The following is a 229,663-nucleotide window of genomic DNA, read 5'->3' on the forward strand; positions in this document are numbered from 1 at the left end:
TGGGTGACCCCAGCACCATTTCCTGGGGATCGATGCTGAAAATGGCGATGGACACGGGGGCTGCGACTGGCGGCTACTGGTGGTACGTCCTGCCCCCTGGCATCGCGATCGTCGTCGTCGTGCTTGCCTTTACACTGGTAGGCCGGGCGTTCGAAGCGGTCATCAACCCCACTTTGCGAGGTCGCTAAATGCCCAAGCTTGAATTCAAAGACGTCCGGATTTCCTATGAGACTCCTGCACAAAGCGGACGCGGCACGGTGTCCGCCGTCAACGGGGTGGACCTGATCATCGAGGCTGGATCATCGGTGGGGCTGGCCGGGGAATCGGGCTGCGGAAAGTCCACCCTGGCCATGTCCGTCCTGCGGCTGTTGCCCGCCAACGCGAGGATCTCAGGGAGCATCCTGCTGGGAGATGAGGACATCTCCACCTTGAGCTGGGGGAGGCTGCGCGCCGTGCGCTGGAGCGAAGCAGCCATTGTTTTCCAAGGGGCAATGCACTCCCTGAATCCCGTTCAACGGATTAGGGATCAGATCGGTGAGGCCCTGTCGATCCACGCCACGGGGGAGCAGGCGAAATACAAATCCGAGCAGGAACGCAGCAGGCGTGTCAGCGAACTCCTGGCACAGGTAGATATCCCGGTCAGCAAGGCGGGCAGCTATCCGCATGAGCTTTCAGGCGGCCAGAAGCAGCGGGTTATGATCGCCATGGCCCTGGCGTGTGAGCCGGAAGTCATTATTGCGGACGAACCCACCACGGCCCTGGATGTTATTGTCCAATCCCAGGTTCTTGAACTGCTGACGGAACTGGTCCGCAGCCGCGGTATCACGCTGGTGATGATCAGCCACGATCTTTCCGTCCTGGCAGCCACCTGCTCACGGATCGTGGTGATGCAGGGCGGAGAGATTGTCGAGGACGGTCCTTCGGCTCAGGTGATGCGCAGCCCGCAGCACCCTCACACTCAGGCACTGGCTGCAGCCTTCCCAATCATCGGGGATCCGGCCTCCCGGCTCAGCCTGCCCAAATACACCGCTCCCAATGCGCCGTCGGCCCCGGGCGCGGAGGCCAAGCCGCAGGACGGGGTACGTCCGGAACCACTCATCCGGGCGGAGGACATCACGGTTCGTTTCGGCGGAGGGAATGGGCGGGGGACGACGGCGGTCGACTCCGTGTCGCTGGCCTGTGGGCGGGGTGAAATTGTGGCACTTGTGGGTCAGTCCGGTTCAGGGAAAACAACCCTGGCACGGACGATCCTGGGACTGCAGGCACCTTCTTCGGGGCAGATTACCTTCGACGGCAAACCGCTGGGCCGCGGCCGGGCTGCCCTCAAGGAATACCGGCGCCAGGTGCAGTTTGTCCTGCAGGACCCATCCGCGGCGCTCAACCCCAAGCACTCGGTCTACGAGGCAGTCGCGGAGGGACCGCGTCTGCACAAGCTGCAGCAGGCCGAGCAGGACACTGTTATCCAGGCACTGGTCTCAGCGGAGCTGACCCCGCCGGAGCGGTTCCTTTCGGCAATTCCCCAGGAGCTGTCCGGTGGGCAGCGCCAGCGGGTGGTTATCGCCGGAGCGCTGGCCCTCGATCCCGCCTTTATTGTGGCGGACGAACCGGTGGCAAGCCTGGATGCATCAGTCCGCGCGGAAATCCTGGCCTTGCTGCTCAGACTTAAATGCGAACTCGGTCTTGGCGCTCTGGTCATCACGCACGACCTTGGACTGGCGTGGAACATAGCTGACCGTGTGGCTGTGATGTACAGGGGAAGGATAGTGGAAGAAGGCCGGACCGAGGACGTGCTGCTCAGGCCTCGGCATGAGTACACGAAGAAGCTCCTGGCAGTCGTCCCGGCGAACAACACGCTGGACGACGCCGGCGGCGATGACCGCAGCGAGGCGCGGCTGTGACGGGCCGATCCGTGCCGGCCCCGCTGCAGCCCGGCGACCGAGTAGGAATTGTGTGCCCGTCAGGGCCGGCCTCCGCGGAACGGCTCAGACAGGCGATGGAGCTGCTGCAAAGCTGGGATCTGGTGCCTGTACCCGGTCCCAACGCCCGGGCCGTTCATCCACGGGCCGGCTACCTGGCCGGTACCGACGCCGAACGCGCCGCCGACCTGCAGGACGCCTGGTGCGATGACACGCTCAAGGCGGTCTTCTGTGCCCGGGGCGGGTACGGCGCGGTGCGGATCCTGGATTTACTGGACACGGACAAGCTGCGGGCGGCTGCGCCCAAGGCGCTCTTCGGCTCCTCCGATGTCACAGCCCTGCACGAGTTCTGGTCTGAGCAACTGGGATTGGCTACCTGGTTCAGCCCCATGATCGGAACCGATGCCGTCCTCGGGGATGACATCGCGGCCGAAGACCTGCACAGCGCGGTTTTCGGGACCCACCCGGGTGTGTACCAAGCCGGGACCGGCGCCCGAACCATGGTCGCTGGAAGGGCCACGGGAGAACTCACCGGCGGAAACCTCAGCCTTCTTGCCATGACCACCGGTACGCGTGGACGAACGCGGAAGCGGGCCGAGGGAAAAATCGTCCTCCTCGAAGACGTCACCGAGGAGCCATACCGGCTTGATGCCCTGCTCCACATCCTGCTCCGTTCCGGGTATTTCGAGGGTGCAGCCGGAATCGTACTGGGAACCTGGGTTGAATGCGGCGAACTTACGGCTGTCCTCGATCTCCTGGACGAAGTACTCTCGCCCCTCGGTATCCCTCTGGCCTCCGGATTTCCCCTTGGGCACGGTCCACAGGCCCGCAGCATCCCGCTGGGAGTGCGGGCTGAACTGCACGCGGGTCAGGAAGCTGTATTGACCCTGCAGGGATCCCGCGGATGAGCGTGGTCTCCGCTTACAGCGACGGTAAGCCGTTCATCTCCTGCTGCCTGCGGGATCCAGCCGGGAAAATTCTCCTGGGGCTCCGGGAAGATGAACCTGTCTATTCCGCCAGCACGATAAAGGTGGGTGTGCTCCTGGCGGCAATGGAACAAGTCGCCGCCGGACGGCTGGACCTTTCCCAACCGCTAACCGCCACCCGGACGTTTTCCAGTCGAATCAGGGGTGCCGGAACCTATGACTTCGATCCTGAAGAAGTCGACGAAGCGATGATCCCGGGCACCCTCATGTGCCTGGACGATGTGCTGCGCCGGATGATCGAGGTCTCCTCCAACGAAGCGACCAATATGGCAGCAGCCCTTGTCGGCCTGGACACAGTTGACGCCGCCATAAGCAGGTCCGGGGCCTCCAACTCCGGAATGGGCCGGTTATTCGGAGACTATGCTGCCTTGGCCGCCGGATTTACGAACGTAACCACCGCCTCGGACCTCACCCTGCTGATGCGCGCGGCGGCGACGCGGGAGGGCCCCACTGGGGAAGCCATGCGCGACTACCTGCGTGGGCAGCGGCACCTTGTCATCGCGGCCGAGCTACTGGCGGTCCAGGGGACTGGGGGCATGAAGCTGGACTGGGGGAGCAAGTCAGGCAGCGTGACGGGGATCGAGCACGACGTTGCCTTCTTCCGTCCCAACGGAGGCGGCCTCCAGGACGTTTACACCCTGGCCGTATGTACCAGGGGCTACGCACCGGAGCATGCGCAGGAGATTATTCGTGCCGTAACAGCCTCGGCCCTGCTTCCGGCAGGGCTCATTGCCAGCGTGCCAGCGTGGTCAGGAGACAAACCATGAACGGGCCCCGCATAGGATTCTGCCTCACCGACACAACTGGCAGGGTCCTGGCCTCCCGCGGTGATCATGCTTCGTTTTACGGGGCAAGCACGGTGAAGCTTGGTGTACTCCTCGCCTTGGCGGAACGGATTGACACCGGTTTGCTGGCCTGGGACCTGAATTTGCCAAGCCGTCACTGGTTCTCCAGCCGGATAGCGGGCGCCGGCGAGTTCGGCTTCGTCCCTGGTGAAGTCGACCACGGTATGCCATCAGTGGGCACACCCGTGACTCTCCGGGATCTTGCCGGGCGGATGATCGCCTTCTCCTCAAACGAGGCAACCAACATCCTGGCTGAGCTGATGGGCCTGGATGCGGTTAATGCCGCCTTCGCCCGGGTGGGAGCGGAAGACGCCGGCATGGACCGTTTGATCGGCGACTATCCCGCCCGGGAGGCCGGCTTCTCCCACGACGTCTCGCCGCGCGCGCTCGCCATCACCATGGCCGCCGTCGTTTCGGGGCGGGCCGCCAGCCCGGAGACGACGGCGGTGCTGCTCGGTATGCTGCGGGACCAGCAGTATCCGGTCATTGCGGATGTGCTCGGTCCTGGCCGGGACTGGGGCAGTAAATCAGGCTGGGTGGACGGGATCGAACACGATGTAGCCTTTGTGGGCCCTGCGGATTCCGGCGGGGAGACCTTGTGCCTGGCGGTGTGCACGGAGGGCTATGCCCCCGATCCTGCGAAGGAAGCCATCCGGGCGCTCGCCGCGGTGTTGTTGAACTGAACCAAACGGTTCCTTTCGGCCGGTATCCCGGGCTGGGCCCGGAAGTATGCACTAAGTACAAGCAGCACAGAGCCCGGTCCGAGTGGACCGGGCTCTGTGCTGTCAGGTCCAGCCAGCTAGATGCCGGCGCCGTCTGAATATCCCGGCTGGGACGAACCGGTTCCGGAACCTGATGACGTGCCTGTCCCCGTGCCGGAGCTGCCAGAAGAGCCAGCACCAGCGGAGGAGCCGACCGAGGCGGAGGACGTTTCGCCCTGAATGACGTTTCCGCTGTCCTTGTAGGAGGCGGAAACTTCAATCTTCCGGGGCTTGGCCCGCTCGCTGACGGGGATAAAGACGCTCAGCACACCGTTTTCGTACTTCGCGGAAATACCGTCGATATCAATGCCCTGGCCAAGGTTCAGCTGCCGCAGGAAACTTCCGGACTCACGCTCCCGGGTCAGCCAGGTGGCGCCTTCCGGGGCCTGGATGGTGCGCTCAGCGCGGATGGTCAGAAGCTGGCCGTCCACGTCCACATCAACGGATCCCGGATCGATTCCCGGCAGGTCCGCGTTCATGATGTAGTGGTCGCCCTCGCGGTACAGGTCGATCGGCATCAGCCGCAGCCTCTGCCGCGGATCCAGGAGAGCGCCTGCTACCCGGTCCAGTTCGCGGAAGGGATCGAATTTCATCGCCATTCTCATCAACTCCTTTTCACCGTCCCGCCGGGGCGGTGAGCTGTGTTCGTCACTGATAGAAATCAAACAACCAGAAATGAATAAACGAAGGGTCGACAACTTGAGCCGACTACGCTCAAGTGTGGAATTAGATTAGCACTCTCATATGGAGAGTGCCAATGATCACAAGGTAACTCCCGCCGGCTACTTCCAGTGTTGGCCACCCGCCGCGCTCCTGCCTAGACCGGACGCCGCTGGCTAGTCCAGCGGCCACAAATGCACCGGCTCGTTGCTGTGCATGTGGTGCCAGTACCGCCGGGTCATTTCGGACAAGGCCGCGGTCCGGCCGAAACCTGCAGCCTCGAGCTTCCCCAGCACCGCGATCTGCCAGGAAGCACCGTTCTGCTCGCTGCGCGCCCGTTCCCCAATAACGCCGAGGTAGCGTGCGATGCAGGCTTCGTCCACGCCAAGTTCCCGCAGCCCGTCCGCGGCCATGGGGACGAGGTGCCGCACCACGAGTTCCGCCACGGGAATGTCACCAATGCCCGGCCAATAGACCGAGGCGTCCAGCCCCAGGCGGGAGCACGCCAGGAAATTGTCCGTGGCTGTCTTGAACGCCATTCTGGTCCAGAGCGGACGGTCGGCTGTCCGCAGCGTATGGACAAGACCGTAGAAAAACGCCGCGTTGGCGGTAACATCCAGGACCGTGGGTCCGGCCGGCAGGGTGCGGTTTTCCAGCCGCAGGTTGGGTGTCTCGGTGCCGGGATCGTAGATCGGCCGGTTCCACCGGTAGACGGTGCCGTTGTGCAGGCGCAGTTCCGGCAGCAGCGGGGCGCCGGACTGGGTGGAACCCGAACCGGCAGCGGACACCTCGGGCAGCAGAGCCGGAAAATAACGGACGTTCTCCTCGAAGAGATCGAACATCGAGGTGATCCACCGTTCACCGAACCAGACCCTGGGCCTGACCCCTTGGTTCCGCATTTCCGGCGGACGGGTGTCGATGGCCTGTTTGAAGAGTTCGATGCGCGTTTCCTGCCACAGGATACGTTCCATAAACACGGGGGAGTTGGCGGCCAGGGCCACCTGTGGCCCGGCGATCAGCTGGGCTGCGTTCCACGCGGGGGCAAAATCGGAAGGGCTGACTTCCAGGTGCAGCTGCAGGGAGGTGCAGGCAGCCTCCGGAGCAATGTTCGCAGCATACCGGGACAGCGTTTCCACCCCGGTGAGCGACAGATACACGTCCTCGCCGCGCGCCTGGAGGACGGAAGTGTTCAGGGCCGCATACCGCGCCCCGGAACTGATCCAGGCATCTCCGTCGAGAACGGCCGGGGTGAGTGTTGGAAGAATTCCCACCATGAGGATGTTTGCTTCGGCCTTGGCTGCCAGCTCGTCTGCCCGGTTGAGCTGGCGCCGAAGGCTCGCTTCCAGTTCCTGCAGGCCCGCTGCCCGGATCGAGAGCGCCGGATGATTCATCTCGATGTTGAAGGCGCCCATCTCGGTCTGGAACGCAGGATCGGCAATTTGTTCCAGCACGGAAGCATTGCGCAGGGCTGGGGTGAAATCGTCATTGGTCAGGTTGAGTTCAAGCTCGACGCCGATGCTTGCGGAGTCGGCGAATTCAGCGGTGCCCAGGAAACCGGCAAATCTGTCCAGGTTTTCCAGCAGGCGGGCACGGTAACGGGTCCGCTGCTCGCGGCTGAAGGACTTGGAGGAGACTTCTGCGCCCATGGATGAAGGTAACCACGGCTGCGGGATGTTGTATAGCGTGCCGGCGGGCTTGGCTGGAAAGCTCCCGGGGGCCTGTTGTGCCGGGCCCGCCTGTGCCTAGTCTCGTTGAAGGGGAACCAGAAACGGGCGCACCGCAGGCCCACCGAAAGCCCATGTAAGGAGACAGAAATGCAGATCGGAAAGCAGCAGATTATCGATTTCCTGAAGAGCAAGGGCAGCAGCGACCAGGCGGACCAGGCGGAATCTGAATTGCCGGACCAGGTGGATACCGACAAGGACTCGGGTCTGCTCAGCAAGCTGGGTGTAAATCCGCAGGATCTGATCGGTAAGTTCTCCGGCGGCCTGGGTGGCCTGGGCGGGTAGCCCGGACGAGTCCCAGACCGACGCTTAGGAACCCCGAGCTTAGGCACCCGGCGCTTAGATACTGGGCGACTAGATACTGGGCTCAGGAACCGAAGCTTGGAAACCAAGGGCAGGGGCACCCGGTTCGGGGGCCCCTGCCGTTGGTTTGCAGCGGTTACTCTTCGACGATCTGGCCTTTGAGCAGCCGCAGCCGGCGGTCGGTTTTCCGGGCCAGGGCCTGGTCATGGGTGACCACCAGGATGGTGGTGTTCTCCCGCCGGCAGAGGTTCCGCAGGAGCTCGATGATCAGCTCACCGGTTTCCTCATCCAGGTTGCCGGTGGGCTCATCCGCCAGGATCAGCTGCGGCCGGTTCGCCAGGGCACGGGCTATGGAAACGCGCTGCTGCTGCCCGCCGGAAAGCCGGTTGGCCTTACGCCCGTGCAGCTCCTCCGTCAGCTCCACGCCGTTCAGCAGCTCACGGGCCCGGGCGATCCGGCCGGGTTTCGGGACACCGGCGAACTCCATGGGCAGCATAACGTTCTCCAAGGCCGTCAGGTTCGGAATCAGGTTGTACTGCTGGAACACAAAACCGATGTCATTGCGCCGGTAGTCCGTCAGTTTACCGTCCGGCAGGGCAGAGATGTTGACGCCGTTGACGATCACGTCTCCGCTGGTGGCTTTGTCCAGGGCGCCCAGGATGGAGAGCAGGGTGGATTTCCCGCTGCCGCTTTTGCCCAGGATCGCAGCAAAGGTGCCCTGCGGAAGGGTGAATGAGACGCCGTTAACCGGCTTGATCCTGCTGTCACCGGTCTTGAATTCCTTGACGACATTCTTTACTTCAAGCATGGTTATTCTCCTCGCAGGACTTCGATCGGCCGGATGCGTGCTGTCAGCAGAGCCGGAACCAGGGCACCCAGAACCGCGATGAACAGGATGCCCGCCGCACCCAGTCCGATGGTGGCCGGACCCACGGATGTGGTGACGGTTCCGATCAGGTCTGCGGTCTCGCCAAAGGGGCCTCCACGCATGGAGCCGCCGCCCGGCCCACCCGAGCCGGCGTCGGGTGGAGTGCCCATGGCCTGGCCGCCGGATTCCGGTGGAGCCTGCAGCTGTCCGCCGCCGGCCTGCCCGCCTCCGGGAACCGCAGCGGCGGCAGCGGTGGTGCCGGTATCGGTGCTGCTGTCCACCAGCGCCCCGGCGATTGGCCCGCTTGCTCCCATGGCGATAGCCGATCCAACCACGGCCCCGAGCACCACCAGGACAACGGCTTCGAGGACGAACTGCAGTCCGATGGTCTTGTTCGAAGCGCCGATGGCCTTCAGGACACCGATCTCCCGGCGGCGCTCACGGACCACCATGATCATGATCAGCAGGACGATCAGGGCGGCGGTCACCAGGGCGGCGACGAAGCCGATGAGTGAAATCGCCTGCACGCTGGCGAGGGAATCGACAGCTTCCGACAGGCCGGTGGAGCCGGCAGTGACATCCACCCGGTCTGAACCGAGTTCTTCGAGGAGAGCGGCCTGGACCGGCTCGACGTTCTCCATGCTGTCGACTGTCACCGAGATGGTGCTCAGTTCCCCGGCCTGGCCGCTCAGCTCCTGCGCTGCGGCGAGCGGAAGGTAGAGGGTGTTGTTGTCGAACTCCGTGCCGGCGTCGAACACTCCCGTGACGGTGAACGTGCGGCCCAGGGCTTCGAAGGTGGAACCCGTGGTCAGCCCGTTCTTCTCTGCCAGTGCGGTTCCCAGCAGGGCCTGCGTGGAGCTGGCCGAGTAGTCAGCGATGGCGGAGCCTTCGGTCAGGGTCAGCGCGTCGACGCCGGTGTCCATGGCGCTGCTGATCCCGGTGGCTGTGATGGGGAGGGAGAACGCGGGCATGGCCTGGCTGTCCGTGGAGCTGTCTCCGTTATTCCGCTGGCCCAGGGTGCCGGCTTCGACGGCGGATTCCAGGCTGGTGGAGCCCGCGGTGGACATCCCGCCTCCGGGTCCGCCCCTCTGGTTCTGGCTGGCTCCGGTATCCGCGGCGTCGGTTCCTTCCGTGGAATCGCTGGCCGTGGACAGGCGCAGGGCCAGGGTGCCTGACGCGGCAGAAACGTGATCTGCTCCCTGGATGGTGGCCAGGTCCTGGTCGGTGAGCGGTTCGCCTCCGCCTTCAAAACCCCGCGATCCCGCGGGGTTGACGGTGAGTTCCGTGCCGATTTGGCTCTTGAGGTCCGAGACCTTCGCGGCAACCGCTTGATGGGCGACCAGCATGGACAGGGCTAGGCCGATGGCCACCGCAAGAATGACGATGACGGCGCCGCTTCGCACTCGGTTGCGAAAGGCGTTGCCCATACTGCGGGCGAGAATGTTCATTTTTCCTCCGGGGACGCTGGTTCTGCCACAGCTTTCAACCTGCGGCTAGACCAGCATCCCGGGGGTTGCTGTGCCTGCCGCTGGGTTGGGCTGTGGCAGGACTATGCGGAACCTGGGAGTTTGCTCAGCGTGTGCAGTGAGTGCCGCGGAGCGTCGTCGTTGGGGTAGCGGACCCCAAGCTGCGCCCGGGCCTCGTCAAAGAGCTGCATGGTGCGAAGAGAATCCGACCACGGCATGGTGGGGCTTTCGAGCAGCCCTTCCTGGATGCAGCGGGTGACTTCGCGGATCTCGTATGTGTAGCCGTTACCTACCTGCTGGAAGCGCTCAACCCGTGCCTCGCCCAGGTGCTGCTGGATATGCAGTTCCACGGGATTGTGCAGGGGCGCCCCGGTGCGGACCCAGCCCTCACTACCGGAGATCGTGGCCGTGCGGGGACCGGAAGAGAGCAGGGAGGACGTCAGCTGGGCCAGCGCCCCGGAATCGTAGCCCAGTGTGAGGGCGTTCTGGGTGTCCACGCCGTCCTTGTTCAGCGACCCCGTGGCCTGCACACGCTGTGGGAAGCCGAGGGCCCCGACGGCGAGGGTCAGGGGATAGACCGCGAGGTCCAGGAGCGCGCCGCCGCCGGCCGCAGGATCCCAGAGCCGGTTTGCCGGGTTATAGGGTGCCGGAAACCCAAGATCGGCCTGCACCCAGTTGATGGTGCCCAGCTCGCCGCTGGCAAGGATTTCCCACAGCCGGTTGATGCAGGGGAGGAACCGGGTCCAGACGGCTTCCATCAGGAAAACCTCACGGCGGGCGGCAACCTCCATCAGGTCCGCCATTTCGGCGGCGTTGATGGTGATCGATTTTTCGCACAGCACGTGCTTGCCGGCTTCGAGCGCTTCGCGGGCCAGCTCATAGTGCTGGGCGTGGGGAGAGGCGATGTAGACAACGTCGACGTCCGGATCGTCAAAGAGCTGCCGGTGGCCTTTGCCCCGGGCCTCGTCGTCGCAATAGCTGGCAGCGAACCCGAACCGGTCCGCAAAGTCCACTGCCGTGGACTCGGAGCGGGAGCTCACGGCCTGCAGGACAGCGTCCTCAAGGCGGGCAATGTCTTCGGTGACCCGGCCCGCGATGTGTCCGGTGGCCACGACGCCCCACCTCAGGATGCGGCCGGTGGCCTGGACCGGGCTGGGCGCCCCTTGAAGGACACACGGCGGTGTGTGAATGTACTGCGGGGCGCTCATAGTCCTCGGCTCTCGGTAAGTGGCTTGGCCAGCTAGTGTCTCGGCAATAGAACTACCTTATGGTCCGGGGTGGCTGCTGCCCAGTCCCGGATGGCTACACTGCCGGGTCTGCCGCCGCCTGCGGAGCGTCCGGATCCAGCGGCTCCGGCCGGCGGCGGGCCAGCAGGGGCAGGAGCGCCGCCAGGCACATCACCGATGCAGCGATGGTTAGCGCCCGGTAGTCGACGACGGAGATCAGCACCGCAGCCAGCGCGGAGGAGGCTACCTGGGGAAGATTGATCATCACATGCGTGGCGGCGGCGGTGCGGCCCTGGAGCGAGGAAGGGGTTTCCGACTGGCGCAGCGTGTTGAAGGAGACCACGGCCAGGGAGACGCCGGTACCGGCAAGGGCAACCGCCAGGAAAAACAGCGGAACCGAGGCAGTGGCCAGCAGCGGAATGCCAACCGCGAAAACCGCGATGCCGATCCGCAGGCATCCGGAAAGGCCGGTCCGGCGGATAACTGCCGCTGCGGACAGCCCGCCAATGATCGCAAACACCCCCTGGACGCTGGCGAGCACGCTGATGAATTCCGGCGGCAGCCCGGCACCCTGGTCCACGGCAGCGAATTCAGTGACGTTCAGCGCTCCAGCGCCGCAGACCAGGATCACGATCGCCAGCGTGGCGGTGCGCAGCACCCGGTGGCGGGCCAGGAACACCGCACCGGCCATCGACTCCGTCCAGAACCCGGGCCGGCTTTCCGGGGCAGCCTGGACAGCTGGGGCCGGAAGCCCCGCGAGGACAAGCGCGGACACCGCGAAACAGCAGACGGTCAGCACAACGATCGGCGCCATGCCCCACAGTGCAAACAGCCCGGCACCCAGCAGCGGGGACACGATCCGCAGGCCCTGGTCGATGCTGGTCAGCAGCCCGTTGCCGGGAGCCAGCAGGCGTGGTTCCAGCAAGTCCTTGAGCAGTCCCGACTGCGCGGCGGCGGTGAGGTAGGAGCCGGTGCCGTACAGGAACATCACCGGATAGATCAGCCAGGCCAAGGTGGCATCGCTGATCAGCAGCAGGGGCAGGACGACGGCGGCAGAGCCGGCGTTGGCTGCGACGAGCAGCCCGCGCCGGGGGAGATGGTCGGCGAGCCAGCCGGTCACCGGAGCAAGGAGGGCGGGCAGGCCCAGGCAGGCAAACACCAGTCCGGCCGCGGCATCACTGCCGGTCAGGTGTTTCATCCACACAGCGGCCGTGAGGTAGAGGGCTGAGTCGGCGAAATTGGAGAAGACCCACGCTGCGGACAGGCGCCGGAACGCCGGCACGGCCAGGGCCTGGCGGTTGGTGCCGGCCCCGGCTGTGTCCGCCAGGCCCGTCATGGCGCGTCCGGGGAGGGGACGGGCTCGAAGTTGGTCACGCTGAAGTAGTGGACTTCGCGGCTTCCGGGCGGCCGCAGCGCCGGGTTGGTGCGGCGGGGTGCCAGCTGGTCCAGGAGTTCCATGATGTCTTCGCGGAGAGCTTTCAGCTCAGCCGGCGTTGCGTAGAACGTGCTCTTGAGGATCGACGCCGCGTCGACGTCTTCGGAGGCCAAGTCGCCGGAGGTCCGGACCCAGTCCATGATCCGCTCCGACTCCCGGGTGACCAGGAGGCCGGACAGTGCGGCCAGGGCGTGCTGTGAGCCGGGGACCGCGGGGTCAACCGAATGGGTGCGGCTCTGCTGCGGAGACCGCCAGGGTTTTTCCCGTCCCGGCTGCTGGACCTGCTCGATGTAGCCGTGTTTCGCGAGGATCCGGAGATGGTAGGAGCAGCTGGCCACGGACGCGCCGGTCGCAGCAGCACACTGGGTGGCTGTGCCTTCCGGGACCTTATCCAGATAGTCCAGCAGGGCCAGGCGGAGCGGATGGGCCAGGGCCCGGATGCGGACCGGATCGGAGATCTCAGCGGAGCGTCCGGAGCCGGACGGTCGGGGTTCGGGCGAATCTGTCTGCGGGGCCATGCGCCCATCCTGCTTGCTAAAGACTTCTTTAGCAAGGTTTCTTTAGAATTAATTTCCCGGACCGGAGAAACCCGGAAAAGCACCAGCCGGACAAGGAAAAGCCCGGGCCGCCTTCAATGAGGCGGCCCGGGCAGTGTTCCTAATGACCCTTACTTGACCAGAGCGGCCAGCGTGGGATCGTTGGCGTACGCCTCGGCGGCGTTTTCCTTGGTAACGATCACCGGTTCCAGCAGGTAGGCCGGAACAATCTTGACGCCGTTTTCGTAGGACTCGTCGTCGTTGATTTCCAGTTCCTCGCCGGCCCCGAGGCCCTTGACCATTTCAATGGTGTGGTCCACCAGGGCGCGGGTGTCCTTGTTGATGGTGGAGTACTGGACGCCGTCCATGATGGACTTCACCGACTCAACCTCGGAGTCCTGCCCGGTGACAACCGGAACCGGCTTACCGGCTGCGGAGACAGAGGTCAGGATGGCACGGGCCAGCGTGTCATTGGGGGAGAGGACACCGTCCAGCTCCTCGGCGGAGTAGGAACCGGAGAGCAGGGTGTCCATGCGCTTCTGTGCGTTCTCGGCCTTCCAGCCCTGCGTGACAGCCTGGTTGAACTCGGCCTGGCCGGAGACAACGTTCAGGTTGCCGGCTTCAATTTCGGGCTGCAGCACGTCCATGGCGCCGTCGAAGAAGACCTGGGCGTTGGCATCGTCGGGGGATCCGGCGAACAGTTCAATGTTGTACGGGCCTTCGGGCTTGTTGGCCTTCATACCGTCCAGCAGCGCCTGGCCCTGCAGCTGGCCGACCTTGAAGTTGTCGTAGGCCACGTAGTAGTCGACGTTCTCGGTGTTGGTCAGCAGCCGGTCGTAGGCAATGACGGTGATACCGGCATCCTTGGCTTCCTGCAGCTGCGAGCCAAGCTGGGCGCCGTCGATTGCGCCGACCACCAGTACCTTGACGCCGTTGGTGATCATGGAGCTGATCTGGTTCTGCTGCTCGGACACGCCGCCGTTGGCGAACTGGACCTGCGGCTCGTAACCGGCTTCCGTGAGGCCGTCGTTGAACAGGCCTTCAGCAAGGACCCAGTTCTCCGAGGTCTTCTGGGGCAGGGCAACGCCAATGGCGGATCCCTCTTCGAAGCCGGCGGCGTCAGTGGTCCCGGACTCGTCGGCACGGCCGCAGGCTGACAGCGACAGTGCTGCCACCGTGGCGACAACTGCAAATGACTTTGCGATTTTACGCATCGTGTTCTCTTTCTGGGTGGGTGGAGCGGGCGGTTTGGTGGTGCGGTTCAGGGGGACTTAGGCGTCCGTTCCGATGGTGGACTTGGTGCCGGTGGGCATTTCGGGCTTCGGATTCACCGGAGCCGGTACGGAAAGCTGGTCCGGTTTCCTGCCGAAGCTGCGCATCATCAGGCCGGTGATTGAGGGCTTGCCCTGGGATTTGTTCCACACATCGAGGGCGACTGCGACCAGCAGGACCAGGCCCTTGATGATGGAGGTGAGGTCGGCGCCGATGCCCAGCAGCTGCAGCCCGTTGTTGAGGACCGCCATAACCAGGCCTCCGACGACGGAACCAACCACGGTGCCGACGCCGCCGGACACTGCGGCGCCCCCGATGAACACGGCGGCAATGGCGTCGAGTTCCCAGCCGGTTCCGTCAAACGGACCGGACGCCGTGGAGCGGGCCACGAAGATCATGCCTGCCAGCGAAGCGAGGATGGACATGTTCATCATGACCAGGAAGTTGACCTTCTTGCTTTGCACGCCGGAGAGCTCGGCGGCATGCAGGTTGCCGCCCACCGCATAGACGTGGCGTCCGATCACTGTCTTCGTGGAGATGAAGACGTAGAAGATGACCAGGGCACACAGGATGATTCCGGAGATGGGGAAGGACGTCCCGGGCCGGCCGGTGGAGAAAAGGTACGTCGCGTAGAGGATGGCGGCGACCAGAAGGCCGGTCTTGACCACCGAGACCCAGACGGGCGGGTTGGCCGATCCGATCTTGGCGGTCTTGGCGCGGCGCCGGATTTCACCGACTACGACGACGGCGGCCAGGAGCAGGCCGAGCAGGAGGGTCAGGTTGTTGAAGCCCGTGTTCGGACCGACCTCCGGAAGGTAGCCTGCGCCAATGAACTGGAAGTCCGAGGAGACCGGAACGGTGTTCGACTTCCCGACCCACTGGTTCGCGCCGCGGAAGATGAGCATGCCGGCCAGCGTGACGATGAAGGCTGGAATGCCGACATAGGCCACCCACATTCCCTGCCAGGCGCCGATGGCGGCACCGATGAGCAGGCCAAGGAGGATGCCGCCGTACCAGGGCAGCCCCCAGTCCCGCATGGCCATGGCCACGATGATGCCGGTGAAGGCGGCGACCGAGCCGACGGAAAGGTCGATGTGCCCGGCGATGATCACGAAGACCATACCAACGGCGAGGATCAGGATGTAGGAGTTGCCGTTGAACAGGTTGATCATGTTCGTGGGCGTCAGGGTCTTGCCGCCGGTCAGCCACTGGAACAGGGCAATGAGTACGACGAGGGCGAAGATCATGCCGAACTGGCGGCCGTTGCCGCTCAGGAGCGCTTTGACTGCTTTCATGAGAGGGGTCCTTGAGTGGCGTAGTCTGTGGTCTTTTTCCCGGCGGAGGTCATCAGCCGCATCAGCGTTTCCTGGCTGGCATTGGCCTTGGAGACTTCCCCGGTGATGGCACCTTCGAAAATGGTGTAGATGCGGTCGGAGAGGCCCAGCAGCTCGGGCAGCTCCGAGGAAATCACGATCACGCCCTTGCCCTGGTTGGCCAGCTCCTGGATGATCCCGTAGATCTCGTACTTGGCACCGACATCGATGCCGCGGGTAGGTTCGTCGAGGATCAGCAGATCAGGATCGGTGAACATCCACTTCGCCAGGACCACTTTCTGCTGGTTGCCGCCGGAGAGCTTGGCGACACCTTCGTCCACGCTGGGCGCCTTCGTCCGCAGGCTCTTGCGGTATTCCTCGGCGTACCGGTACTCCAGGTCCCTGTCCACCACCACGCCTTTGGTGATTTTCTGCAGGTCAGCGGACACGGTGGTCGCCTTGATGTCATCCAGCAGGTTCAGGCCCAGGCTCTTGCGGTCCTCGGTGACGTAGGCCAGGCCGTGGCGGATGGCCTGGTTCACCGACCTGAGCGTCAGTGCCTCGCCATCCTTGATGATTTCCCCGCTGATGAAGTTGCCGTAGGAACGGCCGAAGACCGAACGCGCCAGTTCGGTTCGTCCGGCACCCATCAGGCCGGCGAAGCCGACTATCTCCCCGCGGCGCACCTGGAAATTGGAACCCTTGCAGACCAGGCGGTCAGCGACACTCGGGTGGCCCACCGTCCAGCCCCGGACCTCGAAGAAGACTTCACCGATCTTGGGGGTGTGGTCCGGGAACCGGGATTCCAGTGAACGTCCGACCATGCCCTTGATGATCCGGTCCTCGTTGGCACCGTCCCTGGCGACGTCGATCGTCTCGATCGACCGGCCGTCGCGGATGATGGTGATGGAGTCGGCGATCTGCTCAATTTCGTTCAGCTTGTGGGAAATCATGATGCAGGAAATCCCTTTGGAACGCAGCCCGGCCATCAGGTCGAGCAGGTGCTGCGAGTCCGACTCGTTCAAGGCCGCGGTAGGTTCATCCAGGATGAGCAGCTTGACCCGCTTGCTCAGCGCCTTGGCGATCTCCACGAGCTGCTGCTTGCCGACGCCGATGTCCTTGATCGGGGTGGTTGGATCCTCGTTGAGGCCAACCCGTGCCATGAGCTCGGTGGCCTCGAGATTTGCCCGGTCCCAGTCGATAATGCCAAAGCGTTTGGGCTCGTTTCCGAGGAAGATGTTCTCCGCAATGGAAAGTTCAGGGATGAGTGCGAGTTCCTGATGGATGATCACGATTCCGGCTGCCTCGGAACTCCGGATGTCCTTGAACTGGACTTCCCGGCCCTGGAAGAAGATGGCGCCGCTGTAGGTTCCGTAGGGATATACCCCGGAAAGGACCTTCATCAGGGTTGATTTGCCCGCACCGTTTTCGCCGCAGATAGCGTGGATTTCGCCGGCCTGGACGGTGATGGAAACCTCTGAGAGGGCTTTGACTCCGGGAAATTCCTTGGTGATGGACTGCATTTCCAGGATGGTGTGCCTAGCCGGCATTGGTGTATTCCCTGCCATAGGGGCTTCGGGCGCCCCGCGCCCCAGTTGCCCGAGCTGCAATCGCTGCTCGCATTAATGCCTCCCATTGTGACTTCATTGTCTAAACGCGGACCCTGCGAAGGGCCGCTAAGGAAGTAAACTCTCTCGGCCCACTTGTCGTCAAGTCTTGAACGCAAGAGACCCGAAATTACCCAAAAAACATGCTTTCAAATGTAATTCAGTGTCAGAGTACGGCACGGGCCTGGGCCAGTACCAGCGAAGCTGCACCCAGTGCCTCCGCCCGGTCTCCAAGCGAGGACATGCTGAGCGTGGTGGTCTCGCCGATCAGCGGCACGGCATGCCGGAGCAGGCCGCGCCGGACGGGGTTCAGCAGCACATCACCCAGGCCGGTCAGCGAACCGCCCACCACGATCACTTCGGGATTCAGTGCGTTGGCGATCCCTGCCACGGCCCGGCCGACAGCCATGCCGGCGTCATCGACCACCCGCAGGGTGGCCGGATCTCCGGCCGCACCACGGCGGACGATGTCTGCCGTGGTGACCGGACCGGACGAAGCTCGGCTGAGCAGGTCCATCATGGTGGAGGTGGAGGCAACCGTTTCCAGACAGCCCCGGTTGCCGCAGCGGCAGATAAGCCCCTGATCCGAGATCGTGGCGTGGCCGATTTCGCCGGTGACGCCCACGTTCCCGTAAAACAGGGAACCGTTGATGATCAGGCCGGCACCAACACCGGTGGCCACCTTGACGAAGATCAGGTTTTCGCAGCCTCCGTGCGGCCCCCAGGTCACCTGGGCCAGGGCGCCGAGGTTGGCGTCATTGTCGATGAACACCGGAAGCTGCAGCCTGGCGCCCAGGTCCTCGCGCATGTTGATGCCCACCCATTCCGGCAGGATCGCGCCCCGGACCACGGTTCCGGTCCGCCGGTCAATCGGACCGGGAATGCCGATGCCTGCGCCCAGAACCCGGTGCCGTTCCACGTCCGCCTCCGTCAGGACCCGGTCCAGGAGCGCCGACGCCGCATCCATGCCCTCGCCCGCGGAGTGGCCCAGGGGCAGGGCGATGGCAGCCTCGTGGAGGATCTGGTAACCAAGGGTCGCCAGGACAACCCGGATGTGCCGGCGGCCGATGTCGATCCCCGCCGCGACGGCCCCGGTGTCAATGAGGCGCACGGACAGGGCCCGGCGGCCCGAGCTGGTGGTTGGTTCGGTTCTGACCAGCCGGTTTCCACTCATCTGGCGCACGATGTTGGAGACGGTTGCGCTGGAGAGGCCGGTGCTGCGGGACAGCTCTGCCTGCGTCTGCGGGCCGCCGGCCAGCAGCGCCTCAACGATCCGCTGCTGGTTGCGGGCACGGAGGGCTGTCTGGGAACCGGGATTGCGGCGCCGGCCAGCGGCGAGGGCCCTCATCGTTGGGGGTGAGTCAGCGGACATGTTGTTCACAGTGCTACACGGGACCTTTGTCGTCAAGAATTGAACGCAAGCTGAAACAGGTTCATCAACCTGCAGCCGGTACGGCTCAGCCTGCCGCCACGGCTTCCCGGTGCGCGGCGGCCGTTTCCAGATAGTGTGCGGCGTTGCTCTGGACCGAGGCGAACTCCTCGTCGGTGAGCGGGCGCCGGACCTTGGCGGGTACTCCGGCGACGAGGGAACGTGGGGGAACCAGGGTTCCCTCAAGGACCACGGCTCCGGCAGCCACCAGCGAACCGGCGCCGATCACGGCCCCGTTCATGATCGTTGCACTCATGCCAATCAGGCAGTCATCCTCCACCGTGCAGCCGTGGACGACGGCGTTGTGTCCCACGCTGACCCGGTCGCCCACAGTGGTGGGAAAACCCGGATCCGCGTGCAGCACAACGTTGTCCTGCAGGTTCGTTCCCGCTCCGACCCGGATCGAGTTGGAATCGCCGCGGACACAGGCGCCGTAGAAGGCGCTGGCGCCTTCGCCGAGTTCGACGTCGCCAATCAGCGACGCCGTCGGAGCCAGGAACACGGTGGGAGCGATGGTGGGTGTTTTTCCGCGGAAGGTAACGATGTGAGCCATGCGACAACTGTAACGGCCGGGAAGCGGGCAGGCTGAGCCCTAGTTGAAGACGATGGTGCGCCTGCCATCGAGCAGGACGCGGTGCTCCGCGTGCCACTGCACGGCCTTGACCAGGGTCCGGCCCTCAACGCCCGCGCCCAGCGCCGCCAGGCGGGCGGCCGTGCGGGAGTGGTCCACGCGGATGACTTCCTGCTCGATGATTGGACCCTCGTCCAGATCGGCGGTGACGTAATGCGCCGTGGCGCCAATCAGCTTCACCCCGCGGGTGTGCGCCTGGTGGTACGGCCGCGCGCCCTTGAAGGAGGGCAGGAACGAATGGTGGATATTGATGGCCCGCCCGGAAAGGTCGCTGCAGAGTTCATTGCTCAGGATCTGCATGTAACGGGCCAGGACAACCAGTTCGATGTCCAGTTCTTCCATCAGTGCCCTCAGCTGGGCTTCGGCAGCCGGTTTGGTATCCGCGGTGACCGGGATGTGGTGGAAGGGCACACCGTAAAACTCCGCCAGGCCGGCCAAATCCTTGTGGTTCGAGACGATCGCCGGAATCTCGATGGGCAGGTTGCCGGCACGCTGCTGGAACAGCAGGTCATTGAGGCAGTGTCCATCCTTGGAAGCCATGATCAGGGTCCGGACCGGAGCGCCCGAGGGGTGCAGCTCCCATTCCATGCCGAAGGCTTCCGCTACGGGTTCCAGGGGAGCGCGCGTCGCTTCGTAGGAGCCGGGCGCGGTGAAATCGACCCGCATAAAGAAGGAACCGGTGTCCGGGCTGCCGTATTGCTGTGATTCGGTGATGTTCCCGGCCGCGGCGGCCAGGGCCCCGGAAACGGCATGGACGATTCCCGGGCGGTCCGGGCAGGACAGCGTCAGCGTGTAGGAAGCAGGTCGGGAATCGGCGGCTGAATCGGTTGCCGGCAGTCCGGCGGAAGCATTTACGGTCACCCTGACAAGGTTACCGCCCGGGAGGGGCTGGCCTACGCTGGGTGAATGGACGTTACTTTCGCCCCGTTGTCGGACAAGGACGATGAAGAGCTGGTGCGGTTCCTGACCACCAACCGCTTCCCGTTCCACCTCATCACCGAGCCATCCGAAGAGCTGGTCCGCAGGCTCCTGCTTGAAGGCCGGTTCGAGTCCGACGGCGTGCGCACCTACTGGGTTTTCGGTGAAAACCAGCGGCTGGGCCTGGTAATCCTGGAAGACCTCGGCACCGAATGCGCTGTTTTCGACCTGCGGCTTGTCGAGGAGCACCGCGGCGAGGGCAAGGGAGTGCCTGTGCTGCAGGCGCTCACCGGCAAGGTTTTCACGGATTACCCCCACCTGCGCCGCCTTGCGGGGAAGACCCGGGAAGACAACATTGCCATGCGCAAGACGCTGCTGCGCTCCGGATTCGTCAAGGAATCCCACCTCCGCGAGGACTGGCCGCTGGATGACGGGCGGCGGATTGCTTCCGTAACCTACGGGCGCCTGCGCACGGACTGGGAATCAGGCACCGTCACGGATTTCCGCTGGGAAGACCTTTCCTCCCCGGCTCCGGCGCGCGGGCCGGAACCGGGCCCATCTGCGCGGTAACATGGTTATGCCGCGACTGGCGTCGGGTGGGTAACCACCAGGAAGCGGCACAAGCAGGGCCAAACCACGGATCGCACGCCTGGGCCGGGGTCACGTAGTCATCTGTCTGTCATGCCCGGAAATCGGGGGTGCCCGGCAGGTAGCCTGACCTATAGCCATCTTTCCCAGGAGATCCACGTGAAACTATCCACCCAGCCCGTCACCAACGCACCCCTCTCGGAAGTCGATCCCGAGATTGCAGCCGTCCTTGAAGGCGAACTCGCCCGCCAGCGGAACACGCTGGAAATGATCGCCTCCGAAAACTTTGCACCGCGTGCCGTCCTCGAGGCCCAGGGCTCCGTCCTGACCAACAAGTACGCCGAGGGCTACCCCGGCCGCCGCTATTACGGCGGCTGCGAGCAGGTCGACGTCGCCGAGAACCTGGCTATCGAACGGGTCAAGGCCCTGTTTGGTGCTGAATTCGCCAACGTCCAGCCGCACTCCGGCGCCCAGGCCAACGCCGCTGCCCTGGCCGCAATGATCAAGCCCGGGGACAAGATCATGGGCCTGAACCTCGCCCACGGCGGGCACCTGACCCACGGGATGAAGCTGAACTTCTCCGGCAAGCTGTACGAAGTCGCTGCCTACGGCGTGGACGAGAAGACCTACCGCGTCGACATGGACAAGGTCCGCGAACAGGCCCTGGCTGAACGTCCGCAGGTCATCATTGCCGGCTGGTCGGCGTACCCGCGCCAGCTGGACTTCGCTGCCTTCCGCTCCATCGCCGATGAAGTCGGTGCCTACCTGTGGACCGACATGGCCCACTTCGCCGGCCTTGTGGCAGCCGGTCTGCACCCGAGCCCGGTTCCCTACTCCGACGTCGTCACCTCCACCGTGCACAAGACCCTGGCCGGCCCCCGGTCCGGTGTCATCCTGGCCAAGGAAGAACTCGGCAAGAAGATCAACTCCAGCGTTTTCCCCGGCCAGCAGGGCGGACCCCTGATGCACGTCATCGCGGCCAAGGCCGTCGCCTTCAAGGTGGCCGGTTCCGAGGAGTTCCGCGAACGGCAGGAACGTGTGCTGGAAGGCGCCCGGATCATCGCCGACCGGCTGACCGCACCGGACGTGGCTGAACACGGCGTCTCCGTGCTCACCGGCGGCACCGACGTGCACCTGATCCTGGTGGACCTGCGTAATTCCAAGCTGGACGGCAAGCAGGCAGAAGACCTGCTGCACTCGGTCGGCATCACCGTGAACCGTAACTCCATCCCGTTCGATCCCCGCCCGCCGATGGTCACCTCCGGCCTGCGCATCGGCACCCCTGCACTGGCCACCCGCGGTTTCGGCGCGCAGGAGTTCACCGAGGTCGCCGAGATCATCGCCGCAGCCCTGAAGCCGTCTCCCGACGCTGAGGACCTGCGCCGCCGTGTCTCGGTCCTTGCCGAGAACTTCCCGCTCTACTCCGGCCAGGAAGAGTGGTGAACGTGGAACAGGGCACGAACATGAAAGGCAGCGTTGAGGTGGAAACCAAGATGCCGGAAGGCGCACAGATCCTCGACGGGCTCAAAGCGGCCCGGGAGATCAAGGACGAACTGGCCGCACGTATCCGGGTCCTGAGCGACGAACACGGAATGACGCCCGGCCTCGGAACCGTCCTGGTGGGCGGTGACCCGGCCAGTCACTCTTACGTGGGCGGCAAGCACAAGGACTGCGCACAGGTGGGGATCAACTCGATCCGCCGGGACCTGCCGGAGGACATCAGCCAGGAGGACCTGGAAAAGGTCATTGACGAGCTGAACGAGGACCCGGCCACCACCGGCTACATTGTGCAGCTGCCCCTGCCCAAGCACCTCGACACCAACCGGATCCTCGAGCGCATCGCGCCCGAAAAGGATGCCGACGGCCTGCATCCGGTGAACCTCGGGCGCCTCGTCCTCAACGTCTCCGACGCGATGACCTCGCCCCTGCCCTGCACCCCGCACGGGATTGTGCAGCTGCTGGTCCGCAACGGCATTGCCCTCACCGGCAAGAACGTGCTGGTTGTGGGCCGCGGCGTCACCGTTGGCCGCCCGCTGGGACTGCTCCTCACCCGCCGCCAGATTAACGCCACGGTCACCCTGGCACACACGGGCACCGTGAACCTTCCCGAACTCCTGCACGACGCCGACGTGGTTGTTGCTGCCGCGGGTTTCCCCGGCATGATCAAGGCCGCTGAGCTGAAGCCCGGCGCGATTGTCCTGGACGTCGGCGTCACCCGTGTCACCGACCCCGAGACCGGGAAGACCACCCTGATGGGTGACGTGGAAAAGGACGCGGCTGCCGTCGCCTCCTGGATTTCGCCGAACCCCGGCGGAGTCGGCCCGATGACCCGGGCCATGCTCCTGTCCAACGTGGTCGAAGCCGCTGAACGCCAGGCCGGCATCCTGGCCGGCTGAGCCGGTCCAGCCCGAGCCGCACCATCCAGGCTGCAGGCCCGTCCGCTCTCCGGCGGGCGGGCCTGCAGCCATTGTCAGGGCTGCCTGCACCAGTCCTTGAGCTGCCTGCACCAGTCCTTGAGCTGACTGCACTATGATTGCCGGGTGCCGCAGATCACAGCCTTCTCTCCGCCTGCCCAACGGGCCTTCCAAGGACCCGTCATCACCGCCGCGAACCTGAGGAAATCCTACGGAGATTTCACTGCGGTGAACGGCATCAGCTTTGATGTGCCGGCGGGGGAGTCCTTCGGGCTGCTCGGCCCCAACGGCGCCGGTAAATCCACCACCATGAAGATGATCGGCGGCGTCTCCAAACGCACCTCGGGCGAGCTGCGCATTATGGGTCTGGACCCGGACCGCAACGGTCCGGAAGTGCGGGCGCACCTCGGCGTCGTGCCCCAGCAGGACAATCTGGACGAAGAACTGAGGGTGCGGGACAACCTGCTTGCCTACGGACGCTACTTTGGCCTGCCCAAAAGCTACCTGCAGCCCAAGGCGGACGAACTGCTGGAATTCGCCCAGCTGACCGATAAGGCCAAAGCCCGCGTTGATGACCTCTCCGGGGGAATGAAGCGCCGCCTCACCATCGCCCGGTCCCTGATCAATGATCCGAAGATCCTGCTGCTGGATGAGCCAACCACCGGGCTGGATCCGCAGGCCCGGCATATCCTGTGGGACCGGCTGTTCCGGCTCAAGGAAGCCGGTGTCACCCTGATCCTGACCACCCATTACATGGACGAGGCCGAGCAGCTGTGCGACCGCCTGATCGTCGTGGACAAGGGCGCGATCATGGCTGAGGGATCACCGGCGGCGCTGATCCGCGAATACTCCTCGCGGGAAGTGGTGGAACTGCGGTTTGGTTCGGAACGCAACACCACCGTCGCAGCGGAACTGGGCGGGATCGGAGAGCGGATCGAGACGCTGCCGGACCGTGTCCTGATCTACGCGGAGAACGGCGAGCATGCACTTGAAGCGGTCGCTTCCCGCGGCCTGCGCCCCATCACTTCACTGGTCCGGCGCTCCTCCCTCGAGGACGTGTTCCTGCGGCTGACCGGAAGAAGCCTCGTTGACTGAGCAGCAGACGCACGCGGTCCTGGGACTGCGCTCACCACTGACGCCGGAGGAAACGGCGCGCCGTGCCCGGAGGTTCGGCGCCTTCTATTACGCCGAGCACTGGCTGCGCCGGATGCGCGGTTATGGCTGGACCGTGCTGGTGACGGCGATCGGGACTCCGCTGGTCTATCTCTTTGGCATGGGCGTCGGCCTGGCCTCGCTGGTGGATACCGGGACCAACGCAGCGTTCGACGCCGGTGACGGCAGCTCGGTCTCCTACCTGCTGTTCGTCGGGCCGGCCCTGCTGGCGACTGCTGCGATCATGGTCTCCAGCGAAGAAAACACCTACACCGTGATGTCCGGGTTCAAATGGCGGCGGACCTACTACGGCCCCAACGCTTCGCCGTTGAGCAGCGCGCAGCTGGTGGACGGGCACGTCCTCGGACTGGGAACCCGGCTGCTCATTACCTGCGGGGCCTACTTCGGCTTCCTGCTGCTTTTCGGCGCGGTCGGAAACCCCGCGGTTGCCTGGCTGATGGTGCTGACGGCGATCCTGGGCGGGCTCGCCTTCGGGCTGCCACTGATGGCTTACAGTGCCTCAATTACCGAGGACAGGGGCCAGTTCGCGATGGTCCAGCGGTTCATTGTGATGCCGCTGTTCCTGTTCTCCGGCACATTCTTCCCCCTGGACACGCTGCCGCTGGTCATCCGGTGGATCGGCTGGATATCGCCGCTGTGGCATGCGTCCGAACTGGGCCGGATGGTCAGCTACGGGCTGGCGGAACCTGTGTTCCTGACCGTGGTTCACGTCGCCTACCTGCTCCTGCTGGCGGTGGGCGGCTGGCTGCTGACCCGGCGGAACTTCACCCGGAGGCTGGGAAAATGAGCGCAGCACACCGCACCGGCAGCACGGGGGAGACCCTGGCCGCAGGCCACACCACGCCGGGAGCAGCCTGGCCCGAGCCGCGGCAGCGTTTCCTCGGTTCGCTGTACGGCCGGAACATCCGTGCCGTCTTCGCCCGCGGACTCAAAGCCACCTGGGGAACCAACTGGTCCATCATGATCAGCGGGTTCGTTGAACCGGTGCTGTACCTGCTGGCCATGGGCATCGGCCTCGGTTCGCTCATCGGCACGGTCTCCGGGCCCGGCGGAGAGCAGATCAGCTACGCGGCCTACATTGCTCCGGCGCTGCTGGCGGTGTCCGCCATGAACGGTGCCATCTACGACTCCACTATGAACGTTTTCTTCAAGCTCAACTTCGCCCGGCTGTACGAGGGAATGCTCGCGACCTCCCTCGGGCCGCTGGACGTGGCCCTCGGCGAGATTCTGCTTGCCCTGCTGCGCGGCGGAATGTACGCAACCGGATTCACTGCCGTGATGGCCGCCATGGGGCTGGTCACGTCGCCGGCCGCGCTGCTGATGATTCCGGCAGCCGTAGTGATTGCCTTTGGCTTCGCCTCCATCGGTATGGCCATCACCAGCTACATGAAAACCTTCCAGCAGCTGGACTGGGTCAGCTTCGTGATGCTGCCCATGTTCCTGTTCTCTGCCACGTTCTACCCGCTGAGTGTCTACCCGCAGGGTATTCAGCTTGTTATCCAGGCGCTGCCGCTGTGGCACGGCGTGGAGATGCTGCGGCAGATCAACGCCGGGGCCTTCGGGCTGGATACCGCGGGGCATCTGCTCTACTTCGTGGTGATGATCGCCTTCGGCCTGGTGATCACGACGCGGCGGCTGGAAGCACTTTTCCAGAAGTAGCAGCGTTTCCGGAGGCAGGAGCGTTCCAGCAATGTTCCGGAGGCAGCGGCGTCCAGCCGCAGCGCCGGCTGCTCAGGAGGAGCGGGCCCGGGCTGCCAGCGCGGCCTGCAGCCTGGACTCGACGCCCAGTTTGGCCAGCACATGGGACACATGCGTCTTCACCGTGGTTTCGGAGATACCCAGCCGGCGGGCAATCCTGACGTTGCTCAGTCCTTCGCCCAGGCAGTCCAGAACTTCGCTTTCACGTCCGGTGAGTTCCACCACCGGAGGCAGCGGGACCGCGCCGGAGGTTTGGCGGCTGACCGCCGCGGCGACCAGCCGGCCGGCAACCTCGGGGGCAATAACGGTTCCGCCTTCGTGCACCCGGCGCAGCGCCGTCGTGATTTCTGCCGGTTCGGCGGTTTTCAGCAGGAACCCGGCTGCTCCGGCGGTCAGGACCCCGAAGAGGTAGGAATCGTGGTCGAAGGTGGTCAGGGCAACCACCTTCGCCAGGCCGTCGGCAATGATGGCTCCGGTTGCTTCCACACCGTCCATCACCGGCATCCGCAGGTCCATAAGCACGACGTCGGGCTGCAGCGCCCGGGCCATGGAGACAGCAGTGGCGCCGTCGCCGGCCTCGCCGACTACTTCGAATCCAGGTTCCACCTCGATGACCATCCGCATGCCCAGCCGGATCGCCGCATGGTCGTCGGCCAGCAGGACCCTGAGCGTTTCACTCATGCTTGGTTCCCCCCTGGGCCATGGAACCGGTGCCGGCCGGGAATCTGAGATGCGGGCCGTCTGCCGGGCGGTCAGGGGCGGCCGCAGCGGGCGCGAGGGGAGTCTCCGGCAGAACTGCCTCCACTGCCCAGCTGCTGCCCCGCGGGCCTGCGCAGGCGTATCCGCCCAGCTGTTCGGCCCTGGCCAGCATGCTGGGGATGCCGGTCCCGGTACCCATTGCACGGTCCGCCGCGGAGGCAGCAGCACCGGTGGCGCTCGAATCAGGGCTTGTGCCGCCGTCGTTTTCAACCTGCAGCCGGACCCCGGCGGGAACCTGGTCAAGGGACATCCGGACTGCCGCTCCCGGTGCATGGCGTCCCGCGTTGACCAGCGCTTCGGTGACTATCCGGTAGAGGGCAGCCTGCACCGGCCCGGGGAGCCCGGCACCGCCGCCGGGCAGCCCATTGGTCCACCTGATCGTCAGCCCGGCAGCCCGGTGCCCATCCACCACGGCATCCAGATCCCCGGCGTTCCCGGCGAGGGGACGGGGCTCGCCGGTACTGAGCATCCGGATCATCCCGTTGAGTTCCTCCAACCCCGCCACGCTCTCCCGCCGCACATGGGAGAGCACTTCACGTGACAGCCGGCCGTCAGGGCTGCTCAGCGCAGCGCCGGACTGAAGCGCGATGGCGGACAGTCGCGAGGACAGGACATCGTGAAGCTCACGGGCCATGTCCTGGCGTTCAGCCGCCAGCGCCAGCTCGTGCTCACGGGAGGCGAGGCTGGCCTGGTCGCGGGCGGCCTGCCGGATTGCCGCCGCCCGGGCAGACTCACTTTCCGCCAGCTGGCCCGCCTTCCGGAGGTTGCCTGCCCATTCGGCAGGCAGCAGCAGCACCATCCCGGAGGTCAGGAGGAAAACCACGCCCGCGGCAAGGCTCCCGGTCAGGAACCAGGCAGCGGCCCCGGACGCGGCGCAGACCGCCAGCGTGGAGATCTCCGTGGTCCTCGCGGCACGCGCTGAGCCGAAGAGAACCAGCGAGAAAACGGCTTCAAAAGCGAAAAAGTACCCGCCGGCGCTCCCGGCCAGCGCCAGGGCCAGGGCTGCGCCGGCACAGACAACCACCATCAGGACCGTCCGGCGTCGGCGCAGGACGACGGCAGCGGATCCGGCCACGGTGAGCAGCGGCCACCACGGAGCCAGCCAGGGCAGCAGCGGTTCACGGGTTGCGGTGATATCGACCGAATGCAGCAGCCAGGCCAGCGCGGCATAACCCAGTGCCAGCACCACGTCCTCGCGGCGGATCCGGCCGGAAGAAGAATCCATACCCTCCATCCTGATGGCCCGGACCCCGGCAGCCAAGCAGGCCGCACCGGCCTGAGACGAAAGGATGAGGTCCGCTCCTCCTGATGCCGGATGCCCGCTGAATCCGCTCCCGGAAGAGTGGGGATATGACCTTGGAAATCCTGGCCCAACTGGCCATTCTCGCCCTCATCGACAGCACCAGCATCGGCACGCTCGTGATCCCCGTGTGGCTGCTCCTGCGACGCGGTGCGCGCAGGACAGCCGGGAAGGTTGCGGTGTACCTGGGGGCAGTCGGGGTGTTCTACTTCCTGGTGGGACTTGTCCTGCTTTCAGGAGCCACCGGGCTCACCGGTGTGCTGGGCAGCGGCAGCATCGGGTCCGTACTGGAGCTGCCGGCGGTGCAGGCCGTGATGGTGGCCGCTGGGGCGGGCATGCTGATCTGGTCATTCAAGGACTCAACCGGCATTTCAAAGCCCGGTGCCCGAAACAGCTCAGCAGGCGAAGCCGGTGCTGCCGGTCCGGGGGCTGCGGTTTCGGGAGTCCACATACCGATCCAGGCACCCGGCCGGGAGCCGGCCCAATCGAGCTCCCAGGGGGACCGGCCGGGCTGCGCGGCCGGCTACGCCACCACAGGCAGTACCGCCACAGGCAGTACCAAAGCTGGCAGCGGAGCTCCGGCCGGAGCCCGCGGAGCCAAGGTGGCAGCCGCCGAGCGCTCCGAGGCAACTGAGCGGCGGTGGCAGCACCGGATTGCCAGGGCACTCGACACCCGCGGCGGCCTGCTGGGCCTGGCCCTGCTCGCCGGGCTCCTGGAGCTGCCAACCATGCTGCCCTACCTTGCCGCCGTCGGCCTGCTCACCGGTTCCGGTACACAGTGGCAGGCCTCTGCCGGGATTCTGGGCCTCTACTGCCTGGTGATGCTGCTGCCGGCCGGGCTCCTGGTTGCCGGCCGGCTGCTGCTGGGACGGCTGCTGGATTCTCCGCTGGAACGGCTGGGCGCCTGGCTGTCCAGGGTTTCCGGGGAGGCTGTGCTGTGGGTGGTGGGAATTGTCGGCTTCCTGCTCCTGCGGGCAGGGCTTGCCGGGCTCTTCCCCGGGGCGGCCTGGAACCCGTTCGGCTGAGCTCCGGGCAGGTCAGTCAGTCCGCGGCGGCCAGCGCCGAGCTGAAGATCCGGGTCATGGCGTCATTGAAAAGGACGAACTCCACAGTGTCTATCCCCGTGCCCGGATGGTTCCGGACGGTCCGCACGGCAATCTCCGCGACTGTTCCGGCGTCCCACCCGTACACTCCGGCGCTGATCGCCGGAAACGCGACCGATGCCGCCCCCAGTGAGACCGCCGCGTCCAGGCTGTTCCGGAACGCTGCTGCGAGCAGACGGGGATCTGTCTGGCCGGCGTGCCGGTTGGGGCCGACGGTGTGGATGACCCAGCGTGCCGGCAGGGCAAACCCCTCGGTGACCGCTGCCTGGCCGACTGCGAGTCCGTCCCGGTAATCTCCTGCCCGCAGGGCGCGGCACGCCTCGAGCAGTTCCGGCCCTGCGGCCCGGTGGATCGCGCCGTCAACGCCGCCGCCCCCAAGCAGGGAGGAGTTCGCGGCATTCACCACCGCGTCCACGGACCGCCGGGTGATGTCTCCGGTCACTGCCTGAATCTCCATCGCACCAGCCTCCCAGGAGGGTCACCCGCCCGGCAACCGGCAGGCCCGCGTAACCGCAGCCAAGAGCAATCCGCCGTTCCGGGTTTCGCCGTGGGGGTAAGCGGAATCGATCTGCATGAATTTTTGAGAGAATAAAGTTATGCAGTCCATCCCTCACGGCAAAACGCCGCCAGCATCCAGCCCCGGCAGGGGAATCAGCCGCAAGATGGCCACCATCGGCACCACTCTTATGGTGTTTGTGTTCATCGTGGCCGTGATCTTCGCCGCCAATGAGAACGACGTCGTTGGCTGGCTGGTGGTGATTATCTCCCTCGGGTGGCTGCTCCTGTTCGCCTTTGTGGTCTTCAGCATCCGCGGGGCTGCCCGGAAGGCCGGCGCGAAGCTGGCCGAGGCACAGGACTCGCTGAACCGTGCAGCGGGGGGAGCGCCGTCTGTCCAGGTCATGGATGAGGCAACCACGCTGCGCGACCAGAAGCTGGACCACAGCTTCAAGATCATCCAGGTGCAGTCCCGGGTGATCCGCGAGAACCTCGGCAGCGATGAGGGCCAGGTGGAACGGGCGATCGAGACGATCGAAATCACCGCGCACAATGCCCGCGGCATGATGAAGAAGGACGACGGCGGCCCGGTCGAGGGCACGCTCGTCGACTGATCCGCGCATCACACGCGCAGGCCGCATGCCGCTTTGCCGGCAGACCGGCCAAGATGAACCCGCAAGCTACTGAGGGGTATGGTTATTGGCGTGAGCATGGCATCTGCAGGGGAGCCCAGCCCCGCATCGGCACTGGGAACACTGAGAATCGCGACGGTCAACGTCAACGGAATCCGCGCCGCGTACAAGCGCGGCATGGCCGAGTGGCTGGCGGAGCGGAACATCGACATCCTCTGCCTGCAGGAGGTGCGCGCGCCGGACAAGATTGTCCGTGAGCTGCTCGGAGACGAATGGCACATCCTCCACGCCGAAGCCGAGGCCAAGGGCCGGGCCGGTGTGGCAATCGCCTCGCGCCAGGAACCTGTTGCCGTGCGCGAACACATCGGCGAAGAGTACTTCGCCCTCTCCGGCCGCTGGGTCGAAGCAGACTTCAAAGTGCCCGTGGACGGTGAGGAGAAACTCCTGACCGTTGTCAGCGCGTACGTGCACTCGGGTGAAGCCGGAACCCCCAAGCAGGAGGACAAGTACCGCTTCCTGGACGTGATGGCGGCGCGGCTGCCCGTGCTGGCAGCAACCAGCGACTACGCCCTGATCGTCGGCGACCTGAACGTGGGCCACACCACCCTGGACATCAAGAACTGGAAGGGCAACGTCAAACGGGCCGGCTTCCTGCCCGAGGAACGTGCCTACTTCGACCGTTTCCTTGGTGAGGAGATCGGCTACGTCGACGTCGCCCGGAAGCTTGCCGGTGAGGTTCCCGGTCCGTACACCTGGTGGTCCTGGCGGGGCCAGGCCTTCGACAACGACGCCGGCTGGCGCATCGATTACCACATGGCCACTCCCGGGCTCGCCGACCGCGCACTGAGCGCCGTCGTCGACCGCGCCGCCACCTACGATGCCCGTTTCTCTGACCACGCCCCCGTCGTGGTCGACTACCAGTTCTGAGGTCCAGAAGAGATGACTGAAACCACCTCCACACCTGCACCACGCCAGCGCATCCTCTCCGGGATGCAGCCTTCCGCGGACTCCCTGCACCTGGGCAACTACCTTGGTGCCCTTGTGAACTGGGTCCGGCTGCAGGAGCAGTACGACGCCTACTTCTTTATTCCGGACCTGCACGCCATCACGGTGCCGCAGGATCCCGAGGACCTGCGCAAGCGGACCCGGGTTACCGCCGCGCAGTACATCGCCGGGGGAGTGGACACCGAGCGCGCCACCCTTTTCATCCAGTCGCAGGTCCCGGAGCACGCTCAGCTGGCCTGGGTGCTTAACTGCCTGACGGGTTTCGGCGAAGCTTCCCGCATGACGCAGTTCAAGGACAAGCAGCAGCGCTTCGGTGCCGACGCCGCTTCCGTGGGCCTCTTCACCTATCCGATCCTGCAGGTTGCGGACATCCTGCTCTACCAGCCGCACGGTGTGCCCGTAGGAGAGGACCAGCGCCAGCACGTTGAACTGAGCCGGGACCTGGCCAAGCGGTTCAACAGCCGCTACGGCGAGACCTTCACGGTCCCGGAGGTCTTCATCCAGAAGGACTCGGCAAAGATCTACGATCTGCAGAACCCGGCAGCGAAGATGTCCAAGTCAGCAGCGTCGCCTGCGGGCCTGATCAATCTGCTGGACCCGGACAAGGTCATCGCCAAGCGGATCAAGTCCGCTGTCACCGATGACGGCACCGAGATCCGCTTCGACCGCGAGGCCAAGCCGGGAGTCTCCAACCTGCTCTCCATCTACTCGCTCATCACCGGACGCAGCGTTGACACGCTGGTGAAGGAGTATGAAGGAAAGATGTACGGACACCTCAAGGTTGACCTGGCAGACGCCGTCACCGAGCACATCCGCCCGATCCGCGAACGGGCCCTGGAACTGCTGGACGACCCGGCGGAACTCGACCGGCTCCTCGCCCACGGCGCCCTTAAAGCCCGGGAAACGGCGTCGGCTACACTGGCCGATGTGTACGAGAAGATGGGTTTCCTGCCACTGGGTTCCAGCACCCGCTAATCCTTATGGGCTACACGAACTCGACGGTGCAGATTCCAACCGGCGCAGCGCGCGGCGGCCGCACACGGATGCCCGAAACGGAGTGCCAGGTAGGGATTGTCATTCCTGTTCCGGAGCCCATCGCCTCCTATCTGAAGCGGGCGCGTGCATCCTTCGGCGACCCGATGGCATCGGTTATTCCAGCCCACATCACCCTGGTTACCACCACCCCGGCATCGGACTGGCCGTCCGCGCTCCGCCACGTCCGGCAGGTGACCGCAGCGCACCGCCCCTTCACGGTGACCCTGCGCGGCACCTCGTCCTTCCGGCCGGTGACGCCCGTCGTGTACGTCAACGTGGCGGAAGGGTTCGAAGAGTGCGCACGCCTGCACCGGGAGCTCCAGCGCGGGCCGCTGGAGCATAAGACTCCCTATCCCTACCATCCGCACGTCACGGTGGCACACGATGTCAGTGAAGCTGGCATGGACGAGGCCCTCACCTCGCTCAGCGGATATGAGGCAAGTTTCACCGTGGAACGGATCGGGGTCTTCGAGCACGACGAGAAGGGACTCTGGATCCTTCGCGAGGAATTGGCCCTCGGCGGTTAGGCGACTCCGCCTGCGCTACCCGCGTGCCCGCTGTCTTCCCGCGGCTGCGCTGCTCCTAAACGCGCTTCCCGCGGCTGCGCTGCTCCTAAACGCGCTTCCCGTGCCCGCCGCAGGTAGACGAGCGACCACGCGGCGATGATGTCAGCCGCACGGGTTGTCTGCTCCCGGTCCGGCATCAGGTGGCTGGCTCCCTCCAGGGAGACGAAGCTGCGCGGCGAACGGGCTGCCTGGAAGATCTCCGAGGCATTGTCCACGTCCACGGTGCCGTCCTGCGGTGAGTGCATCACCAGCAGCGGGACGCCGAGGCTTCCGATGCGCCCGGCCAGGTCGTGGCTGCGCAGGTCATCGACCAGTTCCTGCCGGATGGTCAGCGTCCGGCCACCGAGGGTAACCGCAGCGTGCCCCTGCCGGGCGATGGTCTCCAGCTCGTCTTCGAAGAGGTGCACCACGTGCGAGGGGCGGAACGGAGCCGCTATGGTCACCAGGGCAGCGAGCCCGGGAACCGCGTGTGCTGCGGCCAGGGCAGCTGCGCCGCCGAGGGAATGCCCTACCAGCAGAGTGGCGGGCCGGTCCCGTGAGCGCAGGTAGTCCACGGCGTTGAGGAGGTCCGCGACCTTGGTGCTGAAGGATCCGTCCGCCCAGGTGCCGGTTGACCTGCCCAGGCCGGCGGCGTCGTAACGAAGCACCCCAATGCCCTGGGCCGACAGGCCCTTGGAGATGCGGGAAGCAGCCGCGCTGTTCTTCCCCAGGGCGAATCCGTGGCAGAACACCGCCCAGCCGAGCGGGTCGCCGTCCGGGATGTCCAAGGTCCCGGCCAGTGTGGTCCCGTTGGCGCCGGGAAAGGAGACGGATTCGAACGCTGGCATAAATAAACCCTAGCCCGTCTGCCGGAGCGCGGGAAAAGCACCCGGATGGAACGAGCACCCGCCCGGCGGCCGGTGAAAGGCAAAAAGACAGCGGCCCCGGTGATGACCGAGGCCGCTGTCTTCCGGGCGGAAACCTGCCGCCCGCTGTGCTGCTTAGATGGAGCGGTTTAGGATGGCCTGCTTGACCTCTGAAATAGCCTTCGTGACCTGGATGCCGCGGGGGCATGCTTCCGAGCAGTTGAAGGTGGTGCGGCAGCGCCACACGCCTTCTTTGTCGTTCAGGATCTCCAGGCGCATATCTCCGGCGTCGTCGCGCGAGTCGAAGATGAAGCGGTGGGCATTCACGATTGCCGCCGGGCCGAAGTACTGTCCATCGGTCCAGAAGACCGGGCAGGACGAGGTGCAGGCGGCGCAGAGGATGCACTTGGTGGTGTCGTCGAAGCGCTCACGGTCCTCAGCGGACTGCAGGCGCTCCTTCGTGGGCTCGTGGCCCTTGGAGACGAGGAAGGGCATGATCTCGCGGTAGGACTGGAAGAACGGTTCCATGTCCACGATCAGGTCCTTCTCCACCGGAAGGCCCTTGATGGGCTCCACCAGGATGGGCTTGGACGTGTCCAGGTCCTTCAGCAGCGTTTTGCAGGCCAGGCGGTTGCGGCCGTTGATGCGCATGGCATCGGACCCGCAGACGCCGTGGGCGCAGGAGCGGCGGAAGGAAACGGAACCGTCGTGTTCCCATTTGACCTTGTGCAGTGCATCGAGCACGCGGTCGGTGCCGTACATGGTGAGGGTCCACTCGTCCCAGTGAGCCTCGTCAGAGATCTCCGGGTTGTAGCGGCGGACCTTCAGCGTGATGTCGAAGGAGGGGATTTCACCACCGGTGGCTTCGGTCAGATCGACCTTTGAGGCCGGCTCTGCAGTTTCCGTTGTCATTAGTACTTCCTCACCATCGGCTCGTAGCGCGTGAAAATAACCGGCTTGGTATCGAGCCGGATGCCGGCGGTGTGCTCGGCGTTGTCCGCTTCATCGACCTTGTAGGCCATGGAGTGCAGCATGAACTTCTCGTCATTGCGGTCCGGGAAGTCTTCACGGAAGTGGCCGCCGCGCGATTCCTCGCGGTGCAGTGCTGCAACCGTCATGACCTTGGCCAGTTCGAGCAGGAAGCCCAGCTCTACGGCCTCGAGCAGGTCAAGGTTGAAGCGCTTGCCCTTGTCCTGGACATTGATCTTCTTGTAGCGCTCTTCGAGATCCGCGATGTCGGAGAGCACCTGGTTGATGGTCTCCGCGGTGCGGAACACCTGCATGTTGGCGTCCATGGTGTTCTGAAGGTCACGGCGGATCTCAGAGACACGCTCGGTTCCCTCGGAGTTGCGGACCACGTCAAGCAGTGCGATGGTCTCGGCTTCCGGATCCTCCGGCAGGTCAACGAAATCGGCCTGCAGCGCGTACTCCGCGGCGTAGATACCGGCACGCTTGCCGAAGACGTTGATGTCCAGCAGCGAGTTGGTGCCCAGGCGGTTGGAGCCGTGCACGGACACGCAGGCAACCTCGCCGGCAGCGTAGAGGCCCGGAATCACGGTGTCGTTGTCCTGGAGGACCTCGGCCTTGATGTTGGTCGGGATTCCGCCCATCACGTAGTGCGCCGTCGGGAAGACAGGAACCGGCTCGGTGTACGGCTCCACACCCAGGTAGGTCCGGGCGAATTCGGTGATGTCCGGGAGCTTGGCATCGATGTGCGCCGGTTCCAGGTGGGTCAGATCCAGGAGGACGTAGTCCTTGTTCGGGCCGCAGCCGCGGCCTTCACGGACTTCGTTCGCCATCGAGCGGGCCACGATGTCACGCGGTGCCAGGTCCTTGATGGTCGGTGCGTAGCGTTCCATGAAGCGCTCACCCTCGGAGTTGCGCAGGATGGCGCCTTCGCCGCGGGCAGCCTCGGAGAGCAGGATGCCCAGACCGGCAAGGCCGGTCGGGTGGAACTGGATGAACTCCATGTCTTCCAGGGGGATGCCCTTGCGGAAGGCGATGCCCATGCCGTCACCGGTGAGGGTGTGGGCATTGGACGTCGTCTTGAAGACCTTGCCTGCGCCGCCGGAGGCGAAGACTACGGACTTGGCCTGGAAAACGTGCAGTTCGCCGGTGGCGAGGTCATAGGAGACGACGCCGGCCACGCGCTTCTGCCCGAAGCTGTCGGTGACAGTCAGGAGGTCCAGCACATAGTACTCGTTGTAGAACTCCACGTTGTGCTTGACGCAGTTTTGGTACAGCGTCTGCAGGATCATGTGGCCGGTGCGGTCTGCTGCGTAGCAGGCACGGCGGACCGGGGCCTTGCCGTGGTCACGGGTGTGTCCGCCGAAACGGCGCTGGTCAATGCGGCCTTCGGGCGTGCGGTTGAACGGCAGCCCCATCTTTTCCAGGTCCAGCACTGCGTCAATGGCTTCCTTGGCCATAACCTCAGCTGCGTCCTGGTCAACCAGGTAGTCGCCGCCCTTGACCGTGTCAAAGGTGTGCCATTCCCAGTTGTCTTCTTCTACGTTGGCCAGTGCTGCGCACATGCCGCCCTGTGCCGCACCCGTGTGGGAGCGGGTCGGGTACAGCTTGGTCAGTACCGCCGTCCGTGCGCGCTGTCCGGATTCAATGGCGGCACGCATACCGGCGCCGCCGGCGCCGACAATGACGACGTCGTACTTATGGACCTGCATACCAGATGCTCTTTCTGTTGAAACTGAACCTTACTCAGGTCTTACTCAGGGAGTGCTGCGGTACCGCTCCGGGCCTACGGGGCCGGGCAGAAGGACGGCAGCTGGTCCAGCGTGGCGTTGGCCGGGCACGGATCGAACGTGAAGATCACCAGGGTGCCGAGGACGATGATGACCACGGTGGCGGAGTAGAGAACCGTCTTGAGCCACATCCGCGTGGAGTTCTTCTCTGCGTAGTCATTGATGATCGTGCGGACACCGTTGGTGCCGTGGAGCATGGCAAGCCACAGCATGACCAGGTCCCAGATCTGCCACAGCGGAGAGGCCCACTTGCCGGCGACGAAGCCGAAGTCGATGGCCTTGATGCCGTCGCCGAGGACCAGGTTCACGATCAGGTGGGTGAAGATCAGCACGACGAGGAGTGCACCGGAAATGCGCATGAACAGCCATGCGAACATCTCGAAGTTGCCCTTCCCCGACTTGCTGCGGGTGTACCTGGGGGAGATGCGTCCGGCCCGGGGGGCTTCAATATTCGTGCTCATGATTTAGTGACCCCCGAGAATGATGGGAATGTGGCGAATGGAGAAGCCGATCATGGTCACGGCCCACAGGCCGACCACGCCCCACAGCAGCTGACGCTGGTACTTGGGGCCCTTCTTCCAGAAGTCGATAAGAATGACCCGGATGCCGTTAAAGGCGTGGAACACGATGGCGGCGACCAGGCCGAGCTCACCGATACCCATAATGGGGTTCTTGTACGCTCCGATGACCACGTTGTAGGCCTCGGGCGACACGCGCACCAACGAGGTATCCAAGACATGGACCAAAAGGAAGAAGAAGATCACCACGCCAGTAATCCGATGGGCAACCCAGGACCACTGGCCTTCGCGGCCGCGGTAGAGCGTGCCTGCTGGTAACTTCGACACTGAATTTTCCTCCCTGCAACGCAGCGGCGCTAGCGCGTCTTCCACGCAGTGATGACGCCGGTGCGAGAGCACTTATAGGCTCAAGCATAATCTAGGTCCCGGTAGGGCCGGGATCAATTTAGGTTCCCCTATCGTGTGACCTGGCTTACACTGCCTGTCATCTGTGCCAGGACAACCTGTACCCGCTTAGGCGGGGCTTCAGCAGGCCGGAGGGAACGTTCAGCTAACCTTGGCACTGATGAGTACTGAAATGAAAAATGTGAACGCGGGTTCCACTCCGGACGCCGGCGTCTTCAAACGCTTTTACGGCGTTATTCCGGCTGGCGGCGTTGGAACCAGGCTGTGGCCGCTGTCGCGGGCTGCGGCTCCGAAGTTCCTGCATGACCTGACTGGATCGGGCTCCACCCTGATCCGCGCCACCTATGACCGGCTGACGGAACTGAGTGAAGACAGGGTCATGGTTGTCACCGGCCAGCTCCACCGGGCCGCCGTGCTGGCCCAGCTGCCGGAGATCCAGCCGGAGAACCTGGTGCTGGAGAGCGAGCCGAAGGATTCCGCTGCCGCGATCGGGCTGGCAGCAGCCATCCTGTACCAGCGCGACCCGTCCATCATCATGGGGTCCTTCGCCGCGGACCAGGTCATCACCCCGGTCGAGGTCTTCCAGGAGACAGTCCGCGAGGCCATCCACACCGCCGCCCAGGGCTACATCGTGACCATCGGCATCCATCCCACGCACCCGTCCACGGGATTTGGCTACATCCGCGCGGGTGAAGCGCTGGACATTGCTGGCGCTCCCAGCGCCCACGCCGTCGTCGAGTTCGTGGAGAAGCCCTCCGAAGACACGGCCCGCTCCTACCTGCGCAGCGGCAACTACAGCTGGAACGCAGGAATGTTCGTTGCTCCGGTGGCACTGATGCTCAAGCACCTGCAGGCGAATGAACCCGAGCTCCACGCCGGGATCATGGAGATCGCCGCGGCCTGGGACACGCCGAGCCGCCGCGAAGTGGTCCTCCGGGTCTGGCCCACGCTGCCCAAGATCGCCATTGACTACGCGGTAGCCGAACCGGCCGCCGCCGCCGGTGACGTGGCAATGATTCCCGGGATTTTCAGCTGGGACGACGTTGGTGACTTCGCTGCGATCGGCCGGCTGAACCCGGCCGAGCAGAACTCGGAGCTGACCGTCATGGGTGAGGGTGCCCGCGTCTACTCCGAGGATGCCTCGGGAATCGTTGTCTCCGACACCAAGCGGGTGATCGCCCTCATCGGCATCGAGGACGTCGTTATTGTTGACACACCTGATGCCCTGCTGGTGACCACCAAGGATCATGCCCAGGCCGTGAAGAAGGCCGTGGAGCACCTCAAGGCCAGCGGCGACACGGACGTACTGTAGGCCGCAGGGGCTTCGGCCCGCGGTGTTATGAGCGTTCGTGAAGTCTTAAAGCCAACTGGTTCCCGCAAGCCAGCGCAGGTTGGCTAACCTTGAACATGTGCAGACAACCTCGCTGAGTAACTCGCCCGTACCATCAATCAGGGGCAGTGTTGCTCCGATCCTGGGTGAGTTGATCGATTTCCGGCGGGACCTCCACTCCCATCCGGAACTCTCGCACAAGGAATTCCGCACCACCGACCGGATTATCGAAGCCCTGGAGGCCGCCGGCCTGCAGCCGAAGCGGCTCTCCGGCACCGGCGCCTACGTTGACATCGGCGACGGCCCCATCCAGCTCGGCCTGCGCGCGGACATTGATGCGCTTCCCGTGCTCGAGGAGACGGGTCTGCCCTACGCGTCCGTCAACACCGGGATCACCCACGCATGCGGGCATGACATCCACACGACGGTAATGCTGGGCGCGGCCAAGGTGCTTGCCCGACTGGATGCGGAAGGCAGCCTCGGCGGCCGCATCCGCGTCATCTTCCAGCCGGCCGAAGAGGTGATGCCCGGCGGTGCCCTTTCCGTCATCGAACAGGGCATCCTCGAAGGTGTGCCCCGGATTCTGGCGCTGCACTGCGACCCGCGGGTCGACGTCGGGCAGGTGGGCACCCGCATCGGTGCCATCACCTCGGCGTCCGACACCATCCGGATTGAACTCTCCGGACGCGGCGGCCATACCTCCCGTCCGCACCTGACCGAAGACCTGGTGTTCGCCCTGGGGCAGATTGCGGTCAGCGTTCCCGCTGTCCTGTCCCGCCGGATCGATGTGCGCAGCGGCGTTTCCGTGGTCTGGGGCCAGATCCACGCCGGGTCAGCACCCAACGCGATTCCGGGGCACGGTTTTCTCGCCGGAACCATGCGCTGCCTCGACGCCGAGGCCTGGTACGCGGCGGGCAAGCTGCTTGACGACGTCGTCCGGGAAGTCGCGGCACCCTACGGGGTGGAGGTGGCGCTTGAGCACACCCGCGGCGTTCCGCCGGTGATCAACTCCGAGACTGAGACCGGGCTCATCGAAGCCTCCGCTCGGGCCGAACTGGGTGAAGACTCCGTAGTGCTCACGCCGCAGTCCATGGGCGGGGAGGACTTCGCCTGGATGACCCAGGCCGTTCCCGGTGCCATGATGCGGCTGGGAACCCGCACGCCCGGAGGCGAAACCTACGACCTGCACCGGGGGGACTACAACCCCGATGAGCTCTCCATCAGCTGCGGCGTTTCGGTGATGGCGGCGGCTGCGGTCCGGGCGGCACGCGGGCTGCGCCACTAGTCCAACCGGCTCCGCCGGGCCCCCAACCGGAGCGGCTGGCACCGCAGCATTGATAACAACATACAAACGATGTTCTTCAGCGCCCCCAGATCGTAGGTGGTTTGCGCCACATGCCACTATGGTTGGGTCTGCTGCGCTCCGCTGAGGTAAGGGGCGCGCACCACACGCGCCTGCGCGCGAGGCCGTTCAACCGGATGGCCGTGCTGCAGACTCCAACGGGTGGACCCCTTTTCTTTTCTGGAGGAACATTGAAGAATTTTCCGCGCAGCATAAAGCGCAATGCCGGTATTTCCGCCGCCATGCTGGGCGCTTCGGCGCTTCTGCTGGCCGGCTGCGGCGCCGCTCCCGAGGAAGACGCTGCCTCGGACACAGCCAGCAGCGGCAGCAGCGCCAGCAGCGATTTCCTGGCGTGCATGGTTTCGGACTCCGGCGGGTTCGATGACCGCTCGTTCAACCAGTCCAGCTTCGAGGGCCTGCAGGCCGCGGAGAAGGACCTCGGCATTCAGATCAAGACTGCCGAGTCCCAGTCCGAGACCGACTTCCTGCCGAACCTGGACTCCATGGTGGTCCAGAACGGCTGCGACATCACCGTCACCGTTGGCTTCCTCCTGGCAGACGCCACGAAGGAAGTTGCTACCGCGAACCCCGAGAGCAACTTTGCGATCGTCGATGACAACAGCATCGAACTGGATAACGTCAAGCCGATCATCTATGACACGGCGCAGGCTGCCTTCCTGGCAGGCTACGTAGCTGCCGGCACCTCCGAAACCGGCAAGGTGGCCACCTACGGCGGCATCAACATCCCCACCGTCACCATCTTCATGGATGGCTTCGCGGACGGTGTTGAGTACTACAACGAGCAGAACAGCGCCAACGTTGAACTGCTCGGCTGGAACAAGGCAGACCAGACCGGTTCCTTCATCGGCAACTTCACCGACACCGGTGCCGGTAAGACCACCACGCAGAACTTCCTCAATGAGGGTGCGGACATCATCATGCCCGTGGCCGGACCGGTCGGAACCGGCACTCTGGACGCGGTCGTTGAAGCGAACGCCAACGGCGGCAGCAACAAGGTGGTCTGGGTCGACTCCGACGGTTTCGAGACCGCGGGCACCGGCCAGGAATACATCCTCACCTCGGTTATGAAGCTGATGGGCGACGCGGTGGAAACCGTCATCTCCTCTGACGTCGACGGCAACTTCGACGCCACCCCGTACGTCGGAACCCTGGAGAACGGCGGCGTCGCACTGGCTCCGTTCCATGACCAGGAAAGCGCTGTACCTGCGGACGTGAAGACCGCAGTGGACGAAATCAAGGCCAAGATCATCTCCGGTGAAATCACCGTGGATTCCGCCGCCAGCCCCAAGTAATACGGGCATGCAGTGAACTCAACCGCCGTCCGCCCCGGCTGCACCGCAGCGGGGCGGGCGGCGGTTTGTTCTGGTCCCGGTAGTCTTCCTCCCGGGAACCCAAACACTCAGACTCAAACAGATTGGTTGGGGTTGTGAAACTCGAACTTAAGGGCATTACCAAGCGCTTCGGCACGCTGGTGGCCAACGACCACATAGACCTGGTGATCGAGCCCGGGCAGGTGCACAGCCTGCTGGGCGAGAACGGTGCCGGCAAATCGACGCTGATGAACGTCCTTTACGGCCTCTATGAACCCACCGAGGGTGAAATCCTGGTCAACGACAAGCCGGTGGTCTTCTCCGGCCCCGGTGATGCCATGGCCGCAGGAATCGGCATGGTCCACCAGCACTTTATGCTGGTGCCCGTCTTCACCGTTGCGGAAAACGTGGCGCTGGGACATGAGAGCACCAAATTCGCCGGCACCCTGAACCTGGAAACCACCAAGGCCCGGATCCGGCAGATCTCCGACCAGTACGGGTTCGACGTCGATCCCGAAGCAGTCGTTGAAGACCTGCCGGTGGGTGTGCAGCAGCGGGTGGAAATTATCAAGGCCCTGATCCGGGACGCGGAAGTCCTGATCCTGGACGAGCCCACCGCCGTCCTCACCCCGCGCGAGACGGATGAGCTGCTCGCCATCATGCGCCAGCTGACCGAGGACGGAAAGTCCGTTGTCTTCATCTCCCACAAGCTGCGCGAGGTGAAGGCCGTCTCTGACGTGATCACTGTGATCCGCCGCGGCCAGGTGGTAGGCGACGCTCCGCCCAGCGCCAGCACCTCGGAACTGGCTGCCATGATGGTGGGCCGCTCCGTCAGCCTGACCCTGGAAAAGGCCCCGGCCGAACCCGGTGCAGCCACCTTCCAGGTCCGGGACCTGGTGGTGCTTTCAGACTCCGGCCAGGCCATGGTGGACCACGTGAGCTTCGAGATCGCCAAGGGTGAGATCCTCGCCGTCGCCGGTGTCCAGGGCAACGGGCAGACCGAACTCACCGAAGCCGTGATGGGCCTGCAGGACCACGTAAGCGGCTCCATCCAGCTCGACGGCAAAGAACTCGTTGGCCGGCGCGCTGACCAGATCATCGACGCCGGTGTGGGCTTCGTGCCCGAGGACCGCAGCGTTGACGGGCTCGTCGGACCCTTCTCGGTGGCGGAAAACCTGATCCTGAACCGCTACAAGAAGGCACCGTTCGCGCGTGGGCTGTCCATGCGCCCCGCAGTTGTTGCCGCCAACGCCGCCGAGAAGATCAAGGAGTTCGACATCCGCACGCAGTCGGCGGAGTCGGCAGCGGGAACCCTTTCCGGCGGCAACCAGCAGAAAGTCGTGATGGCCCGCGAACTTTCGCGGCCGCTCTCACTGTTCATCGCGTCCCAGCCAACCCGCGGCGTCGACGTCGGCTCCATTGAGTTCCTGCACAAGCGGATCGTTGCGGAACGCGACGGCGGCACACCCGTCCTGATCGTGTCCACCGAACTGGATGAGGTCCTGGAGCTGGCTGACCGGATTGCCGTCCTCTACGGCGGCAGGCTCATGGGGATTGTCCCCGGCAACACCCCGCGCGGTGTCCTTGGCCTGATGATGGCCGGGATGGGCGCCGATGAAGCACTTTCGCACGACCGTGAGACTGAGGAAGGGACACAGTGAGCCCGGAGGAAAAAGGCAGCAAATCAGAGGATGCCCGCAGCAAGGATGTGGCGGCCGCTGAAGACACGCGGCTGCTGACCGCCGCGGAAACGGCCGGCGGGGCGCTTCCGCCGCCCGCCGTACCGGTCTCCGGTTCCGAGCTCCGCCCCGAGGGCGGCAACGAATCGGTCCTGCACCGCATAGTCACCGGCAATGCGCTGGTCTCCGTTCTGGCCGTCCTGATGGCACTGATCCTCGGCGGCCTGCTCATTGCCGTCACCGACGAAGCCGTGGCCAACTCCGCGGGCTACTTCTTCAGCCGCCCAACAGACCTGCTGGGGGCTGCCTGGTCGGCGGCTTCGGGAGCCTACATCGCCCTCTTCCAGGGATCGGTCTTCAACTTCGAGGCCGACAGCTTCTCCCGGATGATCTATCCGCTGACCCAGACCCTGACCGTCGCGACGCCGCTGATCTGCGCCGGCCTCGGAGTCGCCCTGGCCTTCCGGGCCGGGATGTTCAACATTGGTGCCCAGGGCCAGATCATCATCGGTGCCACCCTGGCGGCCTGGGTCGGTTTCAGCTGGCACCTGCCGGTGGGGCTGCACCTGCTGGTTGTGGTGATCGCAGGAGCCGTCGGCGGCGCCCTTTGGGGCGGGATCGCCGGGCTCCTGAAAGCCCGAACCGGTGCGCACGAGGTCATTGTGACCATCATGCTCAACTACATTGCTATCCAACTGGTGCTCTTCCTGCTCACCACACCGGGCTTCCAGCGCCCGGGCTCCACCAACCCCATCAGCCCCCAGCTGGACAGCACCGCGATGTTCCCGCCACTGCTCGGTGAGGGATTCCGTCTGCACTGGGGTTTCATCATGGCCATTGCCGCGACGGTGTTCATCTGGTGGCTGCTTAACCGCTCCACCGTCGGCTTCGAACTGCGCGCCGTAGGCGCCAACCCTGCTGCCGCACGCAACGCCGGCATCAGCACCACCAAGGGCTACGTGATCGTTATGCTGATCGCCGGCGCCCTTGCGGGTCTGGCCGGCGTCGCGCAGGTCTCCGGCACGGAGAAGGTACTCACCTCCGGTGTGGCCGCCAGCTTCGGTTTCGACGCCATTACCGTCGCCCTGCTCGGCCGCTCCTCACCGTGGGGGACCTTTGCCGCGGGCCTGCTGTTCGGAGCCTTCCGCGCCGGAGGCGTCACCATGCAGACCAGCACCGGAACCAGTATCGACATTGTCCTGGTGGTCCAGTCGCTGATCGTCCTGTTCATCGCCGCACCTCCGCTGGTCCGGTCCATCTTTAGGATTCCACCGCCAGGTGCCTTCAAAACATCGGGCAAGCGCACCACCACCAACGCAGCAGCCGGAGGAGCAGCATGAGCACCGCAACCACCCTTGCTTCCGCCGGGCAGCCTGCCGCCGTCCAGGCCATCCGCAGCTGGAAGACTCCGATCCTGTTGGGGTGCCTGGCGATCCTGGCCTTCCTCATTTTTGGGCTGGGCGCGCCGGCCAGTGAGGTGACGTTCAGGCTCACCGAGGACGACGCCGCCATCCAGCTGCCGAATATCGTGGCTTCGGCCATGGCGGTCGGCTGGATCTCCTCGGTGGTACTGCTGGCTTCCGCAGCGTATGCCGCCTTCCTGGTAAGCCGTTACCAGCCCGTGCCGGGCTGGTTGATCGCCGTATTCGCGGTGTTCTTCATCGCCGCCTTCCTGACCTGGTCCGTCGGCAGCGCCCGCAGTCCCAGCGTGGCGCTCTACGGCCTGCTCGCAGGATCCTTCACACTGGCGTTCCCGCTGATCTTCGGTTCCCTCTCCGGGGTGCTCTGCGAACGTTCCGGTGTTGTGAACATCGCCATTGAGGGCCAGCTGCTCTTTGGTGCCTTTGCCGCCGCCGTCGCGGGTTCCCTCTCCGGCAACGCTTTCGTGGGCCTTTTCGCCGCCGCCATCGCCGGTGTCCTGGTCTCCCTGGTGCTGGCAGTGTTCAGCATCAAGTACATCGTGAACCAGGTGATCGTCGGCGTCGTCCTGAACGTGCTGGTCTCCGGCCTGACCGGGTTCCTTTTCTCCACGGTGCTCAGCGCCGACCCGGAGACCTGGAACTCCCCGCCGCGGCTGGATAAGATCCCGATCCCGCTGCTGGAAGACATCCCGATCATCGGCCCGATCCTCTTTGACCAGTCCGTGATCGGCTACCTGATGTACGTGGCCGTGGCAGCGATCTACTTCGGCCTCTTCCACACCAAGTGGGGACTGCGCACCCGGGCCGTGGGCGAGCATCCCAAGGCCGCCGACACTCTGGGCGTGAACGTCAACCGCACCCGCTTCTACAACGTGCTGCTGGCCGGCTCGGTGGCCGGCGTGGGCGGAGCCTTCTTCACGCTGGTTTCGGTGTCCTCCTTCAACCGGGACATGACCTCGGGTCAGGGGTACATCGCCCTGGCAGCCCTTATCCTGGGCCGCTGGAACCCGATCGGAGCCCTCTTCGCCGCCCTGCTCTTCGGCTTCGCGTCGAACCTGCAGTCGGTGCTGAGCCTGCTCGGCACCCCCGTCCCGAACCAGTTCCTGGCCATGCTGCCCTACGTGGTGACCATCTTCGCCGTCGCCGGTGTGGTGGGTAAATCACGTGCCCCGGCTGCCAGCGGCATTCCATACATCAAGGGTTAGGCGGCAGGAAACCATGCAAGGGAATCACCAGAATCCAGCGGCCGCCAGCGGCGGGACGGAACCGGAGAATGCGGAACCGGAGATTGACTGGGAGGTGCTGCAGGACGCAGCCCGCGGCGCCATGGCCCACGCTTACGTCCCGTACTCCCGGTTCCCGGTGGGCGCCGCAGCGCTGACCGATGACGGACGGATCGTTTCGGGCTGCAATATCGAAAACGCGTCCTACGGCCTGACCCTGTGTGCCGAATGCTCCATGATCAGCCAGCTGCAGATGACTGGCGGCGGACGCCTGCTGGCCTTCACCTGCGTTGACGGAGAAGGGCAGACCCTGATGCCGTGCGGCCGCTGCCGCCAGCTGCTGTACGAATTCCGGGCACCGGGCATGAAGCTGCTGACCGTCAGTGGGATCAAGACGATGGACGAGGTGCTGCCGGACGCCTTCGGCCCCCAGCACCTGGAAGGGGACAACAAACAATGAGCTCCGAGCAGTTCGACACCGTTGACATCATCCGAACCAAGCGGGACCGCGGCACACTCACGCCCGAGCAGATTGACTGGACGATCGACGCCTACACCCGGGGAGCGATTGCCGACGAGCAGATGGCGGCCCTGAACATGGCGATCCTGCTTAACGGCATGAACCGGGAGGAAATCTCCCGGTGGACGGCGGCCATGATCGCCTCCGGGGAGCGGATGGACTTTTCCGCCCTCGGCAAGCCGACATCGGACAAGCACTCCACCGGGGGAGTGGGGGACAAAATCACCCTTCCGCTGGCACCCCTGGTTGCCGTTTTCGGAGTTGCCGTGCCGCAGCTTTCCGGCCGCGGCCTCGGCCACACCGGGGGCACCCTGGACAAGCTTGAAGCCATCCCCGGCTGGCGTGCAGACCTGAGCAACGCGGAGATGATGGCCCAGCTGGCGGACGTCGGCGCCGTCATCTGCGCGGCAGGTGCCGGGCTGGCGCCCGCTGATAAGAAGCTCTACGCGCTGCGGGACGTCACCGGAACGGTGGAAGCGATCCCGCTCATCGCCTCTTCCATCATGAGCAAGAAGATCGCCGAAGGCACAGGCTCGCTGGTCCTGGACGTCAAGGTCGGTTCGGGCGCCTTTATGAAGAACGTGGACGACGCCCGGGAACTGGCCCGCACCATGGTCACACTCGGTAAAGATGCCGGGGTCAATACTGTGGCGTTGCTCACCAACATGGCCACTCCGCTCGGTCTGACCGCCGGAAACGCCATCGAAGTGGAGGAATCCGTGGAGGTCCTCGCCGGGGGCGGACCGTCCGACGTGGTGGACCTGACCGTGGCTCTGGCCCGGGAAATGCTCACCGCAGCGGGACGCCCCGATGCCGACCCGGAAGCCGCGCTGAGGGACGGCCGCGCCATGGACGTGTGGCGGCGGATGATCTCCGCGCAGGGAGGCGACCCGGACGCGCAGCTGCCCGTGGCGCGGGAATCGGAGACGATCCTGGCGCCGGCTGACGGCGTGCTGACCGAACTCGATGCCCTGGCCGTTGGCGTTGCCGCCTGGCGGCTTGGCGCCGGAAGGGCGCGGAAGGAAGATGCCGTGCAGGCCGGAGCCGGTGTCCGGCTGCATGCCAAGCCCGGAGACACGGTCAAGGCCGGCAGCCCGCTGATGACGCTGCTGACCGACACCCCGGAGAAGTTCGAGCGTGCGCGGGAGGCCCTCGCGGACGCCGTCACTGTGTCCCCGGGCCCGGTGGCGGCCCCGCCGCTGATCATCGACCGCATCAGCTGACCGCCGTGGCGTGCGAAGGACCGCAGGTCACCGGCCTGCGGTCCTTCTGTGCGCCAGGACGGGGCGGGCTGAGCCATTCTGCTTCTGCTCCGCAGCACCGGGCCGGTCAGGGTTAACCCCTGGGAAGGTTCAGGGTGTTACGGGGGTGATGCCCGATACCGGGCACTCTTTCTAAGATGGCATCGTTGTAGGTACAGATACCGATTCGAGGAGTGCCGCCCATTGGACGTGCTAGACGCCGTAATGGACAACATCAACAGCTTCGTCCTGGCTTACTCAGGGGCTCCCTGGGTTTACCTGGTGCTCTTTGCCTGTTGCCTGCTGGACGGATTCTTTCCGCCGATTCCCAGTGAATCACTGGTGGTGGGACTCTCCGCCCTGATCTTCACGGCATCCGGCCCCAACTTCTGGCTGATTCTCCTGGCCGCGGCCGCTGGAGCTTTCATCGGCGACAACATCGCCTATGCCCTGGGCCGGACACTGCGGACCGACCGGTTCCGCTGGATGCGCGGCCCGCGCATGCAGCGCGGCTTCGTCTGGGCGCGCAAGGAACTGGACAAACGCGCAGTGTCACTGATCCTGATCGCCCGCTTTATTCCGGTTGGACGTGTGGTGGTGAACCTGACCGCCGGCGCAACGCGTTATCCGCGGCGGATGTTCGTTGCGCTCACCGGACTATCCGCGGTGCTGTGGGCAGCCTATTCGGTGGCTATCGGGGCACTCGCGGGAGCCTGGTTCCAGGAACACCACCTGCTCGCCGTCGTCGTCGCCGTTGCGGTGGCGCTGGTCCTCGGCCTGATCATCGACCGGATCATCAACAAACTCCGTGGCCCCACTCCGATGCATACCCCGGAGGCGCTGGTCCAGCCGGCCCAGCCGGCCGAGAAAAAATCCTAGCCAGGAAAATCCCAGCCAGCGAAGTCCGGGCAGCCACCGGCCGGCGGTGGTGCGGCTCACGTAGAGTTGGCGTGTGACTGAGCCCATTACGCATCCCGCTGCCCTTTCCGCCTTCGACATCCGCGTCCTGCCCAAGGTCTCCCTGCACGATCATCTTGACGGCGGGCTGCGCCCGGCCACGATCGTGGAGCTCGCCGAGGCTGCCGGCCACAATCTCCCATCCACGGATCCCGTGGCCCTGGGGGAGTGGTTCCGCGAATCAGCCAACTCCGGCTCCCTGGTGCGCTACCTGGAGACGTTCGACCACACCATTGCCGTGATGCAGACCCGTGAGGGTCTCACCCGCGTCGCCCGCGAGTTCGTTGAAGACCTGGTGGAGGACGGCGTCGTTTATGCCGAGATCCGCTGGGCGCCGGAGCAGCACCTGCGCGGGGGCCTGAGCCTGGATGACGCCGTGGAGGCAGTGCAGGCCGGCCTGGAAGCCGGAGTCGCTGAGGCCGGGGAGAACGGCCACCTGATCCAGGTTGGCCAGTTGATCACCGCCATGCGCCACGGAGACCGCGGCCTGGAAATCGCCGAGCTGGCCGTGCGCCACCGGGACCGGGGAGCGGTGGGCTTCGACATCGCCGGTGCCGAAGACGGCTTCCCGCCCTCGCGGTTCAAGGACGCTTTCACGTACCTGGCCGAGCAGATGTTCCCGGTAACCATCCACGCCGGTGAAGCCGCCGGGGTGGAGAGCATCGTTGACGCACTGGTCCACGGCCGGGCGCTGCGCCTGGGCCACGGCGTGCGCATCGCCGAGGACATTGAAGTGGACTTCGAAGACGAAGACGCGCCCGACGCCGGCGGGGACACCTCCGTCGGCATGGTCACCCTAGGCGAGGTCGCGGCCTGGGTGCGGGACCGCGGTATCCCGCTGGAACTCTGCCCCTCCTCGAACCTGCAGACCGGAGCGGTGGAATCCTTCGGCGAGGACATCGAATCCCACCCGATCGACCTGCTCTACCAGACCGGCTTCGTAGTCACCGTCAACACGGATAACCGCCTCATGAGCGGCGTCAGCCTCACCGATGAGTTCGACCTCCTGGTGCAGACCTTCGACTATGACCTGGACGATGTCCTGGAACTGACCATGAACGCGGCCAACGCCGCTTTCCTCCCGCTCGAAGAGCGGGCGGTCCTGGCCGAATACATCACCGAAGGTTTCAACCGCGTCCGTGGCTAGTCAGGAGCCATGCAGCGATGACCTGGGCCGGGCTTTCATCCGCCTGGCCCAGGTCATCGCGCTGCTGCGTGACCGCTGCGCCTGGACGGGCGCGCTGACCCATGAGTCCCTGCTGGAGTATCTGCTCGAGGAAGCCTATGAGGTCATCGAAGCGGTGGAGACAGGCCACACCGGTGCGCAGGACGCAGCAGAGCTCAGCGGCGAGCTGGGGGACGTGCTGTTCCAGGTCCTGCTGCACGCCAGGCTGCAGGAGGAGGCCGGGAACTTCTCCATCCTTGACGTGGTCGAAGGCCTGACCGCGAAAATGGTCCGCCGCAACCCGCACGTCTTTAATCCGGACGGAACACCCGCGGACTCCACCACCGGCGATCCCGCCGAAATCGAACGGGCCTGGGACGCCGCCAAGAAGCTGGAAAAACCCCGGCGCAGCAGTGCCTTCGAAGGCATCCCCGTGTCCCTTCCGGCTTTGGCCCTGGCCGCGAAAACCCAGAACCGCGCCCGGCGGGCCGGCATCGGTGTTCCCGCTGCGGAAGCCGGTTCCGGGGCCGCACCCGGCGCTGCCGTGCCCGGCTGGGACAACGAAAAGGAGCTCGGCGACCTGCTGTTTGAGACGGTGCGGCAGGCAACCGAACGCGGCATCGACCCGGAGGCGGCCCTGCGGGCTGCCGTCCGCCGTTTTACGGCCGCCGCGCCTCCCATTACCGATTGACCCGCCCGGTCCTTACTACCGGACGGGATTCCACTAGGCTTGGATCAGGCAGCGCGGCTCCCGTTTCAGGCCTGGCTGTAGTTTCCATTCCAAGTTCCAACGAACAGGAGCATTCCCATGGCCATCATTGATGCCATCCACGCCCGTGAAATCCTTGACTCGCGGGGCAACCCGACCGTCGAGGTCGAGGTCCTGCTCGACGACGACACCTTTGGCCGCGCCGCGGTTCCCTCCGGCGCTTCCACCGGCGCCTTCGAAGCCAACGAACGCCGCGACGGCGAAAAGGACCGCTACCAGGGCAAGGGTGTACTCCAGGCCGTTGAAGCCGTCATCGACCAGATCCAGCCCGCCCTGCTGGGCTTCGATGCCGCCGACCAGCGCGCCATTGACCAGGCCATGATTGACCTGGACGGCACGGAGAACAAGTCCGGCCTTGGCGCCAACGCCATCCTGGGTGTCTCCCTTGCCGTGGCCCGTGCCGCTGCCGAATCCGCCGCGCTGCCGCTGTACCGCTACCTCGGCGGCCCGAACGCACACATCCTGCCCGTGCCGCTGATGAACATCCTCAACGGCGGCTCCCACGCCGACTCCGACGTCGACATCCAGGAATTCATGATTGTTCCCCTGGGCGCCGAAACCTACTCGGAGGGCCTGCGCTGGGGCGTTGAGGTCTACCACAACCTCAAGTCCGTGCTGAAGGAAAAGGGCCTCTCCACCGGCCTCGGCGACGAAGGCGGCTTCGCTCCGAACCTGCCCTCCAACCGCGCAGCCCTGGACCTGATCCTCGAAGCCATCACCCGCGCCGGCTACACCCCGGGCACGGACATCGCGCTGGCACTCGACGTCGCCTCCTCCGAGTTCTTCAAGGACGGCGCGTACGTCTTCGAAGGCCAGAACCGCAGCGCTGCGGAAATGTCCGCGTACTACGAGGAACTCGTCCGCGACTACCCGCTGGTCTCCATTGAGGATCCGCTGGATGAGAACGACTGGGAAGGCTGGAAGGCCCTCACCGCGAGCCTCGGCAGCAAGGTGCAGCTGGTTGGCGACGACCTCTTTGTCACCAATCCGGCCCGCCTCGAGACCGGCATCAAGGAAAACGCCGCCAACTCGCTGCTGGTGAAGGTCAACCAGATCGGTACCCTGTCCGAGACCCTCGACGCGATCACCATGGCGCAGCGCGCCGGGTTCACCACGATCACCTCGCACCGCTCCGGCGAAACCGAAGACACCACGATCGCTGATATCTGCGTTGCCACCAACGCAGGCCAGATCAAGACCGGTGCCCCGGCCCGTTCAGAGCGCGTGGCCAAGTACAACCAGCTGCTGCGCATCGAGGAAGAGCTCGACGACGCCGCACGCTACGCAGGCCGCAGCGCCTTCCCGCGTTTCACGGCATAGTTCCACACCTTCCGGTGGGTACCCTCGAATATGGGGGTGCCCACCGGCGGCATTTCCACGGGGAAACAGCGCCGAAGAAACCGAGAGTCAGTCAGACGAGGAGCAGCATGTCCACCCGACGACCCAAGGTGCCGAAACCGGCGGCGGACGGGCTTCCGGCGGGAGCCCCGCGCCGCGCAGCGCCGAAGACCCCGGGTGCGGAGAAAAGCAGGACAGCCGCTGCGCCGGGCACTGGAACAGCTGCTGCCGCACCACAGGCAGGGACGGCCGCCTCAAAGGGCGGTGCTCCGGCAGCCAAGAGCGGTGCAGGCGCCGCTGAGGGCCGCGCCCGGAAACCCCGGCAGCCCAAACCCGCAAAGACAGCGAAGCCGGAGAGCGCATCGGCGGCGCGGGCCGCGGCACGGCAGGAGCTGGCAGGGGAGATCCGCCGGGATGTGCCGGCCGGAACCGCCGGGCCGGCAGGGCCGGCCCGGACAGAACCCGCACTGAGGCCGGTCCCGGCGAAGTCCTTCTCCGGGCGGCTGCTGGCCCTCGGAATCGTTATGGTCGTCATCACTGTCCTGCTGGCACCCTCCGTCCGCACCTACCTGCAGCAGCGGTCAGAAATCGCTGCCCTGCAGGCCGACATCGTGGAGGCCGAACAAACCGGGGCGCAGCTGCAGGAAACGCTGAACCGCTGGGAGGACCCGGCGTACATCAAGGCGCAGGCACGGGAACGGATTTTCCTGGTCATGCCCGGCGAAACCCGGTACCTGGTCAAGGGCGAAGACGGGGTCGAGGAAGTTGAGGAGCAGGCAGCTTCGGAAGCCCCGCAGGACCTCGAATGGGTGGATGCCCTCTGGGACTCAGTGGTCCGATCCGCGGCCGCTCCCTGACCCGGAAACGCCCCGCCGCCGGCCTGGGATGACCGGGAACGGACGCCTGGGCCCCCGGCGGCACAGTACGCTGGACTATTGAAACATCACCACTCCGGGTCCGCAGCGGACCCCCAGGAAGGACCTTCCGGCATGATCCAGGATCAGCTCACACCGACCCAGGAAGACCTGGAGACTCTGAGCCGGCAGCTCGGACGGCCGGTCCGCGACGTCGTCGAAATCGGCGCCCGCTGCGTCTGCGGCAACCCGCTGGTCGCCACCACCGCGCCCCGGCTGGGCAACGGCATACCGTTCCCCACCACGTACTACCTGACCCATCCGGTCATCACCTCAGCCGTTTCCCGCCTCGAGGCGGCAGGCGTTATGGCGGAAATGACGGCCCGGCTGGAACAGGACCCGGAACTTGCCCGCCGCTATGAACAGGCACACGAGGCCTATCTGCAGGTCCGCGACGAAATCGGCGAACGCACGGGGACCGGACCGGTCCCGGAAATCGCCGGGGTCTCAGCCGGCGGTATGCCGACGCGCGTCAAATGCCTCCATGTGCTGGTGGGCCATTCCCTCGCAGCCGGTCCCGGGGTGAACCCGCTGGGGGACGAAGCCATCGAGGGCATCGCCGAATGGTGGACCCGTGAGCGCTGCTATTGTGAGGGCGCGTGGGCCACGGACGGACCCGCCCCGGCCCGGGACCTGAGCCGCCACACCAAAACACAGGGTCTGTCGGCCCAGGAGCTGGACCGGAAACGGGCGGCCCGCCGGGCTGCGCTGGAGGCTGAACAAGGGGGCCAGGAACCAAGCATGGATAATCCGACGACGCGTGTGGCCGCAGTCGACTGCGGCACGAACTCAATCCGGCTCCTGATCGCGGACGTAGTGTCGCGCGGCGGCGTCACCGAACTGACCGACGTCGTGCGCCTGATGCGCGTGGTCCGGCTGGGGGAGGGCGTGGACGCCACCGGCAGGCTCTCACCTGCTGCCCTGGAGCGCACGTTCACCGCAACCGATGAGTACGCAGCGCTGATCCGTGAACACGGGGCCGAAAAGGTCCGCTTCGTTGCCACCTCGGCCACGCGCGACGCCGAGAACAGCGAAGAGTTCACGGCAGGCATCCGGCAGCGGCTGGGCGTGGAACCGGAAATCATTTCCGGCGACGAGGAAGCCGGGCTCTCCTTCGCCGGTGCCACCAGCGTGCTGGGCAGCAGCGACGGTATGCAGACCCTCGTCGTCGACCTTGGCGGCGGTTCCACCGAATTTGTCCTGGGGACTTCGGACGGCGTGCTGGCATCGCGGAGCACCGACATGGGCTGTGTGCGGTTCACCGAGCGGCACCTCGTTTCGGACCCGCCCACCGAGGCGGAAATCGCAGTCGCCCGGGGAGACATCCTGGACATGATCGCGCAGGTGCTGGAGACGGTTCCGCTCGCTTCCGCCGACCGCCTGGTCGGGGTGGCCGGAACCATCACCACCGTGACGGCCCATGCGCTGAAACTGCCGGAGTACTCCTCCGAGGCCATTCACGGAACTGAGCTGAGTGTGGCCGCGATTGACCATGCCGCCGAATCACTCCTGCGGATGTCCCGCAGCGAACGCGCGGGGCTGCCCTACATGCACCCCGGCCGCGTCGACGTCATCGGTACCGGATCCCTGATCTGGCAGACCATCGTGGACCGCATGGCGGAACTGACCGACGGACGCATCGATTCCGCGGTGACGTCCGAGCACGACATCCTCGACGGCATCGCCCTGAGCACGGTTCGGTGAGCGCGGAAACGAAGCGGCGCCGCCCCGGTGCCGCGGTGAAGCGCGCAGCGGGTGCGGGAGCCCTCTCCCTGACGGCCGTCCTGATGTTCCAGCTTGCCGTGCCGGCTGCAGCCCACGCGGACGAGTGGCGGGACAGGGAATACTGGCTGGCCGACTACGGGATCACGGAAGCCTGGAAGAAGACCCAGGGCGAAGGCGTCAAGGTTGCTGTCATCGACACCGGGATCGACTCCAGCCACCCGGACCTTACCGGCGCAGTCACCGGCGGAACCGATGTGTCCGGTGCCGGCGATCCGGCCGGTGCCAGGGGCCTGGGGGTCAACCCGGAACACGGGACCCTGGTTGCCACGCTGCTCGCCGGCCGCGGACACGCTGCCGAAGGCGGCGACAGCAAAGATGCAGACAAGGACAAGGCCAAATACGACGGCCCCGGTAACGGACCTGACGGCATCATTGGAGTCGCTCCGAAGGCGGAGCTGCTTTCGGTGTCCGCCTGGATCGGCGGTTCCAACCCCGGCGGAGTTCCGATTGACGCTCAGCTCCCCAACGCGGTCCGCTGGGCCGTGGACAACGGAGCCAAAGTCATCAACATGTCCCTGGGATCGTCCTCCACCGCCTGGCCTGAGAGCTGGGATGACGCGTTCCTCTATGCCGAGCAGCACGACGTCGTGATTGTGGCCGCCGCAGGCAACCGCGGGGTGGGGATGATCCAGGTCGGTGCGCCGGCCACGATTCCCGGGGTCCTGACGGTTGCCGGCCTGGACCGCCAGGGCAAAGCCAGCTGGGACTCCTCCTCCGAAGGAATCAGCATCGGCGTCGCGGCGCCGGCGGAGAACCTGGTGGGAGGCCTCCCGGGCGGCCCGTCCCGCTATGCCGAATGGTCCGGCACATCAGCAGCTGCCCCGCTGGTCTCCGGTGTGGCAGCCCTGATCCGCTCGGCGCATCCCGAGCTCAGCGCGGCCCAGGTGATTAACCGCATTATCACCACGGCTAAGGATGGTGGAGCACCGGGACGCGACACCCTCTACGGTTACGGAATCGTCGACGCCAACGCGGCGGTCAACGCCGATGTTCCGGCCGTTGCCGGCAACCCGCTGGGAACCATTGAGGAGTGGATCCGCATTCACCGGCGCGGGGAAGCGCCGGCTGCCCCGGAAAGTGACGATCCTCCCGCCGGCCCCGCGGTGCCGGACATCCCTGAGCCCCAGGTGCCTGTGGCTGCGGAACCCTATCTGGAAGAGGATCCGCTCCCGGCGGCCCTGGTCCTGGGCTTCGGCGGACTGGTGCTGCTCGTGGGAACGGCCGGGACCGTCGCCGTCCTGCGGATCCGGCGCTCCGGGCGGCCGGTTCCGGAGCCCGGCGCCGAGGGACCGCCGGCTGACGGAGAGCGTGAAAAGCAACCCGCGGGGCTGGTGTAGCAGACGCTTATACCCGGGCAGAAACAGAGTTCGGGACACTTCGTGAAGACTTTCACAAGTCGGGTAGGATATGTGCCATGGCATCGCACACACAATTTTCTGATCGTCCCCGCGTCCTGGTGGTTGGCGGTGGCTACGTCGGTTTGTACGTAGCCAAGAACCTTCAAAAGAAGGTCAAGGCCAATGGCGGGATCGTTACGGTAGTGGATCCGCTGCCGTACATGACCTACCAGCCCTTCCTGCCGGAAGTGGCCGCCGGCACCATCCAGGCCCGCAACGCCGTCGTATCCCACCGGATGCACCTGAAGGACTCCGAGCTGATCGCCGGCAAGGTAACCGCGATTAACCACGCGACCCACACCGCCACGGTGGAACCTGCAGACGGCAGTGAGCCGTTCGAGCTCAGCTACCGCGACGTGGTTCTCTCCGCCGGTTCCGTGACCCGTACCTTCCCGATCCCGGGCCTGGCCGAAGCCGGCATCGGGATGAAGACCATCGAAGAAGCCGTCGAGATGCGTAACAAGGTGCTCGAGCGCATCGAGACCGCATCCCTGATGACAGACCAGGCCGCACGCGCCCGTGCCCTGACCTTCGTTGTGGTGGGCGGCGGGTTCGCCGGCATCGAAACCATCACCGAAATCGAAGACATGGCCCGCGGCGCCGTGCGTGCGAACAACCGGCTCAAGCGTGAAGACCTCCGCTTCGTGATGATCGAAGCCATGGGCCGCGTGATGCCCGAGGTCAAGCCCGACCAGGCCGAGTGGGTTGTCTCCAGCATGCGTGAGCGCGGCATCGAGGTACTGCTGAACACGTCCCTGGCCAGTGCCGAAGGCGGCCTGCTGAAGCTGATCAACATGGCGGACAAGTCCCCGGCCGGCGAATTTGAAGCCGACACCCTGATCTGGACCGCCGGCGTGCAGGCCAACCCCATGGTCCGCGGCACCGATTTCCCGATTGACGACCGCGGCCGCGTGCGCGCCAACGCTGAACTGCGGATCACCGGCGACGACGGTCCCCTCGAAGGTGCCTGGGCCGCCGGCGACGTTTCCGCCGTTCCCGACCTGACCGGCGGCGGTGTCGGAGGCTTCTGCGTCCCGAACGCCCAGCATGCCGTCCGCCAGGCCAAGCGCCTCTCGAAGAACCTGCTGGCGTCCCGCTACGGCCAGGGTGCCGTCAAGGAATACCGCCACAAGAACCTCGGTGCCGTGGCCGGAATGGGCCAGTACAAGGGCGTTGCCAACATCATGGGCTTCGGTATGAAGGGCTTCCCGGCCTGGCTGGCACACCGTGGCTACCACGGTATGGCAATGCCGATGTTCGAGCGTAAGTTCCGGGTTGTTTCCGGCTGGGCCGCGAACTTCTGGTTCGGCCGCGACTTCACCCAGCTGCTGCACCTGAAGAACCCGCGCAAGGCGTTCGTCGAAGCAGCCACGCCTGCCAAGAAGCCTGCCGGCAAGTAACCTGCAGCTTTAACACAGACCTGCCATCCGACGGCGGCCAACGGAGTACTCCTCCGGCGGCCGCCGTTGGCGGTTAAGGCGTTTCCTGTGCTCCCCGCGGCTCAAGTAGGCTTGTCTTTGCCCCCAAACCACCGGCGCCCAGGCGCCGGGTCCCGGGGCATGCCCCAGTAGCCCAATGGCAGAGGCAACCGACTTAAAATCGGTGTGTTGTCGGTTCGAGTCCGACCTGGGGTACCTGAATTCCCTTATGAATCAAGGGAAGCAGTTCTTCTGAGCAGTGCGTCGAATCCCTAATTCTGGCCCGAAGGGACGCTTACGGGACGGAAACGTTCCTAAAGTCTTTTGCCGGAACCAAGGCATCATAGGGATCCTGCCAGCTGGAATCTTCCCGTGAGATTCTTCTCACTGCCCTCGCCGGCACCCATTCGTTGTGCGCCTGGTTATCGCTGTCCATCCAGTGGAGCAGCACGTAGCTGCGTGTCCACCCGGCCGCCTTGGCATCCACCACGTTGCCGTCCGGGAAGCGAACGCGTACGTAGGGCTCCCGCCCATACAGGGCATGCGTTACTGTCCCCGGTGGCCGTCCGACGTTGGAGACGGTGTTGCGCGGGGTGGTTGCGAGGTCGACCTTAATCATGCCGGATACCTTCTCACCTGCCACTGACTTAAACGCCGGAAGCGCCCCACCCATTCCTGGGCGGGGCGCTTCGTTTCTCAAGCTTCGTGCCGGCCCTTGGAATCGGGTGCCAGGACAGCGAGGTGTTTCCGGAGCCAGTCGTTGACACCCGGTACGGCGAGGACGCGGGTCACGAGTGCAAGCAGCGCGAGGGCGGCCACGAGGACACCGTTCACCCAGAGAGTTACCTCTGCGGGGATGACGTCCGTGTACTCGGTGAGCCAGTCCTGGACGGCCACGAGGATGCCGTTCACGAGTGGGAACAGTGCCACCGCGGCGGCGAAGATGGTGCGGAGCACCGCCCGGCCCGGGTTCGCTTCCTGCGTTGCGAGAGGCTGAGGGGTTTGGAGTCCGTTGCTGGTCATCTACTTCTCCTTGCTGTAGCGGGCTGCGGCCTGTGCGATGTCGTCTGCCTGCTGCCGGTTGATGGTCTTGCCGTCTGCCTGGGCTTTCACGCCTTCGATGGTTCGGGCTGTGGTGGCGGCGACGATGGACTCTGCCTGCACGGGGTTGATGAGGAGCCGGTTGTTCAGTTGCTCGACCACCAGGGCCGCTGCTCGTTTGGCGATGTCTTCGGCTTGCTGTGCTTCGATTTGTACTGCCATGTTTCCCTCCTCGGGAGTGATGGCACCGGCGGGTACTGTGCCCTTGCCGCCTGTGCCTAGGGCGATGACGGTGGATGTTGTGAAGTAGTCTCGGGGGTTGACGCGGCCGTAGAACGTGCCTGCTGGGTAGATGCCCTCGGCGTAGTCGATGAACGCTTCCCAGTGGGTGTGTGGTCCACTGCTGTTCCCGGTGGAGCCGACCGCCCCAATGATCTGGCCTGCCCGGACAAAGTCTCCGGGCTTCACGTCGATGCGTGACTGGTGGCTGAAGCTGGTTTGGATGGCTGATGCTCCGGGCGCGGAGGGCTGGAGGATGGTGCAGCCTCCGGAGCCGCCGTTGAAGGGGATCATTTCCCAGGTGTTGCCGGGTGGGAATGTTCCGAACGACGCCCAGACGACGAACCCGTCACAGGGTGCGACGATGGGGGTGCCGGCGGGTGCGGCGATGTCGATCCCTTTATGCCAGGGCGGACTCTCCCAGGTGTTCTCCACCCCGAAGTCTTGGCTGATGTATGCGCCGTCTGCGAGGGCAACAGGCCAGCGGTCGAAGATGGTCATAGTGCCTCCTGGGCATAAAGAAAGCCCCGGAGTGCGGGGCTTGAGCTAGTCGATATTGATGGACGGTTTCGGCGGCGGTCGGTCGTCGAGACGGAGGACGTGCCACCGTTGGATCAGGTCGTCCCAACCGTTCGATAGGACCCGGAGGGCTTCCCGTAGGCCGCTGATCGTTCGGTCCTGCTCGCGGACGTGGGTCTCTAGCCCCTCTACGCGTCCGGCTAGTGTCTGCCGCTCCCCGCGCTCCTTGTTGAGGTCCTCACGGAGCGAGATGTTGTCTTCACGGGCGGCGGTCGCGACAGCGAGGGCCATCTGCACGGACTGGTCAGCAGCCGCAATGTCCGCGTCTCGCTGGCGAATGGGGGCCTCTTTGCGGGATTGCCGGTACCCCCAGAATCCCGTCCCCCCGAGGGCGGCGAGGAGCGCCACGATGATCGGCACGACGAGTTCGGGGGTCAAAGGATTTCGCCCTTCACTTCGGCGATAGTGCGGCGGGTGTGCCGCTCAATCATCAGGACGGACACGAATCGGAGGAGCCCGCCCAGCCCAAGCATGAGGGGGACGATCCAAGAGAATATGGACTCCGGGTAATGCCAGGACACACTGATTGCGTAGGCGACGAATCCACCTCCGGAGAGCAGTAGCCCGAAGCGTTCGAGCGCCCACCCGGTGGAGACGTCGTCGCCGTGCCAGTTCAGGCCAACAACGGACAGCACGCCGCCGGCCGCAAGGAAAGACGACACCAGGATGACCACGAGTAGCGGCATCTGGTCCATGCTCTTGGACGGGGTGAAGGCTGATGTGAACAGGGAAACCGCTGCGAGGATGCCGAAAATCAGCGATACCACTGCAACCGTCGTATCCATCGGGTGAACCAGCATGCGATCCCACCAAGACGGCGGGTTCCTCACTGGTTGATAAACGTGAGTAGGCACGGGTGCCCTCCTTGTTTTGGGTACAAAAAAAGCACCCATGCGGGGGTGCTGATGGTGGTGCTGAGGTTTAGGCTGTGGCCCCGTAGAGTGCCCGATGCGTGAGGTAGTCGTGCACTGCCAGGGCCTGTGCCAGGATTTCCGGGTCGGTGATGGCGCCGTTGGAGTTCGCCTGTGTTCCGTCGCGGGGGTCCAGCGAGATGTTCACGTAGACCACGCGTGCGGGGGTATTGGCTTCAGCCATGCTGTTGCTCCCTATGAGTAGCGGGTGAGTCGGATGGTGGCCCGGTAGTAGGCGAGGCCGCCGGACGTTTGTATGAACCGGAATTTCAGCTTCGCGCCGGCCGCGAGGAGTTTCCCGCCCATGGCCCCGGTCCCTTGGTCTTCACCGACTTGGATGCCGGTTCGGCTGTACGCGACGTCGTTGCCGTCCGCGATGTCGATGAAGGATCGGCCTGTTGTCGGTTTGGCTGTGGTCAGTCCGGAGTTGGTATAGAGGACGATCTGGAAGTCCACCCCGTAGATGCCCCGTTCCAAGATGGTCAGCGCTCCGGTACTGGGCGTGGTTAGGGTTGCCGTCGAGGAGCCGGCCTGTCGGACCGGGGTGGAGATGTCCTGATCCGCTGCGGCGAAGTTCGCTTTGCTGCCAGTGCAGGTGTACTCCGTGATCGTTATTCCGCGGATAGGATCCCCGTTGGCCAGTACGCCGTTCCGGCCATCCAGCCTAAGCACACCGTCGCCGTCGTGCCGAACTTCGGCTAGAGCACCGATGCCATCTTGCAGCGATTGGGTGTACCAGCCATTTGGGTGGACGGAATGAATGGTTTGGCGGCTTGGCTGTGCTGTGGGTGTGGCACGGTTACTGGCCGCCAGCATGCTTGCGACGTCAGTTGAGACGCTCATGCCGGTATGTCCTGACAGATCCGTGGCGCGGGAGCTGCGGAGCACAAGGCCCTCACTATTGGCGGTATCGGCCATGAGTCCGGCGGACCACTTCGGCACGGTGCCCACACCGTCTTCTCGTTCGCCCTCAAACCACAGGCCTGGCCAGCGGTCGTTCGAGTTCGTGGCGAAGGGAGAAGCCCGCTGGGTTAATATGGCGCGGGTCCGATAGGAAACAGACTTACCACCCGGGTCTATGAGTGTGCCGCGCCCATGGCCTGTCACGCCGTCGTCGGTGAACTTGACGCCGACGTTAGCCGCGGAGTTGGTCTCGATGCTTGCACCCACGACCCGCAGGCCCTGGAAGAATCCATCCACGATCAGCGATGGGGTGACCTTCTCGGTGGCCGTGGCATTGCCGTGGACAGTGAAAGTGACCCCATTGGTTAGGCACGCGACGGCGAAAGCGATGCCGACGACGCCCGCCGGTATGGTGTACTCCTGCTCCAGCTTTCGCCGGCCGGTCCCGCTCCGCGTCGTCAGGCCGGTATAGGACACCGTGCCGTCCGCCTTGAGGAGGTAGGCGTTCCACCGGCAGTTAGCCACTGCGGTGGTGGTGACCTCCACCGAGAGGCTGTAGACCTGACCCGGCGTGACAGACAGCATCTCCGCTGGACGGGCCGCGGTGGGCGTGTTAGGCCAGAACTGAAAGGCATCGTTAGTAGATGCCATGACGTGCTGCATAGCCGCCGGCTCCGTGGCCGTACCGGGAACCAGAGCCCACGTGCCGGAGGACCGCGCCATGCGCCCGCTGTTCAGCTCAGCGTCCAGGAAACCCGGATCCGGTATGAGGTTTCCGCCCGCGCCGATGAACACCTGGTTGGCGTAGAGCTTCATAAACGCGCCGGTCTCGGCGGCGAACTTACGGGCCACCGCCTCCCCGAGCTGCGCGCTTCCCGCGATGAGCTGGTCTGTGGTCACCTTTAGGAAGCTCGCCACGTTCGCTGCAATGCGCTGCGCCGTGAGGGTATTTAGCGCGGAGTCACCGGTGACGAACAGATTCTTGATGTCCACCCGCTGGAACGCCGCCGTGTAGGAGGCGATGTGCTGCGCGTAGACATCTGGCAGCGGGGCCACTCCGGTGAGCATGTCCAGCTCGGTGCGGGCGCTGGCCAGCCGGGCGTTGGCCAGAGCCAGGCCGGAGTCCAGTGCGGGGAGAGTGGTGTTCTGCAGCGTGCCCACTGTACCGGCGAGAGTGTCCTGCGCCTGCTTGTTCCGGATGATGGCCGCGTTCATCTCGGCGTCAACAGCCTGGAATTCCTCCCGCAGCGCATCAACGTCCACGTCCGAGCCCACCCGGGGAAGGACCTCGACCGTGACCTCCCGCGACTGTACCGACCGCTTGCCGCTGAGGGCACGGGAGACGAGCACGACGTACCAGACGCCCGGCTCCAGCATGGCGGTGCGCGAGCCGCCCCGGGGGGACTCCAGCGTGTCCAGGAGGGTGGCGGTGGTCTCGGCCTGGAACCCGGACACCGGGCTGGCGTGCGCCTCGGTGCGCGCCCAGTCCAACGGGGCGGGGATGGTGATATCCGTCTCCCCGCTGACCTCGTCCGCGAAGTTCCCGTCCCACCCGAAGTTCAGCAGCCCCGGCCCGCCGGAGACCACCGCTTGGGAAGGGCGTGGCGGGTTGGGTCCGGAGACCACGACCGCGCCATGCGTTCCGTCGGGCTGCTTGCCGATCACGGAGACAAGCTGCCCGTTGCCGTTGTACTCCTCGATGGTGCCGTCCTCGAGGGAGGAGTAAGCCATCTGTGGTCCGGTAGCCAGCCCTTTCACATGGTTCTCCAGCTTGATGAGCCGGGCGGCGAAACGTTCCACAGGTGTTGCCAAAGCGGTTACCCCATCTTCTCTACTCTCGCCACAGTCAGAATGGCGTGGTTCTTTTCGGGTTCGGTGACGATGGACAGGATCCGAACCCATAGCTCTACGTCCTGGGTCCAGCCATGTTTGGATCGGATGAGGATTTCGTCCCCCGGTGCGTAACTGCCAAGGGGCGCGTGCGGGTGATCGAGCACGGTCAAAGAATCGATGTCCTCATGCCCGAGCCGGGCCGAAAGTTCCCGGGTTGCGGCAGCGTTGGCGGACTTCTTGTTCCGCAGGGTTTTGTCGGTCACGACGACGGTGCGCTGCAGCCTGCCCGTGGTCCTGGAAAACTCGCCGCGGATCATCTTGCGACCCTCGCCAGCGCCCAGCACCACGACTTCGGAGGCGTACTCGTCGCCGTCGTAGATGATTTCCGGGGTGTCGAAGATGTTCTCCCCAACCTGGAACCGCAGATCATCCCGCCGCCGGCCGATGGTTGGGTAGCCGAGCCTCAGCCGGTGGCTGATCGTTTCCCCTGACCATGCATGCGCTACCAGGTAATCGAACGGCGTCTCCGTGGCCAGATCATCGAACGCCTTACCGAGGTCGTGGTCCTTCCACCACTGCAGGGTGTACGGGCCGGTCTGGAAGTTCACTTCTTCACCGGTCTCGGTGGTGAACTTGACCTCTTCCTCCTTGGTCCCGATATTGACCGGGGAGGTGGTCGAATCCAGGACCATCCCGAGGTTGCCCCCAGCCTGACCCTGCTTGTGCGCCCAGATGTGCCGGGCCATGGCCAATGGATCGACCTGAACCCACGAGCCATCCGCCTTGTACGGCTGGCCCTGCAGGTAGCCGGTGAAGCCAACACAGTCCAGGGCGAGCTTCGGGCCATCCTCCGTAAGGTCTGCGAGGATCGCACCCGCCCGAATATGCCCGTCCTTCTCCGCATAGATCGCAGTTGACCACGGCATGAACAGCGGCTCGCCGGCAGGGGAACGCAGCCGAGCGATTTCCGGCTCAATACTGCCCGTAATCCCGCCCGGTCCGGACAGGTCCTCCCGGAGCTGGGAACCCTGCAGCGGCACGTCATTGGAGAGGAAGGTCTCGGTGCCGTCCCCGTTCAGGCGGGTGGCAAGGAACCTCCACCCGGCGGCCACTTACACCGCCTCCTGAGTGAACCAGACATCGAACTGCACATGGGTCTTGGTGTCCGCCCGCAGGAACCCCGGGTCGGTCCCCGCGTTCGCACGACGCGCCTTCAATTCCAGGTTCTGCGTGGTCCCCGGGTAGGCGGTCGGCAGCTTCTGGGACATCGTCACCCCGAGGTTCGCCCGGGCCGGGTTGGAACTGGAGGCCCCCGCATTGATGTCAATTGGCATCACCGGACCCGTCATGGATGTGCCCAGGGTGAGCTGAACCTCGGCGTAGACAATGCCAAGCCGCTGCTCCGCACCGTCCACACGCGCCAGTACCTTGACGTGGGTAGCCCACTCCGGGACAGCGATTGGCGCCGTGACATTCGGCCAGCGCACAAAGGCCGCGTTCGTCAGGTCCGCGACGGTGGCGCCCCCGGAGAGGACCACCAGATCGCGGAACGTCTGCGGGTTGGCCAACTGCCGGGGATCCGTCAACATGGCGTTGGTGATGGTGGCCGTGTTGGCGGGCTGGACCAGCTTGGACAGCAGGACAAACGGATACGCCAGGTTGGTGATGGAGGTTACCCACACCGGCCGGATGTAGGGACCCGCCGCCGGATTGGCCGGGGCTGCCCCGCCAAACTCAGGGTCATCCACCCGCAGAATCAGGTACTTCGTCGCACCGCCGCTGGACCCGGTAGCCGTGACCTCCACATCCGTGGCGGTGGCATTACGAGCCGTGTAGGACTGGTTCGGTGCGCCGGGATAACGGTTGAGGATGGCCGCCCCGCCCGGCGCGATGCGGACAAACGCCCCAGGGGTAGGCAGGGCAGTGACCTTGAGGTCCCCCGGGGAGATGACGCCGGTAGCGCCATTGGTGGCCGCGTAGGCGAGCATCCGGGCCACGGCGGGCGAGTGGTCCGCGCCTTCCGCGCCGATAAACCAGGGGACAGAATCGAGTGCCATGAGTGCTCCTTAGAAGCTGAAAAATGTGTTGCGCCAGCGGACGGTGCAGGACGAGAGGCCGGAGGGATCCGTCCCAGCGAAAACAATCTCCCGGCTTCCGGGCCGCAGCCGGGCCTCAGGGAGATAGGTGCGGCGGGTCAGAGATCCCGCCAGGCTGACGCCGTCGTTGCGGAGCACGGTCCCCGTCCGGGCGTTGATGGTCACTGACTGGTCATAAGCCAGAGAGGCATTGAGGCCGATCTGCCAACCAGTGGACGAGGCCACGGGGTTGAGGACTGGCCCTTTGAACACCACCTCCACAGGCGCCGGGGCGTCCCCACCGATGCTGATGAGACCCTGCCGAGAGCTACCGGGAGAGGCCCTGAGCGGGGCACGCAGCGGAGCTTTTAAGCCTCCGGAGTTCACCGGGACCAGCCCAACAGTGAGCTGCTGCGGCGTGTCGTCGTAGTACCACGTGTCCTTGGTCTGGAACTTGGCAGTAGCCACCACTCGGCCCAGGTCGAACACCTGGGAGAAGTCCGGGAACAGTTCCCGAGCCCGGCCGTAGACCAGCCGGGTCCGCCCTGCGATGGCGTACCGCAGGACGGACTCGGCGCCGGGGACGGCCGCAACCTTGTTCCACGCCCGGGTTAGCGCTGCTAGGCCCGCCAGCGCGGACTCCGCCCCGCCGTGACCGACCCGAAGGCCAAAGGACCACAGGGGCGGGACCCGGAAATCCCGCCCCTGATTAACGTCCTCACCGAAAGGATTGAGCACGTCCTGGGTGCGGTCTCCAGAGGAGGATAGGCCCACACCCTGGACGTACAGGGGGCGACGCCGGGACCCACTGAACAGGTACCCGTCCAGCTCAAAGTCCCCATCCTGGAGAACAGCCATCACATACCCCCTGCATACTTGCCGCCACGCTGTATCCGCGTGACAGCTGAATCAATGGAACTGACCACGCGGCCTGCCTCTTCTTTTGCAATGCCACGAACGGTGCCGAGCAGTTCCCCAGAATCCAGGTAAAGCTGTCCCACGAGGTGCATCTCCCGCTGCCCGGCAGCGGCTGATGCCACGGCCGGCGGCGCGGTGTAGGTGCGGCCAAACCGGTCAGCTGGAGCGAAGTTATCCGACCTCGGGAAGGTCCCGGCGTTGATGGCGGCCAGCTCCGTGTCATACTCCTTCGAGCTGAAAGGGTTGATTACCCACTCGGTTCCCTGCAGGCCGACAGGCTTGCCGTTCACCAAGCCAAGAAGGTTGTCCTTTTTCTTGGTGGGATGCGCAGGGCCAGGTAGCCTGCCACCGGACCAGTAACCCGTCATGATGTCGTCCACCCGCCCACCAAGCGCGCCACCGGGGAGCAGCACTCCGCCGCCGGGCTTTGCACCGCCGTGGGACTCTCCCAGGACGGTTTTCTTGAACAGGGTTTCCGTGGTCTCGATGTAGGTTCGGACCACCCGCCCGTCAAGCTTGTTCAGCTCCCCGGTGAGGGCCTGCGCCCGCCGGGTAGCCTCGTCACTCATCCACGACTCAATGGAGACATCGTCCGGCACCTGGAGGACCTCCCGGGCCATGCTGATGGCGTCAGCTTCTGTCATGCCGAAGCCCTGACCCGTGTGGACCAGCGAGTTGTAGGTGCTGCTGAGTTGTCCCTGGACCTCCTCTAGGGAGACGTTCATGTCATTGGCCATGACCTGCGCGACACTCAGGCCCTCGCGGGCCATGCCAATCAGCATCTCGTTGGCGCCCTTACCGGCGTCGGTGTTGATGTTGAGCTTTGTCCCGGTCTCGTCCAGCACGGCCCCGAGGGTGCTCTGCGAGTTGAGGATTTCCTGGATCTGTCCGTCCATGTCCCGCAGCGTGTCGGCCCACTGGAACGTGGCTTCCCGGGTGTCCATGACGGCCAGCCCGGCGGCGAACAGGGAGTCGAGGTACTTGTCCAGGCTGGCGATGGTGCCGTCTGCTGCCAAGCCGACTTCCTCCAGTGCCTCCGCGGCTTCCTCGGTCATAGGGACTGACTCGGAAGCCGCTTCCCCCACACCCTGCAGAGACCCGGACAGCTCATCTCCATCAGCGGCGGCCAACTTCTGCTCAGCTGACACCGCGGCCAGCGCATCCCCGTACTGAGGGAACGCGGCCGAAACCTCATCTAGCGGAACCTTGTTCTCCTTGGCCCACCGCGTGACGCTGGAGAATACCTTCTCGGCATCTGCCGCGTTGCCCGAGGAAACCAGAGTCGCGAGACCCTGATCCATCCGGTCAAAGGAACCCTTGAGGATCTGAGATGAGCCGTCGATGCCGGTTACCCCGTTGATGATCCCCTCGGAGAAGTCGTTGAACTTCTCGCCCGGGGACTTCTTGAACATGCGGTCCAAGGCGTCGTCCAGCCCGGACACATTGTTGATGAGGCTTCCACCGTCGCGGTCCTGGAAGATCCGATCCAGTGCATCGGCTGCCCCCGGGCCCTTGGCGGTTACGTCAGCGAAGGCATCGGCGATCCGCCCCATGCCGGTGTCGATGTCGTCCATGTAGTTGGCTTCGACAACCTTGGCTAGGGCCAGACCCACCGCGGCGATAGCGCCAGCTACGGCCGCAGCCTTGCCGACCTTGGTAAGCCCGGACGCGGCACCGGAGGAGTGCTCCTGCAGCTTCTTAAAGGACTCCACGGTGTCCATGACCTTCGGGAAGAGGAGGATGAAACCACCCAGAGCCAGGGCAGCGACACCAGCCACGCCGCCAAGCACGGTTACGACGCCCTGCACCGGAGCGGGCAACGCCCCGAAGCCGTTGGCGAGGGTCGCAGTCCCCTCGGCGACGGTTGAGATGATCGGCAGGAGGACGGCGCCCGCGTCGATGGCTGCATCCTTGATGCTGTTCCAGGCCATCTGCACCTGCGCCTCGGTGGTGGCGTACCGCTTCTCAGCTTCCTCCACGAGGGCGGTATTGGCTGCCCATGCCTGTGCACCCTGATCGAGGGAATCGGACAGGATCGTCCCGGCCCCTGCGAGCCGCAGAATGACCGAGGTCTCCTCCGTGCCCTTGATGCCCAGATCGGTCATGGTCGAGATGACGTTGCTACCGGATTCCTTGACCCGGTTCAGGCCCTGCACGACGGCGTCCACAGCGCGGACCGGGTCGTTGCCGAAGTCCTCCGCGAACTGGGCGGACGTGGTGCCGGCGATCTTGGCCAGATTGTCCAGGCCCTCGCCGCCGGTCATGACGTCGCCGTACATGCGCTGCATGACGCGGGACATCACGCCGCCGCCCAGCTGCGCCTCGATACCCACGGAGGCCATTGCATTTGCCATGGCCAGCAGGTCGGCCTCGGACGCGCCAACGAGCTTGGCTGCACCGGCGATGCGCTGGGCCATCATGACGATTTCTTTTTCCGTGCTGGCGCCGTTGTTGCCCAGGAGCACCAGTGCGGCACCGAACCGGGCGATCCCCTGAGATCCTTCGCGCTCCATGGTGCCCATGACGTTGCTGATCTGGGCGATCGCGGTCGCCGCTTCGTCGGCGGTGAGGTTGGTCGTTTCGGACAGATCGATCATGGTCCGCGTGAACCCGAGAACGTCCTCGCGTTTGACGCCCAGCTGGCCGGCCGCCTCGGCCACGCCGGCAATCTCGGCATGTGTTGCCGGGAGCTCGCGAGCCAGACCGCGTAGACCAGCCTCAAGCTCGGCCATCTGTTCCGGGGTGCCGTCAACGGTTTTGGTGACGCCCGCCCAAGCGGACTCCCAGTCCATGGCGGCCTTGCTGACGGCTCCGAGACCAGCGATAGTGACGGTGCCGAAGCCGACCATCGCCTGCCCGGCGGCGTCAACATCCTTGGCTTTGCGGGCCAGTGACTCCAGCCGGGTCTCTACGTTCTCTACCGCAGGGGCAGCCTCGCCTGCCGCCAGAGCGGTGAGGTAGACAGAATCAGAGAAGCTATCCAGTCCATGGGCCGCAGCCTGCGACGAGGAGAGCACCCGGCCCTGGGAATCGACCAGACGGCCGTCGGCTTGGTACTTTAGCCCGGCTTTGTCGGCGGCCATCTGCATGGCAGCGGCCTCGGCGGTGAGCTGGTTGGCCGTCCGCTTACTGGACTGCTCCTGCTTCTGGGAGGACTCCTCGTGCTTCCGCCCCGCCTCAGTGGCCTTGCTGCTCGCCCTGTCCTGCGCGTTGGCCAGCTGATCGGTGGACTGTTTCGCCTTGCCAAGATCGGTGACGTACTGACCGACCTGAGCCTGCAGTTTGACGACGACGGAACGCTCGGCCACTATGCCTCCAAGATGGAAAGTTCGGACGGCATGGCAGAATTGGCGCCATGACTAAACAGGGGGAAAAGGTCCAGCACCGGCGGGGACACAACGCGATCGTCACTGGGCTGGCCATGCTCGTCCTCGGCGGGGCCATGACGGCGGCGGGGACCATTGGCGGTGGATCAGGGCTGGCCGGTTTCAGCGCCCTCGTGGCGTTCGCCGGGTTCATCACGCTGATTGTTGGGATCGGGATCCGCCGTGAGAAGTGACGGCCGGTTCAGCACGACATTGAGCAGCTCACCGGGCTCCGGTTCGTAGGCCGAGTTACCCTGGCGTTCCTTCGACTCGCGGTCGATGACTGCTTGCCGCTGGCAGATGACCGTCTGCTCTGACAGCTCGAACCAGCCGTCGTTCTCCGGGTCTTGGCAGACCACCGAAGGCCAGCCACAGGAGCAAAGCCCACCCATGTAGAGGGTGTAGGCCAGCTCGAGGAGCCGGTCCTTGTGCTTGTCATTGAACCCGAGATAGGACGACGGCGGCCGGCCGGTGCGCGCACTGGTTTCGAGGGCTGCTACGACTCCGGGCCAGCGGCGGGTCCAGAGGGCTTGGGCAAAAAATCTGCGCTCACACGGGGTGCGGCGTTAGTTGCGGTCTCTTCCGCCCGGTACAGCTCAGCCATCTGCGCCTCACCGATCCGGGTGTAGAGGTCCTGCACCTGGCCAAGGGTCATGCGAACATCCGTACGCTCGGCCTGACCGGGCGCCTGCAACCCGATGATGGACGCCGTCACCAGGCGGAGGACGAACCCCTCGTCGCCTTCCTTGATGCCCTTCTGGGCGGCATCGTGCGCCTTTCGGACAGCCTTGCGCTCGGGCTTCGTCAGCGCCCGCAGGTAGACCGTGACACGGGATTCCGCGAACTCCTGCAGCAACGAGGTGTACTCCTCGGTGAGGCCCTCCGCGGCGGGCGCGTCTCCCAAGGACTCTTCGGCCTCGACGCCGGCTGCCGCCACGCGGTGCTCTTCCTCGATGCGTCGGCCAAGATAATTGATGCGTCCAACGAGGTCCCCGCGGGTGTAGACATCGGCGGATTCGACGGGCAGAGCGGCGTTGCCGAACCACGAGTTGAAATCGAAGTTCTTGGCTGCGTCAGAAATAGTCATGGGGTTTCAGGCTCCAAAGGTTGAGGGTGTTCAGGCTCTTGCTGGGTGGTGCGGTGCCCGCCCGGAGCCTGAATCACAGGCGGGCACCAGTAGGGGGTGGCAGCTACACGCCAGCCGCGGCAACCTTGCCGTTGAGCCATGCCGTCTGGACTTCCATCGGCACACGACGCTTGATGTAGCCGCCCATATCGGAGGGCTTCTGCGGGTTGTCGGTGGTTACCTCGTAGCCGTCCACCTCGTCGCCGGTGGCGAAGGGTTCCGTGGACTTCTTCGCGGACTGCCGCTCGTACAGGTAAAGGTTGGTGCCCTTTTCCTTGAGCAGCTCGAACACCGCATCCTCGACAGGGTCTGCCTGCTTGGTCGTGTCGTCGAAGTACCGGAACGGGGTCACCGAAGCGGTGTAGTTCGACGGACCGAGGGCGTTGGCGTTGCCCTCCTTGCACAGTTCTTTCTCCGCGATCTTGTCCGAGTCGGTGGGACCCAGGTTGTAGTCGCTGGAGAGGATCCGGCAGGAGATGTCCACGCCGGCGGTCAGCTCCGCGATGGTCGGCGCGTAAGGGTTCTTCGGGATGGTGGAGAGGGCGACGACTTTGATGCGGCCGTCTGCGAGAGACTTGGGCATTATGCCTCCTTGGTTTTCTCCGGCTTGGCCGGTTCCTTGATGGGTTTGGCCGGAGTGGCCGGCCCGCGGTCGGCGGGGGTCTGGGGTTCCGTGACGGGCACACCGGCGGCGGGCTGCATGGGCTCGGTGATCTGCTCGGTCCGGGCGCGGCTGGACGGCACCTCTTTGAGGTGCGGGTAGTGGTCTAGGTGAGCGCGGGGGACGGTGTGCGGCAGGATTTCGTTGGTGCGGGTGTCGCGCACGCGGATCCATTCGGCTGGCATGGGTGCCTCCTAGGTGGTTTCGAGCCGCCACGGGGCGGGCAGCATGAAGCGGGCCGGGGTTTCGGATGAGTCCCGGAGAGGGGTTTCCTGGCGGAACCCGTCAGGGTTTAGCAGGATGTGCGCGGTGCCGAGGGGCAGGTTTGTGAGGGTGCGGCGGACATCGTGGGCGACCCGGGCGCAGATGTCGGCGTCGGCAGCCACGGCCTTGGATTGGAAGTCCCAGCGCAGGCCCTGCAGGTCGACCAGGTTGGAGAGGTCCCGTTCCGGGATTTCGTCCCCGATCCCGCCGTGGAATACGACGTAGGGGAGGACGAACCCGGCAGCGTCCGTTGGGACTTTCGCGGGCACGTATCCGTCGTAGACCGTGACCCCGCGGAGCGTGCGGAGGGCTGCCAGGACGCCGGCGCGGTACAGGATTGGGTCAGCCATTCAGGCCCTCCTCCGCGATCTGGGCCAGGGCCTGGGCAAACGGTCCTTCGTTGCGGTCCGCGGCCGGACCCATGAACGGCTGGGCAGGGGCGCGGCTAGTGCCAAGTTCCAGGAAGACGCCGTAGTTAGCGGTGGGACCGATCTCCACGGAGAGGTCACCGGCGCGCCCGACGCTGCGAAGGTCGGAGTGCCCGATGGAAGCGCGGAGGTTTCCCGTGTCGACCGGGGCGAGCAGCTTGGCGTCCTTGACGACGTCCCGGGCCGTCTTGCGGACCACGGTCTGCGTGAGTAGACCGGTAGTTACCTGAGCGCGGGCGATGTCGGCGGCGAACCTGCGGACTTGCGAGTTCTCGAAGCCCACGGCGCGCCTCCTACGGGTTTTGCTGGGTGAGGTTGTCCACGCAGGTGAAGTCCCGGCCCCACGCGAGTTCGCCGAACTGTTCGCCGATGATCCGGAAGGACCGGCCCAGAACGTGGACGACGTCGCCCAGTTCGCCGGAACGGATGGGCGGCCCGCCGGCAGGTGCGCTGACGAGGTATTCGCGGGTTTGGGTGGGCTGGTCGGCCTGCTCACCGGTGGCTTCGCGTTTCAGCGCCTGCACACGGACCGTGGTAGACCAGATGGTTTCCGAGCCGTCCCAGCCATCGGGGAGCGGGTACGGGGCCGGGCCTCCGGAGACGCGTATGAACACGGCTTTCGCGGTCTGCGTGCCGTCCAGGGTGGGGCGGTGATGGTCAGCCCAGCCCGCGGGGATGACCGGGTAGCGGGGGAGCGGGCTCACAGCCGGTACTCCTCGCCCTCGAGGTGCCCGTACGGCTGGAAAGGGATGACGTCGAACCCGTCCACGGCCGCGGCGTCTTCGGCGGCGGCCCGGGCGCGCAGCTCGGTGGCCTGCTTCCGCAGTTCAATAGCAACGGCTGGCCCGTCGGTGGAGAGGTCCTGGGTGCGGATCTTCTTCGAGACCAGCACCTCGGACGTGGCGATCGCGTCCAGGGCATCGGCGGATGCCCGGAGGACGTTCTGGTCGTTCAGGTCGAGGTAGCCGCGCAGGTGCTCGTCGGTGAGCAGGAACGCGGCCTCATCGAGGTCAGCGATGCGGAGGCGGACCCGGCCCAGATCAGAGGTGAAGTCGATGGCCATGGGTGCCTCCGCTATCGCTATGAAAGTTTGGGGGTGGCCCCCGCGCTGGGATTGATTAGCCCTATTCGTCAGCGCGGGGACCGGTTGGAGCTAGGCTCCGTTGGACGCCCAGACGCCGGGAGTGAACCCGGGGTCGATGCCGTAGACGTCGCGGCCACGGAACCAGATGGTGTCGTCGTTGAAAGAGCCGTCCTCAACGGACACTGCGCCGCCGCCGACGCGCTGGCCCTGGTCGGACTTGACCCGGATGTCGACCGTTTCCTCACCCGAGAGCAGGGTGCGGATGATGGACGGGAGGTCCGAGGACTTGCCCTGCACGAGCGCCCAGGCGGTGGCCTGCGCGGTGCCGAGACGCTTGCCAGCAGTGCGGGATTCCAGCGGGGTGACCACGTTGGTGAACGGGTTCTGGATGCGGGTCTTGGTAACCTTCTGGCCACTGGTGACCTGCATTTCCAGTTCGGTGGCCTTGAGCACGCGATTCACTTCGCCGCGCAGCGCCGGCCCGTGCACCAGCACGAGGTCGGAAGTGTCCACCAGCTCATCCCGGTGGTTCTCGCGCTGGGCGAGTTCCTTGAGCGCGGCGTCCAGTGCCTCCGGGGAGAACGGCACGGAGGCCACGGAGCCGAAGAACTTCGTGCTCCAGCCGCCATTGCCGACCAGGAGGTCCGCGACGGCGTTGTTCTGGCCCTTGATGGACCCGTTGCCGAGCATCTTGGGGAAGTTCGCCAGCTCCGAGAAGCGCCGGCTGCGGCGCAGCTCCCACGTCAGCCCGTAGGACTTACCGTGCTTGGCCGCCTTGTGCTTCAACTCGGTCTCGTTGAGCGAGCCGCCCTTGTACTCTTCGCCCTGGGCTACGGGCTCGAAGGCGTCGCCGGACCAGAGGTCAACGAGCTTGTGCTCATCGAACGTGTCGACGGTGACGTCCACGAGCAGCGGCTCGAACTCCTTGACGGCGTCCTGCTGTGCCTTGATGGCCTGCTTGGCGAACGCGTCACCCAGCAGGACGGGGAAGTCGCTCGTGCTGAACGCTTCTAGGAGCTTGGCCTGGGTGAAGTGATCGGCGCCGGACTTGCCCTTGGCGAAGAGCTTGGCGGCTTCGTACACGCGCTCGTCCCGGGTGGGCGCGGCGCGGAAACCTTCTTTTGCGAGGATGTCCATGTGTTTGTCTCCTTACGCGCCGACGGCGGTCTGAGTGGTGTAGCCGATCGGGGCTACTTCGAGGGGGCCCGTCGCGGCGGCCTTGGTTCCCAGGGCGACGCCGAACAGGTAGTTGCCGGTGCCGGTCGCGCTGAGCGTGCCGTCGGACTTGATGAAGACCGGAAGGCCGACCGATGCGACGGCGCCGGCGACCTGCAGGTCATAGGAACCGTCCAGCCATACGGTGACCGGCTGGCCGGACTTCGCGTCGATCTGGGCGACGCCGCAGATGTTGTTGACGCGGACCGGGTCGCCGGACTTCACATCGCGGGGTGCCGGCACGCTGATGTGCTGGGCGTTGGTGTAGCGCTGGTTCTTCGCCATGGTTACTTGGCCTCTCCGTCGAGCGCGCCGAGGATGTCGGCGTCGGTGATGGTCTTGGACTCGGTGACGGCGGTCGTGTCTCCGACGCCGCGGACGGTGCCTTCGCCGTGGGCTGCACGCCATTCGGCTGCGGACTCGGTTGCTTCGGCCTTCAGGGCTTCGGCGTCCAGGGTGCCGTCTTCCTTGACCGTGTAGGACTCGGCCAGGCGGGTGATGGTGCGGGGCGCGTCGATGCCATCGAACGCTTCGGCGACGATCTTGGCGGCCTCGGCCTTCAGTGCGCTTTCGCGCAGCTTCCGGTTCTCGGCTTCCAGCGCGGCGGCCCGGCTGGCATCTGCACGGAGGGCCGAGAGCTCGGACTCCTCGATGTTGGTAGTAGCCACGGTGGGCTCCTTCCTGTTTTCGGTAACCCCAGCCGGGTTCGACGGGGAATCAGCGGGGGCCGACTCAGCGGCCGGGGCGACGGGCACGAACCGGGTTTCGATACGGACTTCGACGGGGTCGCCGGTGAGCGTGACGGTGTTCCCGGCGAGCGTGTAGCCCTGCTGGTAGATGTGCTCGGCGTCGTCCTCGCCGTAGGTCGCGTACCAGACGATGGAGTCGTCGAAGTCGCGGACCCAGGCGTACCGGCCGCTGCCGGCGTCCTTCACTGCGGCGTTGAGGTACTCGCGGGTGTCGTTCGCGGTAGCTTCAATGACTCGGCGGGCTGACTCCAGGACTTCGGCGATCTTCCCGCCGCGGCCGGCCTTGGTAACAAAGTCGACGGACTCGGCGTGCAGCAGACGGGTGATGGTCCGCTTCCCGTCCTTCTCGTCCATCTGGGCGGAGGCACGGATGCTGACCCCGATGTCTTCGGCCATCTCGGCAATGGCCTCCCGCCAGTGCGGGAACACCTTGGCCTCGGCGTAGAGCGCTTCCTCGGCGGCGTCGTAAACGGCGTCCGAGGTCAGGACCGCGGCGAGGTCCTTGATGGTCCGCTCCGGACGGTCGTAGGACTCCTGGGCGCCGGGGTGGTCGGCGTACATATGCGTGCCAGCAGAGAAGACCTTGTCCTTCGCGGCGGCCTTGATCGTCTCCGTCGGGTAGGTGCCGGAGGACCCCTCGCCGGCGTCGATGATCTTGATCCGGATCCGGCCAGGACCGGACTTCGTGGCGTTCAGGGCCACGGATTCGGTGATGAGCTTCGGCAAGGGGTGCCTCCTGTTGGGCGTCAAATGGCAAGCGATACGAGGTGGCTAGGCTGTGAGTGTGGGCATGGATGATGCGAACGTCGGCGGCCGGCCAGGGGAGTGCCCGGGTCACGCCTGGGTGCTGCACGGGCTGCAGTTCGACCTGAGCGGCGCCCGCATGTCCCGGCAGTGCCGGTGGTGCGGAGCTTTGAGCTATACGCCGTCCAAGCAGGACTAACCGGCCAGCGCTCGCAGGTCCCGGACCGGGGTTACGTGCATGGCATCGCGCCACCCGTCGGTGCTGACCTTCGTGGACAGGTCGTCCCAGCCGATGGTGCCGCTGTTGAGCAGTTCGAGCCGGTCTCGGCCCATGATCCGCGCCTGGGTGTCTGCGGTGAGGCCGTCGAACCATTCCCTTGAATCCGGCAGCAGGTCGTCGGGTTCGTCGAGATTGAAGCCGAGTTCCCGCCAGGACTTCGTTTTGGGGATCCGGTCACACCGTCCCTGATGGTGGTCGATCGGACCCTCTTCGTCCACGGGGTGGAGCTTGCCGTGCTGGGCGAGGCAGGACGGGCAGGTGCGGGCATCCAGGGATGCTCCCCATAGCCAGCCGGCCATCAGATCGGTGTTGGCTTCGTCGGCAGCTTTCGTTGCTGCGCGGTGCGCGTCCAGCATCTCCGTGCGGGCTATGGTCATGGCCCGGGTGAGCCCGCCGTTGAAGCCCTTCTCAGCCTGCCTGACCATGTTCCGGGCAACCTTGCGAGGGTTGTCCCCGATAGCGATGCCCCGGATGAGGTTCCGCTTCATCATGGCCACAGCATCATCGGAGAGGGGCAGCAGCCCGGTCGTGATGTTCTGGGCCGTGCGTGCAACGATGGCATCCATCGCCGAGTCGGAGACCCGCGTCCAGGTTGGCATGACGCTCACCCGATGATCCGTAGGCATCTGCGAGACCGCGACGTCGATCTGGGACTGGGCTGCAGCCAGCGCGGTACGCATGACCTCGGCTTTCGCGGTCACATCAGCCATTTGTGCGAGTTCGTCGAGTCGGTCAGCTGCGAGGCTGAGGGCCTTCCGGAGCCGGATGTTCTTCGCTGCCTGGGAGCCGGTGACGCGCCCGTTCTTCGCGGACGTCATCAGCTCGGTCAGCGCGGCGTCGAACTCCGCGGCCAGCTCATCCCAGGCCATGGCCCACGCACTGATTAGTGCAAGGTCAAGGTCAGCGAGGATCTGATCCAGGTCGGTGCGGCGCCCGGACAGGAGGGCGAGGGTCTGGCTCGTTATCGCCATCCGTGTCCTCCAGATCCTCGATGAGTTCAAACTCGGCCTCGACCAGTCGGCCGAGCTTCCCGAACTGGGTGACCCTCATGCGGCTTGCTCGTCCGCCCGCTGCCTGATCCGTTCCAGCGCGAACGCATTGACTTGGTCAGGGTGCAGCCCGGACAACTGGCAGTAGTAGTCAGCTATCCGGACAGCGCCGGGCCGGTGAGCGTTCTTCATTGCGTACGCAATGAAGAACAGCTCGCAGGCAACAGCAAGGGATGACTGCAGGGGCGGCAGATAATCGCCAATGTCAGCCCGCGCTTCCGGGAGTAAGGATGCCACAGCGTTCTGTACGCGTCTGAGGTCGCTCATCGGATGGCCTCCTTGTTCTCACCGCGCCGGAACGCCTTCACGGCTGTGTCGCCGGCGCTGGCGTCGGGGTCTACCCAGTTGCCGTCGTCGTCGGTCACGTCCGCGAGGATTTCGTCGACGTCTCGCACGCCGAGGGCACGGAGCATGAGCCGCAGGGTTACGAGCGGCGGCATCTTGCCGGTGCCGTCCGCTTCCACGATCGCTTTCATGATCGTTTCGACGGGCAGCTCGTTGATGTCCGGCCACGCAATGTCCAGGGTCCGGTCAGTGTTCCCGGCCAGCTGGACGGTGAGCGTGTTCTGCTCCCGGGTGACGGTGCCCTTGAGTGGGCCACGCGGTGCGATGACTGCTTGGTCGATGACGTATCCGAGGATTGCGCGGAACGCTTCGGTCCACAGTTCCTGCCGGCCCTTGAACTCCAGCCGGGTGGGCTGGTTCAGGGTCTCTGCAACGGCGCGGGCGCCGGTCTGGCCTGGGTCAGCCATGAGCGTTGTGACGGGGATGCCGAGGCCGGCGGCGACTTGTGTGGCGACGGGCCGCCCGGATTCGGAGTCGATGGTGGCCCCGGTCTTCGGGACAGCCTCGATCTTCTGATCCCCGGTCGTGGCCACACTGGAGCCAGCCGGCATCTGCTGCAGCGCGGCACGGGTCCGCTGGGACATGGGGGTCTTGGACTTCGACATCTGGAACGCGATCCGCGACAGGGCCTTGACGAGCAGGACCCAGTCCTCAAGGAACTCCTTGTACGCCCGTGCCCAGGGGAGGGATGCATAGGCGTCGCCGATGCCGAACTTCCAGCCGTCAAGGCCGTTGTCCTGCAGGTGGTAGACGGGGGAGTCCCACATGATCGGGTAGCTGTTCTGCCCGTCCGTCCATGACTTGGTGCGGGTATTGGGCCGCCACCGGATGTCCGGGTAGTAGGCCGTATGCGGGGAGCCGTTCTCTTCCCAGTCCCGCCGGTAGAACATGGTGGTCATCCGGTCCCCGGGTACGGTGACCTTGTCCGCGATCTCATCGAACGGGAGGGTGCGGGGGATGACCTTGCCGGTGAGCGGGTTCGTGAACAGGGCAATGAACACGTTGCCGTCGGTGCCGATCGCGGTTTCCAGCCGGAGTTTCGCCTGGTGCCCGGTCAGCGCGGCACGGGACGCGTCGTCGTCGAGGAAGTCCTGCACGACGACGTTCACGTCCTGCTGGCCCTCAGTGCCGTCGGAGCGGGCGGTGATGCCAACACCCTGCCCATGGACGTATGACGCCCGGATGGCGAGGCCCCGCTTGATGAGCGGGTTAGCGATCGCCATCATGCGGGAGAGTTCCGCGGCGCGCTTCAGGCCTTCACGGCTGAACTCGTTCGAATACTGGCCGAGCAGTTTCTCCCAGCCCATGTCCTCCATGGCCAGCTGCATCTGCACCATGGATTCCTGCAGCTTCTCCGCACGGTACTCCGCCGTAGCGAGTGCACCCTCGGTGACGGTGTTGGCGGATTCCTGGAGTCCGAAGAACTGGGCGAGCTTACCCATGCGGGCCTCCTAGGATCGGGTTAGACGGGGGAGATGCTCCACCCGTGCGTGTTTTGGAAGTCGTACTCATCCGGCTCGGTGACGTCGTCCCTGGGGCTGGGGATCGGCAGGAGCAGGAGCCGGTTCACGGCTTGGGACAGGGCGTCGATGGTGTCGTCGTGGGCGCTGTTGGGGAAGTTCTTCGCTTCCTCGATCAGCTCGTCCACGTTCGGCAGCAGCTCCGCCTCGGGCAGGACCACGTTCCAGGATTCGGCCAGCGGGGACACCGCCGATGCGCGGGCGTACTTCGACCCCTCCGGCTCGATGGGGATTAGCCCGATCACGGTCTTGCCGAGGGCGTTCATGACTGCCGGCCCGTTGGCCTTGTCTTCGACGAACTTGGCCACGGCTTGTGGCCACTTCGCGGACATGTCCTTGATGGCCTGACAGGTGGCGGTGAAGTTCAGGCGTGCCCGGACCTGGTCGAGCAGGTATGCGTGGACGCCGACCCGCAGCCACACCTGCCCGACCACGTAGTCCGAAGACTTGGTGTCCTTGAACGCGAGGTCCCAGGACTGCACCAGCTCGTGATCGTCACGGCCTATGCCGGGGACGGTGCGGGTGCCGTCCGGGTTCTCCTGCCAGAGCGGGGAGCTGTAGCGCGCCCACTCGGCAGGGAACACGCCACCCTCATCGGGGGATGGCCGGCCTTGGTAGAGACTGGCCCACGTACGGGCGCCGGAAGCGATCTTCCGTTTCACCCACTGGAGGCGGGTTCGCCGGCGGGCGGATTCCATGAACTCGCCCGGCTGCCGGCCAAGCGGGTCCGTTTCGCCTTTCTCGGGGCGGTGGTCCGCTTCGGCGGGAATGTTGATGACCTTCCAGTCCTTCCCGTCCTCGGCTGCGAGGAGGCAGCCTGCGAGGTCGTCCGCGTGCCAGCGGGTCAGGATCAGGATCACGGGTGCCCCGGGTGCGAGGCGGGTGAGCGCGGTGTCTGTCCACCAGTCCCAGGCGCGCTCGCGGTAGACGTCGGAGTCGGCCTGTTCGCGGTCCTTGATGGGGTCGTCGATGATGAGCAGGTCCACGGGCCGGCCGGTGAGGGCACCGCCGATACCAGCGGTGTAAACGCCGCCTTCGTGGCCTTCAAGCGACCATTCGTGCTGCGCGGCAAGATCGGGGCGGACACTGAGCCCGAGTTCTTTGCCGTGGGTGGTGATGTCGTCACGGATAGCGCGACCCCACCGGCGGGCAACATTCGACTCATACGACGCGATGGCGATACGCAGGTCATTGTTCTGGGTGAGGCACCAGAGCGGGAAGCGGCGGGACGCCCGCTGCGACTTCCCCTCCTGCGGCGGCATGCTGATGATCAGCCGGGAATCCGGGGTGTTGAACGCTTCAACCAGGGCCGCGTCGATCAGGTCCAGCGCCGGCGTCTGCACGGTCTTGTGATCCAGGGCGGCAGCCATGTCGCCGGGGGTGGCCCACTTCGGCGGCGCCGGCGGCTCGAACATGCGGGCCGCGGCTTCCCACATGGTCAAGCTCACTGGTTCCTCCTGGCTCGGATATACTTCCTGCAGCGATACCTTCGCGGCGCCTATGGCAATGCGTTAGTTGCGGACAACAGATGCCGGCTAGCAGGGCACTCATGTTCAAAGGCTGTTGAGCGGGTCACCGACGGGTGGCCCGCTTTCCTTTTGCCCTGAAGTCAGAGGTTCGCTTCGATGTAGGCGTGACCGTCGGGCGTTGTCGTGACGCCCTTCGCCGGATTAGCGCAGTCGCAGCCTTCGACCCAGACAGGTGCCGACTGGTCAGGCAGGGCAGAAAGCGCCTTGATCAGCTCTTCAACCGTCATGGAATCCTCGGAAGTTGTTGACGGCTACTGGCTCGCCCCGCTGGAGTGTGGGTGGGTCGGGGGTTTTCGCCGTCAAGTTTGTTGGGTGCTGGCGCGCAGGTCGCGTTCATGGCAAGGGGCAGAAAGACCCACGGTCGGGGACCCTCGAACGGCCTTCACCGGAAGCGGTGCGCTTCGTGGGTCGGCGTTGACGCGCCAGCGCCAAGAATGGGGGAGGCCCCGCGGTCATGGGGAATTGGCGGGGCCTCGTGCGTGTGGGGGCCGGTCTCAGGAGCCACCACTCGCACTATGCCTACAGGCTACGTTGCAGTTTTCAGACTGTCAAGCACTGCTTGCTGATACGCCAACTATTAGGCGGCGAGCTGCGAACGCTTGTAGCCAGCGGCCTTCGTTGCGGCCCATAGGTCCCGCACATCGGCGATGAGGTAGACGGACCTGCCGTCCCGTGTGCCCGTGGCTACGAGCTTGCCTCGGTTCGCCCAAGATCGGATGGTGGCTTGGGGGAGTGCCTCGCGGGTGACGGGGTCGGAGAGCATGCGGCTGATCTCTGCCGCGGTGCCGTGCTGCAGCTCGGCTGCGGCAAGTGCGCGTTCCCGCCAGTCACTCACGTCCCATTCCTGGCCGCAGGCTCGGCAGTGAGCGTATGGCCTGCCGGTGAGCGCGTACAACGGCTGTCCGCACTCGAAGCCTGCCTCATCCAGGGTGGGGCACATGCCGGCGAATACCCGCTGCCCGGCCCGGTCGGTGGCGCGGGCGCAAGCGTTCAGGGCGTCGCGGAGTTCGGTGAACAGGTCGCCCGCCCAGGCTTGCCGGCGGATGAGGTTCAGCTGGGAGACAAGCCACCCGGCGACGGCGGGTGCTTCACCGGCGGGAATGAGTGTGGGGAGGTGGCTGGCCCAGCCGGCGAGGATCACGGACAGGGTTTGCGCCTGGTCTAGGGCGTCGAGGTTGGCGGGCTCCGCAGGCGATGTACTGCCGCCGAGTCCGCCAACACTGCCAGCTCCGACGTCGAGCTTGCACGCACTGGTGCGGATGCTCGACCATGTGCCGGGCACTTCCCGGAGTGCTGCCTCGAGCTGCTCGGTGTGCCGGTGGCAGAGGGTGATGCCGGCGGGGAGGGGTGCTGTGCAGGTGGGGTGGGTGCATCTGCTCCCGTGGGCACTGTCCGCTACCTGGATGATGGTGCCCTTGATTCGCTGCCCGCTCATGCTCCACCTCGTATACCCGCCAACACTTCCCAGTCTACCAACTGACAGTAGGCATTTTGGGCATTATTCAGCGGCGAGTGCACGCAATTGTTGGGGCACCACGGTCTGCACCAGCTTCCACTGCTTCGCCGACAAGTCCAGGGCTTCGAGGATCCCGCGGATCACCCTGGCCACCAGCTCACCCTGGGACTCTGCCAGGCGGACCTTGCGTTCCTCGATGCCCGCTTTGAGCGCCGCGGTGGTGACCTTGACCAGGTGCTCCCGCTCGCGGAGGTACAGCTGGTACCAGACGGACGGTTCGGCCTTCATGGTGGTCTTGTCGATCGGCCCCTCCGGGCCGATGCCTTCCTCGTGGGAGACCTTGCCCCACGCCAACGAGTCCGCGTCCAGCTCGGCGACCTTCCCGCGCAACCACTGCACATGCGCGTAGGTCACACTGATCTCCTCCAGCAGGGCCTTGCCTGGGTCGATATCGGCGTACTTCTCCGTGATCCCCAGCATCCGTACAGCCCGGTCAGCTTGTTCCGCCGCCTTCCGCTCGGCCAGCCGACGCTCCGCCGCCTTCTTCGCCTGCGGCGACTTCCCGCCGTGCCGTCCGCAACGCTTCTGACCCTTCATCGGCGAGGCAGCGCACGGGTTGCCGTCACGCTTACGGGCACCGCATATTGACGCGTTTTTCTTCACCATTCTCCTCCCACGTATCTGAGCTCACCAGGCGGCCGGGCGTGTATAGGTACATAAACTATCGCCGCTTCCGGATCGAGCCTCATTTCTTCCGCGGATCCGCTGAATTCACAGTTCATAAAGCCGACCTTCGGGGGTGTGGAATTCCGTGAGGTCACCCTGACAACGTCAGGGGATTCGAAAGTGCAGCCGCTGAATCGAATCGATGAAGGGTTCCCAACGAAGGTTATCGTCACATCTCCGGATATGAATCGGCAATCCATAAACTCCAGGTACATTGCTTGGCCCATGAAGGGAGTCACATAAATACTCCCTCCGTCGAAATCACAGTCGGCAAAGGTGATACCCACCTCGCTCTCTTGCAGTGCGGGCGTTATCTCCAGTTTCCCGCCCTCGAACTCTGCCTCGAGAAACCAGGGATTGGTGAAGTCGCCCTGGAGGGCCATAACGCCACTCTGCAGTTGGAGCCCCTTGATCATTCCAGTCTCGTGCCAGGAGCAGTCACGCAAAATCAGTTGACCGCCCCGAACGGCCGCGTCGAGTAGCTCGAACCCCAAGTCAGCCCGCTGAAGTGTCATGGCGCTTCCGCTCCAGCTCCGGTCTGTGCCGGAAAGATCCTTTCTGATCCGTGACGCAACGATTGACACTGCCTCTGCCGCTGCGCTGGATCCAGGCTCCTCGGATGCTGAGTCCTTGATGAACGAACAAAGAAGGGCGATGCACACCTGCTGCTCGTCGAAATTACCAAGGGCTGCCCAGTCATCGGATAGGGAGGCCAGAGAATGCAAGCCGGCCAGCTGCACAGCGCTTCTGTCACTTCCCAGCTGCTCAGCAGAACGGGCGTAGCGGTTCCGCAGTTCGCCGACCTTCTCAAGATCATGTTTATCCAAGCTCAGATTCAAGGTGTCCTGTGCCACCCGCTGAGCTTCAGCTGCTGTGTTCTGTGCCTCTTGCGCGAGTCTTTGGGCGTTCTCCGCCGTCTGCTGCTTCCGGTAGGAGAAGAAGATAGTCACCCCTACGACGAGGGCGCCAGCTAAGGTGACTGCGTTCCGCGTGATCGAGAAATAAACCTCCTGGTCCAATTGGGATAGCCAGAATTTTTTTCTTCCGGCGGCCTGCCATGCGAAGAACCAGAAGCAGGATCCGATGATAGCCAGGGAGAAACCAATGCCGGATAAAAATACGTTGCGCAGCTTCATCGGCTTCCGCTCTTTGGATTTCCTCACGCCGAGACTCTATCGTACGTGTCGCCCATCATTCGCATGCAACCGCGCCTTCTTTCCCTTGTGAATTAATGACGGCCGTCGGCCGTGACGGTGGTGGTATCGCCGAATCTTTCGGTAGAAGGCGCGCTCTGCATGCCGTTCCTGCCGCAGCTCTTTGGCAGCCTGGGAGATGTCTTGGGTGAGTGTCATGGTTGGCCCCTTCCGGCAGGATCAGCTTCGCGTCCATCTGCCTGTCGGCGGAACCTGAGTTGCTCCGGCCGTGGACGCCGACCGGCCGCCCGTGGGCCTGTGCAGGACCGGTCATGATGGTGGGGCTCCGGTGCACTTCCTGGCCCCACATATGCTGGTCTGCGTCATCGTCTGGTTTTTCTTTGGGGGAACGCGTGGAAGTGGATATGCAGGAGTTCGTGGGGAGCGAGATCTTTTGGGGAGCGCTGGCCGTCATCGTCGCGTTGGCCGGGTCCGTGGGCTCTGCGCTGGCATTCGGAATCACCGCGTGGCTCCGGCATCGAGAACGGCCGAGTGCGGATTGGGCTGTCGAAATGAATGGCTCTGCCTATTGGGAAGGCTCGCCTGCACGCAGCGGGTACATGCTCAACGGGCACATTTCCAACGCTGGTGACGGAGAAGCGTTTCGGGTTCGCTTGGAAGCACGTGGGTGCGAAGTCGATCTTTTTACACCATCGTCTGGGGGGAGGGTCGCTCTCGTATCTCCGGGAGAGCAAGTGCACTTCCGGATCATGGCTCGACTGGATGCTTGGGCGACCGCAAATGTGGAAGTGGTTTGGATCGAACCGCCCACCCGTCTCCAAAGGGAATCTCGTGTGCCGTTGCACCCGCGACTTCATATGGAACGCCCGGAAGTGACCGAAGACGTGACGAACCCAGAGACTGGCGTTGTAAGCCAGGTCGTCATAGATCCAGCGACCTACGCGTAGAAGCTTGCAACCTCTCAACGCGCTCATGTCATTTTCTCCGGTTCTGGGTGGTCTGGGCAGTCGTCCCGTAGCGGGTGTGGTGCCAGACTGGTTTGGGGTCTCAGAGCCGTGGCTCGGAGAACCAGTCGCAGGTGCAGTCCGGTGTGCGGGTGGGCGCCGGCACAGGTGGGAGAAGGCGGGCGTAAGCGGCTTGCCAGTCCCGCTCCTGGGCGCGCTCGATGCGACGGATGGCCTCGCGTGCGTTACTCATGGGAGCCCAAAACTGTCGGGTCTTCAGGCACTATTGGATCCGGAAACTTGCTGGCTTCAAACACAGTGTTGAACCATGCCAGAGCCTTCACCAGGCTCATATCCAGTGGAAGTCCCTCAACAAAGGCCTCATATGCAGGCCGCTTGTCTGGCTGCTGATCGTAGCGAGTGCCGATTATCTCCGCAGCCTCCATCCAGCGATTCGATGGGCTGATGTAAATGACCCCATCACCACCGGGTGGGACCAGGAAGTCTCTCTTCGCGCCACCGGCTGCGGTCACGAGGATCTCGTGGGCATGACGGTTACGAAGCCAGGACATCCCGTTGACTATGCATCCGTCCGGGTCAGCATCACGCGCTTCGGTATATATGCGGTTGAGGTGTTTCTTGAGGGCATCGTCCAGTGCAATTGCCCACCAAACGCCTTCGACGGCGCCAGTCCAGGAATCGAAAGCGTCCCGGTGTCCAGCACGGCTGATACATGCGGCGAGGGCGGACTTGCTCCAGTGCATTGCTTGGAGCTGGTCAGGGTCAGGAATTCGAGGAGCTTTCTTGATCCCTTCCCAATAGGGAGCGGCCTGGTGATCCATACTGCGGGCCCGGATGCTGGCGGTCGGTGCTGGCCGGCGCTGCTGGCGCGGGGTTTCGGAGTGCTCTGTCATTTGCGCATCGTATAGGTTTGGTCCTCGGGGCCGGGCGGTGTCCATCCGTCGGCGACCAGGGCCGCAGCGGCATCCTGGGTGACGGCGCACCCGTCCGCGAGCCGCGGGGACACCATGACGGTGACAAGCGCACCCATCAGGGTGCCTCCCGTAGACTCAAGCCCATGTTTCGGGGAATTGTCTTGGGGGAACTTTGGGGAGTAGACGAAGGCGTCTGGGTCCAGCTCTGGTCAGGATTTCTGGGCGCCGCCATGTCAGCAGGTGTTGCGGCTTGGGTTGCAGTGTCCGTGCTGAAGCGATCGAACAAGCACCAGAAAGCCTTGGCGGATAGGCAACGGGAGATGTCGGCTATGGCTGACCTGCTTGCGGCAGCCAGCCGGTTTGAGTACACGCCGTTCGATGCCACACACACAGTCATCCTGGAACAGGATGCGGGTTTTCGGGCTGCGGTATACCGGTGGGGTCTAGAAACGCAAGAGATGACGTTCCTCGGAGAGCTGGACCGCGCCTCGCATGTTCTCACAGCTGGAAGCCTCGCCGCGATTGACAAATCCTCGAACGCCTCTGATCGGGGGCTGTGCATATCAACGGTGCAGGAGATGGTATCTGCCCTCACAGAATTCGGACTTGCTTGGTACGCACCCGACAAAGGTGACCGCGAGCGATCGGGACGCAGGCTGACCGCGACAATCAACAGACTGCGCAAGCGGCTCGCGGCCGTATTGGATGACGGGCCCCTTGCTACAGATACCCCAGCGCTGTAGCCGCGGCTCATTCATCCGCCTTCCGGTCGTGGATGGCTTGGACGAGGGCGTGGCCTTCGGGGTCCGCGGCGTAGGTCTCGACCGCGTGGGCGGCGAGCCACTGTTCCTCGGTGATGGTCTTGCATGTTCCGTCGCATTCCTGCATGGCGCCCGTCCAGCGGGAGCACCATTCGCACAGCTGCGGTTCGGGCTGACGAGGCGGGGCGGGCTCCCAGCAGGCACCATCGCACCCGGCGCACGCAGGGCCGGCGATGTAGGGGCAGCCGTTCATGCGTCCCCCTTGATGGAGTGTGCCCGCTGCCGGAGCCAGACGCTGGCTTTGTCCGCGCCAAGCAGGCTTTCGATGGGCATCTCGTCGGCGGCGGCCAGGAGTGCTTCCTGCACGTTCCCGTACCCGGCCTTGGTGAGTTCCTCGGCGACGTGGGCGGCGTGTAGGTCGTCCCGGTCGTTCGGCTCACCGAGCGTCTCGAGGTAGAGCCGCGCCCCGCAGTCGCAGACCGCCACGTCGGTGTAGCCGTACGTGGGGTGGTCCTCGATCTCGGGGCCCGCGTAGGCGTGCGCCGCGATCACGTCCGCCATTCCGGCGCTCACGCGGCAGCCTCGGCAGGGTCAGTGACGAACCACCATTCGATCCATTCCTCGCAGAACGAATACTCGATGGTCCCTTCCTGGCGAAGGACGTCGGGGAGGCCGTTGTCCCGCATATCGGTGGCGTCTTCGCCGGCGTATACGGCGGCATCATTGTCGAACCAGCCGTGCAGCCAGCATTCGTCCTGCTGCACGGGTTCGTGGCCGGGGCCGTAGTCCTTGGCATGGTGCTCGTTCCAGCTTTCACAGTCGCACGCCGGGTAGATGCGGCAGGCTGCAGATGCGCTGCCCAGGCATTCGAAGTGCGGAACGGTTGTGCGGTTCGGGCCTTCCTTGAGGGAGACCTTGTGGGTGTTGCTAGTCTTGGTCATACCGAATCTCCTTGCTTGTTATTCGGTCACGGCCCCGGAGTGTTCGAACCACTCGCGGGGCCTTTGCGTTTCCGTTTAGTCTACCTTGTGATGCTTGGTAAATCACCTAGCACTGCTTGGCATTTCGGTGATGGTGATGACCAGTTCTTTCGGTGCCCCGGGCCGGTAGATGATGGCCGGCATGGGCTTCTCCATGAACTCGGGGGTGTCATCCGGAACGATCCGGTGGTCCCACGCCTTCGTGCCCGCCAGAGCGTCACACAACGGTTTGAGAGTCCAGGCGGCATTGTCCTCGTCGCGCTTGGTCTTTCCGGGAGGTACCCACATGCACGTGACTCCTATTGTGCTCGCAGGCTAGCGCGGTCAAGGGAAGGTTAGTCCACTCGGGGCGGCTGCAGCTGCGCCTCTGCTACGCCGCAACTTTGGTGACTACGACGAACCCTGCATACAGCATAAAGATCACAGCAGAGAGCCGGATTGCGACGTCGCCCCACACGCAGAATTGGTAAAAGCGCTTCCTTTTTTTGCTGAGGGCTTGGATTCGCTGAATATGATTGCTGTGCGTGTTGCTTCGTATAGCGATATGGCAGAAGAGGTCAAAAAGCAGGGAGCGCGTAGTGAGGCCGCGCACAAAGTTGAGTCCGTCGTCTGCTGCATCCTTGGTGCCGTCACCACCGTCACCGGAGGGTGTCGACTCTACGGGTTTCAGAATGGTGCCGTTCAGGATGGCCTGTACTTCTGCCCCGCTCGCATTCCCTCGTGGTGAGGGGGTGTCCTCATTGGTCATGCGGGGAAGAAGCTCTTCCTGTACCGGAGGGAGCCAAGAGCGACACCAAACTCGTTAGCCATGGCAAGGTCCGACATGCCCTTCTCCATCATGGACACGAGCTTCTGCCTTGGCATCAAAAGAGCACCAGCAAAGTGGTCGGCGAAGATCTCGTCCTCTGGTTTCTCCCAGGGTGCGACTGACTCGTCGGAGCGGCGATCTACGTAATTGGAGGGCGCATCGAGGCTGCCGCTACGTTCCACGTAGTGTCCAATTTCGTGAGCACACGTAAACCTGTATCGGTTCCGGGGTTGGTCTTCGTCCAGATAGATGGAGGCGCCGGATGGGTCGCCCATGATCATGCCGATGACATCGTTGCCTAGCTGAGCGTTGAATACTTCCGCGCCCAGCCTGCGGGCTATTACTACTGGGTCAATCGGAAGGTCGTCGTCTGACCAGTACTCTTCAAGCACAGCCTCGGCTAGGTCTTCAGCAGACTGCCGCAGCGCCGGATGACTATTCGTTGTCAACGTTCTGCTCATTAGGTCTCCCCCTTCCGTCTCTCAATTATGCATGACTTGATGCACGCAAAGTCTGTGTGTACCTATAGCGGCCGTGTCGCGTCAATTTACTCAGGGATCGCGTGGTTGTGATCATGAGGGTTCGATGGTGATGACCAATGCAGCCGGACCGATTCCACCATGCCGCAGGTCTGGTCCGTCCACGTGGAGCCAGTCATCATCCGCGAGTAAGCCGGCCTCCACTATGCCGTCCACGCAGGCTTTCGCGGTGGGGTAGAGGTTGCCCGGATCATAGCGGCCGCGGCGGGTTTTCCAGACACGGGCGACTATTCGGACCTTGCCCACTGCCTGGTCGGTCTCCGGTACTGCAACGCGTGCCGCTTCGCGCCACAGTGCAGTCAGCTTCGCCACCTGCATCCGGTGCATCCGTTGGTTCGAATTTATCCAACCCGCCGGTGCCGGAATGGTCAGGGTGATTGGGTCTCCCATACGGGTCCTGCTTTCGTGTGAGTTTGGTGGGTTTGGTATGTTCCCAAGAGCCGCTGTCCGCCTCTGTGCGGGGTCGGTTTGGACTGGGACGGGGAATCACCCCAGTCGGGGTGTTGTCGCTTCGCAGTGGGCGTTCTGGCAAGTGTGGCTGGGTGTTGCGGGCATGGCTTTGTGGGTGGGGTTCATGGGGTGGCCTCCTGGGTGGTGTTGGTCGCCCCTACGGGGTGGGTCGGTGTGATGTGCTCGGGCAGGACATGGACGGGGTTGCGGTGTAGGTCATAGGCCACGAGGTATGCAGTGAAACTTTCGGTCGGCGTATAGCTGTTCCCTGCCCCCTCGCCGAGCCAGATCACAGCGCCATTGGAGAGGGTGCGCTTGCCTACGATCATGCCTTCACCGCCCGGCCAGCGGTGTTCCTCCCAGCCGGGGCCGGAGAATGGCCCTGCGTTGGGGGACCAAATTTTGTCGGGTCCGCCGAACTCTCCGGGCTGGGCACTGCGCCGGCGGAGGTGTTCGGTGTAGGCCACGCGCTGTCCGAGTTGGAAGTCGCTCATGCTGTGGTCTCGCTTTCGGGTTGGTATTTCTTGCCGATGTGGGTGGGTGGTCGGTGTCCGGTCTTGACGTCTGCCCAGCAGCACCGGCAGTTGCGGGCTGGTTCTTCGGGGTGGTCTTCGCAGGGTGGGCCTTGGGGGAGTGCGGCCGGGTTCGTGGCCGTGGCCGTCCAGTGTTGGCCGTCCTCGGGGTAGAGGTTCGGTGTGCGTTTCGCTGGCCTCCCGTCTGGGCCGGTTTCGGTGGCGTAGTGGGCGAGGGCCCGGATGGTGTGGCCGAAGTCCTGTGCGTGGATGAAGCCGTCGCCCTGGTTGACGGTGTGGAGGAGGATGCCGGGTTTGTTCGGGGTCCAGTCGGGCCGCATGACGATCATGATTGCTGCGAGCCGTTGGCCTTCCTGGTCGGTGAGTTTCAAGCTTTCTCCTACTGGGTTTACTGGCGGCGTGCGTCCTGGTGTCTCGCGTTAAGTGAGCGACGATCGCCGCTTTCTTTCTTCAAGGTCTTTGAAAAGCAACCACGCTGGTAGGTGAGATAGGCACTCAAGTAAGTTCTAGAGTTCTTACCTTCTGCCACTGCGTTTGCCACGTGTTTTGCCACTGTTTTGAGTAGCAATTGCCACTCCTTTTGCTACTTTTGCCACTTGGTTTTAGGCCCCTTTCTGGGTCACATTGGGGTCCTTCAGCCACTCTTGGTCGCCTGCTGCGTCGTCCTGACAGAAGCCGCAGGACTCGTCATAGATGAACCGCTTGACGTGGTTCTTCACGTGCCCGCCGCGGCCGCCGGCACGTTTCCGTTCCGTGATTATTCGAGCCAGGGTTTGGTGCTTCTCGTAGTCGTGGACCCGGTACGTCCTGGCATCCACCTTCACCAGCAGCCCAGCTGTGACGAGCTCCTTGAACCCTGCGTCCCCACGGGCTTTCGCAGCCCGGAGAGACACTTCCCCGTCCTTCTGCTGACGGGCTGTCCGGAGCATCAGTTGAAGGTGCAGCAGCTGGGCTGTGTCGCTCAGCGCGTCGATCTTCGGGTTATCGAAGTAATCCAAGGAGAGCTTGATCCACGGGCGTTCGTCCTGGGCCATCAGTCCTGACTCCCTTCTTCGAATTGCATGGCCTGCACAGCGTTTGCAGGTTCTCGTAGGTGTCCGGCCCGCCCTTCGAATACGGCCAAATGTGGTCTAGGGATAGGTTCTCCGTCGTCCCGCAGTGGAGGCACCGGCAACCGTCGCGCTCGTACACCGCTGCGCGCAACTGGACCGGTATCGGGAACCGGTCATAGCGAACAGACCAGAACTCACCGCCTTCCAGGAAATCCCAGCCACCCGGCACCGGCTGCCAAAACCCAGCACGCACCAGACACCGAGCCAGGGCCCTGCCCCGCGGGAACGAACGGACATACTCCGACGATGCGAAGCCGGGATTCCGGGTAGCCACGGAATGGCACCCAGCCACCACCCACAGGCCGAGAGCTTCCAGCCCTGCAGCGCGGGCACTTGGGTGGGAGTGCATCTTGTCAGCAGCGTTAAACCAGGCCATTGGGGTAACCATTTCTGTTAGTAGGCTGTCGGGCATGGAAATATCTCTCACACCGGATTCCGCTGGCGTCTACGCGCAGATCTTCGCCGCGCTGCTCATTGCGTTGGCACTGGAGCGCTTCGAATCTCTGTCTAAAGAAGCTCCGTTTGCCGCCCGTGCTATCGATCTCTTCAGTCGCATGTCGCGAGCTCTCGGTGTCTTTACAGCGGCTGTAGCCGTAGCCATTCTGTTTCCCGTCATTGGTGGGGCCGAGGTGAGCGGCTTCGCCACTGTCTGGGTGCACGTAACCACCTATATCTGTTCTATTGCCCTCGCCTCCTGGGCAGGCGTCCGGATTGGCATGATGTTCATCGACGCTCGGAATTAGCATTCCCGCTGTCACCGGTGGCCGTCACAAGCCTGGACGACTGCGACTTTGTATCCCCCGAAGGGTGAACCTCCCGGAACGTGCCTGGTAGCGAATTTGGTGGTGCCGCGGCAGTCCTTGATGGGTGCCCCAGGCGAATTCCATTCCCCGGGGTAATCGCCGGGGAACGTGAACACGTAGTCGTAGCCTTTCGTCTTGGATTCGAGGACCGGCAGCTCGTTCCACCCGGGCCAGCAGTGGTCCAGGTATGCTTCGGCGGCCTGGTTCTCGCCTGTGTGGATTGGCGTCCACCAGTCGCAGCCGGCGCAGTAGACCCGGTAGAGCATTCCGCGGCCAACGCATTGGCAGGAGCCGCGTTTGCGCTGCTCGGCTGTGGTCTCGCGCCAGTGATTGCAGCCGGGGTCCGCCGTGTAGGTGAATGAGGGATGCGGGCCACCCATACCGTTTCGCCCGGTCATGGACTCGTGCCAGCCCGGGAAGGCCTTCCAGTCCTGCCAGCGAACGCCTTGGTACCCGTCCACCCAGCGGTGGTGGAGCGCGTCGAGCTTGTCCGGGTCGGTCTCGTAGTAGGTCCACCCGGTGAGGCTGGAGCGATCCTGAGATGTCTCGGATGCTTCGAGCTGGCCCAGCAGGACGAGCAGATCCAGCTGACCCTCCAACTGCGCGGTCACGGTTCTTTCCTCAGGATGCTGCGGCAGTCTTTGCAGTGGGTGTTGGGGCGGCCGGTGAAGTCGATGCCGCATCGTTTGCAGATGAACTCGTCGCAGCGCAGTTCCCGGATCGGCAGTATCCGGGTCGCCAGGATCGTCATGCCACTTCGCCGAACGGGTGGGGTTGTCCGTACTCGCGGGCGCCGAGAGGTTCGGCCGGGGCCGTGGCGGTGACGACGAATGCCGCGCCTTGAGAGCCAGGGATGCGGCGGCCGGGGCAGACGGCGAAGCTGGGTTCGCCGGTGATCCGGACACGGTGCCGTGCGGCAACGGCGGGCAGGTCCCGGTGCGCTTCGACGAAGAGCAGGGTGGCCGCCATGCCGGCGTCGACGATGGGCCAGACGGCTTGGAAGGTGCCCACTAGTCGGAGCACCTGCACTCTCCGGTGGCCCGGATGATGGTCAGGCAGCTGGGGCACTGGTCACCGGGGTTCACGCTGCAGCCTCCGTCGTGGCGTAGCGGGTGAGGAAATCGGGGTGAAAGCCGTACCAGTGGAGGTCGTTCTCGGGATTGCCGGTGGAGACGACGATGACGGGCGCTGATGCGTATCCGAGTTCTCGGACGGCGGCCAGGTCTGCGGGGGATTCGCTGAGGTCCACGGTCTCGAAAGGGATTTCCCGGTCAGTGAGCCAGGTCTTGGTCAAGCGGCATTGCCGGCAGTCCGGGGTGGTGTAAACGGTGATCTGTTTCAAGGTATTTCTCCTGGTGGTTGGTGTTGTGCCGCCCGCTGTTTGGCGCGGACGGCACAACAAAAGATGGGTGGTTTAGAAGGGTGGTTCGTTGGTGGTGGCGGCGCCCCACCCGTTGGTGGAGCCGCCCCAGCTGGACGTGCTCGCCGTCGCCGGGGCCCCGCTTCCGGAGCGTTGGGTGCGGGTGACCTTCGCGGACGCGTACCTGAGACTGGGGCCGATCTCGTCGACCTCCAGCTCCATGACGGTCCGCTTCTCGCCTTCCTTGGTCTCGTAGGAGCGCGTGGTGAGACGTCCTTGGCAGACGACGCGGGTTCCCTTGGTCAGGGTTTCGGCCACGTTCTCCGCGGCCTCACGCCAAACGCTGCAGCGGAGGAACAGGGTTTCCCCGTCCTTCCACTCATTGGACGGCCGGTCGAACGTCCGCGGAGTGCTGGCAATCTGGAAGTTCGCCACCGCGGACCCCGACGGCGTAAACCGAAGCTCCGGATCCGCGGTCAGATTCCCCACTACAGTGATGGTTGTTTCGCCTGCCACGGTTACGCCACGTCCTTGAATTCGTCGACGTGGTCCTTATAGATCAGGACCTTCTCGTTGGTGATGCCGGCGATGCCGACGGAGGCCGCGCCCCAGATGCTTTGGCCTTCGAAAAGGACGACGATGGGCGTTCCTGGCAGGTCTTCCCATTTGTCGACACCCACGGCCTCAAGGACTCGCATGATGTGGTCGAGGCCGTAGGCCGTGCCGAAGCGTCCGAGGTGATTGTCCTCCTCGGCTCGCCTCGGGGTGTCGAGAGTCATTCCGCCGACACCGACGCCGCCGCCCTTCCATTCGACGTGCAGCATCCCGGTCATGACGCCGTGGTGTTCTGTGCCCAGGCTGGTGCTCTTGATGGTTCCGATCTGTCCGCCGTAGGTCTTGCCGTCGTGCTTGATAGTGATGGTCATGTTGCTCATTACGCGTCCTTCGCTGCGGACGCGGCGGAGGCGATGGCATCCAGTATCTCGGGCGCCGCACCGGCGTCAGCCGCCGCCGTCCAGAGGGCACGCAGGGCGGTAACGTCGCCGGCGGCGAGGTCAATCTCAGCGAGCCAGTCACGTTCCGACGGGAGTTCACCGGTCTCCTGATCCACGACGTCGTCCTGAGGCTTTGCCTCTGGTTCGGGTTCAGGTGCCGGCGGGTCGGTCACGACGTCGGGAACCGCCGGGACAGGGGGCTGCCGCCGCTTCACCGTGCGCTTCTGCTTCTCAACCGCGGGGGCGGCCGGCGCCGGGGAACTGATGGTCTCGCCCATGTCCTCCAGCTCGACGTCCTCGACGGAGTACGCGGCCACGCCGGTCAGCACATCCGGGGCGATGGTGCGGCAAGCCTCTGCCTGGGCCTTGGCCGTCAGCATGGCGATCGGGTCGGTGTTGTACTTCTTGTTGCTGAGATAACCGGCCTGCCGGGCGCGCTCGATGGTCCAGGTGAACTCCTGCCACTCCTGCTGGCCCTTCCGGCGGCCGAGGATGGTCACAGTCTCCGGGGTGGCGGCGGTGCGCCGGACGTCGTGGCCTGCAGACAGCACGAGTGCCACCATGGTCCGGGCGTACATGGCCGGGCGGCCCTGCACCACGAAGATGTTGGACAGCGAGTTCATCGGGTCCAGGCCGAGTGACTTGCCGGCCAGGATGGCGGCTGCCGCGGCGTCAGGCTTGCCGCGGAAGGGCGCCGGCACAAACTCGGTACCGCAGAGCGCGGTGCCGAGACGGTGAGCGGCGTCCAGCTCCTGCGCCCACTCCAGCAGGGACACGGTGGTGGCGGTCAGGTTCAGCGCCGGGGCGCCAGCGGCGGACGGAACGGCAAGAGCATTTGCCTGGGGGAGTGTAGCGAGTTCGGTCATGACTGGGTTCCCTTCGGGAATCGGATATTGATGTCGGCTTGCATGGTGGTCAGGGCTTCGATGAGCAGCTGGACCGCTGGCGGGTTGAGGAATACCTCGTGATAGGTGGTCGTTCCTTCACACCGCATCCACGTATTCACGGCGATCTGGTCATCCTCGTAGTAGAGGGCGACCCCCCTTTCGCGTTCGTGATCGACGAACTCGAAAGGAGCACTCAAGCTGCTGCGCTCATTTCGGTGTTCGGGGTGGTGAGCGGTTCGCCGATGATGGCGTCCCGCTCCTTGGTGGTCTTGTGAGTGAAGGCCGCAGCCAGGAACAGCTGGTAGTGGCGTTCGATCGCTTCCTGGTCCGGAGCCAGGGTGTAGAGGCTGGTGCCGAGCGGCGCGGCAGCGTACCGGGCGTTCGCACCGTCCCGATCCGTTGGGGTTACGTGGGCGACGTACGTGGCATGGACTTCAGGCATGGGCTGTTCGTGCCCGTCCGCGTCGACGTAGAACTCGGCCTTGGAGTACGCGCCGGTCTGCAGCGCGGTCTCCCCGTAGACGCCCTTCGATGTCTTGATGTCGATCTGCACGAGCTTCCCGCCAGCGAGGAACGGGGACGTGGCCAGGAGGTCGAAGGTGCCGGCCCACCAGTCCTTCCGGTTCCCGCACGGACGCTCCATCAGCACCGGGGTGATCTGGAAGTCGTCCAGGAACTGGACGTACCCCTCCACGAACCCGAGCAGATCCTCCGGCACATCAGGTGCTTCGCCGGTGCGGTGCAGTTCCTCCGCCTGGGCGTGCACCGCGGTGCCACGAATGCCGGCGGCGTCGCGCTCCTTCGTCGGCAGCTCTTTCAGCTCCCGAACAGCGGTTACCGGGTCGCCGGCGAGCAGCTCCTCGAGGCGCTCGCGGTTAGCAGGGTCCGTCACCCACTCGGCGACGACCTTCGGCGCCCAGCGAACCAGCGCCGGCTTCGGCACACCGCCGCCGAGCAGCGTGGTCACACCGGTGACGGGCAGGAACTTGTTGCCAGCGGTGATCGGGCCGGGCTTCTCGGACATCTTGTACCGGTGGCCGTTGTGGGTGAACACCAGACCAGCAGGGACCGGGGCGAGGCGCGGCTTCGGGCCGGGGAGTTCGTTGTTCATCAGTTCCACCAATCTGTCTTGGGTTCCGGCGTGTAGAAGAACCCGCCCTTGTTGTTGTGCACGCCGCAGAACGCGCCGTCCTTCTCTGCCTGTTCGGTGATGACCCTGCAGTCGCACCGGTATGGGTCTGGGCTCATGCTGCGACCGCGCCGTCTTCGATGGTGATGCCGAAGTCGCCGGTTTCGTCGACCATCTCGATCCACACCTGGTAGTCGGTGGCCACGGCCATTTCCTCGATGAGCTGCAGGTTCGTCGAGTCGAGCAGGGAGCCGTCAGCGATGCGAATGACCCGGAGCCCGGGGTTCAGCGCGATGGCCATGGCCAGGGAGACGCGGAGCTGCTCGGCGCCGGAGGCCTGCTTGAACGGGACGCCCTGGTAGGTGACGCCGTCCTCGTCGAAACCGAGGCCCTCGACGGGGAAGGTTGCGGCGGCGAGCCCGTCAGCTTTCCGCTTGTCGATGGAGTCCAGCTGCGCGGTCAGGAACTCCGCATCGCCCTGCAGGCTCGCAAGCCGCTCGGCCAGTTCGCGGTGCGCTTTCGCGGCCCGGACGCCGGCGTTGATCTGCTCAGCGTTGTCGATCTGCGACTGGATCGCCTCGAGGTCGATCGGGGCGGGGAGGAGCGAGACTTCCTTATCGATCTCTGCCAGCTTCGCCTCAGCCTCTTGGAGTTCCTGACGGAGGATGTCCACTCGCTCGGCATGATAGGCGGCTTGCCTACGCATGTTGGAAGCGCGAGTGTTGGTGTCCTGGGCTTCCCGGTATTGGGTGAGCAGCGCGGATACGCTGACCTCTTCCTCGGGCACGTCGGTGGGGAGGGTGTAGCCGGCGGCCTGGCCCTGCAGCTCCTTGATCCTCCGGTTCACGTCTGTACGCTCAGCGAAGACCTTCGCCCGGTCAGCTTCCAGCTTCGCCGGATCGAACGGCAGCTCCACCAGATCGTGGAGCGTCTTGAGCTGCTCCTTCTCGGAGAGCTGGGTGAATGCCAACGGGTCCAGCGACAGACGGCCCAGCAGCTCGTCGAGCTTCGCCTGCCCCTTCGAGAAGGTCGAACCGTCCTTGCCTTTGACGGTCAGCTTCGACGTCGTGCCGGAGAACGTGCGGGTGACGATCAGGTCCTCCGTCTCCAGAACGATCTGCGCTTTGTTCTCGCCGTCGCGGATGGGCCGGGGGAGTGCCTTTGTGCTGGTGCCGCCCAGCGCTGCGGTGATCGCGTCGAGGACGCTGGTCTTGCCCTGCCCGTTGCGGCCGGCGATCACGACCAGGTTCCCGTCCGGGTTGATCTCCACAGCGCGGAGACGTTTAAAGTTGCTGGCTTCCAGCTTCACGATCTTGCTCATCAGGATTCTTCTTTCTTGAGGTGGTTGAGTTTCATGTGCTTGCCCCGGATGCCGCAGTGCGCGAGCCAGGCGGTGACGGCTCCGGCTAGGTAGACGGAGTCTGGAAAGTCGAGGAGGTCGAGGAAGGCGTCCATCAGGGCGCCGAAGCAAAGTGGGCTTCGGCAGCTGCGTCGAGGGCGGCTTCCGCCTGGGAGATCCCGACGCCGCCCAGCAGGTCCAGCCATGACGGTTCCGGATTGGTATCCAAGGGGACGTGCTTCTCCCACCACGTACGGAACCATGCGCGGATCATGCTGCGGCTGCCATCTGCACCGTGCGCTGCTCACCGAAGCGTTGAATCGGACCCGCAGGGAAACCGGCTGCGTCCAGAGCGCCGTTCACTGCCGCGTTCAGGTCCGCGTCGTAGGTGTCGCGCCGATCGTGCGGCTGGTCTCCCCAGTAAACGTCCATGAGATTCTCGAATGCTTGGAGGACATCCAGCAGATAGTCCCGGAAGTCACGGGTGTTACCGCCGCCGATCTTCCAAGCGAGGCTCTCCGCGAAGTACTCCAAGCGGCCGGTGTTATCCACCCCGTGGTTGTGGTGGTACGTCCCGGTGAGCTGGCGAACAACAATGTCCACCTCAGCCCTCGGGAGCTGTTCGGTATGCTGGGTGATGGTCATCGGTACTCCTTCAGTGGCGGTGACTTGAGGTCTCGGGTCGCACCCCGGGGCCTCTCTTCGTTTGGTGGGTCAGGAAGCGAGTGGCAGGTTCTCGGCGTATGTTTCGAGGTCGGACGCCCGGTAGTAGATGCGTCCTCTGTGCTTCACCCAGGGAGGTCCCTGCTGGAGGCAGCGCCAGTTGCGGAGCGTCTTCTCGGTCAGGCCGAACATCTTGGCCACCTCGGTGGTGGTCAGCAGCGGTCCTGCCATCAGGCGGCCGCCTTCCGGTATGACTGATTCGGCAGACCGCGCCAGAAAGCCCGCATGCTGCCGTTGCTGCTTGGGCGGCGTGATTTTCGGTGTTCCACGTAACTGATGAGGCCGGCGTTGGCTGCCGCTTGGAACAGCGGCCCCCAGTTGTTGGGGTGTGGCGGTGGCCGGAGTCCGTGCTTGGACTCCAGTGCGTAGGCGTCGAACACTTCGCCTGATTCGGCTACGCGGGTCAACACTTCCCAGGCATCGGTTCGCCAAGTGGTGTCTTCAAGGACTGCGGGTGAGCTCATGAGTCTTCCTCCGGTTCGGTGAGGGGCAGTTGCAGGGCCCGCTCCAGTTCGAGGAGCCCGTTGTGCAGGTCATCGGTGCTGGCCTGCCCGTAGCGCGTTTCTTCAATGAGGTTCCTGAGGTTCTGAGTCAGGGCCCCAGCAGTCCTGACGGCCATCAGGCTGCCTGGGCCTGCGATTTCGCCCGGCGATTGATGGGATGTCTACTAGCAGGCGATATTTCGGGGTCGAAAAGGGCACGGATGGGCACTTCAAGAGCCTCCGCGATGCGCTCTGCAACCTCCGGTGTGCAACTGCGCTTGCGGCCCGCCGTCAGGTGGTTGATGAAGCTCGGCGCGACCTGGGCCCTTTCCGCCAGCAGTCGCTGGCTGATCTTCCGGCTATCCACCCGGTCCGCCCGCCCAGAGTTGATGAGGTCCATGTCGTCCCTCGTTAGTACGTATGCCCGGAGTCGATCCTGACTGATTCGCATATAGGTTCCTTTCGGCCAGACTGTGCGCTTCCGGCGCATCATGATCACGGTCATTTAGCTCCCCTTCATTCTCTAGTGGTAGGCGGCTACCTGTCAACTACTGATAGACAGACTATCGCCTACCGGTAGGCGGGGTGTCAAGCCCAGAATCCGAAGAATCCCTAGAAGATACAAAAGAGTCCGTCTACTGCTGGTCGAATTGGTAGGCGCTATGGGTAACATTGGGCGAGAAACAACGGTAGGCATGTTCGCCAAAACACGTATTGACGTGCGTCAAGCAGTAAGGGAAGTTTCAAACCATGACGAAAAACAGTCCTGAAGGAGGCCTTCCGGAGTTGATCCTGAATCACAAAGGGACCCGCTCCTTCGACGACCTCAGCCGCGCATGCGGAGGAAGTCCGAGCGGCAAACGACTGCATCAAATGGTCAGCAAGCCAATGCGGAGCTTCCCGGATCCGGACACCATCAAGGGACTTGCGAGAGGACTCAATGTCTCCCAGATGGATGTTCTCCTCGCCGCGGCTCGATCCTTGGGGCTCCGAGTGTCGGACTCAGACACCTCGGTCCTCGTCCTCCAGGAGGCCGGCACGTTGCCACCGGATCGCCAGGAACTCATCATCTCCGTCGCACGGGCCCTGATCGAGGGCAATGAGGCGATGAACAGCGGTGCAGAAGCGGACCACCCCATGGACGCAGACCTCACCCAAGACATGCACGACCTCGCGGCGCATAAAGGTGACAAAAAAATCGGCCCTTACGACCTACCCGAATAGGACAACCCCATGCGAGAAGCGTTTCCCGAGAGGGGAATCCAGAACCTCATCATCCGGCACAAGCGCGACCGCAGCTACGAACGAATGGCTGCAGTTACCAACCATGCACTGAGCAGCAAGCGCATCCAGCAGCTGGCCACCCAGCCCATGCGGAACTTTCCCGACCCCGGGACGATCGCCAACCTGGCTCAGATCCTCAGCACAACCAGCAACGAGGTGCTGCTGGCCTGCGCGGTATCTCTGGGGCTGGATGTCCGCACCGGTGACACACACGACCTCGTGTTGCCCGGGGCAGGGACACTCCCAGAATCGTCGCAGGACCTGCTGCTCAGCATGTCAGCGGAGATGCAGGAACTCCATGAGCTGACCAACGCGCAGGACCAGGGAGTCAAGCTCTGAACGTCACACCCAGCACCTACCGTTAGTTGCCATGAAGTTAGAGAGTATTGCGGCTGACTTGGGGGTCAGCCTCCGGGAGGGACCTTTGCCTCCCGGTTGGTGGGGAGCCTATGACCATAGGATCCACACCATCACCCTCCTTCCCAACCTGCCGCCCATTCAATACCGCCACGCCTTTGCGCACGAGCTGGGGCACGCGTTTTACCGGCACCCTACGAGCACCCCACGCAACGAATGGGAAGCATCGGCCTGGGCCGCCAAGCAGCTCATCACCTTCGAGGCACTATTGGAAGCCACACTGGGCGCCGACACAGTGACCGGAGTGGCAGCCATCCTGCAAGTCATGCCGATCGACGTCGAAACGTACACGCAGTGTATGAGCGAATACCAAACGCAAAAAGTCATGGAAACACTCACGAGCGTCAAATCCTGTTAGGAGCGGAGCATGGGGCGTCCGGTAATGCCCATTGGCGGGCACGGAAACATCAGTGCGACGAAGCTGGAAGACGGGCAGTGGCAGGCGCTGGCACGGTTCCGGGACCGTGATGGCGTTACCCGCCGGGTCAAAGCCACGGGCCGCAACAAGACGAGGGCAATTCGTGCGCTGGAGGACAAGCTGGAGCGCCGCGCCCGGCTCGGCGGCCAGGACCTGACAGCGGATTCCAAAATCAAAGATCTGGCCGAAGCATGGTTCGCCACGGTCGACAAATCCCCAGGCACCCGCGACACCTATAGAGGACTGCTGAATAGCCACATCCTGCCAAGGCTGGGCGAGAACCGGTTGTGGGAAGTAACAACCGGCCGGGTCGAGCAATTCATTGCCGCTGTAGCCGAACCATCAACCCTCGACATCGTTGCGAAGAACGGCCGGCCGATGACCGTAAAGAGCGGCGGCCCGACCGCGGCCCGCATGTCCCGCACCGTCCTCGGTTTGATGTTCCGGCTAGCCGTCCGCCACGACGCAGTCGCCTCCAATCCGGTCAGGGAATCGGTTCCACCCAAAACCGCGAGAGCGGATATTCGGGCGCTCACAGTCGAGGAATTCGGGCGGCTACGGGCGAACGTCCTTGAATGGCAGGACTCCGGGGTGATGGGCCCCCGCAAGTCCAAGGACCTCATCGACAAGGTCGACCTCTTCATAGCGACAGGTCTTCGACCAGGAGAGCTACTGGGTCTCCTTTGGAGCGACGTCGACTTCACCTCGAACCCGGCGACCATCGAAGTCACCGGGACCATCAAGCGGACAAGCGAGAAGGGGCTGCATCGGCAGGCGTATCCCAAGACGGAGCATGGCAAGCGGATCCTGGGCCTGCCGGCATTCGCGGTGACAATGCTGAGGCGAAGGAAGCTCGCCCAGGATCCCGACAATCCATTGGGATTGATCTTCCCCTCGGCTGCAGGCAGCGTGCTGGATCCCGGCAACTTCCGGCGGCAGTGGGTAGATGCCCGCGGAGAGGAATTCGAGTGGGTGAAGCCAGGCGGGTTCCGAAAGGCCGTGGCCACCCTCATCGAGCGGGACGCTGGTTCGATGGTCGCCTCGCAGCAGCTGGGACATTCTTCCGACGGCCCTACGCGCCGGCACTACATCGAACGGAACCGCTTGGCACCGGACACGACACGCATCCTGGAGCGGTTCGCTGGAGGGGACGGTTAGGGGACGGAAACTCCCGGAAAGGGACGTTTACGGGACGGAAACGCCGGGACACTGATCGGACACCAGCGGGACACTTGGCCAGCCGATCCCGCTGGCTGAGCGGCGCGGGGGATCTCGGCGGGACATGCGCGGGACGCGGACCATTTAACGGTGTGTTGTCGGTTCGAGTCCGACCTGGGGTACCTGAATTCCCGGTTGACGGGCCGTCCGGCGCCAGCCGGGCGCTATCCGATGCGCTGAGATGCAGCGCCGAGATATCTCGTTAAGGGTTAACGTTTCCAGCCGCACATAATGACCCCTCAGCAAGCACATACCTACGCACGATGTATCATTCGCGCCACAGGTGTGATGAGTGTTACAAGGCTGTAACCGGAACCCCTTATCTTCGTCACATTATTCAACTAGCTTTTCTTCCACCAGGAACACCTGGTGACAGCATCAAAGGCACCCGCCTTTCGATCGGGGAGAAAAGTACATGACTGCACTTCGCAATACCGGGCCGCTTGGCCTCGGGGATGGGTATGGCCGCGCCGCAAAAATCGCAGCACTGGGCATGGGTATTGCCCTGTTCGCATCGGCCTGTGCCAGCGGCGGCGACTCCGGAACGGAGTCCTCACCGTCTGAAGAATCTTCGTCATCGACTGCCAGCTCTGTACTGAGTTGCCCGCCCAGCCAGGGCGGCACCGGCGAGGACCCCGGAGAAAAGGGCGACCCCGCAGCCGTTCCGGCCTCCACCGGCACCACAGACGCTCCGCTGAAGCTCGGCACCCTGCTGCCGACCACCGGCGCTCTGGCCTTCCTCGGCCCGCCGGAAATCGCCGGCGTGGACCTGGCGGTCCAGGAAGTCAATGCCTCCGGCGGTGTGCTGGGCAAGCCGGTTGAGGTTGTCCACCGAGATTCCGGTGACACCACCACGGACATCGCCACCCAGTCCGTAACGGACCTGCTCGGCCAGGACGTCAGTGCCGTTATCGGTGCTGCTTCTTCGGGTGTTTCCAAGACGGTCATCAACCAGATCACCGGCGCCGGCGTCATCCAGTTCTCCCCGGCCAACACCTCGCCTGACTTCACCGACTGGGACGACAACGGCCTGTACTGGCGCACCGCACCCTCCGACGTTCTCCAGGGCCGCACCCTGGGCAACTACATCATGGAGTGCGGCGCCCAGACCGTCGGCATGATCGTCCTCAACGACGCCTACGGAACCGGCCTGCAGTCCAACATCAAGAGCTCCGTCGAGGCCGCGGGCGGCCAGGTTGTCTCCGAGGCAATGTTCAACGAAGGCGATTCCCAGTTCAGCAGCCAGGTTGATGCCGTGACCGGCGCCAACCCGGACGCGATCGTGGTCATCAGCTTCGACCAGGCAAAGAGCATCGCGCCCCTGCTGACCGGAAAGGGCGTGGACCCGTCGCAGATCTTCTTCGTGGACGGCAACACCTCCGATTACAGTGCAGACCTTGAAGCAGGCACGCTCGAAGGAGCCCAGGGCACCATTCCTGGCCCGTTCGCCTCGGAAAACTTCAAGAACGCCCTGCTGGAAATTGATCCGGCGCTCAAGGACTGGGCCTATGCAGGTGAGAGCTACGACGCCGTGACCCTGCTGGCGCTGGCCGCTGAAGCTGCCGGCAGCACCGACGGGCAGGCGATGGCCGCAGAGCTCCAGGGCGTATCGCAGGACGGCGAGAAGTGCTTCGACTACGCCAGCTGCGTCACGATCCTCCGCGGCGGCGGGGATATCGACTACGACGGCTACTCCGGGCCGGTGAGCTTCGATGAGAACGGCGACCCGACCGAGGCCTTCATTGGCATCTACCAGTTCGACGCCGACAACAAGCCGGTGCCGAGCCGCTCGGAAGTGGGCAAGCTCTAAGCGCCGCGCACCAGGGCTGACCCGGTTCACGGGCTCACCCGCACCAAAGGAAGGGCTCCCGCCACGGCGGGAGCCCTTCCTTTGCGATGGTGTGACTCGTGCTGGCCGGAAGGCGGGTCAGGCGGTATCGGCCAGTGTGCCGAGGTAGAGCTGGATGACCTTGGGATCCTTCATCAGTTCCCGGCCGGTGCCGGTGTAGGCATCCTTGCCCTGGTCCAGGACATAGGCCCGGTCGCAGATCTGCAGACAGCGGCGGGCATTCTGTTCCACCATGATCACCGAAACACCGGCCCGGTTGATCTCGTGGACCCGCAGGAAGGTTTCGTCCTGCTTCACGGGGGAGAGGCCGGCGGAGGGCTCATCGAGGAGAAGCACGGCCGGTTCCATCATCAGCGCGCGCCCCATGGCAACCATCTGCCGTTCGCCTCCGGAGAGTGAACCTGCCCGCTGGCTCCGGCGTTTCTTCAGCTCGGGAAACAGTTCCGCCACGAACTCGAAACGGTCCTTGAAGTTCTTCGGCTGCTGGTAAAGGCCCATCTGCAGGTTCTCTTCGATGGTCAGCGAGGCAAAGACGTTATTGTTCTGCGGGACAAAACCGACGCCCCGGGTCACCAGTTTGTTCGCCTTCAGGCCGGTCAGGTCCTGGCCGCGCACCATCACCGTGCCTGAATGCACCTTGACCAGGCCGAACATCGCCTTCAGAAGTGTGGACTTGCCGGCCCCGTTGGGCCCGATGATGCCGATAAGTTCACCCCTGCGGGCTTCGATCGAACAGCCGTTCAGGATATTGACGCCGGGAATGTAGCCGGCCACCAGATCAGTAACCTTGACGACGGAATCGCCCTCGAAGTTCTCTGCGCTCATGCCAGGTCCTTACGTTCGTGGATGGTGGGACTGGACAGGTCATCGTCGGGCCGGATGTCCGATTCGGGGTCCCTTTCCAGCACGGCCTCGAGTTTCTCGAAGCCTTCGGAATCACCCAGATCGACGTCGTGATGGGCGCCCAGATAGGCATCGATCACAGCCTGGTCCTTCATGACCTCACCGGGCGGGCCCTCGGCCACGACCTTGCCTTCGGCCATCACAATCACCCAGTCGGCAATATGGCGGACCATATGCATGTCGTGTTCCACAAACAGGACCGTCATGCCTTCGGCCTTCAGGTTCTTGATGTGGTCCAGCAGCGACTGGGTCAGGGCAGGATTCACTCCGGCCATTGGCTCGTCGAGCATCACCAGCCTGGGATTGACCATCAGCGCACGCGCCATCTCCAGCAGCTTGCGCTGCCCGCCGGAGAGCGACGCCGCGTACTCGGTGCGTTTGGTGTCCAGCTTGAACTTTGCCAGCAGGCGGTCCGCCTGTTCGGTGATTTCGTCCTCGCGGCCCTTCCACAGCGGGCGGAACAGCGCCCGGCGCAGCGCCTCGCCGGGCTGCTTGTTCGCACCCAGCCGCATGTTCTCCAGAACGGTCAGCTTCCCCATCACTTTTGTCAGCTGAAAGGTCCGCACCATGCCCAGGCGCGCCACCCGGTAGGCAGAGACGCCAGCCAGATCCCGGTCCTCGAACTTCCACTCTCCGGACTGCGGGGTATCAAACCCGGTCAGAAGGTTGAAGAGCGTGGTTTTGCCGGCACCGTTGGGCCCAATCAGCGCCGTGATCTTATGCCGCGGGATTTCCACGTGCTCGACGTTGACGGCGTGGATGCCGCCGTAGGTGCGGGTCACGTTCGAGGCCACCAGGATAGGGTCGCGCTTGCGGCAGCCAGGCACCGCGGCGCCGGTGGAGATTGGGCGCTCATCGATCATGTACTGGTTCTCGGCCCAGCTTTCCTCCGGGCCGGAGTCTGCCGGTTCCGCCGCCGGTTCCGCTGATGGTGCCTCCGCGGCAGGAACGACGGCGTGGGCGCCGTCGCGGCGTTTCGGCTGGGGGCTTTGTGCTTCATGGCTCATGCGAATGACAGCTCCTTCTTATTGCCCAGCACGCCCTGCGGCCGGAAGATCATCAGCAGCATCAGCGCCACACCTACAAGGATGTAACGAAGCTGGCCGGCCTGGGTAGTGGTCAGGAAAGTGATGAACCCGGACTCGATGGCGCCGTAGAGCAGTCCCTGGGTAAGGGAGAGTACTGCCCAGAAAATCATGGCGCCGATCACCGGCCCGAGGACCGTGGACATACCGCCCAGGAGCAGGGCCGTATAGAGGAAGAACGTGAGTTCAGTGCCGTAGTTGGCCGGCTGGACGGCTCCGCGGGGGAGGGTGAAGATGATGCCCGCAAGTGAGCCGAGCAGGCCGCCGATGATCAGCGCCTGCATTTTGTAGGCGTACACGTTCTTACCGAGCGAGCGCACCGCGTTCTCGTCCTCGCGGATGCCCTTGACCACGCGGCCCCAGGGGCTGCGGACCAGGAGCCAGACCACCAGGCAGGCCAGTGCGACGACGCCCCAGGCCACGACCCGGATCCAGAGGTCCCGCTCGTTGAGGCTGAACGGCCCCAGCGTGTAGACGCCCGGTGGGAACGGGTTCAGTGCATAGAACCCGCCTTCGAAGGACGCCAGGCCGTTGGCGGAGCCGGTGACTTCCGTCAGCCCGTTCGTGGTGACAATGTAACGGACGATTTCCGCGGCGGCGATGGTGACGATTGCCAGGTAGTCCGCCCGCAGCCGCAGGGTCGGCAGGCCCAGGATCACCGCGAACGCCACAGAGGCCAGCATGGCAATCAGCAGTGCCACCGGCAGCGGTGCATTGAAGCTCAGGGTGGGAATGGCGAAGCCGTAGGCTCCGATGGCCATAAAGCCGGCCTGCCCGAAGTTCAGCAGCCCGGTGTAGCCGAAGTGCACCGCGAGGCCCAGCGCGGCCAGCGCGTAAGCCGCCGTGGTGGGAGTGAAGAATTCGTTGACTGCACCCAGCAGTATGTTTCCGAAGTCCATGTCGAAGCCCCTAACCTATGCGCTCACGGCGGCCGAGGATGCCCTGCGGCCGGACCAGGAGGACGAGAATCATGATGAGCAGCGCGCCGACGTACTTCAGGTCCGCCTCGAGCCAGAGCGTGGAGATCTCCACGAAGAGTCCCACGATGATGGAACCGATCAGGGCGCCGAAGACTGTGCCGAGCCCGCCAAGCGTCACGGAGGCAAAGATCAGCAGCAGGATCTGCTGCCCCATGTTGAAGGAGACCCCTGGGCGGTAGTAGGCCCAGAGAATGCCGCCCAGGGCAGCCAGCGCACCGCCGGCCATCCAGACGATCCGGATCACCCGGTCGACGTCGATGCCCGACGCTGCAGCCAGCGGCGGGTTGTCAGCGACCGCCCGCGTGGCCTTGCCGATCCGGGTGCGCAGCAGCAGGGCTGCAACCACTAGGATGACGGCCAGGGAGACGCACAGGGACACCAGGTTGTTCCGTGAGATCGAGACGGGACCGAGTTCGAGCATCGGACTCTGGGAATCGGGCAGCTGCTGGGTCGCTCCGCCGAAGAAGAAGAGGATCGTATAGCGCAGGGCCAGTGCCAGTCCGATGCTGACGATCATCATCGGGACCAGGCCGGTGCCGCGCATCCGCAGCGGTTTCCACAACCCGGCGTCCTGCACGTAGCCCAGACCCGCACCGCCGGCCACCGCAAGTATCAGCGCCAGCCACAGCGGCAGGCCGGCGGCGGAGAAAGCGAAGGCCAGCACAGCACCGAACGTGACCATTTCTCCGTGCGCGAAGTTGGTCAGTCCGGTGGTCCCAAAGATGAGCGAGAGCCCGACGGCGCTGAGCGCGAGCAGGAGCCCGAAACTGAGTCCGGCGACGGCCCGCTCGATGAGTTTGGTCCCGAAGCTGTCTCCCTGGAGGACGATGCCCTCGCCGAGGAGGAAAAGGGTGGTGATGTTGGAGGTGCCGGCGAACGTCACCGTACGGGGGTTTTCCTGCCCTTCGGCGAGTCCGAGGCCCTCGGGGAGGGTGGACTCATCGAGTTCCACTTCGTAGGCTCCCTGTTCCGGGACGCCGATGGACCAGGAACCGTTTTCAGCCGTCTGCGTCTGCGCTTCATAGCCGTTGGCGCTCGCCTTGATCGTGACCCCGGAGACCGGAGAGCCCGCGTTCCGCAGGACACCGCTGATGCGGTCCTGGTATTCGGCCCCGTCCGTGACGGTGCCGCCGGGGCTTTCGGATTCTCCGGCGCCTGTCTCAGATGCGGGGCTTTCTGATGCCGAGGGTGGAGCTGTCGTTGCATGCACGGCAGGGGCGGCGAGCAGGAGACCGGCAAATATGCCGGCCACCGCCGCGAGCGTCCCTATATACCGGGCGAGTGCCGATATTCGTCCCAAAGTGAATAACCTCCGCCGGGGTATTAGTGCGCCGGTTTTCGGCGCACTTTTTGTGTGACCAATGTGATGTGCGTCACGGGTGTGGATCATGCTACCCGGCAGATGTTTCAGTGGGGTGACCGGACAAGTGAGCTTTTGTCGCGATCGTGTAACGACTCCGCTGGGGTGCTTCATTATGGAAGCCGGAGGCCGGATGCGGGTCCAATGGTGCCAAACCGTTATCAACCGATTCTGTCCCTGCGGAATCTTCCGGCGCCGCCGCACGTTCTGGTTGATAGGCTCATTTACAACCAAGCCCCCCAAGATGGAGGACATTTTCATGGCACAAGGCGGTAACCCGGTTTTCAACGGAAAGAATTTCCGTTCCCAGACCCGTGGCGGAGCAGCCACAGTACCGGCCAGTGGACCGTTTGCAGGGCAGGACCCCATGAGCCCGCAGCAGCTGCAGGACATGTATGCCGCACCCTCGGCCGGACCCGCCCAGACCGGCCGGATGACCTATGACGACGTCATCATGAAGACGCTGGGCTGCCTGGCCGTGGTCCTCCTCGGGGCTGCCATTCCGGTGTTCGTACTGCCCGGCGCGGCCGGCCTGCTGATGATCGTCGGCGCCCTGGGCGGTTTCGCCCTCGGCCTGGTCAACTCCTTCAAGCGGGAACCGGTTCCGGCCCTCATCCTGGCGTATGCCCTCCTCGAAGGTATGTTCCTCGGTGCACTGACCCAGGTCCTCGACGCCATGTACCCGGGCATCGGGCTGCAGGCCGTACTGGGCACCCTCGCCGTCTTCGCCGTGACCCTGGTGCTGTTCAAGAGCGGCAAGGTCCGCGCCACGCCGAAGGCCATGCGCTTCTTTATGATCGCGATGATCGGCTACCTGGTGTTCTCGCTCATGAACATGGGCCTGATGATCTTCGGTGTTGTGGATGACCCGTGGGGCGTGCGCGGCGTGGAGATCGCCGGAATCCCGCTGGGCGTCATCATCGGCCTGCTGGCCGTGGGCCTGGCTGCCTTCTCGCTGATCATGGACTTCACCTCGATCGAGCAGGGCGTCAAAGCCGGCGCCCCGCAGCGCTACTCCTGGACCGCTGCCTTTGGCCTGACGGTCACCCTGGTCTGGCTCTACGTGGAAATCATCCGCATCCTCGCGATCCTGCGCGGAAGCGAATAGCCTTCAGCCTCCGGGCATCATCCGCGGGACCGCAGCTGCCAAGCTGCGGTCCCGCGGCTCTTTAACCGGCAATACGCTTCTGCCGAGCAGCGGTCAACCGTACTATCAGGGCCACTGATCTAGGGGGAAAAGTGACCGAGGAACATACCGGGCACGCTGCGGCGTTCCAGGAGCTGCTGCTGGGTGCGGAAGAACTGGAGGCATTCCTGGCCGGGGTGGCGGGGCTGGCCGCCGCACACCTGGGCGCAGACGGGGTCCGGGGCTGTTCCCTGGTCATCGAGCGGGCACGCCGTGCCAGGGCCGCAGCGGACAGCGACGAACGTTCCGCCCGCATGGCTGCCGCGGCCTTCGGCAACGGCGGACCAGGACTCGCGGCACTGGCCGAGAACCAGTCCGTGGCGGTCACGGACGCCTGGTCTGAAACCCGTTGGCACGGATTCCCGGGAACGGCGGCCGCCGACGGAATGCGTTCCATGGCCGCTGTTCCGCTGGCCCTGGAGGGAACCGCCCGGGGCGCCCTGTGCGCCTACTCTCCGCGCCCGCATCTCTTTGCACCCCAGATGCTCCGGACCGTCGAGAAGGTCGCAGGAGAAGCCTCCCGGACCCTGCGGCTGGCACTGCGGATCGACGCGCACCTCCATCGCGCGCGCAACCTTCAGGCCGCCTTGGAATCCCGGACCGTGGTGGACCTTGCGGTCGGCATCATCATGGGACAGAACGGCTGCAGCCAGCAGGCCGCCGTCGAGATCCTGCGCAGTGTTTCCAACACCCGGAACGTGAAGATCCGCAGTGTCGCGGCCGGTGTGGTGGCTGCCGTGAGCGAACGGGTCAGTACGCACTTTGACGAGTAGCCTCCGGCCAGCCGCCAGGAGCGTCCCGGGACTAGGCTGGGGCCATGACAACCGTGAACAACAAGCTCCAGCCCGCCACCGGCGAACAGTTCCGGCTCACCCAGGGCAGTTCCGCCGCCGTCGTGGCCTCCCTGGCCGGAGCCCTGCGCAGCTACACGGTCGGCGGGACGCAGCTGGTGGAAACCTACGCTGATGACGCAGTTCCGCCGTCAGCGGCCGGAATCCTGCTGGCGCCCTGGCCCAACCGCGTTGCGGGCGGGCGCTGGGAACTTGAGGGGCAGCGGCAGCAGCTTGATATCACCGATCCGGCCCACGGCAATGCGATCCATGGCCTGCTGCGGAACACCGGCTACGCCGCGGTGGAGGCATCGGCCAGCAGTGTCCGGCTGACTGCGGTGATTTATCCGCAGCACGGGTATCCGTTCCACCTGGAACACGGAGTCCGCTACAGCCTCGACGCGGACGGAGGGCTGAGGGTCAGGCAGTCGGTCACCAACCTCTCCGGCGCCCGGGCGCCGTTCGCCCTCGGCGCGCATCCCTTCCTCCGGCTCGGGGAGGTCCCCACCGAGGAACTGACGCTCCAGGTCGACGCCGCCACGACCCTCATCACAAACGAGGCGATGATACCCACCGGGCATGTACCCGTGAGCGGCATCCGCGATCTGCGCCTGCCCAGGAAGGTCGGGCCGCTTGCGCTCGACGCTGCCTACACCGGTCTGGCCGAACGCGGCGGCAAGCACCGGCACACACTCTCCGCGGATGACGGCCGCTCGGTCGAGCTGTGGTCGGACACCGCCTTCGGGTACGTCCATGTGTTCGTCACGGACAAGTTCCCGGGGCGTTCCTGCGCCGTCGCGCTGGAACCCATGACCGCCCCGGCCAACGCGCTGAATTCCGGTGCCGGGCTGCGGTGGCTGGAGCCCGGAGGCACCTTCAGTGCCGAGTGGGGAATCCGGGCGGACCTGTAAAAGTCCCGAAGGCGTAAAGGTCAGGGATTGCCCACCCAAATATGGAAAGATGACCCCATGAGACCCCATGCCCGACGGGTAGCCGCGCCCAAAGCCGTCCAGGCCGCAGCGGTGCGCTCCAGCCGTGCCGGTGACGATGTTCCGTATGCCCTGCGGGTCAGTGCCTCATGGGCCTGGCGGCTCGGCGTCGTCCTGGTTGTCAGCGGCGGACTGATCTGGATCCTCAGCCACTTCTCCCTGCTGATCATTCCGCTGATGGTCGCGGCCCTGCTGGCCGGACTGCTGTCGCCGATCAGTTCCTGGCTGCGCCGTAACAAGGTGCCGTCCGGCCTGGCGGTGGCAGTGACAATCGTCTCCTTCCTGGGGCTGATCGTCGCAGCCCTCACCCTGGTGGGCAGGCAGCTCGCCCTGGGGTTCCGGGATCTCTGGGACGAAGTGCTCACCGGGTTCGACCAGATCCAGGAATGGCTGGCTGCCGGGCCCCTGCGGGTCACCTCAACCCAGATAGACAGCCTGCTGGGCGAGGCCACCTCGGCGCTGCAGCAGAACTCCGCCAGCATCCTCTCCGGCGCACTCAGCGTTGGGAGCAGCGCCGGGCACTTCGCCGCAGGCGTCCTGCTCACTCTGTTCGCGCTCGTGTTCTTCCTGCTCGACGGACGCCGGATCTGGCGGTTCCTGGCCGGCATCATGCCGCGCCGGGCCCGTGCGGCCGCCTATGGCGCCGGCATCCGCGGCTGGGAATCCATGACCACCTATGTCCGGGTGCAGCTGCTGGTCGCGTTCATCGACGCAGTGGGGATCGGCGCCGGCGCCGCGATTATCGGTGTGCCGCTGGCCCTGCCGCTGTCCGTGCTGGTTTTCCTGGGCTCGTTCATCCCGCTCATCGGTGCCTTCGTGTCAGGTTCGATCGCCGTCCTGCTGGCGCTGGTCGCCAACGGCTGGCTCAATGCCGTGATCATGCTGGGAATCGTGCTGCTGGTCCAGCAAATCGAATCGCACATCCTGCAGCCGCTGATCATGGGACGGGCGGTGTCCCTGCACCCGCTGGCAGTGATCCTGGCAGTCACCGGAGGAACGCTCGTCGCCGGGATCGCCGGTGCGCTTTTCGCGGTTCCCGTGATGGCCATCCTCAACTCTTTCGTCCGGTATATCGCCGGCCGCCGCTGGGAACAGGACCCGCTGCTGGCCGGGGACAGCAGTTTCGGACCGCCGGGATCGCCACCGCCGGATCCCGACCGGGAGGACGAGGCGGATGACTTTGAAGCAGCAGCTCCGACCGGCAGAACCACCGCAGCCGACCACACCACAGCAAACGAAGAAGAGAACCGACGTTGAACGACTTTCCCCAGCTGCCCGTAACCCTCGACGACATCCAGGCGGCAGCCAAGCTGCTGGACGGCGTCATTGCCCACACACCGATCGAACAGTCCCGGGCGCTGGGCAGGATCACCGGATCCGACGTCTTCCTCAAGTGTGAGAACCTCCAGCGCGCAGGATCCTTCAAAGTCCGCGGAGCCTACGTACGGATGGCCAAGCTGAGCGAGGAGCAGAAGGCCAGGGGCGTAGTCGCGGCCTCCGCGGGAAACCATGCGCAGGGTGTGGCCGTGGCTGCGGCCCGGCTGGGGATCAAGGCCCGGATTTTCATGCCGCTGGGCGTCGCCCTGCCGAAGCTGGCTGCTACCCAGGGCCACGGCGCCGAAGTGGTGCTTCACGGCCACAACGTCGATGAGGCCCTGGCGGAAGCCCAGCGCTACGCGGACGAGACCGGAGCCGTTTTTGTGCATCCGTTCGACAACGTGGACATCGTGGCGGGGCAGGGAACGCTCGGACTGGAACTGCTGGAGCAGATCCCCAACCTTGACACCGTGCTGATGGGCGTCGGCGGGGGAGGGCTGCTGGCCGGCGTGGCGGTCGCCATTAAGGCGCGGGCCAAGGAGCTGGGCCGGGAGGTCCGGATCATCGGTGTCCAGGCGGAGAACGCAGCAGCCTACCCGCCGTCGCTGGCAGCCGACGCCCTGGTGCCGCTGAGCAAGGTCTCGACCATCGCCGACGGCATTGCCGTGGGGCGGCCGGGCCAGCTGCCGTTCTCCATCATCCGTGAACTGGTGGACGACGTCGTCACTGTCAGCGAAGACGCGCTGGCACGGGCACTGATCTTCCTGCTGGAACGCGCCAAGCTCGTCGTCGAGCCGGCCGGGGCAGTTGGCGTGGCCGCCATCATGGAAGGCAAAATCGAGAACCCGGGGAACACTGCAGTGATCCTCTCGGGCGGAAACGTGGATCCGATGCTTATGCTGAAGGTGATCCAGCGCGGCCTCGCGGCTGCCGGACGGTACCTCGTGGTACGGATCCTGCTGGATGACCGTCCCGGTTCGCTGGCCACGATTTCGCGCATCATCGCCGAATCCGATGCCAACGTCACCGGCGTGGACCACACGAGGGTTGGAGGATCGATCAGCATGGGAGACGTCGCCATCACCATCAACATGGAAACCAAGGGCCACGAGCACGGTGAAAAGGTGCTGCAGAACCTGCGGGCCGAAGGTTTCCACCCCGTCGTGCTGCACGGCTAGCCGATGCTGGCCCAGCGAGCAAAGAGCGCGCTGTTTCTTTCCGCCTGCCTCACGGCGGGAATCTGGCTGGTGTATTTCCTCACCCTGCCCTTCCAGGCCACCCTGCTGCCTGCCCTGGGGATCCTTCCCCGGCAGCTGGAGGGGCTGGACGGCATACTGTTCGCGCCGCTGCTGCATGCCGGAACCGGGCATCTGCTGAGCAACAGCCTGCCCCTGCTGGCGTTCGCCTTCCTGGTGCTCCTGGAAGGCGTGCGGAGGTTTGCGGCGGTCGCCGCGATCTGCTGGCTCGTGTCCGGGACCGGTGTCTGGCTTCTGGGCGGAGGACTCACCATCGGAATTTCCGGTGTGGTGTTTGGACTGTTCGCCTACCTGATGGTGCGGGGCTTCTATAACCGGGATCTGCTGCAGATCCTTATCGGGGGAGTCCTGTTCCTGGTCTACGGGTCGCTGCTGTGGGGGATCCTGCCGACGGCGGTGGGGGTTTCGTGGCAGGCGCACCTCTTTGGCGCCGCGGGAGGCGTTATCGCAGCGCTGGTGCTGCGCAGCCGTGGCGATACCGACCGGTTCCGGACGCAGAAACGGGCCCGCCAATAGGCGGACCCGCTGCGAACCGCCGGTGGCGGAAAACTACCCGGCGTAAGGCTTGGCCGAAACAATCTCGACTGAAATGCTCTTGCCGTTGGGGGCGGTGTAGTGCGTGGTGTCTCCGGTCTTCAGACCCGAGATCGCGGCACCCAGCGGCGACTTCTCGCTGTACACGTCAATGTCGCTGTCGCCGGCGATTTCGCGGCTGCCGAGCAGGAAACGCTCCAGGTCCCCGGCGATCTTGGCTTCGACCAGCATGCCCGGCTCCACCACGCCGTCGTCAGCCGGAGCCTCGCCGACCTGCGCGTCGCGAAGAAGCTGTGTCAGCTGGCGGATACGGGCCTCAGCCTTGCCCTGCTCCTCCTTGGCAGCGTGGTAGCCGCCATTCTCCTTCAAGTCGCCTTCGGACCGTGCCTGTTCAATACGTGCAACAATTTCGGTCCGGCCGGGGCCCGAAAGGTGGTCCAGTTCCGCCTTCAGGCGGTCGTAAGACTCCTGCGTGAGCCAGGCGACAGATGCGCTGTTGGTAGACACGGGTCTCTCCTTATATGACATCCGAATCCTCGGAACAGATTCGGCTTGGCTGAAAATTGCTGTGCGGCCGGGGTGGCCTGACAAGCAAATACCCCGCCGGACGGTGACCGGTTGCTCTGGCTGGTATTCCGGCAGTCACCTGGGCGGGGCGTTACGTAGCCTCCATACTAGTCAGCCGGACGGACAAACCCAAGACATCCGCACGGGGTTTCGCTTTCCGGCTAATTGTGCCCGGAGGCTAGAGCTGTGCGTCCTCGACCAGCCAGCAGGCGTTCACTCCGCCGGTGACACCGAGCGAATCGGTGCGCAGGCTGATGCGCTGGGATACGGTCTCTGTCTCCGCCGGGCCGATTCGGACCGTTTTCCAGCCGACCACCGCATAGCTGTCATTGAGCACCTGGACGGCACACTCAACCGTGGCATCTGAGGGCTTGGTGACGTTGAAGTCCACCACCGCGGTGGAGGCGTCGGGAATCGAGAAGCCAACATCCTTGGGTGTGATGGAGCCGGATCCGGAAGGCACCGCCATCAAAGCGACGACGACGACGGCCGCCAGTCCGGCGACGGAGGCCAGGACCGCTTTGGTGCGCCGGCCGAGGCCGGGCTTGGGGGTGCCGTAGCGATTGGCTAACCTTGGGGTGGATGACAATCCGTCCGCGGGGCGCTCTGGAACTGGCAGACCGGCAGAACCTTCCTCAGTGCTCACCACTTCATTTTACCGAACATTCTTGTCGGCGTTTTCCGCCGACCGTCAGGAGTACCGCGTTGTCCACCGAACCGAGCTTTGCACCCGACGGCGAACTGCGCCTGCTGGCTGTCCACGCCCACCCCGACGACGAGGCCAGCAAGGGTGCCGCCACGATGGCGTCCTACGCCGCTTCCGGCGTGAAGGTCATGGTGGCCACGTGCACCGGAGGTGAACGCGGTGACGTGCTGAACCCCGCAGCGGCGGACGAGCCGGCTGCCAAGCGCGACCTGGCCGGACTCCGGCGCAGCGAAATGGCTGCCTCACAGGCAGCGCTGGGCATCGAGCACCGCTGGCTCGGCTTTATGGACTCCGGCTTGCCCGAAGGCGATCCCCTGCCGGAACTGCCGGCGGGCTGCTTCGCGCTCCGTCCGCTGCAGACCGCAGCGGCTCCGCTGGTGAAGCTGGTGCGTGAGTTCCGTCCGCACGTCATCATCAGCTACGACGAAAACGGCGGTTATCCGCACCCCGACCACATCATGGCCCACCGGGTCGCCGTCGAGGCCTTCCACAAAGCCGGTGATCCGGCGGCGTACCCGGGCACCGGGGCAGCCTGGGAGCCGCTGAAGCTCTACTACGACCGCGGCTTCAACCCGGAACGCTTCCGCGCCCTGCACGAGGCGCTGACCCGGGCCGGGCTGGAATCCCCGTACGCGGAACGCCTGGCAGCCTGGCTGGAGGCAGAGCCGGAGGGACACCAGCCGCCGCCGCCCCTGCACCCGACCACCACCCAGGTCGAATGCGGGAAGTTCTTCCCGGCACGCGACGCCGCCCTGAAAGCGCACCGTACCCAGGTCGACCCGGAAGGATTCTTCTTCGCCGTCAGCACCGACCTGCAGCGCGAGGTGTGGCCGTGGGAAGACTATTCACTGATCGAATCCCGCGTCCCGGCCTCCGTGCCTGAAACCGACCTCTTCGCTGGCATACGATAGAGGGTAGATACGGCGTCCGTGCGCCGGCTTCTGCCAAGAGAGAGATACTTCGTGAACCTGCTGTACAGCGTGTACCTGACGGTCAACCCTGCCCCGATCGAGGGCGACCTCAAGCCGGGTCTGGAAGAAGGGGACATCACCCCGGGCCTCCTGGGCTTCCTCGCAACCCTGTTCCTTGCCCTGTGCGTGGTGTTCCTGATCCGCGACATGGTCAAGCGGATCCGCCGCGTGCGCTACCGGGCCCAGGCCGCTGAAGCCCAGCAGGCAGCTGCTGTGGACGGGGACCAGGAAACTCCTGCCGGTGGGATTGCCGGCGAGGATCAGGAGGTGGCTGCAGCAGTGTCTTTGGACACCGGTGACGCAGTGTCCCTGGAGGCCGGCGAGGCTGCCGGGAAGCGTCCGGGAACGGACGGATAGTCCGCATGGCGGAGAGGCTGAGGAACCAAGCATCGGCCTATCTCCGCCAGCACACCGGAAACCCGGTTGACTGGTGGCCCTTCGGCGGCGATGCGTTCGCTGAAGCCCGCCGCCGGGACGTTCCCGTTTTCATTTCGATCGGCTACGCCGCGTGCCACTGGTGCCATGTGATGGCCCACGAGTCCTTTGAGGATCCGGAGACTGCCCGGGTGCTCAATGAGAACTTTGTCAGCATCAAGGTGGACCGGGAGGAACGCCCCGACGTCGACGCCGCGTACATGGCGGCCACCCAGGCGCTGACCGGGCAGGGTGGCTGGCCGATGAGCGTGTTCACCCTCCCCGACGGGCGGACGTACTACGCCGGCACCTACTTTCCGTCCCAGCCGCTGCAGGGCACACCCTCCTTCCGCCAGGTCCTCGACGCCGTCGTCACTGCCTGGACCGGGCGCCGGGAGGATGTTGAGGAAAGCGCCGCCCAGATCGCCGCGCACCTGGCTGCCGGGCAGCTTGCGAACCAGCACCTGCTGGGAAGCCTCGCCGGCACCGCCGTTCCAGAAACCCCCAGCGGCGGCGACGGCGGCTGGGCAGCGGACGCGCTGGGCGCCGCCGTCGGCGTCCTGGCCCACAATGAAGACCCTGATTTCGGCGGATTCGGGGGAGCCCCGAAGTTCCCGCCGTCGCCCGTCCTGCGTTTCCTGCTGGCCCACGGCCACAGCAGCGCCCCCACGGCCGGGACCGCTGCCGGGCTGGCTGCCCGGACCCTGACCGCAATGGCGCTGGGCGGGCTGTATGACCAGGTCGAAGGCGGATTCGCGCGGTACGCGGTGGACCGCCGCTGGCAGGTCCCGCACTTCGAAAAAATGCTCTACGACAATGCGCAGCTGCTCCGGTTGTATGCGCATTACTCCCGTGCGGAAACAGACCCGGACCACCACGGCCTGGCACTGCGGGTAGTAAGGGAGACCGCCGAATGGCTGACGCACCGGATGCGGCTGCCGGGCGGTGCCTTCGCTTCCTCACTGGACGCAGACACCGTGGTGAACGGCCGCCGCGTCGAGGGCGCTACCTACGTCTTCACCCGTGCCGAGCTTGAACAGGCTCTCGGAACCGGCAGCCCTGCCCTGGATCTGCTTGACCTGGACGACGACGACGGTGCCTCCCACCGGCTGCCCGGCAGCACACTTCGCCTGGCTGCAGTGCCCACAGCGGAGCAAACCGCACTGTGGGCCGGGGCCAGGGCAGCCCTGGCCGGGGTCCGGCAGCAGCGTCCGCAGCCGGACCGGGATGAGAAAGTCGTTGCCGGCTGGAACGGCCTGGCCATTGCCGGGCTGGCCGATGCAGCGCTCGCCCTGGCGGATGCCGGAGCACCGGAACCCTGGATCCTGCGCACCGCCGAAGCTGCGGCGGAGTACCTCCTGCGGGTCCACTGGAACGGTTCGCTCCTGTACCGGGTTTCCCACGACGGTGCGGCACAGGGGATAGAAGGTCTGCTGGAGGACTATGCCGGAGCCGCGGAGGGGCTATTCGCGCTGTACGCAGCCAGCGGAGACCCGCGCTGGTTCGAGGCCGCACAGTCCCTGGTGGCAGCGGCCAGAAGCCGTTTCCTGGCCGACGGGACACTTTCGGATACGGCGGCTGAATCCGCGGAGGTCCGGCGGGCGCAGGGCGGGGTGGTGGCAGCCAACCCGCTGGATGACGCAGTCCCCAGCGGTGTGGCCCTGTTCGCCGGGGTCCTGCTGACCTCTTCGGCGTACAGCGGGGCAGTGCAGGACCGTGCCCTCGCGGAAGCGCTGACCGCACACCTGCGCCGTGCTGCCCCGGCCGCGCCTCAAGCGGTGGGATGGGCCATGTCGGTGCGGCAGGCGCTGGAGGACGGACCGCTGGAGCTGGCGGTCACCGGCTCCGATCCCTCGGCGGTGGCAGGGCTGCTGGCCGCCGGGCGGGATGCGGGCGGCCCGTCGCTCGTCGTCGCCCATGGTCCGTCCAGCGGGGTTCCGCTGCTGGCTGGGCGGGAGACCGAAGCGCCAGCGCTGGCCTATGTCTGCCGCGCCATGCTGTGCCGCCGGCCGGTGGACAGCGCAGCGGAACTGCAGGAGCAGCTCCAGTCCGGGACGCCGGCTGGCTAGCCCTGAACCGACAGCACGGCGATCATGATGGCCACGTAGTGGCAGGCAAATCCCACCAGGGTAAAAGCATGGAAGATCTCATGGAATCCGAACCACGTCACAGACGGATTGGGACGTTTCAGGGCATAGATCACGGCACCGGCGATGTACGCAGCCCCGCCGGCGATGACCAGGACGGCAACGGCGGCGTTCACGGACCAGAAATCGGGAATGTAGAAAACAGCTGCCAGCCCCAGAGCGATATAAACCGGGGTATAAAGCCAGCGCGGCGCATTCAGCCAGAGCAGGCGGAACGCCACGCCGGCGGCGGCACCGGACCAGATGATCCACAGCAGCAGCACCGCTGTTTCCCGGGGCAGCAGCGACCAGGCCAGCGGGGTGTAGGACCCGGCGATGACCAGCATGATGTTGGTGTGATCCAGGCGCTTGAGGATCTTCTTCACCCGCGGCGTCCAGTTTCCCCGGTGATAGACGGCTGAGACACCGAACAACAGGATTCCGGTCAGGGCGTACACGGCGCAGGCGATGCGCGTTCCGGTTGTTGGAGCCAGGGCCACCAGGACGATTCCGGCCGCCAGCGCCAGGGGCGCAGCCCCCGCATGGAGCCAGCCGCGGAAGCGGGGTTTGATGTCCAGCACATCTGCCACGGATTCAACGGCGGATTCCAGCGGTCCCGGGGCCGTGCGAGAGTCCGGGTCCTGCTGGACCGGCCCTCGCTGCGAGGGTGAAGTCATGCTGTTAATCCTAACTTACGATCCGGTAGGTTACTAAGCGGTAGTGTCGTTCCCGCTCCGTGATGCACGGCAGCGGCGGTGTCGCGCGGTAGCCTTGAAAAAGCAGATTCCGTGTTCGAACGGATCCCCAACACACAAGAGGCAGGTGAATCACCCGTGCGGTTTCCCGGTGTGGTCTACGCCTATTACGAGCGGAAGCTGCGGCGCAGCCTGGCCAAGGACAGCATCCCCGAGCACATTGGGGTGATGGTTGACGGGAACCGCCGCTGGGCCAAGCTTGCCGGTGCCCCAACTGCCGACGGGCACCAGGCAGGCGCAGATAAGATTCTGGAGTTCCTGGGCTGGTGCGAGGAACTCGGCGTACGGGTCGTGACGCTCTATATGCTCTCCACCGACAACCTTAACCGCGACCCGGACGAACTGGAACCGCTGCTGGGCATCATTGCCAACACCCTGGACCGTCTCGGCGAGAAGGGGGATCTGCGGGTCCAGCCCGTGGGCGCCCTGGAAATCCTTCCGCCAGAGCTTTCGGACCAGCTCTCGCGGCTGGGCGAGAGCACGGCAGCCGCTACGGGACTGCACGTCAATGTGGCCATCGGATATGGCGGCCGGCGCGAAATTGTCGACGCCGTCAAGGAACTGCTGCGTGACGCCCAGAAACAGGGCAAACCCATCGAAGAGATCACCGAAGACCTCTGCGACGCGCAGATATCCGAGTATCTCTACACCCGCGGCCAGCCGGATCCCGAGCTGGTCATCCGGACCTCCGGGGAACAGCGTTTGTCCGGCTTCCTGATGTGGCAGAGCGCCTACAGCGAGTTCTATTTCTGCGAAGCGCTGTGGCCGGACTTCCGCCGGGTGGACTTCCTCCGCGCGCTGCGGGATTACGCGAGCCGCCAGCGCCGGTTCGGCTCGTAGACCGGGCGGTTCGGCGAACAGCGGGTGAACAGCTGAAACTGCCCCGTGTCCCTGTGTTCTGCGGGCCGGAGGCTGGCGTAGCTTGGACCTACCGATCAGTCCCATGCTGACGGAACCGGAGGCCGGATGTTCACACTTGGTGTGCTGAGGAGGCCGCAGCCGGCCTCCTGTGCCGGCCTGCGGATAACCACGCTTCTAGCTAATCGGGGCCCCTGGCCCCGGACTGGAGATCCAAGTGGCCGTATCCAAGATTTCCTTTCCCGCCCACGCCGGCACGCAGGCGCAGCCGCTCGGGTTTGTGCTTGATACCTCCGTCCTGCTCTCGGATCCGAAGGCGATCCTGCGGTTCGCCGAGCACGAGGTCATTCTGCCCCTGGTGGTTATCAGCGAGCTGGAAAGCAAACGCAGCGATCCGGAACTGGGGTATTTCGCCAGGGGCGCGCTGAGGCTCCTGGACGACCTGCGGGTGGAACACGGCGGCCTCGACCGGCCGGTTCCGATCGGTGAAGCAGGCGGAACGCTGCGGGTCGAAGTGAACCACATCTCCCTGGACGTGCTGCCGATGGGGATCCGGGGAACGGACAACGACAGCCGGATTCTCGCCGTCGCCCGCAGCCTGGCGGACGAGGGCCGGCGGATCACCGTGGTGTCCAAGGATCTTCCCCTGCGGGTGAAGGCAGCAGCTGTGGGGCTCACCGCCGACGAATACCGCAACGAACTGGTCCGCGACACCGGGTGGACCGGGATGGTGGAACTTGAAGTCGGTGACGCCGAGGTCAACGCCCTCTATGACCATGAACCCGTCTTCCTGCCGGAGGCTGCGGAACTGCCCGTCAATACCGGCCTGGTGCTGCTGGCAGGACGGTCGTCTGCCCTGGGGCGCCTGGGTGCGGACAAGCAGGTGCGGCTGGTCCGCGGCGACCGTGACGTTTTCGGACTGCACGGGCGGTCAGCGGAGCAACGCCTGGCGATAGACCTGCTGATGGACCCGGAGGTCGGAATCGTCTCGCTGGGCGGACGCGCCGGCACCGGTAAGTCCGCGCTGGCGCTGTGCGCCGGGCTGGAAGCGGTGCTGGAGCGCCGGGAGCACCGGAAGGTGGTGGTCTTCCGCCCCCTCTACGCCGTCGGCGGCCAGGAACTGGGGTACCTCCCCGGCAGCGAGGCGGAGAAAATGGGGCCCTGGGGGCAGGCTGTCTTCGACACACTCGAAGCCCTGGTCTCCCGGGAAGTGGTTGAGGAAGTCCTGGACCGCGGCATGCTGGAAGTGCTGCCGCTGACCCATATCCGCGGCCGCTCCCTGCATGATTCCTTCGTGATCGTGGACGAGGCCCAGTCGCTGGAGAAGAACGTCCTGCTGACCGTGCTCTCGCGCATCGGACAGAACTCCAAAGTGGTCCTGACCCACGACGTCGCCCAGCGGGACAACCTCCGGGTCGGACGGCACGACGGTATTGCCGCGGTGGTGGAAACCCTGAAAGGGCACCCGCTGTTCGGGCACATGACCCTGACCCGGTCTGAACGCTCCCCAATCGCTGCCCTTGTCACCGAACTGCTCGAGGACGGCCAGATCGCCTGAGCCACGTCTGAGCCGCCAGGCCCGCCGGCTCAGTTTAGGCCTCCGGCAGCGCAGGCCTCCGGAAGGGCAGGCATCCGGCCGCGCCGGCCATGATCGAGCCGGCGCGGCCGGTTCGTCCTACAGGTCCCGGCGCTTGACCTCTCGGCCACCCTCTTCCTGTGCGTGGTGATGGCCGGCTGCGTGTGCATGGTCAGCACCGGCGGCTTCCGCTTCACCGGTCACCACCGTGAGTTCAACAGGCGTCTCGGGAAGGTCGAAGCTGGACAGAACGGAACCGGCGGCGACATCAACCACGTGCAGCTTCCTGGCAGCAGGCTCGGTGACATAGACGAGCCCATTGGTGCCGGCTGTCACCGCCGGTGCGGGCGACTGCCATTCCTGCGGCTCCTCCCAGGGTCCGACAACCCGCACCTTATGGATGAGCTCACCGGTTTCCTCGTCGAGGACGTTCAGTTCGCCGTCACCGGTCAGGATCACGGCTTCGCCTGCCGCTCCCCGGGCGAGCGAGCGGAACCAGTAGGGCGAGCCCAGATCCACCGTGGTCATCGAGTTGGTGCGGGTGTCGATCAGCCCGATGCGGGTGGGCCGTTCCAGTTCCGCATCGGGATTGGACTTGTAGTCGGCCAGGATGATGGGGGATGCGTGGCTGCCGGCCTGGTTGCCCGACCGCTGATAGGCCTCCGCGACCGGCACCTTATGGAAGGCACCGTTCCGGAAAATCACCGGACCGTTCTCGCATCCCAGGGAGATCACATCTCCTTCGGGCGTGGGCATGGCGGCTGCTTCGCCATGTACGCCCGGACAGTCCGTGGTTTCCGCGAGGACCTCGCCCTTGGGGGAGCGGACCTGGACGGTGGAGCGTGATTCCTCCGTGCCCTGGGTGAGCAGCAGGTCACCGCTGCTTAACGGAACGGCAACACCGTGGTGCGCGGCGCCGGCGGAATGTTCCTCCACCTCGTCCGCGGTAACCTCCCCGTCCGCGAACGCCGTGGAATCGAGCACGCTGATGGTTCCCGTGCCGTCGGCGAAAAGGGCAGTCCTGCCTTCGTGCGTGACGACGTGCCCGGCGTCGGCGGCTTTCACGGCAGAACCGGTCAGGGCAGGTGCCTGCTCGTAGTAATGCCGGTGATCGCCATGCGCCTCCACGATCAGGCCTGTGTCGAACACGCGGAATTCGTGGCCCGCACTGACCAGGACGTGCCGCCCGTCGCCGGCGTTGTTAAGCCGCAGGAAACCCTCCGTCCCGGTGCTGGTCACCGCACCGCTCCCGGTATCCACCGTCATCAGGCCGCCGTCGTAGGTAAGGACGGCGCGCGGAGCCAAGGCGGCAACTTCGCGGCGGTCGGGGGCGGCGGCCGTGTTCCCGGCAGCGGCGGGGGAGGTATTCAGTGAGGTGCTGGAATCAGGTTCTGCCGATCCGGCAGTGGAACAGGCGGACAGGAGCAGGGCGCCAACCACGGCGGAGGACAGGGACAGGGTTCGTGGAGATATCGACATGCCCACAGACTAAATGCAAATGGTTCTCATTATCAATTGTGTCGTGCGGCACCGTCCGGCGCCGCGGTGGTGGTTTGCTGGACGTGCGGGAAAGCGCGGGGTGCGGGGACCGTCCTGTGGAGCAGCTTCGGGCTGCTGTCAGCAGGACCGAGCGCCCGTGCCTTGTCCACAGGACCGGCCGCCCCATGACCGACTCCTGGCCGATGCCGTACGGTGTTGCCCATGTGGGGGATCGTGGGGGATTACTGGGTCCAGGAGCCGGCAGCTGCGTGGCTGCTGCTGGCCGCCCTGGGCTATCTGGCCGTGCTGTCCGTCCTGCTGGCGGCGGAAGACATCCGCAGCCACCGGCTGCCCGACCGGCTGGTGCTCCCGGCCTATCCAGCCGCGGTGCTGCTGCTTTCAGCGGCGGCGCTGGCTGCCGGAGACCCGGGCCGCCTGGCGGGAATGGCGGGAGGCTGCCTGGCGCTGCTGGCGGGGTATTTCCTGCTGCGGGTGATCAGCCCGGCCGGGCTGGGCCTGGGGGACGTGAAGCTGGCCGGAGTGCTCGGGATCTTCCTGGGCTACGCCGGCTGGGCGCAGGTGGCAGCAGGCACGGCGGCGGGGTTTGTGCTGGGCGGCCTGTGGGGCCTGGGCCTGATCGTGACGGGGCGGGGCACAGGGAAAACCAGGATTGCCTTCGGCCCTTTTATGCTCGCCGGCGCTGCCGTGGCACTCCTTGGCCCTGGCCTACAGTAGGAGGATGCCCACGCCCGACTTTGTCCTGTCCCTGCGCGAAAAGATAGGCCATGAGCTGCTCTGGCTGCCCGGTGTTGCCGCCGTCGTCTTCAACGAAGCCGCGGAGGTTCTCCTTTGCCGCCGGGCGGACAACGGCAGGTGGACCATCATCACGGGAATGCTTGACCCGGGGGAGGAACCAGGCCCCGGGCTGCTCCGCGAAGTCGCCGAGGAGACTGGTGTGCAGGCCAGGATTGAGCACCTGATCCATGTTGGCGCCACTGACCCGGTAGTGTTCCCCAACCAGGACCAGTGCCAGTTCCTGAACCTCGTGTTCCGGTGCGCCTACGTCAGCGGAACCGCCCGGGTAAACGACGACGAGTCCAGCGATGTCCGCTGGTTCGCCCTTGATGCCCTGCCGGAGCTCAATGCCAGGCATCGGATGCTGATCGATCTGGCACGCAGCTCCACGGGTGTTCCGGTCTTTGAAACCTAAGCCAGGCCGGCGCCCTTAACGCCGATGGACCGGCACCCAATGGTGCCGGTCCATCGCCGCCGCAGCGGAATGCTGGTGCAGGGAATGCCTAGCGGGGGAGTTCTTCTCCCTGCTGTTCCTGGCCGCCGGAACCGTCCTGGACAAGACCGTCCTGGCTGTCCGGCCCATCCTGCCCGGACTCGCGGGATGACGGCGCGGGAGATGCTTCCCCGCGGAGGGCAGCTTCACGCTCAGCTTCGAGGCGGACAGCTTCCTGGCCGCCGATGGCCTCGCCCCGGGCCACCATGCCGGCCACATCGGAGAGCGGGATCTCCTTCAGGAAGAGGGCCAGGACCAGGGCGATGGCGAGGAACGGAATGAGGTACCAGAACACCGGAGCCAGCGAATCGGCGTAGGCCGTGACAATGCCATCCTGAACGGTTTCAGGCAGTGCATGCAGCGCCGCCGGCTGCAGGGTGGCCGTAGCCTCGCCGGCCGCTGCCGGATCCATGCCTGCTCCGGAGAAAACACCCATGAGGTTCTCGGACAGCCGGGTGGTGAACATAGCCCCGAAGATCGCCACGCCCAGGGACGCACCAACCTCGCGGAAGTAGTTGTTGGACGAGGTGGCGGTGCCGATCTGGTCCACGGGAACCGAGTTCTGCACCACCAGGACAACCACCTGCATGATCAGGCCCAGGCCCGCCCCGAAGACGAAGAGCTGGGCGCAGATGATCCAAACCGGGGTGGAAGCAGCGAGCGTGGTCAGCCACAGCATGGCCGCAATCACCAGGATTCCGCCGGCAATCGGGTACTTCTTGTATTTGCCGGACTTGGTGATGGCCAGGCCGGACCAGATCGAGGTGCCCATCATGCCCACCATCATGGGAAGCATCAGCAGGCCGGATACGGCTGCGGAGGTTCCGGTGGACATCTGCAGGAACGTGGGCACGAAGGCAATGGCAGCGAACATGCCCATGCCCAGGGTGAAGCCGATTGCCGTGCTGTTGACGAAGATCGGGTTCTTGAACAGGCTCAGCGGAATGATCGGATCCTGGGCCCGGCGCTCGGTGAGCACGAAGGCGAAGGCGGCCAGCAGCATGCCGGCTCCGAAGGCCAGGGTAGCCGGATCGGTCCAGCCGTGGTCCGCACGGCCGCCGAAGTCGGTGAAGAAGATCAGGCAGGTCGTGGCAATGGAGAGCAGCAGGACACCGCCGAAGTCGATCCGCTTCTCGGCCTTCTTGCTGGGCAGCGTCAGGGTGAAGAACGCGATCAGGAACGCGATGATGCCGATCGGGATGTTGATGTAGAAGGCCCACTGCCAGGTCATGTGGTCCACGAAGAAGCCGCCCAGAAGCGGGCCGGCAACGGCGGACAGGCCAAAGATGCCGCCCAGGGGGCCGAGGTACTTGCCGCGCTCGTTGGCGGGCACGATATCGGCGATGATCGCCTGGGAAAGGATCATCAGGCCGCCGCCGCCCAGGCCCTGGATGGCGCGGAAGATGACGAAGCCCCAGAAATCCGTGGCGAGGGCGCAGCCGACGGATGCCAGGGTAAACAGTGCGATGGCGAAGAGGAAGAGGTTGCGCCGGCCCAGGACGTCACCGAACTTGCCGTAGATGGGCATCACGATGGTGGTGGCCAGCAGGTAAGCGGTGGTGATCCAGGTCTGGTGCTCGACGCCGCCGAGCTCGCCCACGATGGTGGGCATGGCGGTGGACACGATGGTCTGATCGAGGCTGGAGAGCAGCATGCCGGCGATCAGGGCGGAAAAGATGATCCAGATGCGCTTCTGGGTCAGCAGCAGCGGCCCGGAGGGGCGTGCGGCGGTGGTGGTCATTCGGAGTCCTCAGGGGGGTAGGAGAGGGGGGAGGAGGTGGAGAAGACCTCGCGGGCGGAGTTGACCGCATCCACGAGCATCCGGCGGTAGGGCACGGTGTTCTCCGGGGCAAAGAACTTGGGCCCGGCGTTCTGCACCAAGGCGGCGAAGACGGTGATGGCAGCGCGGATCCTGGGGTCATCAGCGGGCAGCGATTCCCGGGTGGAGAGCATCGCGGCGAACGCCTCTTCGGCCGCGTGCGAGCCGTGCATGGCCTTGTGCAGCAGCCGGGGCTCGGCCGCAATGGCGTTCTTGAGCATGATCATCTCGGCGCGGGAGATGGCCATCCGGTCCATCATGCCGACCGCAAGGTCCACGAAGTCAGCCAGCAGCGTGCTGGAAAGCTCTCCGGGCGGGGAGTCCTTGCCGCCGTCGATGAAGCGCTGGACCAGGTCCTCCGGAAGGTCATCGACGGGAGAGCCAAGGATGGCGTCTTCCTTGGCCGGGAAGTAGTTGAAGAAGGTGCGGCGGGAAATGCCCACTTCCTCACACAGCTCCTCGACGGTGAAACCGTTGACGCCGCGTGCCGCAGTGAGCGTCCGCGCCGCCGTCGTAATGGCGACCCGGGTGGCAGTGCGCTTGCGTTCACGCAGGCCGGACCCTGAATCGGATGCACTATTCGTCACGGAGTAAAGTTTTGCACTATGGGTAAATAAGTGCAAACCGCCGGAACGGGTAAGGGCGCCCGGCCAGCGGCCGGGCGCCCTTAGCGGGAATGTGCGTTCCGGTTATGCCTGCGGGGGCTTGGTCATGGACAGCACGTCCAGAGCCGAATCCAGCTGTTCCTCGGTCACTTCGCCGCGTTCCAGGAAGCCCAGTTCAATAACGGACTGGCGGATGGTCTTGCCTTCCTTGACTGCGAACTTGGCGATCTTGGCAGCGTTCTCGTAGCCGATGTACTTGTTCAGCGGCGTGACGATGGAGGGGGAAGCCTCGGCCAGGTAGCGTGCGCGCTCCACATTGGCTTCGATGCCGTCGATCATCTTGTCCGCCATGATCACCGAGGAGTTGGCGAGCAGGCGGATGGACTCGAGCAGGTTCGAAGCAATGACGGGGATGCCGACGTTCAGCTCGAAGTAGCCGAAGGTGCCGGCCCAGGCGATGGCGGCGTCATTGCCCACGACCTGTGCGGCAACCTGCATGACGGCTTCGGAAATGACGGGGTTGACCTTACCCGGCATGATCGAGGAGCCCGGCTGCAGGTCGGGGATGGCGATCTCGCCGAGGCCGGTGTTGGGGCCGGAGCCCATCCAGCGCAGGTCATTGGCGATCTTGGAGAAGGAGACCGCGATGGTGCGCAGCATGCCGGAGACCTCAACGAGGGCATCACGGTTGGCCTGGGACTCGAAGTGGTCCCGGGCCTCGGTCAGCGGCAGGCCGGTGTCGGCAGCCAGCAGCTCGATCACGCGCTGCGGGAAGCCTGCCGGGGTGTTGATTCCGGTGCCCACGGCGGTGCCGCCCAGCGGAACCTCGGCCACACGGGGCAGTGACGCCTGCACACGCTCGATGCCGTAGCGGACCTGCGCGGCGTAGCCGCCGAACTCCTGGCCCAGGGTCACCGGGGTGGCGTCCATGAGGTGGGTGCGGCCGGACTTGACGACGTCCTTGAACTCTTCGGCCTTGCGCTCCAGCGAGGCAGCCAGGTGGTCCAGGGCCGGGATCAGGTTGTTGATCAGGGCGGACGTGGCGGCGACGTGGACCGAGGTGGGGAAGACGTCGTTGGAGGACTGCGACGCGTTGACGTGATCGTTGGGGTGGACCGTGGTCTCGCTGCCAGCTGCCTTCAGGGCGCGGTTGGCGAGTTCGGCCAGGACCTCGTTGGTGTTCATGTTGGACGAGGTTCCGGAGCCGGTCTGGAAAACATCGATCGGGAACTGGCTGTAGTGCTTGCCGGCCGCGACTTCGTCAGCGGCGGAAGCAATGGCCTTGGCACGCTCGTCGTCGAGCACTCCCAATTCGGCGTTGGCAGCGGCAGCGGCCTTCTTGATGCGTGCCAGCGCCTCCACGTGCGCGTCATCCAGGGTCTTGCCGGAAATCGGGAAGTTTTCGACGGCGCGCTGGGTCTGGGCGCGGTAAAGGGCGTTTACCGGGACCCGGACCTCACCCATGGTGTCATGTTCAATGCGGTATTCAGCGGAGTCAGAAGTCATGGCTCCCAGCCTAGTGGGCGTGGGGGCCGGGGCTAAAACGCGTGTCGCAAAGCAGCGCTGCCCGATGCCTCGGCCTAGCCGGCGGCCAGGTCCCCGACGCCGGTGCTGAGGTTGCCGATGCTGGAGACCAGCTCCGCCCGGCCTTCGGCGAGGTGGTAGGAAAGGCCGACGACGGCGGCGCGCCCGGTGGCAACCGCATCGGAGATCAGCCGGGAGTCCTCCACCAGCCGTTCCGCCGTTTGCCGGGTGTGCTCCACCACCATGTCATTGACCTCGCTCAGTCCGTTCCGCTGGGCGGCAAGGACGGAGGGTGTGATGCGCTCGACCAGTGTGCGGACGTGCCCGGCGGGCATGGAACCGGTGTCGACTGATTCCTTCGTGGCGGTGACCGCACCGCAGCTGTCGTGGCCGAGGACCACGATCAGGGGAACGCCCAGGACGCCGACGCTGTATTCGAGGGAGCCGAGGACGGCGTCGTCGGTCACCTGGCCGGCGGTGCGGACGACGAAGGCGTCGCCAAGGCCAAGGTCGAAGATGATTTCAGCGGCGAGCCGGGAATCCGAGCAGCCGAAGATAACCGCGAAGGGATTCTGCTGGTTGACCAGCGAACTGCGCCGCGGGGCGTCCTGGTTGGGGTGCTGGGAGCTGCCGGCGATGAAACGGTCATTTCCGTCGCGGAGCCGCTGCCACGCCTCTGCCGGAGTGACGGGAGAACTAAGGGGGCTGTTGATTTCAGTCACCGTTCAACAATAATGCCCCGCGGGCCTTCCCGGGGTTCTGTGACTGCCGCAGGGGACCGGACGGCGACGTTGGAACCCGGCCGGAGCTGCCCCGGCCTAGCTGCCGGATGCCGCTGCGAGGTCCCGGAGGGCGGCCTCGGCAAGCAGGTCAACGGTCGCCAGGTCAGCGTCGGAGCTGAGGACCACTGTCATGCCATCGACCTCGGTCACAAGGTGGGCCTCGCCGTCTGCGCCGTCCCGCAGCTGCCACGTGGTTCCGCCCACGGTCCGTTCACCGGCAACCACGGAATCGTCGGTGGTCTGGGAAACCCAGGTGGGGTTGGCTGAGGCGGTCTGCGTGAGGCGGATGAAGTCCCAGTCCGGAGTGAGATATCCCACTTCCCAGGCAGGGACACCGGAATTGACTCCTGAATCCCAGCGGGCGTAGTTGGCGGTCCAGCCGTCCGGCAGCTCGGGGGCCAGCGGATCGTAGCCTGCATCGGCCGCTGCCTCGGAAGCGATCGCCTGAACATCGACGTCGCGCACCTGCGGCTTCTGGTACGGGTTCAGCAGTACCGGAAGCAGCACGATTGCCAGGGTAATGCCCGTAGCAATGAGCATGCCGATCACCGTTGCATTGGCGCGTTTGGCCTGCTTGGTGGTCAGGGTCGGGGTAACTGCGGGTTCTTCGGGCTGCTGGTCGCTCACCCTTCCATAATCGCCTATGCGGCCCGGCAAGTCCTATTCCGGTTGCTTTCCGGCCGGGCCGCTGCCCTGGCCTGCGGGGGTAAAACGGAGACTGCTGCGGTGCTCTGAACCCGTTGGCGACTATGATCGAACCAAGGATCAGCCAGCGGGTGGCTGCAAGGTGTCACTCACCGAACGGCAGGAACCCGAATTTCAAAGATGAGGTTAAACGTGTCCCAAGGTGCCCAGTACTCAACGCTTTCACCCGCCCTGGCAGTCGGAGACGACGAGCCGGACCGGAACCTCGCGCTCGAACTGGTGCGAGTCACTGAGGCCGCGGCGATCGCCGGTGGCCACTGGGTTGGTTTCGGCGATAAGAATGCTGCTGACGGTGCGGCCGTTGACGCAATGCGTTCGCTGATTTCGTCCGTTCATTTCAACGGCGTTGTGGTCATCGGTGAGGGCGAGAAGGACGAAGCCCCCATGCTGTACAACGGCGAGCATGTGGGAGACGGCACCGGCGCCCTGTGCGACGTCGCAGTGGACCCGATTGACGGCACCCGCCTGACGGCGATGGGCATCAATAATGCGCTGGCAGTACTCGCCGTCGCCGAACGCGGCACAATGTTCGATCCCTCGGCGGTGTTTTACATGGAGAAGCTGGTCACCGGCCCCGAAGCCGCAGACATGGTGGACCTCCGCCTCCCGATGAAGCAGAACCTGCACCTGATTGCCAAGGCCAAGGGCAAGAAGATCAACCAGCTCAACGTGATGATCCTGGACCGCGACCGGCACAAGCCGCTGGTGCAGGAAATCCGTGATGCGGGCGCCCGCACCCGGATGCTGATGGACGGAGACGTCGCCGGCGGCATCGCCGCAGCCCGCGAAGGCACCGACGTCGACGCGCTGATGGGAATCGGCGGAACGCCCGAAGGCATCATCACCGCCTGTGCCATCAAGACGCTCGGCGGTGTCATCCAGGGCCGCCTGTGGCCGACCTCGGATGAGGAGAAGCAGAAGGCGATCGATGCCGGCCACGACCTGGACCGCGTGATGACCACCAACGACCTGGTGACCAGCGACAACTGCTACTTCGCCGCCACCGGCATCACCGACGGCGACCTGCTGCGCGGCGTGCGCTACAAGAAGGACCGGGTCCTGACCCAGTCGATCGTGATGCGTTCCAAGTCCGGGACGATCCGTGTGGTCGACGGCGAACACCAGTCACACAAGTGGGAGTCCTACGCGCGCCTGCGCTAACCCCTCTTCCCGGCACCCCGGCGAAGGGATGCCAGCAGCAGGAGCCGGCCCGCAGCGGGCCGGCTCCTGCTGCTTTGGCGCTCCGGGAAAGTGCCGCTTGAGTTCCGGCTCAACTGTCCGCTGCCTGCTGGCGGATCAGCTCCGGCGGGCGGCAGCCACCCGCGCGGCGGCGGTGACGGCCACGATGATCAGCGCCGCTGCAGCGGCAGCCACGGCGGTCGGAACGGACACCAGTTCGCCGTTGATTCTCGAGACGGCGATCCAGGACAACCCCCATGCCAGTGCTGCGGCCGGGGCCAGGCGGCCGCGGCCGTAGAGGGCCAGGCCCACACCGACTGCGGCGGCTGCGGCCAGGACGGCGGCCGCCCAGACCACGGGGTCCAGACCAAAGCCGTCGAAACCGCCCGCGGTCAGGGTCGAAGCAATGTTGGCGCAGATCGCCACGGACACCCAGCCCAGATAAAGCCCGAGCGTCCCGTCAACCACTGCGGCACCTGCCCAGCTGTCCGGACGCGAACGTGCACAAAGCCTAAACACCAGGGCAAGGATCACCAGCAGGGCGGTGATCATCGCGACGGAGAGCGCAAGTGAACCGGCCTGCACACTGAGGATCCACGCGGCGTTCAGGAGCATGGACACCGCGGCGAGCCAGCCGAGGGAACGCTGCCGCCGGGAGGCGCGCTGTGCGGGCAGCCACTGATAGACCGTGAAAGCACCCAGGCCGGCGTAAACCACGGACCAGATGGAAAACGCCGGGCTGGCGGGGGCGAGATAGGTGGCATCGGCGCCGAGGGCACCCCCGGCAGCCTCCGCGATGGGGGTCCCGCCGAAGACACCAACCCCGATCATCGAACCAATGATGCAGAGCAAAAATGACACGGTGACGCTTAGCTGCCGGACGATGTCCCAGCGCTCGGAGCGGTGCTCCGGTGAGCCGCCGGGGCCGGATGGACTGGAATCATTTGACGTCGAAGTAGCCATGTTCGAGCGTAACAAAGCCTGCTTGGTTTCCCGCCGGGAAACCAGGCGGGTGTTGCCCGGCGGGCGGCCGGTTCGGAGCGCACGCAGGCTTGCACGTAGGCTTGTTGGCATGACACTGAGCGTTACTTCCTGCACCGATCCCTCTGACTGGGACGGCTGGGTCAACCGGTTCAACGGGCACCCGCAGCAGCTGTGGGGCTGGGGTAAGACGAAGGCAGAGCACGGATGGCGCGCAGAACGCCTGCTGATTTCCGACGCCGGTGAGGTAGTGGGCTGCGCGCAGCTGCTGATCCGCCGGCTGCCGTTCCCCTTCCGGGCACTCGCCTACATCCCGCGCGGACCGCAGGGAGAGAAAGGCCGGGAAACACAGCTCCTCGATGCCGCCGCGGCCTATGCCAAAACGGCCCACCGGGCCGTGGCCCTGACAATCGAGCCGGACTGGGACGCCGATGCCGCGGCCACAGCTGCACTGCCGGCCGCCGGCTTCCGGCACAGTGCCAACACCATCCTCATCCCGCGCACCCTCATCCTGGACCTCACGCTCAGTGAAGAGGACCTGCTGGCGGGCATGAGCAAAAAGCACCGCCAGTACATCCGCAAGTCCGGCCGTGAGGAGCTGGACTACCGGACGGTTTCCCGCGAAGAGATCCCGCAGTGCCTGGCGGTCTACAAACAGACCGCTGAACGCGCCGGATTCGGTATCCACGAGGATGCCTACTACCAGGACATCTTTGACAACCTCGGCGCAGCCTCACCCGTCTACGCGGCGTTCAAGGAGAACGAGGTGGTCGCGTTCCTGTGGCTCTCCGCGAGCGCTTACACCGCCTTCGAGCTGTACGGCGGCATGAGCGAGGAAGGCGAACGGCTACGGGCCAACTACGCCCTGAAATGGCTTGCCATCCGGGAGATGAAAGAGCGCGGACTCACCCGCTACGACTTCAACGGACTGCTGAACGACGGTGTGTCCAAGTTCAAGATGGGCTGGGCGCAGCACGAGGACCTGCTGGCGGGAACATGGGACAAACCCCTTTCCCCGCTGTACCCGGTCTTCACCACGGCGCTGCCGCTCGCCAAGAGCACGCTGCGCAAGGCCCGCAGCGTCCTGTCCGGGATCCGCGGACGCCTTCGGGGAGCAAACTCCTAGATCTCCAGCTGCGGTTCGTCCGTCCCAGCGGCCGCCGGAACGGTGCCGGCGGTCACCGCGAAGGCCAGCGCACCGTCGTCGTGCTGTGCTGAATGGGCGGCGAGCTTAGCGATCACCGGTGCCTCGTTGGCCGGAATGAAAGCACAGTCGCCGGGATGCAGGACCAGATCCTGCTTCGGCGAATCCAGAACCAGCGATCCGCGCAGCGCGATGACCAGAGTAGGGCCGTTCTGCAGCACCGGGACGTCGGCCGCTGACATGCTGGGCCCGGCGTCCCCTGCAGACTGGGCCAGTTCCAGCCGCTGCAGGGAGAACTCGCTGAACGGGGGCTGGTAGATTTCCTGTCCCAGCCCGGTGAACCCGGCTTCGAGGCGTGGAACCCCCAGCGGGCGGAAGTCCACGGTTTTAAGCAGCTCGGGTATGTCCACGTGCTTCGGTGTCAGGCCGCCGCGGAGCACGTTGTCCGAGGAAGCCATCACCTCCACCCCCAGGCCGCTGAGGTAGGCGTGGATGTTGCCGGCCGGCAGGTAAATGGCCTCTCCGGGCTGCAGCGACACACGGTTGAGCAGCAGCGAGATGAGCACGCCCGGGTCTGCGGGGTAGTAGCCGTCCAGGTCAGCGATGGCAGCGAGGGCCGGGTCCAGGGCAGCACGCTGCCCGTCGCCGAGGCTGCGGACCGTTTCCGCGGCGGCCGTTACGGCGCCGCGGACGTCCTCGCCGCCCATGATCAGGCGCCGGAACACCTTTTCGAGTTTTTCGGCCGCAGGCCGGCCGGACTCCAGATCCGACACAGTCTCCGCCAGCAGGGCAGGGGAGGGCCGGCCGGATGCCTCGACCAGCCGCGCCAGGTCACGGAACAGCCGGGCGGCGTCGCCGGGCGCGCGGAAGCCGCACAACGCCTCGAACGGGGTCAGCGCGAAAATCATCTCCGGCTTGTGGTTCGCATCCTTGTAGTTCCGGTCGGAGGCCGAACGGTCGACGCCGGCGGCGTCTTCAGCGGCGAAGCCCGCCTCCGCCTGGTCCCGGGTGGGGTGTACCTGCAGGGACAAGGGGGACCCCGCAGCCAGCAGTTTGGCCAGGAAGGGCAGAGCAGGTCCGTGCTCGGCGACGGTCCCGCGGCCGAGCGCAGCCTCCGGGTCCGCGGCGATGAGCTCGTCCAGCGTCTCGGCGGGACCCTGGGGATCAACGATCCGCGACGGGGCGCCGGGGTGGGCTCCGTACCAGAGCTCGGCCTCGGGTTCCCCGCTGGGGTCCCGGCCGAAGAGCTCGGCCATGGCGGTCATCGATCCCCACGCGTAGGGGCGGAGATTTCCGGCGAGCAGATACATGGTCCTCTTTCAAATGCACCGCACCTGCGGATGCGGCCGCACGTGCGGTGCGGGGAACGTCGGTTAAGCGGCGCTGCAGACGCCGTTGTTGTCCAGGAGCATGCCGAGTGTGGCAGTGTCGCCGATCGTAGCAAGTTCCTGGAGGTATTCCGCGGTGATCTCCGGGCCGGCCGGTGCCGGGGTCTCGGTGGCAGGCGCAGCTGGAGCGGGCGTATCCGTGGATGCGCCGCCGTCCTCCGCCGGTGCCGCGGGGGCCGGCGTGTCGCCGGTTTCAGTAGGTGCTTCCACCGGCGGCTCGGCGGTGGCGGACGAAGCGGCGAGCATGTCCTGTACACGGGTGTGGATGAGATCGAAGTCCGGGTAGGTGACAAAGTTATCCGCCGCGGTGCCGAAATCGGGCGGGCCGATGGTCATCCGCTGCACCTCGTGGTTCTTGGACTTCAATGCGAGGTCGATGAAGCTGCCCAGCTGGTCCTGCGGGATGTCCGTGTGCACCACCTGTTCACCGGCGGAGGCGATCGCCTGGAACCGGGTGAGCAGGGTCGCGGGATCCAGCTGCGCCACCATGGCCTGCTGGACACACTGCTGGCGGGCGATCCGGTGGTAGTCGGTCACGAATTCCCGTGAGCGCGCATACCAAAGGGCGGTGTAGCCGTCCATCGTCTGCACCCCCGGGGCGATCCACCCGTCCGGAGGGTAATGCTGGTTGGTGCCGGGGATTTCCCCTGCCGTGATGGGAACCCAGCCGCCGGCATTGATTTTCACCCCGCCCATGGCGTCGATCAGGCTGGAGAAGCCTTCCATGTCCACGATCACGTAGGACTGCACTTCAAGGCCCAGGATTCCCCCGGCGGCATCCATCATGGCTTCGGCGCCCGGGTCCTCCGAGTCCGGGTACAGGTCGGCGTGGTTGTCGGTGACCACCTGGTAGAGGCTGTTGAGGATGCACTCGTCACCGCAGTTGTAGCCTTCCGGATAGACCTGCCAGAGCGGCGAATCCTCGGTAAAGAGGGCGTTCTGGAAGTTGCGGGGGAGGCCGAAGGTGACAATCTGGCCGGTCTTCGCGTCCACGCTGAAAACGGACATGCTGTCCGGACGGAGACCCGTGCGGTCCGCTCCGGCGTCGCCGCCCATCAGCAGGAAGTTGTAGCGGCCGTCCACCGGTTCAAAGGCCGGTCCGGAGGCGAAAATGCTGTCGAAGGTCTGGCGGCTGACGTTGAGGAGCCAGGCGCCGTAGGCCAGCCCGCCGCTGGTGAGGGCCATCAGGACCACCAGGGCGCCGGCAACGGCCGGCCGCACGTTCCGCTGCAGCAGCGGGGGCCGGATGATGCGGAAGGTGTTCAGGAAGAGCAGGGCCCAGCCAACGGCGAGTAAGGCCAGGGCGGCCATCAGCAGGAACGACGTCCAGCCGTTGGTGAAGAAATTCACCAGAAGGATCCGGTTGGTCAGCGCGATGACCAGCACCGCGATGACCGCGGCCCAGACAGTGAACGTGACCTGGAGGGCACGGCGTCCCAGCCGGCGGTCGCCGGCGACGACCTGCGCAGAGCCGGGCAGGAGCAGGGTCAGCAGCAGCAGCACGAAAGCGCGCTTGGTGCGCACCTGCGGGGACGCGGACTGCGGATAGCGGACCGGATCCGTGAATACTGCGCCTCTCGCCTCTGTCCTGCCCATCCGCAGTCCCTAGGCGCTTTCCGTGACCGAAGTACGCAGGCGCGCACCCTTGGCCATGGCACTCTGGCGGAGTTCGCCGGCAAAATCGATGAGCTGCTGCTGGAGTTTCGCAGCCAGCGGGTCCGTGCCCGAGGCCAGCATCCGCACCGCCAGCAGGCCGGCGTTGCGTGCGCCGCCGATGGACACGGTTGCCACCGGGACGCCCGCCGGCATCTGGACGATCGAAAGCAGGGAGTCCATGCCGTCAAGGTACTTCAGCGGAACGGGAACGCCGATCACCGGGAGCGGGGTCACCGCGGCCAGCATGCCAGGAAGGTGGGCTGCTCCGCCGGCGCCAGCGATGATGACCCGCAGGCCGCGGGTGTGCGCTTCCTGGCCGTACGCAATCATCTCTGCCGGCATCCGGTGGGCGGAAACCACGTCCGCCTCGAAGGGAATGCCAAACTCGGCCAGGGCGGCCGCTGCGGCGTCCATCACGGGCCAGTCCGAATCGGACCCCATGACCAGGCCGACCAGCGGCGTCTTGGCGGTGCTCATGACAACTCCTCGTTTTCTACCCGGTTCAATTCCCGGCCGTCGCGGATGATTCCGGCAGCCCGTTCCGCGCTGCGCCGGACCGCGGGCAGGTCTGCGGCAGCCGCTCCCACCACGTTAACGTGACCGATCTTCCGGCCGGGACGCACCGACTTGCCGTAATTATGTACCTTCGCGGACGGAACAGCGGCCATTGCCAGCCTTGTGCCGCCGAAGAGGTCGGGGTTGTCCCCGCCCAGGAAGTTCTTCATCACGGTGACGCCGCCCAGCAGCCCGGCGTCACCGAGCGGAAGATCAAGGACCGCCCGCAGGTGCTGCTCGAACTGGCCGGTCACGGAGCCGTCCATGGTCCAGTGACCGGAATTGTGCGGGCGCATGGCCAGTTCGTTGATGAGGAAGCCCGGTCCGCGGCCGGGAGTCTCAAAGAGCTCCGCGGCCATTACTCCGGTGACGCCAAGCTCCTCCGCCAGGCGCAGCGCGGCGGCCGAGGCAGCCGACGCCGTGGCCGGGTCCAGGTCCTGGGCGGGGGCGATAACCTCGTCGCACACCCCGTCCACCTGGATCGAATGGACCACCGGCCAGGCAGCACTTTCACCGCCCGGTGTCCGGGCGATCAGGGCAGAAAGCTCACGGGTGAAGGGAACCTTTTCCTCGGCAAGCAGGGGCGAGCCGGTGAACCAGCCGGCAGCATCGGCCGCACCTGCGGCATCCTCGATGATGCGCACACCCTTGCCGTCATAGCCTCCGCGCGGAGTCTTCAGCACTACCGGCCAGCCGGCCGCCTTGCCGAAGTCGACCAGATCCGCGACCGTGGAAACAGCGGCCCAGCGCGGGTTGGGCAGACCCAAACGGTCGACGGCGGCACGCATCACCAGTTTGTCCTGGGCGTGCAGCAGGGCATCGGGACCCGGCTGGACGTTGATGCCTTCGGCCAGCAGGGCCCGCAGGTGATCCCCGGGAACATGCTCGTGGTCAAAGGTCAGGACGTCCACACCCTGGGCGAAAGCCAGGAGGGCCGCGTAATCGGTGTAGTCGCCTACGACGGCGTTGGACACGGCAGCTACGGCGGATACGTCCGGACCCTCAGCCAGGACACGCAGCTCAAATCCAAGCTCTGTGGCCGCGGGGGCCATCATCCGGGCCAGCTGGCCGCCTCCGACAACGCCAATAATTGGAAATCTCACCTCTACAGGTTACCGAAACCGGCGGGTTTTCCCGCTCCGCGTCCTGGTGCCCCAGCCCGGGCACCCGGCAAACTCCCACGAAGGGCAGGTAAAGTGTGTTCTTTCCGCCCTGTCTGCTCTCGGCGGTAGCTCCGCCCGGCCGGCATATCCGCCCGGGCACGATTGGCCGCGGAGGGTCATGATCACATCATTTATTTCCTGGCTTAGGGGACTGGCGTCTGCCTTCTGGCGCGAGGTCGCGAAGTTCGGCACGGTCGGTGCTGTCGCATTCGTCGTGGACAACGGCCTGACCTGGATCTTCATGCACTCCATCATGGAAGGCAGCCCGGCGAAGGCACGGTTTGCCGGCGCTACGATTGCGACACTGTTTTCCTGGGTGGCGAACCGGTGGTGGACGTTCCGCCACCGCAGGCAAAGCAATGTGGCCCGTGAATTTGTGCAGTTCATCCTGATCAACGGGATCGGCATCCTGATCTCCACCGGCTTCACCTGGATTGCCCGCTACCCGATGGGCATCACGGATAACAGCACCCTGTTTATGGCCGGTGTCATCGGCATCGGGGTGGCGACCGTTGTCCGGTTCTTCGCCTACCGGTACTGGGTCTTCAACAGCTCCGCCGATGACGAGGCGCGCGAACTGGCCATGGAAATGACCTTGGACCCTTCCCGGGAAGTCGACGCTGCCGCCGCCTCAGAGCCCGCAGCAGAAGGCGCCAAGCAGCTTAAGCCCCAAGCCGAGCAGTAACCCGCTCTGCAGCCAGCGTGCTGGCCGGCACCTCGACCCCTTCACCCGACAGAACGATTGTCCCGCCGGCGGACCAGGTATCCAGAGCCGCTCCGAGGACCGCTGCAGTCCCGGCCCCGGCGGGGGCCAGCAGGACCTGGGGTCCGTCCGCAGCCGGTGCCATGAGCGCGCTGAACGGAACAGCGGCCCCTTCCGTTCCGGACGCCAGGGCGTCCCCGGTCCCTTCGGGGGCATCCGGCCCGGCATAGGTGTCCGCGAAGGACCGGACTTCTGCCGTGTAATCCACTGTGCCGGCCGGGAGGCTGCCTGGCCATGCCATGGCCAGGGCGGGAAGTGCCACGGCAACCACCAGCTGGCCTGGTGCCTGAGGCTGAGGTTCTCCTGCGGTGACCCTAACGCCGGCCCGTGCCTCGGCCGATAGGGAGAGTATGCAGCCCGTTTGCCACGCCGCGAGGGCCCAGACCAGGGTCTTCCAGTGCACGGGCATGTCCAGCTGCACCACGGTGCCCGGCTCCACGTCCAGTTCCTCGATGGCAAAGTTGGAGGTTTTGGCAACCCAGTTGTCCAGGACCCGGCCTGAAAGCTCTACCCGTTCTCCGTCCGGTCCGTACCAGATCAGTGCGGGTGAGGTTGCCTGCTCTGTCCGCAGCGTGGACAGTATGGATGGGACCGGGTTTTCCGTCATGGGCTTCGCTTTCGCTGGTGGAGGATGTGTTGTTTGGCGGACCGCGACATGCCGTGTGGGGCAAAATTTACGGCGTGGCGCGCCACCGCGGGACGGTTCAGACTCTATAGGATGCCGAAACAGCTTGACGGGGACGTATTACACGCGTGTAATTAGGGAACGGATTGTTCCAGCAAACCATTACCGACGCGCATGCACAGCAAGCTGATTGTCGCTTGGGTGAATCCAGATATCCGCTGTTGGAGCATTTACACCGGGAGGACTCCATGGGGCAAGCAGAAATGAAGCATGACCGGCCGGACGTCGCCGCGCAGGCCTCCACGAGCTACGGCTCGCGGGGAGTGCCTGTGGACTGGTACGTCGATCCTGCGGATCCCGAAGCCGCGGACCGCTACCGGGAGAGCGCCGGAAGCCTGGAGTCTGCAGCGACAGCATTCCTCGCGGCTCATGAGGCACTGGCCGGAGGGTCGCCGGAAGACGATCCATTGGATCCGCCGGTCTCGCTGTTCCAGACACCTGCGGAAACGGAGGAGCGGAAAGTCTGGATCGGACTGCCGGGCCTGGGTGACGGGTATGCCGACGAGGGCGAACTCGGCTGGCAGGCGGACGCACTGTGCGCGCAGACAGATCCCGAAGCGTTCTTCCCCGAAAAGGGCGGATCCACCCGCGATGCAAAGAAAGTCTGCGCCGCGTGCAACGTGCGGTCCCAGTGCCTGGAATATGCACTGGCCAATGACGAACGCTTTGGTATCTGGGGCGGGCTGTCCGAGCGGGAACGCCGGCGTCTTCGGAAGCAGGCAGTCTAATTCCTTCGCACGTCCGCGTATGTGCCGTTGTGGTTGCCCACAACGGCGCCGAGTACCTTCCCGAAACACTTTCCGCACTGGCCGCCCAGACCCGCCCGGCAGACTTTTGCCTGGGCGTCGACGCGGGCTCCACTGACGCGTCGGCATCCCTGCTCCAGCTCGGCCTCCCGGTTGGCAGCCCGGTAACCGGCGCGCCGTCCCGGGCCGGATTCGGTGCCGCCGTGAAGACGGGTCTGGCACAGCTGCCCGCCCGCTCCGGCGACGGCGGTGCACAGGACTGGCTCTGGCTGCTGCACGACGATTCGGCGCCGGACCCCGACGCCCTGGCCCAGCTGCTCCGGGCCGTTGAAGTAGCGCCGTCCGTGACAATCGCCGGCGCCAAGCAGGTGGAGTGGGAAAATCCACGCAAACTCGTGGACGTGGGCGTCTCCGTCAGCCGGTGGGCCGAGCGCCTGACCATGATCGATACTGACGAGCTGGACCAGGGACAGTACGACTCCCGCAGCGATATTTTCGCAGTGAACTCCGCCGGCATGCTGATCCGGCGTGACGTCTGGGACCGCCTCGGCGGATTCGACCCGGCACTGCCCGGAACCGGGGACGATATTGACCTCTGCTGGCGGAACCGGCTCGCCGGCAACCGTGTGGTCGTGGTGCCTTCGGCCCGGATCCGCCACGCTGGAAACCGGCCCAACACAGCCGCCTCCGCCGGTGCCGCCCGGAAGGCGGAAATCTTCCTCCGCCTCAAACATGCCCCCGGATGGCAGCTTCCGTTCCTGGCACTTGGCGCCGTCCTGGGTGGGTTCGGCCGGTTCTTCCTGGGGATGCTGGCCAAGGATCCCGGATACGCAGCCGGGGCACTGGTCTCAAGCATTGCCGGTGTCCTCCGGCCGGTGGACCTCTACCGCTCCCGCAAAGCTGCCGCGGCCACCCGCCGGCTGCCGCGCAGTACTGTCCGTGCCCTGGTCACCGGGCCGCGTGAAGTTCGTGAATACCGCCGCTCCGTGCATGAATCCGAAGCTGCGGCCAAGACCCATCCGGCCGACGACGCCGGGTCAGTCGATTCCTATGTCCCCAGCGGCGACGCGAATGATGACTTCGCTGCCCTGTCCGGGCCTGCCCGCACCTGGGTCGGCGCCGGCGCCCTTGCCGCCGCCGTCCTGCTGACGGTGGCCGCGCTGACCGGACTGCACCGGTTGGTTGGAGCCGCCGCGCTCACCGGCGGGGCCCTGCTTCCCGTGTCGACGGCGCTGGGAGACATCTGGGCCAACGCCAGCGGCTGGTGGGCGGAAACCGGTGCCGGATACCCCGGCCACGGTGATCCCTTCGACTATGTGCTGTGGCTGCTTGGCGCCGCCGGATTCGGCAACGCCAACGCCGCCGTGGTTGTGCTCGTGATCCTGGCCATGCCGCTTGCCGGGCTCAGCGCCTGGTTCGCCTCCGGGGCGGTGACCCGCCGCAGCGGCCTGCGCTTCTGGGCCGCCATGTTCTGGGGCGCCCTGCCGGCTCTGCAGGCAGCCCTTGGCGAGGGACGGCTCGGCGCGCTGCTGGCCCATCTCCTGCTTCCGCTGACCGCTCTGGCCATGGCCCGGGCCCTGGGTATGGGCCTGGCAGAGGACGAAACCCGCCCGCACCGGGACTCAGGCGCGCTGCAGCGCAAACCCGGTGTGCACGGCGTTCCGAGCTGGACCGCCGCCGCTGCGGCAGGCCTGCTCCTGGCCATTCTTACCGCCTGCGCACCTCTGCTCTTTGTGCTCGGCACCCTCAGCGTGCTGATCCTCTCCGTCCGGCTGCGCTCCAGGGCCCGGACCCTCTGGTGGTCGCTGCTCCCGTCAGCCGCGCTGCTCCTGCCGGTCATCCTCTCCGCTTCGAACAACCTGCGCGCGGCAGCTGCCGATCCCGGCGTGCCGCTGGGCTTCGAGCCGGCCGCACTGTGGCAGCAGCTGCTCGGATATCCGGCTGCCTTTGCCGCGGCCGATCCGCTGGCCGGCCTGGACTTCCTTCCTTCAGGGCCTTGGGCCCTGGTGCTCGCGCTGCTGGTGGGTGCGCCTGTGGTTGCGGTGTCCGCGGCAGCACTTTTCACCACCCGGCACGCGGGTGCCGCCCGTCTTGCCTGGCTCCTCAGCATCAGCGCGCTGGCCCTGGGCGGAGCCTGCGCCTATCTGGCCACCGGAAGCTCAGCGACGGCACTGGTCACTCCCTTCCCGGGCCCGCTCGTCTCAGCGGCCGTCTTCGGGCAGCTCTGCTCGGCTCTGCTGGCCATGGACGCGCTGCTGGCCCGCCGGCGAAGCGCTGACGGAACCGTTAGGAAGCCGGTTACCGCCGGCGTCGTAATCCTTGGCATTCTGCTTGGTGCCGGTCCCGCAGTCAGCCTGGCGGCCTGGACTATTCCGCAGGCCACCGGTGCCGTGACCGAAGCGGGAGCGGGCGGAGCCCAGCCCGGAACCACCCTGGCAATCCGTCCCACCGATCCCCGGGTGCTGCCCGCAACGGCAGCTGACCGCGGCAACAGCCCGGACCAAACCCGCGCACTCGTCCTGTCCATGGGAACGGGGGACGACGTCACGGCAACCCTGATGCGCTCCGGCGGGAGCACCCTTGACGGACTGAACGCTTCCTACACCGCGCGTTCGGTGCAGGGTGATCCGGGCCAGGAAAACACTGTCCCGGACGACGAAGCAACCGCCGCCCTGCGCAGCGCCGTTGCAGTCATCACCGCCGGCACCGGGGTGGATCCACGATCCGAGCTGGCCCGGCTCGGCGTCGGCTTTGTGGTCCTGCAGACCTCTGATACCGCCGCGGAACTCCTGGCCGACCGCATGGACGCGGTCCCCGGCCTCACCGCCGTAGGGCAGACCGGTTCCGGCTGGTTGTGGCGGGTGGTGGGAACCCTGGACGAAGAGGGCACCGAAACCGTAGCCGGACAGACGTCCCGCGTCCGGATCCAGGACGCGGCCGGTGAGACGGTGGCGCTGGTTCCCTCGGAGACAACGGCCGTCAACACTGACATACCGGCCGGTGAGGAAGGCCGGAAACTGGTGCTGGCTGAACGCGCCGACACCGGATGGCAGGCCAGCCTCAACGGCAACCGGCTTGAGCCGGCAACCGACGGATGGGCGCAGACGTTCAGCCTGCCTGCTGAGGGCGGGACCCTGAGCGTGGACTACCGCAGCGCCTGGGAACCGTACACAGAAATCGTGCAGATTGTCGTTTTCGGACTCACCCTGCTCCTGGCCGTGCCCACACCCGTGCGTTCCGGCGTGATCCGCCTCCCCGGCAAGCAGCGGCCCGCGCGGCAGGTTGCCGGGACCTCCGATCCAGGCGCCTCCGATCCCGGCACCTCCGATCCCGGCGCCGCGGGACCCGGCAGCTCCGGGCCAGGCAGGGGGCCGGGCGACGGTCCTGAACCAGAGGGCACAAACCCTGCCGTTCCGGGAGCTGCACCCGGACCGGTCAAGGCATCGCGGCGGAGCGCAGGCTCCGCCCGCCGGACCAAACACGAGCGCTCTGCGGAGGCCGGAGGCACCAAGGCCGCTGGGAACACCACAGCTGCCGGACGCCCCACCGCAGACGGGCATCCCGCAGCAGCCGGCCCCACGGCAGGCGTAACCAAAGCCACCAAAGCCGAGGCAAAAGCCAAGGCCAGGGCGGCGAAGGTCCGGGACAAAGCCGACGAAAAAGCCCGGGCCAGGGCAGCCAAAGCCGGACCGCGTGATGCGAAGCCAGCACCCGGAGAGCCGGATAAGGCAGCCGAATCCGCGGGTGCTCCGCGCTCAGCCGCCGGCGCGGCTAAGCCTGCCGAGACGGCCAAACCCGCTGAGGAAGCCGGGCAACCCACTGGCACAGGCAGCCCTGCCGGTGACCAGGACCGTGCCGGTGCCGGGACAACATCCGCGAACAGTTCACACGAAGGAGTCCGCTGATGGAGCGTTCCGGTGAAGTCACCCGGTCCGCAGCACGCGGCCGCCGCCAGAGCCGCCGGAAAACGGCCTACACCGTCTCCGCCGGCGTCGTTCTGATGGCCGCGGCCGGAGCACTGATCACTGCTGGTGCGGTGGCTGCTCCAGCCGGCTCCGGCATTGCCGTCCAGCCCCCGGCCACCGAGGTCCCGGCGGGCGCCCTGACGGCGGTCTGCCCCCAGCCGCTGCGTTTACTGGCGGGTAATGTTTCCGGCACCGACGCCGAGTACAGTCCGGTCTCCGAATCAGCTGCCACTGCGGTCAGCTCAGTTGTTCTCGGCGCTCCCGGCGCGTCCCTTCCGGCCGCTGAGCTCAGCGCACTGGAGGACGGGAAGGTCCTTGCGGGGATCAAGGCGGGAGACACCGCGCCCTTGGCCGGGACCCGGCTCGCCGGTGTGCTGCAGAACCAGGCAGTCGGCACCGTGACGGCCCTGGAAGCGGAGCCCAGCGGCAAGACACCGGCTACTGCGAACGCTGTCCTGGGCTATTCCGCCACAGACGGTGACCTGGCCGGACTGGCCGCGGCCAACTGCCAGACGCCGGGCAACGACATGTGGCTCCTCGGGGCGCGGACCACCGTGGGCGCCACCGCGGTGCTGCGGCTCTCCAATCCCTCGGTGACCCCGGCCACCGTCGACCTGGAGCTTCACGGTTCAGCGGGACGGATCGAGTCCGGCAACAGCCGCGGGATCGTCGTCGCGCCGGGTGAAACCCGCTCCATCATCCTCGCGGGACTGGCCGCCAACGAAGAGGCCGCCGCCGTGCGTGTGCGCAGCTCCGGCGGTCCGGTCACCGCGGTTATCGAGCAGAGCATCCTGCGTGGGCTGACCCCCGGCGGTGTGGAGATCATTGAACCAACAGCTGCTCCTTCGCCCCGCCAGGTGATTACCGGCATAGCACTCCAGTCACCGGAGACCCTCCGGAAGCTGGCCGAACAGGAGGGCCGCGCCTCAGTGGCCTCAACCCTGAACGTGGCTGTTCCGGGCAGCACGGATGCAGTGGTCCACCTGCGGGTCTTTGGCCCCAATGGGGAAGTCCAGATCCCCGGCGGCGGAGTCTTCAGCGTGCCCGCCGGAACCGTGGGGAAAATCCCGCTGGCGGACCTGCCGGAGGGCACTTACTCCCTGGACCTTTCATCCGACGTTGCCTTCACCTCCGCCGCGGTTTTCAGCCGCGGCACGGAACCCGACGAGCGGGTGGAACTTGCCGTCGCTCCCGCGGATACACGGATGGGCAGCGAACATCTTGCCGTCACCGTCCCCGGAGCCAGCTCCTCCCTGGTGTTCACTGCCCCCGACGGGTCCGCGGAGGTCAGGGTCCGCGCCATTGGTGCCGACGGGAAGCTGCAGGAGGAAAAGGTGGTGGCCGTTCCCGCCGGGCGCACGCTGACCCTGCAGTCCGCTGACCTCGGTTCCGGAAACCTGGCTGGTGTCCTGGTGACCGCCGTTGGCGAAGCCGTGTACGGTGCGCAGCTGGTCACCGGGGAGGGACCCGGCATCTCGGTTCTGCCCCTGCCGGAGGGAAGCACCGGCAGCAGAAGCGCCCAGATAGGCATCGGCTACTAGGCAGACCGATAGGGCGGGCGGCGCTTACTACAGCGGGCGGAAGCGTCCGTACGTGGGATCAATGGACTCCGGATCCAACCCCTTGAGGGAGGCCAGCTGTTCCACCACCACGTCGTGGATCAGTTCGCTGACCGGAACAAGTCCGCGTGCGGTCGACTCGACCGGGCGCCGGTAAACCGTAATAACCGGTGGCTTGGGTCCGTTGCCCGGCGCTGAGGCGGCCAGGGGGATGGAACCGCCGCGCCGAACCAGCTCCTCGAGGCCGTCCGGAATTTCCTGGACAACAAACTGATAGGACTGGATGTCCTCGCCCCAGAGACGCTCCAGCCGCTGGGCGGATTCCATGACCCACTCATCGAAGCGCTCTGCCCGGGTGCGGGAGCCGGCCAGATGGGCCGGCAGCAGCTCCCCGCGCAGACCCCGGCCATGACGGTTACGCCGGCGCCGGTGGAAAGGGCGCGGCGAAACGGGATCCGCGGCACCAGTGCCGGATCCGCCGTCGAGCCTAATCCGAGAGGACGATCCTGGAGGCATACCCCCACTCTAGTCCGCAGGGAGCCGACCGGGGGAGTGCGGCGCGCTCCCGCCAGTGTGCGCACCTCCCGGCAGCCAGCGGGCCGTGGTCCGGCGTGGCTGCGCGCTGCCGGCAGGCGCAGGGGTAAAGTGTTCCTCCGTGGGATCCTTACGTCTTTGTTCACGTTCAGCGTGCCGGCAGGCCGCCGTCGCTACTTTGACGTACGTGTACGCCGATTCCACCGCAGTCCTGGGTCCGCTGGCAACCTACGCAGAACCGCACTGCTACGACCTGTGCGAACTGCACGCACAGCGCCTTACGGCGCCCCGCGGCTGGGAAGTCCTGCGGCTTGAGCTTGGTAACCAGTCCCGCACCCCGGGACCCGATGAGCTCTCCGCCCTGGTGGACGCTGTCCGCGAAGCCGAGGCGGAAGAACCCGCAGCGGAAGAGGAGGCGGGCCGCCGCAGCGGCAGGCACGCACTGGAACCCCCGGCCGACCTCTCCACAGGCCGCCGGTCACACCTCCGGGTATTACGCGAAGATGTCCGCGAACAGAGTTGATCCTGCTCCGCGGTCCGTTCGCTATTAGGCTGGGACCAACAGCCGGGAAGAACCACGGCCGGCGCATCATCAACCGTTTCGCAAGGAAGTGCTGTACCCATGGCTAACCTGACCCCCGATCTTCTGGAAGCCCTGCGCTGCCCCCAGACGCATTCGCCGCTGAAACAGGCCGGCGACGAGCTTGTTTCCACCGCCCCGGGCCCTGAGGGACAGCCGGTCCGCTACCGCATCGAAGAGGGCATCCCCGTCCTGCTGGTGCCGGCCGGCGACACCGCTGCCGCCAACCCTGCGGCCGAGAACACCACCAGGAACGAGGAGTCCCACCAGTGAGCATCGATTTCAAAGTAGCTGACCTGTCCCTGGCCGAAGCCGGCCGCCACCAGATCCGGCTGGCTGAACACGAGATGCCCGGTCTGATGGCCCTGCGGCGCGAATTCGGACCCACCCAGCCGCTGGCGGGAGCCCGGATCGCCGGTTCCCTGCACATGACCGTCCAGACGGCGGTGCTGATCGAAACCCTCACGGCGCTGGGTGCGGAAGTCCGGTGGGCTTCCTGCAACATCTTTTCCACCCAGGACGAGGCCGCCGCGGCCGTCGTCGTGGGCGGCGGCACCCCGGAGGACCCCCAGGGCGTGCCGGTCTTCGCCTGGAAGAACGAGACGCTTGAGGACTACTGGTGGACTGCCGAACAGATCCTCACCTGGCCCGAGGGCTCCGGCGGACCGAACATGATCCTGGACGACGGCGGCGACGCCACCATGCTGCTGCATAAGGGAGTTGAGTTCGAGGCCGCCGGCGCGGTCCCGGCGAACCCCTCCGAGGATGATCCGGACTACTCGCATGAGTACACGATCTTCCTGGAAACGCTCCGCCGCTCGCTCGCCGGGTCTCCGGGGAAATGGACGGAAATCGCCAAGGGCATCCGCGGCGTCACCGAGGAAACCACCACCGGTGTGCTCCGTCTCTACCAGCTGGCTGCGGACGGCCAGCTGCTTTTCCCGGCTATCAACGTCAACGACTCGGTGACCAAATCCAAGTTTGATAACAAGTACGGCATCCGCCACTCGCTGCCGGACGGCCTGAACCGGGCCACCGACACGCTGATCGGCGGCAAGGTCGCCGTCGTCTGCGGGTACGGTGATGTCGGCAAGGGAGCAGCCGAGGCACTGCGCGGCCAGGGCGCCCGGGTCATCGTGACCGAAATCGATCCGATCTGCGCCCTGCAGGCGGCCATGGACGGCTACCAGGTGGCGCGCCTCGAGTCAGTTGTGGGCCAGGGCGACATCTTCATCACCACCACCGGTAACAAGGACATCATCATGGCGTCCCACATGGCGCAGATGAAGCACCAGGCGATCGTGGGCAATGTTGGGCACTTCGACAACGAAATCGATATGGCCGGGCTCGCCCGGGTCCCCGGCATCCGCAAGGTGGAGATCAAGCCCCAGGTCCACGAGTGGATCTTCGACGAGGGCACGGACAACCAGCGCAGCATCATCGTGCTGTCCGAAGGCCGCCTGCTGAATCTTGGCAACGCCACAGGGCACCCGTCCTTCGTGATGTCGAACTCCTTTGCGAACCAGACAATTGCCCAGATTGAGCTGTTCACCAAGTTCGGACAGACCAAGGAAGACGGCAGCCCGGAGTACGCCAAAGAGGTGTACGTGCTGCCCAAGATCCTGGACGAGAAGGTGGCCCGCCTGCACCTGTCGGCCCTCGGCGTCGAGCTGAGCGAACTGACCAAGAGCCAGGCCGAATACCTCGGCGTGGATGCTGCCGGACCGTACAAGCCGGAGCACTACCGCTACTAGGCCGGCCAGCAAGCCCTAACCGCCACCGGCGGCGCAGCAGACCTTTCCGCTGCGCCGCCGGTGCTGTTTAAGCGCGCGCCTATCGGTCAGCGAACGGGAGCCGGTGCAGCCGCTCAGCTATCCGGCCTGTGCGCTGCCGCTGGGCGCTGAGCCGGGCGAAGTCGCGGTCCCGCCGCTGCACCATCACCGCGCGCAGATAGGATTCGGGCACGGTCCCGGGCGGGGGAGGCGGAGAAACAAAAGCCGAGACCTCGGTGGCCAGCGACGTGCCCAGAGCGGTGCGGGCCTGCGGCGTCATCCGTGCGGCCTGTGCCAGGAACCGCGCAGCCCTGCGGGACAACGGGTCCGGAAGACGCCCGATGTCTGCCAGCGAGGCCCAGGGAGCCAGTTCCGCCGGCATCACGACGACGGGAGGCGCGGGAGCCTTGACCCGCTCACGCATGGCATACGTGCCGGCGAGCATGTCGCCGAGGCGTTTGGACTGCTCATTGAAGACAGCCACAACGAAAGCCAGCGACCCGGCCAGCATGTAGATCTCCAGGACAGCCAGGATCCCGCGGGTGAACGCCTGCCGGAACCGCACGGCACCGCCGTCGTCACGCACGATCCGCAGCCCCATCACCAGCCTGCCCAGCGATTTCCCGCGGGTCAGGGTCTCCACCGTCACCGGGACCACCAGAATCACCAGAACGACGGCGGCCAGCAGGAGCGTACGCGTCAGCGCCGGATCCAGGGCGCCGCCCAGCGTATTGCCGACCAAGTAGAAGAGCAGGAAGAGCAGCAGGAGGTTTGCAACCACGTCGATGAGCGTGCTCAGGGCCCGGGCGGCGAACGACGCCGCGCGCAGCTCCAGGACAACGGCTTCACCGGTAACGACTGTGCTCATACCAGCCTCATGCTTTCCCCATGTTTCCTGCTGTGTGTCCGCTCCGGACGGCCGCCCGTTCGGAGTCCACTCTACCCAGACGGGTCTGCCCCCGGGCCGGCAGCGAGCTGACGGAACCGCCGGGATCACGCGTGGCTGTGGACCCGCGCGGACCCGGCTCCCGCTAGGGTGGAGGCGTGGACATGGATGCCTTCGCCGCCGTGCACCGGGAAGACTGGCAGCGGCTTGACGAGCTCACCGCACGGCGCAGGCTGACCGGTGCGGAAGCTGACGAACTGCTGCTGCTGTATCAGCGTGCCTCAACGCACCTCTCGGTGATCCGCTCCACCGCACCCGAGGGTGCCTACTCCGCGGCTCTGTCCATGCGGCTGTCCCGTGCCCGGACCCGGTTCACCGGAGCCCGGTCCAACTTCCTGGAGGACGTCGCCGGGTTCTTTGTGTACTCGCTGCCGGCGGCCTTCTACCGCGTCCGGTGGACGACCGTGGTGATCGGTGCGCTGTTCATCGTGGTCGCCTGGCTGGCTGGTTACTGGGTCACATCCACCCCCGGGGTGCTCGCTGCCATGGGTACGGACGCTGAACTCCGCCGCTACGTGGAGTCAGACTTCGCGAACTACTACTCCGAAAACCCCGCGGCATCGTTCGCCGGCATGGTGTGGACCAATAATGCATGGATCGCCCTGCAGGCCGTGGCCTTCGGCGTCACCGGAATCTGGGGACCTTACATCATCTACCAGAACGCCATTGGTGTGGGCACCGCCGGGGGGACAATGGCCTCCTATGGGGAGCTGGACACGTTCTTCAGCTATATCCTTCCGCACGGGTTGATGGAGCTGACTGCGGTTTTTGTTGCCGCTGCCGCTGGTCTGCAGATTTTCTGGGCGCTGGTTGCTCCGGGACCCAGAACCCGGGTGAGCGCCCTCGCGCAGGAAGGCCGGTCCCTGATGACCGTTGCCCTGGGCCTGGTGGCTGTGCTTTTCATCTCCGGACTGGTCGAAGGCTTTGTCACCCCCAGCCCCCTTCCGGCGTGGCTCCGGATAAGCATCGGGGCGCTGGTGCTGGCAGGGTACTGGGCCTACACCCTGGTGCTGGGCAAACGGGCCTATGACGCCGGGTACCGGGGCGACCTGCTCTCCCGCGACGCCGGCGAAGCCGCGGTCCGCGCTGCCTGAAGATCCACCGTTCCACCGAAGCAGCCTGGAGCGGTTCGGGGTGGCACCCGGAATAGGACGGTGTGGCCCGGTAGGGTCTAAGAAGGACGGAACCGGAACCCCCACCACCGGTGACTTCATACAGGATTGGGATGAGAGACGAAGCAGTGGCAAGCCAGGACCAAGACCCCACCACGGAACCCGCGCCTGCCGGTGAGGCCCCTGCAGGAAAGGGCACCGGGCCCAGTGATGCCAGCGAGACCATCGTCTCCGGCAGCCACGCTGCGGGAACTCCGGACAATGCCCGCCCAGCAGACACCGCCCCAGCCGAGCATGAAGCCTGGGAGGCGGAATTCGCGGGGCTGACCGGCTCCGGCGCAGCAGACCCGGGCGCGGCCGATGAAGCGGCCGAACCCGGCGATGCCTCCGGCGCTGCCTCCGACGCTGCCTCCGGCGCTGCCTCCGACGCTGCCAGTCCCGGCGCTGCCGGCTCCGGCGCCGGCACTGCCGCTGCCGTGAACCGTCGTGCTGCCGCCGGAAAAGCAGCAGGACAGGCCGAGGTTCCCGGCGGGCATCCCTCCGTGGCGCAGCGGAGCACCCTCCCGATGCGCGCCGCGAGCACCATGCCAAACCTGAGCCGCTATGACGCCGCCGAATCCGCCGGCCCTGCTGAGGACAACGGAACGGAGACTTCCGCTGCCGCGTCAGGTGCTGCCGCGGCGGCAGCCACCGGCGGAATCGAGGCCCGGAAGACCGCTGACCAGCGCGGCAGTGCCGCCGGGACCGGCGCGGCTGCCGGCGTCACCGGAAACCAGGACGCCGGAGCAAACGGTGCAGAAGCCGGGTCCACTGACAGCGGCACAGACCGTGGCCCGTGGTACGTCTCGGGAACGGCGCCCAGCGAAACCGATGCCGGAAACGAAACCGGACAGGATGCCGAAGCCGGAGCCGGCCAGGACGAAGAGGCCCAGCGCCGGTCCTTGGAACGGGAGCGGGCAGCGGATGCCAAACCGGTCCTTGCCCGCATCATCCAGGTGTCGATCGCCGTCTTCTTCCCGGTGATGCTGCTGGCGGCAGCTATCCGCGCCGTCGCCACCCCGATGTTCCTCTGGGTCGAGTACTACCGTCCGGGTTTCCCGGCGGATGCGTTCGGGTTCTCGGCCGAAGACCGCATGACCTACGGTTCCTACGCCGTCGACTATCTGCTGAACTTCGCCTCCCCGCGCTACCTCGGTGATCTGGTGACCCCGGATGGGGATCCCCTGTATCTGGCCTCCGAGGTCTCCCATATGGCGGACGTCAAGATGGTCCTGGGCATCGCGTTCCTGAGCGCTGTGGGCATGGCGCTGCTGAGCATCGCCGGCGGGATCTACCTGGCCCGGCGCTGCCCCGGCGGCATCCGCCGCGCACTGTTCGCCGGTGCGCTGGCAACACTGGCACTGATTGCTGGCCTGCTGGTGGCCGCTGTCCTCGCCTGGGAACAGTTCTTCACCCAGGTCCACAGCATTTTCTTCTCGCAGGGTAACTGGACGTTCCGGCTCGATGACACGCTGATCCGGCTCTTCCCCTCGCAGTTCTGGATGGACGCCGGCGGAAGCGTTGCGGGCATCGTGCTCCTGGCGTGCGTTATCACCCTGGTCTTCACCTGGCCGACAAAAACCCGGCGTGAGCGCTCCCGGCTGGCGCGCGAAGCCACCCGCAGGAGGTACCTGGAATCCCTCGATTCCTTCCAGGGAGACAAAACCAGCGAGCCGTAACAACAGCCGTAGCAAAAAAGGAAGGTCCGCCCCGGTACGGAGCGGACCTTCCTTTTTTCTGCCTGGAGCTACTTGACGTAGAGCTTCTCGACTTCGGCCGAGAAATCGGCCATCACGGCTTGGCGGCGAAGCTTCAGCGTGGGCGTCACGTGCCCTGCTTCGAGGGAAAAATCGCGGGGGAGGACAGTGAACCGGCGGATCTGTTCGGCCCGGGAGACCGTTGAGTTGGCAGCGTCCACCGCCTCCTGGACCTGGGCCTGCACCACGGGATGGTTTACCGCGGAGACATCCTGGAAACTATGCCCCTGCTCACGGGCCCACACCGCCAGTGCTTCCTCATCGAGGGTGACCAGTGCGCCCACGAACGGTCGGCCTTCCCCGACGACGACGACCTGGGAGACCAGGCGGTGCTCCCGGATCTTCTCTTCCAACGGCCCGGGAGCAACGTTCTTGCCGCCGGCAGTGACCAGGAGGTCCTTTTTCCGTCCCGTGATGGTGAGGAAGCCGTCGTCATCCAGGGTGCCGACGTCGCCCGTATGGAACCATCCGTCGGCGAAGGCTTCGGTGTTCGCGGCGGGATTCCGGTGATAGCCGTTGAAAACGCCCACGCCCTTGACCAAAACCTCGCCGTCGGCGGCAATCCGCACCGCATTTCCAGGCATCGGCAGGCCAACCGTGCCGACCCGGGTCAGAGGCACCGTGTTGACGGACGCCGGGGCCGTCGTTTCCGTCAGGCCGTAGCCTTCCAGGACAGCGATACCCGCGCCCCGGAAGAAATGGCACAGCTGCGGGCTGAGCGGACTTGCTCCGGAAATGGCGATGGAGAGCTGCCCGCCGAAGACATTCCGGACTTTCGGATACAGGAGTGCGTCGAAGATCCTGTGCCGCAGGCGCAGCGGCAGCGAGGGACCTTTTCCGCCCTGGCCTGCCCGGTCCACGGCTTCGGAGAAGGCGACGGCGGTTGATGCGGCGGAGGCGAAAAGCCGGCCCTTGCCCGCGGCCTCCGCACTTTCCTGCGCTCCGGTGTAGATCTTTTCGAAAATCCGCGGCACGGCGAGAAGGAACGTGGGCCGGAAAGTCTTCATGTCTCCGACCAGGGCAGATGCGCTGGCGCAGTGGCCCAGCTGCACACCGGCGGCCAGACAGCCGATCTGCACGGCCCGGGCCAGGGCATGGGCCAGGGGCAGGAACATCAGCGTCCGCGCGTTGGGAGCCTTCAGCATCTCGGGGAGGAGCTCGATGACGTTGACGCCGAAGACGGCGAAATTGCCGTGCGTGATTTCGCAGCCCTTCGGACGCCCGGTGGTGCCCGAGGTGTAGACCAGGGACGCGGTGTCCGCGAGCCCGCGGACCGACCGGGCGGCCTCGAGGTCTGCGTCGCTGACCTCCGCTCCGGACGCGGACAGGGCACGCAGGTCCGTGCCGCCGTCGACGTCCGTCAGGTGCCACAGGGGAACGTCAAGACCGGCCGCACCGGCACCCGCCGAGATGACCTTCGCCTTCGCGGCGTCTTCGGCGAAGACAAGCCTGGCTGCGGAGTCCTCCAGGATCCATTGAATCTGGCTGGCGGAGGAGGTTTCGTAGATCGGGACCGTCACGGCTCCGGCGAACCAGATGGCCAGGTCAACGACGGTCCACTCGTAGCGGGTGCTGGACATAACCGCCACGCAGTCCCCGGGACGGATGCCCTGCCGAATAAGTCCCTTGGCGGCTGCGGAAACTGCCGCAAGGAACCCGGCAGCGGTGATGTCTTCCCACCCTGCGTCCGACTGGCGGGCATAGAGCGGCAGGTCCGGCGACCGGGAGGTCAGTCCGAGGAGGATGTCCGTAATGTTGGAGTCGGCCGGGAGCTCGACAAATAAGTCGGTGGAGGATTCGCGCACTGCGCCACTCTCTTTCCGTGCTTGTGGCACATTGCGTTGAGACCTAAATCCAGCTCGGCATCCACATTCGGAGCCGCCAACCAGAATAGGGGATGTTCTCTGCAGTCCACACCGGATAGAAGAAGGCGGAGACCAGAATAACAGCGAGCAGGAAGCACCCGACGCCGACTGCGCCGCGCTTCCGGCGCAGTGCCGTGTCGTGATCCCTGCCCAGCATGAGGCCCAGGACATAGGTCAGGGCCAGGATGAGGAAGGGCTCGAATGACACCGCATAAAAGAAGAACATGGTGCGGTCCGGGAACGCGAACCAGGGAAGATACCCGGCAGCGATCCCGGCGAGGATGGCACCGGCCCGCCAGTCCCGGCGGCCGAGCCAATACGCCAGCAGCACGCCAAGGCTGAGCAGTGCGGCCCACCAGATGAGCGGATTGCCAACAGAGGTGATGGCCGAGGTGCAGGTTTCAAAACCGCACCCGGGGCTCCCCGGATCGGGAGATTCATAGAAAAAGGAGGTTGGGCGGCCCATGAATAACCAGGTCCAGGCGTTGGCCATGTAGGAATGTTCCGATGTCAGCCCGTTGTGGAATTCATAGGCGCTGCGGTGGTACTCCGCCAGTGACCGGAGGGAATCCGGAAACCAGCCGAACGTTTCCGACGGATTCGTTTCGGCCCAGTGCCGTCCGTACGAGTCGGATGCGCGGAACCAGCCCGCCCAGGTAGCGGTGTAGGTGGCCAGGGCCGTGGGGATGAGAGTGAAGAACGCCGGAACGCCGTCCTTTAGCAGCGCGAGCGGCCAGCGGCGGATCCCGGCAACGCGGCGGGCGCTCACGTCCCAAAGCACCGTCATCAGGCCGAAGACGGCGACGAGGGCCAGCGCGGACCATTTTGTGCCAACCGCCAGCCCGAGGCAGACCCCGGCCACGAGCCGCCAGGGCCGCCACAAAAGCCACGGCCCGGACGCCAGGGCTGCGAAGGGCGGCGCGCTGCCCGGCGCCACCGCAAGTTTGCGGGCCAATCGTCTCCTGCCGTCGTCGCGGTCCAGCAGCAGGGCACCAAAAGCCGCCAGCACCCAAAAGGCCAGGAAAACATCCAGCAGTGAGGTTCGGGACAGGACCAGATGGTGTCCGTCAACGGCCAGCAGCACACCGGCTGCTCCGCCAAGCAGGGGGGAGCGGAAGAGGCGGTATGCAATCAGCGCCAGCAGCAGGACAGTGAGGGTGCCGGCCAGGGCAGCGGAGAACCGCCAGCCAAAGCTCGACCCGGGGCCGAAAAGGGCCATGCCGAAGGCGATCATCCATTTGCCCACCGGCGGATGCACCACGTACTCCGGTTCCTCCAGCAGCCCGCTGGGCTGGCCGGCGGCAAAGGAATCGTTGGCATTCTCCGGCCAGGCCCGTTCATAGCCCGACATCAGATAGGAGTAGGCGTCCTTGACGTAGTAGGTCTCGTCGAACACCAGGGAGTCAGGCTCACCCAGGCGGACAAACCGCAGCACTCCGGCCAGGACAGCAGCACCCAGCGCGGCTGCCCAGGCCCAGGCGGGCGCGGGCAGCGCCGCACCGAGCAACCGTCCCCGCAGCGTCTCGAAGGAGAAGGCCTGTCCTGGATCCAGAACCGGCGGCGTCTGTTCCCGGGGCGGGCTGGGGGTCAGGGACAGGGTCACGCGCTCAACTCTATAGCCTGTCGCGTAGGGTTGAGGGGTGGACTCAAGCATGGATGGAACCCCGCAGACGGCAAGCACCGACGGCACGGAGGACAACGCTCAAAGCACTGCCGCAGACACGGGGTCCGGGCGGCGCGCCGGATCGGGCGGGCAGATCGTGCTGGCGGCTACCCCGATCGGAAACATGGGCGACGCCACCGTCCGGCTGATCGACCTCCTGCAGCACGCGGACGTCATCGCCGCGGAAGACACCCGCCGGCTGCATCGGCTGGTCAGTGCCCTGGGCATCAGCACCTCCGGCAAAATCCTGAGCTACCACGAGCACAACGAACAAAACCGTACCGCCGACCTCCTGGAACTTGTCCGCGGCGGTGCCACCCTGCTGATGGTCACCGACGCCGGTATGCCCTCCGTCTCCGACCCCGGCTACCGGCTGGTCGAAGCGGCCGCCGCCGAAGGAATTCCGGTCACCGCGGCCCCCGGCCCTTCAGCTGTGCTCACCGCCCTTGCCCTCTCCGGCCTGCCGACGGACAGGTTCTGCTTTGAGGGTTTCCTGCCGAGGAAAACAGGGGAACGGGCCGGACGGCTCGCTGACCTGGCCGGTGAACGCCGCACCATGGTTTTCTTCGAGGCGCCGCACCGGCTCGAGGCGATGCTCCGGGCACTCGACGCAGCATTCGGCGGTGACCGTCCCGCCGCCGTCGCCCGTGAGCTGACGAAGCTCCATGAGCAGGTGCTGCGGGCACCGCTGCGTGAACTGCTCGAATGGGCTGAGGGCACTGAGGTCCGGGGCGAGATCGCCGTCGTAGTCGGCGGCGCGGGAGAAACGGCACCGGAGGCCCCGGAAGACCACGTGGGCGCGGTCAACGATCTCATCACCCAGGGCTCGCGGCTGAAGGACGCGGTTGCGAGCGTCGCCTCCGATGCGCGGATCAGCAAGCGGGAGCTGTACTCCGCTGTGCTGGCCGCCCGCAGCGGCAGCACCGATGACCAACCCGGCAAACCCGATAAAGCCGGCAAACCCGCTAAGTAACGGCTCACCCCGAACACCCGAAGCCAAGTGCACAGTGAAACGTCAGTTTTGTTGTGCAGGAATGCATTTACAGTGATCCGCGCGCGTCTTACGGTGAGTTGAGCACCGGTCAGATCGTGTACCGGGAAACCCGCACATTTTTGGAGGCTCACCCATGGCTGTAACCGCTGAACGCGAGGCCGAACTGCTGGCCCAGGTTCCCACCGGCCTGCTGATTGACGGACAGTGGCGGGATGCCACCGGCGGCAAGACCTTCGAAGTCGAGGATCCCGCCACAGGCAAGGTGCTGCTGAGCATCGCCGATGCCAGCACCGAAGACGGCGCCGCGGCAATGGACGCCGCCGCCGCCGCGCAGGACTCCTGGGCACAGACCCCGCCCCGGGTCCGCGGAGAGATCCTCCGCCGGGCCTTCGAGCTGGTCACGGCACGCGCCGAAGACTTCGCCCTGCTGATGACGCTGGAAATGGGCAAGCCCCTGGCGGAAGCCCGCGGCGAAGTAGCCTACGGCGCCGAGTTCCTGCGCTGGTTCTCCGAGGAAGCCGTCCGCGTGACCGGCCGTTACGGCATGTCTCCCGATGGCAAGTCGCGGATCATGGTCACCAAGAAGCCGGTTGGCCCGTGCCTGCTGATCACCCCGTGGAACTTCCCGCTGGCCATGGCTACCCGCAAGATTGCCCCCGCGGTGGCTGCCGGCTGCACCATGGTGCTCAAGCCCGCGAAGCTCACCCCGCTGACCTCCCAGCTCTTCGCCGCCGTCATGATGGAAGCCGGCCTGCCCGCCGGCGTCCTGAACGTCGTCTCCACGACCAAGGCCGGGGAAGTGACCGGGCCGATCATGCAGGATGACCGGCTGCGCAAGGTCTCCTTCACCGGCTCCACCCCGGTGGGCCAGGCCCTGATCCGCGACGCCGCGGACAACGTGCTGCGCACGTCCATGGAACTGGGCGGCAATGCGCCGTTCGTCGTCTTCGAGGACGCTGACATCGACAAGGCCGTTGAAGGCGCCATGGCCGCCAAGCTGCGGAACATGGGCGAAGCCTGCACCGCTGCCAACCGCTTCATTGTGCATGAGGACATCGCGGACGAATTCTCCGAGAAGTTCGCTGCCAAGGTCGGCGCCATGACCATCGCCCGCGGCACCGAGGACGAATCCAAGATCGGTCCGCTCATCGATGCCAAGTCCCGGGACAAGGTCCACTCCCTGGTCGAGGACGCGATCGACGGCGGCGCCACGGCTGTTGTCGGCGGCGCACCGGTGGACGGCCCCGGCTACTTCTACGCACCGACCGTGCTGAAGAATGTTCCTGCCGGTGCCCGCATCCTCAAGGAAGAGATCTTCGGACCGGTGGCCCCGGTCATCACCTTCTCCACCGAGGCTGAAGCCGTGAAGCTGGCCAACGCTTCCGAATACGGCCTGATCGCCTACGTCTTCACCGAAGACCTGAACCGCGGCCTGCGGATCGGCGAGAAGCTGGAAACCGGCATGCTGGGCCTGAACGCCGGCGTTGTATCCAACGCTGCCGCCCCGTTCGGCGGCGTCAAGCAGTCCGGCCTGGGCCGTGAAGGCGGAGACGAAGGCATCGAGGAATACCTCTACACGCAGTACATCGGCATCGCCGACCCCACCGCGTAGGCGCTGTGGCCCGAAGCCGGGCCGCAGCGCGGAAGACCCGGTGCCCTGGCAACAGCCAGGGCACCGGGTCTTCCGGCGTTAAGCACGTGCCACGGCCGGGTCACTGCCGGCGGGAGCGTCCCAGCGAAGCCGGGAACAAGGCTGCCTTGAGCCGGGTGCCGGCAGGAACGGCGGCGCGCAGCCCGGCCGCGAGTACTTCGACGTCGGCCCAGGACGAAGCGATCCGGGTCCGGGCCGGGGAACCCGCTCCCGCAGCCCCGGATGCCGGCGCGGCGTAGGCTTCGGCCTCGTACGCTCCCCGGAGCCGGTCCAGGGCTGCAGCCGAGGAACCGGACAACCCGGCGTCGGCCACCAGCCGGGCGGCGTAGGAACGCGGGCTGTCGGCGGTCCTGGCCGGATACCCATAGTCCTGGGCCAGGTCGGTGGCCTCTTCCCACGCCAGCCCGGCGCCTCCGCCCAGGGCGGCGTGGGCGCGTTGCCGCTTCCGGGACCTCCGGCGCCGCAGTCCCCAGGGGGTCAGGAACGCCAGGGCCGCCACCAGTACCCCGATACCGGCACCGGCGAACGGAGCCCGGCCCGTCTCTGCGGGTCCCACCGGCTGCGGCTGCGCCGGCGGAGACGGCGCTGGAGAGGTTACGGGCGGCGGGGCGGCGGGCTGCAGCTCCCGCGGATCGGCATCCGCCTGGGCCGCAGCACCCGGGTTCTGCTGCCGCGGCACGGCATAGGCCGGGACCACGCCCCGGGACGGGGTCGGCTCGAAACGGACCCAGCCGGCTCCCTCGAAGTACAGTTCCGGCCAGGCGTGCGCGTCACGGGAATCGACGGCGAACTCATCCAGCTCCTGGCCGGCGGCTCCGGTGCGGGTCTCGCTGGTGGCCCGGCCCGGGGCATACCCCAGTCCCATCCGGCTGGGGATTCCTACTTCCCGGGCCATCACGGCCATGGCAGAGGCGAAGTGCACACAGTACCCGGAGCGCTGTTCAAGGAAGCGGGCCAGCACGTCCATACCGTTGCCGTCGTAGCCGCCCTCCACCGGTGCATCGAGTGAATATGTGAACCGGGAGCCGCGCAGATAGGACTGGAGCGCCAGCGCCTGGCCGTAGGGAGATGTTTCGGCTCCCACCGCCTCCTGCGCCGTATCCCGGATGATCTGCGGCAGGTTGTCCGGGAGATCAGTGAACACAGCGTCCACGGCGCCTTCCGGCGCTGGTCCGATGTCTCTGAGCGTCTCACTCGTCACCGTTGGGCTCAGACTGCGCACCTGATAGCTGGACTGCGTTTCAGCGCTGCCGTCAGCGGAGAGGATGGTCATGGTTGCCGGGTCCCAGGTCCATGCGCCGCCGACCTCCGAAATTGATGAGGGGGCGTACGGGGCCAGGAGCCAGGGACTTGAATAGGTCTGCGATCCGATGACGGTCGTCGTGACTGTGGTTGGAATACCCGCTGCCAGGCCTTCCGCCGGTGCCATGGAGGAAGTACCGAGGCGGCGCGCATCCGAGCGGGTATCCGGCGCCCACCGGCTGCCGGAGAAATCCTCGAGCGTTGTGGAGCGGAGGTAAAGCGGCCGGGTGGAATCGGTGGCGTAGGTAATCCGGCCGGTCGCGCTGGGCTGGCGCAGATCGTTGCCCAGAGTGACCACGGGATTGAGTCCGGTGGTGCCGGCAAAAAAATCAATCCTCGCACCCTGTGGAAAGGCGCCGCTGCTGAAACCCGGAATGGCCAGCGGCAGCAGCAGCGCCGCGATGACCGCTCCGGCCCCGATACCGGCTGCCGCCGCGGCCTGGCTGCCGGACGGCCGGCTGCGGCCCGCCTGGGCATCCGCCCGCTCCTGCCACGCACCCGCCGCCAGGACCAAAAGGAACCCCAGCGCTGCGGCAAGGAAACCCGCGGTACCCACGCTTTGCGGCTTGATGATGCCGGGGACCAGCAGGATGGTAAACAGGCCCAGGCCGCTCGCGGCCGGCATCCGCAGGGTCGCGGCCAGCGTGTCGACCAGGACCGTTACCAGGCCCACTGCAAGGCAGGCGATGAACACAACCCCCTGCTCGGGAACAACGGGTATCACCTGCGAAATAACCACTGTCTGGGCGTCAGCGAGCAGGGACGCGGCCCGGGCCGCTGATCCAGACGTGGGAATGACGCCCAGGAACGCCGTATCGAAGGCAAACATCCAGGTCAGGATCATGGTGAGTGAAACCAGGCCGGTGAGGGGAACCAGCACGGTGGGGAACCGGAAACGCCGCGCAAGGGCGGTGGCCACGGAAACGGCGGCAACGGACAGGCCCAGCGGCCACAGCCAGGCAAAGCCCTCCAGCACTCCGTGGATGCTGAGGGAACAAAGCAGGACGGCAGCCGCCGCGGCGGCGCCGGTTACCCACTGGGCTGAGGCATGGCGGTCCCTGGCCGGCAGGGGGCCCTGCGTTTCCGGCCGGGACCGTGGCCGGGCCGTGGCCGTGCTCACGGCAGGCGTCCCTGCGGGAGAGCGGACCCGGCAACGGGCCCGCCGGCTCCGGACCACACCGCAGCCACAGACTGTGACGGTTCGACGGCGACCGCGGTCCACCCCGCTGCCCGCAGGACAGCCAGCACCGGAACGGCGGCGGAATGCCGTTCGCTGACCAGGATGGCGATGGCGTTGGGGGCGTAATCCGCTGCCGGGGCCATCCGGTGTACGTCTTCAACGCTCAGCTTCCCGGCAATCACAATCAGCGGGCCGCGGTTGCGCTGGTCCTGCAGAGCCTCTGCCAGCGCATCGCCGAAAGGCGCAAGGGAACCGGCCGACGGCGGCGACGCCACCCGCGCCGGTTTACCCGGACCGGTTGTGGCAGCACCCCTGCGCTGCGACTGTCTGGAACGCTGCGGCTGTCCCGGGGACGCTGAACCGGCAGACGGCTCCAATCCCAGGGCAGCCAGTCCGTCGCCCAGATCCAGGACTCCTGCCTCGCCGCTGAAAATGTCCAGCTCCGGCGCCGCTGCGGATGGGGAACGGGCCAGGCCCGGCCGCGCCATGGCATCCATCAGCCGGACGGCGAACCCGAGCTCCATCAGATGGGCGCCGACAGACATCACGGCGGAGACGGCCCACTCGAAGGCCTCGGAACTGGCCGGAGCCGAGGCATCCGGGCTGTCGGCCCAGAAAGGGGAGAGGAATCCCTCCTCGTAGGAGCTTTCGCGCTGGTCGAGGAGGACCGTGGCCCGCGGAGCCGTAACGGTCTCCTCCTGCCGGACCATCAGCTTCCCGTGCCGGGCGGTCGCAGACCAATGCACCCTGCGCATGGGGTCGCCGTGACGGTACTCCCGGGTGGTCACATCATCCTGGCTGGGGATGCCCTGGAGCCGGGTGGAGACTGAACCGTCGGCTCCCCGCAGCCCGTCAAGGACCGCAGCCGGCAGCTCGGCCGGTGCCGGCTTGACCACCAGCTCATCGGTGCCTCCGATGGTGTGGCGCAGCACCGCCAGGCCGAAGGGATCGAGGAATCCGGCGCTGACCGGACCAATCTGGTAGAGGCCGCGGCGGGAGGACCGCAGCCGGTACTCGTACCGGCTGGTGCCTCCGGAGGCAGTGCTGGCCGCCGGATACCGGAACTCCGGACTGGCTCCGAACCGTGCAGGCAAACCTTCGCGCATCCTGGCCGTGCCGCCAAACGGCCGGACCGGGGTGAGGCTGAGCGAGATGCTCACCGCGTTTCCGGCATCTGTCGACGGCGGGGAAAAGGTCCGCTCAACGCTGAAGACCGGGCGCAGCAGCCGCAGCGCCAGAACCGAAGCCAGCGGCAGCAGGATCAGGAACACGGCCAGCAGCAACAGGTCCCGCCGGCCCAGCACCTGCGCACCCAGGAGGGCAGCAACACCGGCCGCGGCCACGCCGAACCCGCGGCCGGTGAGCATACGCGTACGGACTCTGGACAGCATGGCCCTCCTAGGCACGGGCGGGACTATGGCCGGGTCGCGCCAGCGGCTCCGGGCGGGCGGGGGACAGGTACCTTGGCCAGGATCGCCCGGAGCACCGCGGCCGGGGTTTCACCGGCGCTAAGCGCCTTGCGCTCGAGAATCAGCCGATGTGAGAGGACCGCCTCGCCAAGACGCGCGACGTCGTCGGGCAGCACGAAATCCCGGCCGTCGAGGGCCGCGCGGGCCTTGGAAGCACGAAGCAGCTGAAGCAGTGCCCGCGGACTGGCGCCGAGCCGCACCAGCGGGTGCCCGCGGGTGGCGGCGCCGATCCCCACCGTGTACTCCTTGACCGCTGAGGAGACATACACTTCCCGCACCCGGGCGGTCATCGCGGCAATATCGCGGCCGGAAACCACCGGGACGATCGATTCCAGCGGGGAAACCGACTGATGGGACTCGAGCATGTCGATTTCGGAGGCCGTGTCCGGATACCCCAGGGAAATGCGTGCCATAAAGCGGTCCCGCTGGGCTTCGGGCAGGGCGTACGTGCCTTCCATCTCCAGGGGGTTCTGGGTCGCCACGACCATAAAGGGTTCGGCCAGGCGGTACGTTCCGCCGTCGACAGTCACCTGCCGCTCCTCCATGCACTCCAGCAGTGCGGACTGGGTCTTGGCCGAGGCACGGTTGATTTCGTCGCCGATCACGATATTGGCGAAGACCGGACCGCGCCGGAATTCGAACCGGTGCGCATCCTGGTTATAGATCGACACCCCGGTCACATCGGAGGGAAGCAGATCGGGGGTGAACTGGATCCGCGTCACCGAGCAGTCCACCGCCCGGGCAAGGGTTTTGGCAAGCATGGTTTTGCCGACCCCGGGGACGTCTTCGAGGAGGACGTGGCCTTCGGCGAGCAGCACGGTCAGTACCAGCCGGGCTGCCTCATCCTTGCCGTCAATGACGGTGTTGATCGCGCCGAGGATACGGGTGCTGGCGTCAAGGAACGAGTCTGCCGCTCCCTGCGCCCCCGTTCCGGCGAGCCGGGGGACCGCGGTATCCGTGGCATCAAAAGCAGTGGCGGCAGCAGATGTGTTACGAGCGTCCATGGATACCTTCCAAGTCTCGGCGAAGACAGCCGGGACTCTCGTCCGGAAACACGGCTGGCGGCTGCGTGCCCCCTGACGGCAGATGACGGCAAATATCTTCCGGCTGCCGGCCGGGGCCACGTTTCTACGTACAGGGTACAAGCTCACTTAGGCTTAAAGACATGAATATTCCCAGCGGTTATGTTCCGGGTCAGATACCGCAGACCTACCTGTCGCTGCCGCACAGCCGGCGGGAGGAGGGCAAAGCGGGAGACAAAGCGTTCGCACCCGCCCCTGAACCGCTGCCGGTTCCGGTGATGGACAACCACACCCATCTGGATTTCGGCGGGCCCGGTGCCCTGACTGCGGGGGCTGCCCTCGACGCCGCTGAGGCAGCCGGTGTCCGCGGCGCAGTCCAGGTGGGGACGGACCTGGAGTCCTCACGCGCGGCTGTCCAGCTGGCACAGGAGGATTCCCGGTTGCTGGCCGCCGTGGCAATCCATCCGAATGACGCGCCCGGACTCGCCGGGCTCGGAACGCTGGACAGTGCGCTCGCCGAAATCGAGTCGCTGGCCGCCCACCCCCGTGTCCGCGCGGTGGGCGAAACCGGACTGGACTACTTCCGGACCGGACCGGAGGGCACCGGGGCACAGCAGTACTCCTTCCGGCGGCATATAGACATAGCCCGCAGGCTGGGTCTTGCCCTTCAGATACACGACCGCGATGCCCATGAGGACGTGGTGAGGGTGCTCAATGAAGAGGCGGAACCTCCGGCGGTGGTTTTCCACTGCTTCTCGGGAGACGCCGGACTGGCGAGGATCTGCAATGAGAATGGCTGGTATATGTCGTTCGCCGGGACGGTCACGTTCCGCAATGCCCAGGGCATCCGCGATGCGCTGCAAACCGCCGATCCCGGGCTGATACTCGTGGAAACTGATGCTCCGTTCCTCACGCCCCATCCGTACCGCGGACGGAACAATGCCAGCTACATGATCCCCTATACGGTGCGCGCGATGGCCGAAATCCGGGGGGTTGAGCTCAGCGCACTCTGCGCTTCAATTGCCTCGAATACCGAGCACGTCTATGGGTCCTGGGACTAGCTGCGGGACACCAGCCTGAGCCATTCCGCGGATAAGGGGCCAGATGCCCGGTTTGCCCGCAGATCACGGTTCGGTTACGGTAAGACCCTATTAGCCGGGGTCGGGGAAGGCTTCCGGACTGATACCACTGCCTCCGCGCCGTGCGCCCGGTCTCGCTGAGTCCGGACTCAAGGTGCGGTGATGGTTCCTGCCTGCACTCGTCGGCGCTCCGTGAGACCCGGAGGTCCGCCCGGCGTGTGCCGTGTCCCCGTGCCCGGAAGCTGTGAACGTTTGGAATTCCGTGGCAACTGCATTCGTGAGGCGCACACTCAAGCTCGGGGGTCAGGCCGCCGTGATGGTGGCGCTCATCCTGGGCCTCGTAGCCTTCGTCGGCACCAACAAGTCCGTCGTCCTGTCCGTGGACGGCGAAACCAGCGACATCATGACCTTCGGCGGAACCGTTGAGGATGTCCTGGCCAAAGCTGACATCCAGCTGGCGGCCGCGGACCGTGTGACTCCGGCTCCGGGGACCGAGGTCCTTGACGGCTCCCGGATCGAAGTCACCACGGCCAAGACAGTCAATGTAAACGTTGACGGCACCGGACACACAGTGCAGACCACCGGATCCACCGTGGCGGACCTCATTTCGGAACTCCGGGTCTCGGCGAACTCATCAGTGTCGGCATCGCTGGACACCTCGCTGGCCAAGCTGAGCGGGCTGTCCATCTCTACCCCGAAGACCGTGCTGCTTGTCGCGGACGGCAAGTCCACCGAAATCGAAACCACGGCGGGAACTGTCGGAGCTGTGCTCGACGAGGCCGGTATCAAGGTAGGCCCCACAGACCGCCTCTCCGCCCCGGCCCGTGCTGATATCGCGGACGGGATGATCCTGAAGGTCACCCGCATGGTCACCGGATCCCAGGAAACCGTCACCGAAGCAGTGCCGTTTGAAACGCGTTCCGTGGAAGATCCCGAGATGTTCGAAGGCGAGAAGCAGGTAACCGCCGCCGGGGCCGCCGGCGAACGGACCCTGGTGTTTGACCTGGTTATCCTGGACGGACGTGAGGTCAGCCGCAGCCTGGTCAGCGAAAAGCTCAGTGCGGAACCGGTGACTGAAACCGTGGCCGTCGGTACCAAGAAACGTCCCGCCGCTGCCCCGGCCGGCGGTGCAGCTCCCGCGGGCGGGAGCTGGGCAGCGCTCGCCCAGTGCGAGTCCGGCGGCAACTGGCACATCAACAGCGGAAACGGCTACTACGGCGGACTGCAGTTCAGCACCCAAAGCTGGATCGGCGCCGGCGGCGGTGCCTACGCCCCGGTCGCCAGCGACGCCACCCCGGAACAGCAGATCGCCGTCGCAGAGAATCTCCGCGCCAACGGAGGCTGGGGCCACTGGCCTTCCTGCGCGCGCAAGCTGGGGCTGCTCTAACCGAACGGTCGTCCACAGCGAACGCATTAGTCCTGGCACCCTTGCGAGAGCGAGGCCGCCAGGGCTTTCGCGTGTCCGGACCTGTCTGCCGCGCCTGCCCTGCGGAAGAGCGCTTCGCTTTCCTCCAGCCGGGCGGCGGCCGCGCAGCTCCTGCCCAGGGAAGCCAGGCTGAGCCCGAGCTGAAGGGCCACCTCGGCAGCGGTTTGAGGAGCCAGGACAGCCCGCCCGGCGTAGGCCTCGGACAGCAGGCTGACAGCCTCGGCATGGTTGCCCTGCAGCTGCTGCCACCGCCCGCGCGAATGCAGGAGGTCCAGGGCATCCGTCCGTGATCCGCCCACCACTGCCAGCGCTGTTTCAGCGTGCTCGATGCAGTCCAGGGTCTGATCGTCATGCAGGCCGGAGGACAGCCGCATACTGGCCGAGGCCTTGTTAAAAGAGGCCCACAGTCCCAGGTCCAGCCGGGGACTCAGCAGGGAGGCGGCCTTTCCATGGAACCGGACGCCGGCAGCAAGGTCGCCGCGGCGGAACGCCACGTTGCCGGCCGTCCAGAATCCTTTTCCAGCGAGTTGTGCGTCCGGCACTGTGTCCAGCAGCGGTACCAGGAACACCCGGCAGACTTCCCAGGCCTGCGCCAGGCGGCCACTCTCCGTGAGCGCGGCGATCAGTGCCTGGTACGCCTCCAGCAGACCGTCTTTTCCCGCCGGCGCCTTCTGCGCAGCGGCGACCGCTGCCTGCCCCTGCCGGACCGCCTCAGCCAGAAGGCCCCGGCCCTGGTAGGCATTGGCCAGCAGGACCTTGGCACGGGCGCGGAGGCACAGCTGCTCCAGTGCCAGCCGGTGCCGGGCCAGCGGGGACGCCCGAAGGATGCAGCCATCGAAATCCCCGAGCTTGAGCTGGCAGCGGGCGGCCAGGAACGCCAGGGCCCACCATTCGTCGGGATCGTGTTCCGCCAATGCGGCTCCGGCACCGGCGGCCGCGTGCTCAAGTGCCTCAGCATAGTTGCGCTCGTCCCAGAACTGATGGGCTGAGAGGCCAAGGAAGATCGCTCCGGCCGGGCCCGCCGGCCGCGGAGCGTTTCCGGGTGCGGAGGCCAACCTCTGTGCGAACTGCGTTATCGCGGTTTTACCGGGTTCCCGCCGGCCGCTCTCAATCAGCGACACCCCGCGTTCAGTCAGAAGGGGAGCTCCCACTTCGGAGCGGCTCAGAAACCGCTCCCGCCGGTCCGACCGGAGCTTTTCACCAAAGGATTTGCCCATCGCCATTCCCGCCGTTCTCCGGGTGCGGCAGACTTGGATTCTGCCGCGGCAATCGATGCTACCGTCCGGCAACCCGCCACGGCAGAGCAGCAGGGGCTAACGCGGAAGGAATCCCATGAAGATGTTCCAGACACCGGACCCCGCAGGTTTCAGGACGCAGGTGGGGGACTGGCCGGACTAGGAGCTGCCCGGCGCGGACACCGGTCCGCAGCTGCGCTGGCGCTAGTATTAGGCAGTGACTGATTCCGTATCCACGCCCGTTCCACGGCCCAGGCCGCTCCTTGGCGCCTCCGATATCCGGGCGCTGGCCGAAGAGCTGGGCGTCCGTCCCACCAAGACGCTCGGCCAGAACTTCGTCATCGACGGGAACACCATCCGCAGGATCGTGTCCGCGGCCTCGGTGGGCGGGGAAGAAACCGTTCTGGAGGTCGGTCCCGGGCTCGGCTCGCTGACCCTTGGCCTGCTTGATGCAGCGCGTGAAGTGGTCGCCGTCGAAATTGACCCGGTGCTGGCCGGCCGGCTTCCCCAGACAGTCAGTGCCTGGCGTCCGGAGAAGGCCGAAAACCTGCACGTGGTTCTTGCCGACGCCATGCGCGTGACAGAACTTCCCGCGCAGCCGTCGGCCCTGGTAGCCAACCTCCCATACAACGTTGCCGTACCCGTTGTCCTGCACCTGCTGGAGCACTTCCCCAGCCTGCGTCATGGCCTGGTCATGGTCCAGGACGAGGTCGCCGACCGGCTGGCGGCCAAACCCGGTTCGAAGACGTACGGGGTTCCGTCCGTCAAGGCAGCCTGGTACGGGACCATGCGCAAGGCCGGCGTCATCGGCATGAACGTGTTCTGGCCTGCGCCGAAGATTGCCTCCGGACTGGTTGGCTTTGAGCGCCACGAACCTCCCGCCACGCATGCGAGCCGGCAGGAGGTCTTCGCGGTGATCGATGCCGCGTTCGCCCAGCGCCGCAAGACGCTGCGCGCCGCCCTGGCCGGCTGGGCCGGAAGCCCGGCTGAGGCCGAACGCGCCCTGCGCAGCGCCGGTGTGGACCCGAGTGCGCGGGGCGAGGTCCTGGATATCCACGCGTACACACGGATCGCCGAAGCACGGACCGCCGTATGAGCCTTTCCGCGCCGCGGGCGGTACGTGCCCGCGCACCGGGGAAGATCAACGTCTCCCTCCGCGTTGGTCCGCTCCGGCCGGACGGCTACCATGCGGTGGCAAGCGTCTACCTGGCAGTCAGCCTCTTTGAGGAAGTCACGGCCACCGCGGCGGCGGAGCCCGGCATCACCGTGCGGGTGGACGCCGGAGGGCCACTCAGCATCCCGGCCAGCGGCATCCCGCTGGGCCCGGAGAACCTGGTGGCCCGTGCGGCCGCTGCCCTGGCCGGCTACGCGGGCGTCCAGGACCCGGCCGTGGACCTGGTCATCACCAAACACGTTCCGGTGGCCGGCGGCATGGGCGGCGGGTCCGCGGATGCCGCTGCCGCGCTTCTGGCCTGCAACGAACTCTGGGGAACCGGCCTCAGCGCAGCGGAACTCGCGTCACTCGGTTCCCAGCTCGGCGCTGACGTGCCCTTCGCCCTCACCGGCGGCGCCGCCGTCGGACTGGGCATCGGCGACCAGCTCACCCCCGTTGCCGCAGAGGAACCACTGCACTGGGTGCTGGTGGCCTCCGGCACAGGGCTGTCCACACCGGCTGTCTACGGGCGCCTGGACGCGCTCCGCTCCGAAGCCGGAACCGTGGCGGAAGAACCACAGGCAGCGGATCCAGCGGTGCTGGCCGCGCTGGCCCCGGGGAACGCAGCCGCACTCGCCAGCGTTATCCATAATGACCTGCAGCCCGCGGCGCTGTCCCTGGCCCCGGCCCTGGAAGAAGTGCTGCGGCGCGGCCGGGAACTCGGAGCACTCGCGGGGATTGTCTCCGGATCCGGTCCGACCCTTGCCTTCCTGGCTGCAGACGGGGCCGCGGCCGCCCGCCTGGAAACCGCCCTGCGCGCCGAGGGACACAACGCCCTGGCCGTTTACGGACCCGCCCCCGGGACAGAACCCGCCGTCCCCGCAGACAACAGCTGAACCACCGAAGAAAGTAGTTCCGATTGGCACACCTGCTTGGCGCTGAAAACCTCAGCATCGCCTTTGGCACCCGAACCATCCTGGACGCCGTTTCCCTTGGCCTCGACGAAGGTGACCGGATCGGGATGGTGGGCCGCAACGGCGACGGCAAGTCGACGCTGATGCGGCTGCTCGCCGAACAGCAGACGCCGGACAGCGGCCGGGTCACCCGCCGCCGCGACGTCACCGTCGGCTACCTGGACCAGTCGGACGTGCTCGACGGCGACCTCACCGTTGGCGCCGCGATCGTCGGCGACGCTGCGGACCATGAGTGGGCCTCCGATCCCAAAATCCGCGACGTGATGAGCGGCCTGGTCCAGGAAGTGGACTGGAACGCGAAGGTTTCATCGCTCTCCGGCGGGCAGCGGCGCCGCGTTGCACTGGCCAAGCTGCTGATGGGCGACGACGACGTCATTATGCTCGACGAGCCCACCAACCACCTCGACGTCGAAGGTGTGGCCTGGCTGGCCCGGCACCTCAAGCAGCGCTGGCGGGCCAACGAAGCCGGCCTGCTGGTGGTCACCCACGACCGCTGGTTCCTCGACGAAGTGTGCACCCGGACCTGGGAAGTCCATGACGCCATGGTGGAACCCTTTGACGGGGGTTATGCCGCCTACGTGCTGGCCCGCGCGGAACGCGACCGCACGGCCGCCGTCGTGGAAAACAAGCGCCAGCAGCTGATCAAGAAGGAACTGGCGTGGCTGCGCCGCGGAGCTCCGGCCCGCACCTCCAAGCCCAAGTTCCGGATCGAAGCGGCGAACACCCTGATCGCGGATGTCCCGGAACCGCGGGACACCCTGTCGCTGAATAAGATGGCCACGGCCCGCCTGGGCAAGGACGTGCTGGACCTGGAGAACGTCTCACTGGAGCTGGGGGACACCCAGCTGTTCCGGAACATCACCCTGCGTCTGGCTCCCGGCCAGCGGCTGGGGATCGTGGGCGTGAACGGCGCCGGCAAAACCACCCTGCTGCGCCTGCTCAACGGCACGGTGGAACCGACGTCCGGCCGGCTCAAGCGCGGCAAGACGGTCCAGACGGCCGTCCTGACCCAGGAAGTCCGGGAACTCGACGACGTTGCGGATCTGCGGGTCATCGAGGTCATCGAACAGGAGAAGCGCGTCTTCAACGTTGGCGGCCGTGAGCTCTCCGCCGGCCAGCTCGTGGAGCAGCTCGGCTTCAGTTCCCAGCGCCAGTGGACTCCGGTCCGTGAGCTGTCCGGCGGTGAACGCCGCCGGCTGCAGCTGCTGCGCCTGCTGGTGGGCGAACCGAACGTCCTGATGCTCGATGAGCCCACCAACGACCTGGACACCGATACGCTGGCCGCGGTCGAAGACGTGCTGGACGGCTGGCCCGGGACGCTCGTGGTGGTCTCGCACGACCGCTACCTGCTCGAACGCGTCACCGATACCCAGATGGCCCTGCTGGGTGACGGCAAGCTGCGGGACCTGCCCGGCGGCGTCGACCAGTACCTCGAGCTGCGCGAAGCCGCGCTCGGGGCAGGAGGCGCGGGCGGCGGCCGCTCGTCGCAGGCGTCCCGGGCGGCGCAGGCCGCCGGCTCCCGGCCCGACGCCGCAGGCCCGGGTTTGCAGGGGGCCGGAACGGCAACGGCGGTGGCCGGGTCGGTTCATTCCGAGGCTGACAAGCGTGCCGCACGGAAGGACCTGACCCGGATTGAACGGCAGCTGACCAAGCTGGCCGCCCAGGCGGAGAAGATCCACGCGTCGATGAACGCGGCAACCGCACAGGCGTCGCCGGACTTTGAGTTCCTGGCGGACCTGAATGCAAAACTGCAGGCCGTGGCCGCGGAGCAGGAAGAGCTGGAAATGCAGTGGCTCGAGGCGTCGGAGCTGCTCGAGTAGCGGTTAACTGACAGGCTCTATGCGGGCCTTCGGACCGCTGCCCTGCGAATCGGGCCGGCCCGGGTAGGGGCCAGCTCCTACCGTGGGTCTGCGGCTTCGCGGGCTGGGGCTTCGATCTTGCCCTGGGGTCCGCCCGAGAGCAGCTGCGGAAGCACATGATCGCGCAGGAGCGGGGAAATGTCCGTGCGTGCGAACGCTTCGGCCGGGGTGAGCCAGAGCGTCTCCTCGATCTCCGCGGCGGCCTTCGGAGCCGGCTCGGAGCCGGCCCCGAACGGGCCGGACAGGGTCAGTGAAAACAGGCCGGCATCTATGAACGTATTGGCTTCGTTGGCGGCTGGACCGTACCAGCGGCCAATGTCCGACAGGTCGGAGGCCTCCACCTGAAGTCCCAGCTCTTCGTTGACTTCGCGGGCGGCTGCCTGACGGAAATCCTCGCCAGGCTCCAGCTTCCCGCCGGGCTGCATAAAGCGCTGTGTGCCACGCTTGCGGACCAGCAGGATCCGCCCCCCGGTGTCGTGCACCAGGACGGCGGAGAGTGTGAGCACCATGGGTGCGCCGCCGGGAATGTGTCCCAGCGCCGGGTCCTTCTGCAGTCCGGTGAGCCCGTTCCAGGAGAGATTGACCAGGTGCGCCGCCACGGTCGCCTTGTCGGGGGAGCGGGCATCGAGCCACCACTGACCGGTCATGGCGACCATGCCTACGAGCATCTGGGCGTACATTCCGCCCACCTCGGCGCTGAGCCCGCGGCTGCTGAACTCCTTGGCCAGGATGTGCTCCACATCCGCGGCGATGCGGGAAAGCAGGGTGGAGAAGGTTCCTTCGGGCTGCGACGGCGGCGCGTCCCGGACCAGGATCCGGAAACCGTCGGTGTGGTTCTCGATGTAGTCCAGCAGCGCATAGGCGGCGCGTTCGAGCAGGACGCGCGGGCCGGCGTCGGCCCCCAGCGCCTCGGTGATGGCGGCCAGCAGGCGGTCGAACTCGGAGTCGACCACCTCGGTGTAGAGCGCTTCCTTGGAGCCAAAATGTTCATAAACCACCGGCTTTGAGACGCCCGCTCCGGCGGCGATGTCCTCAATCGTGGCTCCTTCGAGCCCGCGCAGTGCAAAGAGGGACCGTGCGACGCCGATCAGTTGTGCCCTGCGCTGGGTTCCGGTCATGCGCGGCCGTGAGCGCGCCGCTGTTATTCTCGCCACCTCCCCAGTCTACGCATTCTCCCGGCCGGGCCTCCGGACGGGGCGTCGGAACCCAAGTCGCGGATGGGCCTGAACACATGGCAAACTGGACTCTTGTGTGCAGCCGGTGCTGCGTACTTTCCGCCCTGGTGTAATGGCAGCACCCCGGCCTTTGGAGCCGTGGAGTATAGGTTCGAATCCTATGGGCGGAACGCTAAGGCAAGCAGCCGCACTGGGGATATCCCGGAGGCAGCAGACGCCGCCCGAACCCGGCCGGACAACGTGTAGGAGCGCTTTTTCGTGAGCATGCAGGATACGCAGGGTACCGGACCGAACACTGAGGCCGGCCCCGCCGCCGTCATTGTCCTCGCCGCCGGAGCCGGCACCCGGATGAAGTCCCGGACCCCCAAGATCCTCCACCCGGTAGGTGGCGTGTCCATGATCGGACACGCCCTGAATGCCGCGCAGGCGCTGGCTCCCCGCACCCTCGCCGTTGTGGTCCGCCATGAACGGGACCGGGTCGCTGAGCATGTCGCAGCGCTGCAGCCCGGAGCGCTGATCGTGGATCAGGACGACGTCCCCGGAACCGGACGCGCTGTGCAGTCCGCCCTGGAAGCGATCGACGCCGTCAGCGAACTTGAGGGCACCGTCGTGGTGACCTACGGTGACGTGCCGCTCCTGGAACCGGCGACCCTGCGCGAACTGGTCACGGTGCACCGCGTCGACGCGAATGCCGTAACGGTCCTGACCGCCCGCGTGGATGACCCGACGGGTTACGGGCGGATCATCCGCGCCGCTGACGGCACCGTCACCCGGATCGTGGAACACAAGGACGCTGACGCCGGCGAGCGGGCCGTCAACGAAATCAATTCCGGGATCTATGCCTTCGACGCGGGCGTGCTGCGTACAGCGCTATCCCAGGTGAGCACCGATAATTCCCAGGGCGAGATGTACCTGACAGATGTGCTCTCGCTGGCCCGCGACGCCGGCGGCCGGGTCGCTGCCGTCGTCACCGGGGACCAGTGGCAGGTCGAGGGTGCGAACGACCGGGTGCAGCTGGCGGCCCTTAACGCCGAGCACAACCGCCGGATCCTCACCACCTGGATGCGAGCCGGCGTCACCGTGGTGGACCCGGCTACCACCTGGATCGATTCCACCGTCACCCTCGCCGAGGACGTCACGATCCTGCCCGGCACCCAGCTCCACGGCAGCACGCAGGTGGCGCGCGACGCCGTCGTCGGCCCGGACACGACCCTCACCGATGTGACGGTGGGGGAGGGCGCCAGCGTGATCCGCACCCACGGCTCGGGGGCAGAGATCGGGGCACATGCCGCCGTCGGCCCCTTCGCCTATCTGCGCCCCGGAACCCGGCTCGGGGAGCAGGGCAAGATCGGCACCTTCGTCGAGACCAAGAACGCCCTCATCGGCACCGGTTCCAAGGTGCCGCACCTGTCCTATGTGGGGGACGCCACCATTGGTGAGCACTCGAACATCGGCGCGGCCTCCGTTTTCGTGAACTACGACGGCGAAAAGAAGCACCACACCACCGTGGGTTCGCACGTGCGGATGGGCAGCGACAACATGTATGTGGCCCCCGTTACGGTCGGCGACGGGGCGTACAGTGGAGCCGGGACCGTGATCCGCAAGGACGTTCCTGCGGGCTCGCTGGCAATCAACGTGGCCCCCCAGCGCAACCTCGCTGGCTGGGTGGGCACCAACCGCCCGGATTCCGCAGCAGCCAAGGCCGCGGAACGTGCGCAGACACAGACTTCCCTCTCCGGTACTGATAACCCCACGCGAGAAAGCGATCACGAATGAGCAGCGAAATCACCTCCAAGGGTGAAAAGAAGCTTGTCCTAGCCACAGGACGGGCTCACCCGGAGCTGGCTGAGGAGATAGCCAAGTGCCTGGACACGGACCTGCTGCCGCTGGCCGCATATGACTTCGCCAACGGCGAGATCTACGTCCGTCCGGGCGAGAGCGTCCGCGGCACCGATGCGTTTGTGATCCAGGCCCACCCGGCGCCGTTGAACAACTGGCTGATGGAACAGCTGATCATGATCGACGCGCTGAAGCGGGCCTCTGCCCAGCGCATCACCGTGGTCTCCCCGTTCTACCCGTACGCCCGCCAGGACAAGAAGGGCCGCGGCCGCGAGCCCATTTCCGCCCGCCTGATCGCCGATCTGTACAAGACGGCCGGCGCTGACCGGATCATGAGCGTTGATCTGCACACCTCGCAGATCCAGGGCTTCTTCGACGGCCCTGTTGACCACCTGATGGCCATCCCCCTGCTGGCCGACTACATCCGCACCCGCGTGGACGTCACCAACGTCACCGTCGTCTCCCCGGACACCGGCCGCGTCCGCGTTGCCGAGCAGTGGGCCGAACGCCTGGGCGGCGCTCCGCTGGCCTTCGTCCACAAGAGCCGTGACCTGACCGTCCCCAACCAGGCTGTCTCCAAGCAGGTCGTCGGCCAGGTCGACGGCCGCACCTGCGTCCTGATCGATGACATGATCGACACCGGCGGAACCATCGCCGGAGCCGTCCGGGTACTGAAGGAGGCCGGTGCCAAGGACGTCATCATCGCCGCCACCCATGCCGTGTTCTCCGATCCGGCCGCACGCACCCTGGCCGAGTCCGGTGCCCGTGAAGTAGTAGTCACCAACACGCTGCCGATTCCGGTCAACAAGCGGTTCGAACAGCTCACGGTGCTCTCGATCGCCCCGCTGATCGCCCGCGCGATCCGTGAGGTTTTCGAAGACGGATCGGTGACCAGCCTCTTCGACGGCAAGGCCTAACCCGCGGCTGTCCGCTTCAGGCGCTAAACCTGCGGCCCCAGGCGCCCAGCTAAAACACAGTGCACACCGCTAAACAGTGCACGCAGCTGGAAACACAGTGCACACAGCTTGAACGCAGTCAGTGCCCGAAAGCCCCGCTTTCGGGCACTGACTGCGTCCAGGCCGCAGCACCACCCCTGCGGCCGCCCTCCCGCCGCCGCGGACCAGGCATCCGGGTGAATGCGGTAGGATTGTCAGCGATGCCTAGGCGAGGGAGGCCCCGGAAAAATCCGGCGGTACTCCGTTATCGACGGTGGCTGGCAACTTCTCAACTGCACCGCAGTCCTCTGGACGGCGACAATGCAGCTGGTTCGTTCCGATACCGGCGCCGGATAGGCAACTCGAAGCCATTACGGAAGAACCACAACAGGAGTTTGTTATGTCTGATCAGAAGCTCGCAGCCACCACCCGCACCGACTTCGGCAAGGGCGCTGCCCGCAAGGCCCGCGTTGCCGGCAAGATCCCCGCAGTCATCTACGGCCACGGTGCCGACGTTATGCACATCCTGCTGCCCGCCAAGGCAACCACCCTCGCCGTCCGTACCCCGAACGCACTGCTGACGATCGACGTCGACGGCGAAGCCCACCTGGCCCTGGCCAAGGACATCCAGCGCGATCCGATCAAGCAGATCATCGAGCACATCGACCTCCTGACCGTCCGCAAGGGCGAAAAGGTTGAGGTTGAGGTCAACGTCCACGTTGAGGGTGAAGTTGCCCCGGGCGCCGTCTTCAACCAGGAAGCCGTGACCATGCTGGTCTCCGCCGACGCCACCAACCTTCCCGAGTCCATCAAGGTCAGCGTTGAAGGCCGCAAGGCCGGCGAGCACATCATTGCCGGTGACATTGATCTGCCGGCAGGCGTCGAACTGCTGCTGGACCCGGAGACCATGGTTGTCAACGTTTCCGAGCCGACGGTCCAGGACCTGGGCGAGGAATCCGGGGAAGAGGCTGCAGCAGCTCCCGCAGCCGAAGAGGCCTAAGTCTTTCCTGCACGGTTTGCCGGGGCGTGAACTCCTGGACTGAGCCGTCCGGCAACTTTCGGAACCAGTCCAAGGAGCAGTCCCACCTGTGAACAGCAATACCTGGCTTGTAGCCGGGCTCGGAAACCCCGGGCCCGGCTACAGCCGTAACCGGCACAACATTGGCCAGATGGTCCTGGACGAGGCCGCCGCCCGGATGGGCGCCCGCTTCAAGACGCACAAGGCGCGGGCCCAGGTCGCTGAAGGCCGAATCTCCCTTGGTGGCCCACGCGTGGTGCTGGCCAAGCCTTCGACTTATATGAATCTCTCCGGCGGTCCGGTGTCGGCCCTGGCCCGTTTCTACGGAATCGACCCGGCCCAGGTCATCGCCGTTCACGATGAGATCGATATCCCGTTCAACACCGTCAAGCTCAAGCTCGGCGGCGGTGAGGGCGGCCACAACGGCCTGCGCGACATCAGCAAGGCCCTGGGGACCAAGGATTACCTTCGGGTGCGGGTGGGTGTGGGACGTCCGCCCGGGCGGATGGACACGGCCGACTATGTCTTGAAGGACTTCGGCATCACCGAGGCAAAGGAACTGCCGTTCCTGATCTCGGATGCGGCTGACGCCTTGGAAATCCTCATTTCGGAGGGTCTGACCGCCGCTCAGCAGAAGTTCCACGGCGGGTCCTGAGGCCGTCCCTGAGGTAAAGCCCCACGTCATCGCATACAAGTAGTGCGTGGCATTTTTAGGGTATTTAACCAGTGCCGCCAGTGCCCCTGAACAGCATTGTTTGAGCCTGACCCCGGGCCTAGACTGGCGTTAGCCTTCGGGCTCCTGAAGCGGGGCCGGCGTCGGGAGGCCTCCGAGACTGGGCCACCCCCATCCCGGCGTCGGTCCCTTTTTCTTTGTTTGTTTCCCAACCCAGGTTGCCTGCACTGCCATGTGCCGGCGGGAACCCATCTACTCAATGCCTTCCTATGAACGCTGATACGGCGTACGCTAACCCATTGACTCGTATGTTGCGGGGGCGCAGAAAAAACCGAATCAGGCAGCATGGGGGAACGCTTATGGGATGGGCAGCCAGGGCTGCTTCTAGCCTGTGGACACCTTTGGAAGCTGCTGGCCGGGTATGACAGCGGCCAGGGCGCCGATGCCACTGGTGGGGCGCGAAAGCGTGCTGCACGGCATGCAGGATGCTTTGCGGAGCGGGAAGGGCGTGCTCATCGTAGGCGCGCCCGGAATGGGCAAGACGGCACTGGCCACGGCAGCGCTGGAGGCAGCCGGCGGATACCACGTCGTAAATCTTCACGGAACCCCGGTTTCCCGAAAAACCTCATACGGGGCTATGGCCTGGCTGATCACGGAACTGCCTGCATCGGCCAAGCTGCACCCTGTCCAGGTCCTGCAGCAGCTGCGTGTCCTGCTCCGGCAGAAGGCCAACGGCCTTCCGGTCCTGATCTGCGTTGATGATGCTGAGGAACTTGATGACCTGTCCGCACTGGTGGTTTCGCAGCTGGCCCGCGGGGGAGACGCTACTGTCATCGCCACTGTGCAGGACATCCTGCTGGCAGCACCGGACCTGATTTCGCTGTGGTCAGACGGTTATCTCCAGCGAACCGACCTTGAAGCCCTGGACCAGGCGAATACCCATCAGCTCATGGAGCAGACGGCAGGCGGTCCGGTGTCTGAGCGGGCCCGGGCGGCGATGTGGACGGAGACCAGGGGCAGTCCGCAGTTCACCATCCTGATGACCCTCGAGCAGATTAAGTCGCGGCGGCTGGTCCGAAGCGAGGGCGTCTGGGTGATGGCCGCGCCCTATATCCACACCGGGGCGATCGCTGAACTGATCTCTGCCAGGCTGTCAGGGCTTTCGTCCGAGGAACGCAAAGTAGTGGAGATCCTCTCCTTTACCGTTTCCCTTCCGCTGAAGGTTTTGCTGGAACTGGCAGCACCGGACGTACTGGACACGCTGGAGGAATCCGGAACGGTGGAGCTGACCGGCTGCCCGGTGCCCACAGTGCGGATCCGCAATGCCACCCTGGCCGCCGTGGTGGCGGAGAATGTACCGCTGGGGCGCAGCCACCAGCTGTGGAAGGAAGTCTCAGCGGTGCTGGGCTCCAGCGACGGTCTGGACCCGGTCGCCACGACCGGTTATGCGTCCTGGTCGCTGGCCTGCGGGGCACAGCTGGACGGAGAACTGGTACTGCGGGCCGCAAAGGCGGCCAATGCCCGGGGGGACAACGCCGGTGCCCTTCTCTACATCAGGTCCGTTGCCGCGGAAGGCCGGAGCCAGGAACTTGTCTGCGAGGAAGTCAGCGCCCTGACCCTCCTGGGCGAGAACCAGCTGGCGCTGAGCGTCCTCCAGCACTTCGAACCGGGGTTCGACGTCAGCCGCTCAAGCTGGGTTGAGCTGATGCTTCAAAAGGCCGGGCTGCTGCGCAGCCTGCCCAAGGCCGGCAGCGCCCAGTCCGTCCTGGCCAGCCTCCGCGGCAACGGCGCCGCCGGAATTGACGGAACCCATCCCCGAACGCCGTCGTACCACGCGGATACGGAAGCACCCATCGTCCTTGCCCAGGCACATGCGTGGCTGGCGGAGGGAGACTACACCCAGTCGGTTGAACCGCTTCTTGCCCTCGCCCGCCAGGAAGGTACTGCGCCGGGCCTGCGGGCCCTCGCAGCGGCCATGGCGGCCGAAGCCCTGAGCGTGACCGGCCGCGCCGGCGAAGCCATGGCCATGCTCGAGGACTTCTGGCCGCTCATCATGGCCCCGCAGACGGCGCCGGACCAGGCAGCGGTCCTGACCCGTCTCTTCTACGCCTTTTACGCGGCGGGGGAGTTGGAGCGGGCACGGGAGATGCTCCGCGCCGCGGAGGAGCAGAACGAGCAGGGATTTTTCCGGGGCAACGGCGGAGAACTGGCAGACGGATTCCTGCGGGTTGCAGCTGGAGAAGGAGAGGCAGCGCTGGAATCCCTCCTGCCCGCTGTGGGGCAGCTTCGGTATCACGATCCGGAAAACCTGCTCCCACTGGCCGCCGCCCTGATGGCATACGCATACGCGCTCAGCGGAGATCCGGAGCAGGCCGCGGCCTACACAGCCCTGGCCCCCCGGTTCCGGCACCGGCCGCTCTGGTATGCCAGGCAGATGACCACCTATTTCAGGGTGCTTGCGGAGGAATCCGAACCACCGGAGGCAAACTCCCGGCGCCTGTTCCAGCTCGCCGAAGATGCCCTCGAACTGGGTAACGTGTCCTTTGCCCTCAGCTGTCTTGAACGCGCGGTGACGCTGGGGGACAACACCGCGGCCATGCTGCTGGTCAGAACGGCAGAGGGGGCCTCTGGACGGTGGGCGGAAGTGCTGGCCCGGTACGGCCGGGGACTGACCGAGGGGAACCCGGGGCTGCTTCTGGAAGCGGCCCGGGGAGCACAGGAACTTGGGCAGCATCCGCTGGCGCACCACGCAGCCCGGCTGGTGCGGACGGTAGCGGACACCGTGCCGCGGAGCATGCTGCGCGCGGCCGCCGCCGTGGAAAACGCTGCCTTCCGGCAGCTGCGCCGGGAAAACAGCTTGGAGCAGAAACTTGGGGAGCTCAGCGAGTTCGACGCGGGGCTGGTGAGGCTGGCGGCGGGAAAACAGACCCGGACCCAGATCGCCGAGGAACTCCACCTCTCCCCACGCACCGTAGATTGGCATCTGGGCAAGCTCTTCGACAAGCTGCATGTATCCGGCCGCGATGAGTTGAGGGACGTCCTCCGGTAATCCCGGCGGATGGATTTGGGGGAAACATGCAAGGTTTTGCTTCGCAGCCGATGGTGGGCCGGGAAGAAGGCGTAGAAGCCGTCCTGGCCAGCATCCGCTCGCCGGAACTGCGGGGTGCCCTCGTCGTCGCGGAGGCAGGACTGGGGAAGAGCGCGCTGGCCAACGTGGTGGTTGGAGTCCTCGAATCGGAGATGCCGGTCCACCGCATCCATGCCAGTTCGGCGCTGACCGGGATTCCCTTCGGTGCGCTCGCCCCGCTGCTGCCTGTGCTCTCTGCGAGCGACACGGACTCGCCGCTGGCTGTGATGCGGGCCCTGCTGGACCGCCTGCGACCGGCAACGGAGACGGACACACCCACACCGCCGCTGGTCGTCGTGGACGATGCGCATGCCCTGGATGAAGCCAGTGCTGATCTGCTGTCCCAGCTGGTGGCAGCAGGCACGGTGCGGATGCTGATCCTGACGCGCAGTATTACCGATATTCCGGCCGGAATACCGGCCCAGGTCTGGAGCGGGGTACTCGCCCGGCACCATCTGCTGCCCCTGACAGATCCCCAGGTCCACGATCTGTGCGGGCAGGTGCTCGGAGGGCCGGTGCTGAGCACGACCAGTGCCGAGCTGGCCCGGATGAGCGGCGGGAACCCGATGTATGTGCTCGCGCTGATCGCCGAAACCCGGCGCACCGGCAACCTGGTCCCGCGCCGCGGAGTCTGGCTGCTCGGGGAAAACGTACGCCCGCCCCAGGGCCGGCTGGGCGATCTCCTGAAAGCCCAGCTGTCGGGCCTTTCACATGATGAACGTGAAGCCATGGAGATCATTGCCCTCGCGGAGCCGGTACCCATCGGCGTCGCCTTTCGCCTGGGACTGCACCGTTCGGTTGATGCGCTGACCGCCGCCCGGCTGGTCAGCGTGGAAGAGGACGGTCAGCGGCTGCTGCGCCCGCGGCACCCGCTGTACGGCGAACTGGTCCGGCACATGGTGCCGGCCGCCCGCAGCGCCCGCCTGCGCCAGCGGGTGCTCGCTGTCCTGCCGCAGAACCCTGACTCCATGGACGGCCTGCTGCGCAGCGTCGCCTGGTCCCTGGACTGCGGCGCACCCGTGCCAAATCACCAGCTTCTTCAAGCCGCCTACATGGCAAATAACTTCTTCGACAGTGACTTCGCCCTCCGCGCTGCCCACGAAATCCAGGACCCCGATCTGCTGCCTGCCGCCCGGATCCAGACGGCGAGGGCGCACTACCAGCGGGGAAATTTCACCGCGGCGCAGGAGCTGGTGGCCGGAACGGTCGAGGCGGCGAGGGACCTCACCACCGCCAAGCTCGGCACGCTGCTGGACGTCCAGCTGCGCCAGCACTCCGACCGGGCCGGCTCCGGGCTGCGCAAGGCCAGGCAGACCTGGGAAGACGCGATCGGCCGCATCGAAGCAGCCGCCGCAGCTGATGGAAGGAACGACGCCGAACTGCAGGCGGACATTGCCTCCTCCCGTCGCGGAGCACGCCTGCTGGAAGCCTTGATTGCGGTAGCTGAAGGCACCTACCGCAGCACCGCAGCCGAGCTGACCAGCCTGCTGGCCAACGCGCGGGCCGAGGGGGATGCCGAGGCCACAATGATGGCACTCACGCTGCTGGGTGACATCCACACCTGCAGCGGCCGCTCCGAAACAGCCGCCAACCTGACCCGTGAGGCGCTGGCAATCATCATCCGCAACGACCACAGGTTCCTGACCTACTACCAGTTCGTGCTCCACCGCCATCTCTCGGCACTGCTCTGGGCGGGGTACTGGGAGGAAGCCCGGGACACGATGCAGAAGGACTTTGCTGCCTCCTCGCGGAGCACCGGACGGATTGGCGGCACAGTGGACCTGTGCTTCGCCGTGATGGAACTTCGCCGGGGCCGGTTGAAGGATGCACTGCCAAAGCTCACCGCCGCAGTCGAAGGCCTGCGGACCCATGATCCCGAAGGGATGCTGCCCCTGGCATTGTCGATCAGTGCCCAGTTGTCCGCACGGCAGGGCGACCTCGCCCAGGCTGATGAAATCCTCGCGGACTGCGACAGACTCGAGCCGCGCGGACCGGTCAACGCACAGATGATGGCACGGGGAAACCGGCTCGCCGCCGAATACGCCAGAACGCAGGACCCCAAGGCGCTCACGGACCTTCGGGATCTGGCGGATCAGGCGGAGGAACTGGGACTGGCCGCAGCGGAGTTCGAGCTGCGGGCGCTGGGCATGGGCCTGGGCGACCCCACGGTCATGAGCCGCCTGCTCAAGCTCAGCGAGGAGGTGCAGGGACCCCGGGCCCGTGCCGCCAACGTGCTGGCCCGGGCAGTCCTTGACCAGGATGTGCCTGCCCTGCTCCACCTCGCCGTGGAACCGATGGACGCGGACAGTACGGCCCTGGGCCCGCTGGCGCTGCAGGAGGCCCTGCGCCTGGCCAAAGCTGTGGGTGACCGCACACAGGTACAACGGGTCCAGCGGGTTATCGGCAAGACTTCCGAGGCCGCCGCGAGCAGCCGCAGCACCGCCAGGACACCGTCGCTGACGCGGCGGGAGAAGGATGTTGCCACCCTGGTTATCCAGGGCCACCGCAACGCCGAAGTGGCCGAGCGCCTGTACCTGTCCGTACGCACGGTCGAAGGGCACATCTACCGGATCTTCGAAAAACTTGGCATCAGCAAACGCGATGAACTAACAGCTGAGCTGCTGGGGGAGTAAATCCAGACTCTGACTACGCGGTAGGGAAGTACCCGTTCCGGGTAGCGGGCGGCGATTACCGGTAACCGGTACTCATCCGGCTCCAAACGCGGCCTTCGTAGGGTGATCCGCAGTAACAGGAGCTCAGCCGCCCTCGGCTGCGGACAGAACAGCAGGTCTCAAAAGTGCACCCTTCGCCAACCGTTGGATCGGTCTTGCCCGAAAACGTCCTGAACGTGGCCGTGATCGGTGCTGGATACTGGGGTCCGAACCTGGCCCGTAACTTCCACGCCAGCCCGGACTGGCACCTGAGCGCCATCTGCGACCTGGACCGGGAACGTGCCGGCCGGCTGGCGCACACTGCGGGCGGCGCAGCCGTCCAGGACTCGGTCCAGGCGCTGCTGGAAGACCCCGCCCTGGATGCCGTGGCTATCGCTACTCCGGCCCGCACCCACCATGCCATCGCCGCCGCCGCCCTGGCGGCAGGCAAGCATGTCCTCGTGGAGAAGCCCCTGGCCGACACGCTGGCGCACGGCGAGCAGATGGTGCGCACGGCCGAAGCCGCAGGGCTGGTCCTGATGGCGGACCACACCTACTGCTATACCCCCGCCGTCCAAAAAATCCGCGAGCTGGTTGCCGGCGGCGAGCTCGGCGACATTTTGTTCATCGACTCCGTGCGGATCAACCTCGGACTCATCCAGCCCGACGTCGACGTGTTCTGGGACCTTGCACCGCACGATCTTTCGATCCTGGACTTCGTGCTCCCGGGGGGACTGCGGCCCATTCAGGCCACCGCCCACGGATCCGACCCGCTGGGCGCAGGAACGGCCTGCGTGGGGCACCTCATCCTTGAACTTGGCACGGGAGCCCTGGCCCACATCCACGTCAACTGGCTCAGTCCCACGAAGATCCGGCAGCTGGTGATCGGCGGCAGCCGGCGCACCCTGGTCTGGGACGACCTCAACCCCCAGCAGCGGATCAGCGTGTATGACCGCGGGGTCGATCTGGCCCAGCAAACCGGCCTGGCCGAACGCTCCCGGTCCAACATTTCCTACCGTCTCGGCGATACCTGGTCCCCGGCGCTGCCCGAGCACGAGGCACTGGCCGCCATGGTCGCGGAGTTCGCGGCCAGCATCCGGACCGGCCGGCAGCCCCAGACCAGCGGAAACTCCGGCCTGCGCGTCCTGTCCGTGCTCGACGCCGCCACCCGCAGCCAGCAGACCGGATCCCCGGCCGCGCTTCCCACCCTCGAACTGGAATCAGCCTCATGACACAGAACCATTCGCTGTACGGAGCCTCCATCCTGGTCACCGGCGGAGCCGGAACCATCGGATCGGCCATAGTCGACCAGCTCCTGGCCGCCGGTGCAGGTGAGATCCGGGTCCTCGACAACCTGGTGCGCGGCCGCCGCACCAACCTCGCTGATGCCCTTGAGGACGCCCGGGTCGGGCTCTACGAGGGAGATATCCGGGACCGGGACCTGGTGCACGATCTCACCAAGGGAACCGACTTCGTTTTCCATCAGGCCGCGATCCGGATCACGCAGTGCGCCGAGGATCCCCGGCTGGCCCTGGAGGTGCTTGCCGACGGTACGTTCAATGTCCTGGAGGCCGCTGCCGCGCACCGGGTGCAGAAGGTCGTGGCCGCCTCCAGTGCGTCGGTGTACGGGCTTGCCGGGCAGTTCCCCACACCTGAGGTTCACCACCTGCATAACAACGACACCTTCTACGGGGCCGCCAAGGCCTTCAACGAAGGTATGCTCCGCAGCTTCCAGGCGATGTACGGACTCTCCTACACCGGGCTGCGGTACTTCAATGTCTACGGTCCGCGGATGGATGTCCACGGCGTCTACACCGAGGTACTGGTCCGGTGGATGGAACGCATAGCGGACGGGCTTCCGCCGCTGATTTTCGGCGACGGTGCGCAGACCATGGACTTCATCTACACCGAGGACATTGCCCGGGCAAACCTGCTGGCCGCGGCGAGCGGCGCCGAGGGGATCTTCAACGTCGCCAGCGGTACGGAAACCAGCCTGCTGGAGCTGGCCCGCCAGCTGCTAGTGGTGATGGGGTCCGGGCTCGACGTCGAATTCGGTCCCGCCCGCGAGGTCAACGGTGTCAGCCGGCGGCTCGGGGACACCGCTGCGGCGCAGGACCGGCTCGGGTTCACGGCCGAAGTGCCGCTGGAAAAGGGGCTGGCGGAACTGGTGCAGTGGTGGCTTCCGCTCCGCGCGGAGATCGCGGCCGGACGCGGAGGGCAGGAACTGTGAACCGCATCAACGTTATGAAGCCATGGCTCGGAGCGGAGGAAATTGCCGCCGTCAGCGACGTCATCTCTTCCGGCTGGATTGCGCAGGGGCCGAGGGTCGCGGAGTTCGAAGCGCAGTTCGCGGCCCGCATGGAGGCCGGGCACGCCGTCGCGGCATCGAGCTGCACCACGGCCCTGCACCTGGCGCTCGTGGTTGCGGGCATCGGACCCGGTGACGACGTCGTTGTGCCGTCCTATTCCTTCATCGCCACCGCCAATGCTCCCACCTATGTTGGTGCACGGCCCGTCTTCGCGGACGTGGACCTCAGGACCGGAAACCTCACCGCCGAAACAGTGGAAGCGGCCCTCACCCCGGCGACCCGTGCCGTGATTGCGGTGGACCAGGGCGGTATGCCGGTGGACCTGGCATCCCTGCGGCGGCTGTGCGATCCGCTGGGGATCACCGTCCTGGAAGACGCGGCCTGCGCTGCCGGCTCCCGGTATGCCGGGGCCCCGGCGGGGGCGGGCGCCGAGATTGCCGCCTGGTCCTTCCACCCGCGGAAAATCCTGACCACCGGAGAAGGCGGTATGGTCACGACCTCCCGTCCGGACTGGGCCCTGCGTGCCCGCGCCCTGCGCGAACACGCGATGAGCGTTTCCGCGGCTGACCGTAGCGCCAGTGTGCTGGCCGCCGCCGAAATGTACACGGAAGTAGGCTTCAATTTCCGTCTGACCGACCTGCAGGCAGCTGTCGGAATCGTCCAGCTGGGGCGGCTCGATGCCGCCGTCCGCCGGCGCCGGGAACTCGCCGGTGCGTACACCAAGGCCTTCGCCGAAGTCCAGGGAATCCGCACACCCAGCGACCCGCCCTGGGGCGAGACGAACTACCAGTCCTACTGGATCGAGATACTGCCGGGCTTCAGCATGGACCGCGACGGAGTCCTGGCAGCGCTCGCGGATGCCGGCATTTCAGCGAGGCGGGGGATCATGGCCTCGCATCTGGAACCGGCCTACCGGAACCGGGACACGGGATCCGTGCCGCTGCCGGTCACCGAACGCCTCAGCGCCAACACACTGATCCTCCCGCTCTTCCACGAAATGACCGAATCCGAGCAGGCGAGAGTCATCGAGGCCGTGAACCGATGCGACAGGACTCCGTGACCATGCCGGCCCTGCTGCTGCTGGCCGCGGGTGGACTGGGCCGTGAAGTCCTGGCGTCCCTGCGGATGGTTAACGACTACCGGATCTTCGGTTTCCTCGATGACGACGAAGGGCTGCACGGGACGCGGGTTGACGGCGCTCCGGTCCTGGGCGGCATCGCCGATGCCGTGAACTACCCGCGCTGCCGGTTTCTGGCCTGCGCTGGCTCCGGCGCGGCGCGGGCGCAGATGCTGGCCACCCTGGAAGCGGCAGGAATCGGTGAAGACCGGTTTGCGACCTATGTGGACCCCCGGGTCCACCTCCCGGAGGGCTGCACGGTGGGAACCGGCAGCATCCTGCTGGCGGGCACCGTCCTGACCGCGTCTGTGTCCGTGGGACGCCATGTAGCCGTGATGCCGAACTGCACTCTCACACACGACGACGTCCTCGAGGACTTTGCCACGCTCGCCGCGGGTGTGTGCCTGGGAGGCGGGGTCCACGTTGGATCCGGCGCCTACCTGGGCATGGGTGCCAGCGTGCGGCAGGGCGTGCGGATTGGACAAGGATCCGTGGTTGGCATGGCTGCGGCAGTGCTGCAGGACCTGCCGGCCGGCCAGACCTGGGCCGGGGTTCCAGCCCGGCCCCTGCAACCACACGACGCTGAACTGGCGCCGGTTATGGCCGGAACAGATCGGGAGAGGACAGAACAGCAATGACAGCGGAGCACAAGATCCGGGTCCCGCTTGTGGACCTGGCCGCGCAGCAGGCCGAGGTCGACGAGGAAATCCAGGCCGGGCTCAAGGACATCTTCGCCCGGACCGCGTTCATCGGCGGCGCTGCAGTCGCCGAATTTGAGGCCGCCTACGCCCGGTGGCTGGGGGTAGGACACTGCATCGGGGTCGGCAACGGCACAGATGCCCTGGAACTGGCACTGCGTGCCTGCGGCGTGGAACCGGGCGGGGAGGTGATCCTGCCGGCCAACACGTTCATTGCCACTGCAGAAGTGGTTTCGCGCATGGGCGCGCGGCCGGTGCTGGCCGACGTCGATCGGCAGCACCTGCTGCTGGATCCCGCCCGTGTAAGGGAGGCCGCAGGTCCAAATACCCAGGCGCTGATGCCGGTGCACCTCTTTGGGCAGACGGCACCGGTGGAGAAACTAGCAGAAACGGCCCGCCGCTGGGGCGCGGTAATTGTGGAGGACGCAGCGCAGGCCCAGGGAGCGGTGCGGTTCGGGAACCGGGCCGGAACGCTGGGTGACGCCGCCGGGACAAGCTTCTACCCCGGGAAAAACCTCGGCGCTGCCGGTGACGCGGGAGCGGTCCTGACCCGGAGCAGCACCATCGCCGAACGGGTCCGCCTGCTGGGCGATCACGGCAGCAGGGTCAAGTACCAGCATGAAATACCCGGCATGAATTCGCGCCTCGACGCGGTCCAGGCCGTGGTTCTCAGCGCCAAGCTGCGCCAGCTCAGCCTCTGGAATGACCAGCGGCGGCAGGCCGCCGCTGCCTACGGCACCCTGCTGTCCGGCATTGAGGGCATCACGCTGCCGGTCTCCGCGGAAGGCAACACCGACGTCTGGCATATTTACGCCATCCGGGTTCCCGCCGCTGAACGGAACCGGGTCCTGCGGGCACTGACCGCCGCAGGCGTGGGTGCCGCCATCCACTATCCGGTTCCGGTGCACCTGACCCGGGCATACGCCCACCTGGGGTACGGTCCCGGGGATTTCCCGGTCAGCGAAGAGGCCGCGGACCGTCTGCTGTCCCTTCCGATTTATCCGCATATTACCGGCGCCCAGCAGGAGTTCGTGGCCGAGACCCTGGCCGGGGCGCTGAAGTGACTTCCCGCCCCGATGCCGCCGGGCTGCAGGCCCTGGGAAGCCGGGCGGCCCGCGGAGCGCTCTGGAGCGGAGCGAACGCATTGATGATGAAGCTGGCCGGGATCGCCGTCATGGTGGTTGTGGTCCGGCTGGTCACACCGCACGATTTTGGTGTTTTCGCCGCAGCCCTGGTGGTCCACGCAGTAGTCTCCAGCTTTGGCGAGCTGGGACTGTCCTCCTGCGTTGCCCGCCGGGACCTGGACCCGGAGAAGGTGGCCTCGACCGTCGCCCTGCTGGCGCTGCTGAGCTCCTTCCTGCTGGCCGTTGGCATGGCGCTGGCGGCTGATCCGCTGGCAGCAGCACTGGGGGCACCGGAAGCCGCCGGACCCATCCGGGTGCTGTCCATTGCCGTGTTCCTGGGTGGGGTGTTTACCGTTCCCGGAGCCCTGCTGGTCCGGGAGTTCCGGCAGGGCAGGGTCTTCCTGGCCTCCATCATTTCCTTTGTGCCCGCCAATCTGATTTTGGTGCTGCTGGCGGTGAACGGCGACGGCGCCATGGCTTTCGCCTGGTCACGGGTGGCCGGCCAGCTGGTCAGCGGCGTGGTGATGGCCCTGAGCGTGGACCGGACCTACTGGCCGCGGCTGCGCCGGGCGGAGGTAGGGCCGGTGCTCCGGTTCGGCCTGCCGCTGGCCGGTGCAAACCTGCTGGGCTACAGCCTGCTGAACGCCGACTACGCGATTATCGGTGCATTCCTTGGCCCCGGGGAACTTGGTATTTATACGCTCGCCTTCACCGTGGCCTCCTGGTCAACCTCGGTGCTGAGTTCCACCATCAACTCGGTGGCGATGCCGGCCTTCTCCGCCCTCCGGTCCGACCCGGCTGAACTGCGCCGTTTCCTGGCGAAGACATCGCGGCTGGTGGCCCTCATCGCCTTTCCCATCTCCGCGCTGACCATCGCCCTGGCCGACGAACTGGTGGCTGTCCTGTACGGGCAGCCATGGGCGGCGGCCGCCCCCGTCCTGCGGGTTCTTGCCCTTTACGGAGGCCTGTTCGCGCTTTCCCTGCTGCTCTCCAATCTCCTGGTTGGCCAGGGACGTGCCGGTGCCGTTTTCGGAGTCCAGGCTGCCTGGCTCCTGATACTTGTCCCAGCCGTGGGACTCAGCGTCGGACCGTACGGGCTCCCGGGTGCAGCCTGGGTTCATGTCGCGGTCATTGCACTCGCGGTTTTCCCGCTGTATCTGCGTGCCGTGCGGAGCTCGGTGCCGGCGCCTGGCCGGCTGCTGGCCCGCGCCGCCGGGGCTCCGGCTGCCGCCGCCGCGGCGGCAGCCCTCCTCGGCCTGCTTGCCGCGGGTGCGGGCAACAGCGATTTCCTGCGGCTGCTGTTTGGCGGCCTGGCCGGATGCGCCGTGTACCTGATCCTTTGCGCCCCGATGATTCGCCGGATCCTCCCCGCAGCTCCGGCCGGACGGGCCGGGGAACTGCTTGCCGCCTATGACCACTTCGAACAGCCGCTCCGGCGCCCGCTGCGGGTCCCCAAGGAGGCAAGATGACCACCCCGCCATACAACCGGCCGCGGCTGCTGTTCTTCCGCTGGGCAAGGCCGGGCCTTCCGGACTTCCTGAGCCGGCACCTGGACGAACACGTCCAGACCCTCGGGCACTTCTTCAACGTGCGGGTGATCGACCGGGACTGCGATTACGGGATCGAGTGTGACGAGTTCGAGCCTGCCCTGTGCGTCTTTGAATCAGGTGTCTACGCGGGTGAGCGGAACATCCGCAACACCGGAAGCCGTCCGGAGATCCCGAAGCTGGGGTTCCTGCATTCCGACGCCTACGACCTGGCCAGGGCTGTCTTCCTCTCCGATATGGAACGCTGGGGAGTGGAATCCTTCTTCACAAACTCCGTGGCCATGGCGGAATACACCCCGGAGATCAGCGACCGGCTCTTTGTCTGGCCGCACGCAGTGGATCCCTCGGTGTTCCGGCGGTATCCGGCGGATTCGGGTCCGGCGGACAAGAACATTCCGGTGCTCTTCACCGGCAGCCAGGAACGCCACTATCCCTGGCGGAACGCCGTCGGGCGGGTCCTGGCACAGCGCTTCGCGACCATGACCATGCCGCACTACGGGTGGGGGCTGGGCGCAGGCCGCACGGTGCACGGAACGGAGTACGCCCGGCTGCTCAGCTCAAGCATCTTCGTTCCGGCATGCGGCAGCATGTCCCGGGACCTCGTCCGGAAACATCTGGAAATACCCGCCGCCGGAGCCTGTCTGGTGGCTGAAGACACGCCCGCGCTGGCCGCCTTCGGATTCGTGGACATGGAAAACTGTGTCCTGGGCGAACCGGGGGAGCTTGCGGACAAACTGGACTTCCTGCTGGCCGACGCCGGCCGGCTCGCGGACATCGTGCAGGCCGGACATGATCTGGTGCACACCCGCCACGTGCAGGACCGCCGAAGCCAGGTGCTCGAATGGCTTCAGCTTTCTGCGCGCCGGGGGCCCGGGGAACGGATTGTCCAGGCCGGCCCCGCCGGCAGCCTGCTGCTCGCACCCGCCGAACCCCGGCCTGCTGCCTTCCTGGCCGGCGGCAGGGACCGGGAAATCCTGGCTGCCGGCTGGCGCGCCATGGACGCCGGGGACCTCGACGGCGCCCGCCGGGAGTTCCTGAAGTGCCTGAACTTCTACTTCATCCCCGAAGCCGTGATTGGGCTGGCCTTCACCGAGCTGGCAGCCGGAAACGCACAGGCAGCCCGGGACTGGACCACCCAGGCGCTGACGGACACCTTCACCGACCGGTCGGCTCCGGACCCGGATCCCGTCCTGTGGGCCACGCACATCCGGGCACTGCTGTGTTCCGGGGAGTCCGGCCAGGCACTTGCGGCAGCCGGGCAGTTTCCGGCGCTGCGGCATCCCGAGCTTGAGCGGATGCGCCGGGCCCTGGGACTGGCCGCAGCCGGGCCGGCACCCGCCCGGGCATCGATTTGCCCGCCGCCGGCCCGTTCGGAGGAACAATGGGAGCAGGAACTGGCCACTCACCGGCAGGCCTGCAGCCTGGCTGCACCCGCAACGCCGGGAAAGGCATCAGCCCGTCTCATGAAGCAGCGCATCCGCCGCCGCATCCGCTGGCGGCTGCGGACCGGGCCGGTAAAGGAAGTCCGGCTGCGCCTCTCACCGGTCAAGGCAAGGCTGCTCGGCGACGACTGGTCGCGGATGATCACTGACCTGGTCCGGCGGGAGGGACTGGACGAAGCGGTGCTGTTCGGGCGCCCCGCCAACGACCGTTTCCAGCGCGCGCTGCGCCGGGGCCTGGATCTGAATCCGTCACTGCCGCCGCTCACTCAGGTGCCGGCTCCGGGACCCGCTATTACGGGACCCGGACCCGCCCTGCCTGGTGCCCACGGCCACCGGGTGCTGGCGTTCGTGGCCGACCCGGCTGCCGCTGCCGGGGCCGCAGGCTTCCTGACCGGGTGCTCGCTGGTCATCGTCAATAACACTTTTGGTCCCGAAGGCTACCGGCTCGTCACCGAGCTGACAGCTGGAAGCAGGCTGGTGCTCCTCGCCCATGACGCATTGAAGGGCCGGATGATCCTTGGCGGAACCGGATCTGGATCCGTTGTGCAGCAGAGCCTCAGCCGGACCCGGAGCCAACCGGTTCCCCAGACCGGCGGGAGGAACGAATGAGGAGCAAGGGTCCGCTGCTGTGGATTGCCGGAACACCGTGGGACGGTGTTGCCGGTACTGAGAAACAACTGGTCAGCGCCCTCGCCCGGCACCGTGGGGTGGTCTGGGCCGATCCTCCGGCGCCGGTGTTCGGCGGCCGGGCCAAGGGCATCTTTCCCACTCTGGAAACGGTCCACCCGGGAATCCGCCGCCTCACCGTGCCGGTCCCGCCCGCTGCGACCCGTCCGGTGGTGCGGGCAGCTGTCGACGTGATCCTGCAGCGTGCTTTGAAGGCGCTGCCTGCATCCGGACAGGGAACCGTGGTGGTTGCCGGGCCCCTGGGCAGGTTCCCGCGTGACACAGGGGCTTTCAAGGTCTTCTTTGTCACCGATGACTGGCCGTCGGGCGCAGCGCTGATGGGGCTGCCGGCCGCCAGGATACGGCGCTGCATGAAACGCAACCTCCGGGAAGCGGACCTGGTGGCGGCAGTCTCGCCCTACCTGGCGGGCACGCTGAGGCAACTCCATCCCGGGGCTGAAGTCCTGGTACTGCCGAACGGTTGCCTGCCCCCGGTGGCCGGCCCGGCCGAAAAGCGCCGGCCCGGTGCCGCGTTGGTGGGCCAGCTGAACGAACGGCTGGATCTGGAGATTCTCGACGCCGTCGCCGCCTCGGGGACGGACCTGACGGTCATCGGCCCGCGCACCGAACGCGACGCCGCCGTGGGCGCCCGGCTTGACGCGCTGCTTAGCCACAGCAACGTCACCTGGCTGGGGGAGATGTCCGCAGCCGAGGCTGCCGAACAGCTCGGAACAGTGACCGCCGGTATTACCCCGTACGCAGACTCGGAGTTCAACCGGGCAAGCTTCCCGCTCAAGACCCTGGACTACCTCGCCGCAGGACTGCCCGTCGTCGCAACCGACCTGCCCGCTGCCCGCTGGCTGGACACCGGACACATCGTCCTTGAGAGCAGTCCGGAGGGTTTCGCGGCAGCAGTCAAGCGGCTCGTCGGCGAGACACCGGATCCGGTTTCGATCCGGCAGCGGCAGGGGATTGCCCGCGGACACTCGTGGGATTCCCGGGCCGGGACGCTGCTGCAGGCCATTGACGATGCGGCGCCGGCCTTCGCGGGTGATCACTTCCTCCTCACCCGCTTCAACCTGCCGACCCGCGGGGCGGAAAGCCTGGTGCGCGCCCGCGAGGGCTGGCTGCGGGAACGGGCCGGGCTCTTTGAGCGCTACTGCCTCCCCTCCGTCGCCGCGCAAACGAACAACCGGTTCCGGTGGGTCATCTACTTCGACCCTGAAAGCCCGGACTGGCTGCGCGATCGAATCCGCAGCTGGTCCGCGGACGGTGCTTTCACACCGGTCTACCGGGCGTCGGTGAGTCATGGCGAACTCCTGGCGGATCTCCGTGGCATGGTTCCGGAGCCGGGAAACCTGCTGATGACCACCAACCTGGACAACGACGACGGCGCAGCGGCCGGTTTTGTGGACCGCCTGCAGCAGGCAGCAGGGGCGGCGCAGCCGGCGCGGACGGCGGTGTATCTGCCCCGGGGCCTGATCCTGCAGGGAACCTCGCTCTACGCGCGCACCGACCGGACAAACGCCTTCTGCTCGGTGGTGGAACCGTGGCAGGACGCAGTGACGTGCTGGAACGACTGGCACACGCTGCTTGGACGCAGCATGCCCGTTCGGGAAGTGGCCGGTCCGCCGGGCTGGCTGCAGGTTGTCCACGGCGGGAACGTCAGCAACCGGATCAGGGGCAGGCGGACCGCGCCGGAACCGCACCGGGCATCTTTTCCGGGGCTGCTGGATTCGGCTGAACCACCGTCACGGAGGGAACGGGTGCGGGAAACGTTCCTGACCCTGCCGCGCCGGGCTTTCCGGGACGGGCTGCGCAGGGCGGCTAAGACCGTGCTGCTGCGGGTGGCCGGCAAAGACGGATTGGACCGCATCAAGGAACAGCTTGGTACCCGCCAGGGTGCCGGAAGAACGGGGACATCATGACCGCGCCGCAAAGCCTGCGGGTGATAGCCCGCCGCTGGTATCTGATCCTGGTGGGCGTGCTGCTCACCGGGGTGCTCTGCGCGGCGGCGATCCTGCTTGTTCCCCCTTCCTATGATTCGCAGGGAAGCATGGTGCTGATGCCGCCGGCGGCGGCGGTAGGTGAGGCCGGGAACCCGTACCTGCAGCTTGGTGGCATGAGTGAAGCCATGGACGTCCTGGTCCGGCAGTCGAGCGCCACCGAAATCCGTGAGCAGATCCTGGAGAGCTATCCGTCCGGCACCTATGTCGTTGAGCCGGACCGGACCACCAGCGGGTCGATCATAGTGGTGCACGCGACCGCGGAAACCCCTGAGGAGTCGCTTGGGCTGCTTGACGACGCCATGGCCACCGTTCCCGACACCCTCGCCAGGATGCAGGACGAACTGGGGGTTATCTCCGGGCAGCGGATCGACATCATGCCCGTGGTGGTTGATACCGAGGCTAAGTTCAACTTCAAACAGACCGTCCAGGTGGTCGCGATGGCCGGCCTGGCAGGCCTGGCCGGAACCCTGATGCTGACGGCGCTGCTGGACGGTCTCCTCACCGGCCGCAGGCTGCGGAAAGCGGCGGCGTCCGGTCCGGACCGGGCCCAGCCCGGCCGCAGCGCACACACGGAACCGGAATCCAGGCCAGGATCCGGCCGCGCGCAGCCGGACACCGCCCCGGCGGGTACTGTCCGCCCCGGCAAAGCGGGGCGGGGACAGGCCACCGGCCCCCAGCTGCCCGGTGGCCTGCCGGATACCGGAGCGGGAGACCGCTTTGAGGAAACGGCGGAGCGAACCACCGTTGCCGGCCGGGACACCGCTCCGGCGAAAGAGGCAGGGGTCCGTTGACAGCCGCACAGCTTTTCGGTGCACTGGCCCGGCGCTGGTACATCCTCCTTGCCGGGCTGGGCTGCACCTGTGCCGCGTTCATTCTCCTGGGGCAGTCCGCAACGGTCTATGCGGCACAGTCTGACTATGTCTTCGTGGCACCGGGGGTCCCAGGCGAGAGCCGCCAGCTGACCATGGCCGAACCACAGACGCTGATCGATTTCACGGCCATCGTGGAGCGGAAAGTCCTTACCGGCACCAAACCCGCGAAGCTGGCTTCACCGTCCGCATCCCTCTTTGGCACCGGGATCCGGGAGGGCACCTCAATCAATATGCTGGACAGCGGCGGGCAGTGGGTTCCTTCCTTCAGCCGGCCGGTCCTGTCCGTCCAGGTGGCAGCTCCGTCCCCGGCCGCGGTCCGGAACGGGATGGACGCCGTGCTGGCCGAAGTGCGCAAAGTGAGCACGGATCTCCAGCGGGAGTCGGGCGCCGAGCCTGGGTCCTTTATCACGGTGGAACGTTCCCCCGAAGACCTGAACATCACGTCCTTCGGCAAAACCCGCACGGGTGAAGTCAAAGCCTTCGCAGCACTGGCGGCCGCAGGGCTGGGACTTTCCTGCGCCGCTGCTGCCGCCGTGGATTCCGCAGCCGCACGCCGGACCGGAAGAACGCTTTGACCGCCGTAGGCAGGCACCCGGCGGGACTGGCACCCGGACCGGATACCGGGCGTGCAGCAGGGGATGCCGTGGCTTTTTTGACCATCTATCTCGTCCTGACCCTTGCCGTTCCCTCCTACCTGACCATCACGCCCCTCGGCGCCATCGGCAGGCCGTCCACGCTCTGGGGAGTCCTTGGACTGTCCTGGTGGGCTTTCGAACGTCTGCGGCGGCCGGCTCCCGCCGCCAACGGATCACCCGCGGTCCGGACTGCGCTGCTGCTGTTCCTCGCAGGCGTCCTGATCAGCTATGCCACGGCCAATCTGCAGGGCATGCCGCCGGCCGAATCCACGCCCGCGGACAGCGGACTCATCCGGGTGGCCGGCTGGGTCGGCATCGCCCTGCTCGCCAACGAGGGCATCACATCGATGTCCCGCTGGCTCTGCCTGATGCGCCGGCTGGTCCTGATCGGCGGGTTCTCAGCCCTCCTGGGACTGGCGCAGTTCCTCACCGGCCAGAGTCTGCTCGAGTGGATACAGCTGCCCGGCTTCAGCGCTGACACCGCCTACACGGTGGTCTCCAGCCGCGGGGAATTCGTCCGCCCCTCCGGTGCCGCCTCGCAGCCGCTGGAATACGCGGCGGTGCTGTCCATGGTCCTGCCGGTGGCGTTGATGCTGGCGCTCACGGAAAAGCAGCGGAGCTTCGCGGCACGCTGGTGGCCGGCCGCCGCCGTCGCCCTGGTTACCGTTATTTCCGGTTCCCGTTCCGCCTTCATCGGTGCCACCGTCGGAGTGCTCGCCCTGGTGCCCGGCTGGTCTGCCGCCGTGCGGCTCAGGGTCCTAGGCGCGGCAGTGGTCCTGCTCGGAATCGTCTATGTCACGGTGCCCGGCATGGCGGGAACCATCCGCGGCATGTTCCTGACCCTGGGCAACGATTCGAGTTCCCTGTCCCGGACCGACAGCTACTCAGTTGCCGTGGAAATAGCCTTGCGGAATCCGTTCTTCGGACGCGGGTTCGGTACGTTCCTGCCGCATTACCGGATCTTTGACAACGGCTACCTGACGGCCCTGGTCGAGCTGGGGCTGGTGGGCGCCGGGCTGCTGATCCTGATGCTGGCCTGCGCGCTCGCGGCCGCACTCCGGCCCGCGTTCGCTGCTGATACGAGGGGAAGCGCAGTCCGGGCGCAGGGGAGCGCCGTCGCAGCTTCCCTGCTGGCCGGCGGGGTCCTGCTGGCGATCTTCGACGGCCTCAATTTCTCCATGTCCGCAGCGCTGCTGTTTCTGATGTCCGGTGTGGCCGGGGCATTCCGCGGACTCCACCCACCGCCGCGCCAGAGCACCATCCGTACCCGGGAGGAACCATGACAGAACAGGGCAGCCGCAGCCGGCTGCGGCGGATCCGGCCGGAAGCCACGGCGGTTTTCCTCGCTGCTGCGCTCGCCGTGGGCCTGGCCGGGTGCACCGCACGGGCAGATACCCCGCCGCCCGTCCAGGACCAGCCCGGGGACCTGGCGCTGCCGCGTATTCCTTGGGAGGGCGGGCCGGCCTACTGGTCCGGCTACGCCAACGCGGACGCGGCAGGGTGGTCGGATCCCTCATTCTTCCCGATCGTGGCGTGGCACAACGGCATCAGCAGTAACGAGGAGGTGCAGTACGACAAATCGCTGGGCATCAACACCTACATCGGACTGTCGGAGGACACCAACTTCCAGCTCTTTGAAGACAACAACGTGTTTTGGATCGGCGACGCCGTCAACGAAACCTTCTCTCCGGACAGCCCGAACTGGGTCGGGTCCTTCCTCGACGACGAAGTGGACGGCAGGTTCAGCCCGCAGGAGGGCCTGCGGCGGCTTGAGGCCAGGGCAGCGAAAGCACCGGAGGGAACGTTCAAGATGGCGAACTTCACCCAGATGGTGCTCAGTACCGATATGCCGCCGCGGGATGCGGAGAACCTGGTGAACGGCCCCACCGACGTCGTGTCCATGGATATGTACTGGTACACCGTTCCGCATTGTTCGCTCCAGCCTTACCGCAGCCCCTATCTGGTGCCGATCAGCCAGCCTGCCTGCCGGACGGCGTCGAGCTACGGGCGGGCTGTGGAAGCCCTGCGGATGCGGGACGCCGCGGACGGCACCCTGCAGCAGATCTGGCATTTTGTCGAGAACCTGAATGGCGGTCCCGCGGAGGGGACGTTCTCCGGCTACGTGCAGCCCGGCGAGGTGCAGGGGGCGGTCATGAGCGCCGTCATCAATGAGGCCCGCGGCGTCCTGTATTTCAACCAGAGCTTCTCCGGGCCCTGCGAAACGTCCAACGTGTTCCGGGCCTCGCAGCTGGACCCGGATTTCTGCGGACGGGAGCAGATCGAGGCGGTGAAAGAAGTCAACACGAAGATTCACGCGCTGGCCCCGGTCATCAACACCCAGTCCTATGAACACCGTTTCGGTGACGGGCTGGACACGATGCTCAAGACAGATGGAACCCATGCCTATGTCTTCGCCATGACCGAGGGCGGGACCGGGCCAGGGCCAAGGACCTTCCAGCTGCCGGAGGGAACTGCCGCCGGGGAAGTCGAGGTGCTCTTCGAGGACCGGGCCATCGAGTCCGACAGTTCGGGGAAGTTCACCGACAGCTTCGAGCAGGAGTACTCCTATCACGTCTACCGTGTTCCGCTGGCGCCGTGAGAGTGGCACTACCTGCCCGGGTGGGCGACTGCGCGGCGCGAACCGCGGGCCTGCCGGTAGGTGCCACGCCTTTTATTTCCGCTCCCCGGTCCTACGGTGAGGGTGGCATCCAGTGGACGGCATAGATGAAGGACGCAGGACACCATGCACATAGACTCCAAGGCCCCGGCCCCGGCTCCGGTGTATCCGGGGATCCGGCGGCGCAGCCTTGCCGCGGCTGCCGTGGCGCTGTCCGTTCTGCTGGCAGCAGCGCAACTGGTGCTGCTGCAGCCGCCGCCGGCCGCTGCAGCAGAGAACTGCGCAGCAGCGCAGCACCCGGTGGCCTGCGAAAATGCGAAACCGGGCACGGACCCGGAAGTGTGGGACATCGAAAAAGCCGGTGATCCGACAATCCAGGGCTTCGCCACCGAGATCAGCGTCAACACCGGGGAAAGCCTGGACTTCAAGGTGGATACCGATGCGTCTGCTTACACCATCGATATCTACCGCACGGGCTGGTACCAGGGGCTCGGTGCGCGGCACATCGCCACGGTGGCGCCCTCGGTGCCGCTGCCGCAGCATCAGCCCGAATGCCTGAGCGACGTCGCCACCGAGCTGGTGGACTGTGGAACCTGGCACCGGTCGGCAGGCTGGACCGTGCCGGCGGACGCCGTCTCCGGGGTGTACGTGGCGCTCCTGCGGCGCACCGACACCGGCGGGGCAAGCCACATCACCTTCATTGTCCGCAGCGATTCCTCCACCGCCGACGTCGTGTTCCAGACCTCGGATCCCACCTGGCAGGCGTACAACACCTACGGCGGATCGGACTTCTACCAGGGGGCTGCGAACGGCAGGGCCTACAAGGTCAGCTACAACCGTCCGATGGCCACCCGGGGAGACAACGACGGACGGGATTTCTATTTCAGTGCCGAATACCCCATGGTGCGGTTCCTCGAGAAAAACGGATATGACGTCACGTACCAGGCCGGCGTCGACACCGACCGCAGGGGTGAGGCGCTCAAATCGCACCGGGTCTTCCTCTCCGTTGGCCATGACGAATACTGGTCCGGGGCCCAGCGGGACAACGTGGAAGCGGCCCGGGACGCCGGGGTGAACCTCCAGTTCCTCTCCGGGAACGAGGTCTACTGGCGGACCCGCTACGAACCTTCTCCGGTGGACGGAACCGGGCACCGCACGCTCGTCAGCTACAAGGAAACCTGGGCCAACACCAAGATTGACCCGGCGCCGGAATGGACGGGGACCTGGCGGGACCCCCGCTTCAGTCCGCAGTCCCAGGGCGGCGGCGTACCGGAGAACGCCCTCACCGGTACCGCCTACGTGGCGAACTTCTCCGACCTTCCGGTGACGGTCAGCGCCGAGGAAGGCAGGTACCGGCTGTGGAGGCACACGGACCTGGCCGCCCAAAGCCCCGGGAGCCGCACCGAACTGGCCGCGCACACCGTCGGTTACGAATCCAATGAGGACCTGGACAACGGCTTCCGGCCCGCCGGCCTGACGAGGCTCTCCACGACGGTGGGGCCAACACCCCAGTACCTGCGTGACTACGGAAACACCGTCACCGAAGGAACCACCGAGCACCACGTAACCCAGTACCGGGCTCCCAGCGGAGCCCTGGTGTTTTCCGCGGGCAGCGTCCAATGGACCTGGGGACTGGACCGGGAACATGACGGCTGGGGCGCGCCGGCCGACCGCCGGATGCAGCAGGCACAGGTCAACCTGCTTGCTGATATGGGAGCCCAGCCGGCCTCCCTGGACTCAAGCCTCACCGCCACCGCGGCCAGCACCGACAAGACCGCGCCCTCCACCGCCATAACCTCCATCCAGCCCGGGACAGCCGTGCCGAACGGCAGTTCCGTCACGGTCACCGGAACAGCGTCGGACACCGGGGGGCAGGTTGCCGGAGTGGAGGTTTCCACCGATGACGGCCTGACCTGGAGAGCCGCCGACGGTACTTCGACATGGAGCTACACCTATATCCAGCACGGGATGGACACCCAGACCGTGCAGGCCCGGGCCATTGACGACAGCGGCAACTTCAACACGGCCGGGGTCTCCGCGCCGCTCAGTGTCCAGGGGCCGTATACGGTGTTCGGCGCCGAAGAACCCGAAACCGCGGACGGCGGGGACGGTTCGGCTGTGGAAGTCGGCATGCGGTTCACCCCCGCTGTCGGCGGCTACATCAGCGGGATCCGGTTTTACAAGTCAGAGGCCAACACCGGGCCGCGCAGCGGAACGCTGTGGGACGCGTCGGGAACCGCGCTGGCCACGGTCGCCTTCACCGGGGAGACCGCAGCAGGGTGGCAGCAGGCAATGTTCACCCAGCCCGTGGCCGTCAGCGCCGGAAACGGGTACGTAGTCTCCTACAGTGCGCCGTCCGGGCACTATGCAACTGCCGCGGACTACTGGTCGGGCGGGGGCAGCACGGCTCCTCCCCTGACAGTGGCCGGCGGATTCGGCGCCGCGCCTGCCGGCGTGTACAACACCACTCCGGGACGGTTCCCCGCCGACAGTTACCGCAACACCAACTACTTCGTGGATGCGGTCTTTGAAACGACGAGCAACGCGCCCCTGTCCGCCTCCGGACATACACCCGCCGACGGCGCTGCCGGGGCTGCGCTGAACACGCGGATCAGTGCGGTGCTTTCGAAGGAAGCTGTCCGGGAAAGCGTGAGCATAGTGGTCCGCGACGCAGGTGGAACGCCCGTTGCCGGAACAACCAGCTATTCCGCGGCCAGCCGTACGGCGCAGTTCGTGCCGGCGGCGGAACTTGCGGCCGGGACCCGGTACACCGTTCAGCTGGCCGCTGTGGACACCGGCGGCGGCGCCCTGGTCTCCGGCGGAACCTGGTCTTTCACCACAACCCGCAGCGCCGCTGAGGGGGACTGCCCGTGCAGCCTGTTCAGCGAAGATTCCATTCCGCAGCTGCCCCAGCTTTCGGACGGGATACCGCTGACGCTGGGTGTTGCGTTCCGGCCCGACACAGCCGGCACCGTGACCGCCGTCCGGTTCTACAAAGGGCCGGGAAACACCGGAATCCACACGGGCCGGCTTTTCGGGCCGGGCGGCACCGAGCTTGCCGCGGTCACGTTCAGCGGGGAATCGGCGTCGGGCTGGCAGACGGCCACCTTCCCTGCTCCCGTGCCGGTACAGGCCGGACAGGAGTATATAGCTGCCTACAGCTCACCCAACGGTGCCTATTCGGCCAACCTTGGACAGTTCGCCGGAAGCTATGCCTACGGCCCCCTGAGCGTTCCCGCGGATGGCGGCCGGTACGTTTACGGCGGAACCTACCCAGAGCAGTCCTCCACGTCGGGATACCTGGTGGATGTGGCCTTCGAACGCGGAGACCCTTCCCTGAGCGTGTCTTCCCGCGCACCCGCGGCCGGCGCTGACAGCGTCCCGGTAGACACAGCCATTTCCGGGACGTTCTCCCACGAGGTCCAGCCCGGCTCCGTAACCTTCAGCGTCCGCGGTTCGAACGGGGCGGAAGTGCCCGGCCGGACCGCCTACGACGCGGCCGGCCGGACAGCGGCATTCACACCGGCGGCGGCGCTGACCGCGGCCACGGCGTATACCGTGAGCCTGAACGCTGAGGCTGCCGGCGGCCTGCTGCCCGACGGCAGCGGGACCTGGACGTTCACCACCGCAGACACCGGCACCGAAGGGGATTGCCCGTGCGGGCTGTTTCCTGCCGACACGGTTCCGGCCATTGCCCAGGTGGCCGACGGGCAGCCGGTTGTGTTGGGGACAGCGTTCCGGTCCGCAGCCGACGGACTGGTCCGCGGGATCCGATTCTTCAAGGGACCCGGAAACAGCGGCACCCACACCGGGCGGCTTTTCGCCCCGGACGGATCGGTGCTCGCCTCGGCCGTCTTCACCTCCGAATCCGGCAGCGGCTGGCAGAGCGTGACCTTCGACGCTCCGGTCCCGGTCCGTGCCGGAGAGGAATACATAGCGGCCTACACCTCACCGACGGGGACCTACTCGGTCACCCCCGGCCAGTTCACTGCACCGTACAATTACGGGCCGCTCAGCGTAGCGGCCTCCGGGGGCAGGTTCAGCTATTCCGGCGGCTATCCCGCGAGCCCCTCTGCGGCGGGCTACCTGGTGGATGTCATCTTCGATTCCGGCGGTGTCCTGCCGGAAGTTCCGGAGGCAGGCTGCCCCTGCAGCCTCTACGCCCAGGCGGATGTGCCCCTCATCGACCGGGTGCTGGACGGAACACCGGTGACCCTTGGCACTGCGTTTTCCGTGGACGTTCCCGGGGAGGTCAGCGCAGTGCGGTTCTACCGCGGCCAAGGCAACACCGGACCGCATACGGGCTACCTTTACGACGCATCCGGCACCGAACTTGCCCGGGTGCTTTTCCCCGACGGGACGATTGCGGGCTGGCAATCGGCAACACTGGACACGCCGGTACCGGTGCTGCCCGGCACTGAGTACACAGTTGCCTACAGCGCGCCGTCGGGCGTCTACTCTGCCACTCCGGGGGGATTCACGGCCGGCCGGGACCGGCTGCCGCTCCTTGTCCCGGCCAACGGCGGCCGCTACTCCTACGCCGGAGGTTTCCCCACGGCTCCTTCCGGTTCCAGCTACCTCGTGGATGTGGTCTTCACCCGGGCAGGGCAGCGGCCCGGATAAGGCGGGCGGGCAGCCGGGGATTTCCCGGCATCAGCGGACGACCGCCGGTGACCAGGCATGTTCGACGAACAGCTCCGGCGGTCCGCCCGCTGTGTCCAGTGACCAGACATCGGAATCGCCGGAAGCGCCCTGGCGCGGAAGCCCGTACAGGACCGTGCCTTCGTCCAGCCACTCAATCTGATCATCCACGCTGCGGGTTTCGTCGAGGACCGTTTCGGTCAGGCTGTCCAGCTCCAGCACTGCCACCCGCCAATGCGGAACGGCAGAACCGGAGACGTCCTTCTTGAAGGCAATCCGCCGTCCATCGGGGGAGAGGGAGGGGCATTCAACGCCGTCGCGCAGGGCAGTCAGGGACCGGGCAGAGAGGCTGCCGCGGACCAGCCAGGTGGAACCGCCGCTGGCCGCCGTGGCATAAAACGTGTCTCCGTCCGTGCTGAAGGTGACGCCCCAGATGTTCCTGTCCGCTGCGGTCACTGAAATGCCTTCCACCAGCAGCGTGAAGTCTTCGATGTTGCCGTAATCCGGGCCGCCAAGGGCGGTGATGCGGGTCTCCGTGGAGAAACCTGTGCCGGCATAGGAGTGCCCGGTGACGAACGCGGTGGAGGCCACCAGGGACCCGTCCGGTGAAATTCGTGTCCTGCTGGGAATGCCCGGCAGCGGCCAGGCCGCCAGCTGGGCGCCGTCCGGGTCCAGCACAACGTCGGAGAAGGTCGTCAGCACCCCCGGCGTCGTCTGCAGGCAGGAACGGACCGATGCTGTGGCGTACACCCGGTCACAGGCCGTGTCCTCCAGCCTCCGGGGCCCGCCGGGCGCTGTCAGCGGAACGCTCCCAAGATGCCCATAGCCTTCGCCGGAGGCCGTGTTCCGGAACATCACGTATCCGCCGCCTGCTGCCCGCAGGTTCTGGTCGACGGCGACACCCGGCGCAGCGCTTGAACGTGCCTGGTACTGCTGGAACGCTGAGACGCCGTAAAAGGTACTTCCGGCGACGACGGCGGCCGTCACCACTGCGAGCACCCGCCAGCGTGCCGGGGAAGGCCCGGGGCCGTCCGGCAACGGGCGCGCTGCCGGGGAACGGTCGTCCAGGGCACTCATGAATTCCCGCCGCCTGGATTTCCTCCACCGGCGCGGGCCGCTTCCACGCTGCGTCTGGCCCCGGTCGACCGGATGAGCCAAACCGCAGCCGGCAGCACCAGCGCCAAAGCTGCTGCCGCCGTCCACAACGCGGTTTCCGGGCCGAGCGTGTACCAAAGGACTCCGAATGCGCTGGAGGCTACCAGTCGGCCGACGGCGACGGCCGTTTGCGCGGCAGCGATGCCGGTGGCCCGGAGCCGTGGAGGCACCAGGGATCCCATCATGGCGGCCAGCACCCCGTCGGTGGCTGCGTAAAAGGCACCCAGCGCCAGAAGGCAGGCAAGGACCGCGGGCAGGCCGCCGATCCCGGCACAGGCGTAGGCTGCCAGCAGGCCAAGGTGTCCCAGCAGGAACACCTTGTGCCGTCCCCAGCGGTCGGCTGCCCGGCCCAGTGGAATGGCGAGCAACAGATAGGCGGCATTCGTCCCAACGAAGAGCAAGGGGAACCACAGCGGGTTGAACCCACCGCCACTGAGGAGCAGCAGGTAGAGGAACCCGTCGCCCACGCTGACCAGGGCGAGCAGCCCCGCGGCCAGGACGAGCCGGCGCACCGCGGAGGTGTTCAACTCCCGCAGGGCTTGGCGGCCGGTAACCCGGCGGGAATCCGGTCCCGCTGAGGGGGCCGGAGCAGCGGCGGGAGCCGGCTCCTGCCGGGCGGACCGCAGGTTGGGAACCAGCAGGACCAGTACAGCGACTCCCAGGACGGCGGCCCCCAGCGAAAAGACGAAGACCGTCGAGTAGCCGCCGGGCAGGATCAGCAGCACCCCGAAGGCCAGCAGCGGGCCGGCTGTTGCTCCCACAGTGTCCAGCATCCGGTGTACACCAAAGGACCGGGCAAGGTGCTCGGGCTGGGCTGCCGAGGTAATCAGGGCGTCCCGCGGTGCCGTGCGGATGCCCTTTCCGATCCGGTCCAGCGTGATCACCGAAGCCACTGCGCCCACTGAGGCTGAGACCAGCAGGCCGGCCCGGGCAACCATGGACAGTCCGTAGCCGGCAGCAGCCACCCACTTCGGGCGGTCCACGGTGTCCGACGTCCAGCCGGCGGCAATCCGGACTACGGAGCTGATGCCCTGCTGAAGGCCGTCCAGGAAGCCGTAGGCGAGGATCGAGAGCCCCAGCGCCCCGGTGAGGTAGACGGGCAGCACCGCCGCCACAGCCTCCGAGGAAACATCTGTGAGCAGGCTGACGATCCCCAGCCAGACAATGACGGGGGAGAGCCGGAAGGGGACCTGGGCCGGAGCATTCCGGTTCCGCCGGCGGGCACGCTGATCTGCGAGTGACAGGTACATAGCTGCCTACACCCCGGCCCGCAGCACGGCGAAAACGGAGTACGGCAGATCCGCCCCACCGGTTGCCGGTCCAACGCTGACGGTGACAGCGCTGGCGCCGTAGGACCAGACGGCGGTGGTGGTGCCGCCGGCGGTTTCAGGAGCGCCGGGCTGGAACCCCAGTGACTGGAAGTGGCTGGCATAAAACGCCAGGACGTCGACGGTGCCGGAGCTGCTGCTCGCCCTCAGTCCCGCCTGGAGGGTGTTGCCGGAGGACGCGATGGAGGAAGCCAGTATCCTCGTACCCGGAGACAGCGGGAGCACGTGCTCGGGGAAGGCGTCCACCAAGCGGCCCTCTGCCGCATCGGCCGGCGGGAGCGGGGGTTCCAGCAGTGTTTTCGCCTCAGGGAGGACGCGCGACGCCGGCAGCGTTCCGGCTCCTGCTGCAGCGGCTCCCGGGGGAACTTCCAGCGGACGTTCCGGGTCAGGGGACGCGGCAGGCGGCCGGGCGCCGGGTGCCGAAGCGGTGTCCTCCGCAGTGTATTCACCGGGCGCCGGGCCGGGGCCGGGCGAAAGCCCGCCGGTACCGGCACCGGGGGCGGCGTCAGGGGCGGCGTCCTGCGCTTCCGGGGCAGAGGCAGGGCCGGACAGCCCGGACAGAATAACCCCGCCCGCCAGCAGCACGGCCGCGAGAATAAGTCCGGTCACAACGAAGGCCTTGGTGCCGCGCATCAGCTTCGCCATCTAGGAAGCTCTGTCCTGCTGCTGCACCGGTATCCTGCTGCTGTTGTCCCGTTCCCAGGCGGCGCCCGGACGGGAGGCAGCGGCCAGCCGGCGGCCGGTGACGGTCAAAGCTGCATAAACCGCGGCGTCGAAAGCGCTGCGCGGCCCGCGCACGGACCGCAGGACACCCGCCGCGCTGGCAAGCATCGTGCCGTGCAGGGCGCCTTGCTCGGAGTTTCCACGATAGGTGCGCCGCAGGATGGCCAGCAGGCCGGCAAGATCCCGGGGCAGCCGCACCAGGACGGGCGGACAGTCCAGTACCGACTTCTCGGCGCCGGCGAAGAACCGGTCCACATAGAGGTCATCCGCAACTACCGGGGGCAGCTGGCCAAGCCGGCTTCCGGCCTGCGCGCTCAGGGCGTAGGCTCCCGCTCCCCAGAGCGAGTGCTCCGCGCCGGGGAGATGCCGGCGCGCACGGTAATAGGACCGGACCAGGAAACCTGCACCCTCAAGGTCGTATTCCGCTGCCGGCCGCACGGCCTGGGCTCCGCCCTCCAGGGCTTCAAAAATGGCCTGAACGGTCTCCGGCCGAATCCGGATGTCGGCGTCGAGGTACAAGCGGGGCCACTGGCCGGCTGCTGCGTTTCCGGCATTCAGCGCTGCCGTCTTGGACGCTTCCGCAAGTTCCAGGACCGTGGTGCCGGGACGGGACCGGGCGACCCGCGCCGAGTCATCGCTGCAGCCGTTGCAGACTACTATCACCTGCACGCCGGCCGCTGCCGCCGGAGCCAGGGCGTCGAGGGTCTCGCCGATGACCGCTTCCTCGTTGTGGCAGGGGATGATCACGGAGCCCGGCGGAATAGGTGAAGCACCGGCCGGAGGACGGGGGACGGCAGGCACGTCAGCCTTCGGCAGGAAACGGCGCCGACCGGGGGCCAGAAGGGTGCGCACGGCGAGCCGGTGGCCGGCGCCGCCGATTCTCAGGGTTTCCGTCAACAGCACCATGCTGCCGAAGATTGCCGCGTAGCCGGGGCTGCGGTGCAGCTCGGCGTAGCGGACCCGGTTGACGGCCATCAGGGCTGAGAGTTCCGGGGACTGTCCCGAGCCGCCGCGCCGGTGGACCATGGCAGCAGCCGGCTCAAACCATACTGCCGCCCCCGCGTCCCTGGCACGCCGGAAGTAGTCGGTTTCCTCCGAGTAGAGGAAGAAGGACTCGTTCCAGGGCCCAAGCCTGCGGGCCAGGGGCATGTCCACCAGCAGTGCCGCGCCGGTAGCCCACTCCACCGGATGCGCGAAGGCATACGCTTCGCCGTCGTACTCAATTTCGGAAAGCCAGCCAGGACGGCGGGAAAGCCGGCGCCCCACCAGCGCATCACCCAGCGCGCGGGTAATGGTTGGTTCACGGCGGAGGGACGGATAGGTACTGCCGTCTTCATCGGCGAGCCGCGGCACCACGATTCCACTGCCCAGCTGGTGCAGGCGGCGGAGCATGGCGGCCAGGGCTCCGCGCTCCACCCGCAGGTCCGGATTCAGCACCAGGACCGCACCGGCGTCGCCGGCCTGCTGCGCGGCGGCGTTGATGCCACCGGCATACCCGAGGTTGCCGCCCGTGCGCACCACCGTCACGTCGCTGTGCCGGGTAAGCTCCCGGACGGTGGCATCTGTCGAGGAGTTGTCCGCGGCGACGACGCGGATGGTCTGATCAGCGGTTTCCGCACGCAGGGATTCAAGGAACGTACCGATATCCAGGGCATTGTTGTGGGTCACGGTGAGGATGCAGATATCCGCATAACCGTGTGCCGGGGCGAACTGCCCGGAGTCCGGAGCGGGGAGCGGCTGCCGGACTGCCGGGACCTGGCGGCGGAAGGCGGCCGCCTGGGGCGCACTGCGGCGCCGCAGCCGTATATAGGCGGGCGGGCCCTGGAGAAGGTAGCGCCGTGCCAGCCGCCGCGGTTCCAGGCTCAGCCGCCAGGCCCATTCGAGGCCGTTGATGCTGACCCAGGACGGAGCGCGCTGGATGCGTCCGGCGAGAAAATCAACGACGGCGCCAAAGGCCAGCAGTACTGCTGCACCGGTGTCCGGGCCGTACTCGGCGATCCAGAGTTCCTGCCGCGGTTTGCCGAGCCCCACGACCAGGACGTCCACCCCGGCACCGGCAATTTCTGCGGCCAGGGCACGGTTGGCTGCGGGATCTGCGAGCGCGGACCGGGACGGCGCCCAGCACCGGGCGACCACGAGATCCGGACGCCGCTGCGCCAGCAGCTGCGTCAGCTCCAGCTGGGTCGAGGCAGTACCGCCCAGGAACCCGACACGCAGTCCGTGCTCCTGGCAGTTATCGAGGACCGGGTCGATGAGGTCGCTGCCGGCGAGGCGGGGCCACCGGGTACCGGTCAGGGCGCTGGCACGGGAGGCCAGCGGTGCGCCGTCGATCAGGTTTAGCCACTGGACTCCGGCAGGGACTCCCGAAGAGACCCGGGGCGCCTGCAGCGAACCCTGCCACCGGCCCCCGGTCCCGAAGTAATGCAGGTGGTCCAGATTGATGGAGGCCACGGCCAGCGGCAGGGTTTGGCCTGCACGATCACCGATGGTGGCCAGAGCCTGTTCAGCGGTCCGCAGATCCACCTCCACGCCGCTCAGGAGAAGGCGGGCGGCGCTCTGCGCCCCGGCTTTCCGGGCCACATGCCGGCCGGGCACACGGACATCCGCGTTATTGCTTTGTGTTGCCAAGACCGCTCCTCAGACTCGTACGTACGAGCAGTGAGAATAGGAGCGCGAGCAGGAGCAGCCCCGGGTAGGAGCTACGGGTCTGCCGAACGGAGTGGAACCCGGAAGAGGCGCCCGAGCCGCGAAGTTCTACTTGTTCCTCACAGTGGATCTAAGTAGCGCTTCTCTCTTCGACGGTTCCGGAGACCGCGCCCCGGCGCGGTACGGGCTGCAGGCCACTGGCCTCCAGCCGGAAGCAGTCGCCCGTTACCGGGCAGCTCCAGTCTTCCGGTTCCGGTCCCTGCGCCAGCGGATATCCGGCCGGTCCCACCCAGCCGACCTGCCTCGCCGGCACACCTGCGACCACGGCATAGGACGGAACATCGCGGGTTACCACGGCACCGGCGGCCACCGTTGCCCAGCGGCCGATCCGCAGCGGGGCGATGCAGACGGTGCGGGCCCCGATCGAGGCGCCGTCCTCAACCACCACACCCACCGGGTGCCAATCCGCCGCGCTCTTCAAGGACCCGTCCGGATTCACCGCCCGTGGGTACGTGTCATTTGTGAAGACCGCTGCCGGACCGACGAAGACGCCGTTGCCCAGAACGCTGGGCTCGTAGACCAGGGCGTGGTTCTGGATCTTGCAGTTGTCCCCGATCTGCACGCCGGGACCGATGTATGCGCCGCGGCCAACAACGCAGTTTGAACCCAGTGAGGCTCCTTCACGCACCTGGGCCTGATGCCAGATGAGGGTCCCGCCGCCGATTTCCGCGTTCTCGGCGACATCCGCCGTACTTTCGATCCGGCTCATGCACGTTTCCTTTCGGCTGTGCGCACCCTCGGTCGGTCCGCTGGCCACACCCTACCGCTCCGGTGCCGCGCCCGGGTGCTCCGGGACTCCCGCAGGTATTGTCCGCCCCGTCCCAAGTAGCGGATCCGTTTGCGGCCTCTCCGGCGCCCACCCAAGTGGCGCAAAAGGGGGTAGCGACTACTTGTAGCAGTGCCCGATCCCCGACCCTACGCTTTGTCCTCGACCCCCGACACGAATCCAAGCGTAAGAGGCGGAAATTTCATGCGCGTTGTTCCACCGGTGCAGCTGCATCAAAGCCGGGCCGCTGCCGGGGAACCGTTGCAGCTGGCCGGGCGCGGTGACGCGGTTCGGTCCGCGATGTCTGCCGTGGAAGGCAACGGCGGAGCGGTGATCGTGGGGCCGGAAGGCATCGGAAAGACAGCCTTGGCCAACCACGTGGCCCGCGCGGCCGGCCAGGGCTTCCATGTAGTCCACATCCGTGGGAGCGCGGTGTCGGCCCGGACAGATTACGGTCCGCTGAACTGGCTGCTGTGCGAACTCCCGGAATCCGTGCTGAGCAATCCGGTGCAGGTCCTCCGCGGGCTAAAGGCGCATCTGGCCCGGTTGGCCGGGGGCCGGCGGACCCTCCTGGTGGTGGATAACGCCCATGAACTGGACCCGCTGAGCCAGACCGTGACCGTCCAGCTGGCCCGCCAATCCGTCGTGGCGCTTCTGGCCACCACCCCGGATCTCCTGCGCTGCGGTGAGGAAATGGTCCGCTTGTGGTCGGACGGGATGATCCGCCGGATTGATCTGGGGCCGCTGGAAACGTGCGAGGCGCAGGCCCTGATGGAAGGGGTGGCCGGAGGCCGCTTGTCTGCCCTGGCCGTCAGGACGGTGTGGGCCGACACTCAGGGAAATCCGCTGTTCACTTCCCTGCTCTGCAGAGATCAGATTGCGGCGGGACGGATCCAGGACCGTGGCGGAACCTGGACGCTCACCGGGCCGCTGACCTACACGGGAGAGATCTCGGACTGGATGGAGAGCTGGTACCGCGGACTGCCGGAGCAGGAGCGGCGGATCGTGGAACTGGCCTCCCTGTGTCCAGGACTTCCCATCGAAACACTGCTGGCCGTCGCGGACCCGGACTCATTGGACAACCTGGAGGAACGCGGCGTTCTCAAGGTCGGCCACGGTGAAGGAACCGTCTCGCTCCGGGAACCGCTGTATGCGCGCCTGGTGGCCGGGCTGATACCGGTCGGCAGGTCCTTTGACCTGTGGCAGGACATCATGGACACCGATCCCGATCTCTCCGCATTTCCCGATGCCCCGGCGAAAGCTTATGCCCGGTGGTCCGCATCCTCAGGCAACACCCTTCCCGTGGAGCTGGCACGGCGTGCCTGCGCGGCAGCGAACCGTGCCGGTGAGCCGGAAGCCGCCCTCAAAATAAGCGCCGCGGTGGCCTCACCCAGCCCGGGGCTGGTACTGGAACGGGCGCGGGCCCTGGCAGCTGCCGACCGGCCGCGGGAAGCCGAGCGTGACCTTCGGGCGCTGGTTGACCGTCAGGACGCCGGTACAGCGGTACCCGCTCTGCTGGAGTTGGCGGCGATAGGACGCAGGCTGCCCCAGCCTGCGATTGATCCACGGGCCGCGCTGCAGCAGGCGGCCGCCGCCTCGGCGGCGCTGGAGGAGCCGGAGCGCAGCGAAGTGCAGCACAGGATTCTGGTGGCCGAGGCAACCCTCGCAGTGCAGGACGCAGATCTGGCTGCTCTGCCGGATGGGCTGGAAGCACTGTGCAAGGACCGGTCCGTGGCCGAAACCGTTCGTTTTTCCGGCCGCGTCTGCCGCGCCCAGGCGCTGGCACTGGCGGGCCGGACGGATGAGGCACGGGAGGAAGCTTCGGCACTCTGGGCCGACCTGCAGGCCGCCGCGGGACTGCCCGAAGTCGTCGGTGGTGAAGTCCTGACGGGAATCCTGTGCACCTACGTGCTGTCAGGAGACCTGACGCTCGCCCTGGAACTGCTCAACGGTTCAGCCCGGCTGCGCTATCTGGACACCTACCTGGGTTCCTGGATGGAGTTGCCCGCCGGGGTGGTCCTCGCGCTGAGCGGGCGGTCCGACGCTGCGCTGGAATCCTTGCTCCCTGCGCTCCGGCAGCTGGAAGTGCGCGATCCGCGGGAGCTGCTTCCGCTCGCATTTGCGGCGACTGCCTACTCTTACGCCGCCAACCAGGACTGGGACAGGATGGGCGAATACCTGGCGGCAGCCCCGGAATACAGATGCCGGCCAGCTGCCCATATCGCGGCGGTCACCAGGTTCTTCCTGGCGGCGGCAGTGCTGGCGCGGAAGTCAGACCGGGCCTCGGCAGCGGCCCTTACAGAACAGGGCGTCCAGGCCAAGGCACAGGGCTGCTATCCGGAAGCGGTGCTGTGTTTTGCAACCGCCGCGGTGTACGGGGACGGCCAGGCCGCCGTGCTGCTGGAAAGCACCGCGGGTGAGGGAACAGGGACCAACGCCGGTATGTGGCGTTCCCTCGGAACCGGGCTGCGGCAGCGGTCCGGCCGAGTGCTGTCCGACGTCGCGCGGCAGCTGCTGCACCTGGGTCACTTTGGGCTGGGGCATAAGACAGCGCTCGCTGCCCACGATGCGGCCGTGGCCGGCAAGGACCGGGACGGGGCCAGGCGCGCCCGGTCCGTGGCCAACGAGTGCTACCGGTTCCTGGCAGAGGCCAACGGCATCGCGCGGCGGCTGGCCTCCCTGTCCGAGTTCGAGCGGGATTTGGCCGTCCGGGCTGCCGCCGGCGAATCCAGTGTCCGGCTGGGTAACGCCCTGCACCTGTCGCCGCGGACAGTGGACTGGCACCTGGGCCGGATCTTCCAAAAGCTGTATGTGTCCGGACGCGCCGAACTGCGGCGCCTGCTGGGGGATGAGCCGGGGAGCCAGCAGCCGGAAAAGGACGGTGAGTACAAGTAGCGGCTGTTGATTATTGAGGAGGAGACCAAGTATCGGCATGGAATGCCACGCCTGTTATTCGAGTAAGTAAAGCCAACTACTGGTGATTGCTACTCAAGCCGGTGTGCAGGGGCCCTACCTACTCTGATGAACGCCCGCCAACGCGGGTCAGATGGGTTTGTATAGAAGAGGTCTCACTGTGGACGATCATCATTCGACGGGCGCCACCGCATACGCTGCGCCTTCCGCTGCTGCCGGCACCGGCCCGGACTGGCAGCCGCGTGCCGATTCCCTGTTCCTGGGCAGGGCCAGCCTTATCCAGACGATCGCTGAGAGGCTGGAACCGGATTCTCCGGCTACCGGCTGCCTGCTCATCGGCGAGGAAGGCAGCGGTAAGAGCGCACTCATGCGCCACGTCCTGCAGCTCCATGGCCAGGATGCCTACACCATCCATGTGCGGGGCTCAGCATTCGCCGGGCGCACCCCGTTCGGGGCGCTCACCTTCCTGCTTTCCGACCTGGATCCGGAGGCCTCCTCCCACCCGGTGCTGATCCTGCGGGGCCTTACGGCTCTGGTCCGCGAACGTGCCGCTGGACGAACCATCATCCTGGCCGTGGATAACGCGGAGGAGCTGGATGAGTTTTCCGCCATGGTGCTTAGCCAGATGGTGGTGAACCGGTCCGCCCGCATGATTGCCGCGTTCCGCGACTTCAGCGCCGCCCCGTCGGAGTTCATGGGGCTGTGGCGGGAAGGGCTGCTGACCCGCCTGGACCTGGAACCCATGCTGCCATCGGACTGCGCACACCTGCTGGAGGCCGAGCTGCGGGGGCCGGTGAGCCGGGCCGCGGCAGAGGACCTGGCCCGGATCAGCGGAGGTAATCCGAGCCGGCTGCTGGCCGCCGCCGCTGATTACCGGGACAGCGGCCGGCTGGTTCTTGCCGGCCAGGTGTGGGTGCTGGCACCCGGACGGCAGCCGGGGTTCCCGCGTCTCTACGCCGCCATGGGAATCAAATTGTCTGCCCTTGAACCTGGCCAGCGGGAACTGCTTGAGTTCCTCGCACTTGCCGGTGCCCTGCCCCTGACCCAGGTACTGGAACACGCGGACAGCCTGGATGTGGATGCCCTGCAGGAAGCCGGGCTGCTGCTGCTCACCCATGCAGGGGTTCCGGCACTGTCCCTGGTCGACCCGACGCTGGGAACGGTCTTGCGCGCCCAGCTCGATGCAGGACGGCGGCAGGCGCTGCTGGACCGGATCCTGCCGGACCCAGCCGTCTCCCCACCGCTGCGCAGCGCGGAATGGCTGCTGTCTGCCGGGGCCAAACTAACTCCGGAACTGGCACTGTCCGCCGGCCGCGCCGCGAACGATGAGGGGGATTCCGCCGCTGCGGAGCGGTTCATCACCGCAGATCCGAACTATCTGTCGTCCCCGGCAGCGGTACTGGAGCTTGCCCGCGCGCATCTCGACCGCCGCGATTACCAGGCGGCGGCCGGCATCGTGGACCGGCACCGGCAGGCCGGCGGGGCACCCTCCGCTTCGGTCGAGAACCTGCGGCTGCTGATGGCTGAAAGCCGGGCAGGCTGCCTGGCAGCCACGGAGCAGATCAGGGACAATCTGCTGCTGCCGGCGGAAGGAACGGATACCGGGAAGCACACCTCCCTGCTTGACGAGGGTGAGCGGATGCTGGCTGTTCTGCTGGACGGCGGAATGGGCCGCGCCGAGGCCGCGCAGCTCACAGGCGAGCTGACCCTGGCCCGCGCCCGCTGTCTCTCCCAGCACGGCAAGTACACGGAATCCGCTGCCTTCCTCTCCGGCGTCTACGCCCGGGGAGACGAAAACGGGCGTGGCTTCCGGGTCCTGGTGGGGTCATGGCTCTGCGAGGCCTGGGGGATGACCGACCGGCAGGGCGATGCCCTGGAGCTGGCAGCAACTCTCTGGAACCTGCTGGCCGATGGCCTTCCACCGGATCTGGAGGAAGGCCCCGCCGCAGAGGCCAGGGCACGGCTCATCCACGTTCTGCTGGTCACCGGCGCCGTGGCGGCGGCCGCCGCCTGCCTGACTCCGGCAACCGACGCGGTGGAACACAGTGTCTTCGGCGGAACCGTCCGGGAAATCTGCGACGGGATGCTCCGGGCATTCGAAGGCCGGGGCCCTGCCGCGACGGCGCATTTGCTGCCTGCGCTCAGGCAGCTGGAAGTGGCGGACCCGTTCGGCATGCTGCGGACTGTCCAGTGTGCCGCGGCTTATGCCGCTGCGCTCCAGGGCCAGGACGAACGGGCCTGGGACCATCTGCGGTCCGCCGGCGCGGTATCGGGATCCCCGTCCTGGGCTGTACAACGGACGGGAGCCCACTTCGCGGTCCTTGCACAGGGGGTGCTGAAGTCTCCTGAAGCCGGACCCACGCTGGAAGAACTCGCCGCAGCGGATGAAGAACGCGGCGCCGGCTCCTATGCGCTGCTGGCCACACTGGGTGCAGTGCGCCTTGGCAGGACGGACGCTGCCCAGCAGCTGCTGGACATAGCCTCCGGGCTGCAGGGAGGCTTCGCCCGGTTCTGCGAAATATATGCAAAGGGCGCCGGCGAATTCGATGCCCAGCTGCTGCTTCTCGCGGCCGACGCGGCCCACGCTGATGGCCACGACCTGATCGCCCGGGAAACCAGGGAACAGGCATTGGAAGTGGCCTCCGGAGCGGGCGACCGGGCCACCGTACGCTTCATCCACCGCAGCCGGCGGCTGCTTTCAGCAGAGGCAGATAACGACGGCGAGGTGGAGGACTGCCTGCGCGGATTGACCGCCCGGGAACGGGTCATCGCCCGTTCAGCCGCGAATGGAACAAGCAACAAAATCATCGCCCAGGAGCTCTCTATTTCCGTCCGCACGGTGGAAGGCCACCTCTATCAGATCTACTCCAAACTGCACGTCGGAAGCAGGCGGGAACTAGCCCGGCTCGTCGCTGCAGGCAAACCGGCTGCCGTGGCAGGTGCGCAGTAATGGCGGGCCAGGTAAAGCAGCCGGCGTTCCTTCGCGCTGCCGAAGCGGAAGACATCGCAAGCCGGCTCCTGGACCCGGTGCTGCGCGGCGTCGTCGTACTGGCGCCGGAAGGCATGGGCAAGAGTGCACTGGCGGAGGAAGTCCTGTCACGGCTGGACGGGATAGTCACCGTCTACCGGATCCACGGAAGCCCCGTGCTCTCCCGGATCTCCTACGGCGTGCTTACGCCCTTTATGGAGCCCGCGGCGGCAGAGGACCTGGAATCCCCGCTCGTGGTGCTGCGGAACATCCGCCGTTACTTCCGGGTCCGTGCCGAAGCCGGGCATCCTCAGGCGCTGCTGATGGTCGACGACGCCCATCACCTGGATGAGGCATCCAGCCACATCCTCGTCCAGCTGGCCATGTCCGGGGAGCTCCGGCTCGTCGTCCTCTCGCGCAGCCGCGGCGTCCACATGCAGGAACTTCTCTCCCTCGCCCGGGACGGACTGATGTCCAGGTTCGATCTGCAGCCGCTGCCGCTGGAAGCTGTTCATGAACTCTGTGTGCAGCAGCTTGGCGGACCGGTGCTCACCGCGTCCAGCGCGGTCCTCGCGCAGATCTCGGGCGGTAATCCGCTTTACGTCAAGGCGCTGATCACGGGTGCCCGGCGCCGCGGCGAGCTGCTGCTGCGCAACGAGTGCTGGTATCTGCGTTCACTTCCCGGTGGCTTGGAACCAACGGCCCAGGACCTCGCCAAGCGGCTGCTGGCCGGCCGCACCCCGCCGGAACGGACCGTGCTCGAAACCGTGGCGTTGGCCGGCGTCCTGTCCCGCTCCGCACTGGCGGCGCTGACGGACCAGGAAACCGTGCAGACCCTGGTCGATGATGGCTACCTGGAACCCGTCTCAGATTTTCCGGAGCAGCTCGGGATGGCGCAGGCACTGCACGCGGATGCCATCCGCAGCCTGGTGCCACCCATGCGCAGCATCGAGATCAGAGAAAATCTGCTGGGGGAGGGCGGAGCCGCGGAACGGATTCCGCAGTCCCCGCGGCATTTGGGATGGGCACTGGACTGCGGTGAAGACCCGCAGGATGCCGCTCTGGTACAAGGTGCGCGGGCCGCGAATGCTGCCGGGGACTCCGAGCTGGCGCTGCGGCTCGCGCAAGCGGTCCGCCCTGGCACTTTCTCGGCCCGGGCGAACGTGGAGGCGGCCGCGGCCCACCTGGCCCTGGGCAATTTTCCCGACGCCTGGGCCGGCCTGGATGACGCCGTCAGCACGGCACCGGATACCGCCACCCTGGATTTCGCGGTATTGGCAACTGCGCAGCTGGCAGCGGGCTCTGATCAGACGGGGGACCGGATCCGCATGTTGGCCGGTGCCTGGGCTGCCCGCGATGCGGAACTTGCCGGACTCCAGGCACGGGACAAGCGGACCGCCTGGCTGGCGGCGGGTGAAAGCGTCCTGGAGCTGTGGGCGCGGGTGGCTGACGGTAATCTGCTGGCCCAAGGCGCATCTGCGGCTGCCACCATGGACCTGCTGGAGGCCGAAAGCCTCCGGACGGCGGCGGAGGAGGAATCCCCCGCGCTGCATGAGTTCAAGGCACTGGGTTTCGCTCTTGTCTCGGAAGTCCGTACCGCCGCCGGCGCCGCCCACGAAGCCGTGACTGCCGCGCACCAGGCACAGGACGAACTGCTGCAGGAGCCGCTGGCTCGAAGCAGCGTGCGGGGTAGCCTGTTCCTCCGGCGGAGCTTTGCACTGCTGCACGGTGGCCGGTTTGAGAAGCTCAGCCAGTTACTGGCCGCAGAACTGGAGACCGCTGACCCGCATCACCTCCTGGCCTTCGGAGGCACCATCGGGGTGCTTGAGGGAGCGCTCGAAATACATCAGGGCCGCTACCGTGAGGGACTGCGGCGGCTTCGGCCCGCAATCGAAGCTCTGCGGGCACGCGATCCGGAACGGCTGCTGCCCTACGCCCTGGCCGTGGCTGGCTACGTGGCTGCCGTAGTGGACGACACCGGTCCGGCTGCCCGGTTCGCCGGCGAGCTGCGCGGGGTGGGCTATGCCGGCCCCCGTGCCCTGTCGCTGACGGCCCGGGCGTTCGCCGCTGCAGCCCTCGCGCCGCAGGGTTCGGAGGAGCCTCCGCCGCCCCTGGTGCGCGAACTGGCGGCCGAAGCCCGGGAACTTGGGCAATATGCGGCGGAGAAAGACATCCTGGAGCTGGCGATGGCAATCGGCGACCTGAAACAGGCCCGCCGCCTGGTGGACCTGACCGACTCCTTCGAAGGCGGCGAGGCTGCTGCACTGCATGCCTATGCCGCTGCCGTCGCTGCGGATAACCCTGAACGCATGGTGGCGGCCGCAGACGAAGCGGTCCGCCGCAGGAAATTCCTGGTGGCCGTCGAATGCATCGGCCATGCCATCCGGTATTACGGGGCGCATAACAACCTGCGCCGGCAGCGGGCCCTGATTCAGCAGCTGCGGCGGCGCCGGGACGAACTCGCCGGGGTAACCGTTTCCTATCTCAGTCCCAGCGTTCATCAGGTACGCCTGACCAAAAGGGAGCACGAGATAGTGAAACTGCTGCTGGAAGGCGCGAGCACCAAGGATGTTGCCACCCGTTTTACGCTTTCCCAGCGCACAGTCGAGGGGCATGTCTACCGGATCTACGTAAAGCTCGGGATCAGCAAGCGCACGGAGCTCGAAGCCGTGTACCGGGCGCTGGAAGCCGAGCCCAGGGTGCCCGCCGGACACTAGCCTGGAGCCAGCAAAACGTCATAACCAGTGTGCCGCAGCGCGTTACGCGTGCTGCGGCACACTGGTGCCGGAAGCCCCGCAAGTAGCACCGGCGCCGGCGGCAGGTAGCGTGCCCGGATGGTTAGGTGAATAGGGTTCTTTTTAGGGTGCCTGCTACTGGTGCAGCACCTCGGCATCTGGCATTTACTGAACGAGTCAGTTTGGAAGTGCAAAGAAGTGCAAAAGAAGGTCTCCCATGCGCGGCTCACCTGCGTTCCCCCCAAGCGGAGCTCGGATCCCTGGTTTCAACCGGCCAACACCGGAAATGAAACCTCCACATGCGGAGCCGGCGGCGTCGAAGTCTGCTGAGACCCAGACTTCCCCCCAGCCGTCGCCGGCTCCTTCCCTGCTTCCGCTTTGGGCGGCGTGCTGAAATGGCACCCCTGAACACACGCTCCGTCCGGGCCAGGCCCAATCGACACAGTCCGCACGGACACGAGGCGCTGACACCGCCGCCGCTCGGCTTCCCACCCCGGACAGACATCATTACGGAGAGCTGGGCGGCGGCCCAGCCCCGGCCCAGGACCAAAGCTCCTGAGGACCGGTGGCGCCGCCAATACCGGGCCGGCCTGATCAGCACCGACTTCGTGGTGACCGTCCTGGCCCTCGCCGCAGGGTGGGCAGCAGTCATCACCCTGACTAACCGGGGTTTCACAGCGGAAGCCCTGCGTCATGTGGGTTTCCTCCTCCTGCTGCTGTTCGCCTGGAACATAGGGCTGGCCGTATACCGGACGAGGGAAGAGCGCCTCCTCGGAATCGGTGTGGACGAGTACAAGCGGATCGCCACGGCAACCCTCAGGATGTTCGGCGGTGTGGCCCTGGCCATGGTGCTGCTGCAGCGGGATATTTCCAGCACTGTCCTCGCCGTCTCGCTGCCGCTGGGACTTGGCGGGCTTTTCCTGGGCCGGTGGTGCTGGCGCAAATGGTTGAATTCGCAGCGCCGGCTGGGCCATTACCTATCCCGGGTGGTGGTTTTCGGCTGTTCCGAGGATGTTGCGTATGTGGTGAAACAGGTGTCGGCCCACGCCTCCGCCACCTACCAGGTAGCGGGCCTTGTGGTTCCCGGCGGGCCGGGACCGGAGCTGGACGGCGTCCTTGAAGCCGGGCTTCCGCTGGCCACGGATCCGGAAGAAATCACCGAGCAGGTCCGTGCCCTTGGAGCCAACGCGGTGATCGTGGCGGGCCCGGTTCCGGGCGGCAACCGCTACATCCGTGAACTGGGCTGGCGGCTGGAAAACACAGCGACGGAGTTGATCCTCGCATCGAGCCTGACCAATGTGGCTGGACCCCGGATCCATTGGCGTCCGGTTGAGGGATTGCCCCTGATGCATGTGGAACTGCCGCAGTACAGCGGTGGAAAACACGTACTCAAACGCTGCCTGGACATTGGGCTTGCCTCGGTGGCGCTGGTGGGACTGGCACCGGTCTTCGCAGCGCTGTTCCTGATCGTGCACTTTGACAGCAAAGGGCCCGTGATCTTCCGCCAGCAGCGTGTGGGTGTGCGGGGCCGCACGTTCCAGATGCTGAAGTTCCGGTCCATGGTGGTGGATGCAGAGCAGCGCCTGGCGGGCCTGAAGAACCGGAACCAGGGTGCAGGTGTCCTGTTTAAGCTCAAACACGATCCTCGGGTAACTCGGTGCGGGCGGTGGATGCGCCGGTTCTCCCTGGATGAACTGCCTCAGCTGTGGAACGTGCTGCGTGGGGACATGTCCCTGGTCGGGCCGCGTCCGCCCCTGCCGTCCGAGGTCAAGGGTTATCAGGGCTCCACACACCGCCGCCTGCTGATCAAGCCCGGGCTGACCGGTCTGTGGCAGATCAATGGACGGTCCAATCTGGCCTGGGACGAGTCGATCCGCCTCGATCTGTTCTACGTTGAGAACTGGTCGCTGACCGGTGACCTGATGATCATGTGGCGCACGGTCAGGGTGATGGTCCAGCCCGAAGGCGCCTACTGAGACGCAAACTTAGGCGAGACTCAGATGCCTTAGTACCTCCGCCGTGGGATGATTAGGTCAGACTTGTCTTGCGTAATCTCGCCGCAGGATGCCCCCAGCAGAGGAGAACCGACCGTGTCTGTGGTTTCGACCCCCGCCACCCTGCACCTAGCTTCCGGGCCATTGGACAACGCGGAAGTGGTCCGGATCCGAAATGACTTTCCCATCCTGGACCAGGATGTCAACGGGCGCCGGCTGGTCTATCTGGATTCGGGAGCGACGTCGCAGAATCCGCTGAGCGTGATCGAGGCTGAGCAGGAGTTCTACGAACAGCGCAACTCCGCGGTGCACCGCGGAGCCCACACCCTTGCCGTTTCCGCCACGGACGTATTTGAAGACGCACGCGGCACGGTTGCAGGCTTCATTAACGCCGCTCCGGAAGAGGTTGTCTGGACCTCCAACGCCACGGAGGCACTAAACCTGGTCACCTACGCGTTTTCCAACGCCACAGCGGGACGCGGGGGAGAAGCAGCCCGGCGCTTCGCCCTCGGTCCGGGGGACGAGATCGTGGTGACCGAGATGGAACACCACGCCAACCTGATTCCGTGGCAGGAACTGGCACTGCGCACCGGGGCTGAACTGCGCTGGATTCCCGTGGACGACTCCGGGGCCCTGCGGCTGGAGGAAGCCGAGAAACTGATCGGTGACCGGACCAAGGTGCTGGCGTTCACCCACGCTTCCAATGTCCTGGGAACCATCAACCCGGTGGGAACCCTGGTGGATATGGCCCGCCGGCATGGCGCGCTGGTGGTTTTGGACGCCTGCCAGTCCGTTCCGCACCTGCCCGTGGACGTAAAGGCGCTGGACGTGGACTTCGCAGCGTTCTCGGGCCACAAGATGCTTGCGCCTACCGGGATCGGTGTGCTGTACGGCAAGGCCGAACTGCTCAATGCCATGCCGCCGTTCCTGACCGGCGGGTCCATGATCACCACTGTGACGATGGAGAAGGCGGAGTACCTGCCCGCCCCGCAGCGATTCGAGGCTGGGACACAGCGGATTTCCCAGGCCATGGCCCTGGGCGCGGCCGTCAACTACCTGCAGGAGACCGGCATGGACCGGATCCACGCGTGGGAAGCGCAGCTGGGCCAGCGGCTGGTCACCGGGCTGGAGCGGATTGACGGAGTTACGGTGCTGGGCCCTCCAGCAGGGGTGGAGCGGATTGGGCTGGCGGCCTTCGACGTCGCTGGTGTCCATTCGCACGACGTCGGCCAGTTCCTCGATGACAAGGGCATTGCCGTGCGGGTGGGCCACCATTGCGCCCAGCCGCTGCACCGCCGGCTGGGGCTTGTCTCCAGCACCCGTGCCAGCACCTACATTTACAACACCACGGAAGACGTTGATGCGCTGCTTGAAGCAGTGGCCGGCGTCCGTCCATTCTTTGGAGTGAAATAGCCATGAGCTCGGACCTGGAGCAGCTTTACCAGCAAATCATCCTGGAGCACGCCAAGCTGCGGCACGGTGAAGGTTTGGTGGACCCTCCGGAAGGAACCGCCAAGGGGGAGTCACACCAGCTCAACCCGACCTGCGGTGATGAGATCACTCTGCGCGCGGCGCTGGACAATGCAGCAGAAAACGGTGCAACGGTTGGCGGGATCAGCTGGGAAGGCCAGGGATGTTCCATCTCCATGGCATCCGCCTCTGTCGTCACCGGACTGGCCGCAGGCCTGCCCCGCGACGAGGTGGTGGGCCTGGTGGAGAACTTCCGGGAAGTGATGCGTTCGCGCGGAACGGTTGAAGCTGACGAGGAGGTGCTCGGCGACGCCGCGGCCTTCTCCGGGGTGTCCCGCTACCCGGCGCGGGTGAAGTGCGCCATGCTCGCGTGGGTTGCGCTGGAGGAAGCTGTTCAGACCGCCCAGTAGCTGCGCGCAGACGACCGCCGCCGGGTCCTACCGGCCGGCGGTTTTCTGCAGGGGCAGCTCCACCCGGAACGTCGTCCCGGCACCCGGCTGGGATGTCAGGCAGATGGTCCCGCCATGCGCGGCGACGATGTCCTTGGTGATGCCAAGGCCAAGTCCGACGCCGGGTATCCCCGCTTTCTTCACGGCAGCGGCACGGAAGAACCGGTTATAGACCTCACCCTGTTCGGCTTCGGACATCCCCATGCCTTCGTCTTCCACCTCCAGCACCACGGATGCGTCACCACTGAGGACCCGGAGGGTGACGGTGCCTCCGCCCGGGGAGTACTTGATCGCATTGGAGACGAGGTTGTCCAGAACCTGCTGGATGCGTGTGGAATCAAAGACCCCGCGGACATCGGCGGGAGCTTCGACCACAAGCCGGATCCCCGCAGCGTCGGCCCTTGGCCCGGCCGAGTCTGCAGCTGACCGCGCCAGATCGCGCAGGGAGAGTTCCCCGGCTTCCAGATGGATGGAGTCCGACGCCGTCGTCAGCAGATCGGCGACCAGGACCAGCAGCCGCTCGGCATTGCGAAGCGCCACGGACAGGGACGCCTGCAGCGATTCGGAGAGACCTTCATCTTCGGCATCGGCTATGGCGAGGTCAAGGTAGCCGATGATCGAGGTCAACGGAGTTCGAAGCTCGTGTGAGACGCTCGCCACGAAATCCTCCTTCGCCCGCAGGGCCCGCAGCATGTCAGTGACGTCGCTGAATGCCAGGACCGATCCGTTGAACTCCCCGTCCTCATCGTTCAGCGGGCGGGCGGATACTGCCATGGCACGCTGCTCCGCACCGCGGCCGACCCACATGAGGCTGCCCGAATAGGCTTCGCGGCGCAGGGCCCGGGCCATCGGACGGTCCGCTGGGGGAAGGGGAGTGCAGCCGTCCTGATCGAAGAGCAGCATGTCGGCTTCGTCTTCGCCGTCAGTATCCGCAGGAACGGAGAGCTGATGGGTGGCCAGCTGCCGGTTGTTCATCAGCATGATGTGGCCATCCCTGGCCAGGACCACAACTCCGACGTCGATGGTGTCCTGGACGGCATCGAGGAGCTGCGCGCGGCGCCGGCTGTCCTGCAGGCTGCGCTTGAGCTCCCGGTCCTTTTCCTCAAGTGCCTGCTGTTGCGCAGCGGCGTCCTGCACAGTGATGGCGGCGGCAAGATACATCAGCAGCATCACCAGCGGAACCAGGCCAGGGGCGAGGAGATCTGCGGGCTCCGGGCCGCTGCCGAAAAGCGGCGCCCAGGCAACCAGCAGGGCACCGGAAAAAGCTGCCAGCGCTGCCAGGCGAGGCGCGACACCGGACCAGGCCAGCCAGAGGACGGGAAAAACGGCCAGCGCAGCCACGCCCGGAACATCGGGCCGGACGCCGCGGTAAAGGAGGGCAATGGCGCCAAAATCGAGGAGCGGAACCAGTAAATAGGCCCGATTGAAGCACCGGTCCCACGGCACGGAAACGGACAGGAGTGACAAAACTGCGATCAAACCCAAGCCGGTGAGGAACTCAGGATTTGAATATGCCTCCGGTTTGGCCACAAAAACGATCGGCAGCAAAACGACTACGGCAAGAACAAGAGGGGACTGGCTCAGCGCCACCCGGTCGCGCAGGGCAAACAAATAGAAGTCCCTGCGCTTTCCCAGCGAGGACAGGGTCGCGTCCTTGAATCTGGACATGGGGCGGCAACCTCGCATTTTTTGAGTGAATGAAGTCCGCAGTTTATCTGCCTAGGCTGTAGGATGCCGAATAAGGGGAGCGGGTACAGCAGGTCTCGCAGGACAGGAAAACCACAAAAAGTATGGAAACACAGCGCGTAGCCGTCATTATCGAAGACGACAAAGACATTCGCGATCTTCTGCACGCAGTACTCCAGCAGTCCGGTTTTGAAGTACATGCAAGTCCCACCGGATCCGAAGGTGTGGAAGCGGTCCGCACCCACAATCCCGCCGTCGTCACCCTTGACCTCGGGCTGCCGGATATCGACGGGTTTGAGGTCATCAGGCAGCTGCGGCTGTTCAGCGACGCGTACATCGTGATGCTCACGGCGCGTGCCGAAGAACTGGATACCCTGATGGGCCTGGAAGCCGGCGCGGACGATTACATCACCAAACCCTTCCGGCCGCGCGAGCTCCGCGCCCGCATTTCTGCGATGATGCGCCGCCCGCGCAAGGACGAAGCGGCCCCCTCTCCCGCTGCTGCACCTGCTGCCGAAGTCCCGCAGGCGTCCGTTCCCGAGGCAGCCGCACCCAGTGCGGACAGCGGTGTTTTCCAGCACAACGGCCTGATGCTGGATCCCGGAACGCGCACTACCCAGCTTTCCGGCCGGGACGTGGACCTCACACGCACGGAATTTGACCTGCTTCAGGCGCTTCTGGAAAGCGGCCGGCGGGTGCGGAGCAAAACCGACCTGGTCCGCCGCCTGCGCGGGGAGGACTACGACACCGGGTCCTACATCAGTGAGTCGGACGAGCGCACGATCGAAGTCCATGTCGGGAACGTCCGGCGGAAGCTCGGTGACGACTCCCGCTCTCCGCGCTGGCTGGAAACAGTCCGCGGCGTCGGCTACCGGCTCGCTCCCGCCCAGTAGGTCCCTGACGCGCACCTCCCCCAAAACGCAGGCCCTGCAACGCAGCTTTCTGAAACACAGCTCCCTAGGACGCAGCTCCGTGAAACCGGGCGGCTGCTCCGGAGGGCGTCAGCGGACTGGAAATGTTTGGCTGAGGTGCCGCACAGTGTCGTCGCCGCACTGCTGAATCGGTTCGATCAGTGAAGCCAGGCCGCAGTGATCCGCGCTGCGGACCATCTCCTGCGCCCGCGAAGCGAGCCCGGCGAGGCGTTCGGCTCCGGCCATTTGGCTGGAGATCTTGATGCTGAGCACCACGTCCATGGCGCCGGGGAAGTCTGCGGTGTCCAGGGCCGCAACAAGGCGGGAAAAGCGTCCGTCCCACATATCGATGTAGTTTCCGACGAACTGGTGGCAGATCTCCGGGCCCATTTGTTCGCTCAGCTCGCGCAGAACCCGGGTGGAGACCAGGGTTTGGGAAGATGGGCGTTCTGTCACCGCGATCATTTCGGAAGTCGTGGGGCGGGAGCAGCGCCGCAGGCGCGGGTGGCGCAGCCTGCCGGCACGATTCTCTGGCGGGGAGACATGGGGGTCCTCCTGATGGACAGCAATCCCCTTGTGGGGGATTCGGGTGAGTCAATGCTGCCAACTGTGTCAGGGCAAGCTCAGGAACTCTCCCCGTGCAGGCTCAAGATCCCGGAAATTTTGCCGGTCTGCCGGCCGGCTGGCTTAAAGAACGACGCCGGCACCTGGGAAGGTACCGGCGTCGTCCTTAGCAGCCGTAAACGGCCGCTGAGGAACTAATCAGCGATGTAGAAGAGCCGCTTGTTGACGAACTCGTCCATGCCCAGCGGACCAAGTTCGCGGCCGTAGCCGGAGCGCTTGACGCCGCCGAACGGGATGTCGGCTCCTTCGCCGACACCGTTGACGTTGGCCATGCCGACTTCCAGCTGCGCCGCTGCGCGGCGTGCGCGCTCCTCGTCCGTGGAGAAGACGGCGCCGCCGAGGCCGTAGTCGCTGTCATTGGCGAGCTGAACGGCTTCCTCGTCGCTGGAGACCTTGTACACCACGGCCACGGGGCCGAAGAGCTCTTCCCGGTAGGCGCGCATCTGCGGGGTGACGCCCGTGAGTACAGCCGGAGCGAAGTAGGCGCCCGGACCATCCTGCAGGGTGCCGCCGGCGTGCAGGGTGGCTCCCTTGCTGACGGCGTCCTGGACCTGCTCTGCCAGCCCCTCGGCGGCGGTGCGGGAGGAGAGCGGGGTGTAGGTTCCTTCGGCCCCTTCTGCGGGGTTTCCGGGCACCAGGTCCTTGGCCAGGTGAGTCAGCTCCGCCACGAACTCGTCATAGATGTCCTCCATAACAATCATCCGCTTGTTGGAGTTGCAGGCCTGCCCGGTGTTCTCGATGCGGGTCGCCCAGGCCTGGCCTGCGGCAGCCTTCACGTCCTCGGCGTCAAGCACCACGTAGGGATCGGATCCGCCCAGTTCCAGGACGACCTTCTTCAGGTTCTTACCGGCCAGTTCGCCGATGATCGCTCCGGCACGCTCGGAACCGGTGAGCGAGACGCCCTGGATACGCGGGTCAGCAATGATGTCCGCGATCTGGTCGTAGTTGGCGAAGACGTTGGTGTAGACACCCGCGGGCACCCCGGCGTCGTCCATGATTTTCTGGATCGCCAGCGCGGACTTCGGGCAGGACTCGGCGTGCTTGAGGATGATGGTGTTGCCCAGCATCAGGTTCGGCGCTGCGAAGCGGGCCACCTGGTAGTAGGGGAAGTTCCACGGCATGATGCCCAGCAGCGGCCCGACCGGGAGCTTCTGGATCATGGCCCGGCCGCCGCCGATTGCCTTGATTTCCTGGTCCGCTGCCAGCCCGGGACCTTCAGTGGCGAAGTAGCTGAAGATGTCGGTGCAGAACTCGGCTTCGCCCTTGGACTCGGCGAGCGGCTTGCCCATCTCTTCGGTAATGATGGCGGCCAGTTCCTCCACACGTTCGGTGAAAAGCTCGCCGACCCGCGCCACGATCCGGCTGCGTTCCTCGATGGGAACCCCGCGCCAGGACTCGAACGCTGCCTGTGATCCCGCCAGTGCTTCCTGGATCTGGGCGTCGGTGGCCGTGGGGAATTCCTCGCCCTGTTCACCGGTAGCGGGATTCACTACCCGGTAGGACCTGGCCGTTGTGTTGGAAGTGGTGCTCACGTCCGTACTCCTTACGCATAAAAGTGGGTTATGTCATCATGCCCCGAAACGGGCTTCACGGTAAACAAATCACCTGTTGGTGACGCAGTCCGGAGAAGCCGGAAACCCGGTCCGGCAGGCCCCGGGGAAGATCTTTCAGGCTCCGGGAGCCATGCCTGGCCGCGCTGCCCGCCAGGCATAGACGGCGGCGGTGCCCAGTGCGGCTCCCAGGGTGTTGGCAAGGACGTCCTGCAGGGTGGGGACCCGGTCGGGCAGGAGCAGCGCCTGGCAGGTCTCCACGGCCGCGGACAGGCAGAAGCCGGCCACGGCAGCCAGCCAGGTCCAGCGGGAGCCCAGCCACGTGCCCACGAGCAGCCCGAACGGAACGAAGAGAAGGACGTTCGCAGCGGTTTCAACGAGGCCGTAGTCCACCCAGGCCGGGATGCCGGTGTTGTGCAGGAGCTCCAGGAACTGCTGCAGAACCGCCCCCGCTGTTCCACGGTCCACGGGCGCCGGGGTGAGGACGACGGCGCAGAGGGCACCGAAGTAGAGCACTGAGGCGGCCAGCAGGGCAGGCCTGCGCCGGTGGACCCTGCCGCGGGCGGGATTCTGCATGCTCGCTCATTTCCGGAGTCAGTGCGGAATCCGTGGCCTGGGAGCCGGAATGATCCGGATTGCGCAGATGTTGAGGGGGTCTTGTGGGCGCCTTGAGCATTGTCCCAATGTTTTCCGAACCCTGTGCCAAGACTGCCCGGTTTCTTGAGTTCCGCGATGGAAAGTAGTTCCAGCGGCAGGGGAAAACCCCGGGCCGATAGGTCTCACAGGAACAAGGGGAACACAATGAACAAGATGGCAAAAGGCGCACTGGCAACCAGCGTAGGCGTGGCACTGCTGCTCGGCGGCGGCGGAACCCTGGCAGTCTGGAACGTCTCCCAGACGGCCAACGCCGGCACGATCGTCGCAGGTGACCTGAACCTGGTTGCAGGAAAGGGCACTTGGACGAATGCCAAGGGCGCCAAGATTGACCCGGCAGTCTACAAGGTGGTCCCGGGCGATGTGCTCACCTACACCCAGGAACTGGATGTCACCCTGGTCGGCGACCTGATGGAAGCCAAGCTCACCCTGACCGGCGCATCGAGTGCCTTCACCAACGCCTCAGTCTCCGACATCGTGGTCACGGATACTGCGGGAGCGGCTGTCAACGCGGCCAAACTGACCCCGGCGACGCTGCCGGCGGACAAGAAGGTCAAGGCAACCACGACGTTCACCTTCAACTCGAACACCGTGAACCGTGACGATGCAGGCAAGACGGCCAACTTCTCGGCCCTGCGCTACACGCTGGACCAGATCGCCCCCAAGTAACCGCGCACCCCGCCACTTGTTCTAATCCCCGGCTGTGCGCGGCGCGCACGCTCCGCGCACAGCCTTCCCCCTGGAGATAAAGCTCATGAAAAGCCTTCGAGTACTGAAAGCGGCAGGTCTCATCCTCGCTGCCCTGGTGCTCGGGCTGATGACGGCCCAGGGCAGCTACGCACTTTGGAACGCAGGAACCCAGGCGAATGCCGGAACCATCCAGGCCGCCAGCTTCGACGTCGTGATGGACAACGGCACCGGTCCGGTGCTGATGACCCAGGCAGACGGCAGCAAGGGAACGGTGGCCCTGAACGTTGGCACTGTGAACGCAGGCTCTTCCGCCTACACACGTGTAGTGCTTACCAACAACTCCAACGCCGGCGGCAGCTTTACGATCAACGCCTCCGCAGGAGCAGCACAGATTTCGCCCTTCCCGGAGCTGTGGACCGTCCAGCACCGGGCCGTTTCCGGCACCGATCCGGGCGCCTGCAGCGCCGCGTTGTTCAATGCCACCCAGCCGCAGACCGTAGATATCCCCAAGGGTGCCTCCGGACTGATCTGCTTCCAGGTCACCCTCGCCGGATCGGCGAACATCCAGGGACAGGCATCCACCATCACCGTCCCGCTCTCCGCCGCACAAGTAGGTTAGGAACAAACCATGTCAACTGGACACAGCACCGCTTCACCGGCCGTCCGGGCACTGAAGCTGGCCGGCACCGCAATCAGCCTCGTCGCCATGAGCGTTGCGGCCCTGGCCGCCCTCGTGCTGATCATCGTCCCGCTGGTCACCGGTTCGCAGACCTACACCGTGCTGACCAGCTCCATGGCACCGAACTACGCACCGGGCACCTTCCTGGTCGTCAAGCCGACGCCGGCCGACGCCCTGCGGGTCGGTGACGTGATCACTTACCAGATCGAGTCCGGTAAGCCGACAGTCATCACCCACCGGATCACCGGCATCAGCGCCGGCCAGAATGGTGAGCGGACCTTCACGACCCAGGGCGACAACAACGCCGTTGCCGACGAATTCCCGGTGATGGAAGCCCAGATCCGCGGCAAGCTGTCCTACGCGGTTCCGTATGTCGGCTTTGTGGCCAACGGCCTGGGCAACAGCGAACGCGGCGAGATCGCACAGTGGGCCGCCGTTGGCCTGCTGGGCTACGGGATCGTACTGCTGGTCCGCGGAAGCCTCGAGAAGAAGCGGAAGAACTCGGAAGCCGACGACGTGGATGCCGTGCTGCTTGACCTTCCGGTCGGCGGCGCCCACGTCCGCGACGCCGGACCTGCCGTCCGTCACCTTCACGACCACGGCAACACCGCGTTCGGCCACGACCCCGTGCTGCGCGACTGCGACCACTGCGACCACGCTGCTGTTTCCTTCCACGTGGCAGAAGCCCCCAAGAGCGTGGCAGTCTGATGCACTCCTCCAGCCGGACCAAGATGCCACTGGGCATCAGGGCCGGCCTGGCAGCTCTGGGATGCGGGCTGCTGGCCGCGGCCTCCCTCGCTTCCGCTCCCGCCGCCTTCGCCGCAGACGACTACCTCCAGGTCAGCCTGGATGGCGTAGCCTTCGGCAGCCCGGCCGCCGGCTCCGTTTTCGCTGACGGTGTGCGCCTGGTCCCCGGTGCCACCAGCACCGGATCTGTCTGGGTCCGCAACGCGGGACCCGAACCTGCCTTCCTCACCGCGGCAGCGTTGAGCACGGCAATGGATCCGGAGCTTGCCGGATATCTGACCGTTGGGTCCTCCGCCGTGGGGTCGCCGGCTGCCGGTGCGGCCGTCATCGGGCCGGCAGGTTCCTGCACGGACCTGTCCCTGGCAGTGGCCATCCCGGCCGGCGCGGCCCGGCAGGTGGAACTCTCAGCCGGGCTGCTGCTGAATACCCCCAATGCAGCCCGGGCCAAGCAGGGCACCTTCGATCTGCTGCTCCTGCTCGATTCCGCCGGAACCGGCCGCTCCGCCTGCGACGCCGCAGCGGAGCCGGTCCGCCCCGGCCAGGTCCCGTCTCCGGGACCGGGCCAGCCGCAGCTCACCGCACGGGCTGCAG

General features: G+C 65.9%; 219 protein-coding genes, 2 tRNA genes and 1 riboswitch (2 of these 222 only partly in view). Of the genes, 104 read left to right on the forward strand and 117 right to left on the reverse strand.

Features of this window, described 5'->3' with window-relative positions; genetic code table 11:
• The 5 genes in view from AL3_RS07300 to AL3_RS07320 are tightly spaced (at most 50 nt apart) and all read left to right on the forward strand, a layout consistent with a single transcriptional unit that may run on beyond the window.
• A protein-coding gene (locus tag AL3_RS07300) for an ABC transporter permease (protein WP_083521540.1) crosses the window boundary here: on the forward strand, positions 1-188 show its 3' end. 754 nt of this gene lie to the left of the window's left edge; the window shows 188 of its 942 coding nt (coding positions 755-942); its start codon lies off the left edge, out of view; it ends in the stop codon at positions 186-188.
• On the forward strand, positions 189-1,898 hold the full coding sequence (gene nikE, locus AL3_RS07305; RefSeq protein ID WP_066298725.1) for a nickel ABC transporter ATP-binding protein NikE: 1,710 nt from the start codon (positions 189-191) through the stop codon (positions 1,896-1,898).
• Between the two features lie 50 nt (positions 1,899-1,948).
• The gene (locus tag AL3_RS07310) at positions 1,949-2,824 is read left to right on the forward strand and encodes a S66 peptidase family protein (RefSeq protein WP_205054140.1); all 876 of its coding nucleotides are present in this window, start codon (positions 1,949-1,951) and stop codon (positions 2,822-2,824) included.
• A complete protein-coding gene (locus AL3_RS07315; protein WP_066298727.1) occupies positions 2,821-3,669 on the forward strand; it encodes a serine hydrolase in 849 nt (282 codons plus the stop codon). Before AL3_RS07310 ends, AL3_RS07315 begins: the two co-directional genes overlap by 4 nt.
• The gene (locus tag AL3_RS07320; protein WP_066298730.1) at positions 3,666-4,430 is read left to right on the forward strand and encodes a serine hydrolase; all 765 of its coding nucleotides are present in this window, start codon (positions 3,666-3,668) and stop codon (positions 4,428-4,430) included. The genes AL3_RS07315 and AL3_RS07320 overlap by 4 nt, the downstream gene beginning before the upstream one ends.
• A 116-nt stretch (positions 4,431-4,546) precedes the next feature.
• On the opposite strand, the gene AL3_RS07325 is transcribed toward AL3_RS07320, so the two are convergent.
• Both AL3_RS07325 and AL3_RS07330 read right to left on the reverse strand, forming a co-directional pair.
• The gene (locus AL3_RS07325) at positions 4,547-5,107 is read right to left on the reverse strand and encodes an Hsp20/alpha crystallin family protein (RefSeq protein WP_083521542.1); all 561 of its coding nucleotides are present in this window, start codon (positions 5,105-5,107) and stop codon (positions 4,547-4,549) included.
• Between the two features lie 237 nt (positions 5,108-5,344).
• Positions 5,345-6,814, reverse strand: a complete 1,470-nt coding sequence (locus tag AL3_RS07330; protein WP_066298732.1) for a glutamate-cysteine ligase family protein — start codon at positions 6,812-6,814, stop codon at positions 5,345-5,347.
• A 168-nt stretch (positions 6,815-6,982) separates the two neighbouring features.
• On the opposite strand from AL3_RS07330, the gene AL3_RS07335 reads away from it, so the two are divergent.
• Complete coding sequence (locus AL3_RS07335) at positions 6,983-7,177, forward strand: hypothetical protein (RefSeq protein ID WP_066298736.1); 195 nt, start codon at positions 6,983-6,985, stop codon at positions 7,175-7,177.
• A 154-nt stretch (positions 7,178-7,331) separates the two neighbouring features.
• Here AL3_RS07335 and AL3_RS07340 read toward each other — a convergent pair whose 3' ends face one another.
• The 11 genes from AL3_RS07340 to purU form a co-directional block, all read right to left on the reverse strand.
• Complete coding sequence (locus tag AL3_RS07340; protein WP_066298739.1) at positions 7,332-8,003, reverse strand: ABC transporter ATP-binding protein; 672 nt, start codon at positions 8,001-8,003, stop codon at positions 7,332-7,334.
• 2 nt (positions 8,004-8,005) lie between these two features.
• The gene (locus AL3_RS07345) at positions 8,006-9,511 is read right to left on the reverse strand and encodes an ABC transporter permease (protein ID WP_066298742.1); all 1,506 of its coding nucleotides are present in this window, start codon (positions 9,509-9,511) and stop codon (positions 8,006-8,008) included.
• A gap of 101 nt (positions 9,512-9,612) precedes the next feature.
• Entirely contained in the window at positions 9,613-10,737 is a 1,125-nt protein-coding gene (locus AL3_RS07350) for a Gfo/Idh/MocA family protein (RefSeq protein ID WP_066298744.1), read from the reverse strand.
• Between the two features lie 94 nt (positions 10,738-10,831).
• The gene (locus AL3_RS07355; RefSeq protein WP_066298746.1) at positions 10,832-12,091 is read right to left on the reverse strand and encodes an MFS transporter; all 1,260 of its coding nucleotides are present in this window, start codon (positions 12,089-12,091) and stop codon (positions 10,832-10,834) included.
• Positions 12,088-12,708 (reverse strand): winged helix-turn-helix domain-containing protein, encoded by a 621-nt coding sequence (locus tag AL3_RS07360; protein WP_066298748.1) that lies wholly within the window; start codon positions 12,706-12,708, stop codon positions 12,088-12,090. Before AL3_RS07360 ends, AL3_RS07355 begins: the two co-directional genes overlap by 4 nt.
• A gap of 149 nt (positions 12,709-12,857) precedes the next feature.
• Positions 12,858-13,940, reverse strand: a complete 1,083-nt coding sequence (locus AL3_RS07365) for a substrate-binding domain-containing protein (protein WP_066298750.1) — start codon at positions 13,938-13,940, stop codon at positions 12,858-12,860.
• Between the two features lie 57 nt (positions 13,941-13,997).
• Positions 13,998-15,293, reverse strand: coding sequence for a multiple monosaccharide ABC transporter permease (mmsB, locus tag AL3_RS07370; protein ID WP_066298752.1), 1,296 nt, complete (start codon positions 15,291-15,293; stop codon positions 13,998-14,000).
• The gene (gene mmsA, locus AL3_RS07375) at positions 15,290-16,861 is read right to left on the reverse strand and encodes a multiple monosaccharide ABC transporter ATP-binding protein (RefSeq protein WP_066298753.1); all 1,572 of its coding nucleotides are present in this window, start codon (positions 16,859-16,861) and stop codon (positions 15,290-15,292) included. The genes mmsB and mmsA overlap by 4 nt, the downstream gene beginning before the upstream one ends.
• 223 nt (positions 16,862-17,084) lie before the next feature.
• Complete coding sequence (locus AL3_RS07380) at positions 17,085-18,266, reverse strand: ROK family transcriptional regulator (protein ID WP_255220892.1); 1,182 nt, start codon at positions 18,264-18,266, stop codon at positions 17,085-17,087.
• A gap of 109 nt (positions 18,267-18,375) precedes the next feature.
• The gene (locus tag AL3_RS07385; protein ID WP_066298760.1) at positions 18,376-18,900 is read right to left on the reverse strand and encodes a gamma carbonic anhydrase family protein; all 525 of its coding nucleotides are present in this window, start codon (positions 18,898-18,900) and stop codon (positions 18,376-18,378) included.
• A gap of 39 nt (positions 18,901-18,939) precedes the next feature.
• The gene (gene purU, locus AL3_RS07390; protein ID WP_066299353.1) at positions 18,940-19,815 is read right to left on the reverse strand and encodes a formyltetrahydrofolate deformylase; all 876 of its coding nucleotides are present in this window, start codon (positions 19,813-19,815) and stop codon (positions 18,940-18,942) included.
• A 69-nt stretch (positions 19,816-19,884) separates the two neighbouring features.
• Here purU and AL3_RS07395 point away from each other — a divergent pair, with 69 nt between their 5' ends.
• From AL3_RS07395 to AL3_RS07420, 6 genes are all read left to right on the forward strand, one after another.
• The gene (locus AL3_RS07395; RefSeq protein WP_083521544.1) at positions 19,885-20,466 is read left to right on the forward strand and encodes a GNAT family N-acetyltransferase; all 582 of its coding nucleotides are present in this window, start codon (positions 19,885-19,887) and stop codon (positions 20,464-20,466) included.
• 2 nt (positions 20,467-20,468) lie between these two features.
• Positions 20,469-20,558: riboswitch (ZMP/ZTP riboswitch) on the forward strand.
• 52 nt (positions 20,559-20,610) lie between these two features.
• The gene (gene glyA / locus AL3_RS07400; protein WP_370665180.1) at positions 20,611-21,927 is read left to right on the forward strand and encodes a serine hydroxymethyltransferase; all 1,317 of its coding nucleotides are present in this window, start codon (positions 20,611-20,613) and stop codon (positions 21,925-21,927) included.
• Positions 21,928-21,977: 50 nt separating this feature from the next.
• The gene (locus AL3_RS07405; RefSeq protein WP_066299370.1) at positions 21,978-22,880 is read left to right on the forward strand and encodes a bifunctional methylenetetrahydrofolate dehydrogenase/methenyltetrahydrofolate cyclohydrolase; all 903 of its coding nucleotides are present in this window, start codon (positions 21,978-21,980) and stop codon (positions 22,878-22,880) included.
• Positions 22,881-23,033: 153 nt separating this feature from the next.
• Positions 23,034-23,993, forward strand: a complete 960-nt coding sequence (locus tag AL3_RS07410) for an ABC transporter ATP-binding protein (protein ID WP_370665182.1) — start codon at positions 23,034-23,036, stop codon at positions 23,991-23,993.
• Positions 23,986-24,858, forward strand: a complete 873-nt coding sequence (locus tag AL3_RS07415; RefSeq protein WP_066298766.1) for an ABC transporter permease — start codon at positions 23,986-23,988, stop codon at positions 24,856-24,858. Before AL3_RS07410 ends, AL3_RS07415 begins: the two co-directional genes overlap by 8 nt.
• Complete coding sequence (locus tag AL3_RS07420) at positions 24,855-25,730, forward strand: ABC transporter permease (RefSeq protein ID WP_083521546.1); 876 nt, start codon at positions 24,855-24,857, stop codon at positions 25,728-25,730. Before AL3_RS07415 ends, AL3_RS07420 begins: the two co-directional genes overlap by 4 nt.
• A 72-nt stretch (positions 25,731-25,802) precedes the next feature.
• Here the strand turns inward: AL3_RS07420 and AL3_RS07425 are convergent, their stop codons facing one another.
• Together AL3_RS07425 and AL3_RS07430 are read right to left on the reverse strand one after the other, a co-directional pair.
• On the reverse strand, positions 25,803-26,450 hold the full coding sequence (locus AL3_RS07425; protein WP_066298773.1) for a response regulator: 648 nt from the start codon (positions 26,448-26,450) through the stop codon (positions 25,803-25,805).
• Positions 26,443-27,753 carry a sensor histidine kinase gene (locus tag AL3_RS07430; protein ID WP_066298775.1) on the reverse strand — a complete coding sequence of 437 codons (1,311 nt, stop codon included), beginning with the start codon at positions 27,751-27,753 and terminating at the stop codon, positions 26,443-26,445. Before AL3_RS07430 ends, AL3_RS07425 begins: the two co-directional genes overlap by 8 nt.
• A 125-nt stretch (positions 27,754-27,878) precedes the next feature.
• Here AL3_RS07430 and AL3_RS07435 point away from each other — a divergent pair, with 125 nt between their 5' ends.
• Complete coding sequence (locus tag AL3_RS07435; protein WP_066298777.1) at positions 27,879-28,853, forward strand: GAP family protein; 975 nt, start codon at positions 27,879-27,881, stop codon at positions 28,851-28,853.
• A gap of 16 nt (positions 28,854-28,869) precedes the next feature.
• On the opposite strand, the gene AL3_RS07440 is transcribed toward AL3_RS07435, so the two are convergent.
• Positions 28,870-29,388, reverse strand: a complete 519-nt coding sequence (locus AL3_RS07440; RefSeq protein ID WP_066298779.1) for an O-acetyl-ADP-ribose deacetylase — start codon at positions 29,386-29,388, stop codon at positions 28,870-28,872.
• Between the two features lie 139 nt (positions 29,389-29,527).
• Between AL3_RS07440 and AL3_RS07445 the strand changes: the two genes are divergently transcribed.
• The 4 genes from AL3_RS07445 (at position 29,528) to AL3_RS07460 (ending at position 32,625) form a co-directional block, all read left to right on the forward strand.
• Complete coding sequence (locus AL3_RS07445) at positions 29,528-30,040, forward strand: hypothetical protein (protein ID WP_066298781.1); 513 nt, start codon at positions 29,528-29,530, stop codon at positions 30,038-30,040.
• Positions 30,041-30,136: 96 nt separating this feature from the next.
• A complete protein-coding gene (locus AL3_RS07450) occupies positions 30,137-30,985 on the forward strand; it encodes an exodeoxyribonuclease III (protein ID WP_066299375.1) in 849 nt (282 codons plus the stop codon).
• A 12-nt stretch (positions 30,986-30,997) separates the two neighbouring features.
• Positions 30,998-32,038: a tryptophan--tRNA ligase gene (trpS, locus tag AL3_RS07455; RefSeq protein ID WP_066298783.1), complete on the forward strand. Its 1,041-nt coding sequence runs from the start codon at positions 30,998-31,000 to the stop codon at positions 32,036-32,038.
• 26 nt (positions 32,039-32,064) lie between these two features.
• Entirely contained in the window at positions 32,065-32,625 is a 561-nt protein-coding gene (locus AL3_RS07460) for a 2'-5' RNA ligase family protein (RefSeq protein WP_246168664.1), read from the forward strand.
• Here the strand turns inward: AL3_RS07460 and AL3_RS07465 are convergent.
• From AL3_RS07465 to sdhC, 5 genes are all read right to left on the reverse strand, one after another.
• Entirely contained in the window at positions 32,622-33,491 is an 870-nt protein-coding gene (locus tag AL3_RS07465; RefSeq protein ID WP_083521548.1) for an alpha/beta hydrolase family protein, read from the reverse strand. The genes AL3_RS07460 and AL3_RS07465 overlap by 4 nt on opposite strands.
• Positions 33,492-33,644: 153 nt before the next feature.
• The gene (locus AL3_RS07470; RefSeq protein ID WP_066298786.1) at positions 33,645-34,421 is read right to left on the reverse strand and encodes a succinate dehydrogenase iron-sulfur subunit; all 777 of its coding nucleotides are present in this window, start codon (positions 34,419-34,421) and stop codon (positions 33,645-33,647) included.
• Positions 34,421-36,187 (reverse strand): succinate dehydrogenase flavoprotein subunit, encoded by a 1,767-nt coding sequence (sdhA, locus tag AL3_RS07475; RefSeq protein WP_066298787.1) that lies wholly within the window; start codon positions 36,185-36,187, stop codon positions 34,421-34,423. The genes AL3_RS07470 and sdhA overlap by 1 nt, the downstream gene beginning before the upstream one ends.
• A 74-nt stretch (positions 36,188-36,261) precedes the next feature.
• Positions 36,262-36,726 carry a succinate dehydrogenase hydrophobic membrane anchor subunit gene (locus AL3_RS07480; RefSeq protein WP_066298789.1) on the reverse strand — a complete coding sequence of 155 codons (465 nt, stop codon included), beginning with the start codon at positions 36,724-36,726 and terminating at the stop codon, positions 36,262-36,264.
• 3 nt (positions 36,727-36,729) lie between these two features.
• Entirely contained in the window at positions 36,730-37,110 is a 381-nt protein-coding gene (gene sdhC / locus AL3_RS07485) for a succinate dehydrogenase, cytochrome b556 subunit (RefSeq protein WP_066298792.1), read from the reverse strand.
• A 238-nt stretch (positions 37,111-37,348) separates the two neighbouring features.
• Between sdhC and AL3_RS07490 the strand changes: the two genes are divergently transcribed.
• The 17 genes from AL3_RS07490 to AL3_RS07570 all read left to right on the forward strand — a co-directional run bounded on the left by AL3_RS07490 (position 37,349) and on the right by AL3_RS07570 (position 57,234).
• Complete coding sequence (locus AL3_RS07490) at positions 37,349-38,500, forward strand: mannose-1-phosphate guanylyltransferase (RefSeq protein WP_083521549.1); 1,152 nt, start codon at positions 37,349-37,351, stop codon at positions 38,498-38,500.
• A gap of 112 nt (positions 38,501-38,612) precedes the next feature.
• Entirely contained in the window at positions 38,613-39,803 is a 1,191-nt protein-coding gene (locus AL3_RS07495; RefSeq protein ID WP_370665185.1) for an amidohydrolase, read from the forward strand.
• 248 nt (positions 39,804-40,051) lie between these two features.
• On the forward strand, positions 40,052-41,173 hold the full coding sequence (locus tag AL3_RS07500) for a BMP family lipoprotein (protein ID WP_370665124.1): 1,122 nt from the start codon (positions 40,052-40,054) through the stop codon (positions 41,171-41,173).
• 134 nt (positions 41,174-41,307) lie between these two features.
• On the forward strand, positions 41,308-42,852 hold the full coding sequence (locus tag AL3_RS07505) for an ABC transporter ATP-binding protein (RefSeq protein ID WP_066298797.1): 1,545 nt from the start codon (positions 41,308-41,310) through the stop codon (positions 42,850-42,852).
• A 47-nt stretch (positions 42,853-42,899) separates the two neighbouring features.
• A complete protein-coding gene (locus AL3_RS07510; RefSeq protein ID WP_151724036.1) occupies positions 42,900-44,210 on the forward strand; it encodes an ABC transporter permease in 1,311 nt (436 codons plus the stop codon).
• Entirely contained in the window at positions 44,207-45,496 is a 1,290-nt protein-coding gene (locus AL3_RS07515) for an ABC transporter permease (RefSeq protein WP_066298801.1), read from the forward strand. The genes AL3_RS07510 and AL3_RS07515 overlap by 4 nt, the downstream gene beginning before the upstream one ends.
• A gap of 13 nt (positions 45,497-45,509) precedes the next feature.
• Positions 45,510-45,974, forward strand: a complete 465-nt coding sequence (locus tag AL3_RS07520; protein ID WP_083521551.1) for a cytidine deaminase — start codon at positions 45,510-45,512, stop codon at positions 45,972-45,974.
• On the forward strand, positions 45,971-47,257 hold the full coding sequence (locus AL3_RS07525) for a thymidine phosphorylase (RefSeq protein ID WP_066298803.1): 1,287 nt from the start codon (positions 45,971-45,973) through the stop codon (positions 47,255-47,257). The genes AL3_RS07520 and AL3_RS07525 overlap by 4 nt, the downstream gene beginning before the upstream one ends.
• Before the next feature lie 243 nt (positions 47,258-47,500).
• Entirely contained in the window at positions 47,501-48,154 is a 654-nt protein-coding gene (locus AL3_RS07530; protein ID WP_066298805.1) for a DedA family protein, read from the forward strand.
• 73 nt (positions 48,155-48,227) lie between these two features.
• Positions 48,228-49,379, forward strand: a complete 1,152-nt coding sequence (locus AL3_RS07535; protein WP_066298808.1) for an adenosine deaminase — start codon at positions 48,228-48,230, stop codon at positions 49,377-49,379.
• Positions 49,372-50,088, forward strand: coding sequence for a MazG nucleotide pyrophosphohydrolase domain-containing protein (locus AL3_RS07540; RefSeq protein ID WP_083521552.1), 717 nt, complete (start codon positions 49,372-49,374; stop codon positions 50,086-50,088). The genes AL3_RS07535 and AL3_RS07540 overlap by 8 nt, the downstream gene beginning before the upstream one ends.
• Before the next feature lie 117 nt (positions 50,089-50,205).
• Entirely contained in the window at positions 50,206-51,486 is a 1,281-nt protein-coding gene (eno, locus tag AL3_RS07545) for a phosphopyruvate hydratase (RefSeq protein WP_066298809.1), read from the forward strand.
• Positions 51,487-51,593: 107 nt separating this feature from the next.
• The gene (locus tag AL3_RS18920; protein ID WP_083521553.1) at positions 51,594-52,361 is read left to right on the forward strand and encodes an FtsB family cell division protein; all 768 of its coding nucleotides are present in this window, start codon (positions 51,594-51,596) and stop codon (positions 52,359-52,361) included.
• A 132-nt stretch (positions 52,362-52,493) separates the two neighbouring features.
• Positions 52,494-54,122, forward strand: a complete 1,629-nt coding sequence (locus AL3_RS19045; RefSeq protein ID WP_083521554.1) for a DUF501 domain-containing protein — start codon at positions 52,494-52,496, stop codon at positions 54,120-54,122.
• The gene (locus AL3_RS07560) at positions 54,119-55,540 is read left to right on the forward strand and encodes a S8 family serine peptidase (protein WP_370665129.1); all 1,422 of its coding nucleotides are present in this window, start codon (positions 54,119-54,121) and stop codon (positions 55,538-55,540) included. The genes AL3_RS19045 and AL3_RS07560 overlap by 4 nt, the downstream gene beginning before the upstream one ends.
• Positions 55,541-55,617: 77 nt before the next feature.
• Positions 55,618-57,000, forward strand: a complete 1,383-nt coding sequence (locus AL3_RS07565) for an NAD(P)/FAD-dependent oxidoreductase (RefSeq protein WP_066298810.1) — start codon at positions 55,618-55,620, stop codon at positions 56,998-57,000.
• Between the two features lie 161 nt (positions 57,001-57,161).
• Positions 57,162-57,234: transfer RNA gene (locus AL3_RS07570), tRNA-Leu, on the forward strand.
• 79 nt (positions 57,235-57,313) lie between these two features.
• Here the strand turns inward: AL3_RS07570 and AL3_RS07575 are convergent.
• The 11 genes from AL3_RS07575 to AL3_RS07620 form a co-directional block, all read right to left on the reverse strand.
• Entirely contained in the window at positions 57,314-57,637 is a 324-nt protein-coding gene (locus AL3_RS07575) for a hypothetical protein (RefSeq protein ID WP_151724013.1), read from the reverse strand.
• Positions 57,638-57,714: 77 nt separating this feature from the next.
• A complete protein-coding gene (locus AL3_RS07580) occupies positions 57,715-58,041 on the reverse strand; it encodes a hypothetical protein (protein WP_066298813.1) in 327 nt (108 codons plus the stop codon).
• A complete protein-coding gene (locus AL3_RS07585) occupies positions 58,042-58,839 on the reverse strand; it encodes a M23 family metallopeptidase (RefSeq protein WP_066298815.1) in 798 nt (265 codons plus the stop codon). It abuts the gene before it with no gap.
• A gap of 45 nt (positions 58,840-58,884) precedes the next feature.
• Positions 58,885-59,295, reverse strand: coding sequence for a hypothetical protein (locus AL3_RS07590; protein ID WP_066298817.1), 411 nt, complete (start codon positions 59,293-59,295; stop codon positions 58,885-58,887).
• Positions 59,292-59,717, reverse strand: a complete 426-nt coding sequence (locus tag AL3_RS07595) for a hypothetical protein (RefSeq protein WP_066298819.1) — start codon at positions 59,715-59,717, stop codon at positions 59,292-59,294. Before AL3_RS07595 ends, AL3_RS07590 begins: the two co-directional genes overlap by 4 nt.
• A gap of 121 nt (positions 59,718-59,838) precedes the next feature.
• Positions 59,839-60,012, reverse strand: a complete 174-nt coding sequence (locus tag AL3_RS18360; RefSeq protein WP_157075248.1) for a hypothetical protein — start codon at positions 60,010-60,012, stop codon at positions 59,839-59,841.
• 11 nt (positions 60,013-60,023) lie between these two features.
• Complete coding sequence (locus AL3_RS07600) at positions 60,024-62,531, reverse strand: hypothetical protein (protein ID WP_066298823.1); 2,508 nt, start codon at positions 62,529-62,531, stop codon at positions 60,024-60,026.
• Positions 62,532-62,548: 17 nt separating this feature from the next.
• Positions 62,549-63,676 carry a hypothetical protein gene (locus AL3_RS07605; RefSeq protein ID WP_066298825.1) on the reverse strand — a complete coding sequence of 376 codons (1,128 nt, stop codon included), beginning with the start codon at positions 63,674-63,676 and terminating at the stop codon, positions 62,549-62,551.
• Positions 63,677-64,621, reverse strand: a complete 945-nt coding sequence (locus tag AL3_RS07610) for a hypothetical protein (RefSeq protein ID WP_066298827.1) — start codon at positions 64,619-64,621, stop codon at positions 63,677-63,679.
• A 9-nt stretch (positions 64,622-64,630) separates the two neighbouring features.
• Positions 64,631-65,497: a hypothetical protein gene (locus tag AL3_RS07615; protein ID WP_066298829.1), complete on the reverse strand. Its 867-nt coding sequence runs from the start codon at positions 65,495-65,497 to the stop codon at positions 64,631-64,633.
• Positions 65,497-68,865 carry a phage tail tape measure protein gene (locus AL3_RS07620; RefSeq protein WP_066298830.1) on the reverse strand — a complete coding sequence of 1,123 codons (3,369 nt, stop codon included), beginning with the start codon at positions 68,863-68,865 and terminating at the stop codon, positions 65,497-65,499. Before AL3_RS07620 ends, AL3_RS07615 begins: the two co-directional genes overlap by 1 nt.
• A gap of 47 nt (positions 68,866-68,912) precedes the next feature.
• Between AL3_RS07620 and AL3_RS18365 the strand changes: the two genes are divergently transcribed.
• Positions 68,913-69,116 carry a hypothetical protein gene (locus tag AL3_RS18365; protein WP_151724017.1) on the forward strand — a complete coding sequence of 68 codons (204 nt, stop codon included), beginning with the start codon at positions 68,913-68,915 and terminating at the stop codon, positions 69,114-69,116.
• A 302-nt stretch (positions 69,117-69,418) separates the two neighbouring features.
• Here the strand turns inward: AL3_RS18365 and AL3_RS07630 are convergent, their stop codons facing one another.
• The 20 genes from AL3_RS07630 to AL3_RS18375 all read right to left on the reverse strand — a co-directional run bounded on the left by AL3_RS07630 (position 69,419) and on the right by AL3_RS18375 (position 85,247).
• Complete coding sequence (locus AL3_RS07630) at positions 69,419-70,009, reverse strand: hypothetical protein (protein WP_066298832.1); 591 nt, start codon at positions 70,007-70,009, stop codon at positions 69,419-69,421.
• A gap of 103 nt (positions 70,010-70,112) precedes the next feature.
• Positions 70,113-70,631 (reverse strand): phage tail tube protein, encoded by a 519-nt coding sequence (locus tag AL3_RS07635; protein ID WP_066298834.1) that lies wholly within the window; start codon positions 70,629-70,631, stop codon positions 70,113-70,115.
• Positions 70,631-70,894, reverse strand: a complete 264-nt coding sequence (locus tag AL3_RS07640; protein WP_066298836.1) for a hypothetical protein — start codon at positions 70,892-70,894, stop codon at positions 70,631-70,633. Before AL3_RS07640 ends, AL3_RS07635 begins: the two co-directional genes overlap by 1 nt.
• 9 nt (positions 70,895-70,903) lie before the next feature.
• On the reverse strand, positions 70,904-71,323 hold the full coding sequence (locus AL3_RS07645; protein WP_066298838.1) for a hypothetical protein: 420 nt from the start codon (positions 71,321-71,323) through the stop codon (positions 70,904-70,906).
• Positions 71,316-71,684 (reverse strand): HK97-gp10 family putative phage morphogenesis protein, encoded by a 369-nt coding sequence (locus AL3_RS07650; RefSeq protein WP_066298839.1) that lies wholly within the window; start codon positions 71,682-71,684, stop codon positions 71,316-71,318. The genes AL3_RS07645 and AL3_RS07650 overlap by 8 nt, the downstream gene beginning before the upstream one ends.
• Before the next feature lie 10 nt (positions 71,685-71,694).
• Complete coding sequence (locus AL3_RS07655) at positions 71,695-72,105, reverse strand: DUF6093 family protein (RefSeq protein ID WP_066298840.1); 411 nt, start codon at positions 72,103-72,105, stop codon at positions 71,695-71,697.
• The gene (locus AL3_RS07660; protein ID WP_066298842.1) at positions 72,102-72,464 is read right to left on the reverse strand and encodes a hypothetical protein; all 363 of its coding nucleotides are present in this window, start codon (positions 72,462-72,464) and stop codon (positions 72,102-72,104) included. The genes AL3_RS07655 and AL3_RS07660 overlap by 4 nt, the downstream gene beginning before the upstream one ends.
• 90 nt (positions 72,465-72,554) lie before the next feature.
• Positions 72,555-73,622, reverse strand: coding sequence for a phage major capsid protein (locus AL3_RS07665; protein WP_066298843.1), 1,068 nt, complete (start codon positions 73,620-73,622; stop codon positions 72,555-72,557).
• Positions 73,623-73,634: 12 nt separating this feature from the next.
• Positions 73,635-73,985, reverse strand: coding sequence for a DUF2190 family protein (locus tag AL3_RS07670; protein WP_066298845.1), 351 nt, complete (start codon positions 73,983-73,985; stop codon positions 73,635-73,637).
• Between the two features lie 2 nt (positions 73,986-73,987).
• A complete protein-coding gene (locus AL3_RS18625) occupies positions 73,988-75,175 on the reverse strand; it encodes a hypothetical protein (protein ID WP_066298848.1) in 1,188 nt (395 codons plus the stop codon).
• 213 nt (positions 75,176-75,388) lie between these two features.
• Complete coding sequence (locus AL3_RS07680) at positions 75,389-76,444, reverse strand: phage minor head protein (protein WP_066298853.1); 1,056 nt, start codon at positions 76,442-76,444, stop codon at positions 75,389-75,391.
• Positions 76,445-76,519: 75 nt separating this feature from the next.
• A complete protein-coding gene (locus AL3_RS07685) occupies positions 76,520-76,789 on the reverse strand; it encodes a hypothetical protein (protein ID WP_066298855.1) in 270 nt (89 codons plus the stop codon).
• A complete protein-coding gene (locus tag AL3_RS07690; protein WP_066298857.1) occupies positions 76,786-78,309 on the reverse strand; it encodes a hypothetical protein in 1,524 nt (507 codons plus the stop codon). Before AL3_RS07690 ends, AL3_RS07685 begins: the two co-directional genes overlap by 4 nt.
• Positions 78,310-78,329: 20 nt before the next feature.
• On the reverse strand, positions 78,330-79,835 hold the full coding sequence (gene terL, locus AL3_RS07695; RefSeq protein WP_246168665.1) for a phage terminase large subunit: 1,506 nt from the start codon (positions 79,833-79,835) through the stop codon (positions 78,330-78,332).
• A 161-nt stretch (positions 79,836-79,996) separates the two neighbouring features.
• Positions 79,997-80,143, reverse strand: coding sequence for a hypothetical protein (locus AL3_RS18370; protein WP_157075249.1), 147 nt, complete (start codon positions 80,141-80,143; stop codon positions 79,997-79,999).
• Positions 80,144-80,493: 350 nt separating this feature from the next.
• Positions 80,494-81,351, reverse strand: coding sequence for a hypothetical protein (locus tag AL3_RS07700; RefSeq protein ID WP_066298863.1), 858 nt, complete (start codon positions 81,349-81,351; stop codon positions 80,494-80,496).
• Between the two features lie 63 nt (positions 81,352-81,414).
• Positions 81,415-82,038, reverse strand: a complete 624-nt coding sequence (locus AL3_RS07705; RefSeq protein ID WP_083521557.1) for an HGGxSTG domain-containing protein — start codon at positions 82,036-82,038, stop codon at positions 81,415-81,417.
• Positions 82,032-83,261 carry a hypothetical protein gene (locus AL3_RS07710; protein ID WP_151724018.1) on the reverse strand — a complete coding sequence of 410 codons (1,230 nt, stop codon included), beginning with the start codon at positions 83,259-83,261 and terminating at the stop codon, positions 82,032-82,034. The genes AL3_RS07705 and AL3_RS07710 overlap by 7 nt, the downstream gene beginning before the upstream one ends.
• 1,180 nt (positions 83,262-84,441) lie before the next feature.
• Complete coding sequence (locus AL3_RS07720) at positions 84,442-85,110, reverse strand: hypothetical protein (RefSeq protein WP_151724019.1); 669 nt, start codon at positions 85,108-85,110, stop codon at positions 84,442-84,444.
• Positions 85,107-85,247 (reverse strand): hypothetical protein, encoded by a 141-nt coding sequence (locus AL3_RS18375; RefSeq protein WP_157075250.1) that lies wholly within the window; start codon positions 85,245-85,247, stop codon positions 85,107-85,109. The genes AL3_RS07720 and AL3_RS18375 overlap by 4 nt, the downstream gene beginning before the upstream one ends.
• A 213-nt stretch (positions 85,248-85,460) precedes the next feature.
• Between AL3_RS18375 and AL3_RS07725 the strand changes: the two genes are divergently transcribed.
• Positions 85,461-85,874: a hypothetical protein gene (locus AL3_RS07725; RefSeq protein ID WP_157075251.1), complete on the forward strand. Its 414-nt coding sequence runs from the start codon at positions 85,461-85,463 to the stop codon at positions 85,872-85,874.
• Positions 85,875-85,881: 7 nt separating this feature from the next.
• Here the strand turns inward: AL3_RS07725 and AL3_RS18380 are convergent, their stop codons facing one another.
• The 11 genes from AL3_RS18380 to AL3_RS19110 all read right to left on the reverse strand — a co-directional run bounded on the left by AL3_RS18380 (position 85,882) and on the right by AL3_RS19110 (position 90,726).
• Positions 85,882-86,019, reverse strand: coding sequence for a hypothetical protein (locus AL3_RS18380; protein ID WP_157075252.1), 138 nt, complete (start codon positions 86,017-86,019; stop codon positions 85,882-85,884).
• Between the two features lie 122 nt (positions 86,020-86,141).
• Entirely contained in the window at positions 86,142-86,465 is a 324-nt protein-coding gene (locus tag AL3_RS07730) for a hypothetical protein (RefSeq protein WP_066298887.1), read from the reverse strand.
• Positions 86,462-86,833, reverse strand: coding sequence for a hypothetical protein (locus tag AL3_RS07735; protein ID WP_066298889.1), 372 nt, complete (start codon positions 86,831-86,833; stop codon positions 86,462-86,464). The genes AL3_RS07730 and AL3_RS07735 overlap by 4 nt, the downstream gene beginning before the upstream one ends.
• Before the next feature lie 102 nt (positions 86,834-86,935).
• On the reverse strand, positions 86,936-87,160 hold the full coding sequence (locus tag AL3_RS07740; RefSeq protein WP_066298891.1) for a hypothetical protein: 225 nt from the start codon (positions 87,158-87,160) through the stop codon (positions 86,936-86,938).
• Between the two features lie 82 nt (positions 87,161-87,242).
• On the reverse strand, positions 87,243-87,620 hold the full coding sequence (locus AL3_RS07745) for a hypothetical protein (RefSeq protein WP_066298895.1): 378 nt from the start codon (positions 87,618-87,620) through the stop codon (positions 87,243-87,245).
• Positions 87,617-88,141 carry an ImmA/IrrE family metallo-endopeptidase gene (locus AL3_RS07750; protein ID WP_066298897.1) on the reverse strand — a complete coding sequence of 175 codons (525 nt, stop codon included), beginning with the start codon at positions 88,139-88,141 and terminating at the stop codon, positions 87,617-87,619. The genes AL3_RS07745 and AL3_RS07750 overlap by 4 nt, the downstream gene beginning before the upstream one ends.
• 111 nt (positions 88,142-88,252) lie before the next feature.
• Complete coding sequence (locus tag AL3_RS07755) at positions 88,253-88,531, reverse strand: hypothetical protein (protein ID WP_157075253.1); 279 nt, start codon at positions 88,529-88,531, stop codon at positions 88,253-88,255.
• Positions 88,532-88,791: 260 nt separating this feature from the next.
• Complete coding sequence (locus AL3_RS07760) at positions 88,792-89,163, reverse strand: hypothetical protein (RefSeq protein ID WP_066298899.1); 372 nt, start codon at positions 89,161-89,163, stop codon at positions 88,792-88,794.
• Entirely contained in the window at positions 89,160-89,573 is a 414-nt protein-coding gene (locus AL3_RS07765) for a hypothetical protein (RefSeq protein WP_066298905.1), read from the reverse strand. The genes AL3_RS07760 and AL3_RS07765 overlap by 4 nt, the downstream gene beginning before the upstream one ends.
• 231 nt (positions 89,574-89,804) lie before the next feature.
• Positions 89,805-90,236, reverse strand: coding sequence for a hypothetical protein (locus AL3_RS07770; protein WP_066298907.1), 432 nt, complete (start codon positions 90,234-90,236; stop codon positions 89,805-89,807).
• Positions 90,184-90,726, reverse strand: coding sequence for an HNH endonuclease (locus AL3_RS19110; protein WP_370665187.1), 543 nt, complete (start codon positions 90,724-90,726; stop codon positions 90,184-90,186). The genes AL3_RS07770 and AL3_RS19110 overlap by 53 nt, the downstream gene beginning before the upstream one ends.
• Between AL3_RS19110 and AL3_RS07775 the strand changes: the two genes are divergently transcribed.
• Positions 90,725-91,057, forward strand: a complete 333-nt coding sequence (locus AL3_RS07775) for a hypothetical protein (RefSeq protein ID WP_066298909.1) — start codon at positions 90,725-90,727, stop codon at positions 91,055-91,057. The two genes, AL3_RS19110 and AL3_RS07775, sit on opposite strands and share 2 nt — an antisense overlap.
• A gap of 11 nt (positions 91,058-91,068) precedes the next feature.
• On the opposite strand, the gene AL3_RS07780 is transcribed toward AL3_RS07775, so the two are convergent.
• The 17 genes from AL3_RS07780 to AL3_RS07840 form a co-directional block, all read right to left on the reverse strand.
• Positions 91,069-91,728: a DUF6349 family protein gene (locus AL3_RS07780; protein ID WP_066298911.1), complete on the reverse strand. Its 660-nt coding sequence runs from the start codon at positions 91,726-91,728 to the stop codon at positions 91,069-91,071.
• Positions 91,725-91,868: a hypothetical protein gene (locus AL3_RS18385; RefSeq protein ID WP_157075254.1), complete on the reverse strand. Its 144-nt coding sequence runs from the start codon at positions 91,866-91,868 to the stop codon at positions 91,725-91,727. The genes AL3_RS07780 and AL3_RS18385 overlap by 4 nt, the downstream gene beginning before the upstream one ends.
• Positions 91,865-92,128: a hypothetical protein gene (locus AL3_RS07785; protein ID WP_066298912.1), complete on the reverse strand. Its 264-nt coding sequence runs from the start codon at positions 92,126-92,128 to the stop codon at positions 91,865-91,867. The genes AL3_RS18385 and AL3_RS07785 overlap by 4 nt, the downstream gene beginning before the upstream one ends.
• Positions 92,129-92,198: 70 nt before the next feature.
• Positions 92,199-92,459 carry a glutaredoxin domain-containing protein gene (locus tag AL3_RS07790; RefSeq protein WP_066298917.1) on the reverse strand — a complete coding sequence of 87 codons (261 nt, stop codon included), beginning with the start codon at positions 92,457-92,459 and terminating at the stop codon, positions 92,199-92,201.
• Positions 92,460-92,531: 72 nt separating this feature from the next.
• A complete protein-coding gene (locus tag AL3_RS07795; RefSeq protein ID WP_066298920.1) occupies positions 92,532-92,993 on the reverse strand; it encodes a single-stranded DNA-binding protein in 462 nt (153 codons plus the stop codon).
• Between the two features lie 2 nt (positions 92,994-92,995).
• The gene (locus tag AL3_RS07800; protein WP_066298926.1) at positions 92,996-93,412 is read right to left on the reverse strand and encodes a hypothetical protein; all 417 of its coding nucleotides are present in this window, start codon (positions 93,410-93,412) and stop codon (positions 92,996-92,998) included.
• Positions 93,412-94,338: a hypothetical protein gene (locus AL3_RS07805; protein ID WP_066298929.1), complete on the reverse strand. Its 927-nt coding sequence runs from the start codon at positions 94,336-94,338 to the stop codon at positions 93,412-93,414. Before AL3_RS07805 ends, AL3_RS07800 begins: the two co-directional genes overlap by 1 nt.
• Positions 94,335-94,556 (reverse strand): hypothetical protein, encoded by a 222-nt coding sequence (locus AL3_RS07810; protein ID WP_066298932.1) that lies wholly within the window; start codon positions 94,554-94,556, stop codon positions 94,335-94,337. Before AL3_RS07810 ends, AL3_RS07805 begins: the two co-directional genes overlap by 4 nt.
• Positions 94,553-95,470 carry a hypothetical protein gene (locus AL3_RS07815; RefSeq protein WP_151724022.1) on the reverse strand — a complete coding sequence of 306 codons (918 nt, stop codon included), beginning with the start codon at positions 95,468-95,470 and terminating at the stop codon, positions 94,553-94,555. The genes AL3_RS07810 and AL3_RS07815 overlap by 4 nt, the downstream gene beginning before the upstream one ends.
• Entirely contained in the window at positions 95,470-95,607 is a 138-nt protein-coding gene (locus AL3_RS18390) for a hypothetical protein (RefSeq protein ID WP_157075255.1), read from the reverse strand. The genes AL3_RS07815 and AL3_RS18390 overlap by 1 nt, the downstream gene beginning before the upstream one ends.
• Positions 95,604-96,809, reverse strand: coding sequence for an ATP-binding protein (locus tag AL3_RS07820; RefSeq protein WP_066298937.1), 1,206 nt, complete (start codon positions 96,807-96,809; stop codon positions 95,604-95,606). Before AL3_RS07820 ends, AL3_RS18390 begins: the two co-directional genes overlap by 4 nt.
• A 133-nt stretch (positions 96,810-96,942) precedes the next feature.
• Positions 96,943-97,101: a hypothetical protein gene (locus tag AL3_RS18395; RefSeq protein ID WP_157075256.1), complete on the reverse strand. Its 159-nt coding sequence runs from the start codon at positions 97,099-97,101 to the stop codon at positions 96,943-96,945.
• Positions 97,098-97,472, reverse strand: coding sequence for a hypothetical protein (locus tag AL3_RS07825; protein ID WP_066298939.1), 375 nt, complete (start codon positions 97,470-97,472; stop codon positions 97,098-97,100). Before AL3_RS07825 ends, AL3_RS18395 begins: the two co-directional genes overlap by 4 nt.
• A 69-nt stretch (positions 97,473-97,541) precedes the next feature.
• Positions 97,542-97,721, reverse strand: coding sequence for a helix-turn-helix domain-containing protein (locus tag AL3_RS07830; protein WP_066298941.1), 180 nt, complete (start codon positions 97,719-97,721; stop codon positions 97,542-97,544).
• Positions 97,721-98,014 carry a hypothetical protein gene (locus tag AL3_RS07835; protein WP_066298945.1) on the reverse strand — a complete coding sequence of 98 codons (294 nt, stop codon included), beginning with the start codon at positions 98,012-98,014 and terminating at the stop codon, positions 97,721-97,723. Before AL3_RS07835 ends, AL3_RS07830 begins: the two co-directional genes overlap by 1 nt.
• A complete protein-coding gene (locus AL3_RS18400) occupies positions 98,011-98,169 on the reverse strand; it encodes a hypothetical protein (RefSeq protein WP_157075257.1) in 159 nt (52 codons plus the stop codon). Before AL3_RS18400 ends, AL3_RS07835 begins: the two co-directional genes overlap by 4 nt.
• Positions 98,169-98,537: a helix-turn-helix domain-containing protein gene (locus tag AL3_RS07840; protein ID WP_066298946.1), complete on the reverse strand. Its 369-nt coding sequence runs from the start codon at positions 98,535-98,537 to the stop codon at positions 98,169-98,171. The genes AL3_RS18400 and AL3_RS07840 overlap by 1 nt, the downstream gene beginning before the upstream one ends.
• Before the next feature lie 245 nt (positions 98,538-98,782).
• Between AL3_RS07840 and AL3_RS07845 the strand changes: the two genes are divergently transcribed.
• From AL3_RS07845 to AL3_RS07865, 5 genes are all read left to right on the forward strand, one after another.
• Positions 98,783-99,256, forward strand: a complete 474-nt coding sequence (locus tag AL3_RS07845; RefSeq protein ID WP_151724023.1) for a hypothetical protein — start codon at positions 98,783-98,785, stop codon at positions 99,254-99,256.
• Between the two features lie 9 nt (positions 99,257-99,265).
• Complete coding sequence (locus AL3_RS07850) at positions 99,266-99,655, forward strand: hypothetical protein (RefSeq protein WP_066298951.1); 390 nt, start codon at positions 99,266-99,268, stop codon at positions 99,653-99,655.
• A gap of 31 nt (positions 99,656-99,686) precedes the next feature.
• On the forward strand, positions 99,687-100,091 hold the full coding sequence (locus tag AL3_RS07855; protein ID WP_066298952.1) for an ImmA/IrrE family metallo-endopeptidase: 405 nt from the start codon (positions 99,687-99,689) through the stop codon (positions 100,089-100,091).
• Between the two features lie 9 nt (positions 100,092-100,100).
• On the forward strand, positions 100,101-101,309 hold the full coding sequence (locus tag AL3_RS07860) for a tyrosine-type recombinase/integrase (RefSeq protein WP_066298955.1): 1,209 nt from the start codon (positions 100,101-100,103) through the stop codon (positions 101,307-101,309).
• A 475-nt stretch (positions 101,310-101,784) separates the two neighbouring features.
• Positions 101,785-103,179 (forward strand): ABC transporter substrate-binding protein, encoded by a 1,395-nt coding sequence (locus AL3_RS07865; protein ID WP_066298958.1) that lies wholly within the window; start codon positions 101,785-101,787, stop codon positions 103,177-103,179.
• 117 nt (positions 103,180-103,296) lie between these two features.
• On the opposite strand, the gene AL3_RS07870 is transcribed toward AL3_RS07865, so the two are convergent.
• From AL3_RS07870 to AL3_RS07885, 4 genes are all read right to left on the reverse strand, one after another.
• On the reverse strand, positions 103,297-104,043 hold the full coding sequence (locus tag AL3_RS07870) for an ABC transporter ATP-binding protein (protein WP_066298960.1): 747 nt from the start codon (positions 104,041-104,043) through the stop codon (positions 103,297-103,299).
• The gene (locus tag AL3_RS07875) at positions 104,040-104,984 is read right to left on the reverse strand and encodes an ABC transporter ATP-binding protein (protein WP_066299406.1); all 945 of its coding nucleotides are present in this window, start codon (positions 104,982-104,984) and stop codon (positions 104,040-104,042) included. Before AL3_RS07875 ends, AL3_RS07870 begins: the two co-directional genes overlap by 4 nt.
• 140 nt (positions 104,985-105,124) lie before the next feature.
• On the reverse strand, positions 105,125-106,105 hold the full coding sequence (locus AL3_RS07880) for a branched-chain amino acid ABC transporter permease (RefSeq protein ID WP_066298962.1): 981 nt from the start codon (positions 106,103-106,105) through the stop codon (positions 105,125-105,127).
• Between the two features lie 10 nt (positions 106,106-106,115).
• Positions 106,116-107,477, reverse strand: a complete 1,362-nt coding sequence (locus AL3_RS07885; RefSeq protein WP_246168679.1) for a branched-chain amino acid ABC transporter permease — start codon at positions 107,475-107,477, stop codon at positions 106,116-106,118.
• Positions 107,478-107,805: 328 nt separating this feature from the next.
• On the opposite strand from AL3_RS07885, the gene AL3_RS07890 reads away from it, so the two are divergent.
• The 6 genes from AL3_RS07890 to AL3_RS07915 all read left to right on the forward strand — a co-directional run bounded on the left by AL3_RS07890 (position 107,806) and on the right by AL3_RS07915 (position 113,640).
• On the forward strand, positions 107,806-108,654 hold the full coding sequence (locus AL3_RS07890; RefSeq protein WP_066299415.1) for a Bax inhibitor-1/YccA family protein: 849 nt from the start codon (positions 107,806-107,808) through the stop codon (positions 108,652-108,654).
• A gap of 131 nt (positions 108,655-108,785) precedes the next feature.
• Positions 108,786-109,505: a GAF and ANTAR domain-containing protein gene (locus AL3_RS07895; RefSeq protein WP_066298964.1), complete on the forward strand. Its 720-nt coding sequence runs from the start codon at positions 108,786-108,788 to the stop codon at positions 109,503-109,505.
• Between the two features lie 44 nt (positions 109,506-109,549).
• Positions 109,550-110,473: an aldose 1-epimerase family protein gene (locus AL3_RS07900; protein WP_066298966.1), complete on the forward strand. Its 924-nt coding sequence runs from the start codon at positions 109,550-109,552 to the stop codon at positions 110,471-110,473.
• Positions 110,474-110,530: 57 nt separating this feature from the next.
• A complete protein-coding gene (locus AL3_RS07905; protein WP_066298968.1) occupies positions 110,531-111,808 on the forward strand; it encodes an AI-2E family transporter in 1,278 nt (425 codons plus the stop codon).
• Positions 111,805-113,046 carry a threonine ammonia-lyase gene (ilvA, locus tag AL3_RS07910; protein WP_066298969.1) on the forward strand — a complete coding sequence of 414 codons (1,242 nt, stop codon included), beginning with the start codon at positions 111,805-111,807 and terminating at the stop codon, positions 113,044-113,046. The genes AL3_RS07905 and ilvA overlap by 4 nt, the downstream gene beginning before the upstream one ends.
• Positions 113,047-113,049: 3 nt before the next feature.
• Entirely contained in the window at positions 113,050-113,640 is a 591-nt protein-coding gene (locus AL3_RS07915) for a rhomboid family intramembrane serine protease (protein WP_066298970.1), read from the forward strand.
• Positions 113,641-113,673: 33 nt separating this feature from the next.
• Here the strand turns inward: AL3_RS07915 and greA are convergent, their stop codons facing one another.
• Positions 113,674-114,165 (reverse strand): transcription elongation factor GreA, encoded by a 492-nt coding sequence (gene greA / locus AL3_RS07920; RefSeq protein WP_246168667.1) that lies wholly within the window; start codon positions 114,163-114,165, stop codon positions 113,674-113,676.
• Positions 114,166-114,403: 238 nt separating this feature from the next.
• Positions 114,404-114,814, reverse strand: a complete 411-nt coding sequence (locus tag AL3_RS07925; RefSeq protein ID WP_083521559.1) for a DUF4307 domain-containing protein — start codon at positions 114,812-114,814, stop codon at positions 114,404-114,406.
• Positions 114,815-114,930: 116 nt separating this feature from the next.
• Between AL3_RS07925 and mca the strand changes: the two genes are divergently transcribed.
• Genes mca through AL3_RS07940 form a run of 3 tightly spaced genes read left to right on the forward strand, consistent with a single transcriptional unit; the run spans position 114,931 to position 118,385 of the window.
• Positions 114,931-115,842: a mycothiol conjugate amidase Mca gene (gene mca / locus AL3_RS07930; protein ID WP_066298973.1), complete on the forward strand. Its 912-nt coding sequence runs from the start codon at positions 114,931-114,933 to the stop codon at positions 115,840-115,842.
• Positions 115,843-115,893: 51 nt separating this feature from the next.
• Positions 115,894-116,259 carry a hypothetical protein gene (locus tag AL3_RS07935; protein ID WP_151724024.1) on the forward strand — a complete coding sequence of 122 codons (366 nt, stop codon included), beginning with the start codon at positions 115,894-115,896 and terminating at the stop codon, positions 116,257-116,259.
• Positions 116,260-116,264: 5 nt separating this feature from the next.
• Positions 116,265-118,385 (forward strand): thioredoxin domain-containing protein, encoded by a 2,121-nt coding sequence (locus AL3_RS07940; RefSeq protein ID WP_066298979.1) that lies wholly within the window; start codon positions 116,265-116,267, stop codon positions 118,383-118,385.
• Here the strand turns inward: AL3_RS07940 and trhA are convergent.
• The gene (trhA, locus tag AL3_RS07945) at positions 118,382-119,032 is read right to left on the reverse strand and encodes a PAQR family membrane homeostasis protein TrhA (RefSeq protein WP_066299419.1); all 651 of its coding nucleotides are present in this window, start codon (positions 119,030-119,032) and stop codon (positions 118,382-118,384) included. The two genes, AL3_RS07940 and trhA, sit on opposite strands and share 4 nt — an antisense overlap.
• Before the next feature lie 243 nt (positions 119,033-119,275).
• On the opposite strand from trhA, the gene AL3_RS07950 reads away from it, so the two are divergent.
• Together AL3_RS07950 and phoH2 are read left to right on the forward strand one after the other, a co-directional pair.
• Positions 119,276-120,037, forward strand: a complete 762-nt coding sequence (locus AL3_RS07950) for an isoprenyl transferase (RefSeq protein ID WP_083521599.1) — start codon at positions 119,276-119,278, stop codon at positions 120,035-120,037.
• 235 nt (positions 120,038-120,272) lie between these two features.
• Positions 120,273-121,613 carry an RNA 5'-3' helicase PhoH2 gene (gene phoH2 / locus AL3_RS07955; protein WP_246168668.1) on the forward strand — a complete coding sequence of 447 codons (1,341 nt, stop codon included), beginning with the start codon at positions 120,273-120,275 and terminating at the stop codon, positions 121,611-121,613.
• 117 nt (positions 121,614-121,730) lie between these two features.
• Here the strand turns inward: phoH2 and AL3_RS07960 are convergent, their stop codons facing one another.
• Positions 121,731-123,110, reverse strand: coding sequence for a hypothetical protein (locus AL3_RS07960; RefSeq protein ID WP_174522126.1), 1,380 nt, complete (start codon positions 123,108-123,110; stop codon positions 121,731-121,733).
• A 222-nt stretch (positions 123,111-123,332) separates the two neighbouring features.
• Here AL3_RS07960 and AL3_RS07965 point away from each other — a divergent pair, with 222 nt between their 5' ends.
• Complete coding sequence (locus AL3_RS07965) at positions 123,333-123,845, forward strand: prepilin peptidase (protein ID WP_066298983.1); 513 nt, start codon at positions 123,333-123,335, stop codon at positions 123,843-123,845.
• Positions 123,846-123,849: 4 nt separating this feature from the next.
• Positions 123,850-124,320, forward strand: coding sequence for an NUDIX hydrolase (locus tag AL3_RS07970; RefSeq protein WP_066298985.1), 471 nt, complete (start codon positions 123,850-123,852; stop codon positions 124,318-124,320).
• 88 nt (positions 124,321-124,408) lie between these two features.
• Here AL3_RS07970 and AL3_RS07975 read toward each other — a convergent pair whose 3' ends face one another.
• From AL3_RS07975 to AL3_RS07995, 5 genes are all read right to left on the reverse strand, one after another.
• Complete coding sequence (locus tag AL3_RS07975) at positions 124,409-126,139, reverse strand: MDR family MFS transporter (RefSeq protein WP_066298988.1); 1,731 nt, start codon at positions 126,137-126,139, stop codon at positions 124,409-124,411.
• A complete protein-coding gene (locus AL3_RS07980; RefSeq protein ID WP_066298991.1) occupies positions 126,136-126,804 on the reverse strand; it encodes a TetR/AcrR family transcriptional regulator in 669 nt (222 codons plus the stop codon). Before AL3_RS07980 ends, AL3_RS07975 begins: the two co-directional genes overlap by 4 nt.
• Positions 126,805-126,906: 102 nt before the next feature.
• Positions 126,907-128,328, reverse strand: a complete 1,422-nt coding sequence (locus tag AL3_RS07985; RefSeq protein WP_066298993.1) for a class II fumarate hydratase — start codon at positions 128,326-128,328, stop codon at positions 126,907-126,909.
• Positions 128,329-128,402: 74 nt separating this feature from the next.
• Positions 128,403-129,068 carry a carbonic anhydrase gene (locus AL3_RS07990; RefSeq protein ID WP_281352993.1) on the reverse strand — a complete coding sequence of 222 codons (666 nt, stop codon included), beginning with the start codon at positions 129,066-129,068 and terminating at the stop codon, positions 128,403-128,405.
• Positions 129,069-129,164: 96 nt separating this feature from the next.
• Positions 129,165-129,755 carry a DUF4245 domain-containing protein gene (locus AL3_RS07995; protein WP_066298995.1) on the reverse strand — a complete coding sequence of 197 codons (591 nt, stop codon included), beginning with the start codon at positions 129,753-129,755 and terminating at the stop codon, positions 129,165-129,167.
• A 210-nt stretch (positions 129,756-129,965) separates the two neighbouring features.
• On the opposite strand from AL3_RS07995, the gene glpX reads away from it, so the two are divergent.
• Positions 129,966-130,994 (forward strand): class II fructose-bisphosphatase, encoded by a 1,029-nt coding sequence (gene glpX / locus AL3_RS08000; RefSeq protein ID WP_370665145.1) that lies wholly within the window; start codon positions 129,966-129,968, stop codon positions 130,992-130,994.
• A gap of 135 nt (positions 130,995-131,129) precedes the next feature.
• Here glpX and AL3_RS08005 read toward each other — a convergent pair whose 3' ends face one another.
• On the reverse strand, positions 131,130-131,975 hold the full coding sequence (locus tag AL3_RS08005; RefSeq protein WP_246168670.1) for a TspO/MBR family protein: 846 nt from the start codon (positions 131,973-131,975) through the stop codon (positions 131,130-131,132).
• 109 nt (positions 131,976-132,084) lie between these two features.
• Between AL3_RS08005 and AL3_RS08010 the strand changes: the two genes are divergently transcribed.
• Positions 132,085-133,119 (forward strand): lipid II:glycine glycyltransferase FemX, encoded by a 1,035-nt coding sequence (locus AL3_RS08010; RefSeq protein ID WP_066299000.1) that lies wholly within the window; start codon positions 132,085-132,087, stop codon positions 133,117-133,119.
• On the opposite strand, the gene manA is transcribed toward AL3_RS08010, so the two are convergent.
• The 4 genes from manA to AL3_RS08030 all read right to left on the reverse strand — a co-directional run bounded on the left by manA (position 133,116) and on the right by AL3_RS08030 (position 137,839).
• On the reverse strand, positions 133,116-134,447 hold the full coding sequence (gene manA / locus AL3_RS08015; protein ID WP_066299003.1) for a mannose-6-phosphate isomerase, class I: 1,332 nt from the start codon (positions 134,445-134,447) through the stop codon (positions 133,116-133,118). The genes AL3_RS08010 and manA overlap by 4 nt on opposite strands.
• A gap of 63 nt (positions 134,448-134,510) precedes the next feature.
• On the reverse strand, positions 134,511-136,121 hold the full coding sequence (locus AL3_RS08020; protein WP_066299005.1) for an LCP family protein: 1,611 nt from the start codon (positions 136,119-136,121) through the stop codon (positions 134,511-134,513).
• A 9-nt stretch (positions 136,122-136,130) separates the two neighbouring features.
• Positions 136,131-136,658 (reverse strand): 5-(carboxyamino)imidazole ribonucleotide mutase, encoded by a 528-nt coding sequence (purE, locus tag AL3_RS08025; RefSeq protein ID WP_066299007.1) that lies wholly within the window; start codon positions 136,656-136,658, stop codon positions 136,131-136,133.
• Positions 136,655-137,839, reverse strand: coding sequence for a 5-(carboxyamino)imidazole ribonucleotide synthase (locus tag AL3_RS08030; protein WP_083521562.1), 1,185 nt, complete (start codon positions 137,837-137,839; stop codon positions 136,655-136,657). The genes purE and AL3_RS08030 overlap by 4 nt, the downstream gene beginning before the upstream one ends.
• Positions 137,840-138,017: 178 nt before the next feature.
• Here AL3_RS08030 and AL3_RS08035 point away from each other — a divergent pair, with 178 nt between their 5' ends.
• On the forward strand, positions 138,018-138,584 hold the full coding sequence (locus AL3_RS08035) for a GtrA family protein (protein ID WP_066299013.1): 567 nt from the start codon (positions 138,018-138,020) through the stop codon (positions 138,582-138,584).
• Here the strand turns inward: AL3_RS08035 and AL3_RS08040 are convergent.
• Entirely contained in the window at positions 138,562-139,269 is a 708-nt protein-coding gene (locus AL3_RS08040; protein ID WP_066299015.1) for a TIGR03089 family protein, read from the reverse strand. The two genes, AL3_RS08035 and AL3_RS08040, sit on opposite strands and share 23 nt — an antisense overlap.
• Positions 139,270-139,535: 266 nt before the next feature.
• Here AL3_RS08040 and AL3_RS18935 point away from each other — a divergent pair, with 266 nt between their 5' ends.
• The 3 genes from AL3_RS18935 to AL3_RS08055 are packed head-to-tail and all read left to right on the forward strand — an operon-like array spanning position 139,536 to position 145,599.
• Positions 139,536-140,075, forward strand: a complete 540-nt coding sequence (locus tag AL3_RS18935) for a WhiB family transcriptional regulator (RefSeq protein ID WP_066299023.1) — start codon at positions 139,536-139,538, stop codon at positions 140,073-140,075.
• A gap of 29 nt (positions 140,076-140,104) precedes the next feature.
• Positions 140,105-143,998, forward strand: a complete 3,894-nt coding sequence (locus tag AL3_RS08050) for a glycosyltransferase (RefSeq protein WP_083521563.1) — start codon at positions 140,105-140,107, stop codon at positions 143,996-143,998.
• The gene (locus AL3_RS08055; protein ID WP_066299025.1) at positions 143,998-145,599 is read left to right on the forward strand and encodes a DUF5719 family protein; all 1,602 of its coding nucleotides are present in this window, start codon (positions 143,998-144,000) and stop codon (positions 145,597-145,599) included. The genes AL3_RS08050 and AL3_RS08055 overlap by 1 nt, the downstream gene beginning before the upstream one ends.
• Positions 145,600-145,626: 27 nt before the next feature.
• Here the strand turns inward: AL3_RS08055 and AL3_RS18940 are convergent, their stop codons facing one another.
• Positions 145,627-145,944, reverse strand: coding sequence for a metallopeptidase family protein (locus AL3_RS18940; protein WP_246168672.1), 318 nt, complete (start codon positions 145,942-145,944; stop codon positions 145,627-145,629).
• Positions 145,945-146,272: 328 nt separating this feature from the next.
• Here AL3_RS18940 and AL3_RS08065 point away from each other — a divergent pair, with 328 nt between their 5' ends.
• The 3 genes from AL3_RS08065 to ahcY all read left to right on the forward strand — a co-directional run bounded on the left by AL3_RS08065 (position 146,273) and on the right by ahcY (position 148,485).
• On the forward strand, positions 146,273-146,674 hold the full coding sequence (locus tag AL3_RS08065; protein ID WP_066299026.1) for a DUF3499 domain-containing protein: 402 nt from the start codon (positions 146,273-146,275) through the stop codon (positions 146,672-146,674).
• Between the two features lie 99 nt (positions 146,675-146,773).
• Positions 146,774-147,004 carry a Trm112 family protein gene (locus tag AL3_RS08070; protein ID WP_066299028.1) on the forward strand — a complete coding sequence of 77 codons (231 nt, stop codon included), beginning with the start codon at positions 146,774-146,776 and terminating at the stop codon, positions 147,002-147,004.
• Positions 147,001-148,485 carry an adenosylhomocysteinase gene (ahcY, locus tag AL3_RS08075; RefSeq protein ID WP_066299031.1) on the forward strand — a complete coding sequence of 495 codons (1,485 nt, stop codon included), beginning with the start codon at positions 147,001-147,003 and terminating at the stop codon, positions 148,483-148,485. The genes AL3_RS08070 and ahcY overlap by 4 nt, the downstream gene beginning before the upstream one ends.
• 79 nt (positions 148,486-148,564) lie before the next feature.
• Here ahcY and AL3_RS08080 read toward each other — a convergent pair whose 3' ends face one another.
• Positions 148,565-149,371 carry an RDD family protein gene (locus AL3_RS08080; RefSeq protein ID WP_066299034.1) on the reverse strand — a complete coding sequence of 269 codons (807 nt, stop codon included), beginning with the start codon at positions 149,369-149,371 and terminating at the stop codon, positions 148,565-148,567.
• Positions 149,372-149,547: 176 nt separating this feature from the next.
• Between AL3_RS08080 and AL3_RS08085 the strand changes: the two genes are divergently transcribed.
• Positions 149,548-150,543: a stage II sporulation protein M gene (locus AL3_RS08085; RefSeq protein ID WP_193565340.1), complete on the forward strand. Its 996-nt coding sequence runs from the start codon at positions 149,548-149,550 to the stop codon at positions 150,541-150,543.
• 131 nt (positions 150,544-150,674) lie between these two features.
• Positions 150,675-152,279 (forward strand): DUF1461 domain-containing protein, encoded by a 1,605-nt coding sequence (locus tag AL3_RS18025; RefSeq protein WP_066299041.1) that lies wholly within the window; start codon positions 150,675-150,677, stop codon positions 152,277-152,279.
• A gap of 68 nt (positions 152,280-152,347) precedes the next feature.
• On the opposite strand, the gene AL3_RS08095 is transcribed toward AL3_RS18025, so the two are convergent.
• Positions 152,348-154,162 carry an AMP-dependent synthetase/ligase gene (locus AL3_RS08095; RefSeq protein ID WP_066299044.1) on the reverse strand — a complete coding sequence of 605 codons (1,815 nt, stop codon included), beginning with the start codon at positions 154,160-154,162 and terminating at the stop codon, positions 152,348-152,350.
• 43 nt (positions 154,163-154,205) lie between these two features.
• The gene (locus AL3_RS08100; protein ID WP_083521565.1) at positions 154,206-155,876 is read right to left on the reverse strand and encodes a dolichyl-phosphate-mannose--protein mannosyltransferase; all 1,671 of its coding nucleotides are present in this window, start codon (positions 155,874-155,876) and stop codon (positions 154,206-154,208) included.
• Here AL3_RS08100 and rsmI point away from each other — a divergent pair.
• A complete protein-coding gene (gene rsmI / locus AL3_RS08105) occupies positions 155,875-156,858 on the forward strand; it encodes a 16S rRNA (cytidine(1402)-2'-O)-methyltransferase (protein ID WP_083521566.1) in 984 nt (327 codons plus the stop codon). The two genes, AL3_RS08100 and rsmI, sit on opposite strands and share 2 nt — an antisense overlap.
• A gap of 154 nt (positions 156,859-157,012) precedes the next feature.
• Positions 157,013-158,491 (forward strand): NAD-dependent succinate-semialdehyde dehydrogenase, encoded by a 1,479-nt coding sequence (locus AL3_RS08110; protein WP_066299047.1) that lies wholly within the window; start codon positions 157,013-157,015, stop codon positions 158,489-158,491.
• A gap of 100 nt (positions 158,492-158,591) precedes the next feature.
• Here the strand turns inward: AL3_RS08110 and AL3_RS08115 are convergent, their stop codons facing one another.
• The 3 genes from AL3_RS08115 to AL3_RS08125 are packed head-to-tail and all read right to left on the reverse strand — an operon-like array spanning position 158,592 to position 163,485.
• Positions 158,592-160,952 carry a transglutaminase TgpA family protein gene (locus AL3_RS08115; protein ID WP_066299049.1) on the reverse strand — a complete coding sequence of 787 codons (2,361 nt, stop codon included), beginning with the start codon at positions 160,950-160,952 and terminating at the stop codon, positions 158,592-158,594.
• On the reverse strand, positions 160,949-162,403 hold the full coding sequence (locus AL3_RS08120) for a DUF58 domain-containing protein (RefSeq protein ID WP_083521567.1): 1,455 nt from the start codon (positions 162,401-162,403) through the stop codon (positions 160,949-160,951). The genes AL3_RS08115 and AL3_RS08120 overlap by 4 nt, the downstream gene beginning before the upstream one ends.
• 23 nt (positions 162,404-162,426) lie before the next feature.
• Positions 162,427-163,485 carry an AAA family ATPase gene (locus AL3_RS08125; protein ID WP_066299053.1) on the reverse strand — a complete coding sequence of 353 codons (1,059 nt, stop codon included), beginning with the start codon at positions 163,483-163,485 and terminating at the stop codon, positions 162,427-162,429.
• Positions 163,486-163,646: 161 nt separating this feature from the next.
• Between AL3_RS08125 and AL3_RS08130 the strand changes: the two genes are divergently transcribed.
• Both AL3_RS08130 and AL3_RS08135 read left to right on the forward strand, forming a co-directional pair.
• A complete protein-coding gene (locus AL3_RS08130) occupies positions 163,647-164,564 on the forward strand; it encodes a TatD family hydrolase (protein ID WP_083521568.1) in 918 nt (305 codons plus the stop codon).
• A 280-nt stretch (positions 164,565-164,844) separates the two neighbouring features.
• On the forward strand, positions 164,845-165,969 hold the full coding sequence (locus tag AL3_RS08135; protein WP_281352995.1) for a resuscitation-promoting factor: 1,125 nt from the start codon (positions 164,845-164,847) through the stop codon (positions 165,967-165,969).
• 26 nt (positions 165,970-165,995) lie between these two features.
• On the opposite strand, the gene AL3_RS08140 is transcribed toward AL3_RS08135, so the two are convergent.
• Complete coding sequence (locus AL3_RS08140) at positions 165,996-167,231, reverse strand: tetratricopeptide repeat protein (protein ID WP_066299056.1); 1,236 nt, start codon at positions 167,229-167,231, stop codon at positions 165,996-165,998.
• A gap of 229 nt (positions 167,232-167,460) precedes the next feature.
• On the opposite strand from AL3_RS08140, the gene rsmA reads away from it, so the two are divergent.
• From rsmA to AL3_RS08155, 3 genes are read left to right on the forward strand one after another with little or no spacing between them, the layout of a single operon-like run.
• Positions 167,461-168,339, forward strand: coding sequence for a 16S rRNA (adenine(1518)-N(6)/adenine(1519)-N(6))-dimethyltransferase RsmA (gene rsmA, locus AL3_RS08145; RefSeq protein WP_066299058.1), 879 nt, complete (start codon positions 167,461-167,463; stop codon positions 168,337-168,339).
• The gene (locus tag AL3_RS08150) at positions 168,336-169,292 is read left to right on the forward strand and encodes a 4-(cytidine 5'-diphospho)-2-C-methyl-D-erythritol kinase (protein WP_066299061.1); all 957 of its coding nucleotides are present in this window, start codon (positions 168,336-168,338) and stop codon (positions 169,290-169,292) included. The genes rsmA and AL3_RS08150 overlap by 4 nt, the downstream gene beginning before the upstream one ends.
• Positions 169,293-169,315: 23 nt before the next feature.
• Entirely contained in the window at positions 169,316-171,190 is a 1,875-nt protein-coding gene (locus AL3_RS08155) for an ABC-F family ATP-binding cassette domain-containing protein (RefSeq protein ID WP_066299063.1), read from the forward strand.
• 77 nt (positions 171,191-171,267) lie between these two features.
• On the opposite strand, the gene AL3_RS19075 is transcribed toward AL3_RS08155, so the two are convergent.
• On the reverse strand, positions 171,268-172,383 hold the full coding sequence (locus tag AL3_RS19075; RefSeq protein ID WP_151724026.1) for an NUDIX domain-containing protein: 1,116 nt from the start codon (positions 172,381-172,383) through the stop codon (positions 171,268-171,270).
• Between the two features lie 119 nt (positions 172,384-172,502).
• On the opposite strand from AL3_RS19075, the gene AL3_RS08165 reads away from it, so the two are divergent.
• From AL3_RS08165 to AL3_RS08260, 20 genes are all read left to right on the forward strand, one after another.
• Positions 172,503-172,574: transfer RNA gene (locus AL3_RS08165), tRNA-Gln, on the forward strand.
• Positions 172,575-172,668: 94 nt separating this feature from the next.
• A complete protein-coding gene (gene glmU, locus AL3_RS08170) occupies positions 172,669-174,180 on the forward strand; it encodes a bifunctional UDP-N-acetylglucosamine diphosphorylase/glucosamine-1-phosphate N-acetyltransferase GlmU (RefSeq protein ID WP_066299430.1) in 1,512 nt (503 codons plus the stop codon).
• Positions 174,177-175,160, forward strand: coding sequence for a ribose-phosphate diphosphokinase (locus tag AL3_RS08175; protein WP_066299065.1), 984 nt, complete (start codon positions 174,177-174,179; stop codon positions 175,158-175,160). Before glmU ends, AL3_RS08175 begins: the two co-directional genes overlap by 4 nt.
• A 418-nt stretch (positions 175,161-175,578) precedes the next feature.
• On the forward strand, positions 175,579-176,178 hold the full coding sequence (locus AL3_RS08180) for a 50S ribosomal protein L25/general stress protein Ctc (RefSeq protein ID WP_066299067.1): 600 nt from the start codon (positions 175,579-175,581) through the stop codon (positions 176,176-176,178).
• An 88-nt stretch (positions 176,179-176,266) separates the two neighbouring features.
• A complete protein-coding gene (gene pth, locus AL3_RS08185; RefSeq protein ID WP_066299069.1) occupies positions 176,267-176,851 on the forward strand; it encodes an aminoacyl-tRNA hydrolase in 585 nt (194 codons plus the stop codon).
• 439 nt (positions 176,852-177,290) lie between these two features.
• Positions 177,291-179,918, forward strand: a complete 2,628-nt coding sequence (locus AL3_RS08190) for a helix-turn-helix transcriptional regulator (protein WP_151724027.1) — start codon at positions 177,291-177,293, stop codon at positions 179,916-179,918.
• Positions 179,919-179,944: 26 nt separating this feature from the next.
• Positions 179,945-182,629, forward strand: coding sequence for a helix-turn-helix transcriptional regulator (locus AL3_RS08195; protein WP_151724028.1), 2,685 nt, complete (start codon positions 179,945-179,947; stop codon positions 182,627-182,629).
• A gap of 194 nt (positions 182,630-182,823) precedes the next feature.
• Positions 182,824-183,879: a Gfo/Idh/MocA family protein gene (locus tag AL3_RS08200; RefSeq protein ID WP_246168673.1), complete on the forward strand. Its 1,056-nt coding sequence runs from the start codon at positions 182,824-182,826 to the stop codon at positions 183,877-183,879.
• The gene (locus AL3_RS08205) at positions 183,876-184,877 is read left to right on the forward strand and encodes an NAD-dependent epimerase/dehydratase family protein (protein WP_066299085.1); all 1,002 of its coding nucleotides are present in this window, start codon (positions 183,876-183,878) and stop codon (positions 184,875-184,877) included. The genes AL3_RS08200 and AL3_RS08205 overlap by 4 nt, the downstream gene beginning before the upstream one ends.
• 14 nt (positions 184,878-184,891) lie before the next feature.
• Complete coding sequence (locus AL3_RS08210; RefSeq protein WP_066299432.1) at positions 184,892-186,016, forward strand: DegT/DnrJ/EryC1/StrS family aminotransferase; 1,125 nt, start codon at positions 184,892-184,894, stop codon at positions 186,014-186,016.
• Positions 185,998-186,711 (forward strand): acetyltransferase, encoded by a 714-nt coding sequence (locus AL3_RS08215; protein WP_246168674.1) that lies wholly within the window; start codon positions 185,998-186,000, stop codon positions 186,709-186,711. The genes AL3_RS08210 and AL3_RS08215 overlap by 19 nt, the downstream gene beginning before the upstream one ends.
• The gene (locus tag AL3_RS08220) at positions 186,708-187,835 is read left to right on the forward strand and encodes a DegT/DnrJ/EryC1/StrS family aminotransferase (RefSeq protein ID WP_066299093.1); all 1,128 of its coding nucleotides are present in this window, start codon (positions 186,708-186,710) and stop codon (positions 187,833-187,835) included. The genes AL3_RS08215 and AL3_RS08220 overlap by 4 nt, the downstream gene beginning before the upstream one ends.
• The gene (locus tag AL3_RS08225) at positions 187,832-189,364 is read left to right on the forward strand and encodes an oligosaccharide flippase family protein (protein WP_066299094.1); all 1,533 of its coding nucleotides are present in this window, start codon (positions 187,832-187,834) and stop codon (positions 189,362-189,364) included. The genes AL3_RS08220 and AL3_RS08225 overlap by 4 nt, the downstream gene beginning before the upstream one ends.
• Entirely contained in the window at positions 189,361-191,493 is a 2,133-nt protein-coding gene (locus AL3_RS08230) for a glycosyltransferase family protein (protein WP_066299097.1), read from the forward strand. The genes AL3_RS08225 and AL3_RS08230 overlap by 4 nt, the downstream gene beginning before the upstream one ends.
• Positions 191,490-193,478, forward strand: coding sequence for a glycosyltransferase (locus AL3_RS18035; RefSeq protein WP_083521570.1), 1,989 nt, complete (start codon positions 191,490-191,492; stop codon positions 193,476-193,478). Before AL3_RS08230 ends, AL3_RS18035 begins: the two co-directional genes overlap by 4 nt.
• Complete coding sequence (locus AL3_RS08240) at positions 193,475-194,350, forward strand: YveK family protein (protein ID WP_066299099.1); 876 nt, start codon at positions 193,475-193,477, stop codon at positions 194,348-194,350. Before AL3_RS18035 ends, AL3_RS08240 begins: the two co-directional genes overlap by 4 nt.
• A complete protein-coding gene (locus AL3_RS08245; RefSeq protein WP_066299113.1) occupies positions 194,347-195,006 on the forward strand; it encodes a hypothetical protein in 660 nt (219 codons plus the stop codon). The genes AL3_RS08240 and AL3_RS08245 overlap by 4 nt, the downstream gene beginning before the upstream one ends.
• Positions 195,007-195,074: 68 nt before the next feature.
• Complete coding sequence (locus AL3_RS08250; protein ID WP_151724029.1) at positions 195,075-196,349, forward strand: O-antigen ligase family protein; 1,275 nt, start codon at positions 195,075-195,077, stop codon at positions 196,347-196,349.
• Complete coding sequence (locus AL3_RS08255) at positions 196,346-197,665, forward strand: hypothetical protein (RefSeq protein ID WP_066299121.1); 1,320 nt, start codon at positions 196,346-196,348, stop codon at positions 197,663-197,665. Before AL3_RS08250 ends, AL3_RS08255 begins: the two co-directional genes overlap by 4 nt.
• A gap of 144 nt (positions 197,666-197,809) precedes the next feature.
• Positions 197,810-202,306, forward strand: a complete 4,497-nt coding sequence (locus AL3_RS08260) for a DUF4082 domain-containing protein (RefSeq protein WP_066299123.1) — start codon at positions 197,810-197,812, stop codon at positions 202,304-202,306.
• A 30-nt stretch (positions 202,307-202,336) separates the two neighbouring features.
• Here the strand turns inward: AL3_RS08260 and AL3_RS08265 are convergent, their stop codons facing one another.
• The 5 genes from AL3_RS08265 to AL3_RS08285 all read right to left on the reverse strand — a co-directional run bounded on the left by AL3_RS08265 (position 202,337) and on the right by AL3_RS08285 (position 208,945).
• Positions 202,337-203,401, reverse strand: coding sequence for a TolB family protein (locus AL3_RS08265; RefSeq protein WP_246168675.1), 1,065 nt, complete (start codon positions 203,399-203,401; stop codon positions 202,337-202,339).
• Positions 203,398-204,729, reverse strand: a complete 1,332-nt coding sequence (locus tag AL3_RS08270) for an MFS transporter (RefSeq protein ID WP_066299124.1) — start codon at positions 204,727-204,729, stop codon at positions 203,398-203,400. Before AL3_RS08270 ends, AL3_RS08265 begins: the two co-directional genes overlap by 4 nt.
• 6 nt (positions 204,730-204,735) lie before the next feature.
• Entirely contained in the window at positions 204,736-205,452 is a 717-nt protein-coding gene (locus tag AL3_RS08275; RefSeq protein ID WP_066299125.1) for a hypothetical protein, read from the reverse strand.
• Entirely contained in the window at positions 205,453-208,158 is a 2,706-nt protein-coding gene (locus tag AL3_RS18950; RefSeq protein ID WP_083521571.1) for a WecB/TagA/CpsF family glycosyltransferase, read from the reverse strand.
• Positions 208,159-208,306: 148 nt separating this feature from the next.
• A complete protein-coding gene (locus AL3_RS08285; RefSeq protein ID WP_066299127.1) occupies positions 208,307-208,945 on the reverse strand; it encodes an acyltransferase in 639 nt (212 codons plus the stop codon).
• Between the two features lie 261 nt (positions 208,946-209,206).
• On the opposite strand from AL3_RS08285, the gene AL3_RS08290 reads away from it, so the two are divergent.
• The 6 genes from AL3_RS08290 (at position 209,207) to sufU (ending at position 221,492) form a co-directional block, all read left to right on the forward strand.
• Positions 209,207-211,897 (forward strand): AAA family ATPase, encoded by a 2,691-nt coding sequence (locus tag AL3_RS08290; protein ID WP_066299128.1) that lies wholly within the window; start codon positions 209,207-209,209, stop codon positions 211,895-211,897.
• Positions 211,898-212,075: 178 nt separating this feature from the next.
• The gene (locus AL3_RS08295) at positions 212,076-214,865 is read left to right on the forward strand and encodes a LuxR family transcriptional regulator (RefSeq protein ID WP_066299130.1); all 2,790 of its coding nucleotides are present in this window, start codon (positions 212,076-212,078) and stop codon (positions 214,863-214,865) included.
• A complete protein-coding gene (locus tag AL3_RS08300; protein ID WP_066299133.1) occupies positions 214,865-217,600 on the forward strand; it encodes a LuxR C-terminal-related transcriptional regulator in 2,736 nt (911 codons plus the stop codon). Before AL3_RS08295 ends, AL3_RS08300 begins: the two co-directional genes overlap by 1 nt.
• 413 nt (positions 217,601-218,013) lie before the next feature.
• Complete coding sequence (locus AL3_RS08305) at positions 218,014-219,594, forward strand: sugar transferase (protein WP_066299136.1); 1,581 nt, start codon at positions 218,014-218,016, stop codon at positions 219,592-219,594.
• Between the two features lie 114 nt (positions 219,595-219,708).
• Positions 219,709-221,025: an aminotransferase class V-fold PLP-dependent enzyme gene (locus AL3_RS08310; protein ID WP_066299139.1), complete on the forward strand. Its 1,317-nt coding sequence runs from the start codon at positions 219,709-219,711 to the stop codon at positions 221,023-221,025.
• Between the two features lie 2 nt (positions 221,026-221,027).
• Entirely contained in the window at positions 221,028-221,492 is a 465-nt protein-coding gene (sufU, locus tag AL3_RS08315) for a Fe-S cluster assembly sulfur transfer protein SufU (protein ID WP_066299142.1), read from the forward strand.
• A 27-nt stretch (positions 221,493-221,519) separates the two neighbouring features.
• On the opposite strand, the gene AL3_RS08320 is transcribed toward sufU, so the two are convergent.
• On the reverse strand, positions 221,520-223,199 hold the full coding sequence (locus tag AL3_RS08320; RefSeq protein WP_066299144.1) for a sensor histidine kinase: 1,680 nt from the start codon (positions 223,197-223,199) through the stop codon (positions 221,520-221,522).
• A gap of 122 nt (positions 223,200-223,321) precedes the next feature.
• On the opposite strand from AL3_RS08320, the gene AL3_RS08325 reads away from it, so the two are divergent.
• Positions 223,322-224,110, forward strand: a complete 789-nt coding sequence (locus AL3_RS08325; protein WP_066299149.1) for a response regulator transcription factor — start codon at positions 223,322-223,324, stop codon at positions 224,108-224,110.
• A gap of 108 nt (positions 224,111-224,218) precedes the next feature.
• Here AL3_RS08325 and AL3_RS18735 read toward each other — a convergent pair whose 3' ends face one another.
• The 3 genes from AL3_RS18735 to AL3_RS08345 all read right to left on the reverse strand — a co-directional run bounded on the left by AL3_RS18735 (position 224,219) and on the right by AL3_RS08345 (position 226,878).
• Complete coding sequence (locus AL3_RS18735; protein ID WP_066299153.1) at positions 224,219-224,593, reverse strand: Hpt domain-containing protein; 375 nt, start codon at positions 224,591-224,593, stop codon at positions 224,219-224,221.
• Positions 224,594-224,886: 293 nt separating this feature from the next.
• Positions 224,887-226,284: an NAD-dependent succinate-semialdehyde dehydrogenase gene (locus AL3_RS08340; RefSeq protein WP_066299162.1), complete on the reverse strand. Its 1,398-nt coding sequence runs from the start codon at positions 226,282-226,284 to the stop codon at positions 224,887-224,889.
• Between the two features lie 135 nt (positions 226,285-226,419).
• Positions 226,420-226,878, reverse strand: coding sequence for a VanZ family protein (locus AL3_RS08345; RefSeq protein ID WP_066299163.1), 459 nt, complete (start codon positions 226,876-226,878; stop codon positions 226,420-226,422).
• A 225-nt stretch (positions 226,879-227,103) separates the two neighbouring features.
• Between AL3_RS08345 and AL3_RS08350 the strand changes: the two genes are divergently transcribed.
• The 4 genes from AL3_RS08350 to AL3_RS08365 all read left to right on the forward strand — a co-directional run.
• Positions 227,104-227,625, forward strand: a complete 522-nt coding sequence (locus AL3_RS08350; RefSeq protein WP_066299164.1) for an alternate-type signal peptide domain-containing protein — start codon at positions 227,104-227,106, stop codon at positions 227,623-227,625.
• An 85-nt stretch (positions 227,626-227,710) separates the two neighbouring features.
• The gene (locus AL3_RS08355; protein ID WP_066299165.1) at positions 227,711-228,265 is read left to right on the forward strand and encodes a hypothetical protein; all 555 of its coding nucleotides are present in this window, start codon (positions 227,711-227,713) and stop codon (positions 228,263-228,265) included.
• 9 nt (positions 228,266-228,274) lie between these two features.
• Positions 228,275-229,033, forward strand: coding sequence for a signal peptidase I (locus AL3_RS08360; RefSeq protein ID WP_083521574.1), 759 nt, complete (start codon positions 228,275-228,277; stop codon positions 229,031-229,033).
• Positions 229,033-229,663, forward strand: partial view of a hypothetical protein gene (locus AL3_RS08365; protein WP_066299167.1) — the 5' portion only. The gene runs 275 nt beyond the window's last position; 631 of the gene's 906 nt are visible here — the first part of the coding sequence; the start codon lies at positions 229,033-229,035; its stop codon lies beyond the right edge, outside the window. Before AL3_RS08360 ends, AL3_RS08365 begins: the two co-directional genes overlap by 1 nt.

Origin of the sequence: Arthrobacter luteolus NBRC 107841 (genome assembly GCF_001552075.1) — a bacterium.
Classification (GTDB): domain Bacteria; phylum Actinomycetota; class Actinomycetes; order Actinomycetales; family Micrococcaceae; genus Arthrobacter_B; species Arthrobacter_B luteolus.

Coding starts and splice junctions, on each gene's coding strand:
- AL3_RS07670 (WP_066298845.1), bottom strand. CDS start 73,985: ATGGCGAAGAACCAGCGCTACACCAACGCCCAGCACATCAGCGTGCCG.
- AL3_RS08005 (WP_246168670.1), bottom strand. CDS start 131,975: ATGGCTACTTCGACGTCAAATGATTCCAGTCCATCCGGCCCCGGCGGC.
- AL3_RS08150 (WP_066299061.1), top strand. CDS start 168,336: ATGAGCCTTTCCGCGCCGCGGGCGGTACGTGCCCGCGCACCGGGGAAG.
- AL3_RS08230 (WP_066299097.1), top strand. CDS start 189,361: ATGACCACCCCGCCATACAACCGGCCGCGGCTGCTGTTCTTCCGCTGG.
- AL3_RS07385 (WP_066298760.1), bottom strand. CDS start 18,900: ATGGCTCACATCGTTACCTTCCGCGGAAAAACACCCACCATCGCTCCC.
- AL3_RS18035 (WP_083521570.1), top strand. CDS start 191,490: ATGAGGAGCAAGGGTCCGCTGCTGTGGATTGCCGGAACACCGTGGGAC.
- AL3_RS07335 (WP_066298736.1), top strand. CDS start 6,983: ATGCAGATCGGAAAGCAGCAGATTATCGATTTCCTGAAGAGCAAGGGC.
- AL3_RS07565 (WP_066298810.1), top strand. CDS start 55,618: ATGGCATCGCACACACAATTTTCTGATCGTCCCCGCGTCCTGGTGGTT.
- AL3_RS07975 (WP_066298988.1), bottom strand. CDS start 126,139: ATGACCACCACCGCCGCACGCCCCTCCGGGCCGCTGCTGCTGACCCAG.
- AL3_RS08300 (WP_066299133.1), top strand. CDS start 214,865: ATGGCGGGCCAGGTAAAGCAGCCGGCGTTCCTTCGCGCTGCCGAAGCG.
- AL3_RS08180 (WP_066299067.1), top strand. CDS start 175,579: ATGTCTGATCAGAAGCTCGCAGCCACCACCCGCACCGACTTCGGCAAG.
- rsmI (WP_083521566.1), top strand. CDS start 155,875: ATGGATGGAACCCCGCAGACGGCAAGCACCGACGGCACGGAGGACAAC.
- AL3_RS07490 (WP_083521549.1), top strand. CDS start 37,349: ATGAGTACTGAAATGAAAAATGTGAACGCGGGTTCCACTCCGGACGCC.
- AL3_RS07440 (WP_066298779.1), bottom strand. CDS start 29,388: ATGGAGATTCAGGCAGTGACCGGAGACATCACCCGGCGGTCCGTGGAC.
- AL3_RS07830 (WP_066298941.1), bottom strand. CDS start 97,721: ATGGCAGGACCGCTGCTGACCACCACCGAGGTGGCCAAGATGTTCGGC.
- AL3_RS18920 (WP_083521553.1), top strand. CDS start 51,594: ATGTCCACCCGACGACCCAAGGTGCCGAAACCGGCGGCGGACGGGCTT.
- AL3_RS08175 (WP_066299065.1), top strand. CDS start 174,177: ATGAGCAGCGAAATCACCTCCAAGGGTGAAAAGAAGCTTGTCCTAGCC.
- AL3_RS08290 (WP_066299128.1), top strand. CDS start 209,207: ATGCGCGTTGTTCCACCGGTGCAGCTGCATCAAAGCCGGGCCGCTGCC.
- AL3_RS08130 (WP_083521568.1), top strand. CDS start 163,647: ATGAATATTCCCAGCGGTTATGTTCCGGGTCAGATACCGCAGACCTAC.
- AL3_RS07350 (WP_066298744.1), bottom strand. CDS start 10,737: ATGAGCGCCCCGCAGTACATTCACACACCGCCGTGTGTCCTTCAAGGG.
- AL3_RS08110 (WP_066299047.1), top strand. CDS start 157,013: ATGGCTGTAACCGCTGAACGCGAGGCCGAACTGCTGGCCCAGGTTCCC.
- AL3_RS08255 (WP_066299121.1), top strand. CDS start 196,346: ATGACAGAACAGGGCAGCCGCAGCCGGCTGCGGCGGATCCGGCCGGAA.
- AL3_RS07595 (WP_066298819.1), bottom strand. CDS start 59,717: ATGCTGGTTCACCCGATGGATACGACGGTTGCAGTGGTATCGCTGATT.
- AL3_RS07835 (WP_066298945.1), bottom strand. CDS start 98,014: ATGAGCTCACCCGCAGTCCTTGAAGACACCACTTGGCGAACCGATGCC.
- AL3_RS07705 (WP_083521557.1), bottom strand. CDS start 82,038: ATGGTGAAGAAAAACGCGTCAATATGCGGTGCCCGTAAGCGTGACGGC.
- AL3_RS07430 (WP_066298775.1), bottom strand. CDS start 27,753: ATGGATTCTTCTTCCGGCCGGATCCGCCGCGAGGACGTGGTGCTGGCA.
- AL3_RS08125 (WP_066299053.1), bottom strand. CDS start 163,485: ATGGACGCTCGTAACACATCTGCTGCCGCCACTGCTTTTGATGCCACG.
- mmsA (WP_066298753.1), bottom strand. CDS start 16,861: ATGCCGGCTAGGCACACCATCCTGGAAATGCAGTCCATCACCAAGGAA.
- AL3_RS08355 (WP_066299165.1), top strand. CDS start 227,711: ATGAAAAGCCTTCGAGTACTGAAAGCGGCAGGTCTCATCCTCGCTGCC.
- manA (WP_066299003.1), bottom strand. CDS start 134,447: ATGTATCTGCTCGCCGGAAATCTCCGCCCCTACGCGTGGGGATCGATG.
- nikE (WP_066298725.1), top strand. CDS start 189: ATGCCCAAGCTTGAATTCAAAGACGTCCGGATTTCCTATGAGACTCCT.
- AL3_RS07360 (WP_066298748.1), bottom strand. CDS start 12,708: ATGGCCCCGCAGACAGATTCGCCCGAACCCCGACCGTCCGGCTCCGGA.
- AL3_RS08190 (WP_151724027.1), top strand. CDS start 177,291: ATGACAGCGGCCAGGGCGCCGATGCCACTGGTGGGGCGCGAAAGCGTG.
- AL3_RS07340 (WP_066298739.1), bottom strand. CDS start 8,003: ATGCTTGAAGTAAAGAATGTCGTCAAGGAATTCAAGACCGGTGACAGC.
- AL3_RS18385 (WP_157075254.1), bottom strand. CDS start 91,868: ATGACGATCCTGGCGACCCGGATACTGCCGATCCGGGAACTGCGCTGC.
- AL3_RS07520 (WP_083521551.1), top strand. CDS start 45,510: ATGCAAGGGAATCACCAGAATCCAGCGGCCGCCAGCGGCGGGACGGAA.
- AL3_RS07395 (WP_083521544.1), top strand. CDS start 19,885: ATGGACGTTACTTTCGCCCCGTTGTCGGACAAGGACGATGAAGAGCTG.
- AL3_RS18025 (WP_066299041.1), top strand. CDS start 150,675: ATGAGAGACGAAGCAGTGGCAAGCCAGGACCAAGACCCCACCACGGAA.
- AL3_RS07800 (WP_066298926.1), bottom strand. CDS start 93,412: ATGAGCAACATGACCATCACTATCAAGCACGACGGCAAGACCTACGGC.
- AL3_RS07615 (WP_066298829.1), bottom strand. CDS start 65,497: ATGGCTGTTCTCCAGGATGGGGACTTTGAGCTGGACGGGTACCTGTTC.
- AL3_RS19045 (WP_083521554.1), top strand. CDS start 52,494: ATGATCCAGGATCAGCTCACACCGACCCAGGAAGACCTGGAGACTCTG.
- AL3_RS08205 (WP_066299085.1), top strand. CDS start 183,876: ATGACACAGAACCATTCGCTGTACGGAGCCTCCATCCTGGTCACCGGC.
- AL3_RS07970 (WP_066298985.1), top strand. CDS start 123,850: ATGCCCACGCCCGACTTTGTCCTGTCCCTGCGCGAAAAGATAGGCCAT.
- AL3_RS07665 (WP_066298843.1), bottom strand. CDS start 73,622: ATGGACATCCTCGCAAAAGAAGGTTTCCGCGCCGCGCCCACCCGGGAC.
- AL3_RS07965 (WP_066298983.1), top strand. CDS start 123,333: ATGTGGGGGATCGTGGGGGATTACTGGGTCCAGGAGCCGGCAGCTGCG.
- AL3_RS07445 (WP_066298781.1), top strand. CDS start 29,528: ATGCAGTCCATCCCTCACGGCAAAACGCCGCCAGCATCCAGCCCCGGC.
- AL3_RS07700 (WP_066298863.1), bottom strand. CDS start 81,351: ATGAGCGGGCAGCGAATCAAGGGCACCATCATCCAGGTAGCGGACAGT.
- AL3_RS07725 (WP_157075251.1), top strand. CDS start 85,461: ATGGCTGACCTGCTTGCGGCAGCCAGCCGGTTTGAGTACACGCCGTTC.
- AL3_RS18380 (WP_157075252.1), bottom strand. CDS start 86,019: ATGCAGGAATGCGACGGAACATGCAAGACCATCACCGAGGAACAGTGG.
- AL3_RS07325 (WP_083521542.1), bottom strand. CDS start 5,107: ATGGCGATGAAATTCGATCCCTTCCGCGAACTGGACCGGGTAGCAGGC.
- AL3_RS08350 (WP_066299164.1), top strand. CDS start 227,104: ATGAACAAGATGGCAAAAGGCGCACTGGCAACCAGCGTAGGCGTGGCA.
- AL3_RS08260 (WP_066299123.1), top strand. CDS start 197,810: ATGCACATAGACTCCAAGGCCCCGGCCCCGGCTCCGGTGTATCCGGGG.
- AL3_RS07635 (WP_066298834.1), bottom strand. CDS start 70,631: ATGCCCAAGTCTCTCGCAGACGGCCGCATCAAAGTCGTCGCCCTCTCC.
- AL3_RS07915 (WP_066298970.1), top strand. CDS start 113,050: ATGCTGGCCCAGCGAGCAAAGAGCGCGCTGTTTCTTTCCGCCTGCCTC.
- AL3_RS07750 (WP_066298897.1), bottom strand. CDS start 88,141: ATGAGCAGAACGTTGACAACGAATAGTCATCCGGCGCTGCGGCAGTCT.
- AL3_RS18735 (WP_066299153.1), bottom strand. CDS start 224,593: ATGATCGCGGTGACAGAACGCCCATCTTCCCAAACCCTGGTCTCCACC.
- AL3_RS08285 (WP_066299127.1), bottom strand. CDS start 208,945: ATGAGCCGGATCGAAAGTACGGCGGATGTCGCCGAGAACGCGGAAATC.
- AL3_RS08195 (WP_151724028.1), top strand. CDS start 179,945: ATGCAAGGTTTTGCTTCGCAGCCGATGGTGGGCCGGGAAGAAGGCGTA.
- AL3_RS08320 (WP_066299144.1), bottom strand. CDS start 223,199: ATGTCCAGATTCAAGGACGCGACCCTGTCCTCGCTGGGAAAGCGCAGG.
- sdhA (WP_066298787.1), bottom strand. CDS start 36,187: ATGCAGGTCCATAAGTACGACGTCGTCATTGTCGGCGCCGGCGGCGCC.
- AL3_RS08140 (WP_066299056.1), bottom strand. CDS start 167,231: ATGGCGATGGGCAAATCCTTTGGTGAAAAGCTCCGGTCGGACCGGCGG.
- AL3_RS07345 (WP_066298742.1), bottom strand. CDS start 9,511: ATGAACATTCTCGCCCGCAGTATGGGCAACGCCTTTCGCAACCGAGTG.
- AL3_RS08040 (WP_066299015.1), bottom strand. CDS start 139,269: ATGACGGAAAACCCGGTCCCATCCATACTGTCCACGCTGCGGACAGAG.
- AL3_RS07735 (WP_066298889.1), bottom strand. CDS start 86,833: ATGACCAAGACTAGCAACACCCACAAGGTCTCCCTCAAGGAAGGCCCG.
- AL3_RS07330 (WP_066298732.1), bottom strand. CDS start 6,814: ATGGGCGCAGAAGTCTCCTCCAAGTCCTTCAGCCGCGAGCAGCGGACC.
- AL3_RS18390 (WP_157075255.1), bottom strand. CDS start 95,607: ATGAGCCCAGACCCATACCGGTGCGACTGCAGGGTCATCACCGAACAG.
- AL3_RS08215 (WP_246168674.1), top strand. CDS start 185,998: ATGCGACAGGACTCCGTGACCATGCCGGCCCTGCTGCTGCTGGCCGCG.
- AL3_RS07585 (WP_066298815.1), bottom strand. CDS start 58,839: ATGACCATCTTCGACCGCTGGCCTGTTGCCCTCGCAGACGGCGCATAC.
- AL3_RS08020 (WP_066299005.1), bottom strand. CDS start 136,121: ATGGGCAGGACAGAGGCGAGAGGCGCAGTATTCACGGATCCGGTCCGC.
- AL3_RS07380 (WP_255220892.1), bottom strand. CDS start 18,266: ATGAGGGCCCTCGCCGCTGGCCGGCGCCGCAATCCCGGTTCCCAGACA.
- AL3_RS07480 (WP_066298789.1), bottom strand. CDS start 36,726: ATGAGCACGAATATTGAAGCCCCCCGGGCCGGACGCATCTCCCCCAGG.
- AL3_RS07525 (WP_066298803.1), top strand. CDS start 45,971: ATGAGCTCCGAGCAGTTCGACACCGTTGACATCATCCGAACCAAGCGG.
- AL3_RS08345 (WP_066299163.1), bottom strand. CDS start 226,878: ATGCAGAATCCCGCCCGCGGCAGGGTCCACCGGCGCAGGCCTGCCCTG.
- AL3_RS08220 (WP_066299093.1), top strand. CDS start 186,708: ATGACAGCGGAGCACAAGATCCGGGTCCCGCTTGTGGACCTGGCCGCG.
- AL3_RS07470 (WP_066298786.1), bottom strand. CDS start 34,421: ATGACAACGGAAACTGCAGAGCCGGCCTCAAAGGTCGATCTGACCGAA.
- AL3_RS07745 (WP_066298895.1), bottom strand. CDS start 87,620: ATGACCAATGAGGACACCCCCTCACCACGAGGGAATGCGAGCGGGGCA.
- AL3_RS07805 (WP_066298929.1), bottom strand. CDS start 94,338: ATGACCGAACTCGCTACACTCCCCCAGGCAAATGCTCTTGCCGTTCCG.
- AL3_RS08035 (WP_066299013.1), top strand. CDS start 138,018: ATGATCACATCATTTATTTCCTGGCTTAGGGGACTGGCGTCTGCCTTC.
- AL3_RS08275 (WP_066299125.1), bottom strand. CDS start 205,452: ATGGCGAAGCTGATGCGCGGCACCAAGGCCTTCGTTGTGACCGGACTT.
- AL3_RS08100 (WP_083521565.1), bottom strand. CDS start 155,876: ATGCTTGAGTCCACCCCTCAACCCTACGCGACAGGCTATAGAGTTGAG.
- AL3_RS08210 (WP_066299432.1), top strand. CDS start 184,892: ATGAAGCCATGGCTCGGAGCGGAGGAAATTGCCGCCGTCAGCGACGTC.
- AL3_RS07610 (WP_066298827.1), bottom strand. CDS start 64,621: ATGGCACTCGATTCTGTCCCCTGGTTTATCGGCGCGGAAGGCGCGGAC.
- AL3_RS07940 (WP_066298979.1), top strand. CDS start 116,265: ATGGCGGAGAGGCTGAGGAACCAAGCATCGGCCTATCTCCGCCAGCAC.
- AL3_RS07425 (WP_066298773.1), bottom strand. CDS start 26,450: ATGAGTGAAACGCTCAGGGTCCTGCTGGCCGACGACCATGCGGCGATC.
- AL3_RS08240 (WP_066299099.1), top strand. CDS start 193,475: ATGACCGCGCCGCAAAGCCTGCGGGTGATAGCCCGCCGCTGGTATCTG.
- AL3_RS07630 (WP_066298832.1), bottom strand. CDS start 70,009: ATGACTATTTCTGACGCAGCCAAGAACTTCGATTTCAACTCGTGGTTC.
- AL3_RS18375 (WP_157075250.1), bottom strand. CDS start 85,247: ATGGGTGCGCTTGTCACCGTCATGGTGTCCCCGCGGCTCGCGGACGGG.
- AL3_RS07820 (WP_066298937.1), bottom strand. CDS start 96,809: ATGAGCAAGATCGTGAAGCTGGAAGCCAGCAACTTTAAACGTCTCCGC.
- AL3_RS18395 (WP_157075256.1), bottom strand. CDS start 97,101: ATGATCCGCGCATGGTTCCGTACGTGGTGGGAGAAGCACGTCCCCTTG.
- AL3_RS08080 (WP_066299034.1), bottom strand. CDS start 149,371: ATGAGCACAGTCGTTACCGGTGAAGCCGTTGTCCTGGAGCTGCGCGCG.
- AL3_RS07860 (WP_066298955.1), top strand. CDS start 100,101: ATGGGGCGTCCGGTAATGCCCATTGGCGGGCACGGAAACATCAGTGCG.
- AL3_RS07365 (WP_066298750.1), bottom strand. CDS start 13,940: ATGCGTAAAATCGCAAAGTCATTTGCAGTTGTCGCCACGGTGGCAGCA.
- AL3_RS07515 (WP_066298801.1), top strand. CDS start 44,207: ATGAGCACCGCAACCACCCTTGCTTCCGCCGGGCAGCCTGCCGCCGTC.
- AL3_RS07680 (WP_066298853.1), bottom strand. CDS start 76,444: ATGGCGATAACGAGCCAGACCCTCGCCCTCCTGTCCGGGCGCCGCACC.
- AL3_RS07640 (WP_066298836.1), bottom strand. CDS start 70,894: ATGCCAGCCGAATGGATCCGCGTGCGCGACACCCGCACCAACGAAATC.
- AL3_RS08360 (WP_083521574.1), top strand. CDS start 228,275: ATGTCAACTGGACACAGCACCGCTTCACCGGCCGTCCGGGCACTGAAG.
- AL3_RS08070 (WP_066299028.1), top strand. CDS start 146,774: ATGGCTAACCTGACCCCCGATCTTCTGGAAGCCCTGCGCTGCCCCCAG.
- AL3_RS18365 (WP_151724017.1), top strand. CDS start 68,913: ATGACTAAACAGGGGGAAAAGGTCCAGCACCGGCGGGGACACAACGCG.
- AL3_RS07530 (WP_066298805.1), top strand. CDS start 47,501: ATGGACAACATCAACAGCTTCGTCCTGGCTTACTCAGGGGCTCCCTGG.
- AL3_RS08265 (WP_246168675.1), bottom strand. CDS start 203,401: ATGAGTGCCCTGGACGACCGTTCCCCGGCAGCGCGCCCGTTGCCGGAC.
- AL3_RS07900 (WP_066298966.1), top strand. CDS start 109,550: ATGACAACCGTGAACAACAAGCTCCAGCCCGCCACCGGCGAACAGTTC.
- AL3_RS07685 (WP_066298855.1), bottom strand. CDS start 76,789: ATGAGCGACCTCAGACGCGTACAGAACGCTGTGGCATCCTTACTCCCG.
- AL3_RS07815 (WP_151724022.1), bottom strand. CDS start 95,470: ATGAACAACGAACTCCCCGGCCCGAAGCCGCGCCTCGCCCCGGTCCCT.
- sufU (WP_066299142.1), top strand. CDS start 221,028: ATGAGCTCGGACCTGGAGCAGCTTTACCAGCAAATCATCCTGGAGCAC.
- AL3_RS07875 (WP_066299406.1), bottom strand. CDS start 104,984: ATGATCGATGAGCGCCCAATCTCCACCGGCGCCGCGGTGCCTGGCTGC.
- AL3_RS18360 (WP_157075248.1), bottom strand. CDS start 60,012: ATGGCTGAAGCCAATACCCCCGCACGCGTGGTCTACGTGAACATCTCG.
- AL3_RS07825 (WP_066298939.1), bottom strand. CDS start 97,472: ATGACCATCACCCAGCATACCGAACAGCTCCCGAGGGCTGAGGTGGAC.
- AL3_RS18940 (WP_246168672.1), bottom strand. CDS start 145,944: ATGGAATCCGCCCAGCGGCTGGAGCGTCTCTGGGGCGAGGACATCCAG.
- AL3_RS07405 (WP_066299370.1), top strand. CDS start 21,978: ATGCCGGAAGGCGCACAGATCCTCGACGGGCTCAAAGCGGCCCGGGAG.
- AL3_RS07985 (WP_066298993.1), bottom strand. CDS start 128,328: ATGACTTCTGACTCCGCTGAATACCGCATTGAACATGACACCATGGGT.
- glmU (WP_066299430.1), top strand. CDS start 172,669: ATGCAGGATACGCAGGGTACCGGACCGAACACTGAGGCCGGCCCCGCC.
- eno (WP_066298809.1), top strand. CDS start 50,206: ATGGCCATCATTGATGCCATCCACGCCCGTGAAATCCTTGACTCGCGG.
- AL3_RS07850 (WP_066298951.1), top strand. CDS start 99,266: ATGCGAGAAGCGTTTCCCGAGAGGGGAATCCAGAACCTCATCATCCGG.
- AL3_RS07855 (WP_066298952.1), top strand. CDS start 99,687: ATGAAGTTAGAGAGTATTGCGGCTGACTTGGGGGTCAGCCTCCGGGAG.
- AL3_RS07435 (WP_066298777.1), top strand. CDS start 27,879: ATGACCTTGGAAATCCTGGCCCAACTGGCCATTCTCGCCCTCATCGAC.
- AL3_RS07580 (WP_066298813.1), bottom strand. CDS start 58,041: ATGACCAGCAACGGACTCCAAACCCCTCAGCCTCTCGCAACGCAGGAA.
- AL3_RS07465 (WP_083521548.1), bottom strand. CDS start 33,491: ATGCCAGCGTTCGAATCCGTCTCCTTTCCCGGCGCCAACGGGACCACA.
- AL3_RS07870 (WP_066298960.1), bottom strand. CDS start 104,043: ATGAGCGCAGAGAACTTCGAGGGCGATTCCGTCGTCAAGGTTACTGAT.
- mmsB (WP_066298752.1), bottom strand. CDS start 15,293: ATGAAAGCAGTCAAAGCGCTCCTGAGCGGCAACGGCCGCCAGTTCGGC.
- AL3_RS07865 (WP_066298958.1), top strand. CDS start 101,785: ATGACTGCACTTCGCAATACCGGGCCGCTTGGCCTCGGGGATGGGTAT.
- AL3_RS07320 (WP_066298730.1), top strand. CDS start 3,666: ATGAACGGGCCCCGCATAGGATTCTGCCTCACCGACACAACTGGCAGG.
- AL3_RS08305 (WP_066299136.1), top strand. CDS start 218,014: ATGGCACCCCTGAACACACGCTCCGTCCGGGCCAGGCCCAATCGACAC.
- AL3_RS07770 (WP_066298907.1), bottom strand. CDS start 90,236: ATGGCCCAGGACGAACGCCCGTGGATCAAGCTCTCCTTGGATTACTTC.
- AL3_RS18400 (WP_157075257.1), bottom strand. CDS start 98,169: ATGGCCGTCAGGACTGCTGGGGCCCTGACTCAGAACCTCAGGAACCTC.
- AL3_RS08325 (WP_066299149.1), top strand. CDS start 223,322: ATGGAAACACAGCGCGTAGCCGTCATTATCGAAGACGACAAAGACATT.
- trpS (WP_066298783.1), top strand. CDS start 30,998: ATGACTGAAACCACCTCCACACCTGCACCACGCCAGCGCATCCTCTCC.
- AL3_RS07760 (WP_066298899.1), bottom strand. CDS start 89,163: ATGAGCGACTTCCAACTCGGACAGCGCGTGGCCTACACCGAACACCTC.
- AL3_RS07315 (WP_066298727.1), top strand. CDS start 2,821: ATGAGCGTGGTCTCCGCTTACAGCGACGGTAAGCCGTTCATCTCCTGC.
- AL3_RS08270 (WP_066299124.1), bottom strand. CDS start 204,729: ATGTACCTGTCACTCGCAGATCAGCGTGCCCGCCGGCGGAACCGGAAT.
- AL3_RS07880 (WP_066298962.1), bottom strand. CDS start 106,105: ATGGACTTCGGAAACATACTGCTGGGTGCAGTCAACGAATTCTTCACT.
- AL3_RS07960 (WP_174522126.1), bottom strand. CDS start 123,110: ATGTCGATATCTCCACGAACCCTGTCCCTGTCCTCCGCCGTGGTTGGC.
- AL3_RS07660 (WP_066298842.1), bottom strand. CDS start 72,464: ATGGCCATCGACTTCACCTCTGATCTGGGCCGGGTCCGCCTCCGCATC.
- AL3_RS07740 (WP_066298891.1), bottom strand. CDS start 87,160: ATGTGGGTACCTCCCGGAAAGACCAAGCGCGACGAGGACAATGCCGCC.
- AL3_RS07890 (WP_066299415.1), top strand. CDS start 107,806: ATGGCACAAGGCGGTAACCCGGTTTTCAACGGAAAGAATTTCCGTTCC.
- AL3_RS18935 (WP_066299023.1), top strand. CDS start 139,536: ATGGGGCAAGCAGAAATGAAGCATGACCGGCCGGACGTCGCCGCGCAG.
- AL3_RS07720 (WP_151724019.1), bottom strand. CDS start 85,110: ATGACAGAGCACTCCGAAACCCCGCGCCAGCAGCGCCGGCCAGCACCG.
- AL3_RS08010 (WP_066299000.1), top strand. CDS start 132,085: ATGACACTGAGCGTTACTTCCTGCACCGATCCCTCTGACTGGGACGGC.
- AL3_RS07775 (WP_066298909.1), top strand. CDS start 90,725: ATGGAAATATCTCTCACACCGGATTCCGCTGGCGTCTACGCGCAGATC.
- AL3_RS08055 (WP_066299025.1), top strand. CDS start 143,998: ATGGAGCGTTCCGGTGAAGTCACCCGGTCCGCAGCACGCGGCCGCCGC.
- AL3_RS07355 (WP_066298746.1), bottom strand. CDS start 12,091: ATGACGGGCCTGGCGGACACAGCCGGGGCCGGCACCAACCGCCAGGCC.
- purE (WP_066299007.1), bottom strand. CDS start 136,658: ATGAGCACCGCCAAGACGCCGCTGGTCGGCCTGGTCATGGGGTCCGAT.
- AL3_RS07575 (WP_151724013.1), bottom strand. CDS start 57,637: ATGATTAAGGTCGACCTCGCAACCACCCCGCGCAACACCGTCTCCAAC.
- AL3_RS18370 (WP_157075249.1), bottom strand. CDS start 80,143: ATGACGGTTGAAGAGCTGATCAAGGCGCTTTCTGCCCTGCCTGACCAG.
- AL3_RS07420 (WP_083521546.1), top strand. CDS start 24,855: ATGAGCGCAGCACACCGCACCGGCAGCACGGGGGAGACCCTGGCCGCA.
- AL3_RS07645 (WP_066298838.1), bottom strand. CDS start 71,323: ATGGCTGACCCAATCCTGTACCGCGCCGGCGTCCTGGCAGCCCTCCGC.
- AL3_RS19110 (WP_370665187.1), bottom strand. CDS start 90,726: ATGCCCGACAGCCTACTAACAGAAATGGTTACCCCAATGGCCTGGTTT.
- AL3_RS07450 (WP_066299375.1), top strand. CDS start 30,137: ATGGCATCTGCAGGGGAGCCCAGCCCCGCATCGGCACTGGGAACACTG.
- AL3_RS07845 (WP_151724023.1), top strand. CDS start 98,783: ATGACGAAAAACAGTCCTGAAGGAGGCCTTCCGGAGTTGATCCTGAAT.
- AL3_RS08120 (WP_083521567.1), bottom strand. CDS start 162,403: ATGCTGTCCAGAGTCCGTACGCGTATGCTCACCGGCCGCGGGTTCGGC.
- AL3_RS07690 (WP_066298857.1), bottom strand. CDS start 78,309: ATGGGTAAGCTCGCCCAGTTCTTCGGACTCCAGGAATCCGCCAACACC.
- AL3_RS07840 (WP_066298946.1), bottom strand. CDS start 98,537: ATGACCGTGATCATGATGCGCCGGAAGCGCACAGTCTGGCCGAAAGGA.
- AL3_RS07905 (WP_066298968.1), top strand. CDS start 110,531: ATGAGACCCCATGCCCGACGGGTAGCCGCGCCCAAAGCCGTCCAGGCC.